This is a genomic window from Acetobacter conturbans (assembly GCF_011516755.1).
GTDB classification, from domain to species: domain Bacteria; phylum Pseudomonadota; class Alphaproteobacteria; order Acetobacterales; family Acetobacteraceae; genus Acetobacter; species Acetobacter conturbans.
The window spans coordinates 1-230686 of record NZ_WOSY01000005.1; the positions used below are offsets into that span (position 1 = coordinate 1).

The 230686-nt window shown below is 60.4% G+C and carries 193 protein-coding genes and 1 tRNA gene (1 of these 194 cut by a window edge); 100 read left to right on the forward strand and 94 right to left on the reverse strand.

The genetic code is table 11. The annotated features are described in order from the left end of the window. Positions 1-55 precede the first annotated feature (55 nt). Entirely contained in the window at positions 56-1372 is a 1317-nt protein-coding gene (gene guaD, locus GOB81_RS06340) for a guanine deaminase (protein WP_173569552.1), read from the reverse strand. A 182-nt stretch (positions 1373-1554) separates the two neighbouring features. Between guaD and GOB81_RS06345 the strand changes: the two genes are divergently transcribed. Together GOB81_RS06345 and GOB81_RS06350 are read left to right on the forward strand one after the other, a co-directional pair. Further along, the gene (locus GOB81_RS06345; protein ID WP_173569553.1) at positions 1555-2652 is read left to right on the forward strand and encodes an ion channel; all 1098 of its coding nucleotides are present in this window, start codon (positions 1555-1557) and stop codon (positions 2650-2652) included. 132 nt (positions 2653-2784) lie between these two features. After that, on the forward strand, positions 2785-4287 hold the full coding sequence (locus GOB81_RS06350; RefSeq protein WP_173569554.1) for a glycosyltransferase family 2 protein: 1503 nt from the start codon (positions 2785-2787) through the stop codon (positions 4285-4287). A gap of 287 nt (positions 4288-4574) precedes the next feature. Here GOB81_RS06350 and GOB81_RS06355 read toward each other — a convergent pair whose 3' ends face one another. Beyond that, complete coding sequence (locus tag GOB81_RS06355) at positions 4575-5006, reverse strand: EVE domain-containing protein (protein WP_173569555.1); 432 nt, start codon at positions 5004-5006, stop codon at positions 4575-4577. Continuing rightward, positions 5003-5296, reverse strand: coding sequence for a YciI family protein (locus tag GOB81_RS06360; RefSeq protein ID WP_173569755.1), 294 nt, complete (start codon positions 5294-5296; stop codon positions 5003-5005). The genes GOB81_RS06355 and GOB81_RS06360 overlap by 4 nt, the downstream gene beginning before the upstream one ends. Before the next feature lie 214 nt (positions 5297-5510). On the opposite strand from GOB81_RS06360, the gene GOB81_RS06365 reads away from it, so the two are divergent. From GOB81_RS06365 to socB, 21 genes are all read left to right on the forward strand, one after another. Next, positions 5511-6296: a heme ABC transporter permease gene (locus GOB81_RS06365; RefSeq protein WP_173569556.1), complete on the forward strand. Its 786-nt coding sequence runs from the start codon at positions 5511-5513 to the stop codon at positions 6294-6296. Then, on the forward strand, positions 6293-6454 hold the full coding sequence (locus tag GOB81_RS06370) for a hypothetical protein (RefSeq protein ID WP_173569557.1): 162 nt from the start codon (positions 6293-6295) through the stop codon (positions 6452-6454). The genes GOB81_RS06365 and GOB81_RS06370 overlap by 4 nt, the downstream gene beginning before the upstream one ends. After that, entirely contained in the window at positions 6451-6966 is a 516-nt protein-coding gene (gene ccmE, locus GOB81_RS06375; protein ID WP_173569558.1) for a cytochrome c maturation protein CcmE, read from the forward strand. Before GOB81_RS06370 ends, ccmE begins: the two co-directional genes overlap by 4 nt. Before the next feature lie 163 nt (positions 6967-7129). Next, positions 7130-9109 carry a heme lyase CcmF/NrfE family subunit gene (locus GOB81_RS06380; protein WP_173569559.1) on the forward strand — a complete coding sequence of 660 codons (1980 nt, stop codon included), beginning with the start codon at positions 7130-7132 and terminating at the stop codon, positions 9107-9109. Next, positions 9106-9702 carry a redoxin domain-containing protein gene (locus GOB81_RS06385; RefSeq protein ID WP_173569560.1) on the forward strand — a complete coding sequence of 199 codons (597 nt, stop codon included), beginning with the start codon at positions 9106-9108 and terminating at the stop codon, positions 9700-9702. The genes GOB81_RS06380 and GOB81_RS06385 overlap by 4 nt, the downstream gene beginning before the upstream one ends. After that, the gene (locus tag GOB81_RS06390) at positions 9699-10169 is read left to right on the forward strand and encodes a cytochrome c-type biogenesis protein (protein WP_173569561.1); all 471 of its coding nucleotides are present in this window, start codon (positions 9699-9701) and stop codon (positions 10167-10169) included. Before GOB81_RS06385 ends, GOB81_RS06390 begins: the two co-directional genes overlap by 4 nt. 21 nt (positions 10170-10190) lie before the next feature. Further along, positions 10191-10919, forward strand: coding sequence for a c-type cytochrome biogenesis protein CcmI (ccmI, locus tag GOB81_RS06395; protein ID WP_173569562.1), 729 nt, complete (start codon positions 10191-10193; stop codon positions 10917-10919). Positions 10920-11127: 208 nt separating this feature from the next. Further along, positions 11128-12345 carry a homoserine O-acetyltransferase MetX gene (metX, locus tag GOB81_RS06400; protein WP_173569563.1) on the forward strand — a complete coding sequence of 406 codons (1218 nt, stop codon included), beginning with the start codon at positions 11128-11130 and terminating at the stop codon, positions 12343-12345. After that, positions 12335-12940, forward strand: a complete 606-nt coding sequence (gene metW, locus GOB81_RS06405) for a methionine biosynthesis protein MetW (protein ID WP_173569564.1) — start codon at positions 12335-12337, stop codon at positions 12938-12940. The genes metX and metW overlap by 11 nt, the downstream gene beginning before the upstream one ends. Before the next feature lie 13 nt (positions 12941-12953). Beyond that, positions 12954-13838, forward strand: coding sequence for a BadF/BadG/BcrA/BcrD ATPase family protein (locus GOB81_RS06410; RefSeq protein WP_242010103.1), 885 nt, complete (start codon positions 12954-12956; stop codon positions 13836-13838). 329 nt (positions 13839-14167) lie between these two features. Next, a complete protein-coding gene (locus GOB81_RS06415) occupies positions 14168-15472 on the forward strand; it encodes a DEAD/DEAH box helicase (protein ID WP_173569566.1) in 1305 nt (434 codons plus the stop codon). Positions 15473-15587: 115 nt separating this feature from the next. Next, positions 15588-16070, forward strand: a complete 483-nt coding sequence (gene ybaK, locus GOB81_RS06420; RefSeq protein WP_173569567.1) for a Cys-tRNA(Pro) deacylase — start codon at positions 15588-15590, stop codon at positions 16068-16070. 247 nt (positions 16071-16317) lie between these two features. After that, entirely contained in the window at positions 16318-17073 is a 756-nt protein-coding gene (locus GOB81_RS06425; RefSeq protein WP_173569568.1) for a glycoside hydrolase family 108 protein, read from the forward strand. A 37-nt stretch (positions 17074-17110) separates the two neighbouring features. Next, positions 17111-17482 (forward strand): nucleoside triphosphate pyrophosphohydrolase family protein, encoded by a 372-nt coding sequence (locus GOB81_RS06430; protein WP_173569569.1) that lies wholly within the window; start codon positions 17111-17113, stop codon positions 17480-17482. 379 nt (positions 17483-17861) lie between these two features. Continuing rightward, positions 17862-18521 (forward strand): CvpA family protein, encoded by a 660-nt coding sequence (locus GOB81_RS06435; RefSeq protein ID WP_173569570.1) that lies wholly within the window; start codon positions 17862-17864, stop codon positions 18519-18521. 50 nt (positions 18522-18571) lie between these two features. Further along, positions 18572-20071, forward strand: a complete 1500-nt coding sequence (gene purF, locus GOB81_RS06440) for an amidophosphoribosyltransferase (RefSeq protein WP_194299829.1) — start codon at positions 18572-18574, stop codon at positions 20069-20071. Between the two features lie 57 nt (positions 20072-20128). Next, positions 20129-21175, forward strand: coding sequence for an NAD(P)H-dependent flavin oxidoreductase (locus GOB81_RS06445; RefSeq protein WP_173569571.1), 1047 nt, complete (start codon positions 20129-20131; stop codon positions 21173-21175). A 140-nt stretch (positions 21176-21315) separates the two neighbouring features. Then, complete coding sequence (locus GOB81_RS06450) at positions 21316-22476, forward strand: glycosyltransferase family 32 protein (RefSeq protein WP_173569572.1); 1161 nt, start codon at positions 21316-21318, stop codon at positions 22474-22476. Between the two features lie 228 nt (positions 22477-22704). After that, a complete protein-coding gene (gene ilvD, locus GOB81_RS06455) occupies positions 22705-24567 on the forward strand; it encodes a dihydroxy-acid dehydratase (RefSeq protein WP_173569573.1) in 1863 nt (620 codons plus the stop codon). 407 nt (positions 24568-24974) lie between these two features. After that, positions 24975-25592: a type VI toxin-antitoxin system SocA family antitoxin gene (socA, locus tag GOB81_RS06460; RefSeq protein WP_242010104.1), complete on the forward strand. Its 618-nt coding sequence runs from the start codon at positions 24975-24977 to the stop codon at positions 25590-25592. Continuing rightward, positions 25516-26256, forward strand: a complete 741-nt coding sequence (gene socB, locus GOB81_RS06465) for a type VI toxin-antitoxin system SocB family DNA replication inhibitor toxin (protein WP_173569574.1) — start codon at positions 25516-25518, stop codon at positions 26254-26256. The genes socA and socB overlap by 77 nt, the downstream gene beginning before the upstream one ends. An 832-nt stretch (positions 26257-27088) precedes the next feature. Here socB and GOB81_RS06470 read toward each other — a convergent pair. Beyond that, on the reverse strand, positions 27089-29419 hold the full coding sequence (locus tag GOB81_RS06470) for a glycosyltransferase (protein WP_338421326.1): 2331 nt from the start codon (positions 29417-29419) through the stop codon (positions 27089-27091). A 123-nt stretch (positions 29420-29542) separates the two neighbouring features. Continuing rightward, complete coding sequence (locus GOB81_RS06475; RefSeq protein WP_242010105.1) at positions 29543-29950, reverse strand: Rid family hydrolase; 408 nt, start codon at positions 29948-29950, stop codon at positions 29543-29545. Positions 29951-30103: 153 nt separating this feature from the next. On the opposite strand from GOB81_RS06475, the gene GOB81_RS06480 reads away from it, so the two are divergent. From GOB81_RS06480 to GOB81_RS06505, 6 genes are all read left to right on the forward strand, one after another. Further along, a complete protein-coding gene (locus GOB81_RS06480; RefSeq protein ID WP_408736908.1) occupies positions 30104-30571 on the forward strand; it encodes an HPr kinase/phosphorylase in 468 nt (155 codons plus the stop codon). A 171-nt stretch (positions 30572-30742) separates the two neighbouring features. Beyond that, on the forward strand, positions 30743-31810 hold the full coding sequence (rapZ, locus tag GOB81_RS06485) for an RNase adapter RapZ (protein WP_173569578.1): 1068 nt from the start codon (positions 30743-30745) through the stop codon (positions 31808-31810). Next, positions 31807-32328: a PTS sugar transporter subunit IIA gene (locus GOB81_RS06490; protein ID WP_173569579.1), complete on the forward strand. Its 522-nt coding sequence runs from the start codon at positions 31807-31809 to the stop codon at positions 32326-32328. Before rapZ ends, GOB81_RS06490 begins: the two co-directional genes overlap by 4 nt. After that, positions 32325-32636: an HPr family phosphocarrier protein gene (locus GOB81_RS06495; RefSeq protein ID WP_173569580.1), complete on the forward strand. Its 312-nt coding sequence runs from the start codon at positions 32325-32327 to the stop codon at positions 32634-32636. The genes GOB81_RS06490 and GOB81_RS06495 overlap by 4 nt, the downstream gene beginning before the upstream one ends. Continuing rightward, complete coding sequence (ptsP, locus tag GOB81_RS06500; protein ID WP_408736910.1) at positions 32608-34506, forward strand: phosphoenolpyruvate--protein phosphotransferase; 1899 nt, start codon at positions 32608-32610, stop codon at positions 34504-34506. The genes GOB81_RS06495 and ptsP overlap by 29 nt, the downstream gene beginning before the upstream one ends. A 70-nt stretch (positions 34507-34576) precedes the next feature. Beyond that, positions 34577-35212: a hypothetical protein gene (locus GOB81_RS06505; protein WP_173569581.1), complete on the forward strand. Its 636-nt coding sequence runs from the start codon at positions 34577-34579 to the stop codon at positions 35210-35212. On the opposite strand, the gene GOB81_RS06510 is transcribed toward GOB81_RS06505, so the two are convergent. Then, entirely contained in the window at positions 35168-36325 is a 1158-nt protein-coding gene (locus GOB81_RS06510; protein ID WP_173569582.1) for a hypothetical protein, read from the reverse strand. The two genes, GOB81_RS06505 and GOB81_RS06510, sit on opposite strands and share 45 nt — an antisense overlap. A gap of 84 nt (positions 36326-36409) precedes the next feature. Further along, positions 36410-37339, reverse strand: coding sequence for an oxygen-dependent coproporphyrinogen oxidase (hemF, locus tag GOB81_RS06515; protein ID WP_173569759.1), 930 nt, complete (start codon positions 37337-37339; stop codon positions 36410-36412). Between the two features lie 270 nt (positions 37340-37609). Between hemF and lexA the strand changes: the two genes are divergently transcribed. Together lexA and GOB81_RS06525 are read left to right on the forward strand one after the other, a co-directional pair. Then, the gene (lexA, locus tag GOB81_RS06520; protein WP_173569583.1) at positions 37610-38302 is read left to right on the forward strand and encodes a transcriptional repressor LexA; all 693 of its coding nucleotides are present in this window, start codon (positions 37610-37612) and stop codon (positions 38300-38302) included. A gap of 49 nt (positions 38303-38351) precedes the next feature. Then, a complete protein-coding gene (locus GOB81_RS06525; protein WP_173569584.1) occupies positions 38352-39281 on the forward strand; it encodes a nucleoside hydrolase in 930 nt (309 codons plus the stop codon). A gap of 15 nt (positions 39282-39296) precedes the next feature. Here the strand turns inward: GOB81_RS06525 and metC are convergent, their stop codons facing one another. Genes metC through GOB81_RS06540 form a run of 3 tightly spaced genes read right to left on the reverse strand, consistent with a single transcriptional unit; the run spans position 39297 to position 42298 of the window. Continuing rightward, positions 39297-40514, reverse strand: coding sequence for a cystathionine beta-lyase (metC, locus tag GOB81_RS06530; RefSeq protein ID WP_173569585.1), 1218 nt, complete (start codon positions 40512-40514; stop codon positions 39297-39299). Next, positions 40511-41383: a rhodanese-like domain-containing protein gene (locus GOB81_RS06535; protein WP_173569586.1), complete on the reverse strand. Its 873-nt coding sequence runs from the start codon at positions 41381-41383 to the stop codon at positions 40511-40513. Before GOB81_RS06535 ends, metC begins: the two co-directional genes overlap by 4 nt. A 42-nt stretch (positions 41384-41425) precedes the next feature. After that, positions 41426-42298, reverse strand: a complete 873-nt coding sequence (locus GOB81_RS06540) for a helix-turn-helix domain-containing protein (RefSeq protein ID WP_173569587.1) — start codon at positions 42296-42298, stop codon at positions 41426-41428. Between the two features lie 292 nt (positions 42299-42590). Between GOB81_RS06540 and GOB81_RS06545 the strand changes: the two genes are divergently transcribed. Together GOB81_RS06545 and GOB81_RS06550 are read left to right on the forward strand one after the other, a co-directional pair. Further along, positions 42591-43658: an AI-2E family transporter gene (locus GOB81_RS06545; RefSeq protein WP_173569588.1), complete on the forward strand. Its 1068-nt coding sequence runs from the start codon at positions 42591-42593 to the stop codon at positions 43656-43658. Beyond that, on the forward strand, positions 43655-44422 hold the full coding sequence (locus GOB81_RS06550; RefSeq protein WP_173569589.1) for an endonuclease/exonuclease/phosphatase family protein: 768 nt from the start codon (positions 43655-43657) through the stop codon (positions 44420-44422). Before GOB81_RS06545 ends, GOB81_RS06550 begins: the two co-directional genes overlap by 4 nt. Before the next feature lie 143 nt (positions 44423-44565). Here GOB81_RS06550 and hemN read toward each other — a convergent pair whose 3' ends face one another. The 3 genes from hemN to GOB81_RS06565 form a co-directional block, all read right to left on the reverse strand. Then, a complete protein-coding gene (gene hemN, locus GOB81_RS06555) occupies positions 44566-45930 on the reverse strand; it encodes an oxygen-independent coproporphyrinogen III oxidase (protein ID WP_173569590.1) in 1365 nt (454 codons plus the stop codon). A gap of 2 nt (positions 45931-45932) precedes the next feature. Continuing rightward, on the reverse strand, positions 45933-46754 hold the full coding sequence (locus GOB81_RS06560) for an OmpW/AlkL family protein (protein WP_173569591.1): 822 nt from the start codon (positions 46752-46754) through the stop codon (positions 45933-45935). 77 nt (positions 46755-46831) lie between these two features. Continuing rightward, positions 46832-47347 (reverse strand): hypothetical protein, encoded by a 516-nt coding sequence (locus GOB81_RS06565; RefSeq protein WP_173569592.1) that lies wholly within the window; start codon positions 47345-47347, stop codon positions 46832-46834. Positions 47348-47511: 164 nt separating this feature from the next. Here GOB81_RS06565 and GOB81_RS06570 point away from each other — a divergent pair, with 164 nt between their 5' ends. Next, positions 47512-48282, forward strand: a complete 771-nt coding sequence (locus GOB81_RS06570) for a Crp/Fnr family transcriptional regulator (RefSeq protein ID WP_173569593.1) — start codon at positions 47512-47514, stop codon at positions 48280-48282. Between the two features lie 35 nt (positions 48283-48317). Here the strand turns inward: GOB81_RS06570 and GOB81_RS06575 are convergent, their stop codons facing one another. The 5 genes from GOB81_RS06575 to GOB81_RS06595 form a co-directional block, all read right to left on the reverse strand. After that, positions 48318-49073 carry a C1 family peptidase gene (locus tag GOB81_RS06575; RefSeq protein ID WP_173569594.1) on the reverse strand — a complete coding sequence of 252 codons (756 nt, stop codon included), beginning with the start codon at positions 49071-49073 and terminating at the stop codon, positions 48318-48320. Positions 49074-49251: 178 nt separating this feature from the next. Continuing rightward, positions 49252-50151 (reverse strand): S-methyl-5'-thioadenosine phosphorylase, encoded by a 900-nt coding sequence (locus tag GOB81_RS06580; protein ID WP_173569595.1) that lies wholly within the window; start codon positions 50149-50151, stop codon positions 49252-49254. After that, the gene (locus GOB81_RS06585) at positions 50141-50878 is read right to left on the reverse strand and encodes a cytochrome c1 (protein ID WP_173569760.1); all 738 of its coding nucleotides are present in this window, start codon (positions 50876-50878) and stop codon (positions 50141-50143) included. Before GOB81_RS06585 ends, GOB81_RS06580 begins: the two co-directional genes overlap by 11 nt. Positions 50879-50898: 20 nt before the next feature. Continuing rightward, the gene (locus GOB81_RS06590) at positions 50899-52107 is read right to left on the reverse strand and encodes a cytochrome b (protein ID WP_173569761.1); all 1209 of its coding nucleotides are present in this window, start codon (positions 52105-52107) and stop codon (positions 50899-50901) included. A 75-nt stretch (positions 52108-52182) separates the two neighbouring features. Next, complete coding sequence (locus GOB81_RS06595; protein WP_173569596.1) at positions 52183-53298, reverse strand: threonine aldolase family protein; 1116 nt, start codon at positions 53296-53298, stop codon at positions 52183-52185. A gap of 61 nt (positions 53299-53359) precedes the next feature. Here GOB81_RS06595 and folD point away from each other — a divergent pair, with 61 nt between their 5' ends. Further along, positions 53360-54298, forward strand: a complete 939-nt coding sequence (folD, locus tag GOB81_RS06600; protein ID WP_173569597.1) for a bifunctional methylenetetrahydrofolate dehydrogenase/methenyltetrahydrofolate cyclohydrolase FolD — start codon at positions 53360-53362, stop codon at positions 54296-54298. Positions 54299-54314: 16 nt separating this feature from the next. Here folD and GOB81_RS06605 read toward each other — a convergent pair whose 3' ends face one another. The 5 genes from GOB81_RS06605 to GOB81_RS06625 form a co-directional block, all read right to left on the reverse strand. After that, complete coding sequence (locus tag GOB81_RS06605; RefSeq protein ID WP_173569598.1) at positions 54315-55583, reverse strand: AGE family epimerase/isomerase; 1269 nt, start codon at positions 55581-55583, stop codon at positions 54315-54317. After that, a complete protein-coding gene (locus tag GOB81_RS06610; RefSeq protein WP_173569599.1) occupies positions 55576-56436 on the reverse strand; it encodes a glucose 1-dehydrogenase in 861 nt (286 codons plus the stop codon). Before GOB81_RS06610 ends, GOB81_RS06605 begins: the two co-directional genes overlap by 8 nt. 105 nt (positions 56437-56541) lie before the next feature. Further along, on the reverse strand, positions 56542-57678 hold the full coding sequence (locus GOB81_RS06615) for an acetoin dehydrogenase dihydrolipoyllysine-residue acetyltransferase subunit (RefSeq protein ID WP_173569600.1): 1137 nt from the start codon (positions 57676-57678) through the stop codon (positions 56542-56544). Between the two features lie 3 nt (positions 57679-57681). Next, positions 57682-58710, reverse strand: coding sequence for an alpha-ketoacid dehydrogenase subunit beta (locus GOB81_RS06620; protein ID WP_173569601.1), 1029 nt, complete (start codon positions 58708-58710; stop codon positions 57682-57684). Positions 58711-58739: 29 nt separating this feature from the next. Then, positions 58740-59705 carry a thiamine pyrophosphate-dependent dehydrogenase E1 component subunit alpha gene (locus GOB81_RS06625; protein ID WP_173569762.1) on the reverse strand — a complete coding sequence of 322 codons (966 nt, stop codon included), beginning with the start codon at positions 59703-59705 and terminating at the stop codon, positions 58740-58742. A gap of 188 nt (positions 59706-59893) precedes the next feature. On the opposite strand from GOB81_RS06625, the gene GOB81_RS06630 reads away from it, so the two are divergent. After that, positions 59894-60814 carry a GAF domain-containing protein gene (locus GOB81_RS06630; RefSeq protein WP_173569602.1) on the forward strand — a complete coding sequence of 307 codons (921 nt, stop codon included), beginning with the start codon at positions 59894-59896 and terminating at the stop codon, positions 60812-60814. Between the two features lie 38 nt (positions 60815-60852). On the opposite strand, the gene serS is transcribed toward GOB81_RS06630, so the two are convergent. The 7 genes from serS to argS all read right to left on the reverse strand — a co-directional run bounded on the left by serS (position 60853) and on the right by argS (position 68286). After that, on the reverse strand, positions 60853-62136 hold the full coding sequence (gene serS, locus GOB81_RS06635) for a serine--tRNA ligase (protein ID WP_173569603.1): 1284 nt from the start codon (positions 62134-62136) through the stop codon (positions 60853-60855). Then, on the reverse strand, positions 62136-62912 hold the full coding sequence (gene tatC / locus GOB81_RS06640) for a twin-arginine translocase subunit TatC (RefSeq protein WP_173569763.1): 777 nt from the start codon (positions 62910-62912) through the stop codon (positions 62136-62138). Before tatC ends, serS begins: the two co-directional genes overlap by 1 nt. A gap of 32 nt (positions 62913-62944) precedes the next feature. Next, positions 62945-63550, reverse strand: a complete 606-nt coding sequence (gene tatB, locus GOB81_RS06645; RefSeq protein WP_173569604.1) for a Sec-independent protein translocase protein TatB — start codon at positions 63548-63550, stop codon at positions 62945-62947. 228 nt (positions 63551-63778) lie between these two features. Next, a complete protein-coding gene (gene scpB, locus GOB81_RS06650; protein WP_173569764.1) occupies positions 63779-64447 on the reverse strand; it encodes an SMC-Scp complex subunit ScpB in 669 nt (222 codons plus the stop codon). Positions 64448-64611: 164 nt separating this feature from the next. Then, positions 64612-65466 (reverse strand): segregation and condensation protein A, encoded by an 855-nt coding sequence (locus GOB81_RS06655; RefSeq protein WP_173569605.1) that lies wholly within the window; start codon positions 65464-65466, stop codon positions 64612-64614. Beyond that, positions 65435-66502, reverse strand: a complete 1068-nt coding sequence (locus GOB81_RS06660; protein ID WP_173569606.1) for an SPOR domain-containing protein — start codon at positions 66500-66502, stop codon at positions 65435-65437. The genes GOB81_RS06655 and GOB81_RS06660 overlap by 32 nt, the downstream gene beginning before the upstream one ends. Beyond that, on the reverse strand, positions 66499-68286 hold the full coding sequence (gene argS, locus GOB81_RS06665; RefSeq protein WP_173569607.1) for an arginine--tRNA ligase: 1788 nt from the start codon (positions 68284-68286) through the stop codon (positions 66499-66501). The genes GOB81_RS06660 and argS overlap by 4 nt, the downstream gene beginning before the upstream one ends. 172 nt (positions 68287-68458) lie before the next feature. Here argS and hrpB point away from each other — a divergent pair, with 172 nt between their 5' ends. The 3 genes from hrpB (at position 68459) to infC (ending at position 73060) form a co-directional block, all read left to right on the forward strand. After that, on the forward strand, positions 68459-70999 hold the full coding sequence (gene hrpB / locus GOB81_RS06670) for an ATP-dependent helicase HrpB (protein ID WP_173569608.1): 2541 nt from the start codon (positions 68459-68461) through the stop codon (positions 70997-70999). A 115-nt stretch (positions 71000-71114) separates the two neighbouring features. After that, positions 71115-72335, forward strand: a complete 1221-nt coding sequence (locus GOB81_RS06675; protein ID WP_242010106.1) for a S1C family serine protease — start codon at positions 71115-71117, stop codon at positions 72333-72335. 203 nt (positions 72336-72538) lie between these two features. Then, positions 72539-73060, forward strand: a complete 522-nt coding sequence (gene infC, locus GOB81_RS06680) for a translation initiation factor IF-3 (RefSeq protein WP_173569766.1) — start codon at positions 72539-72541, stop codon at positions 73058-73060. 72 nt (positions 73061-73132) lie between these two features. On the opposite strand, the gene GOB81_RS06685 is transcribed toward infC, so the two are convergent. Together GOB81_RS06685 and GOB81_RS06690 are read right to left on the reverse strand one after the other, a co-directional pair. Next, a complete protein-coding gene (locus tag GOB81_RS06685; RefSeq protein WP_173569609.1) occupies positions 73133-75025 on the reverse strand; it encodes an ATP-binding protein in 1893 nt (630 codons plus the stop codon). Between the two features lie 41 nt (positions 75026-75066). Beyond that, positions 75067-75759, reverse strand: a complete 693-nt coding sequence (locus GOB81_RS06690; RefSeq protein ID WP_194299836.1) for a response regulator transcription factor — start codon at positions 75757-75759, stop codon at positions 75067-75069. A 323-nt stretch (positions 75760-76082) separates the two neighbouring features. Here GOB81_RS06690 and GOB81_RS06695 point away from each other — a divergent pair, with 323 nt between their 5' ends. From GOB81_RS06695 to dnaJ, 3 genes are all read left to right on the forward strand, one after another. Next, positions 76083-76715, forward strand: a complete 633-nt coding sequence (locus GOB81_RS06695) for a nucleotide exchange factor GrpE (protein WP_173569610.1) — start codon at positions 76083-76085, stop codon at positions 76713-76715. A gap of 185 nt (positions 76716-76900) precedes the next feature. After that, positions 76901-78805 carry a molecular chaperone DnaK gene (dnaK, locus tag GOB81_RS06700; protein WP_173569611.1) on the forward strand — a complete coding sequence of 635 codons (1905 nt, stop codon included), beginning with the start codon at positions 76901-76903 and terminating at the stop codon, positions 78803-78805. A 173-nt stretch (positions 78806-78978) separates the two neighbouring features. Next, positions 78979-80130 (forward strand): molecular chaperone DnaJ, encoded by a 1152-nt coding sequence (gene dnaJ / locus GOB81_RS06705; protein ID WP_173569612.1) that lies wholly within the window; start codon positions 78979-78981, stop codon positions 80128-80130. A 373-nt stretch (positions 80131-80503) separates the two neighbouring features. Here the strand turns inward: dnaJ and treF are convergent, their stop codons facing one another. Then, entirely contained in the window at positions 80504-82279 is a 1776-nt protein-coding gene (gene treF, locus GOB81_RS06710; protein WP_173569613.1) for an alpha,alpha-trehalase TreF, read from the reverse strand. Between the two features lie 282 nt (positions 82280-82561). Between treF and tldD the strand changes: the two genes are divergently transcribed. Continuing rightward, positions 82562-84076 (forward strand): metalloprotease TldD, encoded by a 1515-nt coding sequence (gene tldD, locus GOB81_RS06715; protein ID WP_194299830.1) that lies wholly within the window; start codon positions 82562-82564, stop codon positions 84074-84076. Positions 84077-84109: 33 nt separating this feature from the next. On the opposite strand, the gene holA is transcribed toward tldD, so the two are convergent. The 6 genes from holA to GOB81_RS06745 form a co-directional block, all read right to left on the reverse strand. Continuing rightward, positions 84110-85123, reverse strand: coding sequence for a DNA polymerase III subunit delta (gene holA / locus GOB81_RS06720; RefSeq protein WP_173569769.1), 1014 nt, complete (start codon positions 85121-85123; stop codon positions 84110-84112). Between the two features lie 15 nt (positions 85124-85138). Further along, a complete protein-coding gene (locus GOB81_RS06725; RefSeq protein WP_173569614.1) occupies positions 85139-85834 on the reverse strand; it encodes a hypothetical protein in 696 nt (231 codons plus the stop codon). Continuing rightward, complete coding sequence (gene leuS / locus GOB81_RS06730) at positions 85834-88455, reverse strand: leucine--tRNA ligase (RefSeq protein WP_173569615.1); 2622 nt, start codon at positions 88453-88455, stop codon at positions 85834-85836. The genes GOB81_RS06725 and leuS overlap by 1 nt, the downstream gene beginning before the upstream one ends. A 115-nt stretch (positions 88456-88570) precedes the next feature. After that, entirely contained in the window at positions 88571-89086 is a 516-nt protein-coding gene (locus GOB81_RS06735) for a DUF3576 domain-containing protein (RefSeq protein ID WP_173569616.1), read from the reverse strand. 65 nt (positions 89087-89151) lie between these two features. Then, positions 89152-91332 carry an AfsR/SARP family transcriptional regulator gene (locus GOB81_RS06740; protein WP_173569617.1) on the reverse strand — a complete coding sequence of 727 codons (2181 nt, stop codon included), beginning with the start codon at positions 91330-91332 and terminating at the stop codon, positions 89152-89154. 402 nt (positions 91333-91734) lie between these two features. Further along, entirely contained in the window at positions 91735-93471 is a 1737-nt protein-coding gene (locus tag GOB81_RS06745) for a Hint domain-containing protein (protein ID WP_173569618.1), read from the reverse strand. A 415-nt stretch (positions 93472-93886) separates the two neighbouring features. Here GOB81_RS06745 and GOB81_RS06750 point away from each other — a divergent pair, with 415 nt between their 5' ends. The 7 genes from GOB81_RS06750 (at position 93887) to GOB81_RS06780 (ending at position 103670) form a co-directional block, all read left to right on the forward strand. Further along, entirely contained in the window at positions 93887-94288 is a 402-nt protein-coding gene (locus GOB81_RS06750; RefSeq protein ID WP_173569619.1) for a hypothetical protein, read from the forward strand. A gap of 170 nt (positions 94289-94458) precedes the next feature. Next, on the forward strand, positions 94459-95772 hold the full coding sequence (locus tag GOB81_RS06755; protein WP_173569620.1) for an HlyD family secretion protein: 1314 nt from the start codon (positions 94459-94461) through the stop codon (positions 95770-95772). Continuing rightward, on the forward strand, positions 95769-98009 hold the full coding sequence (locus GOB81_RS06760) for a peptidase domain-containing ABC transporter (RefSeq protein WP_173569621.1): 2241 nt from the start codon (positions 95769-95771) through the stop codon (positions 98007-98009). The genes GOB81_RS06755 and GOB81_RS06760 overlap by 4 nt, the downstream gene beginning before the upstream one ends. A 155-nt stretch (positions 98010-98164) precedes the next feature. Continuing rightward, positions 98165-99298, forward strand: coding sequence for a metallophosphoesterase family protein (locus tag GOB81_RS06765; RefSeq protein ID WP_173569622.1), 1134 nt, complete (start codon positions 98165-98167; stop codon positions 99296-99298). After that, positions 99295-101994 (forward strand): AAA family ATPase, encoded by a 2700-nt coding sequence (locus GOB81_RS06770; RefSeq protein WP_173569623.1) that lies wholly within the window; start codon positions 99295-99297, stop codon positions 101992-101994. The genes GOB81_RS06765 and GOB81_RS06770 overlap by 4 nt, the downstream gene beginning before the upstream one ends. Positions 101995-102126: 132 nt before the next feature. Further along, complete coding sequence (locus tag GOB81_RS06775) at positions 102127-103059, forward strand: ribose-phosphate pyrophosphokinase (RefSeq protein ID WP_173569624.1); 933 nt, start codon at positions 102127-102129, stop codon at positions 103057-103059. 20 nt (positions 103060-103079) lie between these two features. Then, positions 103080-103670: a histidine phosphatase family protein gene (locus tag GOB81_RS06780; RefSeq protein WP_173569625.1), complete on the forward strand. Its 591-nt coding sequence runs from the start codon at positions 103080-103082 to the stop codon at positions 103668-103670. 32 nt (positions 103671-103702) lie between these two features. On the opposite strand, the gene GOB81_RS06785 is transcribed toward GOB81_RS06780, so the two are convergent. Beyond that, positions 103703-103942, reverse strand: a complete 240-nt coding sequence (locus GOB81_RS06785) for a hypothetical protein (RefSeq protein ID WP_173569626.1) — start codon at positions 103940-103942, stop codon at positions 103703-103705. A gap of 144 nt (positions 103943-104086) precedes the next feature. On the opposite strand from GOB81_RS06785, the gene GOB81_RS06790 reads away from it, so the two are divergent. Together GOB81_RS06790 and acuI are read left to right on the forward strand one after the other, a co-directional pair. Then, complete coding sequence (locus GOB81_RS06790; protein WP_173569627.1) at positions 104087-104521, forward strand: CHRD domain-containing protein; 435 nt, start codon at positions 104087-104089, stop codon at positions 104519-104521. Between the two features lie 126 nt (positions 104522-104647). Further along, positions 104648-105631, forward strand: coding sequence for an acrylyl-CoA reductase (NADPH) (acuI, locus tag GOB81_RS06795; protein WP_173569628.1), 984 nt, complete (start codon positions 104648-104650; stop codon positions 105629-105631). Between the two features lie 94 nt (positions 105632-105725). Here the strand turns inward: acuI and GOB81_RS06800 are convergent, their stop codons facing one another. Next, the gene (locus GOB81_RS06800; protein WP_173569629.1) at positions 105726-106076 is read right to left on the reverse strand and encodes a RidA family protein; all 351 of its coding nucleotides are present in this window, start codon (positions 106074-106076) and stop codon (positions 105726-105728) included. A 168-nt stretch (positions 106077-106244) separates the two neighbouring features. On the opposite strand from GOB81_RS06800, the gene GOB81_RS06805 reads away from it, so the two are divergent. Then, entirely contained in the window at positions 106245-106589 is a 345-nt protein-coding gene (locus GOB81_RS06805; protein WP_173569630.1) for a DUF2322 family protein, read from the forward strand. 138 nt (positions 106590-106727) lie between these two features. Here GOB81_RS06805 and GOB81_RS06810 read toward each other — a convergent pair whose 3' ends face one another. The 6 genes from GOB81_RS06810 to miaA form a co-directional block, all read right to left on the reverse strand. Further along, positions 106728-107465, reverse strand: coding sequence for an HNH endonuclease (locus tag GOB81_RS06810; RefSeq protein WP_173569631.1), 738 nt, complete (start codon positions 107463-107465; stop codon positions 106728-106730). Next, on the reverse strand, positions 107458-108651 hold the full coding sequence (locus GOB81_RS06815; protein ID WP_173569632.1) for an AAA family ATPase: 1194 nt from the start codon (positions 108649-108651) through the stop codon (positions 107458-107460). The genes GOB81_RS06810 and GOB81_RS06815 overlap by 8 nt, the downstream gene beginning before the upstream one ends. A 408-nt stretch (positions 108652-109059) precedes the next feature. After that, on the reverse strand, positions 109060-110079 hold the full coding sequence (ilvC, locus tag GOB81_RS06820; protein ID WP_173569770.1) for a ketol-acid reductoisomerase: 1020 nt from the start codon (positions 110077-110079) through the stop codon (positions 109060-109062). 71 nt (positions 110080-110150) lie between these two features. Beyond that, positions 110151-110720 (reverse strand): acetolactate synthase small subunit, encoded by a 570-nt coding sequence (gene ilvN, locus GOB81_RS06825; RefSeq protein WP_194299832.1) that lies wholly within the window; start codon positions 110718-110720, stop codon positions 110151-110153. A gap of 129 nt (positions 110721-110849) precedes the next feature. Continuing rightward, positions 110850-112664: a biosynthetic-type acetolactate synthase large subunit gene (ilvB, locus tag GOB81_RS06830; protein ID WP_173569633.1), complete on the reverse strand. Its 1815-nt coding sequence runs from the start codon at positions 112662-112664 to the stop codon at positions 110850-110852. A 127-nt stretch (positions 112665-112791) separates the two neighbouring features. Further along, entirely contained in the window at positions 112792-113781 is a 990-nt protein-coding gene (gene miaA / locus GOB81_RS06835) for a tRNA (adenosine(37)-N6)-dimethylallyltransferase MiaA (protein WP_173569634.1), read from the reverse strand. Positions 113782-113828: 47 nt separating this feature from the next. On the opposite strand from miaA, the gene serB reads away from it, so the two are divergent. Both serB and GOB81_RS06845 read left to right on the forward strand, forming a co-directional pair. Next, a complete protein-coding gene (gene serB / locus GOB81_RS06840) occupies positions 113829-114728 on the forward strand; it encodes a phosphoserine phosphatase SerB (RefSeq protein ID WP_173569635.1) in 900 nt (299 codons plus the stop codon). A 167-nt stretch (positions 114729-114895) separates the two neighbouring features. Beyond that, entirely contained in the window at positions 114896-116155 is a 1260-nt protein-coding gene (locus tag GOB81_RS06845; protein ID WP_173569636.1) for a cation:proton antiporter, read from the forward strand. A gap of 60 nt (positions 116156-116215) precedes the next feature. Here GOB81_RS06845 and GOB81_RS06850 read toward each other — a convergent pair. Together GOB81_RS06850 and GOB81_RS06855 are read right to left on the reverse strand one after the other, a co-directional pair. Continuing rightward, positions 116216-116292, reverse strand: a tRNA-Arg gene (locus GOB81_RS06850). Between the two features lie 83 nt (positions 116293-116375). Continuing rightward, positions 116376-119405, reverse strand: a complete 3030-nt coding sequence (locus GOB81_RS06855; RefSeq protein ID WP_173569637.1) for a rhamnan synthesis F family protein — start codon at positions 119403-119405, stop codon at positions 116376-116378. 142 nt (positions 119406-119547) lie between these two features. On the opposite strand from GOB81_RS06855, the gene GOB81_RS06860 reads away from it, so the two are divergent. The 9 genes from GOB81_RS06860 (at position 119548) to GOB81_RS06900 (ending at position 128273) form a co-directional block, all read left to right on the forward strand. After that, positions 119548-120114, forward strand: a complete 567-nt coding sequence (locus GOB81_RS06860) for a TetR/AcrR family transcriptional regulator (protein WP_338421328.1) — start codon at positions 119548-119550, stop codon at positions 120112-120114. A gap of 196 nt (positions 120115-120310) precedes the next feature. Beyond that, positions 120311-121384, forward strand: a complete 1074-nt coding sequence (locus tag GOB81_RS06865) for a quinone-dependent dihydroorotate dehydrogenase (RefSeq protein WP_173569638.1) — start codon at positions 120311-120313, stop codon at positions 121382-121384. Beyond that, positions 121381-122268 (forward strand): TIGR01459 family HAD-type hydrolase, encoded by an 888-nt coding sequence (locus GOB81_RS06870; protein ID WP_338421329.1) that lies wholly within the window; start codon positions 121381-121383, stop codon positions 122266-122268. The genes GOB81_RS06865 and GOB81_RS06870 overlap by 4 nt, the downstream gene beginning before the upstream one ends. 138 nt (positions 122269-122406) lie before the next feature. Beyond that, on the forward strand, positions 122407-123090 hold the full coding sequence (locus GOB81_RS06875) for a Fe2+-dependent dioxygenase (protein ID WP_173569639.1): 684 nt from the start codon (positions 122407-122409) through the stop codon (positions 123088-123090). A 175-nt stretch (positions 123091-123265) separates the two neighbouring features. Beyond that, positions 123266-125545, forward strand: coding sequence for a TonB-dependent receptor (locus tag GOB81_RS06880; RefSeq protein WP_173569640.1), 2280 nt, complete (start codon positions 123266-123268; stop codon positions 125543-125545). 10 nt (positions 125546-125555) lie between these two features. Continuing rightward, a complete protein-coding gene (locus GOB81_RS06885) occupies positions 125556-126215 on the forward strand; it encodes a tetratricopeptide repeat protein (RefSeq protein WP_173569641.1) in 660 nt (219 codons plus the stop codon). Positions 126216-126273: 58 nt separating this feature from the next. Beyond that, on the forward strand, positions 126274-126993 hold the full coding sequence (exbB, locus tag GOB81_RS06890) for a tonB-system energizer ExbB (protein ID WP_173569642.1): 720 nt from the start codon (positions 126274-126276) through the stop codon (positions 126991-126993). Between the two features lie 6 nt (positions 126994-126999). Then, positions 127000-127431: a TonB system transport protein ExbD gene (gene exbD / locus GOB81_RS06895; protein ID WP_173569643.1), complete on the forward strand. Its 432-nt coding sequence runs from the start codon at positions 127000-127002 to the stop codon at positions 127429-127431. Between the two features lie 86 nt (positions 127432-127517). Continuing rightward, positions 127518-128273 carry an energy transducer TonB gene (locus GOB81_RS06900; protein WP_173569774.1) on the forward strand — a complete coding sequence of 252 codons (756 nt, stop codon included), beginning with the start codon at positions 127518-127520 and terminating at the stop codon, positions 128271-128273. Positions 128274-128279: 6 nt separating this feature from the next. Here the strand turns inward: GOB81_RS06900 and GOB81_RS06905 are convergent, their stop codons facing one another. Next, positions 128280-129155, reverse strand: a complete 876-nt coding sequence (locus GOB81_RS06905) for an EamA family transporter (protein ID WP_173569644.1) — start codon at positions 129153-129155, stop codon at positions 128280-128282. A gap of 405 nt (positions 129156-129560) precedes the next feature. On the opposite strand from GOB81_RS06905, the gene GOB81_RS06910 reads away from it, so the two are divergent. The 7 genes from GOB81_RS06910 to gabT all read left to right on the forward strand — a co-directional run bounded on the left by GOB81_RS06910 (position 129561) and on the right by gabT (position 137294). After that, the gene (locus GOB81_RS06910) at positions 129561-130988 is read left to right on the forward strand and encodes a gamma-aminobutyraldehyde dehydrogenase (RefSeq protein ID WP_173569645.1); all 1428 of its coding nucleotides are present in this window, start codon (positions 129561-129563) and stop codon (positions 130986-130988) included. Between the two features lie 8 nt (positions 130989-130996). Further along, on the forward strand, positions 130997-132013 hold the full coding sequence (locus GOB81_RS06915; RefSeq protein ID WP_173569646.1) for an ABC transporter ATP-binding protein: 1017 nt from the start codon (positions 130997-130999) through the stop codon (positions 132011-132013). Between the two features lie 43 nt (positions 132014-132056). Next, positions 132057-133187, forward strand: a complete 1131-nt coding sequence (locus GOB81_RS06920; protein WP_173569647.1) for an ABC transporter substrate-binding protein — start codon at positions 132057-132059, stop codon at positions 133185-133187. After that, positions 133166-134038 carry an ABC transporter permease gene (locus tag GOB81_RS06925; RefSeq protein ID WP_242010107.1) on the forward strand — a complete coding sequence of 291 codons (873 nt, stop codon included), beginning with the start codon at positions 133166-133168 and terminating at the stop codon, positions 134036-134038. Before GOB81_RS06920 ends, GOB81_RS06925 begins: the two co-directional genes overlap by 22 nt. Next, on the forward strand, positions 134035-134826 hold the full coding sequence (locus GOB81_RS06930) for an ABC transporter permease (protein WP_173569648.1): 792 nt from the start codon (positions 134035-134037) through the stop codon (positions 134824-134826). The genes GOB81_RS06925 and GOB81_RS06930 overlap by 4 nt, the downstream gene beginning before the upstream one ends. A gap of 53 nt (positions 134827-134879) precedes the next feature. Beyond that, positions 134880-135842 (forward strand): LysR family transcriptional regulator, encoded by a 963-nt coding sequence (locus GOB81_RS06935; RefSeq protein WP_173569649.1) that lies wholly within the window; start codon positions 134880-134882, stop codon positions 135840-135842. 171 nt (positions 135843-136013) lie between these two features. Next, positions 136014-137294: a 4-aminobutyrate--2-oxoglutarate transaminase gene (gene gabT, locus GOB81_RS06940; RefSeq protein ID WP_173569650.1), complete on the forward strand. Its 1281-nt coding sequence runs from the start codon at positions 136014-136016 to the stop codon at positions 137292-137294. A 52-nt stretch (positions 137295-137346) separates the two neighbouring features. Here the strand turns inward: gabT and GOB81_RS06945 are convergent, their stop codons facing one another. The 4 genes from GOB81_RS06945 to accD form a co-directional block, all read right to left on the reverse strand. After that, positions 137347-139428 carry a hypothetical protein gene (locus GOB81_RS06945; RefSeq protein ID WP_173569651.1) on the reverse strand — a complete coding sequence of 694 codons (2082 nt, stop codon included), beginning with the start codon at positions 139426-139428 and terminating at the stop codon, positions 137347-137349. A 340-nt stretch (positions 139429-139768) separates the two neighbouring features. Continuing rightward, a complete protein-coding gene (locus tag GOB81_RS06950; RefSeq protein WP_338421330.1) occupies positions 139769-140851 on the reverse strand; it encodes a hypothetical protein in 1083 nt (360 codons plus the stop codon). A 110-nt stretch (positions 140852-140961) separates the two neighbouring features. After that, entirely contained in the window at positions 140962-142314 is a 1353-nt protein-coding gene (locus tag GOB81_RS06955; RefSeq protein ID WP_173569653.1) for a bifunctional folylpolyglutamate synthase/dihydrofolate synthase, read from the reverse strand. Positions 142315-142377: 63 nt separating this feature from the next. Next, on the reverse strand, positions 142378-143301 hold the full coding sequence (gene accD, locus GOB81_RS06960) for an acetyl-CoA carboxylase, carboxyltransferase subunit beta (RefSeq protein ID WP_173569654.1): 924 nt from the start codon (positions 143299-143301) through the stop codon (positions 142378-142380). A 311-nt stretch (positions 143302-143612) separates the two neighbouring features. Between accD and GOB81_RS06965 the strand changes: the two genes are divergently transcribed. Then, positions 143613-145658: an NAD(+) synthase gene (locus tag GOB81_RS06965; protein WP_173569655.1), complete on the forward strand. Its 2046-nt coding sequence runs from the start codon at positions 143613-143615 to the stop codon at positions 145656-145658. A gap of 10 nt (positions 145659-145668) precedes the next feature. Here the strand turns inward: GOB81_RS06965 and GOB81_RS06970 are convergent, their stop codons facing one another. The 3 genes from GOB81_RS06970 to GOB81_RS06980 form a co-directional block, all read right to left on the reverse strand. After that, the gene (locus GOB81_RS06970; protein WP_242010108.1) at positions 145669-146637 is read right to left on the reverse strand and encodes a mitochondrial fission ELM1 family protein; all 969 of its coding nucleotides are present in this window, start codon (positions 146635-146637) and stop codon (positions 145669-145671) included. 160 nt (positions 146638-146797) lie between these two features. Further along, positions 146798-147700, reverse strand: a complete 903-nt coding sequence (locus tag GOB81_RS06975; RefSeq protein WP_242010109.1) for a cytochrome-c peroxidase — start codon at positions 147698-147700, stop codon at positions 146798-146800. After that, positions 147700-148158, reverse strand: a complete 459-nt coding sequence (locus tag GOB81_RS06980) for a hypothetical protein (RefSeq protein ID WP_242010110.1) — start codon at positions 148156-148158, stop codon at positions 147700-147702. Before GOB81_RS06980 ends, GOB81_RS06975 begins: the two co-directional genes overlap by 1 nt. A 167-nt stretch (positions 148159-148325) precedes the next feature. Between GOB81_RS06980 and GOB81_RS06985 the strand changes: the two genes are divergently transcribed. Next, positions 148326-150560: a TonB-dependent receptor domain-containing protein gene (locus tag GOB81_RS06985; RefSeq protein ID WP_173569657.1), complete on the forward strand. Its 2235-nt coding sequence runs from the start codon at positions 148326-148328 to the stop codon at positions 150558-150560. Between the two features lie 106 nt (positions 150561-150666). On the opposite strand, the gene GOB81_RS06990 is transcribed toward GOB81_RS06985, so the two are convergent. Further along, entirely contained in the window at positions 150667-151752 is a 1086-nt protein-coding gene (locus GOB81_RS06990; RefSeq protein ID WP_338421331.1) for an alpha/beta fold hydrolase, read from the reverse strand. 204 nt (positions 151753-151956) lie between these two features. On the opposite strand from GOB81_RS06990, the gene eno reads away from it, so the two are divergent. Together eno and GOB81_RS07000 are read left to right on the forward strand one after the other, a co-directional pair. Next, a complete protein-coding gene (gene eno / locus GOB81_RS06995; protein WP_173569658.1) occupies positions 151957-153234 on the forward strand; it encodes a phosphopyruvate hydratase in 1278 nt (425 codons plus the stop codon). Between the two features lie 178 nt (positions 153235-153412). After that, entirely contained in the window at positions 153413-153742 is a 330-nt protein-coding gene (locus GOB81_RS07000; protein WP_173569659.1) for an FtsB family cell division protein, read from the forward strand. Between the two features lie 386 nt (positions 153743-154128). Here GOB81_RS07000 and rpmG read toward each other — a convergent pair whose 3' ends face one another. Next, the gene (rpmG, locus tag GOB81_RS07005; RefSeq protein WP_173569660.1) at positions 154129-154296 is read right to left on the reverse strand and encodes a 50S ribosomal protein L33; all 168 of its coding nucleotides are present in this window, start codon (positions 154294-154296) and stop codon (positions 154129-154131) included. Positions 154297-154452: 156 nt separating this feature from the next. On the opposite strand from rpmG, the gene GOB81_RS07010 reads away from it, so the two are divergent. Next, positions 154453-155658 carry a molybdopterin molybdotransferase MoeA gene (locus GOB81_RS07010; protein WP_173569661.1) on the forward strand — a complete coding sequence of 402 codons (1206 nt, stop codon included), beginning with the start codon at positions 154453-154455 and terminating at the stop codon, positions 155656-155658. A 58-nt stretch (positions 155659-155716) separates the two neighbouring features. Here the strand turns inward: GOB81_RS07010 and GOB81_RS07015 are convergent, their stop codons facing one another. From GOB81_RS07015 to GOB81_RS07035, 5 genes are all read right to left on the reverse strand, one after another. Further along, positions 155717-157975 (reverse strand): TonB-dependent receptor, encoded by a 2259-nt coding sequence (locus GOB81_RS07015; protein WP_194299833.1) that lies wholly within the window; start codon positions 157973-157975, stop codon positions 155717-155719. A 187-nt stretch (positions 157976-158162) separates the two neighbouring features. After that, the gene (locus tag GOB81_RS07020; protein WP_242010111.1) at positions 158163-159620 is read right to left on the reverse strand and encodes a sugar porter family MFS transporter; all 1458 of its coding nucleotides are present in this window, start codon (positions 159618-159620) and stop codon (positions 158163-158165) included. A 481-nt stretch (positions 159621-160101) separates the two neighbouring features. After that, entirely contained in the window at positions 160102-160485 is a 384-nt protein-coding gene (locus GOB81_RS07025) for a hypothetical protein (RefSeq protein WP_173569663.1), read from the reverse strand. Between the two features lie 138 nt (positions 160486-160623). Further along, positions 160624-161097 (reverse strand): thioredoxin-dependent thiol peroxidase, encoded by a 474-nt coding sequence (gene bcp, locus GOB81_RS07030; RefSeq protein WP_173569664.1) that lies wholly within the window; start codon positions 161095-161097, stop codon positions 160624-160626. A 75-nt stretch (positions 161098-161172) separates the two neighbouring features. Beyond that, positions 161173-164283, reverse strand: coding sequence for a bifunctional [glutamine synthetase] adenylyltransferase/[glutamine synthetase]-adenylyl-L-tyrosine phosphorylase (locus GOB81_RS07035; RefSeq protein WP_173569665.1), 3111 nt, complete (start codon positions 164281-164283; stop codon positions 161173-161175). A gap of 41 nt (positions 164284-164324) precedes the next feature. On the opposite strand from GOB81_RS07035, the gene GOB81_RS07040 reads away from it, so the two are divergent. The 3 genes from GOB81_RS07040 to GOB81_RS07050 all read left to right on the forward strand — a co-directional run bounded on the left by GOB81_RS07040 (position 164325) and on the right by GOB81_RS07050 (position 169935). Further along, positions 164325-167759 carry an AsmA-like C-terminal region-containing protein gene (locus GOB81_RS07040; RefSeq protein ID WP_173569666.1) on the forward strand — a complete coding sequence of 1145 codons (3435 nt, stop codon included), beginning with the start codon at positions 164325-164327 and terminating at the stop codon, positions 167757-167759. 101 nt (positions 167760-167860) lie between these two features. After that, on the forward strand, positions 167861-168844 hold the full coding sequence (locus tag GOB81_RS07045) for a CobW family GTP-binding protein (RefSeq protein ID WP_173569667.1): 984 nt from the start codon (positions 167861-167863) through the stop codon (positions 168842-168844). Between the two features lie 38 nt (positions 168845-168882). Further along, on the forward strand, positions 168883-169935 hold the full coding sequence (locus tag GOB81_RS07050) for a WD40 repeat domain-containing protein (RefSeq protein ID WP_173569668.1): 1053 nt from the start codon (positions 168883-168885) through the stop codon (positions 169933-169935). 88 nt (positions 169936-170023) lie between these two features. Here the strand turns inward: GOB81_RS07050 and GOB81_RS07055 are convergent, their stop codons facing one another. From GOB81_RS07055 to GOB81_RS07085, 8 genes are all read right to left on the reverse strand, one after another. Beyond that, positions 170024-171394: a glycosyltransferase family 4 protein gene (locus GOB81_RS07055; RefSeq protein WP_173569669.1), complete on the reverse strand. Its 1371-nt coding sequence runs from the start codon at positions 171392-171394 to the stop codon at positions 170024-170026. A gap of 151 nt (positions 171395-171545) precedes the next feature. Further along, on the reverse strand, positions 171546-172697 hold the full coding sequence (locus GOB81_RS07060; RefSeq protein WP_173569670.1) for a hypothetical protein: 1152 nt from the start codon (positions 172695-172697) through the stop codon (positions 171546-171548). 133 nt (positions 172698-172830) lie between these two features. After that, on the reverse strand, positions 172831-175608 hold the full coding sequence (locus GOB81_RS07065; protein WP_242010112.1) for a glycosyltransferase: 2778 nt from the start codon (positions 175606-175608) through the stop codon (positions 172831-172833). A gap of 72 nt (positions 175609-175680) precedes the next feature. Further along, positions 175681-176058: a tetratricopeptide repeat protein gene (locus GOB81_RS17670; RefSeq protein ID WP_242010113.1), complete on the reverse strand. Its 378-nt coding sequence runs from the start codon at positions 176056-176058 to the stop codon at positions 175681-175683. Next, positions 176051-177853, reverse strand: a complete 1803-nt coding sequence (locus GOB81_RS07070) for a tetratricopeptide repeat protein (RefSeq protein ID WP_242010124.1) — start codon at positions 177851-177853, stop codon at positions 176051-176053. The genes GOB81_RS17670 and GOB81_RS07070 overlap by 8 nt, the downstream gene beginning before the upstream one ends. Positions 177854-178047: 194 nt before the next feature. Beyond that, positions 178048-179514 (reverse strand): HlyD family type I secretion periplasmic adaptor subunit, encoded by a 1467-nt coding sequence (locus tag GOB81_RS07075; RefSeq protein WP_173569672.1) that lies wholly within the window; start codon positions 179512-179514, stop codon positions 178048-178050. A gap of 3 nt (positions 179515-179517) precedes the next feature. Continuing rightward, positions 179518-181812, reverse strand: coding sequence for a peptidase domain-containing ABC transporter (locus GOB81_RS07080; RefSeq protein ID WP_408736911.1), 2295 nt, complete (start codon positions 181810-181812; stop codon positions 179518-179520). Between the two features lie 181 nt (positions 181813-181993). After that, positions 181994-182404, reverse strand: coding sequence for a hypothetical protein (locus tag GOB81_RS07085; protein ID WP_173569673.1), 411 nt, complete (start codon positions 182402-182404; stop codon positions 181994-181996). Positions 182405-182610: 206 nt separating this feature from the next. Here GOB81_RS07085 and metH point away from each other — a divergent pair, with 206 nt between their 5' ends. Continuing rightward, positions 182611-186126, forward strand: coding sequence for a methionine synthase (gene metH, locus GOB81_RS07090; RefSeq protein WP_173569674.1), 3516 nt, complete (start codon positions 182611-182613; stop codon positions 186124-186126). 209 nt (positions 186127-186335) lie between these two features. Continuing rightward, on the forward strand, positions 186336-188564 hold the full coding sequence (locus GOB81_RS07095; RefSeq protein ID WP_173569675.1) for a multicopper oxidase family protein: 2229 nt from the start codon (positions 186336-186338) through the stop codon (positions 188562-188564). Between the two features lie 66 nt (positions 188565-188630). Here the strand turns inward: GOB81_RS07095 and GOB81_RS07100 are convergent, their stop codons facing one another. Next, positions 188631-189488 (reverse strand): DsbA family protein, encoded by an 858-nt coding sequence (locus GOB81_RS07100; RefSeq protein WP_242010114.1) that lies wholly within the window; start codon positions 189486-189488, stop codon positions 188631-188633. Between the two features lie 512 nt (positions 189489-190000). Between GOB81_RS07100 and GOB81_RS07105 the strand changes: the two genes are divergently transcribed. Continuing rightward, on the forward strand, positions 190001-191344 hold the full coding sequence (locus GOB81_RS07105) for an MFS transporter (RefSeq protein WP_173569676.1): 1344 nt from the start codon (positions 190001-190003) through the stop codon (positions 191342-191344). Positions 191345-191636: 292 nt separating this feature from the next. Here the strand turns inward: GOB81_RS07105 and GOB81_RS07110 are convergent, their stop codons facing one another. Further along, on the reverse strand, positions 191637-193595 hold the full coding sequence (locus GOB81_RS07110) for a S9 family peptidase (protein ID WP_173569677.1): 1959 nt from the start codon (positions 193593-193595) through the stop codon (positions 191637-191639). Between the two features lie 125 nt (positions 193596-193720). Between GOB81_RS07110 and GOB81_RS07115 the strand changes: the two genes are divergently transcribed. Both GOB81_RS07115 and GOB81_RS07120 read left to right on the forward strand, forming a co-directional pair. Further along, entirely contained in the window at positions 193721-194371 is a 651-nt protein-coding gene (locus GOB81_RS07115) for a DedA family protein (RefSeq protein WP_242010115.1), read from the forward strand. Next, positions 194352-195314, forward strand: coding sequence for an SDR family oxidoreductase (locus GOB81_RS07120; protein ID WP_173569679.1), 963 nt, complete (start codon positions 194352-194354; stop codon positions 195312-195314). The genes GOB81_RS07115 and GOB81_RS07120 overlap by 20 nt, the downstream gene beginning before the upstream one ends. A 122-nt stretch (positions 195315-195436) precedes the next feature. On the opposite strand, the gene GOB81_RS07125 is transcribed toward GOB81_RS07120, so the two are convergent. The 7 genes from GOB81_RS07125 to GOB81_RS07155 all read right to left on the reverse strand — a co-directional run bounded on the left by GOB81_RS07125 (position 195437) and on the right by GOB81_RS07155 (position 204404). After that, positions 195437-196612, reverse strand: coding sequence for a glycosyltransferase family 2 protein (locus GOB81_RS07125; protein ID WP_173569680.1), 1176 nt, complete (start codon positions 196610-196612; stop codon positions 195437-195439). A gap of 818 nt (positions 196613-197430) precedes the next feature. After that, complete coding sequence (locus tag GOB81_RS07130) at positions 197431-198621, reverse strand: L-dopachrome tautomerase-related protein (protein ID WP_173569681.1); 1191 nt, start codon at positions 198619-198621, stop codon at positions 197431-197433. Positions 198622-198697: 76 nt separating this feature from the next. Further along, positions 198698-199762: an aldo/keto reductase gene (locus GOB81_RS07135; protein WP_173569682.1), complete on the reverse strand. Its 1065-nt coding sequence runs from the start codon at positions 199760-199762 to the stop codon at positions 198698-198700. After that, complete coding sequence (locus tag GOB81_RS07140; RefSeq protein WP_173569683.1) at positions 199762-201120, reverse strand: amidohydrolase family protein; 1359 nt, start codon at positions 201118-201120, stop codon at positions 199762-199764. Before GOB81_RS07140 ends, GOB81_RS07135 begins: the two co-directional genes overlap by 1 nt. A gap of 15 nt (positions 201121-201135) precedes the next feature. Beyond that, positions 201136-202341, reverse strand: a complete 1206-nt coding sequence (locus GOB81_RS07145) for an arabinose transporter (protein ID WP_338421332.1) — start codon at positions 202339-202341, stop codon at positions 201136-201138. A gap of 528 nt (positions 202342-202869) precedes the next feature. Then, positions 202870-203076, reverse strand: a complete 207-nt coding sequence (locus tag GOB81_RS07150) for a cold-shock protein (RefSeq protein WP_173569684.1) — start codon at positions 203074-203076, stop codon at positions 202870-202872. A gap of 440 nt (positions 203077-203516) precedes the next feature. Continuing rightward, positions 203517-204404 (reverse strand): MBL fold metallo-hydrolase, encoded by an 888-nt coding sequence (locus GOB81_RS07155; RefSeq protein ID WP_173569685.1) that lies wholly within the window; start codon positions 204402-204404, stop codon positions 203517-203519. Positions 204405-205165: 761 nt separating this feature from the next. Here GOB81_RS07155 and GOB81_RS07160 point away from each other — a divergent pair. Next, positions 205166-207547: a TonB-dependent siderophore receptor gene (locus tag GOB81_RS07160; protein WP_173569686.1), complete on the forward strand. Its 2382-nt coding sequence runs from the start codon at positions 205166-205168 to the stop codon at positions 207545-207547. 527 nt (positions 207548-208074) lie between these two features. Here GOB81_RS07160 and GOB81_RS07165 read toward each other — a convergent pair. Beyond that, positions 208075-208356: a SelT/SelW/SelH family protein gene (locus tag GOB81_RS07165; protein ID WP_173569687.1), complete on the reverse strand. Its 282-nt coding sequence runs from the start codon at positions 208354-208356 to the stop codon at positions 208075-208077. A 116-nt stretch (positions 208357-208472) separates the two neighbouring features. Between GOB81_RS07165 and GOB81_RS07170 the strand changes: the two genes are divergently transcribed. Further along, a complete protein-coding gene (locus tag GOB81_RS07170; RefSeq protein WP_173569688.1) occupies positions 208473-209264 on the forward strand; it encodes a deaminated glutathione amidase in 792 nt (263 codons plus the stop codon). Between the two features lie 20 nt (positions 209265-209284). Continuing rightward, positions 209285-211807: an excinuclease ABC subunit UvrA gene (locus GOB81_RS07175; RefSeq protein WP_173569689.1), complete on the forward strand. Its 2523-nt coding sequence runs from the start codon at positions 209285-209287 to the stop codon at positions 211805-211807. A 57-nt stretch (positions 211808-211864) separates the two neighbouring features. Here GOB81_RS07175 and GOB81_RS07180 read toward each other — a convergent pair whose 3' ends face one another. Next, positions 211865-212071 carry a hypervirulence associated TUDOR domain-containing protein gene (locus GOB81_RS07180; protein WP_173569690.1) on the reverse strand — a complete coding sequence of 69 codons (207 nt, stop codon included), beginning with the start codon at positions 212069-212071 and terminating at the stop codon, positions 211865-211867. A gap of 68 nt (positions 212072-212139) precedes the next feature. Further along, the gene (gene hmpA / locus GOB81_RS07185) at positions 212140-213354 is read right to left on the reverse strand and encodes an NO-inducible flavohemoprotein (protein ID WP_173569691.1); all 1215 of its coding nucleotides are present in this window, start codon (positions 213352-213354) and stop codon (positions 212140-212142) included. Between the two features lie 121 nt (positions 213355-213475). Between hmpA and GOB81_RS07190 the strand changes: the two genes are divergently transcribed. The 5 genes from GOB81_RS07190 (at position 213476) to GOB81_RS07210 (ending at position 216964) form a co-directional block, all read left to right on the forward strand. Further along, positions 213476-213925: an Rrf2 family transcriptional regulator gene (locus GOB81_RS07190; protein WP_173569692.1), complete on the forward strand. Its 450-nt coding sequence runs from the start codon at positions 213476-213478 to the stop codon at positions 213923-213925. Positions 213926-214060: 135 nt separating this feature from the next. Continuing rightward, complete coding sequence (locus GOB81_RS07195) at positions 214061-214921, forward strand: metal ABC transporter solute-binding protein, Zn/Mn family (RefSeq protein ID WP_173569693.1); 861 nt, start codon at positions 214061-214063, stop codon at positions 214919-214921. Continuing rightward, positions 214921-215688 carry a metal ABC transporter ATP-binding protein gene (locus tag GOB81_RS07200; protein ID WP_173569694.1) on the forward strand — a complete coding sequence of 256 codons (768 nt, stop codon included), beginning with the start codon at positions 214921-214923 and terminating at the stop codon, positions 215686-215688. The genes GOB81_RS07195 and GOB81_RS07200 overlap by 1 nt, the downstream gene beginning before the upstream one ends. Further along, the gene (locus GOB81_RS07205) at positions 215688-216476 is read left to right on the forward strand and encodes a metal ABC transporter permease (RefSeq protein WP_173569695.1); all 789 of its coding nucleotides are present in this window, start codon (positions 215688-215690) and stop codon (positions 216474-216476) included. Before GOB81_RS07200 ends, GOB81_RS07205 begins: the two co-directional genes overlap by 1 nt. 17 nt (positions 216477-216493) lie before the next feature. After that, a complete protein-coding gene (locus GOB81_RS07210; RefSeq protein WP_242010116.1) occupies positions 216494-216964 on the forward strand; it encodes a hypothetical protein in 471 nt (156 codons plus the stop codon). Between the two features lie 21 nt (positions 216965-216985). On the opposite strand, the gene GOB81_RS07215 is transcribed toward GOB81_RS07210, so the two are convergent. Further along, on the reverse strand, positions 216986-218332 hold the full coding sequence (locus GOB81_RS07215; protein ID WP_173569696.1) for a glycosyltransferase family 4 protein: 1347 nt from the start codon (positions 218330-218332) through the stop codon (positions 216986-216988). 69 nt (positions 218333-218401) lie between these two features. Further along, positions 218402-218944, reverse strand: coding sequence for a hypothetical protein (locus GOB81_RS07220; protein ID WP_173569697.1), 543 nt, complete (start codon positions 218942-218944; stop codon positions 218402-218404). Between the two features lie 236 nt (positions 218945-219180). On the opposite strand from GOB81_RS07220, the gene GOB81_RS07225 reads away from it, so the two are divergent. Continuing rightward, positions 219181-219570, forward strand: a complete 390-nt coding sequence (locus tag GOB81_RS07225; RefSeq protein ID WP_173569698.1) for a hypothetical protein — start codon at positions 219181-219183, stop codon at positions 219568-219570. 220 nt (positions 219571-219790) lie between these two features. On the opposite strand, the gene GOB81_RS07230 is transcribed toward GOB81_RS07225, so the two are convergent. The 3 genes from GOB81_RS07230 to queE are packed head-to-tail and all read right to left on the reverse strand — an operon-like array spanning position 219791 to position 221704. Then, on the reverse strand, positions 219791-220318 hold the full coding sequence (locus tag GOB81_RS07230) for a 6-pyruvoyl trahydropterin synthase family protein (RefSeq protein WP_173569699.1): 528 nt from the start codon (positions 220316-220318) through the stop codon (positions 219791-219793). Further along, the gene (gene queC, locus GOB81_RS07235) at positions 220311-221066 is read right to left on the reverse strand and encodes a 7-cyano-7-deazaguanine synthase QueC (RefSeq protein ID WP_242010117.1); all 756 of its coding nucleotides are present in this window, start codon (positions 221064-221066) and stop codon (positions 220311-220313) included. Before queC ends, GOB81_RS07230 begins: the two co-directional genes overlap by 8 nt. A gap of 2 nt (positions 221067-221068) precedes the next feature. Further along, positions 221069-221704 carry a 7-carboxy-7-deazaguanine synthase gene (gene queE, locus GOB81_RS07240; protein WP_173569700.1) on the reverse strand — a complete coding sequence of 212 codons (636 nt, stop codon included), beginning with the start codon at positions 221702-221704 and terminating at the stop codon, positions 221069-221071. Here queE and GOB81_RS07245 point away from each other — a divergent pair. Together GOB81_RS07245 and GOB81_RS07250 are read left to right on the forward strand one after the other, a co-directional pair. Further along, positions 221703-221885: a hypothetical protein gene (locus tag GOB81_RS07245; RefSeq protein ID WP_173569701.1), complete on the forward strand. Its 183-nt coding sequence runs from the start codon at positions 221703-221705 to the stop codon at positions 221883-221885. The genes queE and GOB81_RS07245 overlap by 2 nt on opposite strands. A gap of 291 nt (positions 221886-222176) precedes the next feature. After that, a complete protein-coding gene (locus GOB81_RS07250) occupies positions 222177-222581 on the forward strand; it encodes a hypothetical protein (protein ID WP_173569702.1) in 405 nt (134 codons plus the stop codon). A gap of 41 nt (positions 222582-222622) precedes the next feature. Here GOB81_RS07250 and GOB81_RS07255 read toward each other — a convergent pair whose 3' ends face one another. From GOB81_RS07255 to GOB81_RS17675, 4 genes are all read right to left on the reverse strand, one after another. Beyond that, the gene (locus tag GOB81_RS07255; protein ID WP_173569703.1) at positions 222623-222769 is read right to left on the reverse strand and encodes a hypothetical protein; all 147 of its coding nucleotides are present in this window, start codon (positions 222767-222769) and stop codon (positions 222623-222625) included. Positions 222770-222772: 3 nt separating this feature from the next. Beyond that, on the reverse strand, positions 222773-223225 hold the full coding sequence (locus GOB81_RS07260; protein ID WP_173569704.1) for a nitrate reductase associated protein: 453 nt from the start codon (positions 223223-223225) through the stop codon (positions 222773-222775). 59 nt (positions 223226-223284) lie between these two features. Continuing rightward, a complete protein-coding gene (locus tag GOB81_RS07265; protein ID WP_173569705.1) occupies positions 223285-225588 on the reverse strand; it encodes an FdhF/YdeP family oxidoreductase in 2304 nt (767 codons plus the stop codon). A gap of 223 nt (positions 225589-225811) precedes the next feature. Further along, the gene (locus GOB81_RS17675) at positions 225812-226507 is read right to left on the reverse strand and encodes a S24 family peptidase (RefSeq protein ID WP_338421333.1); all 696 of its coding nucleotides are present in this window, start codon (positions 226505-226507) and stop codon (positions 225812-225814) included. Between the two features lie 185 nt (positions 226508-226692). Between GOB81_RS17675 and GOB81_RS07275 the strand changes: the two genes are divergently transcribed. From GOB81_RS07275 to GOB81_RS07290, 3 genes are all read left to right on the forward strand, one after another. Continuing rightward, positions 226693-227010: a hypothetical protein gene (locus tag GOB81_RS07275; RefSeq protein WP_173569706.1), complete on the forward strand. Its 318-nt coding sequence runs from the start codon at positions 226693-226695 to the stop codon at positions 227008-227010. After that, complete coding sequence (locus GOB81_RS07280) at positions 227010-227279, forward strand: helix-turn-helix domain-containing protein (protein WP_173569707.1); 270 nt, start codon at positions 227010-227012, stop codon at positions 227277-227279. Before GOB81_RS07275 ends, GOB81_RS07280 begins: the two co-directional genes overlap by 1 nt. 300 nt (positions 227280-227579) lie before the next feature. Beyond that, positions 227580-227849 carry a helix-turn-helix domain-containing protein gene (locus GOB81_RS07290; protein WP_173569707.1) on the forward strand — a complete coding sequence of 90 codons (270 nt, stop codon included), beginning with the start codon at positions 227580-227582 and terminating at the stop codon, positions 227847-227849. 114 nt (positions 227850-227963) lie between these two features. On the opposite strand, the gene GOB81_RS07295 is transcribed toward GOB81_RS07290, so the two are convergent. After that, complete coding sequence (locus tag GOB81_RS07295) at positions 227964-228317, reverse strand: carboxymuconolactone decarboxylase family protein (RefSeq protein ID WP_173569708.1); 354 nt, start codon at positions 228315-228317, stop codon at positions 227964-227966. Positions 228318-228472: 155 nt separating this feature from the next. Here GOB81_RS07295 and zapE point away from each other — a divergent pair, with 155 nt between their 5' ends. Both zapE and GOB81_RS07305 read left to right on the forward strand, forming a co-directional pair. After that, entirely contained in the window at positions 228473-229696 is a 1224-nt protein-coding gene (zapE, locus tag GOB81_RS07300) for a cell division protein ZapE (RefSeq protein ID WP_173569709.1), read from the forward strand. Between the two features lie 284 nt (positions 229697-229980). Then, on the forward strand, positions 229981-230686 hold the start of the coding sequence (locus GOB81_RS07305; protein WP_173569710.1) for a 2-oxoglutarate dehydrogenase E1 component. It continues 2165 nt past the right edge of the window; only the first 706 of its 2871 coding nucleotides appear in the window; its start codon is at positions 229981-229983; the stop codon falls past the right edge of the window.

Sequence of the window (230686 nt, forward strand, 5' to 3'; positions counted from 1 at the left end):
CACACAGATTGCAGATTTGTTGCAGCCCCGGAAATCCGCCACTTCCACACCAAATTCAAACACCAGCAACACAACGCCCACTAACCCATGTGGCTAAAATGCAACGGTTATCGCCCAGGGTCATCAGCACGAACAGCAGCTCTTCAATGCTTTCACACCGGTCGCAGCGGTCACTGAGTAAGGGGAAGGCATGCGGATCGAGCACGCACAGGTCGGCTTCCATGCCGGGTGCGATGGTGCCGATCCTGTCCTCCATATGCAGCGAGCGTGCCGCACCGGCCGTCGCCAGCCAGAGTGCCTGCGCCGGATGCAGCGACCGGCCCGTCAGTTGGGCGACCTTGTAGGCCTCGCCCATCGTGCGGAGCTGGGAGAGCGATGTGCCTGCCCCGACATCCGTGCCAAGGCCCACGCGCACAGGGCGTCGGGCATCAAGAGCATCGAACAGCCGGAAAAGACCGCTGCCGAGAAACAGGTTGGAGGTGGGGCAGTGCGCGAGGCTGGCGTCGCTTTCATGACAGCGGCAGAATTCTCGTTCCCCGACATGGATGGCGTGGCCGAAAATACTGCGCCGACCGACCAGTCCGGCATGGTCATAGACATCGAGATAGGATGAGCGGTTCGGGAAGAGGCGCGCGACTTCCGCGATCTCACCGGTATTCTCGGCGAGATGGGTCTGCATGAAGAGCCCGTCATGGTCGCGGAGCAGTTGTCCGGCGGCTTCAAGCTGTTCGGGTGTGCTGGTGATCGCGAAGCGCGGGGTCACGGCGTAAAGCAGCCGGTCGCGTCCGTGCCAGCGTGCGATCAGGGCGGCTGAGTCGTCATAGCCCGTGCGAACCGTATCGCGCAGGGTGTCCGGCGCATTGCGGTCCATCAGCACCTTTCCCGCGATCATGCGGGCACCAAGCCGTTCGGCCTCCGCGAAGAAGGCATCCACGGATTGCGGGTGGACCGTGCAGTAAACGGCGGCTGTCGTGGTGCCGGAACCGAGGAGTTCAGTGAGAAAGCGCCGGGCGACAGCCTGCGCCACCACCGGATCGGCGAACGTGGCTTCGACGGGAAAGACATACCGGTCGAGCCATTCGAGAAGCTGAGCGCCCCATGAGGCAATCATCGGCAGTTGAGGATAATGGACGTGGGTGTCGATGAAGCCGGCGGAAATCAGGGCGTCGCCGTAATTCACGATGGTGGCGTTGTCCGGCAGGGAGGCGCGCAGGGCGGTCCAGTCACCGACATGTGTAATCAGACCGTTTTCCATCACGACCACGCCGTCCTCCTCCACGAGCAGCGCGTCGGACGGATTGCCCTCGAACGGATTGCCTCGGAAGGTCACGACGCGACCACGGAGAACTGTCGGCTGACTGGCTGGTGTCACAGGGACCCTCTTATGTTCTGTAAGGACGCCGGGATGTTACGATGATGATATGACCATTCACGGTTCTTTGAAACGAAGGGGGACATGCACAAAGGTGCCGTAGTCGCGCCGGTTTCCGCCCGCTATGGGAAGGAATGGGCGGTGCGGCCCGTTTTCCGCGCCTTTTCAGAATGAAAGAGGGCATGGTGAAGCGGATCTGGCGACGCCTCAATGATCAGCAGGCATCTTCTCCCCAGTCCCGGACATGGGGCCATGCGGGTGAACCGAAGCCGGACAGCGCCGGAGCCGAGCCGGACGCGCCTACATCCTCAACCCCCTCAGGTTCTGCGGATTCGAAGAAAAAGAGCCGCCATATTTCCACCCGGGAGGCGGTTCGCAGGTTCAGGTCTCATGCACAGGAAGACAGAAAGCATGAGGAGGTCGTCCGTGTCGGGCTGGAGGATGCGCTCTGGTCCGATCTCTATCACCACGCGCTGACGGCCAACTGGGTGACCTTCACGTTCTGGGCCGTCGTGTCCTACGTGGTGGTGAACCTCTTCTTCAGCATTCTGTATGCGCTGGTGCCCGGCGAGGTCACGGGACCGCATCCGCTGTCGTTCTGGGATCTGTTCTTTTTCAGCGTGCAGACTCTTTCGACCGTCGGGTACGGCGGCATGACGCCGACGGGGATCGGCGCCAACATCATCGTGTCTTTCGAAGTGCTGCTCGGCATGATGATCAACGCGCTGGCGGCGGGCGCGGTTTTCGCCCGTATTGCCCGCCCGCGTGCACGCATCATTTTCAGCAACAAGGCGGTGATATCGGATGAATCAGGGGTGTCGGTGCTGTGCATCCGCATCGCCAACTGCCGTCGCAGCCTGATCCTGTCGGTTGATGTGGAGGTAGCGCTGTCGCGGCTGATCGTCACGCATGACGGGCATCTCGAGCGGCGTTTCGAGCCGCTGACGCTGGTGCAGGCGCATGTGCCGGTGTTGCGTTTCGCTTTTGTGCTGGCGCACGTGCTCACCGAGGCCAGCCCCCTGCACCGCCATTCTCTGGACGAGTTGAAGACGGAAGAGGCCGAGATCATCGTCACCGTCACGGGAACGGACGAGGCGATGGGCCAGACGGTGTTTGCGCGGACGGCCTATGCGTTCGACAAGGTGATGCATAATCATCGCTTCGTGGACATCATCCATACCCGCCCCACGGGTGGGCTGGCGGTGGATTATTCGAAATTCCACGATGTCGAAGAGCATCTTTCGGGTGGATTGCATCCGGAAGAGAAAATCGTCGGCTGAGAGCTGGACGTCGTGCTGTAGACGTTTGACCGTATTGATGTTTTTTTATCAGTTTGCCTTTAAGGTGATGGGGATATTGCGTAGCATGTCCAGCCATTTGGCACCCGGTTACTTTTTGAGTATTGGCGCACGATGAACTCTTCTCTCCCGTCCGTCGCGATCGCCCTGTTTGTCAAGAATGAGTTTTCTGACATTGCGGGCTGGATCGCCTGGCACATGGCGTTCGGGGTGAAGACTCTTTTCATATTCGAAGATCATTCATCGGACGGGACGTGGGAAATCATTCAGGCCGCGGCCAGATGCTACGATATTCGGGCCGTCCGCACGGACCCTGTGGCCCAGCCCGATTTCTATCTGCGCCAGCGCGATAGTTTTCTGGCGGCGGCGGCGGAATGCCGGGGAAAATATGACTGGCTCGGTTTTCTGGATGGCGATGAATATCTCTATCTTCGTCACACCAGCAGCCTGCCGCAGTTTCTTGCCGGTATTCCCTCAGATGCGGCGGCCATTGCGTTCTCCTGGCGGATTTACGGCAGTTCCGACAAGGTGGTCCGTCCACGGGTGACGGCGGTCGAGGCGTTCACACAGCATTCGCGCGCGGAACTGGGCGACAACGAACTGGTCAAGAGTTTCGTGCGGCCTGAAAGGATGGGGCAGACTTACCTCAATCCCCATGTGTTCGATGTCCCCGGCGAGGATTATGTGCGGCCCAATGGCGAGAGGGTGGAGCATCTGGTGCCGGTCCAGCCGGTCGACTGGTCGGATGCCTTCGTCATGCATTTCATCTGCCGCAGCATGGAGCATTATATCCAGCGCATAAAACGGCGCATGAACAGCGATCTGTCCGACAGTCAGGGCGAGTGGCGGCGCTTCGATCACAATGATCTGACGGACTCCGAGCCGCTCCGGCTCCTCCCTGCGGTCCACAATGCCCTGCTTCCGATTTACCGGGCCATGGTCGAGGATGCGATCACAACGCTGCGCCAGACCGCACCGCTTGAGCGTCATGCCGGCGAAGTTAAGGCGGAGATTGAAAAGCCGCGTATGGTCCGTGTGCGGTCACATCTCGAGACCTATCTGTATTTTGCTCCAGCCACGCAGGAGATCGTCAACGCCACGATGGGCGAGGCGGACACGCATGGACTGCTGCCTGTTTTCGGAGCCATGTTCCCGTCCACGCCCGATATGGTCACGTTCTTCCTGCCCGGCCATGCGGGACGCAATCTGAAATTCGCGGAAGATGACCGCGTATCCGATCAGCCGATCTACAGGCTTTACAGGCTGGAGTCCGGCGATACGGCACTGATGAATCCCATGAATGGCCTTTTCGCCTGTTTCATTCCCTCCAAAGAGGAGGAAGGTTACGGTCGTGTTGAGGTCAATCGCCATAAGATAAACGGCTGGGAACAGATGAAGCTGGAGGTTGTCCACGGCTTGGATTACCCCGAAAGCCGGTTCACGCTGCCATTTTCTCCGAACATGCGGACGGAAAGCCGCGAAATCCTTCAGTGGCTCGTTGCTGCGCCGGTCCCGCCGACGGTGAACGCCTTCCTGTGCATGATGTATGAGGTCGCGCCGTCCGTGCGTGAGGAAGTCAGTCGTCGCATACCGGGGTTGCTGTTTCCGTTCCTGTAAGAGGCTGTTTCAAAAGCGCTCTGCTGAGCGCGACAGACCCTGAGGGTGTGTGCGACCGGCGTGGTTTTTTGAGCACTGAAGCGAAGCGGCCATGCGGGCCATGAGTATCGGAGCGAGGGAAACGCGCTGCGGATCGCCAGCAGAGAGCTTTTGAAACAGCCTTCTAAGCGGTCGGGCGGTCCTCCGGTGGCCGCCGAATGATGTCAGGGCGACCGACGGACGCTTCGCGGCGAGCCGGGGCCGAGCTGTTCTGCTTTTGCCCCGTGCCGGTGGGGCTCAGGGGACGTTCACTCTTTCGTGTCCATGCCGCCCATCCTGCACAATATCTCCCAGTGGTCGGCCGAAACGGGCACTACGGAAAGCCGTGACTGGCGCACCAGCGCAAGCTCTGACAGTTCCGGCGAGGCCTTGATCTCGGCCAGCGTGACGGATCGCGGCATGGGGGCAACGGCCTTCATGTCCACGCACACCCATGCACCATTGTCCGCTGTCGGGTCAGGATAGGCCTCGCGGGCTATCTCGACGATGCCTACGATCTCGCGTCCCACGTTCGAATGATAGAAGAAGGCGAGATCACCTTGCTTCATGGTCGCAAGATTCTTCTTCGCCTGATGGTTGCGCACGCCGGTCCACGGCTCGATATCATTGATAACCTGCTCATCCCACGAGAAGGCGTCAGGCTCGGATTTGACCAGCCAGTAGCTCCGGTCGGCGCTCATTCGGCCAGTTGCCCGTCGCGGAATACGGTGCGCAGCGGGCGGATGATGACGCTCTCGAACAACCCGACCTTGGCGTAAGGGTCGCCAGCCGCGAAACCTTCGGCTTCGGCCTGATCCGCGACGTCCACCATGACCATGCTGCCGGAGGGCTTGCCGTCTGCTCCCATCATCGGTCCTGCGAACTGGATGCGTGAGGCGTAGGTTTTGAGATAGGCCAGATGATCCGGACGGGTGGCCGAGCGTGTTGGGAAGTGGCCCGGCTTGTCGGTGCAGATGATGGCGAACAGCATGGAAGGTCTCCGTATTGAGATCAGGGAGGGCCGCCCATGCAAAGGGCGACCCGTGCCAACTCGCCCATGATAGTGTAGGAGGACAGCCCGCACGACCCCCGGCCCTGTCCGCGTCCCGACTTTCGCGCCATCTTTCGCGCGCGCGAACGGTGCGTCATAAAGGGTGACTTTATCCACTGGGCGCTCCGTACGCCCCGGCACGAACGGATGGATCTTGAGCGCGACGCCGACACTGACAGAGCGGGCCGGAGCCCTGTTTCACCGCTATGCCAACCCCGGTCGCTTCCTGCGCCTCGGGGGGAGGCTCCAGCCCTGGCTGACCTGGTCTGCCCTGATCCTCACCGTGATCGGGCTGGGCTGGGGGCTGTTCTACGCGCCCGCCGACTGGCAGCAGGGAGACTCCGTCCGCATCATGTATGTGCATGTACCCTGCGCCTGGCTTGCGTCCTCGGGATACTTTGCGCTCGCGGTATGCTCCGTCCTGTCTCTGGTGTGGAAGCATCCGCTGGCCGATCTGGCGGCGGTGGAGATCGGCCCGGTGGGTGCCTGCGTGACGGCAACCTGTCTGGCGACGGGTTCCCTGTGGGGCAAGCCGATGTGGGGCACATGGTGGGTGTGGGATGCGCGCCTGACCTCGGTGCTGGTGCTGTTCTTTCTCTATCTCGGCCATATCGCCCTGATCCACGCGTTTGACGACCAGCAACGCGGGTATCGCGCCGCCGCTATTCTGGCGCTGGCCGGTGCGGTGGACCTGCCGATCATCAAGTTCAGCGTCCAGTGGTGGAATACGCTGCACCAGCCGGACAGCATTACGCTGACCGGGGCTCCGACGATGTCGCACGCCATGCTCTGGCCGCTGTTCGTCTCCACCATAGGCTTCACGCTCGGTTTCGCGGCCATTGTCGTCGCCCGGCTGCGCGCGGGCGTGATGGAGAGCCGCATCCGAAGTCTGCTGTCGAGCCCGCGCCGGACCGCTTCACAGGCGGAGGCGTCCGCATGACTCATCTGCCTTATATATTGGCTGCCTACGGGCTGGCTGCCGGTTTCGCGGTGTTCCTGTCGGTGGGAGCCGCGCTGCGTCTGAAGCGCGATCGTGCCAGACTGGCAGCCCTTGAAGCGTCGCATGGTGGCCGGGGACGGCGGGGAGGAAACGCATGAAACGCAAGACGCGTCGTCTGTGGCTCGTCATCGCCTGCGTGGCCGGTCTCGGGACCGCCGCCGGGCTGACGCTTTCGGCCTTCTCCTCCAATATCCAGCTTTTCATGGCCCCGTCGCAGATCATGGCGAAGACCCCTGCGCCAGACCGCACCATTCGTCTGGGTGGCATGGTCGTGGCCGGGTCCGTGAAGCGGGAGCGGCAGGGTGAGACGCCCATTAATATCTTTCAGGTGACGGACGGGCAGGCCGCCGTGACCGTCCGTTTCGAAGGTATTCTCCCGGACCTGTTCCGCGAAGGCCAGAGCGTGGTGGCCGTGGGAACGATGGACCCGGACAAGACCTTCATGGCCTCCGAAGTGCTGGCCAAGCATGACGAGACCTACATGCCCAAGGAAGTGGCGGAAGCGTTGCAGAAATCCGGCAAATGGGACCCGAAATTCGGGCCTCCGCCTGATCCGGCAAGCTGGAACGCCATGACCGGCAAGGAAGTGGCGGCGGGCGGGAAGAAGTGATGCTGCCTGTCAGTAAGTATTATGGAACTCTGCCTCGCTCTCTGGCGGCAGACACACCCTCCTGCCCTTTGTTTTATCGAATGAATCGCTTCCAGAAGCATCGCTTCTGGTGGGGGTTCGTGGGCAGAGCGCCCGTCTTTTTCTCTCAGCAAAGCGAGGACGCATGAGTCCGGAACTCGGCCGTTTTGCGCTGGCGCTGGCCTGCGTGTTTGCTCTTGCGCAGGCGATCCTGCCGATATGGGGAGCCCGGAGGCGTGACCGTCGCCTGATGGCCATCGCGCCGGGGCTGGCCATCGGTCAGCTTATCGCGCTGCTCGCATCGTTCCTCTGTCTCGTGAACGCGGCAGTGACCAACGATTTTTCGGTCTCAAACATCCTTGAGAACAGTTCTGTCACCAAGCCGCTGCTCTACAAGATCAGCGGCGTCTGGGGGAATCATGAAGGGTCGGTTCTGCTCTGGACGCTGATTCTCGGCCTTTGCGGCGCGGCAGTCGCGGCCTTCGGACGCAACCTGCCGTCAGCACTGCGGGCGCGGGTGATCGGCGTGCTGGGCGGTGTGGCCGCCGGGTTCGAACTGTTCTGCCTCATCACATCCGATCCGTTCGATCGCGTGTGGCCTGCGCCGCTCGACGGGCAGGGCATGAACCCGCTGTTGCAGGACCCCGGCCTCGCCTTCCATCCGCCGATTCTCTACACCGGTTACGTCGGATTCGCCGTGCCCTTCGCCTTCGCCATCGCGGCCCTCATGGAAGGGCGCGTCGATGCGGCATGGGGGCGCTGGGTGCGTCCGTGGGCTGTGGCGGCGTGGGCCTTCCTGACCTGCGGCATCGCCCTCGGGTCATGGTGGTCCTATTATGTGCTGGGCTGGGGCGGCTACTGGTTCTGGGATCCGGTGGAAAATGCCTCGCTGATCCCCTGGCTGTCCGGCACGGCGCTGATGCACTCCGCCATCGTGGTCGAGAAGCGCGAGGCGCTGAAGATCTGGACCGTCCTGCTGGCTATCGGCACGTTCTCCTTCTCGTTGTCCGGCACGTTTCTCGTGCGCTCGGGCATCCTCAACTCGGTCCATGCTTTTGCACAGGACCCGGCGCGCGGCATTTTCATCCTTGCCCTGCTGGGCGTGGTGATTGGCGGTTCGCTGGCGCTGTTCGCGTGGCGCGCTCCCTCGCTGACGACAGGCGGTCTGTTCGCTCCGGTCTCGCGTGAAGGCTCGCTGGTTCTGAACAACATCCTGCTCTGCTCGATCTGCGCCGTGGTGCTGACCGGCACGATGTATCCTCCCTTCATGTCCCTGCTGTTCGGCAAGACGATCTCGGTCGGCAAGCCGTTCTTCGATGCAGCGACGATTCCGCTGGCCATTCCGCTGTTCATCTTCATGGGCTTCGGACCGATGCTGCCGTGGAAACGGGCGCAGTTGTGGCCGGTCATGAAACGTCTGTGGGTGGCTGCACTGGCGACGCTGGCCGCGTTCGCGGTGACGATGATCGGTCTCTCCGGCCTGCTGCCGATCCTGTGTGCGACGCTGGCTGTGTGGGTTATCACGTCCAGCCTGACCGACCTCGCCGGTCGGCTGGGGCTGTTTCGCGTGTCGCTTGGTCAAAGCTTCCAGCGGGCGAAATCCCTGCCACGCTCCGCGTTCGGCGCGGGACTGGCCCATATTGGGGTTGGTGTGAGTGTGCTGGGGCTGGCGGTGATGTCGCAGGCCCAGCACAAGATCGTCGAGGTGCATGTCGGGCAGAGCGAGCAGCTTGCGGGATATGAATGGACGCTGACCGGCGTGCGGAATGTTCCCGGTCCCAATTATACGGCGATGGAGGCGACCATCGAGATCCGTCATGACGGTCATCTCGTGACGGTGATGCATCCTTCCAAGCGCAGCTTCAACACGCAGAACCAAACGACCACCGAAGTGTCGATCCATACCAACGGTCTGGCGGATCTCTATGGAGTGATCGGGGACAAGCATGGGCCGGACGACAATCCGACCTATGTTCTGCGTTTGCATTATAATCCGCTGGCGCCGTGGATGTGGTTCGGGGCGCTGATCATGGCGATGGGCGGGGCGTTGTCTCTCTCCGACCGCCGTATGCGTGTGGGCGCTCCGAGGCGCGCCGTGGCTTCTGACGTGGTGGCAGCAGAATGAACAGTGAAGAAGTCTCTCCGGGCGACGACAGGAAGTCCGTGACCCGGCGGCGTCTGCTGCTGGGCGTGCCGATGGTCGGCGCCGGCGTGTGTGGCGTCGCATTCTGGAAAATGCTGTCGGGCATGCAGGCCGGGTCTTTCAACCCGCATGACATCAACGCCCCCGTGACGGGTCGCCCGGTGCCGGACTTCACACTGCCGGATCAGCCGCCGGGCACGGGCTTTGCTGCGGCTGACCTGAAAGCGCTGACCGCGCCGGTTCTGGTGAACTTCTTTGCTTCATGGTGCATTCCGTGCATCGCGGAAATGGAGGCGCTTCTGGCGCTTCAGAAGCACCTGCCGATCTGGGGCATCGCCTACAAGGACAAGATTGAGAACGCGACGGGGCTGCTCAAGCACGCCGGGAACCCGTACTCGCGCATCGGCAGTGATCGGAACGGACGCGTGGCGATCGACTGGGGTGTGTCCGGCGTGCCGGAGAGCTTCCTGATCGCGCCCGGAGGTCTGATCGTCTGGCATAGCGCGGCGGGTCTGGATAACAGCGAGGTGCGTGACGGCCTGAATGCCGCGCTGAAAGCCGTGGGCGGCCGATGAACAGGCTTCTCCGGACGGGTCTTGCCGGGGCGATGGTGGTCTTGCTGTCGGCGCCGGTTGTTGCGCTTGCGGTCGATGATCCGTCTGAGATGCTGTCGGACCCGAAGCAGGAATCGCGGGCGGAAGCCATTGGCGCCCAGCTCCGCTGTCTGGTCTGCCAGAATGAATCCATCGAGGACAGCGGTGCCACTCTGGCCCGGGATCTGCGCACGGTGGTGCGTGAGCATGTGGCGAAGGGCGAGAGCAACCAGCAGGTCATCGACTGGATGGTGGCGCGCTACGGTAATTTTATCCGCCTCAGCCCTCCGGTGACGGTGGCGACCCTGCTTCTGTGGGGCATGCCCGTGCTGGCGCTGATCATGGGACTTGTCGCGGCGGCGCTGGCCTTCCGCCGCCGCCGTTCAGGTCCTGCGCCATTGAGCGAGGCCGAACAGACGCGGCTGAAGGAGTTGAGCGATGGCCACTGACTGTTTTTTTGGGTGTGACGCATGATCTGGCCCGGTATCGCTTTTCTGAGTGTGCTTACGCTGCTGCCTGCGGGTGTCACGGTGTGGCGTCGGAGTGCCGCGCGTGATGAACGAAGCGCCGCGCTGGAGCTCCACGAGGCGCAACTGGTCGAACTCGACCGCGACCTCGATGTCGGCATGATCGTGCCTTCCGAGCACGGCATTGCGCGGCTTGAAATCCAGCGACGCATTCTGGTGGCGGATCAGGCTCCGGCTGTGATGGTGGACCGGGCGGCGCGGACACGGATCGCCATCGCTCTGGCGCTGATTCCGATGTTCGCCGTCGCCCTTTACCTGACGGGCGGACATCCCGGCTTCCCGGCCCAGCCGCTCAAGCCACGTCTGGAAGCCATGGCCGCCCGCGACGCGAAAGCGGGTAAGGTCATCGACCAGTTGAAGGATGCGCTCGCGAAGATGCCGGCGGACGATCCGAGCCTGAGGCAGGGCTACATCCTGCTCGGGCAGGCGGAAGCGTCGCGCGGTCATGATAAGGGAGCGGCCGATGCGTGGCGCAAGGCGCTGGCGCTGGAGTTCCAGCCCGATCTGGCGATTCAGCTTGCTGAAGAGCAGGTCCGGGTGGACGGGCATATCAGCGCGGAGAGTCTGGCGCTCTATCAGCGGGCACTGGAAGCCGCGCCGAAAGACGCTCCATGGCGTCAGGCGGTGGAACAGCGCATCGCACAGGGCGAGCATGAGCAGGAACAGCCCTGAGGGATGCTGTTCGGAACATGAAGAGCGGCCGCCGGTGAAGAGCTTTTCGAGCGGCTCTGTTACAGGACTGTAAGCTGCCGGACGCTTGCCGGGTGAACTGCTTTCCGTGCAGTGTTCTGCGCCTTGCCGGGAGAATGTCGTGTCTCCCCGTTCTTGATCCGGTCGATTTTGGCCTTTATGTGGCGGTAATCCTTGGAAGTTCCGGTTTATGGACCAGATTGTCAGTGCGCCCACTGTTGAGCATACAAGCGCGGTTTTCCCCGAAGGAGTGACGCTCGACTGCGGAACCGTTCTGGCCCCCGTCGAGATCGCCTACCGCACTTACGGCACGCTCTCGGCGAAGCGGGACAACGCCATCCTCATCTGTCACGCGCTGACGGGTGATCAGTATGTTGCAGAGACACATCCCCTCACCGGGAAGCCCGGCTGGTGGTCGCGGATGGTCGGGTCGGGAAAGCCGATCGATACGGACAGGTTCTTTGTGATCTGTTCGAACGTGCTGGGTGGCTGCATGGGGTCCACGGGGCCCCGTTCACCACGCCCGGTGACAGGCGGCGGAACGCCCGATGCCCCGGAACCTTGGGGAACCGATTTTCCACCGATCACCATCCGCGACATGGTGCGGAGCCAGCATCGTCTGGTGAAGCATCTGGGTATTGACCGGCTGTTTGCCGTCGTGGGCGGCTCCATGGGCGGAATGCAGGTGCTTGAGTGGGCGGCGACCTATCCGGAGATGGTGTTCGCGGCCGTGCCGATCGCCACGGCACCGTTTCACTCTGCCCAGAATATCGCCTTCAACGAGGTCAGTCGTCAGGCGATATTCGCCGATCCGGACTGGCATGGTGGCCGCTACTGGGAAACGGGCGCGATTCCGGCCCGTGGTCTCGCCGTCGCGCGGATGATGGCGCACATCACCTATCTCTCGGAAGAGGCTTTGACCCGGAAGTTCGGGCGTCGGGTCAGGCCGTGCAACGACACGACAGGCAAGGCAGCCGGAACGCTTTCGACGTTCGGTGATATTTTTGAGGTCGAATCCTATCTCAGGCATCAGGGTTCGACATTCGTCCGACGTTTCGATGCCAACTCCTACCTCACCATCACGCGTGCAATGGATTGGATGGATCTGGGGCAGGAGCATGACGGCGAGTATGCCGGGCCGTTCGTCGGCACAGGCACGCGGTTCTGCGTGATCAGCTTTTCATCGGACTGGCTGTTTCCCACCTCACAGTCGCGGATCATCGTGCATGCCCTGACGCGGGCTGCGGCCAACGTGTCCTTTGTCGAGATCGAGAGCGACAAGGGGCACGACGCGTTTCTGCTGGACGAGCCGGATTTCGACCGGACGGTGAGGGGTTTTCTCAGCGGTGCGGCTGAACATGCCGGGCTCTCTCGCCGGGCTGCGCAGGAGGGCACACATGCGTCTTGATCAGCGTCTGATCGCCGACATGATTACACCCGGCACCCGCGTCATGGATATTGGCAGCGGGGATGGCACGCTGATCGACCATCTGTTCCGCACACGTGGATGCGATGCGCGGGGGATCGAAATCGACATGGAGGAGGTGACGCGTTCCGTGGCGCACGGGCTGCCTGTCGTGCATGGGGATGCGGATCACGATCTGGCCCATTATCCCGATGACAGTTTCGATTACGTGGTGCTTCAGCGTACGTTGCAGGCTGTCGAACGTCCGCGTGAGGTTCTGCGGCAGATGCTGCGTATCGGCCGTTATGCCATCGTGTCTTTTCCGAATTTCGGCCACTGGGAAATGCGGCTGAAGCTGCTTTTCAGTGGCAGGATGCCGAACACGGCCGTCTGGCACACGCCATGGTACGCCACGCCGAACATCCATCCCTGCACGATCAGGGATTTTCTCGCCCTGTGCGATGAGGATGGTTACCGCGTTCATGAATGGATGGCGATTGACGAAGACGGCGACAGAGCGCCCTGGCGTCGTTCGATCCGGCTTGCAAACATATTTGGAGAACAGGCGCTTTTCCGTCTCGGCAAAGGAAATGTGTGAGGCGCGTACTCTGTTGGTCGCGATAGACGGCGGTGCGACAAAAACACTTCTGAGGATTGTGACGCCTGACGGAGACGTCCTCGGTGAAGGGCGGAGCGGCCCGGCCAACATCGCAACGGATACGGAGCAGGCGGCCCGGTCGATCCGTGCAGCGTTTGATCAGGCCATTTTTACTGCGGAACTGACGGAAGATGTCTGGCGTGGTGCGTTCACATGGGTCGCGGCTGCTGGGCTGGCTGGTGCCGAGGTGGCTGGATGCAGCGACAGAATTCGTGATCTTTGCGAATTTTTAACGGTTTTTGACGTTCGGACGGATGCCTATACATCCTGCCTTGGTGCTCATGGTGGCCGGGATGGCGCAATTGTTGCGATTGGCACAGGTAGCGTCGGTTTTGCAATTCGCGGCGAGCAAACTCACCGGGTTGGAGGCTGGGGTTTTCCGCAGGGAGATGAAGGCGGCGGAGCGCATATCGGGCTGAAGGCGCTCCGTCATATGCTGTGGGTGGCGGATGGACGCACGGCGGAGACGGAGCTCGCGCGTGATGTTTGTCGCTACATCAGGGACGCAGGCGGTGATCCGCTGACGTGGGGCATCGGGGCTTCAGCAACGAAATTCGCGCTTCTGACACCAATCGTAACAAATGCGGCGCAAAAAGAGTGTAAAATTGCTTTAGGAATTCTGGATTATGCAGCGTCAAACATAGAGGTGATTGCCAACACTCTTTTGCAGGGAGAGGATTTTTCTTCCCTGAAACTGGCATTTCTGGGAGGGTTGAGTCCGGTTCTTATGCCGCGACTTTCAAAAACTCTCAGCGACAGGATTGTTTTTCCTGAAGGATCTTCTCTTGACGGTGCGACTGCATTGGTTCGTAAGGTAATGGAGCATCGCAGGGCGTAACAGACACGGTTTCCGGAAAAAGAAAACTGAAAGATTTTTTACTGTACCGAGGAATTTTTGTCAGGCGCATCACTTCAAGCTTGAGTCACCTGCGGAAATAATGTAGGGACAGTACTGTTTTTCAAGGCGGTCTATTAACAAAAAGACTAAAAAGACCGTATATCAGTGTGTTACAGGTTTCACGATCAACGGGGTGGTCACTGTCAACTCAAGGATGACAGGCTGATATTGATGATCGGCGGACCAGAAACTGTTGTGCGGGACTGGCTGAAAGGCAAGAACTGCATGAACTTTACTCCGTACGCATCCCAAAGAGGTGTCTTCACTCAATGACCACGTTTGCCGATCTCCAGCTTGCCGAACCCTTGCTGCGGGCTCTTACCGAAGAAGGTTACACAGAACCGACGCCCATTCAGGCGCAGTCCATTCCGCACCTTCTGGCCGGTCGTGATCTGCTGGGTCTTGCGCAGACGGGTACGGGCAAGACGGCCGCTTTCGCGCTGCCGATCCTTCAGCATCTCCTGACTCATCGTCGCCCTGCCACCCCCAAGGGTCCCCGCGTTCTGGTGCTGGCTCCCACACGGGAACTGGCGTCGCAGATCGATGAGAGCTTCAAGGCGTATGCCCGTCACATGAAGCTGACGCATGCCGTCATCTTCGGCGGTGTTGGGCAGGGGCGTCAGGTCGAGGCCATGCGGCGCGGCGTTGATGTTCTCGTTGCGGCTCCCGGTCGTCTGCTCGATCTCATGGGGCAGGGTTTCATTGATCTGCGGGATCTTGAAGTCCTCGTCCTTGATGAAGCCGACCGTATGCTGGACATGGGTTTTGTCCGTGACATCCGGCGCATTGTCGCGGTGCTCCCGAAGGATCGCCAGACGCTACTGTTTTCCGCGACGATGCCGCACAGTATCACTGAGTTGGCGAACAGCCTGCTGCGTGATCCTGCCAAGGTTGAGGTGACGCCGCCGTCGAGCACGGTCGATCGTATCCGGCAGGCGGTGATGTTCGTGGAGTCCGACCACAAGAAGGACGCCCTTCTTCTTCTGCTCAACTCGCCCAAGGTTGTTCGCGCCGTCGTCTTCACGCTGATGAAGCATGAAGCCAACAAGGTAACCGAATTCCTGAACAAGCATGGCATCACGGCTGAAGCCATTCACGGCAATAAGTCACAGGGTGCGCGTGAGCGGGCAATGAGCGGGTTCCGTTCGGGAGCTGTGAAGGTGCTCGTTGCGACCGATATTGCGGCACGTGGTATTGATGTCGATGACGTCTCGCATGTCTTCAATTATGACCTCCCGAATATCCCCGAGAGCTATGTTCACCGCATCGGTCGTACAGCGCGCGCGGGCCGTGAGGGCTGGGCCGTATCGTTCTGTGATTCCGAACAGCGCGCGTGGCTGAAGGATATCGAGCGCACGATCGGCAAAAGCGTTCCCGTGGTCAGGGATCATCCCTATCATTCAGATGCTGCCGAGAATTCGACGATGCGGCCTCCCGTTCTGGGTGGCGGCGGTGGTCGTGGCCGGGGCGGCCCGCCTCGCGGCGGGAATGGTGGTAATGGCGGCCGCCGGAGTGGCGGCGGCGGCGGCGGTGGCGGCGGTGGTCGTCCTTCAGGAACGCGCCGGGTCGCATAATTTCTGAAACTCCCACGGTTTCAGAACGGGCAGTTCAGACTCGCATGATGCGATCCTGAACCGCCCGTTTTTATATTGTGGATGATTTGTCACGCTCGTGTGGCATAAGACGATCATGAGCAAGACTACGCCTGCGACAGCCTTTTTGCGTCGTGCCGAAATCCCCTTCGAGACCCTTCTGTATGATTACGACCCTTCGGTTGAGAAGTTGGGAGTTCATGCAGCCGCGGCAGTGAATGAGCCTCCCGAGCGGGTTTTCAAAACCCTGATGACGGATGTGGATGGAAAGCCGGTATGTGCGGTGATCCCCGTCGCGCGGGAACTGAGCCTGAAAAAGCTGGCCACGGCATGCTCTGGCAAAATCGCGAAAATGATGAAACCCGCCGATGCGGAACGGGTGACCGGCTACAGAGTCGGGGGGATCAGTCCCTTCGGAGGGCGCAAGGTGGTTCCGACGTTTGTGGCGCAGGAAGTGCTGGAGCAGCCTTATATTCTGTTGAATGGCGGAGGGCGTGGCGTTCAGGTGAAGCTTGCCGTGCCTGATGCTCTTGCTGTGATGAATGGGCGGACTGCCGATCTTCTGGCGGTAATCAGCTGACTCTCAATGTTTCGTTTCTATAAAGAAATGAAACATATTGTTTTATTTTCATCATGTTTTTCGTTTCGCTGCATTAAACTAAAATATTTCAGTCTATATTGGATGAAATATTGATGCTGTATCCTGATAAATAACGCTTCAAGACGCCCGATTTTGGTGTGGAGACGGATATTTTCTCTCTTTGCCGGACAGGGTGATGATCAAACACGCTGCTCCGGCTTTCTTATAAGAACTGGAGAGAGGCGTTTTGACTGGCCAGAATTTTGATGCCTGCCTTGATTTTGTACGGACGGCTGAGGGTGGATATACGGATGATCCCAAGGATCCTGGAAACTGGCTTCAGGATGAGAAGGGACGCAAGGACGTCCTGATCGGCAGTCGTTACGGAGTATCCGCGCCGATGCTCGCGGCGTGGATGCGACCGAAAAACATTACAGCCGACACGATGCGGGATCTTGATCTTGAGACGTTCGATGCGATCGCGCGCTCAAGATTCTGGAACCCGCTTGCTTGTTCCGCCTTGCCGGCGGGGCTGGATCTGATGATTTTCGACTTCGGCTGGAACTGTGGCATCCAGAGTTCGGCAGCGCTGCTGCAGCGGATGCTGGGGGTGACGATGGATGGAATCATTGGACCGCATACGCTTGCCGCGCTCGCGCAGGCAGATGTGGCGGATATTCTTCCCCAGATCGACCCGGACAATCTGACCCTCCTTCATGCCCGCCTTGGGCTGCCTCCCAGCAGTGGGATTGGTCAGGAGGTCAAGCGTGCTCTGGCGCGTCAGCAGGCCATGGGAATGCTGCTTGTCCTTGTGCTGTCCAGCATGCAGGAGCGCGAGTACCGGATCCGGTCCGGCTTCCGGCGGTGGGGGCGCGGCTGGCTCGCCCGGACGAAGCGGCGTACGGAAACCGCGCTTGCTCTCGTCACGGCTGCCGCGGGCCGGGATACAGCTGATTCTCTGTTCTGGGGTATTCCGCGATCCGGGGATGCTGCCCAGTCCTGATTTGACGGAGGGGCTTGATTCTCGTCATGATACAGTAATGACAGTGTATTCACCCGGCGCAGCAGAAAGTCTCGCTCCTTTGTTGAACGAAAGTGCGGCGGGGGAAGGTGAAATCTCATCGCCTGAAGCCACACGGGAGCGTGCCTTCCAGATCGGACGTCTTGCAACCCAATGTACAGCAGCGGTCGTCGCCGGGAATCGGGAAGACGTCATAAAGAGCAGCGCCGGATTTGTGGAAGGTCTGCTGAATCTCTGGGCCGATCAGGGTGTGGATCCGGCAGCCGTATGGGTTGAACTTCATTGTCGGACCGAAATGGGAGAGCTGTGTTTTCAGCTCAGCCGGGTTCCCGGACGCCTGAAAAAACGGCGTGCGGGAGCCTGGCGTATCGCGACAAGCAAATTGCCCTGACTCTTCCGGTCACGTTCTTCAAAGCCTTTTTTGATACAGGCCTTTGTCCCTGAAAATGCTCCGCCCCGGAGTGGGGCGCTTTTTTCAGAAGGGCAGATTTCAAGCGTTTATTGCCCGATATTCCTGCTGTGGCTTCCCCTCCGGGTTTGCGGCTCTGAATGTCCAGCAGGGTGCTCCGTCCGTGTTCGGATATGGAACTGAATTTCCTCTCGCGGCGCATGTTCGTGTAAGGGCAGTTCTCCGGTCTTAAGAGGCTGTTCAGTTCTGACCGGCAAGGCAGGGGTGATGATGCTGTTTCGACAAGAGAAATTGCCGTGCCGTCCTGCCGCAGGGTCTGTTGTGACGCTCCGGAATGTGCGGGTGGCCTGAGCAGAGACCGATGAGTTTTTTTTCCATCCTCTCGGATCATGTTCCGGACTGGGCCTCAATTCAGAGGGCTGGCGGCGCCGCCGTGAAAGTCGTGGAACGGAATCCGACTTCCATCCCCGCTCTTACGGTGGAGGGGGTGCTGATCCTGTCCGTCCTCACCGGTCTGCGGCGTGGGTTCTCCCGGGAAGTTCTGGGGATCGCCTGCTGGATTGGCGCGGCTTTCATCGCCGCGACATATCATCACAACGTAGCCCTGCGGGTGTTTTCGGGACTGGACTCGCAGGAGTTGGCCGACGGTCTCGCGTTCGGAATCCTGTTTCTTGGCGGCCTTGTGGCCGGGGCGATGGCGTCCGGTGTGTTCGTGCGTCTGATCCGTATGTCGCCGCTGGGAGGCATGGATCGTCTTCTGGGAGCCGGTTTCGGCGGTTTGCGGGGCGCCGTGCTGATCGTGACATTCTATCTGATGAGCAACTGGGCCATTACAACCGGGGCCGGGGCTTCCCATATGGAGAAAAGCGGGAGTGCAGGGAGTGATATTACGGTCGCGCTGTCCCATATGGCATCCATAATAGCGAGATTCGTGCCTCCAGACCTTGCACACGACGCCCGCTCGCGTCATGACCTGCGCGGGCCGGATGCGCCCGGCGAGGCTTACCCAGAGAACCCCTGAGACCAGCGCGCCCGGACTGCGCGGTGGAGGCGGGGGAAGGATGAAAACTGATGTCCGAACCGCTTTCTCTCCGGCAGACGACGGTGACCACTCACCCCTGGGCCGACGACCAGCAGGAGGGGGATGACAAGTTCCACGAGGAATGCGCGGTCTTCGGCACCTGGAATGTCGCCGACGCCTCGCCCATCACGGCACTGGGACTGCATGCCCTCCAGCATCGCGGACAGGAAGCGTCGGGCATTGTCAGCTACGACGGACAGAAATTTTCCTCTCATCGCGGCTTGGGTCTTGTCGGCGATGTTTTCCACGACACCCGCATCATGGCCGGGCTGCCAGGCGACTGCTCGGTGGGGCACAACCGATACTCCACCACTGGCGACACACTTCTGCGGAACGTGCAGCCTCTCTTCGCCGAATTTGAATTTGGTGGTCTCGCGGTCGCCCATAACGGCAACCTGACGAACGCGCATGGCCTGCGCCGGGCGCTCATCCGGCGCGGTTGCCTGTTTCAGTCCACCACGGACACTGAGGTCTTTGTCCATCTGATCGCCATCTCGCTCTACGCGACGGTGGAAGATCGCCTGATCGACGCGCTGAAGCAGGTTCAGGGCGCTTATTCCCTCGTCGTCCTGTCGCGTGAGGCCCTGATGGGCGTGCGCGACCCGATGGGCGTGCGTCCGCTGGTGCTGGGTAAGCTGCCCGGCGCGGCCAACGATGCAAGCGGCTGGGTGCTGGCGTCGGAAAGCTGCGGCCTCGATATCGTCGGCGCGGAATTCGTGCGCGACGTCGAGCCGGGCGAACTGGTCATCATCGATAAGGACGGCGTGCGCTCCGTCAAGCCGTTCGCGCCCGAGCGGTCCGGCTTCTGCGTGTTCGAATACATCTATTTCGCTCGTCCGGACTCGGTGCTTGACGGCATGCCCGTCTACAATGTCCGCAAGCAGATCGGTGTGGAACTGGCACGCGAGAGCGCGATAGAGGCGGACGTCGTGGTGCCGGTGCCGGATTCAGGTGTCCCGTCGGCCATGGGCTATGCGCAGGAAAGTGGCATTCCCTTCGAACTGGGCATCATCCGCAATCACTATGTGGGGCGCACCTTCATCGAGCCGACGGACCAGATCCGTAACCTCGGCGTGCGCATGAAACATTCCGCCAACAAACCCACGATCAACGGCAAGCGCGTCATTCTCGTGGATGATTCGATCGTGCGCGGAACCACGTCCCGCAAGATCGTGGATATGGTTCGGGCCGCGGGTGCGACGGAAGTCCACATGCGGATTTCCTCGCCGCCGACCAAACATTCCTGCTTTTACGGCATCGACACCCCCGAGCGCAGCAAGCTCCTCGCCGCCCAGCACGATGTGGCGACGATGGCGGAACTGATTGGCGTCGACAGTCTCGCCTTCATCTCGTTCGATGGCCTGTATCGGGCCCTCGGCCACGAGAAGCGTGATGCGGAGCGTGGCCGGTATTGCGACGCCTGTTTTACCGGTGAATATCCCATTCCCCTCGTGGATCACGATGCGGAATTCGGCGTCGGCACAGCCTGAACCGCGAGATTCTGCGGCGGGATAGCAACCCTGCCATAGCGCGCGCGTAGAAGCATCATGCTGACACGACGGCTTGGCCTTGATCTGCCGATCTTCCAGGCGCCGATGGCGGGTGTCGCCACGCCCGAGCTGGCTGCAGCTGTGTCGGAAGCCGGAGGTCTCGGCAATCTGGGACTGGGTGCGATGAGCGTCGGGGAGGCGCGAAGCGCCATCCGGGCCACCCGTGCCCTGACCGGACGGCCATTCGGCGTCAACCTGTTCTGCCACAAGCCTGAGACACCCGATCTGGCCACCCTCACCAATTGGCTGGAGTGGCTGCGCCCGGAGTTCAGCCAGTTCGGCGTTGCCCCACCAGCGTCCCTGCGGCCTGTCTATCCCTCATTTCTCGACAATACGGGCATGCTGGAGATGCTGCTGGAAGAGCGGCCCGCGATGGTCAGCTTCCATTTCGGACTGCCTTCAACCGAGGTGATCCGGACGATGCGGCGTGCGGGAATACAGCTTGTCGTCAGCGTGACCAGCCCGGAAGAGGCCGTGCAGGCTTCTGCCGCCGGCGTCGATGCCCTCATTGTGCAGGGCTACGAAGCAGGCGGTCATCGTGGCCTGTTCGATCCCGACGGAAAAGACCGCAAGCTCGGCACGCGTCCCTTGCTGGCGGCGGTGCAGGCCGTTTCCTCCCTGCCACTCATCGCGGCTGGCGGGGTGATGACCGGATCGGATGTCGCCGCCATGCTGGAAGCCGGAGCAATCGCGGCTCAGCTCGGCACCGCCTTCGTGACGTGCGAGGAAAGCGCGGCAAGTCCCGCATGGCGCGCCGCACTGGCGGACGACGCGCGGCCCGAAACGGTGATGGTGAGGGCGATTTCCGGTCGTCCTGCGCGCGGGCTCAGAGGCCGCTTCGCCGAACTGGAAGAGCAGCCCGACTGCCCCCGTATTCCGCCCTATCCGTATGCCTATGACGCTGCACGACAGCTTGCGACCCTTGCGTCTGCTGTCGGCAATACGGACTATGCGGCCTTCTGGGCAGGCGCCAACGTGGCGGGTGTGCGCCCCATGCCCGCAGCCCGGCTTGTCACTGTGCTGGGGCAGGAAGCCGGTCTGTAATCAGCGGAGACGGCCCGTCGCAGAGAGAGCCGCGGCCGCCGTGGGGTGGACGGCGTTATCAGAATGTTGAATATCCGTTATCTTGATAGCCCGGACGCAAGAAGAAATCTGAAGTAGGCCGGGGGCAGCAAAGATGGATCATGGCGGCTGACACAACAGACAACGAAACGTTCCTGACCCTGCCGATCGGGAAGACCTCTGACTTCGCGCTGGAGGATTTCGCCGACAACCATCAGGCCATGAACTATTTCCACAAGCATGGCGCCGGAACCGTCGAGCACGCCTTCGCGCTGGCCAATATCCTGCACATGCACAAGCTGGTGAAGGAAGCCGCCTATTTCTATGGGCTTGCCTTCAACCTGCATTCCAAGCATCCCCGCGAATTTCCGCTTGCCTCCTCGCTGCTTCAGGCGCGCCTGCTCTGCCTGCTCAAGGCGGGAATGAGCCCGCCGGAGGACGAGCTGGAGCAGCTGCGCAGGCTGTCCCAGCCGATTTACGACTATATTCTTGGGATCGAGATTGCCTGGCGCCAGCATGACCCCCAGGCCGCTCTGGAGCGCATGGGAAACTGTTTCGAGGCCTTCCACACAGGGGAGGAGGTTGATGTGCTCTACCTTGAGACGGCGCTTTCAGTGCTGCCCAAGGCAAAAGCGATCTCCCGCCCGGCTGAAGAGCAGATCATTCCACCGTCCATCTGCATGTACTGGGATGGTAATCCGCCGGAAGAGGTGACGGAGAACTACGCCTATCACCGCGAGCTGGAAGCGTTCGACGTCCAGATGTTCAACCGTGAGTCAGCGGCGGAGTGGCTTTATGACCGCTACGGCCGTGAAGCGCAGGATGTCTTTCTGCAGGCCCGCCATCCGGCCGAGGCCGCGGATTTTCTCCGTGTGCATGTGATTCAGGAGCAGGGCGGCTGGTGGCTGGACGCCGATATCCGCATTGTCGCGCCGGAAGTGCTGGAAGCCTACGCCGCCAAAAGGCCGTCTCATCTGTTCTTCGTGACGGACAATTATTACGTCCATAACGATTTCTTCGGCAGTCGTCGCAACAGCCCCATCCTGGCCGACTGCATGCTGTCCCTCTACCGGAACAGCTACCTCTTCAAGGACCTCTACATCGCCTACAAGACCGGGCCGGGCGTGTTCAATCGCGCGCTCAACCGCCGCCTGCATACGTCGTTCAAGACAGGCAAGCCGTTCGATCCCGGCGTGGTCGTCCTGCGGGCTCCCGAGTTCGACAGCATCATTCAGGACATGGACATGGCCTACAAAAAGGGTGGCAACTGGCACGCGGCCTGAGTGTTTTACTTCAGGGCACATCCCTGAAGACGGCCAGAACCGGGTCTTTGGAAACCGTTATGGGGCACAGGCACCACCGGACCATGTGGGGGAATGGGGCTGAGCCTCATGAATCTCCATCCATCGACTGACGCGTCCTGTTTTTCAGGCTATAGAGCAGCCATATCGAAAGGGACGCGCAGTCTTTGCGTGTGCCTCACTCTGTTTTCAGATCGGAAAGAATATCTCATGGCCGGTTACCGTTCCCGCACCACAACCCACGGCCGCAACATGGCCGGCGCACGCAGCCTCTGGCGCGCCACGGGCATGACGGACGCGGATTTCGGTAAGCCGATTATCGCCGTGGCCAACTCCTTCACGCAGTTCGTCCCCGGCCATGTCCACCTGAAAGACCTCGGTCAGCTCGTCTGCGAGGCTATCGCGGAAGCGGGCGGCGTCGGGCGCGAGTTCAACACCATCGCGGTCGATGACGGCATCGCCATGGGTCACGGCGGCATGCTCTACAGCCTCCCCTCGCGCGAACTGATCGCCGACGCCGTGGAATACATGGTCAACGCCCACTGCGCCGACGCGCTGGTCTGCATCAGCAACTGCGACAAGATCACGCCCGGCATGCTGATGGCCGCCATGCGCCTGAACATCCCTGTCGTGTTCGTCTCCGGTGGTCCGATGGAAGCCGGTCACGTCAAGGACGGCGAGATCGACAAGGCCATTGATCTGGTCTCCTCCATGGTTGCCGCCGCAGCACCCGGCGTCACGCAGGAAGAGTCCGACATCATCGAACGGTCAGCCTGCCCGACCTGCGGCTCCTGCTCCGGCATGTTCACCGCCAACTCGATGAACTGCCTGACCGAAGCGCTCGGCCTGTCGCTTCCGGGCAACGGCAGCCTCCTCGCCACGCATGCCGACCGTCGCGAACTGTTCATGAATGCTGGCAGGCTCGTCGTCGATCTGGCCAAACGCTATTACGAGCAGGGCGACAGCAGCGTCCTGCCGCGTTCCATCGCCACGTTCGAGGCGTTCGAGAATGCCATGACCGTCGATATCGCCATGGGTGGCTCGACCAACACGGTGCTCCATCTCCTCGCCGCCGCGCATGAGGGTGAGGTGCCGTTCACCATGGCCGATATCGACCGTCTCTCCCGCCGTGTGTCGAATCTCTGCAAGGTCGCGCCGTCCAAGGCCGACGTGCACATGGAAAACGTCCATCGTGCCGGTGGCGTGCAGGCCATCATGGGCGAACTCGACCGCATGAACCTGCTGCATCACGACCTCCCCATGGTTCACGCCAAAAGCGTGGCCGAGGCGCTGGCGCAGTGGGATATCGGTGGCAAGACCGCGACCGACGAGGCCCGCACCTTCTACAAGGCTGCACCCGGCGGTGTCCGCACCACGCAGGCTTTCTCGCAGGCCAGCCGCTACAAGGAACTGGATCTCGACCGCGAAAAGGGCGCGATCCGTTCCGGCGACCATGCATTCAGCAAAGAAGGTGGTCTCGCCGTTCTCTATGGCAACATCGCCGAGGACGGGGCCATTGTGAAGACCGCCGGTGTGGCGGAGGGTCTGCTGACCTTCTCCGGTCCCGCCCGTGTCTTCGAAAGTCAGGATGCTGCCGTGTCCGCCATTCTCGGTGACCGCATCAAGGCCGGTGACGTGGTGGTGATCCGTTACGAAGGGCCGAAGGGTGGTCCGGGTATGCAGGAAATGCTCTATCCGACGTCCTATCTGAAGTCGAAGGGCCTTGCGGAATCCTGTGCGCTGATCACGGACGGTCGGTTCTCCGGCGGCAGTTCGGGCCTGTCCATAGGCCACATTTCGCCGGAAGCGGCCGAGGGCGGCGAGATTGGTCTGATCGAAGATGGCGACACCATCGAAATCAACATCCCGAGCCGCGTGCTCCGGGTTGCGCTGCCAGAATCCGAGCTGTCAGCTCGTCGCCAGAAGATGGATGATCGGGGTGTCGAGGCATGGAAACCGGTGCGTGACCGCGTGGTCTCCACGGCGCTCAAGGCTTACGCGGCGCTGACGACCAGTGCTGCGCGTGGCGCGGTGCGTGATCTGGCGCAGCTGGATCGACGCTCTTCGCGGTGAGATGAGGGATAGCAGGGCTCTGCCCTGCACCCGCCAAAGGCGGTGCCTTTGGGAACCGGGTAAATGGTAGGGCGGGCTTGGGCAGGGAAAGCGAAGGTGCTGTGTTCAGAGGTATATTTCGCGAAGCTAGACATAAATCGTCCGCAATTCCAGAAAACCAACGGCACTATCTGGGCGGCGTGCCGCATATAGCCACGTTTTCGGATCTGTACCGAGGTACACGGTAGGCTGCGCGAACTCGCGGACAAACGACGCCGGTTCGGCTAGGCATCCCGATGCCTGCATATTCGAGAAATGCACCTAGTCTAAGTTGTCAGGCTACACTAAACGTCGCCACTGCCTCAGCGCGGCAACACGATAAGGCGGAACGAATTATTCGATCGCAGTGCAATAGAGCGGGAGGGGGAATGATGAATGCGCCATATGACCCTCGTGCGGTAGCAAATAAACTATTGGACATCGCTGATGTTCTCGCGGGCGAAGCTATGCCGATAACGCCCCTCGCGTTGCAGAAGCTGCTCTTCTTTGTCCATGCGCGATACCTTAAGGAAAGCGGCGGCATCCCAGCTGTCAGAGGAGCGTTCGAGGCTTGGCAGTATGGCCCCGTTCACCCCGCTGTATACAAAGCATTCAGTGGCTACGGGCGTGATCCTATCACAAGCCGCGTCGAAGGAAAGAATGTCGTCACGGGCCAGCCTCTTCCACTTGAAATGCCCAATGACCCAATGCTGCAGAAGATCATTGGTCAAGTACTTATAAGCTTCGGTAATTTACCAGCATCTGCTCTGGTCCGCTTGTCTCACCAAGTTGGTGGAGCATGGGATACAATATGGAAAAAAATCCAGCTCGGAGACGCGATTACTAGGCAAATACCAGATAGCGTGACTCTGTCATGCGGACGTTCTATGTTTGTTGTCACGGCCAACGACGAAAGCAGCGAATCCACGCATGTCGAAGATGAAGATCTCCCTCCCGAATATCGAAATAGCAACTTTGGGCGCACTAGGACGTGGGGAGAAACGTGACAAGGCAATACGAGCATTCCGGGCAGGGCGGCCTCCATTTACATATGAAGCGCTTCGTAAGTCGTTAAGTGATGTTTTGCATATCGTTGCGCCATTAGGCTTCAACATGCCGCCAGTGCCTTGGGCCACAATCGAGAAAACTGTCCTTGATAGATGCACAAAAAGAAAAAACGAAAAATCTTACAATGTAGCCAAAGCAAAGGCATTATACGAATTCCGCAAGCGCACCGACATACGGTTCCTGCCCCATCAAATTTCGTCTTCGTTGATACTCCCCAATGACAATCGCATAGTGTTTTGGAGCGATATGATCGCTATTGTCGATGGACGTCCTCTGCTACCGTTTTTCGACTTGCGTTCCTCCACTGGGCTTCAATCTGATAGATCCAGACAGATCGCGATGAGTATTCAGCATAGAGTGGCGATTGAGCAAGATGCCGATCTTGATCAGAGTGGCACGAGGCCAGCTATCATCCAGATTGCCGGGTCCATGAAAGATGGTTTCACTCCGCACCTGATCGAGACTTGCCTCCAGCCTCTTCTATCGATGAGCAATATCCAAGAAATAGTGCTCGAAGTGTGGGATGATATAGTTCGTGTTAGCAGTGAAGATCAGGGATACGACAAGCGAACTGGTACGGGTGGTTTATTCGACCTTATCTAGCGCTGTCCCCCCTCGAATGCCAGTTAAGGTCCCTTTCCGCTGCTCTGATCACCCAGTCCGCACGCGTCGTATAGCCCTACTAGCTTACACGTCTTTGCGATGGAGTGTAGGCTTATCAGTCATTGCCTATGATTTCGAAAGTTGTAGCCTGGGAGGCTTGTGCCAGATGATTTGAAATTGTGTTCGGGGTGCGAAATGGCCAGCATGTCCGGCTAAATTACATCGAGCGCTCGCCACTTTTTATACATCGTGGAAGGCAGTAAGGAGACGTCTGCTTGTCGGTCATGGTTTTTGCGGGCTGTATGTCTAGCTTGACAGTGCTTTCAGTCGATAGGGAGATAGTGACCGAGCCTTGTTTGAAGCATCTTGGCTAGTCTTGGGTCCATGAAGTCGAACTCGTCAGGTATATCCAGACCAATCAATCGTTTGCCACTCAGTGACACACGAAATCGCTTCTGTCCCTTGAAGCGATGCGCCTTCTCCATGACCACGATCACATCGACCCACACCCCCAGTTCGGATGTGAGGGGATTCTCGGTATCGTTATTCGTCCCCGAGGAAGCAACTTAAAGGCTTGGCCGAGAAGAGAAAATTTCCTCGGCGGTAGGGCTGCGAAGGCGGTTTTGACTGCACACGAACACGACATTTTTCATGCGGGAATCCTTGGCAGTAAGCTACACATTAATATTGCAGCGACTGCTATTGGGAACTAAGTATTCCAGCCCAAACAGTCAGTAATATATAAACAATACTACCATTATTCGGGATGAAGGGGACTGTGTTTCCTTCCGGGGAGAGCGGGGCAGCGCCCCGCAGAGCTTTTACCAAGGGGCTACTCAGCAGCCAAAGCTCCCAACAATACCTCTCCAAACCGCTCCGGCGAATACCCGTCCGCAACAAGAGCCTTTCCCGCATCCGACCGCACCCGCCACAGCGCATCATCTCCAAGTAACGCCACCAACGCCTCGGCAAACACATCCGCTGTATCAGCCACAGCAACCGCACTCTCCAGTCCCGCGATCCCCTCAGCCCCAACCGGCGTGGTGACGAGCGGCAGACCGTAGTGCAGCGCTTCCAGCACCTTGTTCTTGACGCCAGCACCGAAACGCAGCGGCACGGCGGCGACGCGGGCGGTGGCGTAGAGCCGTGCCAGTTCTTCGTCGGAGATAAAACCGGTGACGGTCACATCGGGACCAGCCAAAGCTCGGACTTCGGCGGCGGGTTTTGATCCGGCGAGAATCAGCCGCGCGTTCGGCACGCGCAGCCGAACTTTCGGCATGATCTCGCGCACCAGCCAGAGGGCGGCATCGACATTCGGGGGATGACCGAAGCCGCCGACGAACAGGATGGTCGCGCCCGGTGTGACGGGTCTCGCAGTGCGGTCCGGGGTGAAGCAGAACGGCACGATGGCGTGCGGTCGTGCGGTCGGGGCGAGTTCGCGGACGAGATCGACTTCGTATTGCGATAAATAGAGTACCGAATGAAACTGCGGCCAGAGCCATGTTTCCAGTCGCCGCATGGTGAGCGCCTCCTGACGGATCTGCGTGTCACCCGTCACCTCCGCTTCGCGTTCCAGCCGCAGGAAGTGAATATCGTGGCCGTAATAGGAGCGTCGTGCGTCGGTGTTGAGTACCGCATCCGGCAGGAAAGCGCGGGCAATGGTCGGGCGCATGATCATGACATGGTCGAGATCAGAGCCGTTCTCCGCGACCCACTCCGCGAAACTGTGCGGGTCGGTCTCGTCGATGATCTCCACGCCCAGCCGTTCGAGGGGGTGGGAATAGGTGTTGCGCTGGCGGTTCTCAGGCCAGAATTTTACCAGCCATCCGGCATTACACAGAGCATGGATCACGCACATCGTGGCGCGGGAGCCGGCGTCGCGGTCGGGTTCCGGCACGTAATGATCGATGATGAGGATCGTCTGTCGACCGTGCGCGTGTGACGCGGCGCGGAGGAAGTGCGTTGCGGGCGGGAAATGCTCTGCTTCCAGCGCGTCGCGCCAGCGTTCCAGCATCAGGGCCCGGTTGCGACCCTGATACGCCTTTACGCCGCTGGTCTCGTCCGTCCCGTGCGAAACGCCTTCATGGTGGATGACCACCGAACCGGGCTCGAACACCACACGCAGACCGGAAGCACGGACACGGAAAGCGAGGTCTGTGTCCTCGTAATAGGCCGGGGCGAAGGCTTCATCGAATCCGCCGAGGGACTCGAACAGGTCACGGCGCAGCATGATCGATGCGCCGGAGATGTAGTCCACGTCGCGCGAATAGCTGTAGACGGCCCGGTTCGGGTGCGGATCGTTGCGTCCGAAATTCCAGCCGGAGGCGTCGTTCCAGATAATGCCGCCTGCTTCCTGCAACCGTCCGTCCGGATAGAGCAGTTTCGAACCGGTCAGGCCGATGCCGCCATCCGTTTGCAGACGAGCCAGCAGGGCGTCGAACGTGCCGGGCAGCACTTCCGTATCGTTATTCAGCAGATGGAGATACGTCCCCGCGGCAGTCTTCGCGGCCTCGTTGCAGTTCTTCAGGAAGCCGAGATTTTCGGATCGCTCGATCAGCACCAGCCCCATGACGGCACGCAGTTCGGCGATGTCCGGATCGCCTGAGGCGTCTTCCGCCACGATCACCTCGTAAGGGCAGGATGGTGGGTGGCGCAGGATCGAACGCAGGCAGCGTAGCGTGACCGGAACCTGTCCGTAACTCGGGATGACGATGCTCAGAACGGGATAGGCATGGCGCGGGAAACTGATGGCTGCCAGCGTTTCCTTGCGATGACCGCGACGGCTTTGTCCCCGGCGTGAGGAAGGCTGAGGCAGCGTTTCCGCAGGGGAAGGGATCTCTTCCTGGTGGGGAATATCCGCCTTCAGTTCCGTCTGTTTCCGGCGATACATCCGCAGGCGGTCGGGGAACTGACCGGTCGCCAGCCACCAGCAGGATTTTGTGGAGACGCGGAGTGCGCGTGCCAGCCGTGGTGTGTGTTCCAGCGCCGTGCGGGCAGGCCATGTCAGCCGCCAGAACGTGCTGCTTTCATAGGCTTCCACATCCCGTCGGAGGGCGGCAATCGTGGTTTCGGATGTCTTGTCCTGCGCACGGAGCCGGTCGATCTCGTCTTGCAACTGGCGTAAATCGGGATGGGCGGGGGAGCGGTCAGGAGAACGGGACACGGTGGACTCTTGCCTCGACGACGGAAATTCAGGCTTCCACCCTGCGTCCCGTGAGGAGGGCGATGGGGAGGAGCGCTGTTGCATCAGCCATACAGGCGGACGCGGTCGAGGGGAATGGAAGGCTCAGCTCAGAGCGGCGACTTCCGGCATCCGTGCAGTCAGTTCCAGTTCGATTTCCACTTCGGGACGATCGAACTGTTCCACGACGAGCACGGTGGTCGCGGGTCTGTTGTCGCCGAGCATGTCACTGACGAATGAGCCGCATGTCGAGAGGTGGCCGACATTCTTGACGAGATAGGTCACGCGCACGACGTCACGCAGCGATGCGCCTTTCGTGGAGAGCATCGCATCTCCGGCACAGAAGGCGAGGCGACACTGATCGGCGATGCGGGCGGGGAAACGTCCGGAGCGGCGATCATAGCCCCTGAGATGTTTCAGGCGCAGGTTCTGGCGTGACTGTTCACAGGTAGGCTGGTCCATCTCGAATCGGGGCAGGGGCTCGGTAAGATCGTTTTCACGTCTTGTTGCCAATGCTGCTTCCATTCGGATCGCCCTTTCACGGTGACACAAAATTGTCATAATCTGAAAGGGCTTGCAAAGAAAGATGTTTCTTCAGGGAAACGCTGTCAGAGCGTAATGATTTCAGTAATTGCATGTTGGTGGAGAAGCCTGCGGGAGATGACTGTGAGCGAGGAAAGATCCGTCAGGCGCTTCCATGCCAGTTGCGCGGCGCGGCGCGGGAAGGGAGTGCTGCTGTTCGGACCGTCCGGCACGGGCAAGTCCGATCTCCTCCTCCGGCTCATGGCGCGCGGATATGCTCTGGTGGCCGATGACAGGGTGGAAATGACAGCCGGGATGGCGCGTGCGCCCATGCGTTTGCGTGGCCTGATCGAAGTCCGGGGATGGGGGATTGTGCGCTGCCCTTTCGTGGCGGAAGCCCCCGCCGTTCTCGCGGTGAGACTTCTCCGTGAAAGTGAGGTCGCGCCCCGCCTGCCTGCAGAAGGCGGCACTCACCCGGAAACCGGGCTCCCGGTGCTATATCTGGATGGCATGATGGCGTCCGCGCCCGAGCGGATCGATATCGCCCTGGACTGCCTGGAAGAGCGAGCCTTTCTTGTGCCGCAGAGCGCCATGTTGGCCAGCGATGACTGAAGACGACAAAAATGTGTCAGAGGGACGCCAGAGTCTGATATGGTCTGACGCATAATGTGTTGATGGGTGTCCCATTCAGGGATCCCGCTCGGCCAGACAGGGCCGCCGAAAACTGTCGGATGGCCCGGTCGGGTGTTTTTCTCTTCTTCATCAGGGTGCTTGTCGGGTTCAATGGTGACGCCTCAGACTGCCGAAGATGTTCCGCCACGCCAGATCCTGCTCGTCACGGGTCTGTCGGGCGCAGGAAAGTCGTCGATTCTGCGGATTCTCGAAGATCTCGGGCATGAGGTGATCGATAATCCTCCGCTCGGGATGCTCGACGAGATCGTGGCGCGCGGGGACCGACCCATTGCCGTGGGCGTGGATTCCCGCACGCGGGGATTCGATGCTTCCGCCGTGCTGGAGGCGTTGGCGCGGTTGCGGATGAATCCTCATCTGCGTGCCGAACTGCTCTATGCCACCGCCGACAAGACGACGCTTTTGCAGCGCTATACCGCCACTCGCCGAAGGCACCCGCTGGCCCCGCACGGCAGCGTCAAGGAAGGTATCGACGCCGAAAACCAGCTCACGGCCCGGTTGCGGGCGAATGCCGATCTGGTGATCGATACGTCAGACCTCTCGGCCCCCGAACTACGGCGGCTGGTCGAGACGCGCTTCGGGACATGGCAGAGTGGCCCTGACGAAGGGCTGACGGTCGTGCTGATGTCCTTCGCCTTTCCGGCAGGACTGCCCCGCGAAGCGGATATGGTGTTTGACGCACGGTTCCTGAGAAATCCGCATTATGAATCCGAACTGGCCCCGCAGACCGGCCTTGATCGCCCCGTCGCGGCCTATGTCGAGGCCGATCCCGACTATGAGCCTTTTCTGGAGCAGATTCTCGGCATGCTCAGGCTGGTCATTCCCCGCTTCGTGCAGGAAGGAAAGAAATACGCGACGATTGCAGTCGGGTGTTCCGGCGGCCGTCATCGCTCGGTGACCCTGGTCGAGGCTCTCGGTCACAAACTGGCCGACCCGGCGGAAGGGATTGGCGGCGAAGGACCGATTGCGGTCGTGCATCGGGAACTGGCACGTCAGGGCATCGCCGGACCGGGGGCCGCCGCTTGGCGCTGGGCAAGAAAACCCGTCGACAAGCCGGACGAACGGGATACGGGCCTTGAGGAAAAACTGATGAAAGCGGCAGGAGCCGGACTGGCAGAAGATGACGCATCGTCACGGTCCATGGCGCGGGAAAATTCATGATTGGTATTGTGTTGGTGACGCAGGGTGCACTGGGCGTCGCGCTGCGTGAAACGCTCGAGCATGTTGTTGGCATGCAGGAACGGCTGGCGACGGTGAGTGTCGGGGCCGATGACGACCTTGTTGCGCGGCGCGAGGAACTGGAATCGTGTGTTGCGGCAGTCGATGACGGCGATGGCGTGATGCTGGTGACCGACATGTTCGGCAGCACGCCCTCCAATCTGGCGGTGGCGATGATGGAACCCTGCCGGATCGAGGTGCTTGGGGGCGCCAATCTTCCCATGCTGGTGAAGCTGGTGCAGATGCGCGATCTGCATACGCTCGAAGAGTGCGCGAGCGCTGCGGAAATGGCGGCGCACAAATATATCAGCCGCGCCTCCCATCTTCCTGCACAATGTCTGGACGGTGCCCGTCGGTGTTCCGAAAAAGCGGGCGCCGATAAAATTCACCCGTTTCAGCTTCGTCCTGAGCCGCTTCAGGCCCCGAGCACCTCGCTCCTCCGTAAAGTCGCGGCAGGATGAAGGAAGGAAGCGAGGGAGCCGTCACGCGTAACGTGACGATTGTTAACGCCAAGGGACTGCACGCGCGGGCTTCCGCCAAATTCGTTGCTCAGGCCGAGAAGTGGGCTGCGGACGTGACGGTGGGTTATGGCGATGAAACCGTTTCTGCCTGCTCCATCATGGGATTGATGCTGCTGGGCGCGGGGGTGGGCGCGACAGTCACCCTCTCCGCGACGGGCGTTCAGGCTCAGGAGGCAGTCGAGGCTCTTGCCGCTCTCGTGGCCGCAGGGTTTAGCGAGAATGACGGAGCGCTCGCCAGAGCGGGCTGACGGGGATGGCATGCAGGCTCATCGCGGTTCTTCAGGTCAGAGTGGCGAGAATGCCGCCAGGGTAACACGGTCACGCCTGTCCGTTGATGTGAGCGGAGAGCGGGTTCTGAAAGGCGAGCCTGTCGGTTCGGGTTTCGCTATCGGCCCCGCCTTTATCGCCGGGGAAGCCCCTGCGATTGAACCCGGAAGTCGTCTTTCCCACTTGTCGCGGGAAGAGGAACTGAGCCGTTTTCATGAGGCGGTGGAGCGTTCCATCGCGCAGTTACGAAAACTCCAGCATCGGATCGCGCGTCTCCCCGAGGAAAGTCAGGTCGAGATCGGTCCGCTGCTGGAGGTCTATCAGCGCATGCTGGGGCCGTCGCGGTTGCAGAAAGGCGTCCTGAGTCGTCTTGAAGAAGGTCTGACGGCTGAAGCCGCTGTTCAGGAGGCGACGGAAGAGCTGGCTGGCCTGATGGTCGCGACGCCAGATGAAAATGGCCTGACCGGTGAAGATGCCGCCGCCGCTGAACGCCGTGCGGGTGAATTCCGTGAAATCGGGCGTCGGCTGATCCGCAATCTCGGGCGCGAACCCTTTCTGTCGCTTGCGGCGATGCCCGATGGCGCAATTCTGGTGGCGGAGACGCTTCGGCCTGCCGATGCCGCCATGATCGACCCCGCGCGCGTGGTTGCCGTCGTGCTGGAGGATGGGGGTACGACCGGTCATACAGCCATCATGTTGCGTGCGCTCGGAGTGCCTGCGGTCCTTGCCGTCGCCGGGGTGCTGGATCACATGCATGATGGTGTCACGCTGGTGGTGGACGGCTATGCCGGTACCGTGACCGTCGATCCCTCGGCGCGAACTTTGAGGCAGGCACGGAAGCAGGTCGCGGCCTATGTTCAGGAACGGCAGCAACTGGGTCGTATGCGGCGGCTGGCGTCCCGCATGGCGAGCGGCGAGAAAATCGTTTTGCAGGCCAATCTTGAACTCCCTGCCGAATTGCCGCTGATCGCCCAGTCGGGTGCTGCCGGGATTGGTCTTCTGCGCACGGAGTTCCTGTTCATCAACGCCGAGACGTTGCCGGACGAAGCGGCGCAGTATGACATCTACGCTGCCATCGTTTCGACCATGGGCGCGGACACAACGACCATCCGTGTGCTCGACTGGGGTGGCGAGAAGCAGGCCGAAGCGCTGGCGCGCGCAGGGATTGCCGGACGTGATGTGGTGAATCCGGCTCTGGGCCTGCGAGGAATCCGGCTCCTTCTGGAACACCCGGAATTGCTGGAAACGCAGTTTTCTGCAATTTTGCGCGCCGCCGCAAAAGGGCCTGTACGCGTTTTGCTGCCCATGGTGACTGTCGCTTCCGAGATCATTGCCGCACGGGAGATTTATGACCGGGTGGCGCGGCGGCTGAAACGCAAGGGGATCGACATCGGAGAGTCGTTGCCTCCGCTCGGCATCATGATCGAGACCCCTGCAGCCGCTCTGACGGCGGGTGTACTGGCCCAGTATGCGGATTTTCTGGCTATCGGTTCCAACGATCTGACGATGTATCTTCTGGCAGCCGATCGGGCCTCTTCGGAAGTGGCGGCGCTGTATAATCCCCTGCATCCGGCGGTGCTGAGGATGATTGGCGATATCGTCATGGCAGGTCTGATGGAGCGCTGTCCGGTGTCGCTGTGTGGAGAAATCGCAAGTGACACGGCCCTGACACCTCTGCTGATCGGGCTGGGGTGTCGCTCATTCTCCATGTCCGCTTCGGCCGTGCCGCGCGTGAAGCAGGTGATCCGTAGTCTCGACTACGATGCCTGTCGCCAGTTGGCGCGGAGAGTTCTGGCGGAAACCGATGCAGAGGGCATCCACAAGCAACTGAAAAGATTTCGTACGGTGTAGGTGGGTGTGTTTTCAGAATCTGAAAACACTATGATCACGGACGGGATGCCGGAACCGATGACCTGTCAGGGTGCAGGCTCTTGCAAAAGGCACCTCTGAAAAAGGAAAAGGGCAACCAGCAGGTCGCCCTTTCCGCAAAACGTCTAACGGCAGCAGATTAGTTGTTGCTGCTGCTGTCGTTGTTGTTTTCGTGACGATCGCCATGACCTTCACGATCACCATGGCCGCTGTTGCCATTGCTGTCGCTGTTATTGTTGCTGCTGTCGCCGCTTTCCTGATTCCGGTCGTGGTGCTTGCCATGACCCTTATGGCTGTGCTTGCCATCCTGCTGCTGGGAATCGCTCGAGGAGCTGTCATCGGCATGCGCCATGACAGGAAGTGCGAAACCCATAGCGGCGATAAGAAGCATTGCTTTTTTCATTTTAAATCCCTTCTGCTGACCCGTCTGTCAGACCACGGGAAAGCTAAGTGGGGATTAAGGCCTGAAAAAGACCCCTCTTGTGGGAAAGGGGTATGCGTTCTTGATGAATTGACCAGAAGAACGCCGAAAAACCGGCCTCTTTTCCGATTGTTGATATGTAAGGAGACTATTTGTTTCTTACGGTTGCATTCGAGGTATGAAAATGAAAAGGAGAATTGGCTTCTTTTTCTTGATTGTGCCTCACCGGACGGGCGGGGCAGTCTGACCGGTCGGCCAGAAAGGTGAGTTCAGCGCGATCCACCGGCGAAGGGCCAGGATGCCGGAAAGTTCCGGGGTAAGCTGGCTGTAGAATCCGGAAATGTCGGCGCTTGCCACCACGTTGAGGTGGTTTGTCCGTGCCGTAGCCTGCACGGCGGCCTGTTCGGCGGTCATCTGGGACGCGTGACGCCACAGGGCTGCGCTTGCGGGTGCCGTCAGCATCTGCAGGACAAGGGCTGCGTCCAGTGCTGCCGCATGGGCCGTTGCCTGATAAGCCGGGAAGAGCGGATGTCTTTCCACATGCTGCCTGACAATGTCGGGCCTTCTCGTGAAATCAAGGTCCATGTCGCCCGTGCACGTCGCATGGGAGAAAAGAATTTCGAAACCTTCCGCCTTGAGGGCCGCCAGTGTCTCAGGGGTCGCGACCTGCGGCGGAAGCTGGACCGCGTCCACCGTGCCTTTCCGCAAGGCCGCCAGAGAGGCTTCCGACGTGGCCAGCCCGCTGACCGGGATCACGTTCATGGACAGCATCGTCAGAGCCAGAAGGGTGGGCAGTTCGATACCCGTGGGTGAGGTGACGGCTACCCGGACCGGATGATTCTGGAAGAAGGCGCGAAGGGAGCGTTTGAACTCCAGCCGTCCCACGACGACGGGCGCGCCAGAGGCGAGGAAAACCGGAATCCAGCGTTGATAATCGAAATGGACCCGGGAATCGCCGCAAAGCGCGGCAATGACGGCAGACCCTGAAATCAGCAGGGCAGTGCCGCCCGTCTGTGAGTCGAACAGGTTCGCCCCCGTGACGCCGTCCTGTCCGGCCACGGGCCGCAGGTTGATCGGGGCGTGCGCGGGCAGCGCGGTTTGCAGGGCGGGCGCGAGGAGGGGTGCCCATCGGGCCGGCCCGGTCCCCGTGTTTCCGGCGATGATGAGGGTGGGGGCTACAACATCTCCAGCCAGAACGGATGTGGAGGCCGCGTGAATGAGGAAGGCATCCTGAGGATCTGTGGCGAAAGCCCGGTTCCGCGCAAGGAAGGGCAGGCTCGCCGCGCCGCCAAGCACGGACCGCAGGATTCCCCGCCGTGTAAAACTGCGATGCTGACGGGAGTGTGGACCTGTCCTCGGACCGGGGGCTGAAGCTGACAAGACGAAGCGGGCTCCTTTACGCGATTTCACGACCTGTCTGCGGAATGAATGCAACCAAATGGTTAAGGATAATCCGTGGCGGCTTTACGGCCATTTCACCTCTGGCGGCATGCTCATGAGGATCGCCTCTGTATTGCCGCCGGTCTTGAGCCCGAAAAGAGTGCCCCGGTCGTGCAGGAGATTGAACTCCACATAGCGTCCCCGCCGTATAAGCTGCGCTTCCCGCTGTTCCGGCGTCCACTCTTCCATCATGCGGTGGCGGATGATCGCCGGATAAGTCTCCAGAAAGGCCAGCCCGACGTCTCTGGTGAAGGCGAAATCCATCATGGGATCGCCACTGTGCAGGCGATCGTAGAAAATGCCGCCAAGACCACGCGGCTCCATCCGGTGCGGAAGATAGAAATATTTGTCGCACCATGCCTTGAAGCGCGGATAATACTCCGGGTCATGCTTCTCGCAGGAGAGACGGAAGCCATCATGAAAAGCGGCTGCGTCATCCTGTGCCGCTTCGCTTTCCGGAAACATGGGGGTGATGTCGCCGCCACCGCCGAACCAGCCCTGCGTGGTGACGATCATGCGCGTGTTGAAGTGCGCCGCCGGCACGAGGGGGCTGCACAGATGGGCGACAAGACTGATCCCCGCAGCGAAGAAGCGCGGATCTTCGGAGGCGCCGGGAATTGACTTGCGGAATTCCGGGCTGAATTCACCCGTGACGGCCGAGACATTCACGCCGACTTTCTCGAAAACACGGCCTCGCATGGTGCTCATCACACCGCCGCCTTCGGTATGTGCATCATCGTCGGCGGCGCGTGCCCAGGCGGTGCGTTCGAACCGGCCCGCCGCCATGCTCCGCCCCGGCAGGGTGGGCGCGTTACGGGTGACGGCCTCATCCTCGATGGCCTCGAACGCCGCGCAGATCCGGTCCCGCAGAGATTCGAACCATTGCCGCGCCTCCGACCGGAGGGCTTCATAATGCCGGGCGTCGGCGGAGGAAGGATGCGAGGCTTCAGCCATGGCCGGATTGTCTCCTGATGCTGTCATTCTTGTATGATCGATCCTCCGGCCGGGCGATCATGGGGCTGGGTTCCGGATGATGGCTGCCGGAAATAAGGCCAAGGGGTGCGACATCCCTCGCGCCTTTGCAAGCCTCGGGACGCTTTTGCGCGGAAGGTTAAGGATGGTTTCTGGTCGCGGCCCTCTTTCAGATTGACCTGAAATAGGAACCTATATAGAACAAAGTTGAGATTCCATACAGATCGTGAACACGGACAGGGGACAGAATCGATGCTTACCCGCAAACAGCATGAACTGCTGCTGTTCATCGATTCCTATCTGGGCCGCACCGGTTTTTCTCCTTCGTTCGATGAGATGAAAGATGCGCTCGGTCTGAAATCGAAGTCCGGTATTCACCGCCTGATTTCAGGTCTGGAAGAACGCGGGTTCATCCAGCGTCGTCATAACCGTGCCCGCGCCCTTGAGGTGCTGCGTCTGCCGGAATCGATTCAACCGTCCGCCCCGCATCGGTCCCTGAATGTGATCAAGGGGGATTTCTCCCAGCGGCTGCCCGGTGTGAAGACCGGCGATGCGGCGGCTTCCGTCAGTCTGCCCCTCTATGGTCGAATCGCTGCCGGTCTGCCGATCGAGGCGTTGCAGGATCAGAGTTCCCATATTGAAGTGCCGGCGGTCCTGCTTGGTCAGGGTGAACATTACGCGCTGGAAGTGGCGGGTGATTCCATGATCGACGCCGGGATTCTCGATGGAGATACCGTCATCATCCGTCGGGGCGAGATCGCCGAGAATGGCAAGATCGTCGTCGCCCTGATCGACGATGCCGAAGTGACGCTCAAGCGTCTGCGCAAGCGTGGCAACACTGTCGCGCTTGAAGCGGCGAATCAGGCGTATGAAACACGCATTGTGCCCACTGAACGTCTGAAGATTCAGGGTCAGCTTGTGGGGCTTCTGCGTCGCTATCACTGACGGGCGCTGAAAACTTCGGCCGTCTGGGCTGAAGAAGGAGAGCCGAGCCATGAAAATCGTCATCGACACGGACCCCGGACAGGACGACGCGCTGACCATTCTTCTGGCGCTCGCAAGCCCGGAAATCGAACTGCTCGGCGTGACCACGGTCGCTGGCAATGTCGGTGTCAGGCAGGCGACGATCAATGCTCTGAAAACAATGGAACTGGCGGGTCGACCGGATGTGCCGGTTCATGCGGGCGCCGAGCGCCCCCTGCTGCGCCCTCTCGTCAACGCCACGCATGTGCACGGGCGTACGGGATTTGAAGGCGTCGACCTTCCGGACCCGACGATAGAAGCAGCGCCCGGGCACGCGGTGGATTTTCTCATCCGTACAGTCATGGGCAACGCACCCGGCGCGATCACGATCTGCGCCATCGGGCCGATGACCAACATAGCGCTCGCTCTGTCACGTGAACCCGCATTGCGTGAACGGATCGGTCGTATCGTCACCATGTCGGGCGCCTTTTCGGAGGTCGGGAACATCACACCCACCGCCGAATTCAACATCTATGTTGACCCCCATGCCGCCGCCATCGTGCTGGAGTCCGGTATCCCCGTCACCATGTTGCCGCTGGATGTGACCCACACGCTGCACACCAGTGATGCGCGACTGGCCCGTTTCGCGGCGCTTCCCAATCGTGTGGGCCCGGTCGTGGCCGATTGGCTGCGTTTTGAGAAACGGTTCGAAGCCACGAAATACGGCACCGATGGTGGTCCGCTGCATGATCCCAATACGGTGCTCTGGCTTTTGCAGCCTGATCTTTATCGCGGTCGCGAAGTGAATGTGCAGGTCGAGACCGGCAGCGAACTGACGATGGGCATGACGGTGGTGGACTGGTGGGGCATCACGAAGCGCCCCGCCAATGTCCTGTTCCTGCGGGAATGCGACGTCGATGCCGCCTATGACCTCATCACGGAGAGACTGGCGCGTTTCTGAACGGCGGGACCGACGTCAGAGACGCCGGAACCCCTCCCGAAGATCGGCGATCAGATCCGCCTCGTCATCCAGACCGATGGCAAGCCGGAAGGCTGGTCCCGCAGGCAGCGCGCCGTTCATTGAGCGTGAAATTCCGCCGGTTGTCGGCAGGACGAGGCTTTCATAGCCGCCCCATGAGGCGCCGATGCCGAAGCGGGTCAGGCTGTTCACCATCCGCTCCATGGCCGCCCGGTCAAAGGAGGCGTTCAGCACCACGGTGAAGAGCGGGCCCGCACCCGTGAAATCGCGCTCCCAGAACTCATGGCCCGGACATTCCGGGAATGGCGGATACAGGATTTGCGCCACGTCCGGCTGTTCTTTCAGCCACTGCGCGACCCGCCATGTCGTGCGGGCCTGCCTCGCAAGCCGCACGCCCATGGTGCGGAGTCCGCGCAGGGTCAGCCAGCACTCGTCCGGTCCCGCCAGTTGTCCGAGCTGGATCGCGGCGTCGCGCAGCATCTGCCAGTCATCTTCCGTGGCGACGGTGATCGCTCCCAGAATGACGTCCGAATGGCCGCCCGGATATTTGGTCAGCGCCTGAATGGAGACATCCACACCATGGTCGAAGGGCATGAAAATGCCGAAACCCCATGTGTTGTCGAGCAGAAGCCGCGCCCCGCCGTCATGCGCCACGGACGCCAGCATTGAGATGTCCTGAACCTCGAACGTATGGCTGCCCGGACTTTCTGCGAAGACGACCTGCGTGTTGGGACGCATGAGCGCCCGCAGTCCGTCGGCGGAAATCATCGGCTCGTAATAGGTGGTCTCGACACCGAAACGGCGGAGCATCGTGTCAGCGAAGCGGCGGGTAGGACCGTAACAGGAATCGGGAATCAGACAGTGACCGCCGGAACTGGTCCAGGTCAGCAGGGTCGTCGTGCAGGCGGCGAGCCCCGATGAGACGATCTGGGTATCGCGTCCGCCTTCGATGACGGCGATGACACGCTCCAGATCATGCTGCACCGGCGAGCCCATCGCGCCATAGATGGCCGTGTGCTCGTAGCGTTCGGCTCCCACTCGGCGCATGGTGTCGAGATCGGGAAACAGCATTGTCGATCCGCGGGAGACCGGCGCGTTGACCAGCGTTCCTGTCTGCCGGAATGAATCGTCATGAGGATCGGGGCGACCGAGCCGTATGAGAAGCGCGTTCAGGCGCTCCCAGCCCGCAGCGACCCTCTCTTCCCCTGTTGTCATTGCTTCTGTTCCTGTGTTGCGCCCGTTTTTTCGATGGGTGCGCCCTCCGTCGCGGCCCACTCCGCCCATGAGCCGTCATAAAGCGCCACGTTGGTGAAACCGGCAATCGTCGCCCCTACCACGATGGCGGCCGCCGTCATGCCGGAGCCGCAGGTCGCGATGAGTGGGGTGCCGGACGTGCTGGCTCCGGCAGCGGCGAAGCGGGCTCTCAGGATTTCAGGGGGCAGAAAGTGTTTCTTGGTGTCCAGTAATTCGCTGAAAGGAATGCTTCCGGCTTCCGGCATGTGCCCGGACGAAAGACCGGGGCGCGGTTCCGGTGCCGTGCCGTTAAAACGGCCAGCCGAACGGGCGTCGAGAATGAGTGAGCCATCCGGTTTGGCGCAGAGCATCAGCATGTCGCCAAGGCCCCGGATGCAGGAGACTGTCAGGCGCGGCATATAGGAGGCGGCAGTGGGAACGGACGGTGCGCCCTCCTCAATCCTGCTGCTGCTTTCGCGCCATGCGGGAAGGCCCCCATCGAGAATGAACACCTGCTCATGGCCGAACAGCCGCAGGAGCCACCATGCGCGGCAGGACGAGGCGATATTACCCTGATCGTAAAAGACGACCGGCTGTTCGCGCGTCAGGCCAAGCTCACCCGCCAGACGCGCGAAGCGTCCGGCGGAAGGTGCCATATGAGGAAGCGACTGTTCCGGATCGGAAAACAGTTCGATGTCGAACCGTCTCGCACCTGGCAGGCGTTCTCTCAGAAAGGTCGCGTCGGGATCGGTCTGTTCGCCGGGAAGTCTTGCAGTCGCGTCAAGAACGGTGACTTCACCGCGTGCGAGGCGCGCCTGCAAGGTTTTGGCAGATATAAGGGGCTGGATCACGGACTCGACTCCTCTCCGCAGCGTGCGAAGAGGAGGACTGAATCACTGGATGGCGTGCTGTGCAAGCAGGTTGCGCAGACGTTCCGCAGCTTCCTGACCCTTCAGCGATTCCGCCCACAGCACTTCGATCACGCGCTGATGGGCATTCACCGCTTCCGGGGCGCTGGTGACCAGCGAAACACCCGTTGTTGCGGACGGGGATGTGTCGCAACGAAAGGGGTTGATCGCCAGCATCATACGCTCGCGCCCGCGCATGAGGATGCAGTTGGTTGTGCTTTCCATTTCGGAGAGCAGGCTGAACTGCAAACCGATCGGGCCAGCCTCGATCATTTCCACGATCCGACCGATTTCCATGGCGGCGACCTTGCGGGCGGCCGTCCGGAGTTCGTCGGACATGATGATCGCGTCGCCAACGCCTTTCTGGAGGAAACGCTCGATCGTCTGCTCACTGAGCATTGTGATCATTGTCGGGCGACGGAGGCGATAGGCTTCCTTGCGCGATGCGAAAATTTCCAGATGCTGCGCGACAAGCTGCGTATCCGATGCCTGTGCGGCGATCGCCTGCGCCAGAACAGAATCGTATTCCGCTGATGTCACCAGATATGCGACGGGGTCGATGATCTGGAGAATCTGATCGGCTTCTTCCTCGACCTGACGGACGCGTTCAAAAAAGCTGAGGGGACGACTGTAATATTCGACCCCTATGCCCAGAAGCGTCAGCGGGGAAACCTTTAAAAGTTCCGCCAGTCGTTGAACCGTATCGAGCTTGATGACTTCGCCTTTTTCATACCGGTAGAGGGCAGCACGAGAAACGCCAAGACGGGCGGCAATCTCATCAGCTCTCATTCCGGATTCAAGACGAAAAGCACGCAGCTGCTGTCCGATCTCACTCAGACGCATAGTCACAGCAGCCATTCCGTTCGTTCCTTGAGACGTTCGTTGCTTGGAGGGGCTATTCGTCAATAATACGTTAATATGACTGGATGTAAAGTATCTATATTTTGACACATCGTTGCAGCGCAATGCTGGGCTTACAGGACGGAAAGGTATGGTTACGTATTTTGGTGTCGGTCGTTGCCATGACAGGTGGAAGCGTGACACTGATCGGAGTGATTGTGTCTCCGGTTCCGGCGAACCGCCTGCCTGATCCTTTTCAGTCATCAGATGTTCAGCCGGGGATGGAGCCGCGCGCGGAAGCCGGAGCGTCATGAACGCCGAACGACTCATTACCGGGCTGTTGATCCTTGGCGTTGCCTATGGATGCGTGATCGTCGCGGCCCCCTTTCTGACCGCCATTCTGTGGGCCGGAATCCTGACCTACGTGACCTGGCCGATCCTGCGGCGTCTCCGGCGCTACATGGGGCCTGCGGCTGCGGCAGTGTGCATGATGCTGCTGAGTTCGATCTGCATCGTGGTGCCTATCGTGGCCATCGCCTCCAAAGCCGTTGCAGACGCGCCACAGGCGGTGACCAGTGTCACGGACGCGCTTCTGCCCAACCTTCACCTGCCACCCATTCCGCCATGGCTCGGAAAGATTCCCCTTGTCGGCGACGAAATTACGCGAGGGTGGGAAAAAACCGGAAAGGATCTCGGGCATCTCGGCCAGAGCCTGCGGCCGTATGCTGGTGACATCGCCCAGTCCGTCATCTCCGTTCTCGTGCAACTGGCGAGCGGTGGTCTGAATCTTGCGATGGCGCTGTTCATAGCGTTCTTTTTCTGGCTGAGTGGTGATTCGCTGGGTCGCACCATCCAGCAACTCATCGGCCGCGTCGCGGGACGGCAGGCGGATCGCATTCTGCGCATTGTGGGGGGAACTGTTCGGGGCACAGTGTACGGCGTGCTCGGAACCGCGCTGATTCAGGGAATCCTGACGGGGTTCGGCTTCTGGATGGTGCGTGTGCCCGAACCGCTCCTGTTCGGCACGCTTGCATCGCTGCTGTCGGTGCTGCCGCTGGGAGCCCCTCTCGTGTGGATTCCGGCGGCGATCTGGCTTGCCGTCACCCATCACCTCTGGAAAGGTGTGGCGCTGGCGCTCTATGGCACGATTTTCATTTCGGGCGCGGATCACGTCATTCGCCCGATCTTCATCTCCCGGGGCGCACAACTGCCCTATCTGCTCACCCTCATTGGTGTCATCGGCGGTGTGCTGGAGTTCGGTGGCCTCGGAATCTTTCTGGGGCCCGTGCTGCTTGCGGTCGGTTTCACGCTGACGGTTGAATTTGCTGCCGGTCGCGTCGCCGATCCGGCAGGATACAAGGACACACGGGATCCATGATCGCCACACTGAAGAACAGACCTCTTCTGAAACTTGTCCGGCGCCGTCGTCCACGATTTCATTCCACCGTCAGGCTTGCCGGTGGTCAGTCCTCCGAGGCCGAGATCAGGATCATAAGCTGGAACCTGCTTCATAGTGTGGGGGCCAGCGTGCGCGACGTGCTGGCGCTGCTTGAGCGGGAAAAACCCGATCTTCTGCTGATGCAGGAAGCCACGCAGGACATCGACCATCTGCCGGACCTTGTGGGCGGATACTATGCCCGTTCTCCGCTGCCCGGTCGCATTCACGGCGTGGCCTGCTGGAGCCGGGAGCCCTTTTCACGGGCTCCCCGGACCTGCGTCATTCCATCGGGCATGATCGTAAAGCGCATCGCACAGATCATTCGCCTGCCCGGCATCACGGTGGCGAATGTTCATCTTTCCCACGGGCAGATCATGAACCGTCGGCAACTCCGGCGACTGGCTGGGGTTCTGCCTGCACCCGCTGCTATTCTGGGAGATTTCAATCTTGTCGGCCCGACGCTCGTACCGGGTTTCATGGATGTAGGCCCGCGTTCACCGACCCATCGGATGGTCGATCTTGTGCCCATCCGGATCGACCGGTGTCTCATTCGTGGCGCGGTCTGCCAAAGTTCACGAGTGCTTCCTGTGTTCGCGTCCGATCACCGGCCCATCATGGTGACGCTGAAACCAGATGCATCGGTGCTACGGGCTGGTCCCGAAATGCCTTTTCAGCCGTCATACCTTTCGCTGCCGCGGGTATAAAACCCGGAGATGCCGGGCTGGGATCGCCCGTTCGGTGAAGAAAATGGCAGGTAATTTTTAGAAGAAATGAAAACGGGTTGCTGCGTCGTTCAGCGGCCCGGAAGCCGTTCGCTGCAATGCAGGGGAGATCAACTTCCCCTGCGTCAGATCGCGCGTGAATGCTGTGCGGGGCCTGCGCCTTGCGTGGGCAGGTAACGATCGAATACGGCGGCGACGTTGCGGATGAAAGGACGACCTGCCTGTGTCAGGGTCACCCTGTCGCCCGACAGCGTCACAAGGCCATCCAGAGCGAACTGGGTCAGGCGTTCTCGTTCGGCAGCATAGTCATCCGGCCCGAAAGCACCGAGGTCGACAGCCAGATCGCACATCAGCCGCTCGATCAGGGCTCCGCGTGTGCGGTCGTCGTCGGAACAGGCCACGCCGCGCGCGACGGGGAGGGCCTGGCTTTCCGCAAGAGCCTTGCCGTAGGCAGCAGCGCTGACGATATTCTGCGTGAAGCCGCCCGGAAGGGATGAGATGGCCGACGCGCCGATCCCGACAAGGGAATGTCCCTGATCGACGGTGTATCCCTGAAAGTTGCGCCGGAGTATTCCGTCGCGCGCAGCCTGCGCCATCGGATCGTGCGGCAGGGCGTAATGATCGAGACCGACGGGCTGGTACCCGGCGGCGCAGAGGGTGCGGTCGATCATGTCTCGCTGCGCGAGGCGGGCGTCCCGGTCAGGCAGCGCGTCTGAAGGCATGACCTGCTGACGCTTCGCTTTCCATGGCACATGGGCATAGCCGAAAACGGCCAGACGATCCGGGCGCAGGGAGGCGGTTCTCAGTGCCGTATCCCGCACGCTATCCGTCGTCTGGTAAGGCAGGCCGTAGATCAGGTCGATATTGACGCTTGCCAGACCTGCCGCCCGCAATGCTGTGACGCAGGATTCCGTTTGCTCAAAACTCTGGATGCGGCCACAGGCTTTCTGCACGGCCGGATCAAGATCCTGCACCCCGAGACTACCGCGCGTGAATCCGAGATCTCCGAGAAAATGCGCCATTGCGGGCGTGAAATGACGCGGATCAAGCTCAATGCTGATCTCGGCGTCCGCCCGGATGTCGAACAGGAGATGCAGTGTGTCGAAAAGTGCCCGGAAGGTCGCTTCCGGCAGGGTGGTGGGGGTGCCTCCACCGAACTGGAGATGTGCAACAGGTTGTCTGCCGGTCCCGGATGTGGGGATCAGGTCTGCGACGCGGTGGAGTTCGTCTTCAAGAAGCTTGCCGTAAGCTTCGCGTGTCGTTTCGCTGCGCATGACCGAGGTGTTGCAGCCACAGAAACCGCAGAGTTCGTCGCAGAAGGGAACATGCAGATACAGCGAAAGCGCCTCACCGGCCGGAATATCTTCCAGCCAGCGGGACGCTTCCGCAGGTCCGACCGCATCGGAAAACCGGACGGCGGTCGGGTAACTCGTGTAACGCGGCAGGTTGCCGTCATACCGCTCAAGTAGTGACGGCGATGCCGCGTCCATGATCAGAACCGGTAAGCGATACCAGCGGAGACCACTGTCGGGTCGAGAGATTCGTGCACACGACCGCGCAGCGATCCCGAGCTGTTCTGCGCCCACGCGTGCATGCGGGAGAAGACCTGCTTCACGTCAGCGTTGAAGAACCAGTTGCCGACGATCTGATAATCGAAACCGACATTGACGAGCGGGCCGCCGGTAAAGCCGGAGTTCAGCTTCGTCAGACCAAGAGCTCCTGACCCCTTCATGTTGTAGAACCACTGAAGGTCAGCGCCGACACCCACATACGGGTTGAAGCGCTTGTGCGGACGGAAATGCCACGTGAAGGTCAGAGCAGGCGGCAGAACCCATGCCTTGCCGAGATCCGTCTTGTGCTGGCCAGCAATGCCGGCAAGCTCACCACCGTTTGCGGACACTTCGTGACGCGTGCTGGTGGCAATCAGATCAACGGCGATGTTGTCCGTGAGGAAGTATTCGAAGGTCAGCTCAGGCATCGCGCTGTTGGTCGTCGATACGTGCGTGCCGACCATACGGGCACCATTGACGCTGACGCGGCTGTCACGATCCTGCGGCAGGACGCCGGCGCCGGACAGGCGGATCATGAAGTCACCTTTGCCCAGACCGATCTTGGTGCTGGCGCATGTCTCGAAGATGCCGCAACGACCGCCGTGTGTCCGCGGGGGCGCCATGGGAGCAGCAACCGGAGCATTCACATAAGCGGTCCCGGCCGGAGCGGGTGCGGCAGCGGTGGTGACCTGAGCGTGAGCCGTGCCACACAGGGCGCTGGCGGCGAGAAGCGCGGCAGCCAGGAAGGAGCGGGACTTCGTCATGGGGTTTCTATCTCATTTGCAGATGTAATCTGATGCCGCTGAAACCACACCCTTTTCATCGCGGGCGTTGATCTGGATCAAGTGGGGGTAACTTCCGCCGGGGTGATGTTTTTATGCAACAGAATCGCCTCCCCTGCGTAACCGGACGAACACAGTCCGAAAATGGTGGCGGGATCTGGGCGCGAGAGGTGGATTCGCGTTGCCGTGCAGCCCAGTTCTGCGGCCAGTCCGGAGAGTTCGTGGATGAGCGCCAGCGTGACGGGGCCGCTTGATCCCATTGTGATCACCACCACCCGATAGACACACAGAACGCGCCACGCGCCCGATTGCGGGGCTTCGACCCGGTAGAAAGCAATGCCACAAGGCCCCGGCCTGCCACTGTAACGTGCGAGAATCGCCCCGTTTTTCTGGTGCGTTTCCGGGATGGTCAGACGTCGCGCACGGCGCGTCCACCGCGCAAGCGTGAGCCCTGGCTCCCCCATGGCCACCAGCGGGAAGACGATCGGCACGTCCGCCCGGACCATGGGCGTGACCAGAATGGCGGGGATATTCTCGGCCTCGTTCACTCGCTCCCGCGTCCCCTGAGATGTCATGACACGTTGTGCGGTGCCGGGATGTCGTGTGAGACTGCAATGATGTAAATCAACCCACGCATTCGTTCCCGGGGGGTGTGATCCGCAATCAATCCGGCTAAGGAGACGACTCGGGCTTGACCAGACAAAGACGAGCATTCCCTGAGCGTGAGCAGGATAAGGCCATGGCACCATCTTCCCTGCCCGAAGGGCAACCCGCACTCCGCCCGCGACGCCTCGTCATAGCGGGCATGGAAGGCTGCACGGGATGCGCCGTCTGTGAGGTGCGTGCACGCGGAATCTGCAGTGCCCTGAACGATCAGGAACTGGAGCAGCTGGCGCGCGCAGCCGTGCGTGTCACCATGCCGCCGGGGCGGGTGTTCGTTGAGGAGGGGGCGAAGGCCGACGCGTTCTTCAACATCACCGCCGGGACCGCCAAGCTGTTCAAGTCACTGCCGGATGGTCGTCGCCAGATCACCGGCTTTGTCGGGGTCGGTCATTTTCTCGGACTTGCGGTGTCGGACCGTTACGCCTTCGGGGCCGAGGCCATTGATCAGGTCAAGGTGTGCCGTTTCTCGCGCGAACGTCTTGAAATGGTGGTCGAGGAATTTCCCCGGCTGGAACGACGTCTGCTCAGCGAGGCGGCCAACGAACTGGTCGCCGCACAGGAGCAGATGCTGCTTCTCGGACGCAAGACGGCCCGCGAGCGGGTGGCGAGTTTTCTGTACGAACAGCTTCTCGACGGATACGGGAACGACATCCCATCCGGCGCGAAACTGCATTTCCCCATGACCCGCGCGGATATCGCCGATTTTCTCGGCCTGACCGTGGAGACCGTCAGCCGCACGCTCAGCGGCCTGCGGCGTGACGGTCTCCTGGCGATGGGAGCCGGTCACGAAATCAGCGTGATGGCACCCGCTCGCCTCCAGGCCATCGCTAAAGGAGAGGAAGGCTAATCACAGCCTTTACTCTATGAACATCTGACGGTTTTTCAGGTGGTCGTGGAGGCCTGGAGTTCATCCACCAGTTGGTCCAGATCTTCGGCGCGCGGAGAGACACCCTTCAGTGTCGTCCAGTTCTGGCGTGAAATCAGGCCATAGGCTTCGTCGCAGTTGGCCGCGAAGAACTCATACGACATGCGACGGGGCGCACCCCATGTGTTGAGATACAGCCACGCGTCGTCATAGCCGTGAATCCATACGGCATGACCGCCCGCGATGCGGTTGTCAGCCGTCGGGTCAACCACCCAGTCTCCATCCGTCGAACAGGCATATTCCGGCAGCGAGAGGCCGATATACAGCCCTCCAAGCATCGCGATGGCCCGATGGACCGAAACGGTGTCCTTCGGATCGACGTAGCCAAAGGCCGTCAGATAGTCGCGGGTCTGGCCGGGCCGTTCATAGCCCTGCCGACACCAGCGCGACAGAACATCGACTTCCACGCCACCCTGATCCGTTGCCGACTGGCCGGGGACATATCCGGATTCCGCGCTGTAGTTCGCCACCACTTCACCGTCGGCGAGCGTGATCGGAGTCAGCGCCGCGCCCGTCCATGTGCGGATGGCGGAGGCAACGGAGACCTGCGTGCAACAGCCAAGTGTGTCGTTGCACCACATCGGCCAGATGGCGGTCGGCGCCCAGTTCACGGACGGCGGCGGAGCCGGCAGCCGAAAGCTGAGGGGGGCGGCAAGGCGGTAGGTTCTGGGGTCCAGACGCGCGGGCTTTTTGCCCAGCTTGCGCTGCGTCATATTGCTTGATTCTCCACTGTTGAGCATGTGGAGAACGATATCTGTCCCCTCATTGGCGAGGTGACACGAAGTGAGCGCCGAGAATGCCCGTCCCATGCAGGGCATTCGTTTACGCGCCAATGGGACGAGGGCGGATGTCAGGTCAGACCGTCCGGGCCGCCTGACATCCGCCAGTCAGTTAGTGATCGCTGAGAACCCGCTCGGCGATCACCTCAAGCTTGGCGAGAAGAGCCGGATTCCGCTTGTCCGGAGCCGTGATCAAAGCGTGCTCCAGAGCACGGTCACATCCGGCCGGGCACAGGCCGCGCGGTTTGCCCAGCGTCGGGATCATCGTCTTGATGAGTGAACGGGCGTGCTCGGCATTCTGGTGCATCACCTTGATCACCGCATCGACTGTCACGCTGTCATGGTCCTGATGCCAGCAGTCGTAATCGGTCACCATCGCGACGGTCGCGTAACAGATCTCCGCTTCCCGGGCGAGTTTGGCTTCGGGCATGTTGGTCATGCCGATCACCGCACATCCCCAGCTGCGATAAAGCTCGCTCTCCGCGCGGGTGGAGAACTGCGGGCCTTCCATCACCAGATAGGTGCCGCCCCGCGTGTGCGGGATGCCGAGTTGCTTCAGTTTCTGTTCGGCCACATCGCCGATACGCGGACAGACAGGATCGGCGACCGACACATGGGCCACGCAGCCGGTGTCGAAGAAGCTTTTCTCACGGGCAAAGCTGCGGTCGATGAACTGATCGACGATGACGAAATGGCCGGGTGGAAGCTCCTCACGCAGGGAACCGACAGCTGAAAGCGAGATGATGTCCGTCACCTCCGCGATCTTCATCGCCGCGATGTTGGCGCGATAATTCAGACGAGACGGCGGGATCGGGTGGCCGCGACCGTGACGGGGCAGGAATACGCAGCGCACCCCGTTCAGCGTGCCGAACAGCAGTTCATCGGAGGGCGAGCCCCAGGGTGTTTCGACCCGGCGCCATTCCTTGTTCTCAAGACCGGCGATGTCATACAGCCCCGAGCCGCCGATGATGCCGATAACCGGTTGGACCGCATGGGCGGGACTAGTGGACATGAGACCAGATTCTCCGTTTCAGAATAAAAAGCAGCACAATGAGAAATAGCAGATAGATCAGCACGCGGACACCGGTTCGATGACGTTCCGCCAGATGCGGCTGCCCCACCCACGCCAGAAAAATGGTGACATCCCGCGCTTCCTGCTCCACGGACGCGGCCGTCCCATCCTCGTAATGAACGTCACCGCCATGCAGGGGTGGTTTCATCGCAATGACACGGCCAGCGGCGAAACGGTTATAGAACAGCCCCGGTGGCACGGGCACACCCGCCGGTGGTGCGGAATATCCGGTCAGAAGCGCGTAGATCCGGTCTGGCCCTCCCGGATAGATCAGAGCCTGGCGCGCCAGATCCGGCACCATCACTCCCTCCTTGACGCCCACCGGACGCACCGGCGTGGGGAACGCATCGTCCGGCAGTCCATGCCGGTATTTCGGTGCGCCTGACAGATCCCGTCCCGCCCGGATTTCATAGCCGGCCGCAAGGGCCTGCACCGCTTCCGGCTCAAGCCCCATGCCTGCCAGATCGCTGAAATGGACATGCTTCAGGCCATGACAGGACGCGCAGACCTGCTCATAGACAAGATAGCCGCGCTGGACGGCGGCAAGATCGAAATTGCCGAGCGCGCCCTCAAAACTCCAGTGCTGCGGCGGCGCGTGGTCGTGATCGGGAGGAGTGGCACCCGCCGGTGCACCAAAGGTGAGTCCTGCAAGCAGGATCGCGAGCATGAAGCGAGCAGGCCACGTCTTCACGAGACGTCTTTCAGAGCTGCTTTTTCACGGCGGGAGAGCAACGGCATCAGCACGAGGAAATGGAAGAAATAAAACAGCGCGGCACACCGTGCGATGAGAAGCCAGTTTCCTTCCACATGATGGCTGCCCGCATACCCAAGCAGGACAAATGCCACGACGAGCCCCATCATGGAAGCCCGATAGAGCGGTCGTTGGCGGGCTGAGCGCACGGGCGACGTATCGAGCCAGGGCACGAAAAACAGCACCAGAACCGCCCCTGCGGACGCCACGAGTCCACCGAATTTGAACGGGATGGCCTGCAGGATTCCGAAAAACGGCAGGAAATACCATTCGGGTTCGATGCTGGTCGGCGTGTGGAGCGGATTGGCGGGGCGGTAATTTGCCGTTTCGATGATGAGATCGGGGAACAGGAACATCACCGCTGCCAATACAAGGGCAAAGACGGCCACGCCGCAGGCATCCTTGATCGCGAAATAGGGGGTGAAGGGCAGGGAGCCTTTCCTGTCAGGCTCGACACCGTCGGGATTTCCGGACCCCGCGATATGGACGGTGGCCACATGCACGCCCACCACGGCAAGGATGGCGAAGGCCAGTGTGAAATGCAGGACGAACAGATGATGGATTGTCCCATCGCCGGGCTGGTTGCCGTCGAGAAACACACGCTCCAGAAATGGACCGATGACCGGGATCGAGGCCAGCGCCTGACCGGCAATATCCGCTCCCCAGTAGGACATCTGGCCCCATGGCAGGACATAGCCAGCAAACGCCGTGACCATCGTCATCGCCAGCAGCAGAATCCCGAACAGCCAGACCAGTTCGCGGGGCTTTTTGTAGGAGCCGTAATAAAGCCCCCGGAAGAGATGAAGATAAAGCGCACCGAGAAACAGGCTTGCGCCCGCCATATGCATCGAGCGGATCAGCCAGCCTGAAGGCACGCGCCGTTCAATGGCCTCAATGGAGGCGAACGCCCCGGCTGCCGTCGGCGTGTAGTTCATCGCCAGAACCAGACCCGACAGAAGCATGAGCAGCAGAACCGCCGACAGCATTGCGCCAACGGTCCACAGGACATTGGCTGAACGCGGCATGGGAAAGCGTCCGAACTGCACGGACAGGAAGCGTCCGACCGGTAGTCGCCGTTCCAGCCATGTGCCGGGTGGGGCGTCCACGTCGTCGCTGTCCGTTTCGGTGGATGACGGACCCGTCATCATCTCTCCTTCGGCTGTCCGTCTTCCCCTAGTTCACTTGAAGCCGGAGGTCCACAGAGCCTTGCAGGAGAGCGTTCATTCACCCGAAGCGAGCGCCTCCAGAAGCGCGTCCACATCCGCGTGTTGCATGTGATAGCTGGTCACGAACCGCACCAGCGTTCCATGCACTCCCGGAGGCGCTGTCCGGCGGAGAAAAATGAAACCGGACACTTCCAGTGCCTGTACCAGTGCTTCCGGCAGGATGGCGAACACCTCGTTCGCCTGCGTCTCGAAAGGCAGCATCGCGCCGGGATGACGCAGGAGGCCACGGGCCAGCCGTCCGGCCATTTCGTTGGCGTGACGGGCATTGCGCAGCCACAGATCGCCTTCAAACCACGCCAGAAGCTGGGCGCTCAGAAACCGCTGCTTGGACCAGAGGTGCCCCGCCCGCTTGATCCGCCTTTCCATGTCCTCAGCCAGCCCCGTATCGAACATGACCACCAGATCAGCGGCGAGGGCACCACTTTTGGTCGCTCCGAGCGAGAGAATGTCCACACCGGCGCGCCAGGTGGCGTCGGCCGGCGAGCAGCCCAGATGCGCCAGTGCATTGCCGAACCGTGCGCCATCCATATGGACGCCCATGCCCGCGTCATGAGCGAGCGTCGTGAGTTCGACAAGCTGGTCAAGGCTGTAGACAGTGCCCCATTCCGTCGCCTGCGACAGGCTGAGCGCCGCCGGACGGCTAAGCCTGCGGCCCCCCGCCTGCACTTCCGCGATGGTACGCGCCAGCATGGCCGGGCTCATGCGTCCGTCCGGAGATGGGATGGGACAGAGCTTCGCGCCGCTGGTGAAGAGTTCCGGCGCGCTGCATTCACGCCCGAAGATGTGGGCGCTCTCATCACACAGGATCGCACCCCACGGCGGAGACAGGGCGGACAGCGCCAGACCGTTTGCCGCCGTGCCGGTCGCGACCGGAAACACGCGCACCTCCGCCTCGAACACTTCGGCAGCGCGGGCCTCAAGCTGCGCCGTCCAGGCATCGTCACCATGAGCGGGCGCGTCGCCCACATTGGCCTGTGTGATGGCAGCAAGAATCTCCGGGCAGACAGGTCCCACATTGTCGCTCATGAAGTTCGTGCGTATACGCTGCGACCCAGTGTCGTCAGCGGACAGCGTCTCACTGCACGGCGGTGTCTGAGCAGTCTGTTCCATGTCGCCTCCTGCCAGGCTGATACGATCTGTCCATTCTAGCACCAGAGGAAGACCAAGCCCAATGTCCGAGCAGACCTCCCCCGAAACAGCAGGCGCAAAGCTGATCGACGGTAAGGCCTTCGCCAGAAACCTGCGCGAGCAGACCCGGCTGGAAGTCACCGCTTTCCATGAGAAGCATGCTGTAACACCGGGTCTGGCTGTCGTGCTGGTCGGTAATGATCCGGCGAGCGAGGTCTATGTCCGCAACAAGGCGCTGGAAACCCACCACGTCGGGATGCGCTCCTTCATGCATATGCTCCCGGAAACGACCTCGGAGGCATCCCTCCTGAAGCTGATCGACCGGCTGAACGATGATCCCGAGATCCACGGCATTCTCGTGCAGTTGCCGCTGCCGAAGCACATAGACCCGCACCGTATCACCAACGCCATTTCGCCGAACAAAGACGTGGACGGTCTGGGTGAGGTCAATGCCGGACGGCTGAGCGTCGGGCTGCCGGGCATTATTCCCTGCACACCGCTGGGCTGCCTGATGCTGCTCAAGTCTGAGCTTGGCGACCTGCGGGGGCTCAATGCCACGGTCATCGGCGCATCCAATCTCGTCGGCAAGCCGATGGCGCTGCTGCTGCTCAACGAAGGCTGCACGGTGTCGGTCGGTCATATCGACACGAAGGAGCCTGCGGCACTGGCGCGTTCCGCCGACATTCTCATCGTGGCCACAGGAAAGAACGGACTGGTGAAGCACGACTGGGTGAAGCCCGGTGCGACGGTGATCGATGTCGGCATCACCCGCGTGCCGACCGCGAACGGCAAGACGAAGCTGGTCGGTGATGTGGCGTTTGCTGAAGTTGCCCCGATCGCCGGTCGCATCACGCCGGTTCCGGGGGGCGTCGGCCCGATGACCATCGCCTGTCTGTTGCGCAACACCCTGAAAGCGGCACGAATGAGTGTGGGCGACAAGGGTTGCAAGGAAAGCGGCCAGAAGAACTGGCTGCCTTACTGACGACGGAAAGTTCTCCTTATCCGTCGAACGCTGCCACCGCCGTCGCAAAACTCGGCGCCAGTGGCAGTAACGGATTCAGGGTTGCCTGCCAGGCGTGATAGAGGTCGGCTTTTCCGGGATAAATGACCTCTGACGCATGGTTGTCGGCGTCCAGTTCCTGCCGCCAGCCGCCTTTTTCACGGTCGATCATGTTCAGGTCGATGAAATCCCAGATCCTGCGATACCATGTTTCATAGCGGGCATGGCCGGTGCGTTTGAGCAGGGCTGCGGCCGCTGTCAGTGCCTCGCCCTGACACCAGTGCGGCTTGTTCCGCACAACCGGCTCCAGCTCGAAATCGACGGTATAGAGCATGCCCCCGGTTTCGCTGCGGTTCCAGCCTGCCTTCATGCCTGCTTCGAAAAGACTGATCGCGTCCGTCAGCAGCCATGCGGGCGCAGTGCCGTTCTGCCGTAACAGTGCGGCTTCCAGCTTCAGCAGCAGGTGTGACCATTCCACGAAATGTCCGGGCGTCATGCCGAACGGACGCAAATCGTCCGTCGGCCTGTCGTGATTATAGTCCCGGAGACAGGTCCAGCTTCTGTTGAAATGTTCTGGCACGGCATAGCCGTTTTCACGACCGAGATGATGAATGAAGCGTTCGGGAACGCGGAGCGCGCGGGCACGCCACACCGGAGCATCCAGCACATCGGCGACTGCCATGCAGGCTTCAACCGCATGCATGTTGGAGTTCGCGCCCCGGTAGTCCTCTTCATCGCACCAGTCCTGAGCAAAGCTTTCCCTGAAAACACCTTCTTCTTCGCTCCAGAAGTGAGTCTCCCAGATTTCCAGCGCCTCTGTCAGCAATGCTTCTGCCCCTCTGACGGCGGCCACGCACGCGGAGGCGGCGGCGAGTACCACGAAAGCATGCAGGTAGTTCTGTTTGCGCCTGTCCTGCGCAGAGGCAAGATCAGAGGGGAGAGCCGTCCACCAGCCACCATTCTGCGGATCCCGCAAGGCATCGTTCAGGGCATCAATTCCATGTTCAGCAAGCGGCAGGCATCCCGGCACTCCACGCATGGTGGCAATAGCATAAACATGGGTCATACGGGCTGTGACGACCGTATCCGGACGGGCATCGGCAGGGAGTTTCCCCTCATTATCGAGAGGCCCGAAGCCTGTTGTCATACGCGAGGTTTTTGAGAAATCCAGAAGGCGAAAACCCTGATGATCCAGCCAGCGACGATGCACCGACCTTCGTATCCAGCTTGACGCTGGCAGCATCAGTGATGGAAGCGCCTCAGCCATTGATGATCATGCCGCCATTGACGTGCAATGTCTGGCCGGTGACATAGCTGGAATCGTCGCTGGCCAGATAGACATACGCTGGCCCCAGTTCACACGGTTCGCCACATCGCTCCATAGGCGTATCCTTGCCAAGGTTCGCAACGGCTTCAGGGTCCACCGGTCCCCAACTGGCGGGCTGAAGCGGGGTCCAGACCGGGCCGGGCGCCACGGCGTTCACACGGATCTTTTTCCCGGCAAGCTGAAGGGCCAGTGCGCGCGTGAAGCCCATTTCAGCGCTTTTGGTGGTGGTGTAGGCGACGAGGGATTTATTCCCCGCGAAAGCGTTTATGGACGACGTCGAGATAATCGAAGCGCCAGAATTGAGATGTTTCAGGGCTGCACGGGTTATATAGAAATAGCCATTGATATTGACGTCCATGTGCCGCTGCCAGACCTCATCGGTAATGTCGGTCAGGTCGAGGCTGACATATTGCACGCCGGCATTATTCACGAGGATATCCAGTCCCCCGAGATCGGAGACGGCCTTTTCCACGGCTTCATTGCAGAAAGAGCTGGATGCAACGTCGCCTGCGATGAGAACGGCTTTGCGTCCCTCCGCTTCTATCAGACGAGCCGTTTCCTGCGCATCTTCATGTTCTTCAAGATAGATAATGGCCACATCGGCGCCTTCACGCGCAAAATGCAGGGCAGCCGCACGTCCGATCCCACTGTCGCCACCTGTAATAAGGGCTTTTTTCCCGGTGAGCTTACCACTGCCTTTGTAGCCCGGACGAATATGGATGGCAGGTGGCGTCATTTTGCCTTCCACACCGGGCTGATGATCCTGACTCTGGGGTGGAATAGTGAGAGACATGGTTAGTTCCCCTGCGTTCGTGTCAACGTCACAGGGAAACCAACGGAAGGAGGCGGAGAAGGTTCCTGCAGGATACTCAGTCGGATCGGGAAACAGAAGTCTGTTTCAGCTATTTCCTGAATCCAGAAAATTTTTGATCGCCTTGTTCACGTCTGGTGATTTTTCCAGTTGCGGCATATGGCCCGTATCCGGATAACGGATGACCGTCACGGCATCGGGCAGGTCTTCCGAGCCTGCAACCGACAGGATTTCATCCTGTTCGCCCCAGAGAACCTGAACCGGCCCGGAATATGTTTCCAGAACAGATCTCAGCGGGAAAGCCTGCCTGCCATCGTGGAAGTTCGTTTCCGCGATGGTTTTGAGAGCCGGAATGACCCCGTCGAGACGCTTGTAACGAATGATGCTTTCGATCATCTGACGCGTAATCAGCGATTTGTCATGCACGAGCTGTTGCAGGACAGGTTCCAGCGTCTTGCGACGATCGGCTTCGATGAAGCCGTTGATGAATGTCATGCTGATGTCTTGACCAAGCCCGGCAGGCGCGATCAGTGTCAGCGACGCCACGAGATCTGGGTGGGTTTTCGCCAGTTCGAGAGCAATGGCTCCACCGAGCGAATGGCCCGCGACATGAACGCGCTGAAGATCAAGAACCTCGGCCAGAGCAGCGACAGTCGTCGCGAAAGACACAGGACTGCCGTCCCCCACGTCCTTTGATGATTCGCCGTGTCCTGGCAGATCGAAAGCGATGACGCGGCGTGTTTCGGTAAGGGCAGGCTGGGTCATCATCCAGTTCGTCAGATCACCACCGAAGCCGTGAATCAGCAGTAAGGGTATGCCATCATGCTGAGAACCGCTTTCCTGAACAGAAATTTTCAGGTTTTCGACTTCTGTAACCTTGCGCGTGGGCTCGTCATTTCCAGCGCTTCCGCTGTCATCGGAGATGAAGCTTTCATTGAAACGGCTGATAAAGGCGTCGATGTCACTGTCGGGGACGTCCGCATCGGCAAGAATACCGATCAGCGCACCAACGGGAAGCATCTCTCCTTCCGGAGCAACCTGCCGCCTGAGCACGCCAGCCGCCGGACTTTCATAGCCATTTGTGATCTTGCTTGTTTCGATATCAGCAATTTCATCACCAGCTTTTACTGTAGCTCCAACCGGAGTGCTCCAGCTTGCCAGTTTGCCTTCCGTCATCGCCAGTCCGAATTTCGGCATGGTGATCGGCGTAATGGTTTCGCTCATGGGTCAGACCTCCTCTTTCACGCGATAGGCGGCAACGGACCGCACTGCCGCTTCAATCTTTTCCACGCTGGGCAAATAGAGATTTTCAAGAATCGTGGCGAAGGGCACTGGCGTGTGCGGGGGCACGACACGCCGGATCGGTGCTTTCAGGGCATCGAACGCCTCTTCCGCGACCAGTGCCGCCACATCGGTGGCCAGGTTGCAGCGCGGGCTGGATTCGTCCACGATCACAAGACGTCCAGTATCCGCCACGCAATCGAGAATTGTCCCGCTGTCCAGAGGAGATGTCGTGCGTGGGTCGATGACCGTGCAGGAAATACCTTCCTTCTCAAGACGGTCGGCCGCCTGATTGGCGAAACCCACCATGCGTCCAAAGGCAACGATCGTGACATCATTCCCCTCGCGCGTCAGGTTCGCTTCCCCGAACGGGATGGTGTAAGGGTCGTCCGGAACATCTTCCTCTTCGTCATACATGACCTTGTTTTCAAGGAAGATTACAGGATCATCATCGCGGATCGCTTGGATGAGTAGCCCTTTCGCCTCATAGGGCGATGATGGCACGACCACTTTCAGGCCGGGAATATGGGTGAACAGCGGATAGAGGGCCTGACTGTGCTGCGCGGCGGCGTTGAAACCGGCGCCATACATCGCCCGGATCACCAGAGGTGTCCGCGCTTTTCCACCGAACATGTAGCGGAATTTCGCGGCCTGATTCATGATCTGATCGAGACAGCAGCCGACAAAATCAACAAACATCAGCTCTGCAACCGGTCGCAGGCCCGTCGCCGCGGCACCGGCGGCAGCGCCAATATAGGAGGCTTCGCTGATCGGTGTATCGAGAACCCGGTCCTCCCCGAATTCAGTCAGTAATCCCTTGGTGACACCCAGAACACCACCCCACGCATCTTGCACGCCGGATGTGCCGCCGCGTCCGCCCGCCACGTCCTCACCCATGATGATCACGCGCGGATCACGACGCATTTCCTGCCGGAGCGCCTCGTTGATCGCCTGCCGAAAGCTCTTTTTGCTCATTGGTCTTTTTCCTTTTCTGCAGAATGAAATCAGTAGGAGACGTAAACATCTCTTGTGAGGTCTTCTGCTTCCGGCAAAGGGGCTTTCTTCGCGGCAACGACGGCAGCATCGATCTCGTTTTTCACCGCCGCATCGATCTCGTCCAGAACGGAGGCTTCCAGAAGGCTTACATCGGCGGCTCTCTGTCTGAATTTTACAAGGCAGTCGCGTTCAGAACGCTCTTTCGTAACTTCGCCATTGACGCGATAGCTCATGGCATCCCCTTCGAAATGGCCATACCAGCGGGCAAGATGGACGTGCAGCATGGCTGGTCCCTTGCCGGAACGTGCATGGGAAATCGCTTCCTCGGCCGCTTCGTAAACCGCGAAAAAATCCGTCCCGTCGCACTCGAAATAAGGCATTCCGAAACCCGCCGCGCGGTCCTTCTGGGTGCCCGCACAAGCATATGACGATCCGGTGGCCTCGCCATAGCCGTTGTCCTCGACAACGAATACCGCCGGCAGATGCCACACCGTTGCGAGGTTGAGGCTTTCCAGCGTGCTGCCTTCATTTGAGGCGCCGTCACCGTAAAAAGCTACGGCAACACCGTTATCTTTCAGGAGTTTGTGTGAAAGTGCCGCGCCGCAGATCAGGGGAGGTCCGCCGCCGACGATCCCGTTCGCTCCCAGCATGCCCAGCGACAGATCGGCGATATGCATCGATCCACCCTTGCCGCGGCACACACCGGTCCGGCGTCCGTAGATTTCCGCCATCATGCCGTCTACAGCGACACCTTTTGCAATGCAGTGTCCGTGTCCGCGATGTGTGCTGGCGATCGTGTCGGTCTTCCCCAGATGCGCACAGACACCCACGCCTGACGCTTCCTCACCACAATAGAGATGCACGAAGCCGGGAATTTCCCCGGTCGCGAATTCGACGTGCAGACGCTCCTCGAATTCCCGGATCGTGCGCATGGCCTGATAGGAGCGTGTCAGGATATCTCTTGAAATCTGCATCATCATCCTCTGCCTTGGCTGGCTGCGCACCCTGGCGCGCTGTGATGAGGAGCAAAGCGATCCCGGAAGGGAAACGGTAAGAGGGCTTTGCGCACCGGTCACGCGTACGTGACGGATACGAAGGCAGACTGTCGCGTTGTTGCGACAGTTTCCTCATTCCGGGGGGCTCTGAAGGAGACCGAAACGTCATGACCGAACCGGTTCTCGTATCCGCTGACCGCCTTGCCATGCTGCCCGTTGGGCTGCGCGCTTCATGGATACGGTGTGCCTCGACCTACACGATTCCACCCGGCAGCAAGGGAGCGATGACCTCCCTGTGCGGTGCGGAACTGCGGCAGGCCTGCTCACGCATGGGCACGCTCATGAAGATCGCGGAACCGGAGCTGGATCGACTTCATGGCATCGTTTCGACGCTGGATTATACAGTGTTGCTTGCGGACACGGATGGCATTGTCCTCGCGCGCAGAGGCGATATGCCGCAGGCTCCCGGTCACAGGCGCTGGCATCTGTGGCCCGGAGCCTGCTGGGCGGAAAAGATGGTGGGCACGAACGGGATCGGCACCTGTCTTGCTGAAGGGCGTCCCGTCAGCGTGCACATGGATCAGCACTGGCGTCTCGCCCTGCGTTATCTTGCCTGTTCAGCGGTGCCTTTTTACGGTCCCGATGGCCGTATGGCCGGGGCGCTCGATGTCAGTTCCACGCGACCAGATCCGGAAGGGCGCGTCGCGGTGATGATGGAGGCGGTGCTGGTCGATGCGGCGCGGCGGATCGAACGGTGCAGTTTTCTGCAAGCCTATCGCTCTCAGACCATCGTATTGCTGGGAGAGGGAGGGGATGTATCCCTGCCGATGGTGGCGCTGGACGAAGCAAGGGTCGTGGTCGGCGCGACGTTCGCCGCCCGGCAGATGCTGAAACTCGGTGAAGGGAGCCGCAATATCTGCTTCGATCTCGGGACCCGCGGACGGGGGGTGCCGGATTTTCAGGAGGCGGAGCGCACGGTGGTCGAGGGAGCGCTGGCCATGTCGGGCGGCAAGGTCGCACCTGCCGCACGGCTGCTGGGAGTTAGCCGTTCAACCCTGCACCGGAAGATCAGAGCGATGCAGGCGTGAGGCTCGTAGCTTCTGCCGCCAGCCTCACATGGAAAAGATTACTCCAGACGTTCAAGGCCACCCATATAGGGCCGCAGCACAGGCGGCACGGTAACGCTGCCATCTTCGTTCTGCCAGTTCTCCATGACCGCGATTAGTGTGCGCCCGACTGCGAGGCCGGAGCCGTTCAGCGTGTGCAGGAAGACGGGTGCCTTCTGATCCGGAGCACGATAGCGGGCGTTCATGCGGCGTGCCTGAAAGTCCTTCGTGTTCGAGCAGGATGAAATCTCCCGCCATGCCTGCTGGCCCGGAACCCATGCTTCCAGATCGAACGTCTTGGCTGCGCCGAAACCCGTGTCACCCGCGCAGAGCAGCATCCGGCGATAGGGAATTTCCAGAAGCTCCAACACCTTTTCAGCACAACGGGTCATGCGCTCATGCTCCGCCTCGCTCTCATCCGGCGCGGTCACGGAAACCATTTCCACTTTCTCGAACTGGTGCTGACGCAGCATACCGCGCACGTCGCGTCCGGCTGAACCGGCTTCCGAGCGGAAACAGAGGGAGAGCGCCGTCATGCGCATCGGCAACAGGGACGCATCGAGAATATCGCCCATGATGGTGGCGGTCAGTGGCACTTCCGCCGTCGGCACCAGCCAGCGACCGTCATCCGTGTGAAAGGACTGGTCGGCGAATTTAGGCAGCTTGTCGGTGCCATACATCGCCGCTTCGTTCACCAGAACCGGCACCTGCGTTTCCGTGTAGCCGTGCTCGTTCACATGCAGGTCGAGCATGAACTGGCCGAGTGCTCGCGCCAGACGCGCGACACCGCCGCGTAGCAGGACGAAGCGCGCGCCCGACAGTTTCGTCGCCGTGGCGAAGTCCATCTGCGGCTGGCCATTCTGCTGCATGGCCTCACCGAGTTCGAAATGCTGCTTCGGCGTGAAGGAAAAGGCTTTCGGCTCGCCCCACTGTTTCACCTGCACATTCGCCGTCTCATCAGGGCCAGCCGGTACAGACGCATCAAGGCGGTTGGGCAGTATTTCGAGAGCAGCTTTGGCTTCGGCATCAAGGGACTGGGCGCGGGATTCCAGCGCCTCCATCTCCTCACGCAGCCGGATGGCTTCGGATTCCTGAACGGCGCTGTCACCCTTGTTGCGCTTGATCGTCCCGATTTCCTTGGCCAGCGCGTTCCGCCGTGTCTGCTTCTCCTGCAGCGCCGTCTGGGCCGCCCGACGTTCCTCGTCGAGTGTCAGCACTCTCTCCGCCACAGGCTCCATGCCACGACGGGCCAGATCGGCATCAAAACCGGCGGGATCGGCGCGCAGGGTGCGAAGGTCGTGCATCAGGAAGCCTCTTTCTCTTCAGTCTTGGCCTCTTCCGTCAGAGGCGCCTTTTTCGGCTGCACAAGTCGCGCCGAGATAATGGAAATTTCGTAAAGTATGACGAGCGGGATCGCGAGGCCCGTCTGGGTGATCACATCCGGCGGCGTCAGGATCGCGGCGGCGACAAAGGCTCCGACGATGGCGTAACGGCGGAATTTCTTGAGTTGCTCGGAGGTCACGAGGCCGACCATCGCCAGCAGCGTGAGCGCCACCGGTAGCTCGAACGCGATGCCGAACGCCATGATCAGCTTCATCACCAGTGTCAGATATTCCGACACCTTGGCCTGAAGTTCGATCTGAAGACTGTCCGCGCCGCCATTGGTCTGAAAGGACAGGAAGAACTTCCACGCCATCGGGAAGATGAAATAATAGGCCAGCGCCGCGCCGAGCAGGAACAGAAGCGGCGTTGCGATCAGGAATGGCGCGAAAGCACGCTTTTCCGAACGGTAAAGGCCCGGTGCGATGAACATCCAGAGCTGGGTGGAAATCATCGGGAAGGAGATGAACGCCGCCCCGAAGGCCGCTACCCGGATATAGGTGAAGAACGCCTCATAAAGCGCCGTGTAGATCAGGTGCGGCTGTTCGCCCTTCTGGCGCATGATGTCGCCGAGCGGGCGTGCGAGGAACAGATAGATATCCTGCGCATAATGGTAGCAGACGGCAAAGGCGATGGCGAAGGTCGCGGCGGACCAGATCAGGCGGCGGCGCAGTTCGATCAGATGATCGAGCAACGGCATCGGTTCGTCGTGAATCGGATCTTCGCTGCTCGTCACGACGCGTCGTTCCTCGGCTGGCTGGCATCAGTGGTGAAGGGCGAGACCCTGTGGTGGCCATGCAGGACCCGTGAAGGCGGCAGGATGGCTGGCGTGCGCAGGCGTGGCCATGCGGCAGCCACACGGCGGGCGATGGACGGCGGCACGATCGCGGGTGCGGAGCCGGGGATTTCGTCGCCAGTGGGAAGCGGCGCGATTCCGAGCGGAGAGGACGTGACAGCCTCGCGCGGAGGGGGCGGCAGGATGTCCAGTGCACCGGTGGATTCAGGAGCAGGCAGGGAAGGGGTCTTGCTGTCGAATGGACGCGAGGTCAGCGCCGGATCGTCCAGCGTCCGGCGCAGGCCGCCGTCATTGTCGATGGTGCGCAGGATCTGGTCGCGGACATTCAGAGAGCGGAGCTGGCGCACGTGATCGCGCACCTCGCCGAGATCGGCCTCGCGCACCATCTCGTCCACGTGGCCCTGAAAATCCGTGGCCAGCCTGCGGGCCTTCTTCACCACTTTCGCCACGGACCGGATGGCGGCAGGCATGTCCTTCGGTCCGATGACCAGAAGCGCCACCACCCCGATCAGCGCGAATTCCGACCAGGCAAAATCAAACATCGTTCCCGCCGGCAGCCACCGCGCCATCCCATCCGATCCGACCGCCGGATGGAGCATGGAGACACGAACATACACATGAAGGGGACAGACCTATCACGACCTAACCATGCTGCAAAACCGGGAGAGACAACACGCGCCCCGACCCTGTCGTGCCCCTCGGCAACGGGCTTTCAATCAACGGGCGAACAGGAAGCCGGCAGCGCTCCCATAATGGGTAATGGACTGGAATCATTCGTTGTCCGGTGTCGCCTCTTCTTCAACAATCACCCCATCCTGCTCTTCCACCGGTTGCGACGGGCGCAGGGCCAGCAGGTCAATGCCATTCTCGAAGGGTTTTTTCGGGGAGGTCGGCATGTCGCCCATCAGTTCCTCCCGGCGCGGCAGGTCATTCAGGCTTTTCAGACCGAAATGGCGCAGGAAGTCGGGCGTGGTGCCCCACAGAACGGGCCGTCCGGGCACTTCCTTGCGGCCTCTCGGAGCGACGAGCGATTCCTCGATCAGCGTGTCCAGAATATTCTGGTTCACGCTCACACCGCGAATTTCCTCGATTTCCGCGCGGGTGCAGGGCTGGTGATAGGCGATGATCGCCAGCGTCTCCATCGTTGCCCGCTGAAGGCGACGCGGTTTCGGCATGACCCGTGTGAGGCGGGGTGCGAGGTCGGGAGCGGTGCGGAACTGCCATCCTCCCGCAACCTCGACAGGCGCCACGCCGCGCCCTTCATAGCGGCCGACAAGAGCGGCCAGCACACCCCGGACATAGGCGCCGATATCCTGCACGGCTTCAGGGATGAGCGCCTGCCCTTCGAGCAGCGTCAGAATCGCCCGTGCGCTGACCGGATCGGCGCTGGCGAAGATGATCGCCTCGGCAAGCCGGATCGCCTCGTCGGAGGGAGGCATGACCGGTCCATCGGGTGTTGTGGTGTCCGGCACCCTATCGCTTACGGCAGAAGGGGGTGCGTCGTCGGCACGACCACTCACGGTGTCGCCTGTAGGGGACGCAGGGTGCTCCGCCGGGCCGGAGGTGCTGGCTTGCGGAAGGGCCTCTTCCATTCTGTCGCCGTTCATATGCCCTCCTCATGCGGCCTGAGCATGATCTGGCCGAACGCCTCGTCTTGCTTCAGTTCCAGTATTCCGCTTTTCGCCAGTTCCAGTCCCGCGATCAGCGTGCCGGCCATGGCCGCGCGACGGATGCGCACGCCGTCCGCTTCATCCGTCCCGTCTGGAAGGTCGGGCAGGAAAGCATCCAGGGAATTCCAGCCCGGCGGCGTATTGCCGAGCAGCTTGCGAAGCCGCGCCAGCGCATCCTGAACCGTCCAGAAGCGAATGGTGCGCGGCGTATAGACCCGATGCCGTGCCGTGCGGCGAATCACCGCCATGTAGGCGCGCATCAGTTGCGGCACGTCGAGCGCCAGACCGGACCGGTCGATTTCCACCATATCTTCCTCGGCACCCCGGGCGAACACATCGCGCCGGAGCTGAGGTCGGGCCGCCATCCACTCCGCCGCTCCGCCGATCCGTGCCAGTTCCTCCAGCCGTGCCGCCAGAAGCTCGGCGGCATCCTCGGCCTCTTCGTCCGGACCATCCTCGGCAGGCAGGAGCAGCCGCGATTTCAGCCACGCCAGCCATGCGGCCATGACCAGCCAGTCGGCGGCCAGCTCGAGCCGGATGGAGCGGGCGGAGTCCACGACGGCAAGATACTGCTCGACGAGCTGAAGGATCGAGATCCGCGCCAGATCGACCTTCTGCGCCCGGGCCAGATCCAGCAGAAGATCAAGCGGTCCCTCGAACCCATCAAGATGAAGCAGAGGAGAGCGGAGTTCCCCGCTGTCCGTCGCGGCCACTCCGTCGCCTGTCTCCGCAGCGTGGCTCACACCGCTCCAGTGATCAGGGGCGCAGGACGTTGCACGCATGTCCATGTTCACGCAGACTGTCGCAGAAGGAGCGGGCGGACGCGACGCTGTCGAAACCACGGGTGCGCAGGCGATAGAAAATCGCGTTCGTGTGCATGGTCTTTTCGATCACCGGCGCATGGCCCGCGAACAGGTCGGGGGAGATGGCCTTGAGGCGATCCCATTCCTTGTGCGCGGCATCTTCCGAATTAAGAGCGGCAAGCTGCACGCCGTAGGGGCCGGACGTGACGGCTGGTGCCGGACGCTCGACCTTCGTCGCGGCTGCGGGTTTGTCCACAGGTTTTGCCGTCGTGACCGGCTTGCTGGTGGCAGCAGCCTTCGAGCCGGTATCCGTGCCAGCCGCTGCTTTGTCCTCGCTGGTGGGTTCCTCAATGGCGCTGTCATTGCCTTTGGCGGGCGCGGCCGTATCGCCGTCAGCCGGTGCCGCCGTCGTGCTTTCCTCGCTCGGGAGCGGCTTGGCCGTTCCGTCTGCGGCGGTGTTGGTGTTTCCCGGCGCTGCACTGGCGGCCTCGGGGGTGTCGCCTTCAGCATCAGGTCCCTGCGCGTGGGCGGCATCCTGACCGGTGGCGGGCTTTGCCGGTGGGGGAGCCTCATCCTTCGCGGCCGCGCCGTAACGTGCTGCAAGGGCCGCAGGGTTGGGCTGCTCCGGGGCGGGAGCGAGATGGGCGGCTCCCTGCTGCTCCGTATCCACCGGCGGCGGCATCATGCCGTTCAGTTCCATGCCACCCGGATCGAGTGGCTTTTCACGGATCGGTTCGGCTGGTGGCCCGAAGACCGGAATCCCGCTCTGATGATGGCCAATCAGCGACCAGCCGCCGATCCCCACCAGCAGCAGTGCACCGAGTCCCGCTGCGCCATAGGTCAGCATCCGTGTCGTCTTGTCGGCGGGCAACAGCGAGGTGAGGCTCAGGGCTTTTTTGGGAGTGCGGCGGTCGCGACGAGGGGCTGACGATTCATCTTCGTAATCCGTCGCCATGCGCTCGCGGGCGCGGCTGAGGCGATCCTCGTGCGGATCGGGCGGGGGTGCGTCGTTTACGGTCATCGCATTTCCTCCACGGGCTCGACACCCATGACAGCCAGTCCGGAGCGGATGGTCATCGCCGTCGCAGCCACGAGCGCCACGCGGGCCAGCGTTCCCGTCCGGTTGTTTTCCTGCAGGAAGCGCAGGGTGGTTTCATCGCGTCCACGGTTCCACAGCGCATGGAAGTCCGCTGCCAGGTCACCGAGATAGAAGGCGATGCGATGCGGTTCGCGGGCCGCCGCAGCGCCTTCGACGGTGCGCGGCCAGCTTGCGATCCGGCGCAGGAGCGCAATCTCGGCATCGGCGCTCAGCGCATCCAGCGAAGCCTGCTCCAGTGCCGCCGGTGTCACGGCTTCGCCGCCGAGCATCTCCTCGGCAGCGCGCAGGACGGAGCGGCAGCGGGCATGGGCATACTGCACATAGAACACCGGATTGTCGCGGGTCTGCGCCACCACGGCGTCCAGATCGAACTCCATCTGCGCGTCGCTCTTGCGGGTCAGCATCGTGAAGCGCACGGCATCCTTGCCCACTTCATCCAGCAGATCGCTCAGCGTCACGAACGTGCCTGCGCGTTTGGACATGCGGACCGGCTGGCCATCACGCACAATATGCACGATCTGGCACAGCGGCACTTCCAGCGGCACCTTGCCGTCCGTCAGCGCCTTCACGGCTGCCTTCATGCGGCTGACATACCCGCCATGATCCGCACCCAGCACGTCAATCAGCACCTGCTCGCCACGCTCGACTTTGTCGAGATGGTAACCGATATCGTTGGCGAAATAGGTGTTTGTGCCGTCCGACTTGCGGAGCGGACGGTCCACGTCGTCGCCGAATTCCGTCGAGCGGAACAGGGTCTGCGGACGCGCTTCCCAGTCATCGGGCAGCTTGCCCTTGGGCGGCTCAAGCACGCCTTCGTAGAGCAGGCCTTTTGCTTCCAGTGCCTTGATGGCGCGGTCCGTTACGCCATCCGCCAGCACCTTCGCCTCGGAGGTGAAGACGTCGTGCTTCACGCCCAGCGCCAGCAGATCCTCGCGGATGCCGTCCATCATGCGGGCAACGGCGAAATCCTTGACCAGTGCAAACCATTTCTCGGCAGAGGCAGGTTTTGCGCCGTCCTCAGCAAGCGAAGTGCCGTGCATCTCAGCCAGAGCCTGACCGATGGGGATCAGATACTCGCCCTGATATTGCAGGCCGTTCGGTGTGATGGCGTTGAACGCCTCGGCATCCATCGTCGAGCCAATGGCCTGAAGGTAACGCCAGTAGGTGGCCCATGCCAGCGCCGCGACCTGATTGCCCGCGTCGTTGATGTAGAATTCCTTGGTGACGTCGTAGCCAGCCTTACCCATCAGGTTGGCCAGCGCATCACCGACGACCGCACCGCGACAATGGCCGACATGGATCGGACCTGTCGGATTGCAGGAGACGTATTCGACGTTGACCTTCGTGCCCGTGCCGATCTGCGAGTCGCCGAACGCTTCACCTGTCTTCAGCACGGCAGGGATGACGCCGCGCAGAACGGACTGCTGAAGGGTAATGTTCACGAAGCCGGGGCCCGCCGCTTCGGCGGAGGCGACGCCCTCGACGCCGAGGAGGGAGGTCGCCAGATCGGCGGCGATGTCAGCCGGCTTGCGGCGCGCCGGTTTGGCGGCGAGCAGCGCCGCGTTCGTCGCCATGTCGCCATGGGCGGGATCGCGTGTCGGCGTCAGTTCCACGCGGGCAAGGATCTCCTCCCCGATATCCGGCACGATATGGCGCAGGATCTCCAGCACATGCGTGCGGTAGCGTTGGAACAGACAGTCGGACATGCGTGTGGGCTCCCCCTTATATTCGGCGGATGTCGTCATACAGCGCAATGAAGGGAAACGCGACAGCCAGATGCGGCGTCTGATTCGTGGGACGCGGGCGCGGGAACAGCCATGAGACCCGGCTTTCATCCCGAGATTGCTCCGGATCGCCCCGCCCGCCATAACCGGCTCCATGAGCGACCTGTCCTCCATCATCGCAATCCTTCTGAACGCGCCGGGCGATGACCTTCCCGTCCGTGCCTGCCTCCCAGCCCTGCTCACCGCGCTGGAGGCCGGCCCGAATGCCGTGCTGGTCGCGCCACCGGGGGCAGGCAAGACCACGCTCGCACCACTGGCGCTCCTTCCGACGGGATGGTGCGGCGAGGGCGGCCGAATCATCATGCTGGAGCCCCGTCGGCTGGCGGCCCGGGCGGCAGCACAGCGGATGGCGTCGCTGCTCGGGGAACGGGCCGGAGAGACGGTCGGCTTCCGGACAAGGCTGGAAAGCGCGGTCTCGGATGCGACACGCATCGAGGTGGTAACGGAAGGGCTGTTCCTGCGCCGTCTCCTGTCCGACCCTACGCTGGACGATGTGGTTTGTGTCATCTTCGACGAAATCCACGAACGGTCGCTCGACGCCGATCTGGCGCTGGCTTTCTGCCTCGATCTCCAGCAGACGCTGCGCCCGGACCTGCGGCTACTCGCCATGTCCGCCACGGCGGATACGACGACGTTGCGTGAGCTGATGCACGCGCCTGTCGTGGAAAGTGAGGGGCGACAGTTTCCCGTCGATATCCGGCACGCAAAGCGCGATCTGCCCTCCGCGCGCGACTTGCCGATGGAGGCCGCCCGCGCCGTGCGCGAGATGCTGGCGGAGCACGAAGGCGACATTCTGGTGTTCCTGCCGGGCACAGGCGAGATCAGGCGCGCGATGACCGCATTGCAGGATATTCCGGCTCTGGTCCTGCCGCTGCATGGCGAACTGCCCCCCGCCGAGCAGGCCCGCGTCCTGACGCCGGAACCGGATGGTCACCGCAGGGTGATCCTCTCCACCTCCATCGCCGAGACCTCGCTGACGGTGCCGGGTGTGCGGATCGTAATCGACGGCGGCTTCCGGCGGGCCCCCCGCTTCGATCCCGGTGCCGGACTGGCGCGTCTGGAGACGATGCGGATTTCCCGCGCCGCCGCAACCCAGCGTTCGGGGCGTGCCGGTCGTGAAGCGCCAGGTTTCAGCCTGCGCCTGTGGGCAGAGGCGACCGGGCGGGGGCTGGCGCAGCACGACCGCCCGGAAATTCTCGATGCCGATCTGTCCGATTTCGTCCTCGCTACCAGCCTGTGGCGCGAGATGATGGGCGGTGAAACCACACTGCGTTTTCCCGACACACCGCCAGCCGGTGGCATCGCCGCAGCGCGGGAATTGCTGGTGCAACTCGGTGCTCTGGATGTGGAAGGCCATCCCACCCCGCTCGGTCGTCGGATGGCGGCGCTCGGCACGCATCCGCGTCTCGCCGCCATGATGGTTGCGGCCCGCGATGAATCGGAAGCGGCTCTTGCTGCGGACCTCGCGGCGCTTCTGGAAGAGCGCGATCCGCTGCGTCCCCGTGCTGGTGGCCGGTCAGGCGGTCCGCCGCCCGTGCCGCCAGCGGATATCGCCCTCCGTCTCGATCTGATCGCCGGAGGGGATCATCCCGATGCGGACCGCGGCGCTCTGGCGCGGATCAGGCAGGCAGCCGGTCAGTTCCGGCGGCGGCTGAGGCTGCGCTCAGCCACCGTTGCAGCGGGGGATGCGGGGGCGCTGCTGGCGGCGGGCTTCCCCGATCGCATCGCGCAGGCACGCGGTGAGCCGGGTAGCTATCGTCTGGCGGGCGGTGGGAGCGCCCGGATCAGCAAGGCGGACCGTCTGGGCGAGAGCAAACTACTGGCCGTGGCGTCCCTGTTCCTCCGCAAGAGCGCCGAGATCCGGCTGGCCGCCCCTCTCGATCCCAATAATCTGCCACAGGCGCTGCTGGATCGGGCGACGGAACAGGTGGAAACCGCGCTCGACCCGGTGAGTGGCTCGATCATTGCGCGGCGGCGTGTCCGCGTGGGCGCTCTGGTGCTGCGGGACCGCACAGAAACGGTTCGCTGCGAGGACGCTACCGATCTGCTCGTTGCGCAGGCGGCCGCCTCGCTGGGCACGGTGATGAACTGGACGGAGGCCGCACGGCAGTTTCAGGCGCGGGCGGGCATCGTGCGGGCAACACTGGGCCGCGCCGATCTGCCCGATCTGTCCGATGAGGCGCTGGCAGGCTCCGCCAGTCAGTGGCTGGCACCCTGGCTCGGGGGCGTGACGACACTGGCGGCCCTGAAGGAACTGGACCTGTTGGCCATTCTGCGGGCGCAACTGCCGCACGCGGACCTTGTGGCGCTGGACCGTGATCTGCCGACCGAACTGACCCTGAAAGGCGGCCGCGTGAAGGTGGACTACACGGAACCGGTGCCGGTCGCCGCAGCCCGGGCGCAGGTCTTCTACGGCACGACCGAGTCTCCGCGTCTTGCCGGAGGGCGTGTGCCGCTGCGACTGGCGCTGCTGTCACCCGCTGGACGGCCTCAGGCCCTGACGGCGGATCTGGCGTCTTTCTGGACAAATGGGTGGCTGGACATGAGGCGTGATATGCGTGGACGTTACCCACGACATGACTGGCCGGAGAATCCGGCCGTCGCTGCCCCGCCAGAGCCACGAAAAAAACATTAAGGCGCGGCATCCCAGCCACAGTGTGACATAAATCGTTCGCTGGAAGGCAGCGGTGGGATTGTCTTCACGTTTGGTTTGTCCCAACGCCCTGAGGTGTAATGAAGATGCTATTCGCATGAAGACCGGAATGGCCCGGTTCCGGTTTCTGACGCAGCGCCCCTCAAGGCGACGCGAACGCAGTTCTATAGTCGCTTTTCCGGCGTTGCTGGTCGGTCTTTCGGTTGGGGTCTGCGCTCCCCTTCAGGGCGCCCGTTCGGAGGGAGCGCCAGCTTCCGCAGTCGTCCCGGTCGCTCCGGCGGTGACTGACGAAGGCGCTGCGGTGCTCGGTGTGGCGCGGCCTCTCACCTTCGCGCCGCTGGTGAAGATGGTCGGACCGGCAGTGGTCAACATCGCCGTGACGCGCGACATCAATCCATCCTCCAGTCGCCATCTCCACGTGTTGCCAGATGTCAAAGGCACGCCGTTGGAACGGCGGTTCCGCGAGCGCCTGCGTCGGCATGGCGAGGAGATGCTGGGAGCAGGGTCCGGTTTCATCATCGATCCGTCCGGCATCATCGTGACCAACAACCATGTCGTCGGCGATGCTTCCAACATCACCGTGTCGCTCGCCAATGGCCATGAACTTCCCGCCCGCGTGCTCGGCAGCGACGATCTGACGGATATTGCCGTCATCAAGGTCGAGAGCCTTACGCCGTTGCCTTATGTGAAGTGGGGCGACAGCCGGCAGGTGCAGGTCGGTGACTGGATCATGGCGGCGGGCAATCCGTTCGGCCTCGGATCGTCCATCACGGCGGGTATCGTGTCGGCGCGGGGACGGGACATCGGCGCCAGTCCGTTCGATGACTTCCTGCAACTGGATGCGCCGATCAATCCGGGGAATTCCGGTGGACCGACATTCAACATGCGCGGCGAGGTCATCGCCATCAACACGGCCATCGTGTCGCCGACGGGTGGTTCGGTCGGCATCGGGTTCTCCATTCCGTCCGAACTGGTGATTCCCGTCGTCGAGGTGCTGCGGACCAGTGGTCACATCGATCGCGGCTGGCTGGGGGTGACGCTGGAGGACGAGGAAGGTCAGGACGGGGCGCGCGTGGTGGATGTCGATCGCGACGGTCCGGCCCAGAAAGGCGGTCTGCGCAAGGGCGACTTCGTGACCACCGTGGGCACGGAGCGCGTCGCTAACGCCCGGACGCTGATCCGAATCGTGGCGGCGACTCGGCCGGGAACTCTTCTGCCCGTGGTCGTGCGCAGAAAGACGGTGACCTTGCAGCTTCAGGTGCCGATCGGGACACGTCCGGTTGACGATGGCCGCGATGGAGACGGTGACGATCAGTAATCGGGGGATTTTTCAGCCCCTCACATAATTCTGATGGACGATTTTCGCATGGCTGATCGCGTTTCATGTATGAAAGTACCGCTTGATCTTCCCGTTTCATTTACGCACATACACGAACTGAATAGTAAGAGTTCCGGGAACCGTGTAGGTTGCCGCGTTTTCTGATGTCACGTTGACAGGAGCTGACCATACCAAGACCCCCGATTCCCTCCTCTCCGAGCCGTGAGGGACCCCGCGTCAATGAAGAGATCCGCATCCCCCAGGTTCGCCTGATCGATCAGGACGGCGAAATGATCGGCGTTCTGACGACGCGTGATGCATTGGCCCGGGCTTATGGCGTCGGACTGGATCTCCTTGAGATCAGCCCGAATGCCGAGCCGCCGGTCTGCAAGATACTTGATTACGGAAAGTACAAGTACGAGCAGCAGAAAAAGCGGAATGAAGCCCGTAAGAAGCAGAAAGTCATCGAAATCAAGGAAGTCAAAGTTCGTCCGAATATCGACGAAAATGACTACCAGGTTAAGATGCGCGCCATGAAGACCTTCATCGGCGAGGGCGACAAGGTTAAGGTCACGCTGCGTTTCCGTGGTCGTGAAATGGCTCATCAGGATCTGGGTGTGAAGGTGCTTGAGCGCATTCGTACCGAGATGGATGAAGCTGCGAAGGTCGAGCAGATGCCCCGGCTCGAAAATCGTCAGATGGTCATGGTACTCGCCCCTCGCTGAGGGAACGTCTCACCTTGAAATGCTGTTGAAAAAGGCTGCCCGGCATTCATGTGCCGGGCAGCCTTTTTCTTTTCAGGGGGCTGCAAGCTCCCCTTTCCGAGTTTCACGACCCACTGTTGCGGCGCTTTCTGCGCGAGGCAGGTGGATGATGAAGCGCGCGCCACACACTTGACCCGAGGCGTCCACCTTATTTTCCGCGCGAATGGTGCCGTGGAGGGCCTGAATGATCTGGCGACTGATCGACAGCCCAAGACCCGAATGCTGGCCGAAATGCTCGGTTTTCGGCCGTTCAGAATAAAAGCGGTCGAAGATGGAATCCAGCTTCGCTGCCGGAATGCCCGGCCCTTCGTCTGACACGGCCAGCGCGACATAAGATCCGGCGGCGTGAGCCTCAAGCAGGATTTTCCCCTGTGGTGGTGAAAAGGAAATCGCATTGCCGATCAGGTTGCGCAGGACCTGAACGAGTCTGTCTTCCACGGCGAGCGCAAGAAGAGGATGGTCAGACACGTCGTCCGAGATGGAAACGCTGATGACGGGCTGATCCGCCTTGCGGATCGACTGATGGATTTCGGCCAGAAACGCAAGCAGTGGTCCTACTGCGACGGGCGTTACGTGGGCGCGGGAGAGTTCGGCATCCAGTCGGCTGGCGTCGGAAATATCGGTGATCAGACGATCGAGGCGCTGCACATCCTGCCCGATGATGGTGAGTAGCCGCTGCTGCTTTTCTTCGACATTCGTACGCAGGAGCGTCTCGATCGCCGACCGGATCGATGTGAGGGGATTCTTGATTTCATGGGAGACGTCGGCCGCGAATCGCTCGATCGCATCCATCCGTGTCCATAGCGCCTGCGCGCTGTCCTGAAGGGCGCGGGCCACGTCGCCGATCTCGTCGCTGCGTCCCAGCAGGCTGCTCGGAACCGTGCCGGCGCGCCCGGAGCTTTCCCGCATGACCAGAGCCGACGCTGCCAGCCGCAGAAGAGGCCGCGCGATGGTGAGCGAAAGATACCAGGAAAGCAGGACCATGATCGCCATGGCCAGTAGGAACAGCGACAGAATGGAGGTACGGATCTTGAACAGGGAGATGTCGATACCCTCGCCTGTCCGGGTCAACTGGAGCACGCCGACGGTCTGACCATCATGGATCACCGGCTCGGCAATGGTGATGACAAGCGTGTGGTCGGGCGTGCGCCGGATGTAAGGCGGCGTTTCCACGTCTTCCGGCGTGAAATCGGGCGCGTTGGGATGGTTTCCCCCGTGTGGATGACCGTCATCGCGCAGGGGGCTGTCATCCACGCCACCCACAAGGGAATCCAGCAGCAGCCGGAAGATGCCGCGTCGGTTTTCAGATCGTCCGGGCCCGGTCGCTATCGGGGTGTCCTGTACATCGGGCGGTAGCGGGGGGGCATTCGCGATATGGTGAGCCAGTTTTTCCTGATGGCTGTCGGCAATGAGTTGTCCATCAGGAGAATAAACGCGCGCGTCTGCTCTCGGGCTGGGTTCGGTCAGCTTCAGCAGGAGAGGGCGCGTAAGGCCGGATTCGAGAATATAGGCGCCCCCCGGCAAATTCCGGTCGTGACGGGATTTGGCTGCCGGATTGAGGGTGACGGCGCTTTGCCCGAGGGCACCGGCATAGATGCGGGCCTGTTCGCGGAGGGCGCTGACTTCGGAGGCAAGGAGGGTGTTCCGGAACTGGTTCAGGAACAGCAGGGTGAGGCCGAACACGGCGAGCGGCAGGATATTGACCAGCAGGATACGCCGCATGAGGGGCGAGATCAGCCGTTTTTGAGGATTCCCCGCCGGAGGAAGCAGGCGCGCGTGTCGCCAGGAGGTCAGGGAATCACGTGTGGCTTGCCTCACGCGCTGAAATGCATGGCTTACCGGTGAGGACACACCGCCAGAGGGGGCTGTGGCCGCCTCGGCGATCAGGTCGCTCTCCCCGCGGTCAGGCTTTTCCGTATCGGTCATCTGGCCGACTCGCAGATGTCCGGTTCCGCCCGCGTCACGTTTCAGTCTTCCTTGTAGCGGTATCCGATGCCGTACAGCGTCTCGATCTGATTGAAATCATCATCGACCTGCCGGAATTTCTTCCGCACCCGCTTGATATGACTGTCGATCGTTCGGTCATCGACATAAATATTGTCGCCATAGGCCGCGTCGATCAACTGATCGCGCGATTTGACCAGCCCGGGACGGGTGGCAAGAGCCTTGACCAGCAGGAACTCGGTGACGGTGAGGGGAACGTCCTTGTCCTTCCACTGGCAGCGGTGCCGGGCTTCATCGAGCGTGAGATCGCCGCGCATAAGTGTGCTGCTGGTCGCTTCACCCGCCGCTTCCGCCCGATTGACCTCGTTGCGGCGCAACAGGGCACGGATGCGCTCGATCAGCAGTCGCTGGGAAAAGGGCTTGGTAATGTAATCGTCGGCACCCAGACGCAGCCCCATCAGCTGATCGACTTCCTCATCTTTGGAAGACAGAAAAATGATAGGCAGGTTGGAGCGGGCGCGAAGGCGCTGGAGCAGTTCCATGCCATCCATGCGGGGCATCTTGATGTCGAGAACGGCAAGGTCCACCGGACGATTGATCAGATCCTGCAACGCTTGTTCGCCGTCTGTGAAGGTTCTGACGGCATATCCTTCTGCTTCCAGCGTCATCTGAACGGACGTCAGAATGTTCCGATCATCATCGACCAGCGCGATCATCTGTTTTTCTGTCACGAATTCAGTTCCCTCCGGGGCAGAAAGCACGCCTGTCCTGTGGCAATGCATCCAAATCCGCGCGACCATACCGCGCTCCGGCGTCGCGGGCTACGGGGGATCTGTGGGTGGTATCTCGCTGGAGAGAGGCAAATAAAGAATTAACGATGGCAGGGGTGGGAAAATGTTGAAATGACTTATTAAGGATTTCGTGGAATGTTTCCCATCGGGAGAGATGCGGGACATATTCTCCCATGAGTCGAAAAACCGCGCATTTCGGCGTGGTCCGCTTCTTGTCGATTGCACTCAGGATACCTAATTCATAACCCATGACTGATATGACAGATACCCACGAGGCCGGATCGCCAGCGGATGAGGCGGCGAGAGACCTCAATGAGAACCAGTCCGTTCATTCTTCCGGAGCCGAAGAGACGAATGCCGGTGAGCATGCGTCTTCGGCCGATGAAGTGATGAGCGCGGCCAGCGCCCGGATCAAGGATCTGGAGACGCAGATTGCTGCAGAGCACGATAAGTGGATGCGCTCCGAGGCAGAGATGCAGAATCTGCGCGCACGCACCAAACGTGAGGTTGATGATGCCCGGCAGTACGCTGTGCAGAAGTTCGCGCGGGATGTGGTCGAGGCGGCTGAAAACCTGAAGCGTGGCCTTGCCAGCCTGCCGCCCCGTGAAGAAGGCGAGGACAGCATCATCACCAAGATGCGCGAAGGCATTGAAAGCACCGAACGGTCTTTCCTTTCCATTCTCGAACGTCATGGGGTGATATCGCAGGACCCGGTGGGCAAGCCGTTCGACGCCAATCATCATCAGGCCATGGCGGAGCAGCCGAGCGCCGAGCACGCGACCGGTACTGTAATGCAGGCATGGACGCCCACATGGACCCTGCATGGCCGCCTGCTGAAGCCAGCCATGGTGGTCGTCGCCAAGAACGAAGGCGCTTCGTGATTTTGTAGCGGATCAGGGGGCGAGGATGTTTTCGGGGGCAGGATGCTCTTGAAAGCCTCCGCAGAGCCTCCTACATCGTTTAGAGATCAAAGCGGAGGCAGGCCGGTTACCGGTCGGGTCGCCGCGCTGAAGGGTAGCGTCCGGTGCTTCGGGCCAGATGTTGCCGCTGATAGGAGATTGATTTTATGAGTAAAGTTATCGGTATCGATCTCGGTACGACGAATTCCTGCGTTGCCATCCGTGAAGGCAACGAGACCAAAGTCATCGAGAACAGCGAAGGCGCGCGCACGACGCCGTCGATGGTGGCTTTCACCGAAAATGGTGAAATGCTCGTCGGCCAGGCCGCGAAGCGTCAGGCCGTCACCAATCCGACGAACACGCTGTATGCGGTGAAGCGTCTGATTGGTCGTCGTTTTGAGGATGCGACGGTTCAGAAAGACAAAGAGCTGGTTCCGTATAACATCGTAAAGGGTGACAACGGCGACGCATGGGTTGAGGCACGCGACAAGAAGTATGCGCCTTCCCAGATTGCCGCCTTTGTGCTCGGCAAGATGAAGGAAACCGCTGAGTCCTATCTCGGCGAAAAAGTGACGCAGGCTGTCATCACGGTTCCTGCTTACTTCAATGACGCCCAGCGTCAGGCTACGAAGGATGCAGGCCGGATCGCGGGCCTTGACGTTCTGCGTATCATCAACGAGCCGACCGCTGCTGCTCTGGCTTACGGGCTTGAGAAGAAGAATGGCGGCACGATTGCTGTTTATGACCTTGGTGGCGGCACGTTCGACGTTTCCGTTCTCGAGATCTCCGATGGCGTGATCGAGGTGAAATCCACCAACGGCGACACGTTCCTCGGCGGTGAAGATTTCGACAACCGGATCATCGATTTCCTCGCCAGCGAGTTCAAGCGCGATCAGGGCATTGACCTGAAGTCCGACAAGCTGGCTCTGCAGCGCCTGAAGGAAGCTGCTGAAAAGGCGAAGATCGAGCTGTCTTCCTCCAAGGAGACCGAGATCAACCTGCCGTTCATCACGGCCGACGCTTCCGGTCCGAAGCATCTTGTGGTGAAGCTGACGCGTGCGAAGCTGGAAAGCCTCGTTGACGACCTGATCTCCCGGACGATGGAGCCTTGCAAGGCTGCTCTTAAGGACGCTGGTCTGAACTCCTCCCAGATCGACGAAGTCATTCTCGTCGGCGGCATGACCCGTATGCCGAAGGTGATCGACGCCGTTAAAGAGTTCTTCGGCAAGGAGCCGGCGCGCAACGTGAACCCCGACGAAGTCGTGGCGATCGGTGCGGCCATTCAGGGCGCGGTCCTGAAGGGCGATGTGAAGGACGTTCTGCTTCTCGACGTGACGCCGCTGTCGCTGGGTATTGAGACGCTGGGTGGTGTTTTCACCCGTCTGATCGACCGCAACACGACGATCCCGACGAAGAAGAGCCAGACCTTCTCCACGGCTGAGGACAGCCAGAACGCTGTGACCATCAAGGTCTATCAGGGCGAGCGTGAGATGGCAGCGGACAACAAACTGCTGGGCAACTTCGACCTGACGGGTATTGCACCTGCGCCGCGTGGCGTGCCGCAGATCGAAGTCACCTTTGACATCGACGCGAACGGCATTGTCTCCGTGTCCGCCAAGGACAAGGCAACCGGCAAGGAGCAGCAGATCAAGATCCAGGCTTCTGGTGGTCTGTCGGACTCCGATATCGACAAGATGGTCAAGGACGCCGAGGCTAATTCGGTTGCCGATAAGGCGAAGCGTGAAGCCGTCGAGGCGCGAAACAATGCCGAGGCTCTGGTAAACCAGACCGAGAAATCTCTCTCCGAAGCTGGCGACAAGGTGCCGGCGGCGGATCGGAGCGAAGCCGAAAGCGCCATTGCAGCCGTGAAGTCTGCTCTGGAAGGCACTGATGCGGAAGCCGTGAAGTCTGCCTCTGAACGTCTGACGCAGGCCGCGATGAAGGTCGGTGAGGCTGTCTACAAGGCGGCTCAGGCTGGCGAAGCTGAAGGTGGCGCTGCTGCTGGCGGTGCGAAGCCGGATGACAAGGTTGTCGATGCCGACTTCGAGGAAATCGACGACAAGAAATCCTGAGCGGACACGTCTTCGCAGGCAACTGGGAACGGTAATCCGGTTGCCTGTCAGCAGGGTGTTTAAACGCCGTATCTTGAAGGCGCCCGCTCCATTCATGGGGCGGGCGTTGTCTTTTATGTCCTCCCGGCGTCGTAGGACGCGCGCGACTGGAGAGGCCGCTTACGAGGAAATCCATGGCCACGAAACTTGATTATTACGCTGTTCTCGAAGTCACCCGGGAGGTTTCGTCTGACGATCTGAAGAAGGCGTATCGCAAGCTGGCCATGAAATATCACCCGGATCGTAATTCGGGTGATGCTGCTGCAGAGTCGCGTTTCAAGGAAATCAACGAAGCTTATGACGTTCTGAAAGACGAGCAGAAGCGCGCGGCTTATGACCGCTTCGGGCATGAGGCTTTCACGGCTGGCGGTGGTGCTGGCGCGGGAGGCTTCGATTTCGGTGGTGGCGGCTTCGGCGGCGGCGGACTGGGCGATATCTTCGAGCAGATGTTCGGCGACATGATGGGGGGCCGTCGGGGTGGCGGAGGCCGTCAGGCTGGTGCCGATATCCAGACTCAGGTCGAGATCACGCTCGCCGAAGCTTTCGCTGGCGTGAAGAAATCCATCACCATGAAAACCCGCGTCTTTTGCGAAACCTGTGACGGGACGGGTTCGAAAGAGAAGGAAGCGGGTGTCGAGGTCTGCCCAAGCTGTCATGGAGCAGGGAAGGTCCGGGCCCAGCAAGGCTTTTTCGTTGTCGAGCGTCCGTGCCCGAGTTGTCATGGAGCGGGCAAGATCATCAAGGATCCTTGCTCGGATTGTCGTGGCGTGGGGACGGTCGAGAAGACACGCACACTGGATGTCGCGATTCCGGCGGGCGTCGAGGATGGCACCCGCATCCGTCTTTCCGGCGAAGGACAGTCCGGCGGAAAAGGTGCGCCTGCCGGAGATCTGTATGTTCACATTCAGGTGCAGACCAGCGAGCTGTTCCAGCGGGATGGATCGAACATCTATTGCCGTGTGCCAATACGCATGGCGCAGGCGGCGCTGGGAACCGAAATTGAGGTGCCCGTCATTGATGGTGGCCGTGCAAGTGTGAAGATCCCCTCCGGCACCCAGAGCGGTGAGCATTTCCGTCTGCGTGGAAAAGGGTTCTCCGTGCTGCGGTCTTCAGCGCGCGGCGACATGTATGTGCAGGTTATTGTGGAAACACCCCAGCATCTCAGTAAGAGGCAGAAAGAGCTTCTTGAGGAGTTCGAAAAGGAAGCGGGTGAGAACGTCCGCAGCAGCCCTGAGCATGCCGGTTTTTTCAGTCGTGTGAAGGACTTTCTGGAAGGTAAGGGCTGATCAGATCAGTCTCTAGTTGGTAAATAATAAAAAAGCCCATGGTTTTCCATGGGCTTTTTTATTATGCAGAGCACACCTCTATCCTGAGGGTCGCATGGGACTGGGACACCTCCCGCTGGCGTTTTTAATGAAACAGGGCCAAAACAAAGATGCGGCTCTGGTCCGGACCTTCATGCATTCAGGGGTGGTTCTCAAGAATGGAAACCATCAAGGTCTGCAAAGGGTTTTTCTGTTTTCCCTATCTTAAAAAAGAAACGAGACATGCTCCTTTTTTCTGGAAATCGGTAAAATAATTTAAATATCAGAAGATATGAGAAATCGATGGTCGTCTTTTGAGGTGTCATTGGATGTTCGGAAATTCACTGTGCTGACCTTATTGTTTTGTCGACACTGCATGCGTGTCCGGTGACGCCCCTTTCAACGTCGGTTTTGTTGTGACCGGAATGGTCGGTGGTGGTGGCACTACGCCCGGCGTCTGATTGTCTTTCGAGGCCTGTCCCGCAAACGGGTTCTTGCCGAGAATCTGTTGCGCCACCTGCGGATAACGATTCATCAGCCCCAGAAGGGTGCCGTTGGTCCAGCCGAAGCCGATCTGCATGGGATACTCGCCACCGCCTACCCCGCCTGTCGGGCTGATCTGTGGATTCACGACATCATATTTTTCCAGCAGAACGCCGCTTTTTTCATAGGTGCCGATCACGCGCGTCATCCAGCGTTTTGCGATTTCCTGCGCGAGAGAGTCCTCGCCATAAAGGTTCAGGCCCTTGATCGCCATCCATTCGAAGGGAGCCCAGCCGTTCGGGGAGTCCCACTGCTGGCCGCTGATCACATCCGTGGCAACCAGACCACCGGGATAAAGCAGTTTTTCCCGTAGGGTTTTCGCAACCGTGTGTGCCTGGGGCGTCGTCGCCATGTGCATGAACAGCGGCACGGCGGTCGCAGCCGAAAGCACGTCCGTGAGGCGCTCGTTCTTCCAGTCGTAATCGTAGAAGGCGCCACGTTTCGGATCCCACAGAACACGTTGGATCGCGGCGATACGTTGTTCGGCTTCCGCCTTGTAGTGAGCCGCCTTTTCCTTATTGCCTGAAAGTTCATAGGCATGTGCGAGGGTTTGTGCGAGATGCGCGACCGCACAGCTCATTTCGATCGTCACGAGATCGGTGGTGTGGATCGTGGAAAGCGTATGGCGATCCTGCAGCCAGCGTGATGAAAAGTCCCAGCCGGTTTCCGAACCTGCGCGGAGATCGCGCCAGATTTCCGCAGAAGGGCGGGATGTCGAGGCGGCGGTGGCGATATCCTGCGGATAGCTTTCGTCACGCGGCGTGTCGAGATCATCCCACGGGCGGGTCATCAGCGTGCCGTCTTTCAGACGCACGGCATGGCGCCACGCATGCCCCGGTTCCAGCGTCGCTTCTCCATCCGTCCAGTAATCATATTCGCGCTGAAGCTGGGGCAGATACTGGATATAGATTTTCTGGCCATCATGAGTGGCGATCAGATCGAGCATCAGGGCGAAAAAGGCAGGCTGGGAGCGGCCGAGATAATAGGTGCGGCTGCCATTCGGGATATGGCCGTAGCGATCGATCAGGGACGCAAGATTGCGAAAGGTCGAGCGCATGAGGTCGATGCGGCCATCTTCGTACAGGCCGATCATCGTGAAATAGGTGTCCCAGTAGTATAGCTCGGAAAAACGGCCACCGGGCACGACATATTTTTCTGGCAACGGCAGTAGGGACGACCAGGGCACGGGGGTATCCGGCTCACGCGTCAGCACGTCCCACATGCCGGAGATGTAATCCCGGACATTTTCGCCGGGCTTGCGCTGATAGGCTGCGGAAGTGATGGCGGGGACCGTGAAATAGGTCGCGACAAATGTTTTGAGGTCAAAGCCGGGATCGTTTTTCTGGGCGCGCCATGTCGCCAGAATCTCTTCCGGCGGACGGTTTGGATAGGCATCGGCGGCGGCTTTGGCGTCAGTAAAGATATGCTCCTTGCCAATGGCCGCGAACAGGCCATCAAGCGCGATCGACGGTGGCCGGAGATCCTGCTGGACGGGCAGTTTGGGAGCCTGTGGCGGCGGAATGATCGCGGGGTGGAGGAGAATCTGGACGCTGGGGACGGAAGGAGGCTGCTCATCGGATACGGCCATGGACGAGTCTCCGCCGGGTTCTGTCTGCGCTGAGGCAGGTACTGACAGCGAGGAAAGAGCGATGATGCTGGAAGCCAGAATGCAACGGAGACGGAAAGAGTGGAGCGGCCTCAAGCGATATCCTTTCGTGCGACCAGACTTGGCACTGTCCCTGCGGGATAATGACGCGGACACTGCCCGTGGGTTTTCCGGGATTCATGAAACCGGTTATGACATAGGAACATATCGCGGTGGTAAACGCCCCTTTAAGCCGTCACCACATCCTGTCCCGGAGTTTTGCCCATGTCGTCACCTGCCTCAACCCGGAATGTCGCCGCGTGCACCGGAGAAAAGAGCGTGCAGTCCTCTGTCGCGGGCCTTGGGCCCCTTGCGGCGACGGATCATCTTTTCTTCGAACGCGCCGGTGCGCTGCTGGTCCGGGACGAAGCGGAGAGTATCACCGCCTCCGCGCTGGAGGGTATGGATGACGGAGAACTCTTCCTCGAATACCGCGAAAGTGAAGGTCTCTCGCTTGATGACGGGGTGATTCGCTCCGCTTCCTTCGACACCTCAAGCGGCTTTGGTCTGCGCAGTGTTCTGGGTGAGGAAACCGGGTTCGCTCATTCCGACGAGATCAGCAAGACCTCGCTCAGGCGCGCCGCCGAGACCGTCTCCACCGTGCGCAATGGCCGCACGGGCGTCATGGCGCCCCCGCCACGCTCGACCAACACACGGCTCTACAGCGACATCAATCCGCTGCATGAGACCGATTTCGCCCACCGCGCCGCCCTGCTTGGCCAGATCGACGCCTATGCGCGGGGCAAGGACAGTCGCGTGGTGCAGGTGATGGCATCCATCTCCTCGGAGTGGCAGGCCGTTCAGATCATGCGTGCCGACGGGCTGCGTGTGGCCGATATCCGCCCGCTCGTGCGCCTGAACGTGTCGGTGGTTGTGGAGAAGGACGGCCGTCGTGAGAGCGGTTCGTACGGATTCGGCGGCCGCTACAGCGTGACGAAGTTGCTGGAAGAAGGCGCATGGCAGCATGGCGTGGATGAAGCGCTGCGGACGGCGCTGGTCAATCTTGATGCCCGCCCCGCACCGGCGGGAGAGATGGAAATCGTGCTCGGTGCCGGCTGGCCCGGCATCCTGCTGCATGAAGCGGTCGGCCACGGACTGGAAGGCGATTTCAACCGCAAGAAGACGTCCATGTTCTCCGACCTGATGGGCAAGCGTGTTGCCAGTCCCGGCGTGACGGTCGTGGATGACGGCACGCTGCCCGACCGGCGCGGCAGCCTGACGGTCGACGATGAAGGCACGCCTTCCGGTCGCACGGTGATGATTGAGGACGGTATCCTGACCGGCTTCATTCAGGACCGTCTCAACGCGCGCCTGATGGGCGTCACGCCGACAGGCAACGGGCGTCGCCAGTCCTATGGCTACATGCCGATTCCCCGCATGACCAACACGCTGATGCTGGCGGGAGAAGCGAGCAGGGATGACATGATCCGCTCCGTGAAACGCGGTCTTTACGCCGCGAATTTTGGTGGTGGGCAGGTCGATATCACCTCGGGCAAGTTCGTGTTCGCGGCCTCCGAAGCCTATCTGATCGAAGACGGCAAGGTGACGGCTCCTGTCCGGGGCGCGACACTGATCGGCAACGGCGCGGATGCTATGACGTCCATTTCCATGATCGGCTCGGATATGGCGCTCGATCCGGGCATCGGCACCTGCGGGAAGGCCGGCCAGGGCGTGCCGGTCGGCGTGGGTCAGCCAACGTTGAAAATGACGGGACTGACGGTGGGCGGAACGGCGACCTGAAGCGGTCGCCTCCTCCCGCCATTCAGTCGCGTCTTAGCGCCGTCGTCCGGCAGCCGCTTTCGCGGCGATTCCGGCCAGATGGCGGCGACACAGCAGCACGTCCATCGAGCCCGTCTGCTTGCAGGCGAACTCGAAGGTCTGGGTGCGCTGCGCCAGATCGAGCAGCGCAGCGAGGGACCATGCGTCCAGCGCCCGTTCGAAGCTTTGCTGTTTCTTGAAAAACACCGGTGGCCGGAGCGTCTTCATCGCTTCAGCACGGGTCTGGCCCCGTTCGATTTCCGCCTTCACCCGCCGCAGCCGTGAGATGTGACCAAGTGTCACCCGTGCGACCGCCACGGGATTCGCACCTTCCGACAGAGCCCGTTCGAGCGCGAGATCCGCCCCTGCGCGATCCCCTTCCATGGCGAGAAAAACCGCGTCATCCACGGATGCCGATCCGGAGTCGCCGATACAGACCAGCACATCCTCAAGGGTGAGTTCGCCGTTTTCGCCCGCGTAAAGCGACAGTTTTTCGACTTCGTTGCGCACGCCGGCCCGGTCCGCACCCAGCCGTCCCACCAGCCAGCCCAGAGCCTCGCTGGTGATCCGCACCCGCTGCTCTTCCAGCATCCGGCGCACGGACGCTTCAAGAGCGCGCCCTTCCTCCGGATAACAGCCGATGGAGGCGGAATCCGGACGGCTTTCCGCCAGTTTCCGCAGCTTGCCGCGGGCTGGCAAAGCCCCGGCTTCCATGATGATCAGACTGTTGCAGGGACTATCGAGAACAGCAGCGGTAGCGGTTGCCAGACCGTCCGTCCCCTCGCGGACCCAGACGACGCGGCGGCCTCCGTCAAGTGAAAGGGCCGTGGCTTCCTCATCGAAACGGGGATGGTCGTCCCGCGCCAGCAGCGACACGCGAAAGGGATCGTCCAGCGAACCGGCGGCCTTCTTCGTCAGGCTGGCTGCATATTCGCGGATCAGGCCGCTGTCGTCGCCATGCAGAAGCACGAACCGCCATGCGTCCGGCGTGCCCAGCACCTTGCCGATCGAACGGGTGTCGATCTTCACCATGCGGGGGAACGGCTACTGGTTGGTGGGGTCGTCATCGTTCGGATCGAGGCGGCCGGTCGCCATAGCCGGAATGCCATCTTCTCCGGCACGCTCCATCGGCTGTTCATCGCTGGATTTCGGAATGGCGTCGCTGTTTGGATAAAAGACCGTCGCGGGCTTGTTGCTCTTCTCGGTAGGAGCCTGTGTCTCGAACCAGGTGGCGATCTGCTGCGTGACGTCCGTGGCGAGTGTCTTGGCCACACGCGCCTGGAGTGTTTCCATGTTCAGGTTCTGGGTGAAATACTGCTCGAAGGTATTGTTGATTCCGTCGAGTGTCGTGGCATCACCCTGCGTCAGCAGTTTGGGTGAAATGCCTACCGTATAAAGCGCCCAGTGAGCCCGTCCGACGACCCGGAAACGACCGGATGTGTTGTCCAGATGGATGTCGATCGACTCCATGCTCAGACCCGGACTGACCTGCAGCGTATAGGCGTCCGGATCTTCCGGTCCTGCCCCCGACAGCTCTTCCTGAAGCGCCAGACGTGTGAGTTGTCCGAACCGGTCGGGGATGTTGGCGACGTAGATCCGTTTCAGCTTCGCGCTGACACCCGGATGCACTTTCGTATCCTCGTAAAGAGGACGAAAGCCACATCCTCCCAGCCACAGCGGCGTCACCAGAAGAGCAAGGCCCACCCAGCGGGCACGTCGCGTGTGACCGGAAACGCCCATTACTTCGCCACCACGAAATTGACGATCCGGTTCGGCACATGAATGCGCTTGACGATCCGCTGGCCCTCCAGCAGCCGCGCCACGTTCGGCTCGGCTTCGGCACGGGCGATGACAACGTCCGCTGCCTCGTCCGGCTCCGCCTCGATCGTGCCGCGCAGCTTGCCCATGATCTGCACTGCCAGCTTCACGCGGGTGACGGCCAGCAGCGCCGGGTCTGCGACGGGCCATGCCTCTTCGGCCACCAGCCCCTTGCCGGGTTCCAGCATGGCGAACAGTTCTTCGGCCAGATGCGGCATCATGGGAGCCGTCAGCAGGCAGAGCGTGCGCGCCGCCTCGCGACGGGCGAATGCCATGCCGTCTTCACCGGCCTTCTTCTCGGTTTCGGCCAGAGCGGAGGTCAGCTCATGCAGACGGGCCACGGCGACGTTGACGGTGAAGGCTTCCAGCGCCTCGGTCACGGCGGCGATAGCACGGTGTGTCGCACGACGCAGCGTATCGACGGCTTCCGGCATGTCACCGGCAGACGGCTGCGCCTCGACCGGGCAGCTTGCGGCGACCTGCTTCACGATGCGGAACAGGCGCAGCACGAAGCGACCGGACCCGGCGACACCGGCTTCCGTCCACTCCATATCGCGTTCCGGCGGGCTGTCGGACAGCACGAACCAGCGGGCCGTATCCGCGCCGAACCGGTCGATAATGGCGACCGGCGCGACCGTGTTGCGCTTGGATTTCGACATCTTCTCGACGCGACCGATGGTGACCGGTTCGCCCGTTTCATGGTGAGCCGCTCCCGTGCCGCTGCGCACGACTTCTTCCGGGTAAAGCCACGCGCCATTCACGTCCTTGTAGCTCTCGTGGTTCACCATGCCCTGCGTGAACAGGCCGGAGAACGGCTCGGAAACGTCGAGATAGCCGGTGGCCTTCATCGCCTTGGTGAAGAAGCGGGCATAGAGCAGATGCAGAATCGCGTGCTCGATGCCGCCGATATACTGGTCAACGGCCAGCCAGCCGTCAGCCGCCGCCTTGTTGGTCGGCGTGGCGGCATGAGGCGCGGTGAAGCGGGCAAAATACCACGAGCTGTCCACGAACGTGTCGAACGTGTCGGTCTCACGGGTCGCAGGCTTGCTGCATTTCGGGCAGTCCACATGCTTCCATGTCGGATGGTGGTCGAGCGGGTTGCCGGGGCGGTCGAACGTCACGTCTTCCGGCAGTTCGACCGGAAGCTGCGCGTCCGGCACGGCCACCGGGCCACAGCTTTCGCAATGGATGACCGGGATCGGGCAGCCCCAGTAACGCTGACGGGACACCCCCCAGTCGCGCAGACGCCAGTTCACCACACCTGTGCCGACGCCGAGTCCCTCAAGACGCTGAATGGCTTCCTTGAGAGCTTCTTCCGTGGTCAGGCCATCGAGAAAGCCCGAGTTGATCATGGTGCCGTCGCCGGTCCATGCCTTGTCGGCGATGGCGAAGCTGTCCTGCGTCTCGCCTGCGGGCAGAACGACCGGCACGACCGGCAGATTATATTTGTGAGCGAAGTCGAGATCGCGCTGGTCGCCGGACGGGCAACCGAACAGAGCGCCGGTGCCATAATCCATCAGCACGAAGTTGGCGATCCAGATTGGGAAGGTCGCATCCGGCAGGAAAGGATGACTGACCTTGAGACCTGTATCGAAGCCACGCTTCTCGGCGGTCTCGACCGCTTCCACCGATGTGCCCATACGGCGACATTCGGCGATGAATTCAGCGGCTGTCGGGTTGTTCTCAGCGATTTTGGCAGCCAGCGGATGGTCCGGCGCGATGGCGAGAAACGACATACCAAACAGCGTGTCCGGGCGCGTGGTGAACACCTCGACGGCGTTCAGGTCTTCATTGAAACCCGCAGGCGGGTGGGACAACGGGAAGCTGAGGCGTGCACCCTCGGAGCGACCGATCCAGCGTTCCTGCATGATGCGGACGCGCTCCGGCCAGCGGTCCAGCGTCTTGAGGCTGTCCAGTAGGTCTGGCGCGAACTGCGTGATTTTCAGGAACCACTGCGAGAGCTTTTTCTTCTCGATGGGTGCGCCGGAGCGCCAGCCCTTGCCGTCGACGACCTGCTCGTTGGCGAGAACCGTGTTGTCGATCGGGTCCCAGTTGACCCACGACTCACGGCGATCGACGAGGCCAGCTTGCAGGAAGTCGAGGAAGATCTTCTGCTGCTTGCCGTAATAATCGGGCAGGCAGGTGGCGATCTCACGGTCCCAGTTCAGCGAGAAGCCGAGGCGCTTCAGCGTCTCACGCATCGCCGCGATGTTGGCGAGCGTCCATTCCTTCGGATGCACGCCGCGCTCGCGGGCCGCATTCTCGGCGGGCAGACCGAAGGCGTCCCAGCCCATCGGGTGCAGCACGGCGAAGCCCCGCGCGCGCTTGTAACGGGCGACGACATCGCCCAGCGCGTAGTTGCGGACGTGGCCCATGTGAAGCTGTCCCGACGGGTAGGGGAACATCTCCAGCACATAGTATTTAGGCTTGTCGGCGGGGGGTACATCCGGAACGGTGAAGACACCGGCCTTGTCCCATTCCTGTTGCCAACGGGTCTCCACCGAGCGGAAATCGTAGCTTGCGGGGGTATCGTCGGCAGTCATGATGGCATCGGTCCGGAGGGCGGGTGATCAGATAAGAATGCTGGGATTGTCGGTCATCGCCAGCACTGAAACAACAGATCCCATGCGAGGATTATGCCCGCATGGGAAGAAAACGTCAGTTGTCGCGGTTGCCGTTATCGGCGCGCAACTGCCGGGCGCGGGCCAGAATCTTGGATGTGATGTCGGAAGACGTATTGGCGGCGGGGGGCACGTCACCCCACTGGCCATCCTCGTAAACCTGCCGGAACACGGTCACGCGCAGGGCGTCGGAGCGCAGGCGCCTGTCGAGGATATAGGCGGTGATCTTGAAGCGCTCACCCTTGGCGGCGGGCGGCATGTACCAGTCTGTCAGGATGAAGCCGCCGACCGCGTCAGCCGTGGTGATCGGCATGAAGGACAACGTGTCCAGAGCGCCACGCCAGAGATAGGCGTTCACGCCGCCGCTCAGCTGATCGTCACCACCGGTGGGAGACCGGTCTTCACTGAGGAGATGGTTGCGGGGAGCGGTGAGGTCGCTTGTCTTGTCCCCGCCCGAACAGGCCACCAGACCAAGAGACAGGCCCATCAGGGGGGCCAGACGAACGGCACGGCTGAAAAGCCACAGAGGCTGACGAACGCGAGTGGTGACCATTGGGGGCTGCGACTCCTGTAAGCAAGACCCGCCACCCGTCCCCACCGGGCGTGACCCCTCTGGTGTCATGGCACGGAAGAACTGGGCGCGACTGAGGCGCTTTCATATCCCGTTGCCGGGTTTACGCCAAGCGCTCCCTGACCGCGCTTGTTCAAAACGGGACTGGTTTCGGGAATTCCTGCCTGCATCATCAGTGTACAAAGGGTGGCGCACAGGGCAGGCGGCAGGAAGCTGCAGTGCCGGTCCACCATGGCCAGAGAGAAGGAGGGTTCCAGTTTCCTGAGTTGGGAAAGGATGATGGCCTGCTCACTGGAGGTATCCTGCCCCTCTTCCGTCTGAAGCGCGACCAGTGCGGCCAGATGAAGGGCCAGCATGACAGGACGTGTCGGTGTGATGCAAAGGGAGATCCGGGACCGTTCGATCGCATCGGAGATTCTGCCGCCAAGCAGAAAAATCAGAACGAAATCGGCATCGAACAGATCGACGCACGGATGTGTCGGATGGCTTCGGCGGAAAGAATCGAGGCGCAGGGCCGCAGCCTCGGGATGGCCGCTGACAAGTTCGGCATAGGCTTCAAGTGTGATCGTGACGCCATGAGCCGGTGTGAAGATTCTTGTTTCCTCAAGAAGCCGCAGGGCCGCGGTGCGTTCCGCTGGCCTGTCCAGAAGCAGGCGGGCGAGCAAAAGCCGTCCGGGCAGCGTTTCGGGATAGGCTGCAAGCATCCGCCGCACTGTATCAATCGCGGCGGAGTGGTCCGGGCCTCCAGGTGTGGCCGACCACTCTTCCCGGAAACGCACCAGATTGAAGAGCGCGAAGACCAGCAGGAGAAAAGGATGATCCGGATCGCGCCGAAGCGCGCTGTCCATCAGCGACTCTATCTGGGGGAAGTCTGTCGTGTTCTTGCGGTTGAGCACCGCGAAAGCGCGCAGCCCGGCTTCGAGGGGGGAGAGATCCTCCGCGCCGCGATGGGCTGAATTTCGAGCCTCGGCCATAGCGATTCGCCAGCCGATCTCCGTGGTCATGATCGCGGCGAGTTCGTCGAAATTGTCGTTGGTGAGCGTGAAACGTTCTGCCCAGATGATGACGCCATCGCGTCTTTCGTCCGTGACGCGAACGATGAGCCGCGTGAGGGGGCGGCTCGTGTCGCCGGGAGGCGAACCCGTTTGCAGTTTTGTGCCGATCAGATAGTCGCCCAAGGATTTGGTCTCGCCGTCTGCGGCATGCGGAGTGGAAGCAGGAGGGAATACGGAAAGAAAATCGAAACCCGTCAGCCCTGTGGCGGTCAGTTCCAGAACATTTTCCAGAACGACGTCCTTTGGCGAACGTGTTTCCTGACGACGCGAGGCAAATCCGATGCTGGCGACGGTTCGACTGAGAGCCGCCCACGATTCGACTGTCCGGCTATTCCCGGTGGCGCGGTAGGCGTCTCTGAGGGACTGGGTGACGTCTTCTCTCTCGTGACGGGAGGACTCGGTGTTGCCCTGACGGTCTCCTGCTTGCGGAGATCGAAGTTCCTGAATGAGGGCCATGATGGCGGAACCCGGCTCGGAGGCGAATGTGTCGCGGAAGGTGACGAGACATTGTTCTGCGGCAAACAGGGCCGCGCTCGTATCTCCCGTGCGTCCAAGCTCGCGCAACAGGACTTTCCACGCATTTTCATTGAGCCGGTCGAGTCGGAGAATGCGGTTTGCGGCCACAATCCTCTGTTCGGGGTCCTGCAGGGTGATCTGGGCCTGCTCAAGCGTGGAGATGAGGTGTGCGCGCAGACGGGTGCGCTGCGCGGTCAGCCATTCATCAAGGGCTGGATCGACCGCATCGAGGTCGGTCAGAAGAGCCGCGTCTGTTTCGGGGAGCTTGAGAATGCCGGAGGGCGTGGCATTCAGATAGCGCTCGGCATCGACGAGGGTCAGAACCGGCTTGAGTGCGAGGGCATGACGCTGGGTATCGAGAATGTCGGTTCCGAGCGGACTGAGGGCTTCCGCAAGCCGATGGATTTCCTGCCGGAGAGAGGCACGGGCCTGTTCATCGGAACGGCGGCTCCACAGAAGATGGGCGAGGTTTTTCCGGGTTACCGGCCGCCTGTCTGAAAGGGCCAGGATCGCCAGGAGACCACGGGTCTTGGCGCCGGTGGGCGTGATGGTGGTTCCATCCAGAAGTTTGATGGACAGGGAGCCGAGGAGGTCAAGATGAAGAATTGCCGCCTCGGATTTCCTCAGACCCGGTTTGATTGTGCCAAACAACCCCATATGTCCCTGCTTCCCTCCAGTGTCGCCAGCTGTTTTTCCGGCCAAGGCAAGCGCTCGCTATGCCCCTGGGTTACTCTTTCACGCTGCGGGTGAGTGTGACCCGAAACAGTTTCGCGGAAATGAATGGTGAGGCCGTAACAAATGCGCAGAGCTCTTCATGACGCGAAGTTTGAAAGCCAATGATGTCTTTTTTTTGCAATTCTTTCACGTAATTTGATTCATATATGGGTTGCTGATCCGATTACCATTTAATGACATGATCGTCATTTGGGGGAAATCTGCTGTGCGACAGGCTGGTGCTCACCTCGAAACGTTTTGGGCAATAAAAAAAGGGGGGAAGGCCTGAGCCTTCCCCCCTTTCACGTCCGTTTAAATAGGACGGCAGCCAAAGATGTATGGGTGTCAGGCGACCTGAACACCACCGCTGACGGCGCTGTCGATGGCATACGGGCCAGCCGCCAGCACTTCGATCTCGATCATGCGAGCGAACAGGCCTTCACCAGCACCGTTCAGCGACAGCAGGGCATTGCCGGCCGTCCAGCGACCGACGCCACCTTCATAAGCCTGCCAGCCGTCCAGCTCTTCATTGCTGAGATGAGCGTTCAAAGGACGACGGTCGCGACCGTTGGTGACAGCGACTTCACCCACCACGACACCCAGATGACGGCGATCATCGCAGAACGGACCGATCATGTCCGTCGGACGGGCCGTGCGCGTCACGATGCGAACATCTGCGATGCTGGAGGGCACCATGAAGCAGTAGGTGTTGCCCATGTGGCGCACCGGTCGCATTTCGCGACCATCTTCCGACACGAGGCGCAGATCGGGATCCGTCGTCGTCTCGGTGGAGGTGGTGTCGATACCTGGGAAGCTCAGCGTCTCGGCGCGAGCGGCCAGAATGTTCCAGATCGGCTCGACGGTTGCGCGGTCGGTCACCAGCGGTGCACCTGCATCACGTTCCCAGCTCTTGCCGCCAGCGATGACCACGCCGCCCGCGAAGTGCGGACGCATCGTGCGGATCGTGGAGTTCTCGAACGTGCCGCGATTGCCTGTGTCGAGATAGCTCTCCGTTTCCAGACCTTCCGACACGATCACACCATGCTGTTCCAGCTCGACATGATAGAAATCATAGGCCGTGATGGAACGGTCGATGGCGATGGAGCGACCGTTGACCAACATGCGGACCGGCGTGAAACGGCCATCGATATGGATGCAATGCTCGGAGGTGACAACCAGATCGCGGTGCGGAGCGCCTTCGCCGAACGCGTCCTTGCGGATGCGCACCGGATAGGCATCAACATCGAAACCGAGCGCCGCGACATCCGCATGCGAACGACCGAGCCATGCCAGCGGACGGAAGACCGTTTCGCCGTTTTCGATGACGGCGATCTCATCGCCTTCGACCAGCGTTTCGACAGCCTTCTCACCGGTGCGTGTCAGGATGTGTGAACCCGGGAGGAAGCAGCCCTGAATGCAGTCGCCGCCCTTATTGGTATAAAACTGCTGGCTGCAGCTCGGCTTGCTGTAAGTGCCGCCGACGCCCGTTACCGAGATGCCGTAATATCCGCTGCCCGCGTTGGCGTTCGGGTTGGATGAGCTGGCGGTGACAGGGATGGACGAGCTCTTCTTAAGGATAAGAGTGGAGCTGTTTACATAGCTGCTATTGATACCGATTGTGGAGCCGAGGCCGCCCGGAACGTTGTTCGTGCAGATGGACGAACCCGATCCGAAGTTGGTGATCGTGGCGTTCTGGAGCGCAGGATAGGTGTAGTACTGATCGCCGCCCGCGGAGATGTCTTCTCCGGCCAGGTTCGCTTCATACGACCATTTGCCGGTTTCGTTGTTCAGGACCAGCGATGAACCCTTGCCGTTCATGTTGATCGTGCCGGCAACACTGGTTGTGCCGTCGGAATCAACCGTGAGGTGGGCCCCGTTGACATTGATGCCGCCGGTTGAGCCGGAGGCGTTGTATTCCTTGATGACAGCGGTGCCGATCGAAGCGCCGTCTTCAAGCACGTAATACTTGCCTGGCTGCAGGGTGACGGTGCCGCTGCTGGAGGCGAGGACATACGGGCTGGCTTCAGTGCCGGCGCCTGAGGTGTAGGCCGCGTACTGGGTGGTTGTGGCTGTTGTAACCATGGTGAGGTCACTCCTGATTGCGCCGACAAGCGGACGGGTTTGTTTTCGATTAACGACGCGCTTTCAACAGTGTCAACAAAATAAAACGTAAATGTTTTGAATTACAAAACATCCCGGCATTTTTCTTGTTTTTCCGAGAGGTGACAGCAGGCGGCCAGGAAGATCCGGGTCTGCAAAGATCGATTTCTGTCTGAATTGTGGCGATATCGTATCGTTTTGCACAATTGCCACAGGCGCTGAATGTTAATGAAATGTTGACGTTTTATTCGCTGGAACACGAATTGAAAAAACATTAACGAATGGTGACATGGTGTGTGCGGTTACAGCCGCGCATTCCCTAAAAGTGCCTCTTGCACGCTTCTGACTTGGCAGGCTGTCAGGGGGCGTCTCGAGCTGAAAACGGAGACCAAGACAGATGCGTGAACTCACAATGGTCGAAATGGGTGCGGTCGCTGGCGGTTGTTGCTGGCAGCCCTGCAGACCTTCACAGCCGGTCGCACCGAGCTGCGGCAACTCCTCAGCGGCCCTGATTGCTGCCTATGCCGGTTATCTCGCGGGCGAATACAACGTTGTGGCTGATATCTTCAATCATGCCAGCTGCTCGACTGTTCAGCAGGCGGTCTCCAACGTCTGTACTGATATCAAGACGGGCTATACAGCCGGTCTGAGCATGACGGTTGCGCAGGCGACGACCCTGCTCACAAACGTGACCAGCGAAATCAAAAGCTCCATCACGATCAGCGGTTGCGGTGGTATCAGCGCGATGAATCTCGTCGATTTCCCCCCGACCGCTTCCAGCGGCACGGCTTTCGGCTGATCCCACGCGCAGTGGCTGACGGCAGGGGCTTTTCGTGATTAAAGCCCCGTGTCGGACTAAAGGCACTCACACGTCCTTTTCCGGCGTGTGGGTGTTTTTTTTGTTTTCTTTATTCTTTTGATGCGACTCTGTCTCTCCGAACGCTTTGTACCCAAGGGTCTGCCTGCCATATGTCTTCTCTCTACCGTCCGGAAGCGGTCGATGCCCGTCGCGATGCATGGCTGGGGCAGGTTCAGGCGACACAGTCCCTCTCGATTCGTGTGATTTCCTGGGTGACGGTGGGCCTTGTCCTTCTGACACTCGTCTACCTCCGCTTCGGGATCTATACGCGCCGTGTCCACGCGACAGGGTACATGCTGCCGCCGACAGGCCTGATCACCATCGATGCCAGCACGGCGGGGATCATCAGCAAACGGTTCGCGGAAGAAGGGCAGCACGTCCACAAGGGTCAGCAGCTCTTTGTCGTCGATCTGGAGGCGCGGACTTCGAGCGGCCCCACGCAGGTACAGGTGCTCACGCAACTGCGTCGGCAGAAGGAGCTTCTGGAACGGCAGAAGGAAATCCGTGTCGCGGATGCGCCGGTCGAGAAGCAGGCCCTGGTCAACCAGATCCGCAATCTTGAGCAGCAACACCATCTCACAGGCATGCAGCTGGCTAATGACGCCAAGGTGCTTCCGGTCGTGGAAGCCGCCGTCAATCGGATGAAGAGCGCCCAGACCGCCCATCTCGTGACGGAAACACAGTTCCAGAGCCAGCTCTATACATATGCCCAGCTTCTCAGCAGTCACGCGCAGTTCCTGCAAAGCTATACGGACACCGAAGGCAAGATTTCCGACAATACGTCCAAGCTGATCCGGTATGATCGTCAGACAGCGCACGATATCAATGATCTCGACCGACAGATCGCCGATCTCGACAAGCAGATAGATGAGAGCGAAAGCCACCGGGAAATCGTCATCGACGCACCGGAGGATGGCGTTCTCTCCACCGTCCGGGGCAATCTCGGTCAGCAGGTAGCGGCGGGAGCAGCGCTTGTCACGCTCCTCCCTACAGGCCGCGCGCTGGATGCCGAACTGTATGTCAGTAGTGCCTCGATTGGCTTCCTCCGTCAGGGTGAGCCGGTTCGGATGCGGTATGCGGCGTTCCCTTACCAGCGTTTCGGACTGGCGCGTGGCCATGTCAGCGAAATCACGCGGGCACCCATCACCGAAACGCAGCCGGGGCAGGGCCAGCAGCAGGCGGGAGCCGGCGGCAAGGACAAGAAAGCGGCGTCTTCTGAGGGCGGTGATCTTTATCGCATCCGGGTCAGTCCCGATCAGCCGTACGTCATGGCTTACGGAGAGAAGAAGCCGCTTGAGGCCGGGATGGAAGTCGAGGCCGACATCGCCATCGACTCCCGGCGTCTCTATCAATGGATACTGGACCCTGTGATCAGCATGCGTGAAAGCGTCACTACCATCGGCAGCGGGCTCATCGACAAATGAGCGATGCTTTTGAGGCTCTCCAGTTTGGGTTCGGCAAGAAAACGCCGGTGGTGCTTCAGGTAGAAGCCGCGGAATGCGGGCTCGCCTGCCTGTCCATGATCATGGGTCATTATGGCCACAAGATCGATCTGGCCACATTGCGCCGCCGCTACTCGGTTTCGATTCAGGGCGTGACGCTGCGCAGTCTGGTCCAGATCGCGGATCATATGGGGTTTTCGACCCGCGCTGTCCGTCTTGAACTGAATGACCTTGCCAATCTGAAAAAGCCCTGCATCCTCCACTGGGGGATGAATCACTTCGTGGTGCTTCTCGAAGTCAAAGGGCGACGGGTCACCATCAACGATCCTGCTGTCGGGCGCCGTATCCTCGATATGGCCGAAGTGTCGCGCGAGTTTACCGGCGTGGCGCTGGAAGCGACCCCCAACGAGACCTTCGAGCGCAAGGACGAGCGCGAAACCATCCGCCTGCGCGATCTCTTCGGTCATGTCGCGGGGTTGCGTGGCGCGCTCATGGGCCTGTTCTTCCTGTCTCTCGGGCTGGAAGTCATCGCGCTGATTTCCCCGATGGTGTCGCAGGTCGTCATCGACGAGGTGATCGTCACCGCCGACCATGACCTGCTGAAGACCATCACCTTCGGGCTGGCATTGCTGCTGCTTTTGCAGATGTTCATCGGTTCCGTCCGCACATGGGCTGTCACCCTGTTCAGCACGCGCGTCGGGCTGGAGTGGAGCACCAGCCTGTTCGATCATCTGACCCGCCTGCCGCTCGATTATTTCAGCAAGCGCCATGTGGGGGACGTGCTCTCACGCTTCGGCTCGCTCGGCACCATTCAGCAGACGATGACCACGGACATGGTGCAGACCGTCATGGACGGCATCATGGGCGTGGGCATGGGCATCATGCTGTTTGTTTACGGTGGCTGGCTTGGGCTGGTCGCCTGTATCGCGCTGGTGCTCGATATCGTCCTGCGTCTCGTGACATACAGCACCTACCGCGAGGCATCCGAAGAACAGATTGTCGTCAGCGCCCGTCAGCAGAGCCATTTCATCGAGACGCTGCGCGGCATGGCCAGCGTCAAGCTGCTCGGCCTGCGCGAACGCCGCCGTTCGACATGGCTCAACATCGTCATAGACAGCATCAACATCAAATTGCGTCTCCAGCGCTTCGACCTGATTTACGGACGGCTCGGAGATTTCATCTTCGGGGCCGACCGCCTCATCATGATGGTGCTGGGCGCAACACAGGTCATGGACGGTTCCATGTCCGTCGGCATGCTGGTGGCCTTCCTGTCCTACAAGGACCAGTTCGCCAGCCGGGTAGGGTCACTCGTCAACACCGCCTTCAAATTGCGGATGCTGAACATCCAGACCGACCGTCTGGCCGACATCGTGATGACCGAGCCGGAGCCGATTTCGGAAGGCATGCCCTCCGATCACACCGGTGCCGCCCGTCTCGACTGCCGGGGCGTGTCCGTGCGCTATGCGGCTCAGGAGCCGTGGATTTTCCGCGACGTCGACCTCGATATTCCCGCCGGTTCGAGCGTGGCGATTGTCGGGCCGTCCGGCTGCGGCAAGACAACCCTGCTCAAGGCCATGATGGGGCTGCATCCTCTGGATGAGGGCACCATCTATCTCGACAATGTGGATATCGCGGTCCTCTCGATGGAGACCTATCGTGAGCGGATCGCTGGCGTGCTTCAGGATGATGGCCTGTTCTCCGGGTCCATCGCTGACAATATCAGTGGCTTTTCGGAACAGCCGGATCAGGATCTTATCAACGAATGTGCCGCCAAGGCGGCGATTTTTGACGATATCAAGCGCATGCCGATGGGTTTCGAGACGTTGGTGGGCGACATGGGCGGTGCGCTTTCGGGCGGCCAGAAGCAGCGCGTCATTCTTGCGCGCGCCCTCTACAAGCGTCCGCAGATCCTGTTTCTTGATGAAGCAACCAGTCATCTCGACGAATATACCGAGTCCATTGTCGCCAACTCGCTGCGGGAGATGAACATCACCCGCGTGATGGTGGCTCACCGTCCGGCGACGATTGCTCATGCGGACTATATCTATTCGTTCGAGCCGGGTGGCGTTCTTACGCTCCACAAGGCTCCCCCGACTGCACCTGTCCCGTCCTCGCAACCGGCGGCTCCGGCAACGCCGCCATCCGCCAGTGGAACGGGCGGCGCGTATGGCGCATCCTTCGGATATGGGAGCGGCTGGCCTGCCAACCCTCAGTCGTAAGGACTGATCGGGCCGGGCCCAGAAAGGGCTGCTTCTGGCGCTGACTTCAGGAAATGGCCCTGAAATCAGCACCTGCCAGCTTCTTTGCCAGCGCACGAGTCAAACTCGTCTTTCGCTGGTATTGAGTATGGAGCAATCATAAAGAGGAAAACGTCATGCGGTTTGTGCACAGTTCGGACTGGCAGATCGGCAAGACGTTCAATTTTGCCCCTGACGACGTGCTGCACATCCTGCAACAGGCGCGGCTCGACGCTATCAGCCGCCTCGGCAATCTTGCACGGGAACAGGGCGCGAGCGATGTGCTCGTGGCGGGCGATATCTACGATTATGAAAGTCCGTCGGACCGCACGTTGCGTCAACCGCTGGAGCGGATGCGGCAGTTCCCAGAACTCCGCTGGCACCTCATTCCCGGTAATCACGACTTTCATCAGCCCAACGGTGTGTGGGAGCGCGTGAGACGCCTCACGCTGCCCGAGACTGTCCGTCTGCATCTGTCGCCGGAACCGGTGGCGATCACACCTGACGAGCAGGTCTGGCTGCTCCCTTCCGTCCTGACCCGACGCCACACGACCAGCGATCCGACCCTCTGGATGGACGAGGCCGCGACACCGGAAGGCGCGATGCGGATCGGGCTGGCGCATGGGTCGGTGCGCGAATTCGGTGGCGATGGAGAGCAGCCGAACCTGATCGCCATCGATCGTCCGGTCCGTGCCGGTCTGGCCTATCTCGCGCTGGGCGACTGGCACGGTTTCAATCGTATCAGTGACCGTTGCGCCTATTCCGGGACGCCCGAAACCGATGGTTTCGACAAGGGGGGCGATGGTGGCGGCTCCGCGCTGGTCGTCTCCATCGAGGGTCCGAACGCCGTGCCGGACATCACGCCGCACAGGATCGGGCATTTCTCCTGGCACACAATGCAGGAAACAGTGACGTCTTCGGAAGACATCGACACGCTTGAAAATCGCCTGCGCTCGCTTGATGCGCAAAAACTGAGTTCGGTGCTTGTGTGGCTGAAGGTCGAGGGACATCTCGCGCTGGACGATATGACAGCGTTTGAAGAGCGCATCGTGGGGGACGTTGGTGCGGGTCTCTGCCTGCTTCGCATGGATCAGATGCCAGATCTGGTGACGTCTCATGCTGATCTGGCCACTTTCGGAGAAGCGGGCGTTGTCAGTCGTGCGGCCGGCCGGTTGCAGGAACTGAGCGAGGCCGGGGGGCCACAACAGCAGCACGCCCGGGCCGCCCTGCAACGGCTGGCCGTTCTCTGGCAGAAGGAGAAACGCGCATGAGTACCGGTGGTCTGATCTTCACCGCGCTGGAAGTCGAGCAGTTCCGACGCTTCAGCGGAACCTGTCGTCTCGATGGTCTTGGCCCGGGCCTCAATCTGCTGGCCGCTCCGAATGAATCCGGCAAATCGACGATGCTGGCAGCCTTGCGGGCACTGTTTCTTTACAAATTCAGTTCCAAAACGCAGGCCATCAAGGATCTCGCTCCGTATGACGGCGGTTCGCCCTGTATCCGCGCGGACTTCACGCTGGATGGTGTCCATTACAACGCTGAAAAACGCTTTCTCGGACGTAATTTCGCCCGCCTGTCGGAAGATGGACGCGTTCTGGAAAACGATGAGGCCGAGGCGCGCATTCAGTCGCTTCTCGGGCTGGATGCGGCCCGGCGTGGCGAGGCGGACGGGTTGCTCGGGGCGCTGTGGGTGGAGCAGGGCAGCAGCTTCGCACAGCCCGAGCTGTGCGATACGGCGCGGGAGAGTGTGCAGTCCTGTCTGGCGGTCGATCTCGATGAAATCACCGGTGGTGCGGACGCGGGACGTATCCTGAAGCGGGTGCAGGACGATCTGAACGAACTGGTGAACGGGCACGGCAAACCGAAAGGCCGCTATGCCGCAGCCCTTGAGGGCGAGGAGGCCGTCACAGGCCAGATCGACATCCTCGAAACACGTCGTCGCACGCTGGAGCAGGATCTGGCCGATCTCGGCATGAGCCGTCGGTTGCTTGAGCGGGAAAACGACCCGGTGCGGCAGCAGGCCGAGCAGGAAGAGCTTGAGCGTGCCAAAGCGAAGAAAGAACAGCTTCTGCGTTTCGCGACGCGGGAAGCGCAGGCGCAGGCCGCCGTGCAGGAAGCGGACCGCGAGCTGAATCGTCATCGCGGCACGCAGGCGGGTCGGACAGAGCGGCGCGCCCGTCTGGCAGCGGTGCGTAAAGATTATCTGACAGCCGTTGAAGAACGCCAGCAGGCGGAAACGCGTCTGCGGGAAGCAGATGACGCACTGACCCGCCAGAGCGCTACACTCAGCACGCTGGAACAAAAGCGCACCGCCTCGGCCGCGGCCGTCACGCAGGCGGAGCGGCATGTCGAACGCCTGCGTCTGAAAGAGGAAAGAGACGCAGCACACCACCGGCTGTCCCGTCTAGCAGCGCTGAGTGAAGACGCTGAAAAGGTTCGTGCCACGCTGGCGGCATGCAGGGTGGACGAAAAACGCCTGAAAGCCGTCGAGATGGCCGAACAGGCGTTGCACAAGGCAACGGTGGCGCTGGACGCGCAGGCAACGCGACTGGATATCGCGCTGGAACCGGACGCCGTGAGCCGCGTGCGACTGAACGGCGAAACCGTGCGCGATGGCCGGCTCTCGCTGGTCGATCCGACAGAACTCCACATCGAAGGCGTCGGCACGTTCCGCATCATTCCTGCCATCAGCGATCGGGTGGCGATACAGGAGGCTGTGAGCCGTGCCCGGCAGGCGTTCCGGAAGGCGCTGGACGAGGCCGGTTGCGCCGATGTTGCCGCCACCCATGCCGAAATGGGGCGACGTCGGCAGGCGGAGCAGGACAGGCGTCTGGCCGATGACCGGCTGAAGGCGGCGCTGGAGGGACTCCCGGCGGAGGCAGCTACATCGCCGGACAAGGGGATCTTCCATCTGCGGCAACGGGTCGCCGATTGTGACGCTCAACTGGCGCAGTTCGCGACAGACGCCACTGAAACCTCGCCTGTTGCGATGGATGAAGCCCGAGCGTGTCTGGCGGAAGCAAAAAAGACTCTGCTGATGGCCGAGCAGGCTGTGGCCAGAACGCGGGATGCCTTGCGGGCACCTGTTGCTGAACAAGCCCTTGCGCAGAAGTTGTTCGTGGCACGGGATACCGAAACCCAGCTTCACAAGCAGGGAATCGAGCGGTTGCAGGCCGAGGAGGATGCCACACAGGCGGCGTTGCCGGACGTAGCCCTCGACGAGCAGCTTCGCAGGGCACAGGACGTCCTCGATCAGGCGGAGCGGGCGAAAGAGCGGCTGAACGCGGACCGGCCACCGGAGTCCGAGGCTCTTATCGAAGCCACGATCAGTCGACTGGAGGAGCACGTAAAGGGACGACAGGAAAAGCTTGTCCGGCTGCGGGAGGACTTCGCACGCTGTCAGGCGGCGGTGCGCGCTGCGGAGGGCGACGGTCTGGATGAAGCCATCGCCGCCTGTCAGCGAGAGATCGACCGTCATTGCACCGAGCGTGAAGCCTGCGAACGGGATGTGGCTGTGTTGCGTCTTTTGAAGGAGACACTGACGGCGGCGGAGCGCGAGACGACAGAGCGTTACCTCGCACCCCTGACCCGTATTGTGCAGCCCGCCATCGAGATGTTGTTCCCGCGTGCCAGCGCCACACTGGATGACAGGTTTTCCGTCAGTGGACTGACCCGCGGACGCACTCAGGAAGATGTCCAGCGGCTGTCGGATGGCACGCGGGAACAGATCGCGGTGCTTGTCCGGCTTGGTTTCGCTGATCTTCTGCGGGCGCAGGGACGGCCTGCCATGCTGGTGCTGGACGATGCCCTGTGCTTCTCCGACGCAATGCGGATGAACACGGTTTTCGACATTCTGACGGACGCCGCGCGGCGGATGCAGATCATCGTCATGACCTGCCGTGCCGAGCAGTTCACGGGGCTGTCCGCCCGCCCCCTGCGGCTCGAAACAAGGATCGCGGCAGGGTGATCCGGACACACCTGAGAGGAAATGGGGCGAATTTCGGCTGCCCTAAAGATGACAGGAGGGCCTGACGTTGCTAGAAGGCCCGCAACGCCCGGCTGCGGGTGGTCTGGTGCAGTTTCACGGGAAAATCGGCCGATGAAGATCGTCGCTTGTAACAGCAATCCACCGCTGGCCGAGGCCGTTGCGGCCGAGCTCAACATGTCGCTCTGCAACGCTTCGGTCCGCCGTTTTGCGGACATGGAAATCTTTGTCGAGATTTTCGAGAATGTGCGTGGCGAGGATGTGTTCGTCGTGCAGAGCACCTGCACGCCGACGAACGACAACCTCATGGAACTTCTGATCATGCTGGACGCGCTGCGGCGTGGTTCGGCCCGCCGCATCACGGCGGTCATGCCCTATTTCGGCTATGCGCGTCAGGATCGAAAGTCCGGCCCTCGCACGCCGATCAGCGCAAAACTGGTCGCCAACCTGCTGGTCGAAGCGGGCGCCGACCGTGTCCTGACCATGGACCTGCACGCCATGCAGATTCAGGGTTTCTTCGATATTCCGGTCGACAACCTCTATGCCGCGCCGCTCTTCGTGCGTGACATCAAGGAACGCTACGGCGATCGCGACCTGATGATCGTTTCCCCGGACGTGGGCGGTGTGGTCCGCGCGCGTCAACTGGCGCAGCGCCTGAACACCGACCTCGCCATCATCGACAAGCGCCGCGAGCGCGCCGGTGTGTCCGAAGTGATGAACGTCATCGGCGACGTGAAGGGACGTCACTGCCTGCTGGTTGACGATATCGTCGATAGCGGCGGCTCGCTCTGCAACGCTGCGCAGGCCATTCTGGCCAACGGTGCGGCCTCGGTGGGTGCCTATGTCACGCACGGCGTTCTCACAGGAAAAGCCGTCGAACGGATCACCAGCTCTCCCATCGAGATGCTGACCCTGACAGACAGTATCCCGGAGACCGAGGCGGTGAAGGCGGCCCACAACATCCGTCAGATCACCATCTCCGGCCTGCTGGCCCGCGCGATGAGAGCCGTCACCGACGAAAGTTCGGTCTCTTCGCTGTTCGACTGACAAGACAAGAGGATGTCCCTGTGATTACGCCAACGCGTTACTGGTATCTCCGTCATGGTGAGACGGACTGGAACAGGCAGGGGCTCTCGCAGGGGCGCACCGACATTCCCCTGAACGAAACCGGTTTGCAGCAGGCCCGGTCCGCCGGGAAGATGCTGGGGCAGGAAGCAACCGGCGATCTCCGGATCACGCGCATCGTCTCCTCGCCGCTCGCCCGCGCGTTACGCACGGCGGAAATCGCCGCCGAAACGCTGAAAGAGCAGCACGGCGTGCGGCCGATCCTCACCATGGATGTGGGGCTGGAGGAAGTCTGCTTCGGTGAGCAGGAAGGTCGTCCGATGGGCGACTGGTACGATGACTGGATCGAGGGTTTCTACACCCCACCCGGCGCGGAGCCGTTCGCATTCCTGCGTGATCGCGCTGTCGCGGCGCTGAACCGGGCGCTGGACGGCGAAGGCATGGTGCTGATCGTGGCGCATGGTGCCCTGTTCCGGGCGCTGCGGTCCGCCATGCGGTTGCCGGTGAATGTCCGGCTTCCGAATGCCGTGCCCATTGTGGCGCAACCCCCGAAAGAGTCTGCTGCACCCTGGGAACTGAAACCGTTCACCTGAAACCGTTCACTGGAAAACGGTCTGGGCGTCCTTCATCCGAAAAGATCGATGGCGGCGGAGGAACTCTTCTTGCCGTTCTTTCCCGCACTTTCGCTGGTGATGACATTGCCGGTGGCATCAAGACCCATCGAGAGCGAACTGCCGTTTCCACGCTGGCTCGCCGCGCTGATGTTGGTGTCGGCAACCTTGGCCGGGGTGGCGGACGTGCGGGCGCGGTGCTGGATGGCCAGAAGATCGTAGCTGGTGCCGCTCAGGCTGGTGGAACTTGTCATGGCGTGCCTCCTTTTGAAACATCCGGCAGTGTGCACCACAGGCGTTAGCGCACGGTAAATTGACTCCCGACGGGTAATCGACATTGTTTTCGCAGCGTTGCCTGCCTGTAACGTCACATGGCGTTTCAGAGGGAGTGTTCGCAGATGTTTTTCAGAAAAACGGTTCCGGTCGCATTGCTGGCGGCCTCGGTGTTCGCAATCTCCACGCCGATGGCGCTCGCCGCCGGAAAAGGCGAGATGTTCATGGGGCAGTTCACCACAGAACACGGCACGACATCCCACCCGATGGGAGACGTTCATGCCAGGCTGAACCCCACGACACATGAACTGACATACAGCATCCACTGGAGCGGCCTTACGGGCGACGTGAATGCCGCGCATTTCCACGGTCCGGCTGCTGCCGATCAGGAGGCCGGTGTGCTTGTCCCGATCGATGGCCCCTATACGAGCCCCCTCAAAGGCAAGGTGCAGCTCGATAGCCAGCAGGCCGCCGAACTTGAGGCCGGGCAGGTCTATGTGAACCTGCACACGCAGGCTTATCCGAACGGTGAGGCCCGTGCACAGCTGATAAAGCACTGAGACCTGTACCTCTCAGCCCCCACGCATCTGTGAAGCGATCGCCTGCGGAATTCCGTTGAAAACCACACGGTGTTTTCGCGTATCACGGCATCAGTCCAATAGAAGAAACAAGAAGAAGGACGGGCCATGTTTGATGCCGTGATGATCGAAAAGACGGAGACGGGACAAAGCGTTTCCCTGCGTCAGGTGATGAAGGACGAGCTTCCCGACGGCGATGTGCTGGTGAAGGTCGAATGGTCCACGCTCAACTACAAGGACGCCCTCGCCATCACCGGCAAGGGGCCGATCGTGAAGTCATGGCCGATGGTGCCGGGCATCGATTTTTCCGGCACGGTCGTCGAGTCCCGCACGCCTGACTTCAGGCCCGGCGACAAGGTGCTGCTCAATGGCTGGGGCGTGGGGGAAAAGCACTGGGGCGGCCTCGCCGGGCTGGCGCGGGTCAGCGGCGAATGGCTGACCCCGCTTCCTGCCGCATTTTCCACACGACAGGCCATGATCCTAGGCACGGCAGGTTACACCTCCATGCTCTGCGTCATGGCGCTGGAACATGCCGGTGTGCAGCCCTCGGGCGGACCGGTTCTGGTGACCGGCGCGTCCGGCGGGGTGGGAAGCATTGCCGTGATGCTGCTCTCGGAACTCGGCTATGAGACGGTCGCCGTCACGGGACGCATGGCGGAAAAGGACTATCTGGAAAGCATCGGCGCAAGCCGGGTGATCGACCGCGAGCCGTTTACCCACAAAGGCCGTCCTCTGGAAAAAGCCGAGTGGGCCGGGGCCGTCGATGTGGTCGGCGGGCAGGTTCTGGCGTCCGTCTGCGCAGCCATCCGGCCTCGGGGTGCTGTCGTAGCCTGCGGTCTCGCGGGCGGCATGGACCTGCCACTGACCGTCGCCCCTTTTATCCTGCGCGGCGTGAGCCTGCTCGGCATCGACAGCGTTCTGTGCCCGCGTGAAGAGCGCAGGGAGGCATGGAACCGTCTTGCCGCGCTGATCGACGTCACGCGGCTGGAAAATGTGGTCAGCGAATACCCATTGTCCAAGGCCATCGAGGCCGCCCATGCGCTGATGGATGGGCGCACGCATGGGCGTATTCTGATTCGCGTCTCGGAGTAGGGTGTTTCAGCACACTCCTTGAAGGGGATGCTTTCTCAGGGCTTTGCCCTGAAACCCACCAAAGGCTGTGCCTTTGGAAACCGTTTTGTGGGTGTTACGGGATGACCGCGATGCCCGTGATTTCCACTTTCCATGTCGGGTCCGCCAGCTTCGCCTCGACCGTGGCGCGGGCAGGCTTGTTGCCACGATCCAGCCACGCATCCCATGCCCGGTTCATGGCCGCCATATCGTTGATGTCGGCCAGAAAGATCTGCACGGAGAGAAGATTGCTCTTGCTGGTGCCAGCCTCGGCCAGCAGCGCGTCGATCTGGCGCAGGATGTCGGCTGTCTGTCCCTCAGCGTCCAGGGTCGCGTCATCGGCAACCTGTCCGGCGAGATAGATCATGTTGCCGCAGACGGAGGCTCCGCTGAGACGTTCTTCGGGGGCGAGGCGTTTGATGGTCATGGGGTGCCTGTGTTGTGTGAATGAAAGAATTTTATAGGCTTAACACAGGTTGATCGTTTTCTGAGGGTGTCTGTATTTCCGCATGGAAAGCATTCGCTCGCGCCTGATGGCGGACATCCGGCAGAGATGTTACGTGTTGGGCCCTTCATGAATTCAGGAATGCGAAAAATGCTGGCGAAGATTCAACCGGGCGCGACATTCAGGGAGAACCTTCAGCATCTACCGTCCATTGATGGCGTGCAGCGCATCGACCTGATTGATGGAGCGGGTGTGGTGGTTGCCAGTATCGAGAACCAGCCGGGTAAGCAGGGTTCGCTGGCTGTCTATCAATACCTCAGGCACGCTTTTGGCACGCTGGATGCAGAAGCTGCTGAGCATGGTCTGGCTGTGTTTGGTGAGCATACGGTGGATGCACGGAAACGGCCGAGGGCGCATCCGAATATTGACCGTTTATTGGAGATTGCCGCTGGTGGTGCGCCGCTTAGTGTCGACACCATCGTTGCTGAGCGCTGAAGGCCTCCGCAACCTCAGTGACTGGGGCGTCGGCTTTGGGGGAGAGCGGAAGGTCGGCTTTGGCCGGGAAATAGGAAGAATGGAATTGCATAGTGGGGCTCAAGCCGATTTTTTTTCGATCCCTCTATATAATTTCTATTACAAAGATATCATATCGGCTTCTTTTTCTGATTTCTCGAATCTTTCCCACATGCCTAAATTGGAAAGCTCTTTTTTTATCCATTGATAGTCACTATCTTTAAGAAGAACGGTGGCCGCTGTCGCGCTGTACTCTTTAGTAGATAAGCAAGATTTGAAAAGCTTTTCTAAAGCACGCGTTGCCTTATTAATATGATATTTTGTTTTTGTTCCTAGTAAATGACTTTCTATATCTTCTCTTATTTGACTTACTGCATCCAATATCTGTTCTCCAACTTTCATTCTTACACTAACAAGGCGATCTGTATCGTTAAGGTACAGGGTCTCTATGGTAGTTCTTCCGCACGAGGTGATCGGCTTAAATCTATATAAGTATAAATAAATATGATCTTTGGGATTGTCTGACGAGGGATTTACGATCATTCCATCTGAAATTACATCATGCGTTCCTTTATTTACATTGCATCTTTTGCATGATGGCAATAGATTATTCCACGATACTACTTTGTCTTGATATTTATCCTTGTAGTAAAAATGCTCCACTTCCATATATTTTGATTCTTCGTCTATTAGTGTCTCGCAATAAGCGCATTTTTTATGAGACATATGTAGGAGTGCTGTTCTTATGTAAGTAGTATTCCATACATATTTACCAGTTTTTTTGAATTCCTCAGTAAGATTATCTTGTGTTTTTTTATCGAGTTCCGGGGGCGGCAAGCTGCGTTTGATCTTAATCATCTTGGACTCCTGTCGCCTTTGATGACTGTATCTCTAATAACTTTCTAAGAGGGTTCGAGGGATGAAGCATTTCCAAAAGAATATTATATGCCTCTGTCGTAGCCTGTTCGTCGTTTCGATCTAGCGCATTATCAAAATTCTTCATCGCAATACGATACTCTGGTGTTTGAGTATCTTCCACACCCATGATTTCTGTTAGAATTTCTTCAATAGACCAACCAACAAAACCCCTTTTGCTTATGGGAAGATCTCTTACGAAAGTATTTCCATCTGCATCACGCGCGAGGGCTATCACTTCATTGGGCAGGGCTGTTTGTATAACGTGCGGACTATGAGTGGTGGCAATTATTTGCGCTTTTGGGAATGTTGATTTAAGTGCACCACCTATTTCACGTTGCCATATTGGGTGGAGATGTAAGTCAATTTCATCTATTAGTATTACTCCGTTAAATTCATCAACTGAGAGATTTAACCTTCTGAACTCAATTTCTTTTATTATGCCAAGCAATAAAGAAAATGCGGAGCGAAAACCAGATGATAGCATTTCAAAAGCAATATTTCCATTTTGGGTGTTGACTATTATATCAAAAGAAGATGTATCTACGTGTGATAACTTGACTGTCGGATCAAGTCTTGAGAATAGATTTATAGCTGCTTCAAGGTTTTTTTTACGATATTCTGGCCAATCATTTCCATGAGGGCGCATTAAATATCTATTGGCAAACCAGCTTTTAATTTCATGTGGGCTAATTCCCTTTACTGTTCTCTGCTGAACAGTCATATCGTTCATATCCGGGTCTGCTGTAATGGAATTATGTCTTGCGTATGCAAAATCCCGCACTGCACGAACAAAAATTACAAAATTCCCTCCTTCTCGATGTCCGAAATAGTCTGAATTTTTATCAGGAAGAGTTTCTTTGATATTCCCGGATATCTTTTTAATTTGATGATTTATATTGCAATCAACCTCTAAATAACCTGGATTTTCTCCAGCAGCACCCGAGCGACGCTTTAAAAAAGGAGAGGCTATATTGGGAGAAAATGCAGAAGAGACTGCTTCCAATATAGTCGTTTTCCCAACACCATTTGTTCCACAAATAATATTTAAATTAGATTGAAACGAGACAATAAAATTTCGAAATCCCGCAATATCTTTTAATTTTAATTCGACAATACTAACATTCACGACGTAAGTCCCGATTCTATATAATCTGTTTATAAAATCCTGCCAGAATAATTCTACTTAAGTCAATAGCAGGAATGTTAGAGTTATTTTTGGAAAGTTATGCACGAGTGTCTTGCTCGTAGCATGAGGTTTCCCATGTAAAGGGAACCGTCTGCTTTTGGGCTTGAATTTCAGTGTTCCGAATGTCTTGAATGAGGGCGTAAGCGGCCATATCTCCCAATATATTCCCACAACAAACCAGAAAATACTGAAACCGGGATCAAAGGGACTATGTCCCTTTGTGGGGCACGGGGCAAAGCCCTGTAAAACGCCTCCAACAAAAAAAGCCTTCCCCCGGAACACCCGGCGGAAGGCTTCTCCCCACACAATGCCCGGCGCAGTTACCCGCGCCGGGCACTCATGCGATAATCAGTTCTTCGTTTTGTCGACCAGCTTGGACGCTGCGATCCACGGCATCATGGCGCGCAGCTTTGCGCCGGTCGCCTCGATCGGGTGAGCGTCGTTACGGGCGCGGACGGCCTTGAAGCCGACGTTGCCGGACTGGTTCTCAAGGATGAAGTTGCGCACGAACGTGCCGTCCTGAATGTCGTTCAGGATGCGCTTCATCTCTGCCTTCGTCTCCGGCGTCACAACGCGCGGACCCGAGACATACTCGCCATATTCGGCGGTGTTGGAGATGGAGTAGTTCATGTTCGCGATGCCGCCCTCATAGATGAGGTCAACGATCAGCTTCATCTCGTGCAGGCACTCGAAATAGGCCATCTCGGGAGCGTAGCCACCCTCGACCAGCGTTTCGAAGCCGGCGCGGATCAGCTCGACCACACCGCCGCAAAGAACAGCCTGCTCACCGAACAGATCGGTCTCGACTTCCTCCTTGAAGGTCGTCTCGATGATGCCGGCGCGGCCACCACCATTGGCGCAGGCATAGGAGAGGGCGATCTCCAGAGCGTTGCCGGACGCGTTCTGCGCCACGGCGACGAGGGACGGCACGCCGCCGCCACGCTGATACTCGGAACGCACCGTGTGGCCCGGGCCCTTCGGTGCGATCAGGAACACGTCGAGGTCAGGACGGGCTTCGATGATGCGGAAGTGGATGGACAGGCCATGCGCGAAGGCAAGAGCCGCCCCCTGCTTCAGGTTCTTCTCAAGCGACTCCTTGTAGAGTGCGCCCTGACCTTCGTCAGGCGTCAGAACCATGACGACATCGGCCCACTTCGCGGCCTCGTCAGGCGTCATCACCTTGAAGCCGGCGGCTTCAGCCTTGGCGACGGCGGAGGACGTGGGACGAAGACCGATCACGATCTCCTTGACGCCGCTGTCCTTCAGGTTGTTGGCGTGGGCGTGGCCCTGGCTGCCGTAACCGATGATCGCGACCTTCTTGTTCTTGATCAGGTTAACTTCGGCATCGCGATCGTAATAGACGCGCATGGACATAGTGTTATGCCTTTCAGTGCAGAAAAACGGGGACTGGCCAGAGACCTCGCCCCGCAAAGGAGAACTCAGAGCGTGCGGGGGCCTCTGGTGAGACCGGCGACACCGGTGCGGGAGACTTCGACAAGCCCGATGGGGCGCATCAGTTCGATGAAACTGTCCAGCTTGTCACTCGCCCCCGTCAGCTCGAAAACAAAGGAACTCGCCGTTGTGTCGACGGCGCGTGCCCGGAAGGCTTCCGCAATGCGGAGCGCCTCGGTCCGAGCCTCGCCGGTGGACACCACTTTCACGAGCACCATTTCGCGGGCGATATGTGGCCCAAGCGTTGTCAGGTTGGCAACACGGCAGACCGGGACCTGCCGATCGAGCTGCGCCCGGATCTGTTCGATGATCTCCGGCGTGCCGGACGTCACGATGTTGATGCGGGAGCGGGCCCCGTTCGCCTCGACGGGGGCGACGGTCAGGCTCTCGATATTGTAGCCGCGTCCGGAAAACAGGCCGACCACGCGCGCGAGCACGCCGCTTTCATTGTCCACGAGAACGGAGATCACGGCGCGGGTGAGGGCCTCGCCGCCTGCGGCATGGCCATCGGGAGAGAATGCTGCTGTCGGGGTCGACAGGTCAGAAAGATGTTTCATCGACTGAATCCGGGTCCGATCCGTTACGACGTCCGGGCGGCTGTAACCGCGGCGGACGCAAAAGGGAAGAGACGGAGTGGCAGAGCTGTCCGTCTCCTGCTCCACGGGCTGGTGGAGCGCCGTGCTGCCTCAGACGAGCATCTTGCCCTCGTCCGTGATCGCGGCGCCTTTTTCCTCCTGCTCAGGCCCGAGAATCATCTCGTTATGAGCTGCGCCGGACGGGATCATGGGGAAGCAGTTCTCGCCCTCCGCCACGCAGATGTCGATCACGGCGGCGCCGTCATGCGTGAGGGCGGCGCGAATGGTGTCGTCCAGTTCGCTCATCTTCGTGGCGCGGAACCCCTTGGCGTGGAAGCTCTCCGCCAGCTTGATGAAGTCCGGCAGGGCATCGCTGTAGCTCTCGGAGTAACGGCTTCCGTGAAGCAGTTCCTGCCACTGACGGACCATGCCCATATAGTGGTTGTTGATGATGAAGATCTTCACCGGCAGGCGATACTGCGCGATGGTGCCGAGTTCCTGAATGTTCATCAGCGTGGAGGCTTCGCCCGCCACGTCGATCACCAGCGCATCCGGATGCGCGACCTGTGCGCCGACTGCTGCCGGAAGACCGTAGCCCATCGTGCCGAGGCCGCCCGATGTCAGCCAGTGGTTCGGGCTTTCGAACTTGAAGAACTGCGCTGCCCACATCTGGTGCTGGCCGACTTCCGTGGACACGAACGTCTCGCGGCCCGTTTCAACAGCCAGTTCGTAGATGCGTTTGATGGCCTGCTGCGGCTTGATGACCGCGTCGGGTGCCTGATCCTGCGTGAAGCGCAGGCAGTCGAGCGCCTGCCATGCCCGGATGCGCGACCACCATGTCTCCAGCGCCGCCGTGTCAGGCTTTGCGGACTGGGCTTCCCACTCTTCGATCATCATCGCGATGGTGTGGCCGGCATCGCCGACGATCGGCACATCCACACGGATGATCTTGTTGATCTGCGACGGGTCGATGTCGGCGTGGATCTTGAAGGAGTGCGGCGAGAACGCATCGACGCGGCCTGTCACACGGTCATCGAAGCGCGAACCGAGGGCGATCAGCACGTCACAGTCATGTGTCGCCAGATTGGCTTCGTAGGTGCCGTGCATCCCGAGCATTCCGAGGAACTGTCTGTCACTGGCGGGGAATGCGCCAAGGCCCATCAGCGTGGCGGTGCAGGGGAAGCCCGTCATGTGGACAAGGCGGGTCAGATCGGCACAGGCTTCCTTGCCTGCGTTGATCACGCCACCACCGACATAGAACAGCGGACGCCTGGCCGATTTCATGGCCGCGACAGCGCGGGCCACGGCCTTGCGATCCGGTTCGACGCGCGGCTGGTAGGAGGCGCGGGGCGTCTTGCTTGGCGGTGCATAGGGCGCCGGGCCGACGGTGATGTTCTTCGGCAGATCGACAACCACAGGGCCCGGACGGCCCGAACGGGCGATCTCGAAGGCCTCGTTGACCACCGGGGCGAGTTCTTCCGGGCGCTTGACCAGATAGTTGTATTTGGTCACCGGGCGGGTGATGCCCGTCGTGTCCGCTTCCTGAAAGGCATCGTTGCCGATCAGCGACACGGGCACCTGACCGGTCAGGCAGACCAGCGGGATCGAGTCCATCAGGGCGTCGAGCAGGCCGGTCACGGCGTTGGTCGCGCCCGGACCGCTCGTCACCAGAACCACGCCCACGCGTCCTGTCGACCGGGCATAAGCCTCCGCGGCATGGACGGCCGCCTGTTCGTGACGCACCAGAATGTGGCGGATGCGGTCCTGCTGGAACAGCGCGTCATAAATCGGAAGGACAGCGCCCCCCGGATAGCCGAAGACGACTTCCACACCCTGATCCACAAGAACCTTCATGAGAACCTCGGCGCCGGACAGCGTGGTGCTGGCGTCGGGCTGGGTCGCAATCGTCTGTGTGGTGGCGTTCATCGTCGTCTCCTTGGGGGCATTGCCCTCAGGCTTTCTTCTCACTCGGGTTGCTCTGCTGGCCGACCATATTCCGGCCGGTGGCAAAATGACGCCTGTTGGTCCCGATGCCAGCAGACGGAGGGCGGGTTTATGCCTCTCGAACCGGGGCGTCAACCTGTTTATGGATAAAAGAAACAATTTCTGTTATTTTTCTTTCCAAAAGTTGCTCAGAAATGCCAATTCTATTTTCGATAATAACTGTGTCTTCCGGCTCCGCCAGAGCCTGATGGTTAAACCACGTCGCCTGCCGCTTCGTGTAACGACCTGTCGCCAGCACGGCCCGCTCTTCCGCCTGAGCAAGATCGATCTCGCTGCGCAGCATGGCCGCCAGTTCCGGGACACCGTGAGCGCGCATGGCGGGCAGGGCAGGGTCGAGCTGCTGTTCCAGCAAAGCGCGGACTTCCTTGATGGCTCCCTGTTCGATCATCAGCCCGAAGCGACGGGCAATGGCGGTTCGCAGCACCTCACGTTCGGGATCGAGACGGATGGCGATGAAACGGCAGTCCACCGAGGGTAGCCCCGGCTGTGTCCGCCACCATGCCAGCCCTTTGCCGGTACCGCGCCAGACTTCCCATGCCCGCGCCAGTCGCTGCGGATCGGTGGGGCGCAGACTTGCCGCCGTGTCCGGATCGACATCCATGAGGCAACCATGAAGCGTGGCGGGATCGACGGCGAGGGCACGGGCTTCCTCCCGTGCCTCCGGGCCGGGATCGGGCACTTCCGTCAGCCCGTTGGTCAGCGCGCGCAGATACATGCCTGTTCCTCCGCACAGGATCGGCAGCCGCCCCGTGGACCATGCCTCCTCAAGCGCGGCGATGGCTTCCAGCCGCCACCAGGCCACGCTGCGGGCTTCGGCGGCGGGGCTGACACCGTAAAGCCGATGGGGGAGGCGAGCTTCCTCTTCCGGCGTCGGGCGGGCCGTGAGCACGCGCAGTTCACGATAGACCTGCATGGAATCCGCATTGATGACCGTGCCGCCCAGCCGTTCACCGAGCGCGAGCGCCAGCGCGGATTTTCCGGAGCATGTCGGGCCTGCGACAATCACGGCGATACGCCTGCTGTCCGTTTTCTTCATCATCTCGTCGCTTGCCTCCTGCCGCCAACCCTGTCACACGCAGCATCATCATGAGCGCCATCCTGACACTCGTCGCGAACCGCGAAGCCACGACCCTCACGTCCCACGACATCGATCTGGCCACCACGCTGGCTGCCGGGCGTGAGCCGACCATCCTCTCGCCGGGCGAGGCGGTGGATATCCCCTGCGCCCCGCTCACGCCAGCACAGATCGACGCCATCCGCGCCGGTCTCGATACGCGTGCGGTCGATGTCCTGTATGGACCTTGCGAAAACCGGCGCAAAAAGATCCTTGTGGCCGACATGGACAGCACGATCGTTGCCAACGAGACGCTGGATGACATCGCGGCCCATGCCGAGCGTCTCCGTCCCGGTATCGGTGAGGAAGTCGCCGCCGTCACGCGCCGGTCGATGAACGGCGAGATCGACTTCCAGACATCTCTCCGCAATCGGGTGGCCCTGCTGGAGGGTCTGCCTGCTTCCCTGCTGGAAGCGGCGTGGCAGGACGTGAAGATCAATGCGGGCGCCCGCACGCTCGTCCAGACCATGAAGGCGAACGGTGCCGTGACGGCGCTGGTGTCCGGCGGCTTCACGTGGTTCACCAGCCGGGTCGGTGCGGCCTGCGGTTTCCATGAAAACCATGCCAATCATCTCACTGTGTCGGACGATACGTTCACCGGCACGGTCGGCGAGCCCATTCTCGGGCCGGATGCGAAACTCCGACATCTCATCCGCATTGCCGCCACGAGTCGTCATCCGCTCAGTGCCGCGCTGACGATCGGTGATGGTGCGAACGATCTGCCGATGCTGCGCGCGGGAGGGCTGGGCATTGCCTTTCATGCCAAGCCGGTGGTGAGGCGCGAGCGTATGGAAAGCCGGATCGACCACGGCACGCTGCGGTCCGCGCTGTTCGCGCAGGGCTATCGCGGCGGAGAGTTCGTGGAAGAGTGAAGGAGACGGGGATGCCCCGTTTTAGCCACTCTTCGCCCGACTGTTTTCAAATTTACTTGTACAGATGAAAGTGCGGAACTTTCCGGTCTTCTGACGGCACGGGATTTATTTGATACAGAGATCTTATATTTCTTGACAGGCGCGGCGCGGAAAGCCGACGCGTGATCATGAACACCCTGCATCTGATCGCCCTGTTGTTCACGCTGTCAGCATTTCTGTGCATCGTGAACGCGCGCGTGCTGCACCTGCCCATGACAATCGGCGTCATGATCCTTTCCATGCTGTGTTCGCTGCTGATCGTCGTGCTCAATCCGCTGTTTCCGCATCACGATCTGAAGCATTTCCCGCAGACCGTTCTGGGTGCGGTCAACCTGCCGCAGGCTCTCCTGAACGGAGCCCTGAGCCTGCTGCTGTTCGCCGGGACGCTTGGGGTCGATTTCGGGCATTTCCGCACGAGACTGGCTTCGGTTTCTGCACTCGCCCTGCTGGGCACGGTTCTGGCGGTTATTCTTCTGGCCGGGGCGACATGGGTCATTTTCCCGTTGCTGGGTATTCCCATTCCCTTTTTGTGGTGCGTCCTGCTGGGGGCGATTCTTGCCCCTACGGACCCGGTCTCCGTGGTCGGCATGCTGCGCCGTCTGGGATTGCCGGGAGCGTTGCAGGCAGTATTCGCAGGCGAAAGCCTGTTGAACGACGGTGTGGGGATCGTCGTCTTTGATGTCACCATCGGTCTTGCCACAGGGCATGTCGAGGGTGTGACGCTCGCAGAAATTGCGATCCGCTTTGTCCGCGAAGCGATCGGGGGCTGCCTGTTGGGCTTCGCGACCGGTTGGCTGGCGCTACTCGTCCTGCGTCTCGTGCGCGACACGCGCGATCCACACATCACCCTGCTCGTGTCACTCGCTCTGGCGACAGGCACATTCAGCCTCGCCAGCCTCTTTGGTATGTCCGGTGCGGTCGCGGTGGTCGTGGCGGGGCTGTGTCTCGGCACGCAATACGGACGGTTCGTTCTGGATGCGGACGCCCGCAAGAAACTGGATGGCGCCTGGTCCCTGTTCGACGAGGTGCTGAACGCCCTGCTTTTCGTCCTGATCGGTTTCGAGATGCTGGAAGTGCCCGAGCATCTCTCATCCTTTACGGCGATGCTGGTCGTCATTCCGCTGGCCGTCATCGTGCGCTGGCTGAGCGTGTTTCTTTCGACGCTGCCGGTTCATCTGCGCCACTGGGACAAGGGGCGGATGGTGGCCATGCTGACATGGGGCGGCCTGCGCGGGGGCATCTCGGTGTCGCTGGCGCTGAGCCTGCCTGCTGGCGATTTACGGAATCTGCTGCTGCCGATCTGTTACGGCGTGGTCGTGTTCACCATCATCGTTCAGGGGCTGACCATGGAGCACGTGGCGACGCGGCTTTATCCAAAGGAAAAATGATCGACCGTCGAGAGCAATAGCAGCGCTGGCGGTATCAACGATTTCAGATTTCTGGAAAAATGGCGCACCCGAAAGGACTCGAACCTCTAACCCCCAGATTCGTAGTCTGGTGCTCTATCCAATTGAGCTACGGGTGCGTCGTGGCGGCCTTATAGAAAGGAAGGAGAGTGAAGGCAATCCCCCTCTTTTCATTTTTCTGAAATTTTCCCCCGCCGTCTCATCAGTCCTCTACGCCGTGCGCCGCCTTGATTTCTCCCCTGCCACAGAAAGCATCTTCCGTGAAAAGAGCGCTGGCGATGTCGGGAGCGAGCTTGAGAACGCCGGAGTGAAGCGCCGCGAGGGGCAGCGTGGCAGCGTCAGCGCCATGTTGCAGGGCCGGAAGGATGTCGGGTCCGTAACTGTCGAGCAGATCGGTCAGATAGCTCTCGGCCCCGTCGATGATGCGGCTGAGCATGGGGAAATTCTGCTGACTGAGGCCGGGTGGGCCAAAGACCGGGGTGGGTGGTGAGGTGCTGGTATCGTACCCGATGGTCTGGCCGTGCGGAGCCGTGAGAATCGCTTCGAGAAAAATCGACCAGTCATGCCGGAACGCGACGGCCCGTTCGCCATTGGCTACCAGCCCGAACGCAAGTCCACCGCTCTTCTCCACCCGGCGGGTCCCCGGTTCGGCAGCCATGTAAAATCCGGCGAAAGGCACCCCGAGGGCGGTTTGCAGATGCCGCTGGATGGTGCCGCCATAGCCCACATCGACAACGCCGTGACGGATGCCTCCACCGGCAGCGATGCCCTGTGCGTCCGTCCATGCCATCAGATCGTCGCGCGTGCAGTGGGCCTGCCGGACAATGGGGTCCTGCTGCAACCGGGTCAGATTCCGCGTGACGGCGCGGTCTTCGGGCAAGCTCACTCTAACGTCCTGCATGGGGTCATCCGGAGGCAGCACGACTCCCAGACGGGCCTCCAGCAGCGCGGCCATGCTGCCGCGATAGCCGTCGCCGCTGTGAAAGAGGATGTCCGGATCGAAACGGACGGCCTGTGCCGCCGAGATGGCGACCCGCCGTGAGATGGGAAAGACCGATGCTTCCGGCAAATGCGGCAGCCAGCATGTGCGCAGATGTGTGTAGAGGTGGGAGAGAAAGACGCCCTCCCGCGACAGGAAGAACAGGCGCTCCAGTTGCGGGAGAGCCGGATGCCGGACGAGGCGGGCAAGAAACGTCGTCAGCAAAGGGCCGAGCACGACGCGCCCGAGTGTTTCAGGGCTTGTCAGCGTGATGGGCGAGGTCAGGCTTTGCGTACTGGTGCCCGGTGTCTGCGGCGTCAGGAAGGGCGACTCGAACAGATCGGTGACGAGCGGTCCGAGAAGGATATCCCCTGCGAGACGATGCTCTTCGGCATGAGCCGGCGCTGTTTGTGCCGGACTGTTCAGGGAGTGGAAGAGGGGAGCCGAGAGAGGGGAGAGCCGGAGGAGATTGAGGCCGGACATCACATGATGGTGGCGGATGCGGAGGTCGGCGGTGCGCTGGATATCGGCCTGCTCGTTGTCGCCGACATGGAGAAGCGTCGTGGTGTCTTCGCAGGCGCGCAGCAGATCCCACATGTCACCGCGATCCTTGCGGGCGAGGCGTTCGGACGACAGATAGATTTCGTCGACCAGAGGCAGGATGCCGGTGCGTTCCAGCACGGGATCGAGTTCCGCCCGGGTGAGATAGGTGTCGCTGACGATCAGTGTGCGCTTCCCTTCGGCGCGGGCGAGCCGAAGCGCTTCAAGCACGGCGGGACGGGGGCGCAGCACATTCTGGTCGATCCGCACCTCTTCCCGGCGGGCCAGTGCGAGCGCTGGCTCCGGCCAGCCGGTCAGGGTGGCAAGGGCGGCATAGATGTCGTTCAGCGTGACGTCATCGGTGTCGAAGAGCGCCTTTCGCGCCCTGTGTTCGGCCTGCTGGCGCAGGATGAAGAAGTCGCGCCCGGAGGGGACCAATGTGGGGAATGTCCGGGCCAGCCGGTCTGCGACGGTGTGGTGGATCGTATCGGAGGTCAGGGCGATGCGGGTGAGCAGCGTATCGAACAGGTCGAAGGACACGGTCTTCGCCTGTCGGATGGCGGCGGCGAGATCGCCCGGCGTGGTGCGCTCATACTGGTCGAGATTCTTGCGGCCGCCACCGACGCGGATCAGACCGGCGCTGCGATCGTATTCATCGACGCGGTGCCCGGTGGAACGGGCTACGAGACCGAGGCATCGTTCGACGGCATGGGCGAGTGTGCCGTCCGTCTGGCCGGATTCTTCCGGGAAATCGTCAGAAGACCATGGAAGGTCCAGCAGGGAAGCCATCGCTTTCGACCGCGCCCAGAACATGCTGCCAGCGGGATAATCGAAATAACCGGCGGGCGGCGTGATGTTCAGGCGCTGCAGGAGGGGGCGGGCGACGGCCTTGTTGGTAAGCCAGGTCCACGCCCACCATGGGACGGTGGGGCCGGGAGCGGGTTGCAGGAGACCGAGCGTTTCATCGTCGGCAAAGCGCTGGAGAATACCGTTGATTCCCTGCGGAGTGGGCAGCAGCGTGTCCAGCAGGGTGGCACGCCATGACTGTTGTTCCGTGCCTGTATAGAGCGATTTCTTGGTGTGCAGATGCAGGAACAGATCGTGTTGAAGTAATGCCTGTCGCCAGCAGACCAGAAGTGGCCCGAAATTGCGTCCCCGGTTGGGCGCGACACGGATGAAGGCGCGCGAGTCCGGCAGCAAACTCTCGGTAAGCTCGCTGATTGCGAGAGATTTTTCTTCAGTGTCGGTGGTGAACAGCAGGGAGTGGGGTGCGGGGAAAGTCTTCAGACGCGGCAGGATGTCGTGCTCGAGCACGTCGAGATGAAAGACGTGCACGCTGACGGCGATGCTTGGCGGTCGGGAAAGCGCCGGCAGCAGCCGGGTAGCAACCGTCGCGCCCTGATCGTTGTGGAGGCCACGATCATTGATGCCTTCCGCCACACTGCCTTCCCCGATCCCGTGCAGGAGATAATGGAGCAGTGCGTTGTCGGTGCCCGGCACGAGGTGCCAGTTGCGGGCGAGATAGGCTTTCGTATCGAAAAGCGGGCCGGGATCGAGCTGTCGGTGGGTGCCTGCGGTGAGGAAGTGGGTAACGAGGTCTTCCGTGTCGCGCTCATAAGGCGGCAGATGCAGGCGGTACCACGCGTCATCGAAAAGGCCGGACGCAATGATGAGCGCGTGAGAGCTTTCCGGGCTGTCCTCGTGACGGGTCATAGGAAATCTTGTCTCATGTCGGTTCCACGCAGGCAACGTGTCGTCAGGAAGCGGGGCTGCGTTGTTGCTGATCACAGACGTCTGTCCTAGTCTCCTGTAGTACTGCGTGTTGCGACGTCTCATGGAAAGCGGGTCGGATACAGTGCATAGAAACACCGAGACTCAGTCTTCTGACAGACGAGGCGAAATTCTCGAAATAGCGGCGCAGCTTTTTGCGGAGCGTGGCTACAAGGGCACTTCGATCCGTGACATCGCCGAGCGTGTCGGGATGCTGCCGGGCTCTCTCTACTATCACATCAGTTCCAAGGAAGCCCTGTTCGTCGAAATTCACGACAAGGCGATCGACGCGGCGGCGCAGCGGGTCCGCAAGGCCATGGAGCCGTTTTCCGATCCATGGAAACGGCTGGAGGCCGCGAGCAACGAGATGCTCGACCTGCAGCTCAATCCGGATTCCCTGACCTTGCCGATCATGAACAACCTGCGGGCCGTTCCTGACGAGGTGCGGCAGGCGCTGGTGCGCAAGCGTGACGAATACGAGGTCATCTTCCGCCAGATCGTGGACGGTCTGCCCCTGCCGGTCGGGATGGACCGGAGTATCTACCGTATTCTGTTGCTGAAGATTCTGAATACGGCGGACAGTTGGTACCGGGACGGCCGCCTGAACCGGACCGAGATCGCAGCCCAGATCACGGCTATTTTTCGCCACTGAAGGTTTTCCGAGGGGCGGGATAGGCTGACCCGCGACGGGTACCCGATGTGCGGGAACGTCACTGCTGGAAGGCGAGTCATCGTGCTTTCGGCCGCGGGGTCGAAAGCCCGGCGCAACCGCCCGGGCGCGCCCTTCTGTCACGCTTCCTGCCGCCTCACCCTTTTCAGAACAGCGCCATTCGGGCAGCATCCGCGCCATGAAAGACCTGACCGACACCCTGATTTCGCCTCTGCTTCCCCTCGTTCGTAAACTCGACCCCGAGCGGGCCCATACGCTGGCCATCGACGCCCTGGCGCTCGGCGTGAGTGTGCCCGCCAGCCGCCCCAAGGATGATCCGGCGCTGGCCGTCCGGACACTGGGCATGCGCTTTCCCAACCCAATCGGCATGGCGGCCGGTTTTGACAAGAACGGCAGGGTGATCCGTCCGCTGGCACGGCTCGGGTTCGGTTTTGTGGAAGCGGGCACGGTCACGCCCCGTCCGCAGGCAGGTAACCCGAAACCACGCCTGTTCCGACTGGATGAGGACCGGGCGATCATCAACCGGATGGGGTTCAATAATGACGGAATCGACCGGTTCGCCATCCGCCTTGCGCGGCTGCACCGGGGGAAAGGCTTTCATCCCGGAGTTCCTTTCGGAGCCAATCTCGGCATCAACAAGGTCGGCGCGGACCCGGAAAAGGACTATCCGGACCTGATCCGGCGCGTGAAGCATTATGCCGATTACATCGTGCTCAATCTTTCGTCCCCGAACACGCCGGGACTGCGTTCGCTTCAGGGCGCGGAACGCCTGTCCGGGCTCCTGGCTGCCATCGCGGCGGCGCATGAGGAGCGGCCACCCCTGCTCATCAAGCTGGCGCCCGATCTTGCAGCAGAGGAGATCGGACCGATCGTCGAGGCGGCTGTGGCCGGAGGAGCGCAGGGTCTGATCGTCAGCAACACGACGCTCGCGCGCCCGACCAGCCTGCGAAGCTCTTTCGCGGGAGAGGCCGGGGGGCTGTCCGGGCGGCCACTGAAGCAGCGTTCGCTGGAGATGCTGCGCGAGGTGGCGCGTCTGGTGAACGGTCGCCTCGTTCTCATCGGCTGTGGCGGCATCGAGACGGGAGCGGATGTTGTCGCGCGCATGCGCGCCGGTGCCGATCTGGTGCAGGTCTATACGTCTTTCGTGTACGAAGGCCCGGCGCTGATCGCGCGACTGAAGCGCGAGGTGCTGACCATCCTGCGGGAACAGGGTGTTGAATCGATTGTTGACCTGAAGGGAGCTGACCTGTGAGCACGCGGCGGATCGAGGTTCTCAGGGGCGTTGCGCCGCTGGCGGATCGTTATGATGGTTTCATCATCGATCTGTGGGGGACGGTACACAATGGCGTGCGGCCTTTTCCCGGCGCGGTGGAGTGTCTGCGGGCTCTGAAAGACGCCGGTAAACGGATCGTCCTGCTGTCCAATGCACCCCGTCCGGCATCGGTGATCCGCGGACAGCTCGACGCGATGGGTGTGGAGTCCGCGCTGTATGACGGTGTCATCACCAGCGGCGAGGTGACATGGCGCGTGCTGGCGGGTTGTGCCGATCCGTCCGTCGCCAGCGTGTGGCCGTGGGTGGAAACGCTCGGAAAGCGGGTGTTCCATATTGGCGGCCAGCATGATCTGGCGCTGTTCGAGGGGCTGGGCGTCGAGCGTGTGAGTAATCCGGCGGACGCGACGTTCGTGCTGAACACAGGACCCGATGAGCGTCGCGGGCAGACGGAGCTGGAGCCCTATCTGGAGCCGCTCGCGGCCTGCGCCGTGCGCGATCTCCCGATGATCTGCGCCAACCCGGACATGGAAGTGATCCGCGATGGCGTGCGGCTGATCTGCGCGGGCCTGCTGGCAAAGGCTTACGAGGAGAAAGGCGGCGTCGTACACTGGATCGGCAAGCCTTTCCCTCCCGTTTATGAGCCGGTCTTCGCGATGCTGGATGTGTCGAAGGACAGGATCATCGCCGTTGGTGACGCACTGGCGACCGACATACGCGGCGCGGCGAACGTCAGCATCGACGCGCTGTGGGTACTGGCCGGTATTCACGGCGAGGCATTGGGTGACGATCCGGCGCTGGCGCAGGAAGAAGCGGATGGAGCGGGACTGGCTCCGGTGGCGAGCGTTCCGGCCTTCGTCTGGTGACAGGTGCACAGGGGGCGGACTGTTTCCGCCTCCTGCGCGCTAACCTCTGGTTCTTGTCAGATTGTAATTGCGAATAAATCTTACTTTCATATATAGCGCGGGATCTCACTCACCTCTTAGACGCCGAGAGTGTTTTCCATGCTGGTGCATATCCCCAACGTCCTGACTGCCGAAGATTTAGCTTATTGTCGTAAAACTCTTGAAGAATCAGAATGGGTGGACGGAAAGGTCACGGCTGGAGACCAGTCGGCCAAGGCGAAACACAACCTTCAGATTCCCCAGAAGTCAGAGGTTGCGCTTGAACTTGGCGACGTCATTCTCAGGGCTCTGGGACAAAGCGCATTGTTTACGACAGTTGCCCTGCCGTTGCGCGTTTTTCCTCCCCTGTTCAATCGCTATGACGCCGGAATGCAGTTCCGTTCGCATGTGGACAATGCCATCCGTCCCCTGCCGGAAACGAATTTCCGTATTCGTACGGATGTTTCATCGACGCTCTTTCTCAGCGATCCGGAAGAATATGACGGGGGTGAACTCATCATTGAGGACACCTATGGCAGCCACAGTGTGAAGCTGCCAGCCGGAGACCTTGTGCTCTACCCGGCGACCAGTCTGCATCATGTCGCGCCGGTCACGCGTGGAAGTCGCTGGGCCTCTTTTTTCTGGACGCAGTCGATGGTCCGGGAGGACGCAAAAAGAACGCTCCTTTACAATTTTGACTGTTCCATCATCGAAGTACGCAAAAACCTTTCCGATGATCATCCTGCGGTCCTCGGTCTGACTGCAACCTACCATAACCTTGTGCGGGAATGGGCCGAACTCTGAAAAATAGGCAATATACTGGTGTTGATATGATTTGGTTTGAATCAAACATCCTTTGTCATAAAAAACGTCACTTTTTTATTGCGACTCATTCTCGATTGCAGCTAATGGAGCCGTGCCATTTCAGTAACAGTTTGAAGCGCATGGGGTGTCTTGGTCCTGCGTCAGGAGTACGTAAATGAGTCAGTCAGTGCGGTCTGTTTCCCGAAATCCGAAGGTTGGTCTTGCTGTTGCATTCGGTATGTCCGCCGGTTTGAGCGGCGGGGAGGCTCATGCGCAGGAAGCCCAGACTTCCTCAACGGAAACCGATACGTCCATTGCGTTGCCAACCCTGAAAGTGCAGGGAAAGCAGGACGAGGGCGTCGCGGCAGGCAATACGAACAGCACGATCCTCGGTATCGCCCGCATGCCGGCGTCCGTGCGGGAGACGCCGCAGAGCATTACGGTCATTCCTCAGGAAATCATCAAGGAACAGCGTGCCTATACTCTGGATCAGGCGCTGGCGAATGTTCCGGGGATCACCCTATCGACAGGTGAGGGCAATGGCGGCCTGAATGGCGATCAGTTCCGTATTCGCGGTCTTCAGGCACGCGGCGATATGTATACTGACGGTCTGAAAGACTTCGGCACCTATACGCGCGACATGTTCAATATTGAAAGTGTACAGGTCATCAAGGGACCTTCAGGCGAATATTTTGGCGCAGGGAATGTCGGCGGCATCATAAACCAGTCACTGAAGCACGCGCATGCTGGAGATTCGTATAGCTACGATCAGGCTTTTGGAAGTGCATCCCTCTATCGTGGCAATGCCGACGTCAACTATCAGATCAATGACGATATCGCACTCCGGATCAACGGCCTGTATAACCGCTCTGGCGTCGCCGGTCGTGAACTGGTCGAGTCCAACCGTTATGGCACGGCAGTCGATCTTGGGGTCGGTCTGCGGAGCAAGACGTCCTGGCATCTGAACTGGCAGTGGATGCACAGTGACAATGTCCCGGACTACGGGGTGCCGATGCTGAAAATGGCGGACGGTATTTATCGTCCGATCACCAGCCACGGCCTGAATCGTAACACCAGCTACGTCCGTTCCTTTGACCGTGACAACTCGGATATTCATAATCTGACGTCTCAGCTGAAGTCTGAAATCACGCCGTGGTTTACACTGACAAATGACACGCGTCTTACCAAATATGAGCGTGAATACACCGCCACGACCCCGAATGCATGCTCCACGGCAGCCTGTGTTTCGCAATTCATGTCAGGCGGTAATCCTGCTCTCAGCTATGGTGCCGGCGGTGGTGCAGCCTATGACCAGAAAGGCTGGGGTGCGCAAAATATCCTGATGGGTAACTTCCACTTTCATACAGGCAGCATAAAACACGAAATCAAGGCTGGCGTTGACGTAAATTACGAGGACGACAATCGCTACTATGGCACGTGGTACAATCGCGTTGCCAACCAGACAATTCGTAATCCGACCCATTCCAGTGGCGGCGGGTATGTCACGTTTCCCAAGTCCGGTTACAGAAATGTCGATGCCACGAATGTCGGTCTTTTCTTTTCAGATCGCATCCAGCTGACCAAGCAGCTCAACCTGTTCGGCACGGCGCGATGGGATCATTTCGTGAGTAGCTATGCCGCCGCGGATGGGGCTACGCGCCAGTCACAGGCGGCTGACCGCTGGAGTCCATCGGGAAGTCTCGTTTACTCACCTTTTGAGATGGCGTCGTTCTATTTTACCTTCTCGCGTTCCTACAAGCCTGTGGGAACGGATGTCTCCTCCATGGTCACGCTCTCCGGGTCGACCGGCGAAGTTCCGGCTAACGGAAAAGATTTCAAGCCACAGCGCAGCGATCTCTTCGAATTCGGTAGCAAGGCCGACTTCTTCCACAAACGTCTGGGTGCGACGCTGGCGTTCTTCCAGATCAATGAAAACAACTCGTTCTATTATGATGCAAATGGCGACATGGTCTCGGGATTTGCTGATCAGGGAAGCGGACGCCGGGTGCGAGGGGTTGAAGTCAGCCTGACCGGGAAAATAACGAAAAACTGGAATATATACGGCACTTATTCCTACATGGATGGCAAGGTCACGAACAGCACCACGGCCAAAGGGAACGACGCGCCTCAGGTTTCGCACAATAATTTCTCTGTATGGAGCTCCTTCGATCTTCAGGATTATGTGCTCAATCCTGGCTGGGGACAGCTGAAGATCGCTGGTGGTGCTCAGTATGCATCCGGTTACTGGGCTGGACCCGACATCACCAACACAGCCCGTATTCCCTATACGTTTTCGCTGAATGGAATGGTTTCGTGGGAGGTCAGGCATTACCGGGTCTCGTTCAATGCCAATAATCTCACAGATCACCTGAACTACGCTTCTGCCTTCTCGTCCAGCCGCGTTGTCCCCGCTCCGGGGCGGAGTTTTATCGGCAATGTCGGCCTTACGTTCTGATTGCGGTTCCATGTCAGACGCAGTGCGATCTACCTCGGCACTTCTGGCGCTGGGGCAGATCTGCCTGAATCATGGCGATGGCGAACGGGCATTCAGCCTGTTCGAAGCGGCGGCCCGCAGTGGTTCACCGCAAGCGCTGAACATGGTGGGACGCTCGTTCGAACAGGGCTGGGGGGTGAAGCGTGATCCTGTGTCAGCCGCCTCCTGTTTCCGGCAGGCGGCGGAAGACGGCGATGGCTGGGCCGTGTTCAATCTTGCCGACCTCTATATTCGGGGGGAAGGTGTCGTGAAAGACCCTGTTCTGGCCTACGGACTGTACGTCGAAGCCGCGAGGCGTGGTGTTGGGAAGGCCCTGAATATGCTGGGTGTGCTGCATGAGGATGGCTGCGTCGGGGAGCCGGATATTCCAGGTGCCCGGCTGTTTTTTCTGGCGGCGTCCGATGCTGGTGACTGCTGGGGGGCGTTGAATGTCGGGCGGCTCTGGCTTGCCGAGGGCGAGGCAGGGCAGGCCGCCTCATGGTTCGAACGCGCGCTGTCGCTCGGTTTTTCCGATGTGTTTCAGGCTGTGATCACGTTGCTGGAAAAACTGCCCGCAGACCCGAAGCTTCTTTCTGTCCTCGCCAGAGCACGAACGTTGTTGCGCCCACCACCCGGAAACGGAGCGTCATGATGAGCACGCTGCCCGGCATTCATTTCGTTGTTTTCTTTTTTTTTTCAGGAGGTCCTCCATGACCGGTGTGCCTTTTTCTCCATGGGACATGTTTCTGGGCGCCGGGCTGGTGGTCCGCAGTGTGATGATCCTGCTCGCGATCGGGTGTGTGCTGACATGGACGGTGGCCTTCGCCAAGAGTCTTGAATTCGCACTTGTTCGCCGCAGGCTGGCCGCCGCGAAAACCGCATTGCAGGATGCCCCCGCACTGAACCTCTGTGACGGTATGGAAGGCAGCGGCGTCGCGCTTTCAATGGTGATGGCGGCGCAGGATGAACAGGAGGCGTCCGGCGATATCGAAAATGACAGTGAAGGTATCAAGGAACGCATCGCCCTGATGCTCGAACGGCTGGAGGCGCAGGAGGGCCGACGGCTGATGCGCGGCACCGGTCTGCTGGCCACCATTGGAGCCATCGCGCCGTTCGTGGGACTGTTCGGCACGGTGTGGGGGATCATGACGTCTTTCACCGGCATTGCCGCCACGAAGGCCACCAGTCTGGCCGTTGTCGCGCCGGGTATTGCCGAGGCGCTTCTGGCGACGGCCATCGGTCTGGTGACAGCCATTCCCGCCGTGGTGATCTACAATGCTCTTTCCCGACAGACGATGTCATGCCGCGCGCAGGTCGCGGATGTGGCCGCGCTGGTCATGCGGCTGGTCTCGCGGGATCTGGGACGTATGAGTCAGTTGCTGGACAGCGGACAACTCGTCCGTCTCGGCGTGCGTGCGGCGGCGGAGTGACGGGACATGATTCGCATCCGTCATGCCGATGAGACGCCTCACGAGGCGCACGAGATCAACGTCACGCCCTTCATCGACGTGATGCTGGTGCTGCTGGTCATCTTCATGGTCACTGCGCCCCTCACCACGGTGAACGTGCCGGTGGATCTGCCGTCCTCAACGGAGAAACCTGCGCCGAGGCCGGATAATCCGGTGTTTCTTACCGTCAAGGCCGATCACGGTCTGACGGTCGGGGAGGACGATATTACGGCGGAGACGATGGCCTCGGTGCTGGAAGCCGCCACGAAGGGCAACAAGGACGAGCGCATCTTCCTGCGGGCCGACAAGACTGTGGATTACGGCACGCTGATGGCCGTGATGGATAAACTGCGTGCGGCGGGATACCTCAAGGTCGCGCTCGTCAATCTGCAGGGGCAGGAGGAAGGAAGCGAGCCGTGAGTGGAGCAGCGACATCACGTGACGGTTCCGTGCGTTTTTCCGACTGGCAGCGTGGCAGGCTGCAACGCGAACGACGTGGCGATGCCATGCGGTGGAGCATGTCCTTTCTGGCCGTGATGGCGATGGCAGGTGGTACTGTCTGGAGTTTCACGCTTTTGCCTCATCCGGAAGTGAAGCTGGAGGAGCCGCCGCCTGCAGCCATCGCCATTGATCTTGCGCCGGAACCGACTGCGGCAGCCACACCGACCGATGCTCCCCCTGGTCCGCAGCAGACTGTCTCGCAGACGGTTCCCGACCTGACGCCACCGCCGGAAGTGGCCGCTCCGCCATCACCCGCGCCCAACCCGCCGGTGCCGCTTCCCAAACCGGAAAAGCCCAAAGTTCTCAAGAAGAAGATCAAGGCGCTCCCGACCCCTCAAAAACCGGTGCCGGACAGGCTGCCTCCCGCGACTGAAACTACGGCTCCTCCTTCTTCTTCCGCACCACCTTCACTTTCGGCAGCGACACCCGTATCCGGGGCATCGTCTGCGCGTGCTTCCCATGAGAAAGCGACATGGCAGGGAGAATTGCTGGCACGTCTGGAGCATTTCAAACGTTATCCCGCCGAAGCGCAGGCTCGTCGGCAGGAAGGCACCACGATGCTGCATTTCTCGATGGACAGAAAAGGGCATGTCCTGTCGGCAAGTATCGGGAAAAGTTCAGGCCAGGTTGCGCTAGATGCGGAAACGCTGGCCCTGGTCCGCCGTGCGGAGCCCCTGCCGGTGCCGCCCGACAGCATTCCGGGCGATCCTCTTACGCTCACCGTGCCGGTTGCGTTCTATCTGCATGAAAACGGGGGATAAACGGGTTCACGGAACTGTTTTCCGGCTGGTAAGGGTCGTGCCGAGCGAGGACGCGACAATGGCGGCGATACCGAGCCAGTCGGCGAACGGCAAACTCTCGTCGAGCATGAGAGTGCCCATGATGGCGCCCACGGCTGGTTCCGCGCTGGTCAGAACGCTGAAACTTTTGGTCGGGATTTTCCTGAGCGCATACATTTCCAGCGAATAGGGGATGGCACCGGACAAGGCGGCCAGAGCCAGTGCGGCGAAGATGGTTGCTGGCCGCAGAAGGTCGGTGCTGACATGAGTGAGCCCGAAAGGCAGGACGGTCAGCGTGCCTATGATCATGCCGAGCGCCGGGGCATAGGAGCCGAACACGGCGCCGGCGCGCTTTCCCATCAGGATATAGATCGCCCAGAACCCCCCGGCGCCGAGCGACCACAGAAGACCGTAGGGGTCTATCGGATGACTGTCGTGTCGCAGGGGAAGCAGGAGAAACAACCCGATTACGGTGAGGCCGACCCACAGAAAGTCGCTTCGGTTGCGCGAGAAGAACACAGCGAGTGAGAGCGGACCGATGAATTCGACGGCCATTGCGACGCCGAGGGGAATTCTCTCGATGGCGAAATAGAACATCATGTTCATGCAGCCGAGGGCGATGCCATAGGGAAGGGCGGCCCCGACAGATCGCCAGTCGGTGCGGAGGCGCCAGATCCGCATAATCAACGCCAGCATGAAAGCGGCGAGAGCCAGCCGCAGGGTGGTCGTGGCCGCCGGACCGATGATCGGAAACAGGCTCCGGGCAAAGGACACGCCGCTCGTGATCGAGATCATGGAGAGCAGCAGGGCGGCGAGAGGGATAAGCTCTGAGCGGACGGAACGGAATGCAGGCGGCAGATTCATGACCATTGTCTTGTGTCGCTGATAGGCGACGAACCTATTGCAATGGCGCGAGAAGGAAAGTCGGAAACCCCCGCGTCCCGTGATTATTAGCCGTACCGGCCGATAAAACCTGCGTCACCTTTGGCGCGACAGTCGATGGGTCATCTGCTGGACGTGGGTCACGCCCCGCAGGAAGCGGCATGCGTGAAAAGAGGATGGTAAACCCTCGCGGCTGGTTGCGTTGCAGACAACCTAATTGTTTCACGTCAGAAAAAACTGGGAAAACAAAGTGATACGAGATATCGGTTTTTCCGATTTCGTGCATTGGTATTATCTATTGGTTTGATACCGTAACATATGTCAGCGTTGCGACATTGGGTCATGCAGCCCGGTCTCTCGGGCGGAAATCAAGGATTGAGCCACAGAATGTTCACCAGGATGCTGATCGGTTCGGGTTTCATGGACGGAGCGGGAGAGCGGGAAATCATCCATGCGCCAGCCTCTGGCGAGGTGATCATGGAACTGGCGGAAGCGTCTGCCGATCAGGTCAACGCAGCAGTCGCCGCCGCGAGGGACGCTTTTCCGGCATGGGCCGCGACAACACCTGCCGAGCGGTCCGCCTGTCTCCTGAAAGCGGCGGACGCGATTGAGCGTGAAGCGGAGGCTCTGGCGCGCATCGAGTCCCTGAACACGGGCAAGCCGTATCATCTCGTCATGAGAGACGAGATTCCAGCCGTGGCTGACTGCTTCCGCTTCTTTGCGGCGGCAGCGCGCACCTTGCAGGGACCGGTGGCAGGGGAATATCTGGCGGGGCATACGTCGATGCTGCGGCGCGACCCGATCGGCGTGGTCGCGAGCATCGCGCCGTGGAACTATCCTCTCATGATGGGGGCATGGAAGCTGTGCCCGGCCCTTGCTGGCGGCAATACCAGCGTGATCAAGCCTTCCGAGAACACGCCACTCAGTCTGCTCCACCTTGGACATCTGCTGGCCGACATCTTTCCTCCCGGCGTGGTCAATATCGTGCTAGGACGGGGAGCATCCGTGGGACAGCAGCTTCTCGATCACCCGGATATCGCCATGGTGTCGCTGACGGGCGATATCGCCACGGGCCGGAAAGTCATCGCGGCGGCGGCACGCTCCGTTAAGCGCACGCATCTTGAACTGGGCGGCAAAGCTCCGGTCATCATTTACGATGACGCCGATCTCGAAGCGGTTGTTCAGGGTCTCCGCACCTTTGGTTACTACAATGCGGGACAGGACTGCACGGCCGCATGCCGGGTGTACGCGCATGAAAAAATCTATGACCGTCTGGTTGCAGACCTGAGTGCAGCTGTTTCTACGCTTGGTTTTGGCAACAGCGAGGACGCCCTGAACGAGATGCCTCCTCTTATTTCGGCACGCCAGCGTTCACGGGTAGCAGCCTTCGTCGAACGTGCGGCAGAACTGCCGCATGTCGAAATCACGACGGGCGGCCGGATGGGAGAGGGAAGCGGTTATTTTTACGAACCGACGGTCGTTGCCAATGCCCTGCCGACGGACGAGATCGTGCAGCGGGAGGTCTTCGGACCGGTGGTGTCGGTCACGCGCTGTTCCGACATGGACGCGGTTATCCGGGATGTGAACAGTTCCGCCTATGGCCTCGCATCTTCCGTCTGGACGGGCAGCGTCAGTCGGGGCATGGAAACAGCGGCACGGCTTCGCTATGGCTGCACATGGGTCAACACCCATTTCATGCTGGTCAACGAAATGCCGCATGGCGGTTTCCGTCATTCCGGCTACGGCAAGGATCTGAGTCTTGGCGCTGTGGAGGATTATACGGTGGCCCGGCATGTCATGGTGAAATGGAACTGACGAAGACGATGACGGTATCCTCATCCCAGACCGGTCCGGCGGTCTTTCTGACTGGCCTGACAAAATCCTATGGCCATGGAAAGCCTGTTCTGAAAGGGATCGATCTCGAAATCCGGCGGAGTGAGTTTTTTACCCTGCTCGGGCCTTCCGGATCGGGCAAGACCACCACGCTGCGTCTGATCGGTGGTTTTGAGCTGCCGGATGCCGGTGAAGTGTTTCTGAATGGAAAAAAAGTCACGCCTCTTCCGCCGTACAGGCGTGATGTCAACACCATGTTTCAGGACTATGCTCTGTTTCCGCACATGAGCCTGCAGGACAATGTCGCCTATGGCATGAAGATCAGGGGCGTTTCAGCCGCAGAACGTCACGAGCGGGCACAGCAGGCGCTCGCCATGGTGCATCTGGAAGCCGTCGGGGATCGTCGCCCGGCACAGCTTTCCGGTGGCCAGAGGCAGCGGGTGGCGCTGGCGCGTGCACTGGTCAACGAACCGTCCCTGATCCTGCTGGACGAACCGCTCGGCGCGCTGGACCTCAAGCTCCGGCGGGAAATGCAGGTGGAACTGAAGCGCATTCAGAAGCAGACCGGCATAACCTTTGTCTATGTCACGCATGATCAGGAAGAGGCCCTCAGCATGAGCGACCGGATCGCCGTGTTCTCGGAAGGGGTCATCGAGCAGGTCGGTACGCCACAGGCACTCTACGAACACCCGGCCAGCGCCTTCGTCGCCCGCTTCATCGGATCGTCTAATATCTTTCCGGATGGTGACGGTGACATCCTGTTGCGTCCGGAAGATGTGCGGCTGGAAGCGGAAGGATACGTGCCTGCCGCCGAAGAGCAGGTTTTCCCCGGCTTCATTCAGGAGGTTTCCTATCTCGGTCCGGTCACCCGCTGCGTCGTAGGGGGTCCGGAGACGGAACACACCCTGACGGTGGTGGTGCCGTCACGCGGCGTGCGCGGGATCGGGGAAGGGATGGCCGTCTCGGCCGTCTGGTCGTCCAGTTCCGTTTACCCCCTGCCACGCTAAGGGTGTTTCCGGTTTGTTGTATCGTTTCGGAAGGATGAGGACCATGAAGGGTTTCAGTGCACTGTTTCTGGCAACCTGTTGCACCGCGCTGGTGACGCAGGCCCGCGCGGCAGATCTGCCTGCATCCATCGGTAAAGGCGAAGGCGATCTCAGCGTCGTGGCATGGGAAGGTTATGCCGACGATGCGTGGGTCAAGCCGTTCGAGCAGCAGACCGGTTGCAAGGTTCATCGCAAATATGTCGGTTCATCCGACGAAATGGTGGCCCTGACCCGCATGGGTGGCGGCAAAGGTTTTGACGTGGTCTCGGCTTCTGGCGATGCTGCGCTTCGGATGATCTTCGGCAAGAATGTGCAGCCCGTGAATATCAGTCTGATCCCGGCCTATGCCGATATCATGCCGGAATTGCAGGAGCCTTCCTTCAACACCGTGAAGGGCGTGCATTATGGCGTGTCCTATGAGTGGGGGCCGAATGTTCTCATGTGGAACACGAAGGCGATCAAGGATGCGCCGACAAGCTGGTCGGTGATCTACGACAAGGCCCATGCCGGTGTCATCACGGTGCCGGACAATCCGATCCAGATCGCGGACGCGGCGCTATATCTGTCTCATACCAAACCTGAACTTGGCATTTCCGATCCGTATGAACTGACTCAGCCGCAGATGGACGCTGTCGTAGCGCTTCTGAAGGAACAGCGGCCACTGGTGAAGAAATACTGGGCGCTGGCTTCCGACGAGGTCGATCTGTTCAAGAGTGGCGATGCGCAGGTCGGTGCGGCATGGCCCTATCAGGCCAACACACTGCGTGCGGCAGGTGTTCCCGTGCAGGACACCATTCCTTCTGAAGGGGCGACCGGCTGGGCTGATACATGGATGATCAGCACACATGCCGCGCATCCCAACTGCGCCTATATGTGGATCAACCATGTGATGACGCCGAAGGTGCAGGCCCAGCAGGCGCTCTCCTTTGGTGAAACACCGGCAAACACCAAGGCTTGTGCCGAGATGGATGCGACGCAGCCCGGATCGTGCAAGCAGTATCACGCGGATGCTTCGGCAGCTTATTTTTCGACAATCAAATTCTGGAAAACACCCGTCAAGCAGTGCGGTAATGGCCAGAACAACTGCCTCGATTATTCCGCCTGGCAGCGCGCATGGCAGCAGGTCAAGCAGTAATGACGGGTGGCCGGAAGCTTCTGGGGCATGTGGCTCTGCTGTTGCCGCCTTTCGGGTGGCTGACGGTCTTCTATCTCGGGAGCCTGTTTATCCTGCTGCTTTCGGCCTTCTGGCAGGTGGACTCAATGTCCGGCGAGATGATCCACGAGTGGACGCTGGACAATTTCCGTGTTCTTGTCACGGATGAAACGTATCGCATCATCGCGGAACGGACGATCGGGATCGCAGCGCTGGTCACGGTGACGGACATCATCCTTGCGTGGCCGTTGGCGTATGTCATTGCCCGCAAGGTCGGCCCGCGCATGAAACTGTTCCTGCTCGTACTGGTGGCACTACCGCTCTGGTCGAGCATGCTGGCCCGCATTTATGCATGGCGGCTGATTCTCGGTCATGACGGCGTGCTCAACTGGTTCCTCCGCTCGGCGGGATTGCCGGAACAGTCATTCGCTTTCACCAATGTCGCGCTGTGGATCGTGTTTACCTATCTGTGGCTGCCTTTCATGCTGATGCCCCTGATTTCCGCCATAGAACGTATTCCGGCGTCTCTTCTGGATGCGGCTGGCGACATGGGCGCGACGCCATTTCAGACGTTCCGCACGGTGATCTTCCCACTGGCCATTCCCGGTATGGCGGCAGGTTCTGTCTTCACCTTCGCCGTGACGCTGGGCGAGTATGTGACGCCGATGCTGGTGGGCGGCGCGGGCTCCGAGTTCATCGGCAACGTGGTGTATTCGAATGTCGGTGTTTCGGGAAACATCCCCTTTGCAGCGGCATTTTCCATGATTCTTCTCGTGGTGATCGGTGCCTACATGCTGGTCGCTCGCCGGTTCGGAGCGTTTGACGGAGCATGAACGGTTCGATGCGTAATCTCGCGCTTTGGGGTGCCGCCTCGGCAGTGCTGGCGTTCCTCCTTCTGCCACTGTTGATCGTGCTGGTGTTCGCGTTCGATGCCTCATCCGTGCAGATCTGGCCCATCCACTCCTTTTCGCTGAAATGGTTTGCCGCCACCTGGGCCGATGAGGAAGTGCGGGGTGCGCTCCTCGTCTCGCTGGAGGTCGCGGGGCTGGCGACGCTGTTGGCATCCGTGCTGGGCACTCTGGCAGCGGTCGGCATGAACGGTCTCTCGTCGCGCGCTGTGCAGGTCGGAGCCTTTTTCCTGACGCTGCCCATCGCGCTGCCCGGTGTGCTGACCGGCATTGCGATGAACAGCTTTTTCACCGCTCTGGAGATTCCCTTCACGATGGTGACTCTGGTGATTGCGCATACAACGTTCTGCACGGTCATCATCTACAGCAATGTCATGGCGCGGCTTCGTCGCCTCCCTCCCTCCCTGACCGAAGCGGCGCAGGATATGGGCGCTACGCCGTTGCGTAGTTTCACCAGCATCACCCTGCCGCTTCTTGGGGGTGCCATCGTCTCCGGCATGCTGCTGGCTTTCGCGCTTTCCTTTGATGAGGTAATCGTTTCAACCTTTACGGCAGGGAGCGAGACGACGCTTCCATTGTGGATTTTTGGCGCTATCCGGCTGGGTCAGCATATGCCGGAAGTGAATGTCGTGGTGTTCGTGGTGGTGGCCGTGACTCTGCTGCCCATCATTCTGGGCCAGAAACTGGCGGCCTCCGTATCGCGGGAGCGGTAACGGAGGCTGACTTCGTAACTGTTTCCGGAAAAGGCAGGAGAACAGCACGCATCATGGCCCTTACCCTGCGTCAGCTCCGTTATTTCACGTCCGTCGCGGAAGTCGGGTCGATTTCCGGCGCGGCGATGGTGCTGCTTGTGTCCCAGTCCACCGTTACGGAAGCGATGCGTGATCTGGAGGCCGAAATGGGCTTCCGGCTTTTCGAACGTCATGCGCGGGGCATCATCCTGACACGACGTGGGCAGCAGTTTCTTCTGCGTGTACAACGGATTCTCGATGATGTCGCGGATGCGCAGCGGATGAAGGACGAGGATGAAGACGCCCTCGTCGGTACGCTGGTGCTGGGCGTTACGCCCGTGGTGGCGGGCTATGTGCTGCCCGATCTGCTCACCCGTTTCCGGCGGGCTTTTCCGCGTGTCGAGATCACGCTGGTTGAAGATCAGGCCGAGTATCTGGACCACATGCTGATCGGCGGCGAACTCGATCTGGCGATCATGCTGCGGCTTGGCGATACGGTGCCGAGCGCCTGTGGCGTGCGGGTGATGGGGGTGTCGCCGCATTATGTCTGGCTGTCTCATGGCCACCCGCTGACGGCAGAGAAACAGGTCAGCCTGAAACAGCTCGGATCGGAGCCTTATATTGCTTTGGCCACGGATGTTCTGGAAAGCCGGATGGGCGCGGTATGGGAGCGGTTTTCCTTTCAGCCACCCATCTGTTTTCGTTCCACGTCCATAGAAGCCGTGCGTAGCCTCGTCGGCGGAGGGCATGGAATCGCGCTGTTGCCACAGCTCATTTATCGGCCGTGGTCTCTGGAGGGGGAAAAGATCGAATGCCGACCGGTGCACGAGGAATTGCCGATGGCGGATCTTCTGGTCATGTGGCGGCGCGGGCTCTCGCTTGGCGTCCCCGCGCAGTATTTCATGGACATGGCTTTGCAGAGAACCAGCCGTTCGTCCGGGGGCGGGGAAGCAACGGCCATTTTGGGGAAAGTTGATATGGGGGCAGGTTCTTCCTGAAGGAGAACGTGCTGTTTATATCGACATCTGGATAGACGTGACAGAAAAGCGTATGGGGCTGGCAAGCTGTGAAAGGCACTTCATCTGTGACGGGGTGCAGTTTCCGCCGAAGTCCTTCCCTGTCATCAGGCGGTGGAGCGGACTGAACAGTTTTGAGATGGGAATAAGAACGTGAATACAGGCAAGAGCAACAAGGATCTGGCTGCACGTCGTGCGGCAGCGGTTCCCGTTGGCGTTGGGTCGGCAACAGCGATTTATGCGGATCGCGCACTGGGTGCCGAGATGTGGGATGTCGAAGGACGCCGCTATGTCGATTTTGCCGCCGGTATTGCGGTGGTGAATGTCGGGCATCGTCACCCGCGCATCATCGAGGCCGTGCAGGAGCAGTTGGGTCGCTTCAGCCACACCAGCTTTCAGGTCGCGCCCTATGAGAACTATGTTGCTCTCGCCGAGCGTCTGAACGCCCTCGCGCCTTTCGATGGTCCGGCGAAGAGCATCTTCTTCACCACCGGCGCGGAAGCGACCGAGAACGCGGTGAAGATCGCCCGCGCCGCCACGGGCCGTTCCGGCGTGATCGCCTTTACGGGCGGTTTCCATGGCCGCACGCTGCTGGCCTCTGCCATGACCGGCAAGACCAATCCCTACAAGACGCAGTTTGGCACAATGCCGGGCGACATCTTCCATGCCCCGTTCCCGGCGCGTGGCGTGTCTGTGGCCGACAGTCTCCGTGCGATCGACCTCATGTTCGCCGCCGATGTCGATCCGTCACGTGTGGCCGCCATCATCATCGAGCCCATTCAGGGTGAAGGCGGCTTCCGCGTTGCACCGAAGGAGCTGCTTGAAGGTCTGCGGGAGCGGTGCACGAGGCACGGCATTCTGCTGATCGCCGATGAGGTACAGACGGGATTTGCGCGCACGGGCAAGCTGTTCGGCATTCACCATTCGGGCGTGAAGCCGGATCTGGTCTCTGTGGCGAAGGCCCTTGGCGGTGGTTTCCCGCTGTCTGGTGTGGTCGGGCGTGCGGACATCATGGACGCAGTGCGGCCGGGCGGTCTTGGGGGCACCTATGGTGGAACGCCGATGGCCTGCGCCGCCGGTCTTGCTGTTCTGGATGTCATCGAATCCGAAAAGCTGTGTGAACGCGCCCAGCATATCGGGGCCACGATCAGCAAGCGCATCGAAGGCTGGACAACGCGCAGCGATCTGATTTCGGTGGGCAAGCCGCATGGTCTGGGCGCAATGGTCGGTTTCGACATTCTGAAGGCCCGGGGTTCAGAGGATATCGAGGCTGGGGCTGCCGGTCGCGTTTGCGCCATGGCTGCGGATGCGGGTGTGATCGTTCTGTCCTGTGGCGTGTTCGGCGAGACGGTGCGTCTGTTGCCGCCGCTGACGATCAGCGATGAAGTGCTGAACGAGGGTCTGGACCTGCTGGAGCAGGCGCTCAGAGCCTGAATCTGACGCACTCTTGGGTAAAGGGGTTCCTGTAAAAGGGAGCCCTTTTTATTCAATAATACAGGTAGGTGCGGGTGGTCTGCGTGGTCATGCTGCCCAGCATGAGAGTTGCCACAGTGGCGGCGAAGATCGCATGGCCCGGTTCCAGTAGCTGGTGTCCGTCTGTCGAAGTGTACCAGCCGCGATTGGATTCCAGCAAAACGGACAGGCGTGTGCCGACATCGATGACAACGAACTGGTCATCGTCAGGGTTGGCGGATTTATAGGCTGACACGGCATTGTTGAAGATCTGGGGCCATGTCGCGCTGTAGGTCGTGGCATAGTGGAAACCGAAGGGCATGACGGCGAAAAGCCACGCATCGGGTGCCGCTTCCCGGTGGGCGAGAAGGCTCTGCGTCATGGCGGCCTGTGCGTCGGACTGACTGGCGTAAGCGAGGGCATCCTGTGCGAGGAGATTGAAGGCAATCCAAGCTGGTTGCGTGCTCCCGTCACCATACGCACTGAGCATGCTGTCGCTATCGAGGGCCGAAATGCCGGAATCGATGAGATTCCACCGGCTCTTCGTGTCGTCATAGAGACCGCCCGCACCATTGCTTGAACCGCTGACCGAATAGAAGGCCGGCACATCCTGCGTGGTGTCGCCGGGGGTAATGTAGCCCGACCCGGCGCAGGCGGAGACGCCAGTGGCATATCCAGCCACCTCCATCGCCCGAAGAAGAAGATAGGAATAGGACGACAGCACATTGTCCGTGCCATTATCGGCCATTGTGCCTTCCGTCGTGTCGTCGCCGACGAGTTTGCCCCATGGACGCGCTGTGACGACGTATCCGGCGGAGGAAGCGGCATCCACCGTCATGCCGCTGACGGTGAGACAGTTCGTCCCCTTGTTCCAGCGACTGGTGGTCGGGGTTCTGGTCAGGAACACTTCGAGCGTGTTGATCTGGCCCGGCACGATGTCGGACAGGGTCAGGTCAGTCTGGGCGGAAAGAGTGCTGGTGACAACATTGTTAAGAAAATACGTGATGTAGGCACCCGTATTTTCGGGTCCAAGATGGAGGGTGGCCGTCGGCGTGCTGGATGCCAGCCAGGCAACCTGAAACCAGGCCCCCACATTCCATGTGCTGCGCCACGCCGAGCCGTCACGCCCTTCATCACCGGACCAGTTGCCGGGCGAGAAGAGAAAGGCCGCGGAATCCACAGCAAGAGTATAGGGTGTTGTCACCGTCAGCGCGGTGATCGTGAAGCTGGGTGGATTGGTGAGCGTGCCGGTATTGACGACGCTGAGTGTCCCTGTGCCGGTGAGGGCCGGGGTGAAGGTGAACGTCAGAGGCTGCGTCGATCCTGCGGGAAACGTGCTTGTCTGGGGGAAGAACGTTCCCGAAAGTGTGCAGGACGGTGTGACGGTGATGGCGCTGCTGTTGCCCGCGCCTGTTCCCGGTGTGAGGGTGTAGGTCGCGGCCGTTCCGGCGATCAGGGATCGTGGTCCGGTCAGGGCATATTCTGAAAAAGGATTTTCGGATGCAGAGGCTGTGATGAACAGATCGGCGGGATTCGTCAGCGCACCACCGCTGCTTATGCTGAGAGTGCCGACCCCGCCCCCACTCACTGTGAAGGTGAATGTCACGGCGGTTGTACTGCCTGCCGGAATGGTGACGCTGGCAGGGGAGAATGTCCCCCCAAGCGTGCAGGCTGGTGTCAGGGTGACATCCGTGGAAAGGGCCGTGCCGGATCCCGGGGTGAGGGTGTAAGTCGCGGGGACGCCGGCGATAAGAGTGGTCGAGCCGGCGATGGTATAAGTGGTGAATGTCGTCGGAATAGCGATGGCGACGACTGACAGGGACGCCGGATCGGTAAGGCTGGCCGAGTTTGTGGTGCTGATCGTTCCTGATCCCGCAACGGACGGAACGAAAATGAAGGTAACCGCAGTCGTGGCGCCAGCCGCAAGCGTTACGGACGCGGGCGTGAAAGTGCCGGCCAGCGTGCTGGTGGGTGTGATGGTGAGCGCTGCGGTAAGGATCGTGTCCGAAGCAGGCGCGATGGTGTAGGTCGCTTTGGAGCCGACGGAGAGGGAAACGGGGCCTGTCAGCGTATAGGCTGGCATGGAGGCAGATGTGGCCGTGGAAGAATCAGTCATATATGTCGTTCTTTAATGGTGATCGTTCAAATTCTGCTTCGAATGCAGCACGCAGCCGAAGCATTCTGGCTAAGGAAATATAATGATTTGAAATAAAGGTAGATATTTTTCTAAATACTGACTTTGCAGGTAATGTTTATATTTCCCGATATTTATAACATCTGCCGCTCACAGTCATGGCTGGACGCTTTGTCCTCTCCGTCCGTTCATGCTCCCTGTGTCACATAGCTGTCCTTACCAGGAACCGCATCTGTTCATGGTTTTTTCCGGCACGAGTAGAGGCATCGGGACTGGATGCCGCAATCAGAGATATCAGGCTGAAGGGGCCGTGAGACCGATATCAAAAAGCGTACGCGAGACCGGTGTGCATGGTGACGCCATTCGTCCAGCTGCTGGGCTCGTAAAGGCTGTAAGGAAAAGGACCGTCATGCTGCAGCTGAGACTGGCTGCGGCCAAAGGAATAATAAGCGTATCGAACGCCTGCAATCAGGTGAATCGAGTGGGAGATCCGGTAATCGAAATCCAGCGCGGCACTCCATTCCGGACGCGGGCGCAGGTGAAAGGTTCCGTTTGTACCGGCTGCATCCATGCGCGAGCCAAGCAGTTCGGTCCACCCCAACTGCCCGCGCAGAACGAAGGCATCTGTAATGGCATAATCGAGATGCACCATGATGCCCGCCAGAAAGCCACCATAGGCTTCGCTGGAGGAGGCAACGCCCTCTCCGCCTTTGATATCCCGGTTCCATGACCAGTAACCGCCCACAATAGTGGGTGTGATCATGAAACTGTTATTGACCATAAAGCCTTTGCCGATCTCGATCCGGCTATCGGTCGTCAGGCGGTGGGACGATGTTTTGTAAGGCGCGATTCCGCCCGCCAGATTCCATATAGAGCCATTATAGCCGACATTCCCGTCTCCGAGCGCGAAATGAAGCGCGAGAAACACATGGTCGATTTCATACATGTCGAACATGTCCGAAGCATCGAACTGGAAGCCCGGCACCCAGCCCGTTTCCCGGTCATATCCTGTCGACGGTCCCGCCCAGAGAGGCTTTTCCTTGTAGTTGCTCCACGCCCCCGTCATCGACAGCCCGATTTCCCGATTGACCTGCACGACAGCGGGAATACGCCGTGGCGCTTCATAGCTCCCGGCAGGATTGTAATGCGGAAGGTTTGGAAGTGGTCGATGAGGTTTGCGGGGCGGAGTCTCCTCCCGGGCAAAGGGGCGCGTCGGCATCTGGTAGGCGGACGGCGTTACGGTATCCAGCGGCGGCGCCTCGTCAGGATTCATGCCGATCGTCATCAGCATGCGGGCGAGTGTCTGGTGGTGAAGCTCGGAATCCCGCCGGGAATCAAGATAGGTGTCGCTGTGCGCGGGCGCGAACTGGGCATGCGCTTTCTGGCTTGCCGTCAGGGCCGTCACGGAAAGTCCCAAACACAGGAATATCTTGCGCAAGAGCGCCTCGCTTATGAGAGAAACAATGGACTTCCTCTCCTAGAGCGAGGCGATTAACGCTCTCTTACCGACGCCTGTTACGAAGCGTTCCATCCGTCTTTTTTCAATACAACTCCCGCCAGATAAAGACTGCCGCAGATCAGCACGCGGGCAGGCGCACCGTTTCTGTCCGGCAGGGCGGCAAGTGCGGAGGCAATGTCGGGACCGGGATGCGCCCGCCCTTTGCTCGCACTTACGATGTCCCCGACCGCCAGCGCCAGATGCTGGTCCGGTTCCGCCACGGCCCACACCGTCGTCGCATGGTCGAGAAGGGGTGCAAGAAATCCGGAAGCGTCCTTCGTCTGCTTCATGCCGACAAGGATATGCAGCGGTCGGTCAGCCCAGCGTTCCAGCACAGGAACCAGTGCTTCTCCCGCGCCCGGATTGTGCCCCCCGTCCAGCCAGAGTTCCCAACCCGCTGGAAGCTGCGTGGCCAGATCGCCATGAAGTTGCTGAAGCCGTGCAGGCCAGCTTGCCCGGGCAATGCCCGACCATGCCGATTCGGGCACCGGTAGCCCGCTCGCGCGCAGGGTGGCGATGGCCAGCCCGGCATTGTCGTCCTGATGAGCCCCTACCAGCGCCGGTTCCGGGAGCGTCAGTGTGCCCCGCGAATCCTCATAGATCAGCGAAAGCCCGTCTTCCCCACGTCGAAGATGCCACTCCCGGTCCCGGAGCCAGAGTGGCGCGCCACGGCTTGCGGCTTCATGCTCCAGCACCGCACGCACCGCCGCAGGCTGGCGACCCGAGACGGCCGGGACACCCGGCTTGATGATCCCGGCTTTCTCACCCGCGATGGCGGTAAGCGTGCTGCCCAGAAAGGCCTCGTGATCCATCGAGATAGCGGTGATGGCACAGGCCGCGACCTTCGGCAGCACGTTGGTCGCGTCAAAGCGACCGCCCAGCCCGACTTCGATGATCGCCAGTTCGGCGGGATGGCGCGAAAACAGCTGGAAACCGGCGGCGGTCAGAACTTCGAATACGGTGATCGGCTGCCCGGCATTCACTTGCTCGATCTCCTCCAGAGTCGCGACCAGCTCATTCTCGCTGACCAGCTTTCCGGCGACCCGAAACCGTTCCGTCACATCCACCAGATGCGGGGAGGTCATGACATGCACGCGCCAGCCCGCCGCCTCGCCAATGGCGCGGAGGTTGGCGCAGGTGCTGCCCTTGCCGTTGGTGCCGGCGACATGAATGACGGGAGGCAGGTGGCGCTCGGGGTGGCCGAGCTTTGCCAGCAGGGCTTCCAGACGTCCGAGCGAAAGGTCGATCAGGGCCGGATAGAGCCGGTTGAGCCGTTCCAGCACGGTGCCGGTCCGTCCGGTGAATTCGGCCCCCAGGGCAGGTTTCCCCGGCGCGGTTGCTTTTGAGGTGGCGGCCGTCGGATCGGTCATGAGGTCATTCCCATGCAGTCACTGGGGACGTCCTCCCGTGAAAGCGACGCCCGCCATGTCAGGTCAGTCCGTGGGGAGTGGGTTTTCTTCCGAGCCGGGTTCTTCCGGATCCGGCAGTGTGCTGGTGAAAACCTCTCCCGGAGGGGCATCGGTCAGCAGGCCGATCACGCGACCCAGAGTTTCCCGCAGGTTCTTGCGCTCGACCACCATGTCCAGCATGCCGTGCTCAAGTAGGTATTCCGACCGCTGGAAGCCTTCGGGCAGCTTTTCGCGTACCGTGTCCTCGATCACACGCGGACCAGCAAAGCCGATCAGCGCCTTCGGCTCCGCGATCTGCACATCGCCAAGCATGGCGAAGGAGGCGGAGACGCCGCCGGTCGTCGGATCGGTGAGCACCACGATGTAGGGCAGTCCGGCGTCTTTAAGCATTTCGACAGCGACCGTCGTGCGTGGCATCTGCATCAGGCTGAGAATGCCTTCCTGCATGCGCGCGCCGCCGGACGCGGTAAAGATGACAAGCGGCGCGCGCTGGAGAATCGCCAGCCGGGCTGCGGCCACGAAGGCCTCACCGAGCGCCGTTCCCATGGTGCCCGCCATGAATTCATAGGCCATGACGGCCACGACCGCCGGATGGCCACTGATCTTGCCGTGCGCGACAGGAAGCGCATCCTCCAGACCCGATTTGACGCGGGCGTCCTTCAGGCGGTCCGAGTAGCGTTTCTGGTCGCGGAAACCGAGCGGATCAGCGGGGACTTTCGGCAGTTCGATGCAGGTGTAGCTGCCGGGATCGAACGTCCACTCGAAACGGTCGGCCGCGGGCACCTTCATGTGGAAGCCGCAATGCGGGCAGACATTCAGTGTGCGACGCAGTTCCTTCACCAGCACCATCTGGTGACAGGACGGGCAGTTGGTCCACAGATTGTCCGGAACGTCGCGCTTGAGCAGTCCCCGGATCTTGGGCCGGACATATTCGGTCAGCCAGCTCATGCCTGAACTCCGCGCAAGGAAAAAGAAAACGGTCAGCCCCGCACGCCGTAAGGCCGCGGGCTGCTCAAGGGGGCTCTGCATAGCTTTCCTGCGCCCTGATGCCAAGTATGCGGCATCAGGAGGATATTTCCCCACGGAAACCGGGGCACCCGCCCAGCTTCCGCAGGCAGCTCTTCCAGGAGACCATGAGGAGGCGCTTTCGGGGACGCGCATCGGGAAACACCAGAGCCTGATGGAACCTGTTTGGCCTGCCCGCGCCGCATCGGTATAGGGTAGACTTGCAATCTGTCCACGACTGCGCGGGGTATGTCATGCGGGATTTTCACTCCCTTTACCGTCACGGCTTTGCCCGTGTGGCGGCCTGCACGCTCCCCGTCGGACTTGCCGATCCTCGCCTGAACGCGGCGCGGACCATCGAATGCGCCACGGCCTGCTCCCGGCAGGGTGCGATTCTGGCAGTGTTTCCGGAACTGGGTGTGTCGGGCTACGCGATCGACGATTTGCGCCAGCAGGATGTGCTGCTGGACGCCGTCGAGGAGGCGCTGACCGAGATTGCCGTCGCCACCAAAACCCTCCTGCCGCTGGTCCTCGTCGGTGCACCGCTGCGCCATCGCAACGCACTCTATAACTGCGCCGTCGCCATCCACAGGGGCGAGATCCTTGGCGTCGTGCCGAAATCCTATCTGCCGAATTACCGTGAGTTCTATGAAGGCCGCCAGTTCACACCCGGCGCCGGCATCACGGGCGAGGCGATTCATGTGGCGGGCACGGACGTGCCATTCGGGACGGATCTGCTGTTCGAGGCGCGTGACATTCCCGGCTTCTGTCTTGGCATCGAGATCTGCGAGGATGTTTGGGTGCCGCTCCCCCCGAGCACGCGGGCGGCTCTGGCGGGTGCGACCGTGCTGGCCAACCTGTCGGCCAGTGACATCACCGTGGGCAAGGCCGACGAGCGCGACATGCTGTGCCGCTCCCAGTCCGCACGCTGTCATGCAGCCTATCTCTATGCAGCGGCGGGCGAAGGGGAATCGACCACCGACGTGGCATGGGACGGTCAGGTTTCCATCTTCGAAAACGGAAGCCTCCTGAAAGCCAGCGACCGCTTTCCCGGCGGCCCCCGGCACGTTCTGGCGGATATCGATCTCGACCTGCTGCGGCAGGATCGCATGCGGATGACCTCCTTCGAGACGAACGCCACCATGGAGGAAGACACCAGCGGCTGGCGACGGATCACGCGGACCTTCGCGCCTCCGGTCGAGGATATCGGCCTGATGCGGACGGTGCCCCGCTTCCCCTTCGTGCCCGCCGATCCCGACCGGTTGCAGCAGGACTGTTACGAAGCCTGCACCATTCAGGTTTCCGCCCTGCGTCAGCGCATGGCCGCCACCGGCGCGCAGAAGATGGTGATCGGCGTGTCTGGGGGACTCGATTCGACACAGGCGCTCCTCATCGCCGTGCGCGCCGCCGACGATCTCGGTCTCAACCGCGATTCGGTCCTCGCCTTCACCATGCCCGGCTTCGGCACCAGCACGGAGACCAGAACCAACGCCCATGCCCTGATGAACGCCCTTGGCGTCACGGCAGAGGAACTCGACATCCGTCCGGCGGCGGAACTGATGCTGAAGCAGATCGGGCACCCCTATGCGCAGGGGCATCCGGTGTATGACATCACCTTCGAGAATGTGCAGGCCGGTCTGCGGACGGACTTCCTTTTCCGGCTCGCCAACCAGCGGGGCGGCATCGTGCTCGGCACCGGCGATCTGTCGGAACTGGCGCTCGGCTGGTGCACCTACGGCGTGGGCGACCAGATGGCGCATTACAACGTCAATGCGGGGCTGCCCAAGACGCTGATCCAGCATCTCATCCGGTGGTTCATGTCATCGGGCCAGTTCAGCCCGGAGACCGTGGCGATCCTCAGGGCGATTCTGGCGACGGAGATTTCACCCGAACTCGTGCCGCCGGACGCGGACGGTATTGTGCAGAGCACGCAGGCGACCATCGGGCCGTACGCGCTGCACGATTTCTCGCTGTTCCATGTGCTGCGTTACGGTTTTCGCCCGTCGAAAATCGCCTTTCTGGCCGAGCACGCATGGCGGGAGGCCGATATCGGCGCATGGCCCCCCGGTTTTCCGGACGAGGACCGCGTTGCCTACGACCTGCCGACCATTCGGCACTGGCTGGGCGTCTTCCTTCAGCGCTTCTTCACCACCAGCCAGTTCAAGCGGTCGGCAATGCCCAACGGACCGAAGATCGTGGCGGGTGGGGCACTCTCCCCGCGTGGCGACTGGCGCGCCCCTTCGGACGGCAACGCGCTGGTCTGGCTGGAGGAGCTTGAGCGGAACGTGCCGTCGACCTAATGGGCGTTCGTTACGCGCCTGTCTGGAGGAGGCGCGACAGGCCAAGCCGTTCGCACATTTCATGCGCTACCAGCGGCGTGTCATCCAGCGGTGTGACCGGCCAGTTTTCCACGTCGCCCTCGAACATCCTGATGCGCCCGGCATCTTCCAGTGTCGCGAGAAACAGGCCGATCCGGCGGGACTTTCCGGGGAGGCGCTGCACATAGACCGGCACGCTGCTCGCCACCGCTTCCGATATCATCGACACGCTGTCCGCCGTCACCACCAGCCAGTCGGCACAGGCGATAAGGCCGCGATAGGGATTGTCTTCGCCGTCGCTCCACAGCGTTCCGTGCACGCTCTCCACCGCATCCCGCAGCACGGCCGTTGCTTCCGGGCCGGTACGACGGGATGTGGTGATGAACAGCTTCGCGCCCGTCTGTCGCGCGGCGCTCGCCAGACGATCGGCCAGAGACTCCGCTTCCTCGCGTCCGAACCGGAAGCGTCCGTTCGCGCCTCCCACCAGCGCGGCCAGAAGGGGACGATCCGGAACGCGCAGCGTGTCCAGCCAGTGTGCGCGGGCAGCCGCCAGTTTCGCCGTGGTCAGGCCATGCAGTGCGGTCCGGCTGAGCAGCACGTTCGGCCCTTCCATCTCGTCGTGATGGTTGGCGATCACCAGATCGAACCGGTCCGGGCGGATGCGGGGATTCTGGATCTGCACGACAGCGCGGCCTTCATGACGCAGGGCGGCACCGACCGCTCCGCCTTTTCCCGCCACGCTGAACACCAGATCGTCCCGTGCCGGTACGGGTTTTTCCGACAGCGCCAGCAGCGGGCGCGGCCAGAGTGAGGAGGGCAGGCGGCGATGCAGGAGGCCCGACGCCCGGACGGCGCAGAACCGCGACGGAAGGTTGATATAGTCCGCCAGACCGAACGCCTGCGATCGCATGCCCGCCAGATCCTCGGCCACAACGGCAATTCGGCTTGGAGATGGGAACATTGCGGAGAGCGCCTTAATCTGGGGAAAGGAACGAGGCGCTGCCTCGTGTTTCGGAAGGAGACGGGTCCCCTTCGCACTCTTTGTATGGTGTTTTTGGCTGTTCGCGAAATCAAAGAAACTGGTCACGGATTGCTTCCCGGAGAAAGTGGCCAGCCACCTCTCACGGTGGACAGGCTTCCGGCGGCAGTCCCAGAGCGGCGTCATGGAGGAACTGTTCGTCTGTCAGGGTCAGCAAAAAGGCCTCCACGGCCTTTTCATCGTTCTCCGACAAAGACCGGGTTCCCCGATGCGCCGCCAGCGCTTCATGGAGAGTCTTCGCCGAGCCATCATGCCAGTAAGGGGCTGTCACGCCGACGTTCCGCAAGGAAGGGGTGCGGATACGCACGTTGGCCGCCGGATCGAAGGCGTAAAACTTTTGATCCGTGAACAGAGGGGCGGCATGACATCCCGAGCAGCCGCCGCGTCCTAAAAACTGGGCTTCACCTCGTTTCGCTTCCGCACTCAGAACGGCTTTACCGCGCCGCGCTTCGTCCCACTGGCTGTTCCGGGAGACCAGAGTCCTCTCAAAGGCCGCCACGGCCATTGCAATCGTTTCGGCGTCGATCGGTCTTTCCGCGTGGGGGAAACTGCGTGCGAACAGGCGTCGATAACAGGCATCGCCTTCGATACGGTTCGTCATTGTCTTCCGGTCCGTCATGCCCATCTCAACCGGATGATGTCCCATGACCGGAACAAAAAACTGCTTTTCAAGACGGGATATATGCTGATCCACCCAGGTCAGGGTGACGAAATCACCGACATTCCCGAGTGAAGGCACGTTGCGCACGCCAGCCTCGTCCGTGACGCCCGGATGGGTCGCGTTTCCATCTGCGAACGCATGGCGCTGCTCATGACAGGTCGCGCAGGACATGCTGCCATCTGCGGAGAGGTCGGCGTCATAAAACAGCCGCCTCCCAAGCTGTTCACGGGCATACTGTGGCGAAAGATCGCCTGCTCCGCAAAGCAGGCTGACACTGAGTAAACAAAACGCGGATGCAAAAAGACGTTTGAAAGACAAAAGCATTACGGAACAGGCACCACCATGACTTCAGAGACGGGCTTGCCGCTTCCACTTAACTGGATCACGGACCGTCCTGCCGGCAGAGGGAAATCCACCATCTTTCCAATGGTGCTGCATGCGGGACCATGCTGATGATGAACAGCGTCGAGTGCCTTTCCGTCATGCACAACGTCGAGCCATGCCCGTACGTTCAGCATGACCCGATATGTTCCGGCTACCGGTGCATCAAAGGCTATCATGCCCCCCGAACTGACCTTTCCGCCCGGTTCTGCCGGACGCAGGGCATAGGTTATCTCGGCCGTCCGCCGTAACGTGACGCGCGCCGCCTTGCCAGGTGTCAAAACCGCGCTTTCCAGTCCCGAAACTTCGGTTGCCGCCCTCATTTCCACGGGCGATGACCAGCCACGCAGTCCCTCTGGAAGGACAACCTGTCCGGGGAGGCAGGCTTCATGTCCCGGCATGCTGTCCATTCCGGTCGCGAAACACTGTGTCACAGAGGCAATCGCAACACCCAAGGTAAATATTGCCATCCCTGCTGGCCATTTCATGCTTGCAATCACCCGACTTCACTCCTTATACCGCAGTCGAAACTATATTCCTGTATATATAAACCACGGATCGTCACTGAGTGAAACATCGTCTTCCGCTTACGGCCCTCTCCACACTGTTCTGCGCCACTGTCGCTCAGGCCCAGATGCCAGTTGTGGCGAGTGACAAAAAAATTGCTGCCAGCAAAGGCGGTTTGACAATACACGCCCCCATGCCGACAAAATCTGTGGTTCCAGCGGTAAGCCGCCCCGTGCTGACTCCGGCGAATGCTGCCGTGACCGCCGAGGCTCCGCGTGAGGACAGCGCCTACGATGCCCTCACGCCCGGAAAATCCCGCTACAGCAGCACGCAGGCCGATCCAGCCAGTCCCGACATTTACGGTCCGGGTGAAATCACGGTTTACGGCACCCACCGTCAGCACAGCCTTGTCGGAAGCAACTCTCTTTCGGCTGAATCAATCTATACTTTTAACAAAACGACTCTCGATCAGGCTGCGAACCTCATCCCAGGTGTCAATGCGGCCAGCACCGGTGGTCCGCGTAATGAATCCACCATTATGGTGCGCGGATTTAACCGTTTTCAGGTCCCTCTGCTCGTCGATGGCATCCGTATTTATCTTCCCGCCGATAATCGCCTCGATTATGGGCGCTTCCTGACGCCTGATATTGCCGAACTTCAGGTCGCCAAAGGCTATGCTTCCGTTCTTGATGGGCCGGATGCCATGGGCGGCATGGTCAATCTCGTCACCCGCAAGCCCCATAAAGCCATCGAAGGAGAACTGCGGGGTGGCAGCATGCTCGGCCATGACGGCGGTTATGGTGGCTATAATGTTTTCGGTCGGGTCGGCACGAAGCAGGATAAATGGTACGCTCAGGTGAGCTTCGCGGTGAACAACGTCGATCATACCGATCTTTCTTCGAATTACACACCAACGGCGACGCAGGGAAAAGGCAAGCGGCTTCTGTCTGATTCCGAAGACTGGCGCGTCAACGTCAAGGCCGGATACACCCCTAACACCACTGATGAATACACCGTCAATTACACGCGGCAGGAAGGCCAGAAACGAGCGCCTTTCGATGTCCACGATTCCGTCAGCACTCAGAAAGACTGGACATGGCCCGCATGGGATCTGGACAGTCTGTCGCTGACCAGCCGGACACGTCTTGCCGATCGCCTGACCCTGCGCTCGCGGCTCTACCGCAATACCTTTTACAATCTGCTCAGCAGCTACGATAACGCCAGCCTGAATACGCAGACAAAACCTAAAGCCTTCAACAGCTTTTACAACGACTCGGCCTGGGGCGGAAACGTCCGTCTCGATGCGGAAATCTCCAGTAAGGATACGCTCGGCATCGCTTTCTACGGGCGGCGCGATGAACATCAGGAACAGGAGCAGGTCTATCCCGGCGGTGGCTGGCAGCCTCAGGTGTCCTCCGTGGAGGAAAGCTACAGTATCGCTGGTGAAAACGTCTTTCGTATCCTGCCCAATCTCGATCTGACCACTGGTGTCAGCTATGAGTGGCGCGTTCTTGACCGTGCGCAGGGCTATTCCTCGGGCGTCATCAACTATGCCACCCGCAACCGTGGTGCACCCAATGGGCAGGCGCGTCTCAGCTGGCGTCCCGACACAGTCTCCGAGCTGCATATCAGTGTGTCCGACCGTGTCCGTTTCCCGACACTCTTCGAACGCTTCAGCACCCGTTTCGGCGGGGCGACCTCCAATCCCGGCCTTCGTCCCGAACGCGCCCAGAACTATGAACTTGGCGGCTCACACACTTTCGGAAGCATCGATGTTGCCGGGGCGCTGTTTTACTCGCATCTCACCGATCTCATCGCGGATTTCCCGACCATCTATAATGGCGTGGCCGTGAGTCAGAGTCGCAATATCAGCAGCGGTAACTATGCCGGGGCCGAAATCTCCATTTCGATGCCTGTCAGGAAAAACCTTCTCATTGGCGGCAACTATACCTACATCCATCAGAGCGTGAATGATCCTGTCACACGCATCTATAAAGCGACGGACGTTCCCAGTCACAAAGCCTTCGTTTATGTGCAGTGGGAGCCGATCAAAGGACTGCGTTTCGTTCCCAATGTTTCTATCAATTCCAACCGCTGGACGACGAACACAGCCGGAACAGCCTATTTCCGTACCGGACATAACGTCGATGTCGCCGCCCGCGTCGATTACCAGATCACCCCCAATCTGCAGGTGGGCGTTAACGCTTCCAATCTTCTCGACCAGAATTATCAGCTCGTGGACGGATTTCCTTCGCAAGGTCGTAATTTCTTCGTCAATCTTCGTATCTCGGGCTGACGCAGGCAGGGCGCTGAGATCATGGGAATTCCAGCAATCTCAATAATCATTGAAGTGATCGTCAGTGATCCGAAGATATGATTCCCGATGAGGGGCTACGTTGCCCTCATCGGAGCGCATCCATAAGCTTCTCGTGAAAGGCCGCAGGGTCCTGCAACTGTGGTGTATGGCCAAGGGCTGGAAATTCGATCAGCCTCGCGTGCGGTATGACGGAAGTCGCCGCGCGTCCGAGTTCCGGATAATGACCGAGTGTGGCACGAACTTCTGGTGATGCTGCATCCCCGCCGATGGCCGTGATGTCTTTGTCGCCGATCATCAGCACGGTTGGGACTGTCAGTTTCGGAAATTCATGCACGACCGGCTGCGTGAAGATCATGTCGTAAAGGCGCGCTGAGTTCCACGCGACCGCATCGCGCCCCGGCCCGCGATACATTCCTGCAAGCATCTGCACCCAGGGCTCGAAGGACGGTTGCCAGTGACCGTCATAATAAACCTTTTTCTCATAAGCGCGGATCTGATCGGCCGTCTTGCCACGTTCGCTGGCATACCACGCATCGACGCTGCGATAGGGCACCCCTTTCTCCTGCCAGTCCTCAAGACCGACCGGGTCCACCAATACAAGCTGGTGAACGGCGGCAGGAAACATCAGGGCATAGCGTATCGCCAGCATGCCGCCGGTCGAATGACCGATCAGCGTGGTCTCGTGAATGCTGAGCGATTCCAGAAGCGCGTGGGTGTTCAGGGCGAGCTGGCCGAAAGAGAACTGGTAATTCTCAGGCTTGTCGGACTTGCAGAACCCGATCTGGTCCGTCGCGATGACCCGCCAGCCAGCGTTGCTGAGAACATGGATCGTCTGTTCCCAGGTTGCAGCACAGAAGTTCTTTCCATGCAGCAGCACCGCCACCCTGCCGTTCGGATGATCGGGCTGCACGTCCATATAGGCCATGTGTAGTGTCTGACGCTGAGAGGGAAAAGCGAATATCTTCACGGGCCACGGATAGCTGAATCCTTCGAGATTCGGTCCATAGGCAGGGCCGTCCTCTGCATGGGCGCCACCTGATAGCACCAGCCCCGCTGTCAGCGCGCTCACCATGATCGTGCGCCGCAACATTGTCCGCATTCTTCCACCACCCTTCCGAGCCAGCGTAGGGGTGGCGGTTGCCCGTTTTTCTGGTTGCAGACCGTCTTTCACGCTGCTCTCCTTTCCGTGATCTGGGGCGTGTGCTGAAGGGGCAGCCAGCCCATCCCGTACAACCTTTGCGGAAGGATAAAAGTTCACATCGGAGAGACGGATTTGACGGTTGACAACTGTGGCTGAAGCGGTCCTCTAACAGTCCGGCGCCTGCCCGGCATTGGTGAGCGCCTGCAATAAGAACTCAATAAACAGAGGCAAACCATGAGCGCCATAGTCGACATCATCGCCCGAGAGATTCTGGACAGCCGGGGCAATCCCACGGTTGAGGTCGAAGTCGAACTGGCTTCCGGCGTTACGGCGCGGGCAGCGGTTCCCTCAGGCGCCTCCACCGGGGCGCACGAAGCAGTCGAACTGCGGGATGGCGACAAGTCGCGCTATGGCGGCAAGGGTGTCCTGAAAGCCTGCGAGAACGTTGAAAACGAGATCTTCCCGACGTTGCAGGGTGCGGAGTCGCAGGACCAGATCGATATCGACAACGCCATGATCGAACTGGACGGAACGCCGAACAAGAGCCGCATGGGCGCAAACGCCATCCTCGGCGTTTCTCTCGCCGTCGCCAAGGCATCAGCGCTGGAGCTGAGCGTCCCGCTCTACCGTTATGTCGGCGGCCCGTTTGCCCATGTGCTGCCTGTGCCGATGATGAACATCATCAACGGTGGCGAGCATGCCGATAATCCGATCGACATTCAGGAATTCATGATCCAGCCGGTCGGGGCGCCAACGGTTGCTGACGCCATCCGCTGGGGTTCAGAGATCTTCCATCAGTTGAAGAAAGCCCTGTCCGCTGCCGGTCTGGCCACCAACGTTGGTGATGAAGGCGGTTTTGCGCCGAACCTCAAGTCCGCTGATGAGGCGCTGACCTATATCAGTCGTGCTGTTGAAGCCGCTGGCTATCGCCCTGGCGAAGACGTGACCTTCGCGCTCGATTGCGCCGCCACCGAGTATTACAAGGACGGCAAGTATGTCCTCGCCGGTGAAGGTAAGACGCTCGATGCCGGTGGGGTCGTGGCTTATCTTGAGGATTTGGCAAAGCGGTACCCGATTGTCTCCATCGAGGACGGTCTGGCTGAGGACGACTGGGAGGGCTGGTCGCTGCTGACGCAGGCGCTCGGCAAGAAGGTCCAGCTTGTGGGTGATGATCTGTTCGTGACCAACCCGGATCGTCTGGCGCGTGGCATTGAGGATGGCGTGGCCAACTCCCTGCTCGTGAAGGTGAACCAGATCGGCACGCTGACCGAGACGCTGGCCGCCGTGCAGATGGCGCATCGCGCGGGCTATAGCTGCGTCATGAGCCACCGTTCGGGTGAAACCGAGGACACGACCATCGCCGATCTCGCCGTCGCCACGAACTGCGGTCAGATCAAGACCGGTTCCCTGTGCCGCTCCGACCGCACGGCGAAATACAACCAGCTCATGCGGATCGAGCAGGAACTGGCGACGGCTGCCGTTTATGCTGGCCGCACGATCCTGAAGAAATAAGGTGAAGCCGCCCCCGTTCGTTTGTCGAACGGGGGCGCTCCCCGCTGTTGCCGAAAGGCCGCATCTGCCGGAATTTTAATAATTCGGCCATTTCGCCTTTTTTAAACCATATCTTGCGATACTTTATGGGACAGGCTTCAAACGCCCTTATTCTGACTGTTCGGAGGTCCCGATTCGTATGCAGCTTGGCCGGATGATGCGACGTGCCGCCAACGCGGTCCTCCCCCCCTCAGTCTTTCTCGCTCTCACTGGGTATTTCTGCTGGCAGGCCACTCAGGGCGCGCATGGCATGAAATCCTATCATGAGCAGCTTCAGCTGCTTGATCAGGCCCATGAGTCACAGACCAATGCCGTGACGGAGCAGGCCGCGTGGCGTCGTCGCGTTTCGGGTCTGAGCGAAGGTGCGCTCAATCCGGATATTCTGGACGAGCGGGCGCGGGCGATGCTCAACCTTGCGAATCCGAACGACATCGTCGTTCCCTACGACAAGCACGACCAGCTTTACTGATAAGCGTTTCTCACGGGGTTCTGCGCCTCGAGAGAGGACAGGCGTGAGTCGCGGGCTGTGTGTTCAGGGCTGGGTGCTGTCGGGTTACAGTGGCCGGAGAGCAGAGTTTCCCAGAAAAATGTCTTCCACCCGGCCATGCGTAGCGCGGGCGAAGATGTTCTCTCCGTATCAGAGCGGGACGAATCTCTGCCGTGCCCTCGTAAAGAAGACCGCCCAGTTTCCCTTGAGATCTTCATGCACAGACTCACACGGCAACAGGCTTTGTGTGTGATCTGGCGCTAAAGCCCCACGGCCCGCAAAGGCGTACGTTGCTCATCCCTCAAAGAAAAAGCGCCGTTCCAGCTAAGGACGGCGCTTTTCACAGGCTCTGCGTATGAACGCAGGCCTTATTTAATTTTCGCTTCACGGAAGACGACGTGCTTGCGTGCAACCGGGTCGTACTTCTTCAGTTCCAGCTTGCCGGTCTGTGACCGTGCGTTCTTTTTCGTGACGTAGAAATATCCGGTGTCCGCAGAAGAGACGAGCCGGATCTGGATGACGTTGCTCTTTGCCATGAGATCCTCAGAATCGTGCCTGACCGCAGGTCCGGATTTGCACCCCTGATCGCGGTCGTGTTCAAGTTCGCCGCAAATTGCGCATCCGTGGGCCTCCGGTCAAGCTTTCATGCACTTCAGATGGCTCTGGAGCCCCAAAAAATTCGGAATCAGTCCATGATCGAGGTCTCAGAAGCTCTTCAACGAATCGTTTCCGCCCTGCCGGTCCTCGGTACGGAGACCGTATCGCTGCTTGAAGCCTGCGGTCGGATCAGCGCGGCACCGGTTGTGGCACGGCTTTCCAATCCTCCCGCAGACGTCTCCTCCATGGATGGATATGCCGTGCAGGCTGCCGATACGACGCGTGGCGCGCAACTCGATATTATCGGCGAGATACCGGCCGGGCATCCCAGCGACAGGAGCGTTACGCCCGGAACGTGCCTGCGTATCTTCACCGGCAGTGTCATGCCGGAGGGGGCCGATGCCGTCCTCATTCAGGAAAACACCACGCGGGAGAGCGACCGGATCACTGTCACCGAGCCTGTCTCCCAGGGACGGTTCATTCGTCCCAAGGGGCTGGATTTTGCCAGCGGTCAGGTCGTGGTGCCGGTTGGGAAACGCCTGTCGGCCCGCGATGTCGGGGTGGCGGCCAGCGCCAACTGTCCGTGGATCACGGTCCGGCGACGTCCACGTGTCGCGATCCTCAGCACGGGAGACGAAATCGTGCTGCCGGGCGATGCGGTACCTGCGGGCGCCATCGTCGGTTCCGCCGCTTTCATGCTGGCTGCTCTTCTGCGCAAGGCGGGGGCAGAGCCGGTTATCCTGCCTGTGGCACGCGATACCATGGACTCCCTGACCACCAGCACGAGCCAGCTTGATACGGTCGATCTGCTGCTCACCATCGGCGGCGCAAGTGTCGGTGACTATGATCTGGTGAAAAAGGCATTGGGGGAAAGCGGTCTGGTCACCGATTTCTGGAAGATCGCCATGCGGCCGGGTAAACCGCTGATGTTCGGCAGGATGGGCAGAACGCCGGTCATTGGCCTGCCGGGCAATCCGGTGGCGGTCTTCGTGTGTAGCACGGTCTTCGTGCTGCCTGCCCTGAGAGCGATGTGTGCCGAGGTCGTGACGGGTGACGGCACGGAACCCGCGCGGCTTGCCAGCGATGTGTCCGCCAATGACCAGCGTTTCGATTATCTCCGCGCCACGCTGAGCCGGGATGAAGACGGCACGTTGTGGGCGACGCCGTTTTCGAGACAGGATTCGTCGATGATGGCGCCTCTTTCCGCCTGCGATGCGCTGCTTCTGCGCGAGCGTTTCGCGCCGGAAGCAAAGCGCGGCGAGATGTGCCGGATTGTGCGTTTCGGTGGCGGGATCGACTGACGAGGGTAAATGCAAACAGGGCGCTCCGTTTCCGGACTGCCCTGCTGCGGAAAGACGGTCAGAACCGCTGCGAAATACCGGTCAGAATGGTCCGGCGCAGGCCATATTGGGGCGCACCCACGCCGATACCGGAACCGCTGCGCAGTTCGTAGCGCCGGTCGAACAGGTTGGTGACGTCCAGACGCAGTTCCGTGCCCTTCAGATAACGGGTGTGGAACAGATTGTTGAAAGTCTGGACGACCGCGAGATTGAACGTGACATATTGCGGTACGGAGCCACCATTTGGAACGGCGGCATCCTCGCGCAGACCGCTGCCATACACCATGGTCGTGGAGAGGCGCAGCGGATGGCCGGTGTGGCGAAACGCCGTGTAGCTGCCGCCGGCGGAGGCCGTCCAGCGCTGGTCATGATCGAGATGGATCCAGTTCCGACTGATATAGGCCAGATCAGTCGGATCGAAATTCCACTGAGCAGACACGATGTCCTTACCCATGGCGCGGGACCACGAGAAATTGCCATAGATGCTGAACGGACCATAAGAATAGTCCGTCGTGAACTCGTAACCATGCACCTTTCCGCGGCGATAATTGAAGGCCGACAGAATGACGGGTGAACCGAACTGGCCTTCGTCGATCATGTTTTTGGCCAGCTTCAGGTAAGCGTCGAAGGACGCATGCCAGTGCGGCAGAATTTCCTGTGAGAACCCTGCATCGAAATAGTGGTCCCGTTCCGACTTGACCATCGAGTCCTGAAGCGTTGCCGGTGCGGCGGACGTGTTGGCGAACTTTCCAAGCTGCGTGCCGCCGACAAGCTCGAACGGCGGCGGTGTGAAGTAGCGGGAATAGCCGATATGGAATGTACCGCCCTTCCACGGCGTCCAGACGATGTTCAGACGTGGGCTGACCTGTTTCGAATGGGTGTATTCATCCACGCCATCGAACCGCAGGCCGTAATTGATCGTCAGGTTTTTCAGCAGCTGCCATTCGTCCTGAGCGTAAAGACCATACACCCAGCCTGTCCGTCCGGTCCCGTCATGGATGGACTGGGTGAGGCCGCTATAGGAGGGGTTGCGGTCTTCATCCGTGCCGGTCTGGCTGTAGACGGTCGAATCCGTCTTGGAGACCGTGCGTTCCACATAGGCCTGATAACCGAAACGCAGTGTGTGACGGGGTGCGACCCGCCATGTCAGATCGGACTGCGAGCCGGACGAGAACACCGATCGCTGCGCATGCTGGGAAATGCCGTTATAGACCAGATCCCCGAGCGGATCAGGCGAATAGCCGAGCGAGCTGTAACGCACGATAGCCGATGATTGCAGGCTGATATTTCCGATTTCCTTCTGGAGTGACAGGATTCCGAAATCGGTGATCTCTTTTTGCTCTTCATTGAGGGCGGCGCTGTCGACGCTGCCGTAAAGCTGGTGTGACAAGGCGCTGTTCAGGAAGAACGGATTGGCAAACTGCCTCTGTTGTCCGGGGTTGTTCGGAAGCTGATACTGAGCGTTGGACACGCCTGCGGTGAAGCTGATCCGGGTGTTGTCGTCAGCCGTATAGCGCAGATGGCCGAGCACATGGTACTGGTTGCTCAGATCGTGCAGGGCCGTGAAACTCGGTGTCGGGTTCTCGATCCCGACGCGGTTGTGCACGAAATCGGCGGTGGCGAAATAGTCCCATTTTCCGTTATGTCCGCCATATTGCAGCGACGGCAGGAAATAATCGCGCGCACCGCCATAGACGGAGGCATTGCCGCCTGCGTCTGATGTACCGTTTTTCGTCGTGATGTCGATGACGCCAGCCTGCAGAAGCCCATATTCACTGGGCAGTGCGCCGGTGGTCATGGACAGGGAATGGGCGAACCGGGTCATCAGTGCCTGACCGAACACGCTCAGCCCTTCCGGCAGCATCACACCATCCAGTCGGAACTGCACTTCATTGTGGTCGCCGCGAATATGGAGCTGTCCATAGCTGTCCTGTGCCACGCCGGGGGCCTGAAGCAAAACGCTGTTCAGGGGGGCATTCTCGCCGCCCGGAATCTTTTCGATATCCTTGCGGGAGAAGCGATAGACGGTCGCGCCGGTGGACGGCTGGAGACTGCTCCGCTGGCGATCGAGATGCGCCGTGACGATGATGTGTTCGTCCGTCGTGCTCACTACGCTGCGGGCAGGTTTTTTCGTGATTGTTGAAGCCGCCGGTTTCTTCGCTTCTGTGTCCGTGCTCGAGGGGATCGTCTGCGCATGCACAGGCGCGATCAGCTCCCGGCAGGCAATGAGTGAGCTGAAAAGGAAGAAAGGGGCGCGGTGACGGACGATGCGTCTCATGGAACATCCGATAGTGTCAGGGTCTTTCGCCTCCTTACATTGTAATGTTATAACATAACAATCCTAAAAATAATGGAGAGCGAAAGGAAAGCGCCACGGGGCGCCCCACTACCGGCGCCTCAAACAAAAACGCTGCCCCCGAAGATCGGGGACAGCGTTTCGCCGGTTTCTCAGAACGAAGGGTCGTTCAGATATTGTCGAGGATGCGCGGGCTCTGGCCGATATGAGGACGGAAAGTGCCTCGGCGGAGAGCGGTCTCGATATTTTCGAGAGAAGCCCCGGCCGTTTCCGGCACCAGAAACCAGACGAAGATGACACTCGCGAGATTGATGGCTGCGTAAAACCACATGGTGCCGCCCAGCGTCAGGAACTGCACCAGTTGCAGTGTGGTGGCGGTCACTACGAGATTACTGCCCCACAGAACAGCGGCATGTGCGCTGGTGGCGGCTCCCCGCATCGGCAGGGGGAACATTTCCGCGCCGGTCAGCCAGCCCACCACCTGAATGCCACCGGAGTTGAACAGCATGAACAGGAGCAGGAAGGCGAGCACGGCGTAGCTGCCGACACTGCCCGCCGTCGGGTGCAGTGCGAAGCAGATGCCAAGGCCGATCAGACTCACGACAGCGCCCGGTCCCATGATCAGCATGAGGCGACGACGGCCTATGCGATCAACGAACAGACAGCCCAGCAGGGTCATGATGCAATAGACGATCGCCACACCAAGACTTGCCCACAGGGACCACTCCGGTCCGAAACCGGCGTCGGTCAGAAACGTGGGGGTATAGTAGATCATCATTTCGAGGCCACCGGCCTGCGTGAAAAACGCCACGCCCAGCGCTGCGATCACGGCAGGGCGTACCCATGGGAGGGTAAGGCCTTTCCAGCCTTTTTCCTTCGTGTCGATCCTCTGCATGTTCGAGTGGATTTCACGAACTTCCCTGCGAATGACCTCCCGCGATGAGCGGATGCGCCCAAGCTGTTCCGCAGCCTCGCCGAGCCCTTCGTTGCGGGCGGTCCAGCGTGGGCTTTTGGGCAGAAAGAACATTGTGATGCACACGAACGCCGCTGGCAGCGCCGCAGCGGCGACCATCGGACGCCAGCCCCACTGGTCGCGCATCAGCAATCCGGCAATGTTGGCAAGCAGGATGCCTACGCCGATGGCGACATTGAACATCGTCACCAGGTTGCCGCGTCTGTGATGTGGGGCCAGTTCGGAGATGTAGGTGGGCACAACCTGCGTTGATCCGCCAACTGCGAGGCCGAGGAAGAACCGCGCGGAGATCAGCGCGGTGACGTCAGGGGCGAACGCACAGGCCAGAGAGCCGATCACGAAGACCATTGTCACGAAAATGACGGTTGCCCGGCGACCGAACTTTTCCGACGACCAGCCGAAACCGATGGCACCTACGGCTGCACCGGCCAGAATCGCGGAAGCGACCCATTCCTGCTGTGTGATGGAAAGATGAAAGTCCCGTGTGATGAGCAGCAGTGCACCGGAGATGATGCCTGTATCGTATCCATAGAGGCCACCGCAGATGGCGGCCACGATGGTTGCGATCCAGAGGGTTCTGTCTGCATTCGGGGAGATGTCGACTGAGTTTACAGCTGAAGGCAGACTGGCTGCTGGGCTGTTTGGGGTGGTCAAGGTTTGTATTCCTCCATGTTGTGGCAGGGGTGGTGAGAGGCCCATCTTGTAAAATCAGGAAAAGGCGTCCGGCGTTTCCGGAATGCCAGCGCTGCTCCTGATTTGCATGCCCGAACGCATGTGAGCGTGTTTAGTTCAAAAATCCGCTGTACTCAGCGCAAAGGGACTGTTTGTTTCACTCTTCTTTATTGCGTCCGACGGGGAAACCGTATCATACAATGACGTTTTTGTGAATAATAAGTTGAGTAACAATATGGTATTTCAAAAGTTTCCTTTTATTTTTTGTATCTTTTCGAATTTGTTTCTAATTTTATTGTGACGTAAGGAATCGTTATTGAATCCAAAACAGTTTTTATGATGAGGATACTTCAGCGCACCGATGATCCATCATGGGGCGAACTGTTGCAGATATGAAAAACGGCCCGGGCTGAAAAGCCTCGGGCCGTGAAAATGCAGCGGACAGTGCGTAAAGTTAAGGTGATTACCAGCCCGAGTAGCCGCCATACCCGCCATAAGCCGGGGCTGGTGCGCCATAAGGCATGGGCGCCACATAAACCTGCGGCGGCGGGGGAGCAGCATACACCATCTGCGGGGGCGGCGGAGGAGGCGGGCTTGCCATCACCATGCCAGCTACTGCGCCGACGGCCAGACCGCCCAGCACGCCACCGACGACGGCACCATTTCCCCATCCACGCGGATGATGCCAGCGCGGACCCGGTCCGCCAAAACCGCCGCCATAATAGCCTCCGCGATGCGGACCGCCGCCCCATGGTTGCGCATGAGCGACCGAAGGAAGCGCGGCGCTACCCGCGACGAGGCCCATAAGGGCAGGAATGGCGATGAGTGAGCGAAGTGTCTTGTTCATATCATTTATCCCGGACCTGTGGCGCAGAAGCGCGTGCTGTGTCCTGATCCAGAATCAATGAAGCACCTGTTTCGTGGCGAATTATGGGCATTTTCATTGCCGTTTGGGAAAGGCGGAATGAAAAACCCGTAATGCGGCTTACAGTTCGGCGGCTGCTTTTTCGACGAGAGCGACATGCTCGGCGGGTTTGACCTTTAGCCAGATCGCCTTGATCCGTCCGTCGGCTCCCACAAGGAAGGAACTGCGCTCCATACCGAAATAGGTCCGGCCATACATGGATTTCTCGACCCATGTTCCATAGCTGTCAGCCAGCATATGTTCCGGATCGCTGGCGAGCGGAAACTCCAGCCCGTATTTGTCGGCGAATTTGTCGATCATGGGCACAGGATCGGGACTGACGCCGATGACAGTGAGATGCAGCTTGCCGAGGGCGGGCAGTGCTTCCTGAATGCCGCAGGCCTGCGTCGTGCAGCCGGGCGTATCCGCTTTCGGATAGAAATAGAGCAGGTAAGGCTTACCTGTGAGAGCCGCGCTGGAGACCGTTCGGCCTCGGCTGGCTTCGAGGGAGAAATCCGGGGCCTGATCGCCCACCTTGATGGGAGTGTTACTCATATCCACAACCTGCCTCAGCCGCCCCCCTGCCCGCAACCGGTTTGTGCATGACCGCTTGGGCAGGGCGGTACGGACTTACGTCTCTACCGGTCCGATCAGGCGGATAAAAAGAACCCGCACGGTGGCCGCCAGCGTTTCGATCTCCTCGCGGAGGGCTGAAACGCCGGGCACGTCCATACTGCGACAGAGCACGTCGAGCGTGGCTGCAGGGAGCTGCTGGGCCGGATCTTCAGGGGGTTTCGGACCGCACAGCAGTCGCAGCAGGCTTTGCAGACTGCGCCACCGCTCGTCCGCGTCGATCAGCAGGCGTGCATCCGCAGGCGAGAGGAGGCGGGCTCTGGCGAGCAGTTCAAAGGCGCGTGAGGTGACAGGTGAACGCGCTTTCGCCGTCCCTGCGATGAGTTGAAGCGTCTGGGCGATGAACTCCACTTCCATCAGGCCGCCCGCCCGTCGCTTGACATCCCAGGGGCTGGACGGGGGCAGGTCACGGGCGAGCCGGGCGCGCATGGCGGCGGCATCGGCGCGGATGGTGTCAGGGTCGCGCCTCGGACCGGAACCGAGTGCTGCATCCAGATCGGCAAGCAGGACTTTCTTCAGCCGGGACCGGACGCCGCTTTCTCCCACCTGCGTCACAATCCGGGCGCGGGTAAGCGCCATGCGCTCCCACGTCCACGATTCCTCCGCCTGATACCGGCGGAATGCCGAAAGGGAGACCGCCACCGGACCGGCCGCGCCGGAAGGCCGCAGGCGCATGTCCACCGGATAGAGTGGGCCCTCCGAATCCGGAGCGGTCAGGGCGGCGATGAAGCTGTGAGCAAGGCGGAGGTAATACTGGGAGACCGGCAAGGGCCTGCCCGTTCCCATCGCGAGCGGAGTGCTTTCGGTCACGTCCTCGGGATGGTCGAAGATCATCATCAGATCGAGGTCGGACCCGGCCATCATCTCACGTGAACCGGCCTTGCCGAGCGCCATGACGGCGATGCCGCCGCCTTCCACCTGTCCATGACGTGTGCGGTGCGCCCGGAACACATTCTCCAGCAACGCCCCCATCACGGCGTCCGCGACGGCCGTGCGGTCCCCGGCGGCGGTGTCTTCATCCAGCCGCCCCTCAAGACGGGCGACCGACAGCCGGAACTCCTCGGCGCGCACGACCGGCCGCAGGCGTGTCACCAGCATTTCGAGATCGGGTTTTTCAGCAGCCAGAAGCCGTACCTGCTCGGGTGCGAGACTGGTCGCGGGGGGAAGATTCTCTTCTTCCTGAAGTTCGAGCAATCCTTCCAGGGCCGAAGGCGTGTCGGCCAGATGATTGGCCAGAAACGGAGAGGCGTCGAAAATCGCCGCGATGCGATCGATGAGCGCCAGATTACGCTCAAGAAGCGACAGCAGTTGCACGCCCGCCCGCTGGCGCGACAGCAGCGTGTCGAAATGGCGCAGGCAGGCCAGCGGATCGCGGCGCGCAATGAAGCTTGCCAGCAGGTCAGGCATCAGGCGGCGCAGCAGGGCATGAGCCCGCTCCGAACGGAGCGCTCTCCGGCTGTTGCCCGACCAGTGGCTGAGGATGGTCGCCGCGGCATCGCAATCGGACTGAGGGAACCCAAGGCCACCCAGACGGGCAGGCAGTTCATCGATTTCCAGATCGAGCAGCGCTTCCTCGGGCCGGATCTGGCGCGTTGGGGTGCTGAAATGTTTCTCGAAGATACGTCGGGCCGCCCGCATCTGGGGCAGCAGGTCGAGCGCGAAGTCTCCCCCGCTCGCATATCCGAGGAAGGTGGCGAGTTCGCTGAATCGTTCTTCCGTTTCGGGCAGCCGGTGCGTCTGCCGGTCGTCGCGCATCTGCACGCGGTGTTCCACTTCCCGCAGCAGACGATAGGCGCGCGCCAGCATCTCTGCTTCCTCGCGGGGCATGTGCCCGGAGCGTGTCAGGATGCGCAGCGCCCCCAGCGTGGTGGGGTCACGCAGGCTGGGGGTACGGCCGCCCCAGACGAGCTGCATGGCCTGCGCCACGAATTCGATCTCCCGGATGCCACCTTCACCGAGCTTGACGTTATGGCCGAGCAGCCAGTGTGCGCCCGCCTCCGGATCGGTGAGGCTGCTGTCCGCCATTCTGGCGAGTCCGCTGCGGCCGGGTTTGCGATGCTGGTCGATCTTCGCCTTCATCACATGGATGTCATCAATGAGCGCGAAATCGAGGTGTCGCCGCCAGACGAAGGGATGAATGGCCTTCAGGAACGAGCGGCCCAGCCGGATATTCCCCGCCACTGGCCGCGCCTTGGTCATGGCCGCACGTTCCCACGTCTGGCCGAGACTCTCGTAATAGGCGATGGCGGCGGGGAGTGACACGGCCAGCGGCGTCGCGGCGGGATCGGGGCGCAGGCGCAGGTCCGTACGGAAAACGTAGCCATTCGCGTCACGCGCTTCCATGAGGCGGACAAGGTCGCTAGTCATGCGGATGAAAATCTGCCGAGCCGAATCAGGGTCGGCGTGGAGGCTGGCGTCGAACAGCACCACAAGGTCGATGTCCGAGGAGAAATTCAGTTCCCGCGCCCCGAGTTTCCCCATCGCCAGCACGACATAGCCACTTCCGCGTGTGGGGCGCCCCGGATCTTTCAGTGAAAGACGGCCGCCGTCATACGCGGACCGCAGCAGATGTCTGACGGCGGCGTCCAGCGTGCTTTCCGCCAGGCGGGACAATGTCTGCGTGACGGTTTCCAGCGGCCAGCAGCCCCCGATATCGGCCAGTGCGCAGGTGAGGGCGATGCGGTTCTTGGCGCGACGCATGGCGGCGGCCAGCGTGTCGCGCGGCCCATCCGGCGGCAGGTCGTCGATCTCGGAAAGCGTGGTCTCGGCGAAGGAATCCGGCCCGTTCGCCAGCAACTCGGCGAAATCCGGCGGACTCCGGAGAACGAGGTCGGCCAGATAGGGGCTGTTGCCGCCGATGCAGTCCAGCAGCGCCGTCACACCGGGCGCCTCCCGCATCGCCGCCAGCAGTGCCGGAGCCAGTCCGTTCTCCTCCCACCGCGCGGCGAAATCCTCACGGAACCGCCCAAGGGCTTCGTCATCAGCGGGGGGCGGCCATGCGATATCCGGCCATCTGAGGGCGCGCCTGCGGCCCCGCCAGCCTGCGGGCGCACTTCTGGAGGCCTCGGAAGCAGCAACTTCGGACGGCATGCCATCGTTTGGACGCATTACCTCTTTTTTTGGGAGCATGCGGTCCTGCCGGGAGCGGGATGGGGAAGAAGAGGTGCGGCGCGACATGGGCTTTACGGAATGATCGGGCGGACAGGGTGGCGGTGATGGACGGGTCCGGTCAAGATGCAGCACGGCCCACGACGGGAGAAACGGGGACGGGCGACGGTGGTCACGGGCCGCGAAAGCCTGTGGGCGGACGACGCTTCGTGAAGATGGCTGCACTGGCGGCGACCGCGCTCGTCGGCGTGCCACTTGTCGCGGGCGGTGGGTTGCTGCTGGCCATGATGGTCGGCCCGGTCAATGTTTCCCCCCTTCTGCGCTTTGCCCTGCCGGTAACGATTGTCGGTGGGGCGAAAGGCCAGCCCCCACGCGGACGGCTGGATGTCGGGCAGGCCTTCCTGCGCTGGACAGGCCTGCGTGACGGCCTCGGTTCGCCGGTGCTGCTCGAACTCCACGACGTGACCATTCTCGATTCGAACGGAAAAGTGGCGGATCGCATCGCGTCCGGAGCCATTGCGCTGGATGCGTTCCCTTTGCTGCGTGGTCGTATCGCCGTCACGGATTTGCAGGTGAAAGATGCAACGGTGGCTCTGCGCCGGGATGCGCAGGGGGACGTCGATCTCGATCTCCCCGGTGAGCCATCCGGCAGGAATAGCGGTTTTCCGGATATCGACGTAAGGCGTCTGCGGCGTCTGACTCTCGCGCAGACCCATGTGACGCTTACCGATGACGGCGACCATCGTGTATGGACCGTCGATCCGCTGAACGCCGATCTGCAACCCGTCACCGTGAAGCACCGGCATGGTTTGACGGGCTCCCTGACGGTGGGTGCGAAAGGGGAGAGCGCAGCCGGGTCTTTCGGGGCACATCTTGCCGCCCATGGCGCGCTGGGACCGGACGGATTGCTGCGCTGGCATGTCGGTCTCGACCCGGTGACGCCTGCGGCGCTGTCCAGTCTGGTTCCGGCCCTGGCAGCGATTCGGACCCCCGTAGGACTGGTGGCGGATGTCACGCTCAACGCCACCGGACGCGCCTGGTACATGACGCCGCAGGATGCCCTGATGAAGGTGAGTGCGGGAACGGGCGAGATCGATGCTGCCGGTTCCACGCTTTATCCCGCAGAGGCAGGCACGACACTGCACATGACGTTCGGCACGCAGACGCGAACGGGCTGGCCCGCGCATCTGGATGTGCAGGATCTCGGCGTGCAGTTAAGGCGACCTCCCGCTGCTCTTCTCGTATCGGCCCCATCCGCGCCTTCGGGCGTGAAGGCGATTGCTGGCAAGAAGGAAACCGGCACCGAAGCGGCAATGCCTCCGCGTCTTACGGGATCTGGCGCATTCGACTGGGCCAGCGTGCAGAAGCCGGCAATCATGACAGGCAGTGTCAGTCTGGCGTTCACAGAGCTTCCGTTCACGGAGTTCGGCCAGTACTGGCCGGCAAAGGCGGCCAAGGGTGCGCGTAAATGGATCACGCGCAACATCACGGACGGCACGGCGAAGAACGGTCAGGTCACCCTGAAGATCGGACCGGATAAAACCGGTACAGCCCCCGATATCGTTGGTATTTCAGGCGGCATCGATGCCGAGGGGGTGGAGCTTCACTGGCTTCGTCCAATCGCCCCGATCCACGGACTGGACGCCCATCTTGATTTCACCAGTCTCAGCACCTTCAACATCACTTTCGAGCATGGCTGGCAGCCGACCACCCGCGTGATCCGTAGCGGCAAGATACGCAGCAGTGGACGTCTGATGGTGCAGCCCGGCGGCATGGTCATCACCGACCTCGACAAGAAGGACCAGATGGGCACCGTCACGGTCGGACTGGCTGGTGATCTGCGGGACCATATCGCCCTGCTTGCCGAGCCTCGCCTCCATGTGCTGTCCCGCCATCCGTTGCCCTTCACGCAGCCACAGGGTTACTCCACTGTCCACTTCACACTCAGTCTGCCGCTGATTTCCAAGGTGACGACGGACGACATGGTGCTGGATGGCCATGCCCACGTAACCCGGGTGCATCTGGGCAACGTGGCGATGGGCAGGAGCGTCGATGGCGGCACCGTCGATATGGACGTCACGATGCATGGCATGAAGCTGACCGGGAAGGGGCTGTTCAGCCATATCCCCGCCGATGTGCAGGGCGATATCCTGTTCGACAAGGCGGAAAAAGGACAGGTTCTCGAGCATGTGGTCACGAACCTGCATTTGACGCCGGAAAATGTTGTCGCGGCGGGTGTTCCGGTCGGTCCGTATGTTGCGGGACGGAGTGAACTGAAAGTCGATTACTCCGCCATCAGCGACGCCAATGACCAGTTGGTGCTGGATCTCGATCTGGCGAAGACGACAGTTCATATTCCGCTGTGGAGCAAGGCGGAGGGCAATCCTGCGACGGTTCATGCTGACCTACGGCTCAATGGCGGCAAAATTGTTTCCGCCACGGGAATCCGGGCTGCCGGTCCGGATCTCAATGTGAACGGGGAAGCGCGTTTCCCCGCAGGTCAGCCGCCTCAGCTGGTCATTCCCGCGTTCCGCATCGGGCGCTCGACGGGGGCTGCCACGCTGGTCATCCCGCAAAATACCGCCAAGCCGATCTCGGTGCAGATGCGCGCCCAGACGCTGGATATCAGTCCGCTGGTGGAAGGTTCTTCCAGTCAGCCCGACCCGAAGACGGCCACGACGCTGCATGTGCCGCAGGCGGCGAGCGGACGGGTGAAAGGGCCACCAAGCCGCCCATGGCTGATCGATCTGACGGCTGACCAGCTCTATTACAAGCCTGACCGCGCGCTGGGCGGCGTCCAGGCTTTCATCGATCATAACGGCGTGCGCGTGGACCGCATGCGCCTGTCCATGACATCGCCCACGGCTGCGAAGGCGGAGATCGAGCCGATTGCAGGGGGGCGGCGCGTGACGATCGACGTGCCGGATTTCGGCGCATTGCTGAGTCGGCTCGCCGTGACCGATATGCTGGTCGGCGGCCATGCCCGGTTTGAAGGGCATTTTGACGACACCAAGGAAACCGCTCCTTTCAGCGGCGACCTGAAGCTGTCGCCGTTCGTCATCCAGCATGCGCCCGGCGCCGTGATCGTCGCGCGAAGCCTCTCGATCTATGGCTGGCTGAACGCGAAAGACCCTACCAGCTTCGGCGTCACGCGCTTCGAAATGCCGGTGACGTTCGCCGACGGCGTGATGCATATTCACGACGGGCGCGCCGGGAATGCAGCGCTGGGCGCCACGCTTGAGGGGCCGGTCAATCTCGATAGCGGCACGCTCGCCCTGTCGGGCACCGTGGTGCCGGTTTTTGCGATCAACGAAATTCCCGGGCGGATTCCGGGCCTTGGTAAACTTTTCTCGCCGGAGAAAGGGGGCGGCCTGCTCGCGGTGAAATTCAGGCTGGACGGCAAGATCGACGCCCCTGACTTCTCGATCAGCCCGCTGACGATCTTCCTTCCGGGCGTGCTGCGCAACATGTTCTGAGGGGCTCCTCTTTGCCCCGCGTGGACAGCGTGCCTATATGTCCGACCTGAATGAAGGACATGGCGGGCTGTGCGGTCCGCCCGCAGGAAGAGGAGAGTGGCATGTCAGAGACACAGGGCGCGGCAGCGAAGGATCTGGTGCCGGTGACGGTGCTGACGGGTTTTCTCGGGGCAGGCAAGACTACCCTGCTCAACCACATCCTGACGGCGGAGCACGGTCGGAAATACGCCGTGGTGATCAACGAGTTCGGGGAACTCGGTGTGGATAACGACCTCGTGGTGGATGCCGACGAGGAAGTGTTCGAGATGAATAACGGCTGCATCTGCTGCACCGTGCGCGGCGACCTGATCCGCATCCTTGGCAGCCTGATGAAGCGCCGGACGAAGTTCGACGGTATCATCGTCGAAACCACCGGCCTGGCCGATCCCGCCCCTGTCGCGCAGACCTTCTTCGTGGACGAGGAGGTGCGCGGCAAGACGCGGCTGGATGCGGTTGTGACGGTGGTGGATGCCTACAATGTGCTCGAGACGCTTGAGGAAAGCCCGGAAGCCGTTCACCAGATCGCTTTCGCTGACGTGATCATCCTCAACAAGACCGATCTGGTCGATGAGGCGAAACTGGTCGAAATCGAGACGAAAATCCGCCAGATCAACGCATTTGTCCGGCTTCATAAAGCTGTACGCGGCAATGTTCCGCTGACCGATGTTCTGGATCAGGGCGGGTTCGACCTCCAGCGGGCGCTGGAATACGAGCCTGACTTCCTTGAAAATACCGAGCACTCCCATGAGGAAGGCGTGACAAGCATGTCTTTTTCCGTCGAGGAACCGCTCGACGAGGCCCGCTTCCACGCATGGATCGGGGCGCTGCTACAGGAACAGGGTGGCGATATCCTCCGTTCCAAGGGAATTCTGAATTTTGCTGGCCGGAATGAGCGTTTTGCGTTTCAGGCCGTGCATATGATGGCGGATGGCGATTTCATCGGTCCGTGGAAAGACGGCGAGAAGCCGGAATCCCGGCTGGTGTTCATCGGTCGTAACCTCAATCGTCCACGCCTGCGTCGTGGTTTTGAAAGCTGCCGGGCCTGACTGGTCTTTTCAGTGAACAGTAAAGGAAAGAAGCTGGCATGAGCGGGACAGACGGGTTTTCCGGCATCGTTGAGAACCGGGGGGTGGAACAGACGATTGACGGGCACATCATCGCCTGCTGCGCTTCACGCGACAATCGGGCCTTTGCTTTCGCAACCGGGGAGGGCGATGTGCTCATCGCACCCCGCGAGACGCTGCGCGACACGGTGACCTGGAAAACGGTGCAGGCGCATGACGGGCCGGTTCTGGCGCTTTCCGCGGATGTGTCGGGGGCCGGTTTCCTGACGGGTGGTGAGGACGGGCGTCTGAATCGCGTGTCGCTGGAAGCCGTCGAGGAACTGGGTAAAGGTCGCCGCTGGATCGAGCATGTCGCCTGCTGGAGCGATGGACGCAAGGGTGTGATCGCGTGCGCGTCCGGTAAGGAAGTGCAGTTGCGTGATGCAGCGGGCACGACGGTGATGCGCACCCTCGAACATCCGTCCACAGTGTCGGGCATCGTATTCGACGCGAAGGGCAAGCGCATTGCCGCGTCGCATTATAATGGCGCTTCGATGTGGTTTGTGCAGTCGAAGGACGGCTCGCCCAAACTGTATGAGTGGAAGGGCAGCCATATCGGCATTGCCATTCATCCCGCCGGTGACGCGCTGATCACCGCGATGCAGGAAAATGAGTTGCATGGCTGGCGTATTGCGGATGGCCACAACATGCGCATGAGCGGCTATCCGACCAAGGTGGCCTCTCTTGCATTCACCAGAAACGGCAAATGGCTTGCCACAAGCGGGGCGGACGGCGTGGTCATGTGGCCGTTTTTCGGAGGGGGTCCGATGGGCAAGCCACCTGCCGAACTTCCTGGGATTCCGGGTGTGCTGTGTACCCGTGTCAGCACGCATCCGCAGCAGGATATCGTGGTGGCTGGCTTTGCCGATGGTCGCATTCTAATGATCGATTATACGACAGAACGGGTTCTGCCAGTCTGCGGGGAAGGGGGCGGCATGGTCACGGCGCTCGCTTTCAGCGCGGACGGTTGTACTCTGGGATATGGCACTGAAGAGGGTCGCATCGGCGTGGTTGATCTGGCTGGTCCCGCCTGATCCATGGGCCGGAAAGGATGGGAAGTCTGGCGCTGAGCGTCAGATTTCCGACCAGAACATTATTTTGCCTGTGAGCATGAACCCACGTTCAGACACTCTGCAAAACACGTGACCGTGGCTTGGCTGGTTTCGAAGCTGTCTGTTTTGTGACTGCTTTTGATCTGCTCGCTGTGCGCGCCGGAGCGTCTGAAGTCTTCTTTCGGACAGCTTTTGTTTTCGGAGCCGGGATGTGAGACGGCGCAACGCCGCTGACCTGTTCGATCAGGTCCTCATACCGGGCAAGATAGTCATCGAGACAGAGCGTGCGTTCAGCCTCCGCGCGGGCTGCTTCCCGAAGCAGCTGAGCCTGCTTGCGATTTTCCAGTAACGTGAGAACCGCATCCGCTATTTTGGCGGGTTCGGTAAATGGCACGAGCAGACCCGTGTGCCCATCCTCGACGAACTCCCGCACCGGATCGGTGTTGCTGCCGACAATGGCGCAGCCCATGGCCATCGCTTCACGCAAGGACCAGGAGGCCACAAACGGGTAGGTCAGATAGACATGCGCGTCCGAGCGTTTCAGGAGCGCACGGAAATTGTCATAGGAAACCTTGCCGACAAAATGGATGCGCTCAAGATCGAGCTGGCCTTCCAGTTCATTGAGCATGTGCTGACGCCAGGTCATATGAGCCAGCCGCGCGCCATAGCTGACGCCGTCGCCACCGACCATCACCACGCGGGCTTGCGGACACTCTTTCAGAATGCGGGGGAGTGAGCGCATGAAGACGTGAAAACCGCGATATGGCTCCAGATCACGTGCGACATATGTGATCAGCCGTTCCTTGGGCGAAATCGTGACACCATTGACCGTCAGGGAGCGGCGGTTCGCCGTCTTGTCCGGGGCGCACAGTTCGAGATTGACCCCTTCCCGCAGCACGGAAATCCTGTCCAGCGCCCAACTGGGATAGGTACTGCGCTGGAAGAGTGTCGGGGTCTGGCCCCAGCCCGGATTGTTCAGCGCCTGCAGATTGATGGCGTTCTTGGCGCGGATACGCGGCAGCATTTCGGGCAGAGTGGGAAATTCGGGGTCGAACCCGACGTCGAATCCGTTGGAATGATAAAAGAATTCGAAATAACCCAGAATGGGAGAGGACGGGAAAATATCCTGAAGATTCAGGAGTTCACCCCATCCGTGGTGCCCGATGATGATATCGGGTGCGAAGCCGAGATTTTTGAGCGTCAGTGCTGCCTGTGCGACGGCATCGGCACGGCTGAGAGCCAGCGCGAATTCCCGCGCTCCCGCGTGCGTGGCTTCAGGCGGCAGCGTGGGGGTGCGGTAAATAACCCGCCTTACGCCAGCAATCGCGTTCTCGTTGCTTTCACTGATGAAAACGACTTCGTGCCTGCCCGCGCGTGCGAGGTGGCGGACGATATGCAGAAATTGTCCGGGGAAATTCTGATGGACAAAGAGAAATTTCAAAGTCGCTATCCGTTGTCGAAATGCTTGAACTCAGATCGGGCGGGTGTCGACCGTTGTTGAGGAGAGGCTGACAGCGGGCGACAGGAATCTACAATGGCAAAGGGCGCCATGAGGAGGGAATGTCCGCCCCTCCTCATGGCTGGCAGGCTGTTCAGCGACGGCCGGTTTTGCGTGCCGGAGCTTTCGGGGCTTTGACCGGCGATTTCGGTGTCTTCGGCAGAGTGGCTTTTTTGGCGGGGGAAGGTGCCGCCTTCTTCGCGATCACCGGCTTCTTGGGACTGGTTTTGACGACAGGGACCGGTTTCGCCGTTCTGGTGGCAGCCCGACGTTTCACGGGTGCCTTTCTGGCGGGAACAATCTCTTCTTCCTCTTCCAGAAGAGCAAGATCGTCTTCCAGAACGTCTTCGATTTCTTCGATTTCCCGAACAGCTGCGGCTCGGGCGGCATCGCGCGGCATGATCGTCAGGCGGAACGCTTCCAGCGGCGCCAGGCTTTCAGCTTCAGCTGTCTCGTCTTCGCTGATCGGGCCGCTTTCGGTGCCATCCGTGAACGTTGCTTCAAGCTCACAGAGATACTCATCCGCCGCTTCACCCTTCAGGCGCACGCGCAGGCCCAGAATGGGGAGCGCCATGCCACGGCTGCCGCAATATTTGCCGCCTTCCGTCCAAGGGGAAAGCCATCCTTTACCCAGAACCGCCTGATATTCGATGTCTTCAGGCGTGATGAGATGGGACGGCGCGATCCCGAAGCCTTCGATCCATGCGCGGCTGCCGGGATTGCCCATCCATTCTCCGAGCATGGTGCCGACGTCGCCGCGACGCTGGATATGAGCGCCAATCTCGAACTTCTGGTCCGGCGCACCTGCCGATGTCGTGCCGGATGATGGTGCGGCTGCTGTCGGCGCGGGCGCTGCGGTCACCTGCGGCGTGGCAGCTGGGGCATAGCCCTGCGTCACGGTGGCGTCGCTCAGACGGACGACCTGAAGTCGAGGCGCGTCATGCTGGCTGTTGGGTTCCTGATAGACCGAAACCAGAACCTGAGCCGGACCCCGGACAACGCGGATCAGAGCGGCGTTGTTCTGACCACCAAGCCAGCCCGTTTCGTCGAAGGTGGAAATCGTGACGGCAGCGTTTGTCACCGGCGGCTGCGTGATCCGCACACCCGGCAGGCCGCGAGGGCTGGGAGGCTCCTGGGAAGGCGTGTGAAAAACGCAGAATAACCCCTGATCAAGTGTCATCAGGTGACCTGACACCTTCAGGTCGATGACACGATTCTGATTTGGGGACTGGCCACTCTGGGACATTAAATTCGTTCCGTCGGTTGTGCTCAATAGTGTCTTGGGTATTCCGGCAGATGTTCTGCCGGACGGGGCAGACAACCGGAACGGCAGAGGTTTCTTTCCCTCGGTTGCTGTTTCTCAGGATAGCCTTCCGCCGTTACTGCTGACACAGGGAGGTCAATATCACGTTAAGCCGGTCTGCCGATACACCGGGCGGTACGATATGGCCTCTTCCTGTCGTGCGTATCCTGTCGGCCACAGCACCGAGGTCAAAAGCCGCGACATTCAGCCCCGCGCGCCATGCGACGCCCAGTGTAAAACACCATGTTTCCGGCCAGACCGAGGGAATCAGGGCATAATCCGCCTTCTGCGCCCGCACGAGAGCAACGGCTTCTTCTTCCTTGTAAAACCCCGTCACATGCACGCGGCCGGTCTCCATCAGGGCGGCATCGTCAGGGGTATGGCCAATTATGACAAATTCAAGTGGCCTGTCCTGTTCGCGGGCCTCGCGGGCGGCGGCGAGCAGGATGTCATAGCCTTTTTCCTTCCCGATCGCCCCGACGACGCAGATGCGGAAACGTCCCGGCACACGCGGCAGTCCCGTAACCGGCTGCTGCCGGAAGGCTCCCTCAGATGAGAATGCGCAAAAACGGTCGAGTGGCAGATCGGGACGGTCCTCTTCCAGCGGTTCGACAACAGGGGCAAGCGCCGGAAAATGCCGTCGCATCCGCGTCGCGGTATCGCCGGACGGCACGATCACCGTCCGGGCATCTCCCAGTTCCACGGCAGAGCGGGCAACATAATCCGCGATCGGCGTATCGTCATCGACCTTGCGCCCCAGTGTAGTCAGGCAATTTTCACAACCTGCTTCATCCGGCTCGCCACAATATCGTCCGGCAACACCCATGAGGGAGATGCGCGGGCAGAACCAGATATAGTCATGCACATAGACATCGTAAGGCACGTCGAGAACCGAAGCGAGTTCCCGCATGGCCATGTGATGCCCGCTGGCGTGATGCCATTCGATATGATCCACCGGATCAGCCGTGAGCAGCCGCAGTAGTCGCGACCATTCCTGTGGCAGGCTGAAGCGCAGATTGGGGAAGGTCGTTTCCCCTGCGTCCTTGTGAGTATCCTCCTCATCGGACCACTCATCCAGTCGGCAGCCGCCCTGAACGGGCCGGATCAGCACGGTGCGTGTTCCGGCGTCAGCCAGTTCCCGCGCACGGCGTCTGACCACCCGCTCGACGCCGCCGCCATAATCATGCGTCACCATCAGCACCACGTCGTTCTCCGACCGCCGCGCATGACGGCGGGCGTTTTGCCGCCAGCGCAGAATATCCAGTCGGCGACGCGCCTCGAACAGCGGATCGGCTTTCATGTGGTCTGCAATGAGCGCGTCATAACCGGGATGCAGCCGGTTGAGCAGCGCGAGATTCCGTCGGAGCAACCCGTCACGTGTTGCACCAAACGAGACCGAACCGACATGCGCTACATAGGCACCCGGCGCCGCGACATTGCGCCACCCGGCCAGACGGGCGCGGAGGCAGAAATCATTTTCCTCGCCATAGCCCTGCGCGAACAGTTCGGCACGGAGCAGCCCGGTCTGTGTGAGGCAGTCATGCCGGATGTAAAGACAGAAACCATGTCCCGTCGGGACGTCGATGGCGGTCCCTTCATTCGCGGTCCGCGCCAGCTTCATCATGGCTGCGGTCCGGGCGAGGGAAGGTACGGGATTGCCGGTCAGGGCGGGGTAGGAGAAGATCGTCGCATCGTTCGACAGCGGCGTCACCGTGCCGATATCGTGCGCGCTGTGGGCAACCGTCCGCAACTCGTCCAGCCAGGCCCCGGCCACGAGTGTGTCGCTGTTCAGCAGCACGACATCCCGGACTCGCGCAGCGCCGGACAGGGCGGCCACCAGTCCGATATTAGCGGACACCACGAAACCGCGATTGGTGGGGCTGGTCTTCACCGTGACACGTGGATCTTTTGCGATCGACCGTAACAGCGCCGCCATCTCCGGTTCCGGAGATGCATCGTTGACGATCAGCAGGCGCGGGCTGTCGCGAGTCATGTCCGGCAGGGAGGCCACTACACTCTCAAGACAGGCGCGTGTGCGGCTCACGTCCCGATAGACCGGCACCACGATCAGCACCGGCACGTCCGTATGTCCGGACGCGGCGGGGGGCGCAGCCGGAGGGACTGTGACGGCGACCGGCAGGAACGGGGGGGCGACTGATGGTTTGAACCTGCCGCCGAGACTGATCTGACGTGCCTGCTCCAGCGCCCATCGGGCCGCGCGTCGTTCAAGCCCGGGATCGAGCGGGCTGCCGGTAAGATCCTTGCCTGCGTTGTCCACAACCCGCACGGGGCCGTCCGGCAACGCGCTCCACGGGACTGAAATCCGACGAAAGCGGGCCAGAGGAATATGAGCGCTTACCTCTTCCGACGGTGATTCAGCCGTGAAGGCCAGCAGTTCCCGCGCATCACCCGCATCCAGAATCCGAAGCGTGGGGGCACAGTCCGGGTTGGCCGGATGCCACACCCACCCATCGAGTCCGTCGTCCGATGACCGGACGAGTCCCTCTGTGCGCATCGCTGTCGAGGGGAGCAGCGGGCTGCCCGGCAGCGACTCGTCGTCCAGAAGCACTTCCACGCGTGCCATCTGCCAGAGCGTTTGGGGGCCTTCTGGCTGGAGAAGATGGTCGCCATCCCACCGAAAGGCTTGCTCTTTCCCGTTCACGCGAATGGAGAGACGATCACCTTTCACCGTTTTCCGGCGGCCCCGTGAGGTCGCCTTAGGCAACATCTTCCGGACAGACTCGCCGATTCGGATCGCACCACTTGCGTCGAGACCACACCAGCCGGAAAGATTCAGGATTTGGGTGATCTGGTCGGCGCGCCGGATCGTGTCATCGGTGCAGACCGTGGCCATCAGGACCCGGTCGAGGTCTCGCTTTGCGGCCGGATCTTCGCCCGCAGCCAGCCGGGCGCTCGCCAGAAGGAGTCAGATCTGGCCTGAATCGTAGGTTGCGGCGAGGTTTTTCAGGAGAGCAATGGCTTCGGTCCGGTAACCACAGGCCTGCCGGGCGATGGCGAGCAGCAGGGCCACGTTTGGACTGTCAGCCGCCATTCTGTAGGCACGTTCCAGCCAGCCCAGCGCCTCAGCCGCGTCTCCTGCGGACAGACATGCCTCCCCGCGTCGGAAAGCATCCTGCGCCTGTTCAGATGCCCATTTCTTCCAGTTTTCCCGGTCTTCCGGCGTGATCAGTCCGGCGGGTCGCGGGGTGACACCCTCTTTCCTGATTTCCGCAGTGAGAGCCTCTGCGGCATCCGGAGCAGGCACCTTGCGGGAGCGGGATGGGGAGACGCGCTTTCTAGCCAATGGCAGGGTGGGCAGTCTCTGCGACACCCTGAGACGCAGGCGCGGCCGCCTCGGGGGATACGGGCGCGGATGGCCTGAGTGTCTGTGCCAGTTCGATGGTGGCCTGACTCAACCCTTGCGCCTCGGCTTTCCTGTACCAGCGACACCCTTCCTCGATGTCAGGTTCACCGCCGAGCCCGCGGGTCAGGTAGCGTCCCATCATGAGCTGGGCAGCAGGGTGTCCCTGATCTGCCGCCTTGCGGAACCAGAAAAGCGCTTTTTCTCGATCTTCCGGCAGGTCGTGACCGCCGCCGAGCATGGCGCCCATCGCGAACATGCTGCCGACATTGCCCTGCACCGCCGAGCGTTCGAACATTTCAGCCGCTTCCGCATGATCGACCGGGCCGCCTTCGCCCTTCACGAGCAGCTGGCCATAAGAATGTTCGGCGTCAGCCATGCCCTCTAGGGCCGCTTTGCGCATCCATTCCCGGCCTTCCTGCGGATCGACCGGAACGCCCCGGCCCTCGATCAGCATGCGCCCATACCAGTACTGGGCGTTGACGATTCCTTCAGCCGCCTTGCGCATCCATATGGCGGCCTGCTCCTCGTCCCGTTCCGCACCCACGCCTTCCGCGAGGCAGACGCCGAAGTTGAAGGCGGCGATCAGATCACCTGACTGGGCGGCTTGTTCATACAGGCTGCGGGTGGCAAGCCGATCCTCGCTGGTGCCGCCGCCGACCAGAAGCAGGTTGCCCAGATCGGCCGAGCTGGCGGAATCGCCATTCTGCGTTGCGAGGCGGAACCATTTGGCGGCCTCTTCCTCGTTCCGGGTGACGCCCGCACCCGTGACGAAGAGCAGCCCAAGAGCGCGCGCGGCTGCGGCATGACCGCCCTCTGCGGCCGCCCGATACCAGTTCGCGGCTTCGAGATAGTTCGGCGCAAGATCGCCGCCGCGTGCATAGATGTCGCCGAGCAGCGCCGCCGCTTCAAAATCGCCTGCAAGGGCGGCCTTGCGCAGCCATGTCTCGCCACGCGAGATGTTGCGTTCGATGCCGCGCCCTTCGATGAGCGCCAGACCGTAACGGGCCTGCGCCGAACGGACATTGTGTTCTGCCGCCTTGCCATACGACGCGGTGGCCGCCACGACATCCTGAGAAATGCCCGCGCCGCGCTCGTAGGCAATGCCCATGAGATAGAGCGCCGAACCGACATTCCCATCGGCGGCGATTTTCAGATGATGGACCGCCTGCGCGAGTTCCTCGTCCGATTGCGCCGAATGCAGCCCGGCCAGACCCAGACCGAGGTGACCCTGCGCGCAGTTGGCTTCCGCCGCTTTCCGATACCAGACAAGGGCCTCATCCGGATTGCGGATATCCTCCGGGCCAGCGCTGAGCACATAGCCGTAGAGAGCCTGAGCGTCGGGCGACCCGCCTCCGGCACCCAGTTTCGCCCAGTGTGCCGCGCGCGGATAATTCGGTGTGCCGGTGATGTTCTGGGCAACATCCGAAAGCTCGAATGTATCGCTTTCGACGGCGTCCGGCAGACCAAGCAGATACAGCGTGGCGAGAACGAACTGCGCTTCGGTCCAGCCTGCCTGTGCTGCGCGACGGAGCCAGCGACCACCTTCGACGAGGTCACGCGGAATGCCGATTCCGTCCAGATAGAGCCGCCCCACCCGAAACTGGGCTTCTGGCATGCCCGTCTGGGCAGCGGCACTGATCTCGGCGAAACCGCCGGTGAAATCTTCTTCCTCAATCAGCTTGAGGCCGTGTTCCAGCCGTTTCTCGGGGGTCCGGCGGGTAAAGAGGCGCGACATCAGACTCAAGAGCAGTCCTCCTCGGGCACGGCGAAATCTTCACTGGAACAGCGAAGGCCCGCCTCGTGCTCCATGACAGGATTTATGTGAAGAGCGGGTTGCCTGCCACCCCTGTGCTCATCGTCTCAGACATTCCCCCACCCCGACCCCTGCATTGCCCGCAGGAATCGGGGGGCGGAAAAAGAAGTTGAAACTTACGGCTCCCTCATGCCGTCTGTGACCAGCGGCATGACGCTGTTCAGCAGGAACTGCATCACGGTCCGCTTGCCCACCTGGATATCGGCTGTCACCGGCATGCCGGGATGCGGATGGAAGAAGGACGGCACGCCATGCAGCGTGTAGCGGTCGATCCGCAGGCGAACACGATAGTAGGACTGCGACGCCGCAGCCGGATCATCCGACTGCGAGGCCGAAGACCCTGCACTCGTGGAGGAGCGGCCACCACTTTGCGAGGTGAACGCATCGGCCGAGATTTCCCGCACCGTGGCATCCGCGCCGCCATATTGCGAGAACGGGAAAGTCGCGAACTTGAGCAGTGCTTTGTTGCCGACCTGCACGAAGCCTGCTTCTCCGCCACTGAGGCGCGCTTCCACTTCCAGACCGTTTCCGACCGGGACGAGGGTCATCAGTTCGTTGCCAGTGCTGATAACCGATCCGATGGACAGTTTGGCGATGGTCAGGACGATGGCGTCCTCACCCGATTTCAGCGTGGTCATGCTCTTGCGGAGCTTGGCCTTCTGATAGTTGCTCTGCGCTTCGGAGAGGTGACGCTCGGCATCGCTCAGATCGTGATAGATCTGGGCCTTCCACGTTTCGATATAACCCTGACGATCAGCGCTCAGGGCGCGGATCTTGCTGCTGGCGCTGATCGCCTGCTGCCGGGCCGAGATCTGGGAACGCTCATTCTCCATCAGTTCGCTCTGGGCGCCAAGCGTCGAAAGACGGCTGCCGACCTGATCCTGCTGGAGACGCAGGCGCATGCTGTGGACATCCCGGGCCACCTTGGCTTTCGCGCCATACATGGCGGCGTTGGCCTGATAACCCTCAAGATCGCTGGTCTGCGCGGCGATCTGCTCCTGATAATTGCTCACCTTGGCGTCGAACTCGGCCTTGCGGCGCAGGAAGTTCGCCGCCTGCTGAGTGGAGGCCGGATTGGTCGGGTCAGGCATATAGTCCCGTCCCTGCGCTTCGGCGGTCAGACGATCCACCTCGGCCGAGTAGCTGTCACTGAGCGCCTTCATGTTGTTGATGTCGGCGTCACTGATGGTCGGATCGAGATGCGCCAGCACCTGTCCCTTATGGACGAAGTCGCCTTCATGCACGTCGAGGGTGCGGATGATCGAGGTTTCCAGCGGCTGCACCACGAGGGTTTCCTGCGTGGAGACGATCTTGCCCGGCGTCGAGACCACCCGGTTCAGCGGGAACACGGACATGACGATGACGCTCGTCATTGTCAGACCACCGACAAGCCACGTGATGTACTGGGCCGCAGGCGTGGGCGGCATGTTGACGAGTGCCGCGCTCGGCGAGTGGAATTCAAGAAGAGCCGGCGGCAGATCGTTCCCCGAGAAGGGGTCGTTCGTCTGAGGAAGGAAGTCCTTAGACTTGTTTTCGTTGTTTTCATCGCCGGAGGAGGCGGGAACGACGTCCTGTGTGGTCACTGGTCAGTCTCCTTCCGCGATCAGCGGAGCGTCGTCGACATTCGCACCGCCCCGGTTTGCCGTGTGGCGGTTCTGCTGCATCCACAGCGTTCGGTAAATCGCACAGCGTTCGAGCAGAACCTCATGCGGGCCGATATCGGCCACGGCGCCACGTTCCATGACGAGAATCTGGTCACAGTTCACAAGAGACGACAGCCGGTGAGAGACGATAACCATCGTGCGGCCCTTGCCGATGCGCTCCAGATTGGCGTTGACGAGCGCCTCGCTTTCCGGATCGAGCGCCGAGGTCGCCTCATCGAGAATCATCAGTTTCGGATCGCAGATCACGGCACGCGCAATGGCGAGGCGCTGACGCTGACCACCAGAAATATTGGTGGACCCTTCTTCAATGAAGGTTTCATAGCCTGCGGGCATGCGTTCGATGAACTCTTCCGCGCCGGCAAGACGGGCGGCACGCACCACGTCGTCAATGGTCAGGCCCGGTCGTCCTGCCGTGATGTTGTCGCGAATCGTACCACGGAACAGGAAGTTGTCCTGAGGCACGACACCGAACGAACGACGGAGATGGTTGAGGTTGATTTCACGCAGATCGACGCCGTCGAGCTTCAGATAGCCCGTATAGGAGCGGCTGACGCCCTGAAGCAGACGGGTAATGGTCGATTTGCCGGAGCCTGAGCGTCCGACCAGACCCAGCATCGTGCCTGCGGGCACCTCGAAGGTGACGTCGTCCAGCGCCTTGCTGCTAGCGCCGGGATAGCTGAAGTTCACGTCGATGAAGGACAGAGCGCCCTTGATCTTCGGGCGCATGCCGGTCGTAAGCGCCTTCGTTTCGGTCGGCTGGTTGAGAACCGTGCCCGCTTCGCCCAGCGACGTGGTGACTTCGTTCAGATCGTCAAGCAGCTTGGCCAGACCGGTCAGCGGTGTCGCGACACGACTGCCGAGCATCATGAAGGCCACCAGCGCACCCGCGCCCACCGAAGAGCTTCCGGCCAGCACAAGATAAGCGCCGACGAGGATGATGCCACGGTTGATGAACAGTTCCAGCGGCATGCTCAGCGTCGCGGGCCAGTTCGACATGCGGCCGACATCCAGCTTCGCCTGCACGACGGCGGCGGTGCATTCGTCCCATTCCTGCTTGCGGGAATTTTCGAGCGCCAGCGTCTTGATGGTGCGGATACCGGCGATCGTCTCGTACATGACGCCCGACCGCTTCATGTCGGCATCAATGAGCTTGCCGAACTGGCGTCCGACCGGACCCATGAAGATCACGACGAGCAGGCCGATCAGGCCCGAGGCGGCGACGGTCATCCATGCCAGCGTCGAGCTGAGGAAGAAGAGGAACGGCAGGATCACGACAAGGGTGAACAGATCAAGGAAGGTCGACATGAGCCGACCGGTCATGAAGTCACGGACCTTGTAGATCGCCATCACGCGCCCGATGACGTTACCGGCCTGCTGACGCTCGAAGAATTCGAGGGGAAGGGACAGAAGGCGCGAAAAGATGTGCAGCGAGATGCGTGTGTCGATACGCGTGGTGAGCACGAGCGTCAGTTCGCGACGACCGTAAGAGAGCAGCACTTCATAGAAAGACAGCACCAGCACGATGGCGGTGATCGAGACGAGCGTCGCCATCGAGCGGTTGTTCACCACGCGGTCGATGACCTGCATGACGATCAGTGGCGGGAAGATCTGGAGGATACTGAGCGTCATCGAGGCAATGGCGATGTCGCGCAGGGACCGTTTCTCGCGCAGAACCATCTTGGCGAGCCACGCTGCATTGATCGGCGCATCGGCTTCCGTCTGGTCCTTGCGGCGCTTGATCAGCAGGACATCGCCTGTCCAGACCTGTCCGAGACGCATCTCGTCCACGGGAACCGGTGGGACGGCCTCGTCGGCCATCGGATCGCGCAGCCAGACGATTCCGCGGCCAGCATCGGCATTCACCATCAGCGCGGCGGAGCCATCGCGGAACATCAGGACGATGGGCGGAGAATTGCCCATCTTGACGAGGTAGCGCCATTTGATGCGCATGCCTTTCGCCACCGCGCCCTGCTCGTTCAGCCAGCGGGAGAGGGTGGCGGGAGAGGGACTGCTTTCACCGGGTTCCCCGATGAAATCCTGTACGTCCAGTTCGAGACCGTGGAAATGAGCCGCCGCGATGACGGCATGCAGCCGGATCAGGGCAGGTGCTGGTCTCTCTTCCTGTCGGCCGGGTGTACCGACGGCGTTTCCCTGCGGATTCTTCGGGGTATCCCCTTCAGAGCCGGGAGCGTCGTTCGCGTTGTCGACTGGAGCCACAGATCGTCCTCTATAAAACTAGTCCGCGTTTCACCCCGCGGGAAAACGCTGAACGGCCTCTACCACACAAACCGCGTGACGGCTGCCCACGATATGACGGGTTTGTGATTTCCGCCTCGAAAACAGACAGTCACGCCCGGTATTCCGGTGCTGTAGTTACCGCATGAAAAATGATTTTTGGTTACTCTTCCGTCTCCGGACTGAACAGGCTGCAAATAATGGCATCCGTCCGGAGCCCGGCGGCAACGGAAGCCTGTTGATCGGCCGAAACAACGAGAGCAATGTGGCGAAAGAATGAGCGGTTCCCGCGCGCACGGTCCTGATAAAGCAGGAGAAGCTGACTGACCAGAGCCGGTCTGGGGGTGCAGCAGGCGCAGGCAGGTCCATGCCAGGGGCTTGATTCGCTGGCAGATCCCCGGAAGGCCGTGGAAGACGCACCGGAGCGCGCGGCATCGGGAGCAAGGCTCGCCGTTTGCTGCCAGCCGTCGCTAGCCGGGACATCGCCCGTCGCACCGAGAAGAAGAGTCTCGGCGCGACGGGCGGCACTCCAGCCCGACAGCATTGCAGGCGTGGTAATAATCAGGGGAATCAACGGTCTGACTCTCCGTCGGAGCAGGGAATACTGGTCATCAGAGGTTCGCGGCGACCACCATAGAGGCTTTCGTCGAAGGCGGGGAGTGGAGGAGATGCCAGCGGCTTTGTCTCTCTTTTCTGGACAGAAACCGTTCCCTTTGTGATAACCGCCGTCCTTTCCCGTCCCGAACGGGTTGCATTCCCCGAATACCCGGTAGTCCCTGCATGACCTCCTCCAGTTCTTCCCGTCCCCCTTTGCTCGAAGCCCTTCAGGAACAGGTGTTGCTGTGCGATGGCGGCATGGGATCGCGCGTGCAGGCGCTCGATCTTGAAACCGAGCGCGATTACTGGGGACAGGAGAACTGCACCGAGATCCTCAACCTCTCGCGCCCGGAGCTGGTGCGTGAAATCCACCGTGGCTACTTCGAGGCCGGGGCGGACATGGTGGAGACCAACAGTTTCGGTGGGTCGCCGATCACGCTGTCGGAGTTCGATCTTCAGGACCGCTCCCGCGAGATCAACCGTATTGCCGGCACACTGGCCCGCGAGGCGGCCGACCAGTTCGATGATGGTCGCCATCGCTATGTGCTGGGTTCCATCGGGCCGGGCACCAAGCTGCCTTCACTCGGCAACATTGATTATGACACGCTCGAAGCCGGTCTCGCCGAGCAGGGGCGCGGACTGATCGAGGGCGGCGTCGATGCTTTCCTGATCGAGACCTGCCAGGACACGCTTCAGATCAAGGCCGCCGTCAACGGCATGAAAATCGCTCGCGCCGAGATGGGCGTGAACACACCGATTTTCGTGCAGGTCACGGTCGAGACCACCGGCACGCTGCTGGTCGGCCCGGATATCGCCGCCGCCGCGACGGTGGTGGAGAGCCTCGGCGTGGACCTGATCGGCCTGAACTGCGCCACCGGTCCGCAGGAAATGGCCGAGCACGTTCGCTGGCTGGCCGAAAACTGGCCGCGCCTGATCTCCGTGCTGCCGAACGCCGGTCTGCCGGAACTGGTCGATGGCCAGACGCACTATCCACTCAGCCCTGAAGAAATGGCGCTGTGGATGGAGCGCTTCATCATTGAAGATGGCCTGAACATGATCGGCGGCTGCTGTGGCACCTCCACGCCGCATATCGCAGCGCTCGACGCGATGCTGCGCAGCCGTGCGCCGTCCGGGAAGCATCGTCCGGCTCCGACCAAGCGCAACCCGACGTGGGTGCCGTCCGTCGCCAGCCTCTATAGCCAGACGCCGCTGCGGCAGGAAAACGCCTATTTCTCCATCGGCGAGCGCTGCAACGCCAACGGTTCGAAGAAGTGGCGCGAGCTTCAGGAAGCGCACGACTGGGACGGTTGCGTCGCCATCGGGCGTGAGCAGGTCGTTGAAGGCTCGAACTCGCTGGATGTCTGCACGGCCTTTGTCGGGCGCAACGAGAAGGCCGAGATGGATGAGGTCATCCGTCGCTTCACCTCCTCGGTGAACGCGCCGCTGGTGATCGACTCCACGGAAACGCCGGTCATCGAATCGGCACTGAAGCTGCATGGCGGCAAGCCGATCATCAACTCGATCAATTTCGAGGACGGCGAAGAGATCGCCCACGAACGGATGAAGCTGGCCCGCAAGTTCGGCGCGGCTGTCGTGGCGCTGACCATCGACGAAGTCGGTATGGCGAAGACGGCGGAAGACAAGCTCCGCATCGCCTCCCGGCTGGTCGAGTTCGCCTGCGACCAGTACGGCATGCCGCAGTCGGACCTGCTGATCGACCCTCTGACCTTCACCATCGCCACCGGCGTGGAAGATGACCGCAAGCTCGGCCAGTGGACGCTGGAAGGCATCCGCCTGATCCGTGAACACTTCCCGGACATCCAGATCATCCTCGGTCTGTCGAACATCTCCTTCGGCCTGAATCCGGCGGCGCGCGCCGTGCTGAACTCGGTGTTCCTCGACCATGCCGTGAAAGCAGGCATGACGGGCGCGATCGTGCATGTGTCCAAAATCCGACCGCTGCATCTGATCCCCGCCGAGGAAGTGAAGATTGCAGAGGATCTGATCTTCGACCGTCGTGGCGAGGACTACGATCCGCTCCAGAAATTTCTGTCACTCTTTGAAGGACGGAAAGCCGCTGACGTCGCCAAGAAGGCGAAAGCCGAGACCGCTCCGGAGCGTCTGAAGGACCGGATCGTCGATGGTGACCGCAAGGGGCTTGAGGCCGACCTTGAGGAAGCGATGCAGGAGATGCCTGCGCTCGACATCATCAACAACGTGCTGCTCGACGGCATGAAGGTGGTGGGCGAGCTGTTCGGTTCCGGCAAGATGCAGCTTCCGTTCGTGCTCCAGTCCGCCGAGACGATGAAGGCCGCCGTTGCCTGGCTTGAGCCGCACATGGAGCGTGCCGACGGGCAGGCGCGTGGCACCATCGTCCTGGCAACGGTGAAGGGCGACGTGCACGATATCGGCAAGAATCTCGTCGATATCATCCTGACCAACAACGGCTACCGGGTGGTCAATCTCGGCATCAAGGTGCCGGTCGCCGACATGATCGAATCCGCCCGTGCCGAGAAGGCTGATGCGATCGGCATGTCCGGTCTGCTGGTGAAATCCACGGTCATCATGCGCGAGAATCTTCATGAGATTGACCGGCAGGGACTTGAACTTCCGGTCATCCTCGGAGGGGCTGCGCTGACCCGCAACTATGTCGAGGACGATTGCGCCGCAGCGTATGGCACGCATGGTCGTGTGGCCTATGCCCGCGATGCGTTCGACGGTCTCTCGCTGATGGATGTGGTCGCGAAGGGCAAGTTCGATGATTACGCCGCCGCTATCGCCAAGCGTCGTGAAGGCAAGGCCAAGCGTGCCACGCCGCGCACGCCGGAAGTCGCCGAGGAACGTGGCTTCGGGCCAGCGGATGTGGCCGCTGCGCAGGTGCGTCGTCGTCGGATCACGCAGGCCGAGCCTGTCATCACGCCGCCTTTCTGGGGACCGCGCGTGGTCGAAACCGAGACGAACGCGGTGTTGCCGTTCCTCAATGAACGCTCGCTGTATCAGTTCCAGTGGGGCTTCAAGAAGCAGGGGCGTTCGCTGGAGGATTTCCTGATCTGGGCCCGTCAGGAACTGCGCCCCGTGCTGCGCCGGATGCTGACGCTGTGCGAGGCGGAGAACATTCTCAAGCCGCGTGCCGCCTATGGCTACTGGAAGGCTGCCGGGCAGGGGAACGATCTGATCCTGTTCGCAGAAGACGGCCAGACGGAAGTGACGCGCTTCACCATGCCGCGTCAGCCGCGTGAGGATGGCGAGTGCATCGCCGACTTCGTGCGTGATGTGGATGACGCCGAGCGTGATGTGATCGGTCTTCAGGTCGTCACGGTCGGGCAGAAGGCGTCCGACATCGCCCGCGAGTGGTTCGAGGAAAACCGCTATCAGGACTACCTCTATCTCCACGGCCTGTCGGTGGAAGTCGCCGAGGCGATGGCGGAATACACCCACAAGCGCATCCGTGCCGAACTGGGCTTCGCCGGTGAGGATGACCGTGACATGGATAAACTCCTGTCACAGGGCTATCGCGGGTCGCGTTATTCGTTTGGTTATCCTGCCTGCCCGCGTCTGGAAGATCAGGAACCGATCCTCAAACTGCTGAATGCGGAAAAGATCGGTGTGTCGCTGTCGGACGGTTACCAGCTTCACCCCGAGCAATCGACCTCGGCGCTGGTGGTTCTGAACCCGAAGGCGAAATACTTCACGGTGTGAGAGTTGTTTTCGGACGTCGTTTCTCTCTCCGTGAACGGGAGACGACGTCCATTTTTGAAAATATGACTGTCTGACAGGGTGGTTTGGTGAAGTCCGTCACAGGAGTATCATCGAACTGTCACCCTGCGTTGCAAATGACACCCCTAACACTGACGACCGGAAATCACCTCTGAAAAGCAGAGTGATACGGGTGTTTTTGTGGATCTTCGATGTCGTTGCGAACATTTTTGCTGACAGTTCCGCTTCTGGGAACTGCGCTTCTGGTTTCTCCATTCGCATCTGCGCATGCAGGTGTTCTGTCCGAAGAGACAGACAGGGATAACCCCTCGGCCCGTCACAGGTTCAGGGAACCGGCACGTCCCGCCTTCTGGCTGTCCCATCTGCAGGAGGCGGAGTCCGGTTGTGGGGCGGGGACTGTCCGGCGGTCCGGGACGAATGTCACAGCCGATCTGAGGCTTGCCTATTCGCGTAACCGCATCTGGAACCCGGCAGAAAACAGGGACGATCCGGTAAGGCTGCGCTCTTACAACAGTTGCCTCGCGGCCCCCACGATTGTCGTCTCGCCCGGAGATGATCTCCGGATCAACCTGCGCAATGATCTTCCGATCGACCCGTCCGCCGACTGCCCGAAAACCATCAATACACCTGCCTGCTTCAATAAGCAGAACCTGCATCTTCACGGAATGCATGTCTCGCCGGAAGGGCATGCGGACAATGTGATGAACACGGTCCTGCCGAACGGGGGCGTATGGCATTACCGTTACGCCATTCCCTCCGGTCATGCCGCCGGAACATTCTGGTATCACGCGCATCAGCACGGCGCGACGGCCATCGGCGTGGCCAGCGGCGAGGCAGGCGCCCTGATCGTGCGTGGCACCCGGCGCTATGCTGACCGGAAACGCAACAATGGCATCGTCGATATCGATACGGTGCTGCATGACAGGTCCGGCCAGCCGATCGTTGAGCGCATCATGCTGTTCGAGCAGATTCCATATGGCTGTTTCAGCGATTCCACCCACAACACGCTGTTGCAGGACAGCACCACGGGCGTGTGGCAGTGCCAGCAGGGCGCGGTTGGCGAGGTGGAGAATTTCCGCAGTCAGTTCATCAGCAGTCATACGACAGAAGATGGAACGGTGCGCGATGCGTGGGATCTGTCCCGACGCTATACGCTGATCAACGGGCAGACTCAGCCTGTGATGTCTTTCCGCGCGGGCGACGTGGAACGGTGGCGCATGATCGCGGGCGGCGTGCATGACACGCTGAATGTGCAGATCGTGCGGGCGCGGACAGGGCAGGGCACCGCCAGACTGCGTGCGCCGGGCTATGCCGATCAGACGAACGCGGGCATGACCTGCGATGGTGAAACCGTGGCGCAATACGAGATCGCGGCAGACGGCCTCACCCGCCCCAGCATCTCGCGCAAGGACGTCAATTACCTCTATCCCGGTCAGCGCAGCGACGCGCTCGTCACTTTCCGGCATCCGGGCCTGTATTGCGTGATCGATCAGGGTGGCGACACGCTCAACACGATCATTCCCTATAAATCACGCCCGCAGGGGAAATCCCCCTCTGTGATCGCCGTGGTGTCGGTGAGCGGGCGGGAAGACCCATCCCCTGTCAGCCGCAGTGACGATAGCCGCATCAGCCGTTTTCTGCGTGAGGGGTCGGAAGGACTGCCATCCTTTGTCCGGGCGCGTCTGACGCAGTTCGATCTCACCGATTTCGCCTATTTTCCTTCCGGAGGAGAGCCGGGCAGCGATTTGTCGAACCTGTCCGTGTCACATCGTCCGACAGCCTACTTCGCCGCTCTGACCATGCCTCTGGCTTCGGGTGCGGTGTTGCCCCCCGATCAGCCCATGCCGGATACAAGCATCAACGGCATGATCGGCCTCGTGCAGAATGAACTGGTTTCCGTTGATGGCGTGACCGCGCTGCCGTTCAGCATGGACCCCACTCATACCTACCACGTCCAGCTCGGGGACGTTGATGAGTGGCGCATCGGCACGCGCACGATGGGCACTGGCACCACGACGGGGCAGCATGTGTTCCATATCCATGTCAATCCGGTGGAGGTCATGGATATCGTCGATGAAGGCACGGGAGAGTCGATCTTCAGGGAAAACGGCCGCTGCAAGATGAAATACAGTCTGGAGAGTGCCGATGGATCGGCCAGTTCCACCTACAGTCCGGAATTCTGCGACCAGTCACATGTTTTCAGGGACACGCTGTTTGTGAAACCCGGTTTCGCAACCGTGGTGCGGACCCGGTATGATGATTTTCCGGGAGACGCGATGCTTCATTGCCACATTCTCGATCATGAGGATCAGGGCATGATGACCTTCGTGACCATCGGAAAGGGAGACGGGGAAACGGGCGGCATGTCCATGGCCGGAGATGAGGCCGACAGCGCTGCTCAGGACCATTCCGCCATGTAAAACGAGTGACGGGGGCAGTGCCCCGTCACTCTCTGGCTTCGTTTCCATCCTGCCCCCAGGCAGGTGTTATTTCGCTTTCCGCGCTGCGGCGATGGCCGCGCGCAGATCGCTCTCGGACGCAGCGCCCGGAATGATCGTCTTCTCGCCGACGATGAAAGTGGGCGTGCCATCGACGCCGACCTTGCGGGCCAGTTCGAGGTTGCTCCGCAGGAGTGCCCCGACTTCCGCGCCCTTCATGTCGGTCTCCAGTCGGGCGGCATCAAGACCGACGGAAGTGGCGACTGCCCGGATATGCTCGATGGACGGCGCCTCGCTGTTCGTCATGAGAGCATGCTGGAATTTCATGTAACCATTCTGGCGGGCAGCCGCGAGCAGGGCCTGCGCCTCAAGCTGGCTGTTGGGGCCAAGGACCGGGATGACCTTCTCGACCAGACGAAGATCGGGTTCGTCGGCGACCAGCTTGTCGATGATCGGCAGCACCTTGCGGCAGTAGGGGCAGCGTGGGTCGTAGAATTCCACGATCGTCACGGAGCCGTGGGGATTGCCGAGCACGACATCCGTGTCGCTTGTCTCGAGCTTCCCCGCATTGTCATGAATGGCCCGAAGGCTTGCCGCCTGCTGTGCGGCCTCTCCCTGCGCGCGCATCGCCGTGATGGCGTCTCCAAGAATGGTGGGGTCCTGTTTCAGCGCCGAGCGGACGATCTCGACGATTTCCTGCCGCTGGGCCGCGGTGAAACCATCGTCCGCGCGCGCGGAAAAGCTGGCGAACAGGGAGGCGGAGGCCAGAGCAGCAAGAAGCGCGGCGCGGACCGGAAAGCGATGGGTGCGTGTCATGACGGGAGTCTGTATCCCAGCCGGAGAGCGTTGTGAACGGCGCGACTGCCTGCCGAAAGCCACCCTGCGGCAGAAGAGGGGCTGGCTCATGCCATCTTTCCCGATGCTTCGTGGCTCACCTTTCGGGTGAATCTTTCCATTTTTGAAGATTCCTTATTTTTGAAGAGTTTTTCAGAACAATTTTGAATTGATAACGATGATGTTCCGGAAATATCCTGAAATCCGCAAGATTTTTTTACTTGCAGAGGATATGGAATTGATTTTTTAAATACAGTAAAAGGATAAAATAAAAACACGAAGGTATTTGTGGTTTTAAAGAAAGAATATCTTGGTTTTGTTTGTATAAATGGGTTATTAAGTAAATAATAATTTTGTTTATTTGTAAAAAATATATTGAAGTTCATATCGTGTTTCTATATGAAGGCCGAAGAAAGCTTCAATTCTACTTCAAGATAATGGCGCATGATTCTGTTTTCGTGTGTGCAGTCCAATGGCTCGTCTGCCGTCTGCGGAATCGCGCGTCATGCTCACCTGCTCCCGGCTTCGGTCGATTTCCACGCTTTCCGCAGGCTGCGATAAAAATTTCATAAGGAGAGAGCGTCTTGCCAGAGACAGGCCCTCAGACGACATCCACAGCACAACGTGGCCTGGCCGCGCTTCTGGGTATCCCCCGGCCCCTGCTTTTTGGCTTCATCGGCCTGCTGCTTTTCATGGTCGGTGACGGCGTGGAAGCTGGTTATCTCGACACCTACATGCTCCACCATGGCCACACCCAGGGCGATGTGAACCTCATGTTCACCACCTATGGCGTGAGCGTCATGATTTCGGCATGGCTCGCCGGACCCCTTTCGGATCTGTATGGGCCACGCCGCACCATGTGGGCTGGTCTTGTCATGTGGGCCGTCCTGGAAGTCGGCTTTCTGTCGCTGGGGCTCGGACCTGACAACCTGACCATGACGCTGCTGTTCTACACGCTGCGCGGCTTTGCCTATCCGCTGTTTGCCTACGGTTTCCTCGTGTGGATCGCCGCCGTGACTCCCGCCCGGATGCTCGGGTCGGCCGCCGGCTGGTTCTGGTTCTCGTTCTCTGCGGGCCTGCCCACGCTCGGTTCACAGTTTGCGCGCTACACCATTCCCTCTATCGGCGAACTCGCTACGTTCTGGTGCTCGCTGGGTCTCGTCATCCTCGGTGGTCTGGTGGCGCTGCTGCTCGTCCGGGAGCCTACCGGGTCGAAGTCTCTTCTGCCTGCCGGTACTGACAGGAAAAAAGCCTTCTTCGGGTCGATCAGCATCACATGGCGCGAGCCCAAGACGATGGCCGCAGGCATCATCCGGACGATCAACACGTCTTCGGAATATGCCTTCCTCGCCATCATGCCCGCCTTTTTTGTCGATGAACTGCATTTCTCGCAGGCGCAGTGGCTCGATCTGCTGTCGCTGATCTTCCTCGGCAATATCCTGTTCAATCTTGTCGCGGGGATGCTGGCCGACAAGCTGGGTCATCGTTTTGTCGTGGCGGTCGGTGGCTGCGTCGGATGCTGCGTGACCATTCCTCTCTTCTACTACGTGCCGCTGTGGTATCCGGGTAACTTCCCGCTCGCGGCCCTTGCCGGCTTTATCTACGGTGGAACGGTCGCAGCCTTCGTGCCGATGTCCGGCCTGATGCCGCTCATCTGCCCGAAGGAAAAAGCCGCAGCACTCTCCATCCTCGGTCTTGGCGCAGGTGCCAGCACGTGGGTGGGTCCAGCTGTCGTCGGGATCTGTGAATCCTGGTTCGGTATGGGGCTCGAGGGCGTGATCTGGAGCTTCTCCGGCCTGTATCTGGCCGCTGGTATCCTCACGCTCTGCCTCCGCATTTCGCCGGAAGCACGTCGTCACACCGAGATGCTGGAGAAGAAACACACGCTCCGGGATCGCGAGGCCTATGCCATGGAACATGCCGTCTGACGCATTGAGTTCCGTGTGATGGTTGTTCAGGGCCGCGCCGGGTTTCCGGCGCGGCCCTGACTGCGTACAGAGACTTTTTTCCCGCCAACCAAAGCGCGGGCAGGGAAGCAAACTGAACGTCCACTTTTTTGCCAGCAAGAATTTGCGACCCTCTTCATCCCGGTTTTGACCCCGGGATATCAAAGAGATCGCAGGCCCATGAGGGGCAGGCCCGGACTCTCTCGCGCTCGATATGTGGCTGACGCCGATGCCCACCCCATACGGAGGGCGGAGGCAGTATTCTCTGTCCGGTTCAGGAAGGCTGCCGTGTCGCGACAACCTCATTGAGCAGCGTCGTGTCAGCATCCGATAGCGTCACGTCCGCAGGCACGAACCCGAACACGCGCCCATAAAACGCCAGTTCGATCTGGAACGCCCGTTGCAGCGTTTCCTCTCCCCGAAAACCGTGGCCTTCCCCGGGAAATTCCACAAGCGGGCAGGTTACGCCGTTCTTTCGCAAGGCCGTGACCATCGAACGGGCCTGTGCCGGTGGCACCACGGTATCGTCGAGCCCTTGCAGGAACAGGACGGGCGCATGGATGCGGTCGGCCATGAAAAGCGGAGACCGCGCCCGATAGACGGCTTCGGCATCCGGCCACGGCCCCACGAGACTGTCGAGATACCGCGCCTCGAACTTGTGCGTTTCCTCGGCAAGCGTGCGCAGGTCGGTCACGCCGTAAAGACTGACGCCTGCCGCGAAAATATCCGAACTGGCGAGGGCGGAGAGAACCGTCAGTCCTCCCGCGCTGGAGCCACGGATGGCGATTCGTTGAGGATCGACACGGCCGCTCGTTGCCATGGATGTGGTGGCGGCGATGCAATCCTCCACATCCCGCACCCCCCATTGCCCGTCCAGCCGTTCGCGATAGCTGCGACCAAAGCCGGTGGACCCGCTGTAATTCACGTCCAGCACCGCGAAGCCGCGACTGGTCCACCACTGCACCTTGAATGAGAACCCTTCATGGGCCCGCGCCGTGGGGCCGCCATGCGCCGTGACGATCATCGGTGGCAGTTCGCCATAGGGCATGCTGTAGCGACTGTTGGCGGGCGCATAGAAGAAGGCATGACCGGGCGTGCCATCGGCGAGCGGAAAAGGAATGCTTTCCGGCAGCGCAATGTCGTCGCGCCCAAAGGGCAGCGTTGTCGCCGCGCGCAGAACGCGGGGCGGAGTGCCCGGCGTGCCGACCACCACGCGGGGGGCCGCATCGGCAGGGGCATCAAGCCATGCGAACTGCTCGCCGAACGGGCACGGGCATTGCTCAGGCAATCCCAGAGCGAGGGGACTGACATTGTAGCCGTCGCTGTTCGGCGCGAGCAGGATGGTCTGGGTCTGTCCGTTCCGCACGGCGAGTGCCAGCACACGACCATCAGGCAGAAGCGCATAGCTGCGCTGGCCAAAAACCCAGTGAGGCTGGCCGATTTCGGCGTCCATCGGGCAGACGGGCGCGCACTCGCCATTCGTCAGGTCGAAGCGCCAGAGATTGCACCAGCCGCTGCGGTCCGAAATGGCGAGCAGGGAGTGAGGATCGGCCCAGTGCGGTTCGGTCAGGGACTCTTGCCGTGCGGTTCCTCCGAGGACGCGGCGGGAGGACGGATCCGCCAGATCCATCACGCAGAGGCGCGTGCTGGTCCAGGGCATGGCCGGATGATCCCATTCGATCCAGGCGAGACGGGTGCCGTCCGGGGACGGTGTCGGCGTGGAATAGAAGTCCGCACCTGCGGCGATGATGGTTTCCGAAGGGGGCGCCAGACCAAGCGCGACAAGGGTGTTCACCGGTTCCCCATCTGGGCGATGATCCTCTCGGACGGCAAAGATAGTCCTGCCATCGGGCGCGAAGGCGAAACTCGCGTAACGCAGCGCTGCCCCGCCCGCGAGGCGACGCTGGGGTGCACCCTCGAGATCCAGCAGATGGACGCTGCCGTCGATCCGGTTGCTGAACACGATGGCGTTGTCCTGCACGGCATAGGCGCCACCGCCATATTCATGGACCTTCGTGGCGACATCCACATCGGCTGGTGTCAGGTCACGGGGCTCTGTGCCGTCCTGCCACAGAACAAGGACTGTCCGCCCTTTCTCGGACGGACGGCGTTCAAGCCAGAGCACCCTGTCGCCACTCGTGCTGACGCCGGACAGCGTGACGGTTTTTCCACAGGCGAGCGATGGGGTGACGGGTGACGGCCATGTGCCGCATGGACGGGGCTGACGGGTCATGAAACCTCTCCTGACCGATGACACCACGGGTTTGCAGGGTTGACAGGAGCCTGTCCAGACGGTTCCTGACAGGTTCCTCAAAGCTCTCGGGATATGTCACGCTGTTACATTATCTGGACACACTGATGACCCACTACGGCTACGGCGTCATCGGCGTGGTAGTGATGCTGGAGAGCATGGGGCTGCCCCTGCCGGCGGAAAGTATCCTCATCAGTTCAGCCCTTTATGCCGCGACGACGCACAAGCTCCACATCTGGGGTATTGTTGGCGCGGGCGTGAGCGGTGCCATCATGGGCGACAATTTCGGCTATCTGATCGGCAAGGAATGCGGCTTCCGCCTGTTGCACCGTTACGGACGGCGCGTGGGGCTGACGCCGGACCGCCTGCTGCTGGGGCGATACATTTTTCGAAAACACGGCGGATCGGTGGTTTTCTTTGGCCGCTTCATCGCCGTTCTCCGCGTGTTCGTGGCGCTGCTGGCGGGTGCGAACCGGATGCCCTGGCATACGTTTCTGACACATAATGCCCTTGGTGGTCTTTGCTGGGCCGGTGGTTATACGCTGGCTGCGTATTATCTCGGTCATGAAGCCATGCAGCTTTCCGGGCCGCTGGCATGGGTGGCCATTCCGCTGGCGCTGGTGGTCGGCGGGACGATCATGCTTTTCCTGAAGAAGAATGAGCGTCGTCTGACGGCCGAAGCGATGCAGGCTGCCAAGACAGATAAGAGACTGATCGCGGGCATGGAAAAGGAACTGGATGTTGACGGACAGAATTGAGCAGCACGCGGCATTTCTGCGCACGCTTAACCGGCTTGATGGCCGCGTGGCCGTGGTCACGGGCGCGAACAGCGGTCTTGGGCTGGAAACCGCCTGCGGACTGGCGGCCCTCGGCGCGCGCGTGATTCTGGCGTCCCGCTCCGAGGAACGGAACGCCACTGCTCTTGCTGCCCTGAAAAACCGCGTGCCCGGCGCGGTGGCGGAGCCGATCCACCTCGATCTCGCATCGCTGGCGTCCATCGAAGCCTTTGCCCGCGTCCTGAGCGATCGGGTGCCCGCCGTCGATGTGCTGGTCAACAATGCCGGTGTCATGGCTCCTCCCGTCAGGCAGGAGACGGAGGATGGATTCGAGTTGCAGTTCGGCGTGAATCATCTGGGGCATTTTGCCCTGACAGGCCGGTTGAAACCGCTGCTGGAAGCCTCTTCCGGTGGTGGGGTGGTGATTGCGGTCGCCAGTCTCGCCGCATGGAAAGCACGCATCCGGTTTGACGATCTTCAGTTCAGGCAACGTTATTCCCCCTTCGATGCCTATCGCCAGAGCAAGCTTTCGGACCTGCTGTTTGGGGAGGAACTCGCACGTCGGGCAAAGCTCAACAACTGGAACCTGCATGCGCGCATCGCCCATCCGGGCTGGGCGCAGACGCAGATTGTCCAGAATGGGCTGGGTTCAGGCAGGGCGAAACTGAGTTCGTGGATTATGGAAGTCGGTTCCGCGCTGGCGTTTCGCTGGTTCGGACAATCGGCGGCCTGTGGGGCCGAGCCGTTCCTTTACGCCGCCGCATCCCCGCTGGCGCAGGATGGCGATTATTACGGACCAACAGGGGCAGGCGAACGGAAAGGCGTGCCGGGCCTGACGGTCGTGCCGCCTGCGGGGAAAGATTTGCGGGCCGCACGTCGCTTGTGGGAGATCTCGGAACGACTGACCGGGGTTTCGTTTGAGTGACAGCCGAAAGAAGATAGGAAAGGCAGAAGCTTTTCCTGAGTAGATATTCTATCGAGTGCCCCGGCATTGTTCGGGGCACCCACTGTAATTCGTGGAAAATATGCCTGTCATAATCGGAAAGATTACAGGCCTCCACTATTTGTATTGCTCTTTTTGCTGCGGGCGAGAAAACGCCTGATACGAACACGGGTCTCTTCTGACAAAACGACGCGCAGAATTGTCCGCGGAACCAGTGATGGCCAGCGCTGCCATTCTGTTAAACTCAATGCATCTCCGATCCGGCCTTCAATCAATAACCTTGAAGAAGCAGCATGCATTGCGCGTTTGAGGAAATCGCCTTTTCCTGAATTGTATAGTTCTTTGTTGGCGTTGATTGTTTTTTTGATGAAAATAATATCGGATCTGTCGGGTTCATACGGTCGGTAATAACAGACTTCGAGTAATTTGGCGCACACAGCCATTGAAAACCATGACCGTTCCTCAGTCATGCACACGGGTAGCGCGACTTTCATCATGCCTTCCAGTGTGGATTCAGCATTTAATTTCTGCATCAGGTCTTCACTGAACGTGATGTCCGGCTTCCCATGCCGTCTGCGCTGGGCGGAAAGTGCCGCCAGCTGAGACCAGATCGCTATCTGTCGACCGCGCATGACGGACGTTGTCGTGATACTGTTCGCATGGCGTCGGTATGATCCCAGAACCTCCGGGAGAATATGCAGTCGTCCAATCTCCTGTAGGCGCCAGCAAAGATCTGAATCCTCGGAGACGGTTAAATGGCGGTAGCCTCCGACAGATCTGACTGCCTCGCTTCTTGCCATGAGAAGGGGTTGCAGAAGATAAGGTTCATGCGCCGGAAGGGAATCATCGCAAGCCAGATTCAGATCCTTGACAGCGGTGACGACCCCCAGATCTGCGCTATCCGCATCGATATATCGTGCCTGCGCTGAGAGAGCGACACAATCGGGGTGAGTTTCCAGATAGGCAAGTTCACGCTCAAAACGAGTGGGATCGGATATGTCATCCGCATCGTGCCGTGCCAGAAAAGGCGCTTCGCAAAGCGTGAGGCCATTACACAACGCGGGCACAATTCCCCTGTTTTCCTGCCTTACAACCTGAATCCGACTATCTTTTTTACAGAAATCCGACAGTATTTCGGGTGAATTGTCTGTGGAGCCATCATCGACAATGATCAGTCTGAAGTCTTTGAACGTCTGGTTCAGAATGCTGTTCAAAGTCTGCGGTAAAAATTGCGCGCCGTTATAGGTCGTCATCAGAACGTCGATGCGATGGGAAGGCATTATAGAAATAATCCTTTTGATACGCAGGCTGTTTAAGTCTTTATGATTGGCCAAAAATATCAAGTCAATCCAGAGATCGGAAACTGATTTTCAAGGGCTTCTGCCGGAAGCGGCCTTATGGTCGAGCCTGATGTTAGGCCAGTTTATGGCAGGTGGATAGAAAGCAGGGATGAAAAGCGGAGGCAGCCAGCTTTCCGTTGAATGCTTTGATCTTTGCAGGCTGGTTTATGCTCACGGCTTCTCATGCGTGACCATCGGGCTGCTCAGGACTGGGTGCGACGTGGGACACTTTTTCAGACCCATGAACGGGGCCTCGGAAGGAAGGATGATCCTCGTGTTGTGGAAATTTTTTGGAAGTGGATGAGAGAACGCCGCTGCCTGTTCTCTCATCCATTCGAAAGATTGGGTGCCTATGCGTTCGTACATGGCGGACGGAAGACTGACAGGCTGTTTCAAAAGTTCTCCGCTGGCGCAGCGACGCGCGTTTTCACGCTCCGATGCTCACGGCCCGTATGACCGTTTCGTTTAAGTGCTCAAAAACCACATCGGTCGCACACACCCTCAGGGGCAGTTGCGCTCAGTAGAGAGCTTTTGAAACAGCCTTTGAACGAAAGCCGGTCCCGTCAACGCAGGCCATACAGTGTTCCCGAATAAAAGGGGCCCATTACCGGAAGTCAGAAACGGTCCAGTGCTGTCGGGGGAACAGGCTGCCTGTGACACGGAAAGACAGCCATGGAAAAGAAGGAACCCTGCACTTACGATCGAAGCGACCTCCACCCTGAGAACACCCCGGACCGCTGTTAGCGTAAGGGCCCGGTTCAGGGAGCGGAAATCGGCATACGTGCAACCAGGAAAGGCGGTTTGCGGAGATCGTGATTATCATGGAAGCGTGGCAGTCGAGACCACTGACCGAGAACGACATAGACGAAGTCATGATCAGCGAAAATTCCGTCCGGCCATACGAAGCGTGGGTCAGAGGCGATCAGATCGAAACTACCGTCCGGGTTGCGTCGAAAGATAGCGTCATGATCGGCGGCGGTCGTGTAGATGCGATTCCACGGATCGGTGGCCAGACCATCCGCAGCCCCTTTCTCCCCTTCATCCACGACGAGCGATGCCAGTTCTGCGGATGTCACTGAGAAATCAGCCAGTTTCCCCGTTGGCAGCGTGTAAAGCCGACGACTGGCGAGTGGCGCGTAAAACAGCGTATCGGAACTGGCAGAAAGCGTGATTCCGTCCGCACCACCTGCCGGAAAACTCGGGTTTTTCGGATCATAGTGCAGAACGCGACCGTCCAGAACGGTCTGATAGCCTTTGTCAGGTAGAACTGAAACCGTGCCTTCGAGAACGCGTCTCTGCCTGCCAGTCGCAAGATCGACAACGACGAGAGCCGGATGGCCGTCGAACGAACTGTCAGCGATGAAGGCAGTGCCTTTTTCCCCATGCGTGAGGTCGATCCGCAAATCGTTCATGTGACTGCCGGGAAGAAGGGCATCCTTTAGAACGACACTGGCGATAATCGTGCCTGTAGCGGGATTGATGCCGACAACTTTAGCACCCCCCGGCGGGATCGGATGATTCTTGATCTTTCCATCATCAATAACCCAGATATTGCCTTTGCTATCAGTCGTCATTCCATGCGGTGACACCAGATGCTGATCGGGTGCGCCGTCCGTAGCAGCGGAAAAGGCTGCGGATGGAAAAGGGATGAGACGATCATTCTTCCACTCGGCAAGAACCGGACCGGTATGGTCGCCGTCATGCTTGGGAAAGGTCAGGAAAAGCCTGTTGTTCACCACCGCGATCCCTGACGGGCACGGTGACGGGATGCTGGCTATGATTTCGACTTTCCCTTGTTGTCCAAAAGCAGGGTCGTGATTGTTGGTGATGGTGGGAGACGCCGCATGCGAGACAGATGTCAGGCAGAGTGGGATGAAACAGGCGGCGGCCTTGAACCAGACGCTGTGTTTTCGTTTTGAAATGGCGTTGTTCGGAAAAAATACCGACATGTTTCGAGGTGGGTCATCAGCATGTCTGATAAGGCGACCTGTGAGGAGAGTGTCTCGCATCGTCACGTCTGACTCCTTATTTCTTCAGAAATGGCTTTAGAAGTGTCAAATCCGCTGCGGAAAGGCGATCGGATGCAGTGGAGCACTGGTGCCAGTAAGGATAGAGGAGGGGTGGGCGGCTGACGTCTTCCAGTTTCGCAATATCCTCCGCATTCAGCGTCAGGGATGCTGATTTGAGATTATCGGCAAGCTGTTCATTGTTGCGGGCACCGATGACTACACTGGCGACGCCCGAGCGCCCAAGAAGCCATGCGAGCGCAACCTGTGCCGGAGTAGCGCCGTCATAATGCGTGGCGACTTCGATAAGAACCTCGACAATGTCGTAAAGCGCTTCCACGTCGCGCACAGGCGGCTCGTCCCAGTGCGCCGCTTTGCGCGTGTCTTCCGGTTCCGGCTTGCCGCGCCGATATTTTCCGGTGAGCAGACCGCCTGCGAGGGGCGACCAGATGACCGCATCGACTCCCTGATCGACTGCAATGGGGAGCAGTTCATACTCCGCCTCGCGTGCCTGCAGAGTGTAGTGAATCTGCTGGGCGATGGGGCGCACCGTTCCATTTCGTTCTGCGGCATTCAGCATTTTCATGATGTGCCAGCCGGAGAAATTCGAAACACCGATATAGCCGATCTTGCCCGATTGTTGCAGGTGATCGAGAGCTGCCAGCATCTCCTCCACCGGTGTTTCACCGTCCCATTCATGGCACCAGTAAAGATCGATATGGTCGGTCTTCAGGCGTTTCAGGCTGGCTTCACAGGCCCGGATAAGATGATGACGCGACAGGCCGCGTTCGTTCGGTCCTTTGGAGCCGGTCGGGAAGCGTGCCTTCGTCGCCAGCAGGAGGCGATCCCGACGGGCCGCGTCGAGGGCTTCTCCAATAATTTCTTCTGACACGCCATCCGAATAAATGTCGGCGGTATCGAGCATGTTCACACCCGCATCCAGCGCCATGTCGATCTGGCGACGCGCGCCATCAAGATCGGTGTTGCCGGTCTTGGCGAACGCACCCTTGCCACCGAACGTCATGGTTCCGAGAATGAGGGAGGAAACTTTCAGGCCGGATCGGCCGAGAAGACGATATTCCATCAGTTCTCTCCTTTTGCTTTCAGTGGGAGGGGTCCGGAAACGGCCGTGCCGTTCTCCCATGTTTCAACGATCTGGTGGGCATCGGCGATATTGGTCGCCGGGTTGCCCGCGACGACGAGCAGGTCTGCTCTTTTGCCCGGTGCGATCACGCCCCGATCAGGCAGATTGAGTAATGCTGCAGCATTCTGCGTTGCGATATGAATTGTCTCCAGCGGTGTCAGTCCGGCCTGAACGGTCAGGTCCAGCTCCCGATGTTCCGCTACACCGGGAACCCGCAACGGCATGGCGCCACTATCCGTGCCAAAACCGATTTTTACGCCAGCGTCGTAAAGCGTTTTCAGATTTTGCAGGTTCATCGCAAGAGACGTACGGGCGAAATCGGCTAGCTTGCCGGTGGTGTGCTTCGCCTGCCATGCCGGATCTCTGACCTGATCCAGAAGAGGCATCGAAAGACCCGCAATCGTGAACGGCGTCTGTGTCCACGGGGCGCGATCTGCCCACGCCGTGCTGGCTTCATCGAGTTGCAGTGTGGCGATGTACCAGATGCCGCGTGACTTCAGCGTTGCGACCAGATCTGGGGTCACGGGCTTGTCGCGTACACCATGCGCAAGGATATCGACACCGGCCGCGACCACATGCTCAGCGTCATGGAGATCGTGAATGTGGGCGGCGACACGCAGATTGCGCTTGTGGGATTCATCCACCACAGCGGCGATGATTTCGGGAGTCATCTTGACGTGCAGGGTGCCGTCAAAATTATCCACCCAGATCTTGACCAGATCGGTGCCCTCATCGGCCATCCGGTCAACGTCCTGCCGCGCTTCGTCGGCTGTTTTCGGACGGAAAAGCTGGTCAGGCTCAAGATCGACAGGAGGAGCGCCCCGCGGAACGCCAATTCCCTGATCGACACCGAAAAGATCGGCCGGCGTCTTTCCGGCATGGGCATCCTTGCGGAGCGGATCGAACACGTCCGGCACGTTGTTGCCGAGTGCTGTAACGGTCGTCACGCCGTAGTGGCGATATTGGCTCAGAGCGGCGATGATATTGTCGCGGGTGTAGAATCGGGATCCCGTGGTCACGCCATCATACTGGCCGACATGGCTGTGATCGGAGATGATGCCGGGCATGATGGTGTCGCCGGAGCGATCCAGAACCCGCGTGTGTTTCGGGAGGGCGACATGCTTCCCAGCGGCGAGAATATGGCCGTCCTGCATGACGACGGTGGCGTCCTCAATCGGAGCGGCCCCCGTTCCGTCGATGATGCGCACATGCGTCAGGGCAATCGGGACGGATGTCGGGGCCGCGAGAGCAGGCGCTCCCATGACAAGAGCGGCAGTGGTCAGAAGAATGCGGCGCATGACGATCTCCGTGATTTATGAACTAACGGCAGCAAGATTACGTTCGTTCCATGCGAGGCGTGCCGCCAGCACCAGACCGCAGGCTCCGGCGAGACCGCCCACCAGAAAAACAGCGCTATCGCCAGCATGATCGGCCAGCAGACCGGTAAGGGGGCCAGTTGCGCCATAAGCCAGATCCTGAAAGGCGGCGAATCCTCCCATGGCGGTGCCGCGCATCTGCGGAGAGACGCGCCGAACGACTTCCACACCCATGGCAGGGAAAATCATTGAGCATCCCGCTCCAGTAAGAAAAGCGCCGATCAAAGCGACGGTGGAGCCGGAAGCCTGCCAGAGGAGGAACTGGCCGCTGGTTTCTATGGTCATGGAGGCCAGAGCCACGCGTGCGCCACCCAGCCGGTCTGGCAGGTGCCCGCACAGGAGGCGCACAAGAACAAAGGCCGTGCCGAAAAAAGTCAGGCCGAGGCTGGCGTGCGGCCAGTGACGGTGAAGGAACATCAGCGGCATGAATGCTCCGATGGCGGCGAAGCCGATTCCTTGCAGAAATACGACAAACCCCAGATCGGAAATCTTTGCGATGACGGTGCTCAGTGGCTGGCGTTTGCCGGGCTGCGGCAGAACGGGTGCCACGGGGGCGGCCATGCCAAAACCGATGAGAGGCGTGACAAGGCAGGCGAGACTGACCGTGACATAGCCCGCATGGTCGTAAAGACTCAGCCCGATGGGGCTACCGACGGCCAGCGCCCCGTACATCCCCATCCCCACCACCGAGAGCACGCGTCCGGAACGCTGATGCCCCATGAGGCCGATGGCCCATGCGAGTACCCCGACCACCGTCAGACTTTCGCCCAGCCCGAGCACCAGACGCCCGATCGCAAGGACCGCAAAGGCGGAAACGGGTGAGGTCATCTCTGTGGCCAGCATGCAGATGACGGCGCTGACGGCGTAAAATCCCAGTCCGGACACCATGCAGAACTTGCCACCACGGTGGTCCGCGAGCTTTCCCGAGAGTCCGCGGGTCAGGATGGTCGAGACGAAGGCGATCCCCACAGCGAGGCCCGCCATCGCGTTGTTCATATGCAGCGCAGTGCTGACATAGACCGAGGTGGTCGGCATCGACATGGCGACGGCGAGGTAGGACAGGAACAGGGCCGCGGCCAGCCAGACAAGCAGCCGTGGTGCCTTGTCCTTTTCCATCAATATCTGGCTGTCGGATTCAGGCACGCGACCAGCTTCCTTTCGGGACGCAGGCCGGTATCGGCCGTTGCTCCCCAGCCTGGAAAACCCGCCGGGAAACGAGTCACGCCAGCGGCTGCGGATACGAGGGAGACGAGAAGCCCATGGTTTCGGCGACGAGGGCGATTTGCCAAGAGCCAGACCCATGACGATTTCGTGATCAGGTCAGGGTCAGGGTCGCGACAATCCCGAAAAGGCGAGGGAGAGGATGGCCGTCGCCAATAGGACAGTTCGGAAGATTGGGGATGTTTTTGAAGGGGTATGTCGCGAAGAACGTGTGGCCCGTTCGCTATCGGGTCAGCGGATACCCGCATGATTGAAACCGGCTGTCTTTGTTCAGATGGCAGGCGCGGTGCCCGAAGGTGTGGGGCAGATCTGTCGTGCCGTCTGTTGGGAGGGCTTTGCGGCCAGCAGGGAGGATGCGGGGTCCCGGTTTTGACTGCTGTGGCTTTGGTACAAATAAAAAGCCGCCCCGGAGGGCGGCTTTCTACACATCACAACTGTGAGTTCAAAGCCTTAGATGGCTTTGAGGCCTACAGCAGATGCCTTGCCGTTGCGACCAGCTTCGAGCTCGTAAGAGACCTGCTGACCTTCGGTAAGGGTATGCATACCGGCGCGCTCAAGCTCAGAGATATGAACGAACGCATCCTGACCCCCGTCGTCGGGCTGAATGAAACCAAAACCCTTGGTGGGGTTAAACCATTTTACGGTGCCTGTTGTCATAACTAGGCTCCTTTTTAACAATAGTAGTCGTGTACAAAACACACACGAAATCATAACTTTTAAGGAGAAGAACTGACACAACACGCGTCGAGGACTCGGATAAAAGCACCTACTCTGCGGTTAAATGTACAGAAAGAAAGGAAAATGCAAGCAAAAATCTCTCTCCCGACGATTTGCGTTGTAACGCGTGCTCGGGAGCTTCGGCGGCCAAGCCGTTTCCACGGGCCTCATACATTGCTTTTTCGCCGCGCCATGCTCCCGCTGGATATGCGTTCGAGAGGGATATCGGACGTGCCGATCACGGTAACCCACCTCGGATTGGCGCGGGAACTTTTGGCAATGACTGATCTTCGGGCGTGTTCGTCTGAAAGGCGAATAAGGTCGTGACATTGGCAAGTCTGCTCTGGGAACGCTTAAAAATCGTCGGGAACACCTGCTTGTTAGAGGAAAGACCAGCAATCCCGGGGTGCGCCCGACTGAACCCGTCCCGCCGATGTGAGGGGAAAATGTGAGGTAAACAGTGTCGCATCATGGGTGCGGGCGTAGTCCAGTGCCCACTTGCGTGATTTCACGGCCGTCTCGGGATCGGCGTCGAAGACGGAGTTCCATTCGGGATACATGACCTGAACCGGGTGATGCATGACATCCCCTGTGAAGAGCACCTGTTCACTCCCGGACTGAAGGACGATGGACGCATGATGCGGCGTGTGACCCGGTGTGGGATGAAAGGAAAAGCCCTCCAGGACATCCGTTCCATCGACTTCAACCGGATCGGCAAGACCTGCGTTGACGATCGGGTCCACGCTGTCCGCCCGTGTCATGAAGCTGGTATGATTGCGTTCGGTATCGTTGGCCGGATTACTGAAGAACTCAAACTCTTCCCGCGAGAAGAGGTAGCGGGCATTTGGGAAAGTAGGACACCAGACGCCATCCTGCAGGCGTGTATTCCATCCGACATGATCAACATGAAGATGAGTCAGCAGGACAAAATCGATTTCTTCGGGCTGAATGCCCGTCTGTGAAAGATTTTCCAGATAGGTGGTGTGCAGGTGATCGAAATACGGGGCGGCAGGGCGTGCCTTGTCATTTCCCGCACCAGTGTCGATCAGAATTTTCCGGCCGCGATCTTCGACCAGCCAGCTATGAACACTCAGCAGCGCGTGGGTCTGAGGCGCATCAAGCGTATCAGCCAGCCAGAGGCCAGCCTGTTGCGCCTGATCGTCGTTCCAGTCCGGAAGGAGGCGACTGGGAGGAAGCGCGGCGAGCATCATGTCCGGAACTTTTACGATGCGGGCCTCACCGACGGTGTGCCACTGGGGCTTGTCCATGATCGTGTTCCGTTTCAGTCGCATGCTTCGAATGGCGTTAAACGGGGATAGGCCAGCATGGTTTGAGAATTCAATGATCAGAATAGCCCTTTATAGACGCTGTCAACATCGGCTGGTCGCCCATATCGAGGTTTTTCATAGGTGAGACCGGGGGTAGCTTGATCGTCGTCGGTAGCGGCACAGCGTGAGTTGGCCCGAATGAGCCGGGGATGTGGAAGGTCTTCCTTCAACCGATATCTCGCAAACGCCGTAGATGAGGTCTTCTGAGATCCTTCAATGCGAGCATCGACTGGTAGTGTCGCCGCCGATCCGGCGCAGGGATGGTCAATGTGTGTGCTGTGTCATGCTCCGCAGGCCGGATGACAGAGGAACGACCCAAGGGAGGCCCTTGTGAAAGGGACCGGTACATGCCCCTCCTTATGTGGATAATCTCTACAAGCACTCATTCGGCATTATTTTCGGTCTTTGGCGTCCAGAAGTCATTTGCCGCGCTTCGCCCGCGCATTGTCAAACGGTCAGGACTATGTGCAGCGGTGCGCGGAATTGCTCCTTCACAGCCCACCTCTCCGGATTGATACGCAAAACAGCGTTTGCGCCCTGCATCCGGGATTCAACAGACCTGTATTATTTTGGCATCACTCTGTGATTATATTCACTCATATATAGGTTTATGCGCGGCGATATATGGACAGTCCTGCCTCAGGCACGGCAGAAGAGGAACACCTCTTGTTCTTTATTCATATTCCGGACCCGCCAGATCTATGCACGATCGTTTTCATACCTTTTTCGTCACAGGAACGTTTGGCGCCCTTCTGCTGACAACCTCGGCGCTGGCAGCGACGCCTACTCCCGCATCGCAGGGCACTCCCGGCAAACAGATCGCCTTAAAAACGGCCGCTACCAAAACACCGACAACCAAAACGTCGGCAGCCAGGACACCGGTCGCCACAACTCCGATCGCCGGGATACTGGATGGTTCCAATGGCGAAACGGTGAATGTTCATGGTCATCATGCCGCAGATGGCACCGGCGCCAAATATATGAACAAGACCGTCTATCTTGGGCCTCTGGGCAATAGAGACACACTGGACACGCCTTATTCCGTCATGGGTGTCACTCATGACGTCGTGGTCAACCAGCAGATCCGCAACCTCAACGACCTGGCACAGTATCTGCCATCGGTGCAGATGGAAGTTCGTGGTGATCCGAATACGTCTCGCCCGCAGTCCCGCGGGTTCGAGGCTGACGTGATCTCCAACTCCCGTCTTGACGGCCTGAATGTGGTTTCCACCACGCCTTATCCGGCTGAATGGATCGATAATCTGCAAGTCCTCAATGGTCTCGCAGGTGCGATGTATGGACCGGAAAACCCCGCTGGTGTTTTTGAATATACACTCAAACGCCCGACTGACCGGCGAACCGAACGCCTGTCAGTGGGCGTGGATTCCATCGGCACCCCCACGGTCAATGGTGATATTTCCGGTCGTGTGGGCAAAAATGGCTGGTTTGGTTACCGCCTGAACATGCTGCATGCCGATGGCACGGCCTATACACAGGGAAGCTCGGTCCGCCGGGAAATGGTCAGTGGTGATTTCGATATCCATCTTGACGACAAGACGGTTATCGAAATTGACGCCAGCCATTATACATACGACCAGCGCGGCACAGCCCCCGCCTTTGGTATTCCGTCGACCGGGGTGGGAGGGAGTAAATTACCCGAAGCTCCGGATCTGAGTAAGCGTCTGGCTCCTGAGTGGAGCGGTTATAATATGGAAACCAATACTTTCCTTGCCAAGATCAAACACCAGATCAACGAGGACTGGAGCTTTACACTGGGCGGCCTGTATCAGGATGCCGCCAGGCAATCCTTTGGTGTGGCCGATACGTTGTGCGACGGCAGCAAAACCTGTTCCGGGCTGAAAGGCAGTAATGGATGGTTTAGTTCCAAAGCAACAGCCACAACCACGGCGGATGATTTCCGTGTTGGTAGTAACATGGCTTATTTCAATGGTCGTGTTTATACCGGGCCGATCAGGCATGATCTGGTCATCGGCACCAACGGTTACATGATGGGAAATTATAATCCGGTCGGGGCTGTAACGAGCGCGCAAAACCTGGGAACTTACAATCTCTACGGTGCCTCACCATCCAGTGGAACACAGCCTTATTATCACGGACGTTATAAATCCAGCAGTGTCACCAGTCAGTCGTTTATCGTGGGCGACACACTGAGAATAAACAAACACTGGTCGATCATGGGTACACTCGCCTGGAGCTGGATCAATCAGGAAGGCGCTCTCAACGCGACCACTCCACTCAGAAAAACCTTTGATACATCAGCGGCTTTCAGTCCGACAACCAGCCTGATGTATAAGCCGACCGATAATCAGACCATCTATTTTACCTATGGCCGGTCGGTTGAAGCTGGTCCGGTTACGCCCAACAGCACAAGTTATACCAATACAAACATTGCACTCCCTATTGCACACTCCGAAGAGTATGAAGTCGGCTACAAATTCCGTTATCAGAAAATGCAGTTCAACGTTGCGGGTTTTCGGATGACGTCGCCTTATGCCATGTATGTTGCCGCAACGGACCCGACCGGTTGCGTGGCCAAGAGCAATTGTCAGACTTATCAATATGGCGGAACGCAGCGCAATTACGGTGTGGAGGCCCAAATTTCGGGCGAAGTTCTGCCTAACCTGTCTGTCCTCGCCGGCATGACCTGGCTGGATGCCGAACTGGTCCATGCCGCGTCGTCCACGTTGAACAAAAAGGAGATTGTTGGCGCAGCTCCGTTGCAGGCCAGTATATTGCTGGACTATCGCCTGCCGCTGTCATTTGGCTCTTTCGCATCTCGCTGGGCCTTCAATGCTGGTGTCCATTATATGGGGAACCGCGCGGCTAACGTCACCAATACGCTGCATACCGGATCGTACACAACGCTGGAGCTGGGCACACGCTATGCTTTCCATGTCGCCCAGTTTCCGTGGGTGGCACGTTTTGGTGTCAGCAACGTTACGAACGAACGGTACTGGGCATCTGTTTATACAGGGTCGCCAAGTGGCACATCAGGTGCGGCATCAAGCTTGTATGCGGGATTGCCCCGTGTCTACCACTTCACGTTGTCAGCGGAGTTCTGATAACCTTTCCCGGGAAATCAGACAGAAAACGCAACAGGCTCATCACATTCCGTGGTGAGCCTGTTGCATTGAATGGATGGCAAAAGCGCTTCCATTTTATTTCGGCTCCCATTCTGCTGCGATAAAGATGTTTGCACATTTTCCAACGGTGAAAGCATTGAGCATTCAACCGGCAGCGTCTCACAAGACGGTAACGGGTTCTGCTGTTCTGGTCCGTAGGAGAGCCCAGAATGGGGCTTGATACGACACATCTCTGCTCAGCGTTGGCATGCTGATCACTCGATACAGGGGTGGAATCCCTCTCCACTAACGGCACCGTCATTCCTGAAGGTGGATTGTCCCTCACTCATAGCAAGGTAAAAGCGACGGGAGCGATTGAAGCATCGCTAAATGAGAGTGCGAGGCCTGTAAAACGGCGGAATCGTTGTGGTTGCCTTGAGGCGCAAATACTATGCCTCCTTACTCTCCCCGCTCCAGCATATCCCCCTGACAAGTAGCCAGAAAAACTCAACTCTCCGTCCAGTGCCCTACCGGTCCACATGCCCCAGATCGCGCTCCGGATCGATGACATCGCGGACCTTCTGTTTCAACTCCTTCGGACCGGGGAAACCGCCGTCGCGTTTCCTCTCCCATATCAGGGTATCATCGACGTGAATCTCGAACCGCCCGCCAGTGTCAGGGCAAAGCGCCACTTCGGAAAGCTGAGTGCCGAAGGTGGAGAGTAGTTCCTGCGCCATCCATGCGGAGCGGAGCAGCCAGTTGCACTGCGTGCAGTAACGGATCGAAACCCTGTGAGCTTTTTCGGTCATGGCCCGACTTTCCTGCTGGATGGCATGGATCCGGTTTTGCGCCCGGACAGGGAAGCATCGTAGAAAGCATCCTGCGGCAACGCCACACCTCTGATCGCATCTGAAGGATCGCCCCGATGAAAGTCGCCCTCGGACAGTTCGCCGTCGCTCCGGAATGGACCGCCAATCTCGCACAGTGCGTGTCGCTGATCGACAAGGCCGCGGCGGAAGGAGCAAAGCTTCTTATTCTTCCGGAGAGCATCATCGCGGCGGACATGAACGATCCCCGCATCACCGTGCGCACAGCGCAGCCGCTCGACGGCCCCTTCGTCACCGGCCTGATCGACGCGCTGGCGGGAAAAGACCTGACCATCATCTGCTGCATCGCTACCCCCGCCGAGCCGGTGCTGACCCATAACTGCCAGATCGTGCTCAACGCTGCGGGACTGGTCGCCAGCTACCGCAAGCTGCACCTGTACGACGCCTTCAACATGAAGGAATCGAACGAATACGTCCCCGGCACCGACCTGCCGCCCATCGTGCAGGTCGGGGACATCAGGGTCGGGCTGATGACCTGTTACGACGTGCGCTTTCCGGAAGTCGCCCGTTCGCTGGCTCTGCGGGGTGCGGACCTGCTGACCGTGCCCGCCGCATGGGTGCGCGGCCCCGGCAAGGAGTGGCACTGGGAAGTGATGGTCACGGCGCGAGCGCTGGAAAACACCTGCTATGTGGCCGCTGTCGGTGAGTGCGGCCCACGCAATATCGGGTGCAGCATGATGGTCGATCCGCTGGGTGTCGCCGTCGCCCGGACCGGCAGCAACCCGGACCTGATCTTCGCCAGCGTGGATCTCGAACGCATCCGAACGACTCGTGCGGCGCTGCCCGTCCTCGCCAATCGCCGTTTCAAAGACCCCGAACTCGACACCTGAAAACCACAGCCGGAGCTATCATGGACACCCTGAACGAGACGAAAAACCTGATCCAGAGCCGTGATGATGGCTTCGTTCATGTTCGGGGCGCACGCGAGCATAATCTCAAAAACGTCAGTGTGGACCTGCCACGTGATAGTCTCGTGGTGTTCACAGGTGTTTCCGGCTCCGGAAAATCTTCACTCGCTTTCGGCACGCTCTACGCCGAGGCGCAGCGCCGCTACCTTGAATCCGTCTCGCCCTATGCCCGTCGCCTGTTTCAGCAGATGCCCGTGCCGGATGTGGACAGCGTGGACGGCCTGCCGCCCGCCATCGCACTCCAGCAGCAGCGCGGCGGCAGCTCCGGGCGCTCGTCCGTCGGCAGCATCACCACGCTCTCGAACCTGTTGCGGATGCTCTACTCCCGTGCCGGAACCTATCCCGAGGGATTGGCGCGGCTGGAAGCGGAATCCTTCTCGCCGAACACGCCGATGGGGGCCTGCAAACGCTGCCACGGGCTGGGCCGCATCCATGACGTGACGGAAGCGAACATGGTGCCGGACGACAGCCTTTCCATCCGTGATCGCGCTGTCGCGTCATGGCCGACCGCATGGCAGGGGCAGAACCTGCGTGACATCCTCGTCACCAGAGGTGTCGATGTCGATTGTCCCTGGCATGATCTGCCGAAAAAGACACGTGACTGGATTCTCTTCACCGACGAGACGCCGACTTATCCGGTCTATCCCGGCTTCACGCATGAGCAGGTGAAGCATGCCATTTCACGCGGGCTGGAACCCGGCTATCAGGGCACATTTACCGGTGCGCGGCGCTACATTCTTCAGACTTTCGCCAATTCGCAGAGTGCCATGATGCGCAAGCGGGTCGAGGCGTTCATGACCTCCACCGACTGCCCGGACTGTCACGGCCAACGCCTGAACGCCGATGCGCTGCGGGTGACGTTCGGCAGTTACAACATCGCCGCCATGACGGCATTGCCGCTGGAAACCATCGCCGGGACATTGCGCGCTTCGGTGGACGCCAACCCGGCACAGGATGCGACCGCCATTGCCGCCGGGCGCATCGTCGAGGACATGATCGCGCGCATTGCCGTGCTGGAAGATCTCGGCCTCGGTTATCTCCAGATGGATCGCGGAGTGCAGACGCTTTCCCCCGGCGAATATCAGCGTCTGCGCCTCGGCACACAGATTCACTCCAACCTGTTCGGCGTGGTCTATGTGCTGGACGAGCCGTCCGCCGGTCTGCATCCCGCCGATACACAGGCCCTGCTTGCGGCGCTGGACCGGTTGCGCAACGCTGGAAATTCTCTTTTCCTCGTCGAGCACAATCTCGATATCGTGCGCAATGCAGAGTGGGTCGTGGATGTTGGGCCACAGGCGGGAACGCGCGGTGGCGAGGTGCTCTATTCCGGCCCGCTCGCAGGACTGAAGGCTGTCGAGAACTCCCGCACGCGGGACTATGTGTTTGCGGCCACGACAGCCGTTCACCACACACCGCGCAAACCCTCCGGCTGGCTGCGTCTTGAGGATATCAGTTGGAATAACCTGAACAACCTGTCGGCTTCTTTTCCCCTTGGCACGTTCACGTCTGTGACCGGTGTCTCAGGTTCCGGAAAATCCTCTCTGGTCAGTCAGGTTCTCACAACTGTTATGGCTAAAGCCCTCGGTCAGGCGTTGCCGGAAGCAGAGGAAGAAGAGACATCTCTTGCTCCTTCTGCCCCCTCGGGAGATCCGGAAGGGCGGATTGTCGAAGGTCTGGGCACTATCAAACGTCTTGTGGTGATTGACCAGAAACCCATCGGACGCACGCCGCGCTCAAACCTTGCGACTTACACTGGGCTTTTCGATACCATTCGTAAACTCTACGCAGGAACCGATCTGGCGCGTTCCCGCAAATACGATGCTGGACATTTCTCGTTCAACCTTCCGAAAGGTCGTTGTCCAACTTGTGAAGGTGCGGGATCGACCATGGTGGAACTGCTGTTCCTGCCGAGTGTCTATGCGCCCTGTCCCGCCTGTCATGGCGCACGCTACAAACCCGAAATTCTCGACGTCACCTATAGGGGGCGCTCCATAGCCGAAGTTCTCGACATGAATGTCGATGAAGCCTGCGTGTTTTTTGTCGAAGACGCAGGCCCTGCGCAGGCCCTGACCACGCTTCAGCGCGGTGGCCTAGGCCATCTCAAACTTGGTCAGCCCGCGACGGAACTCTCTGGTGGTGAAGCGCAGCGGATCAAGCTGGCAACGGAACTGCAAAAGCAGCGTCGTGGTCACACACTCTACATTCTTGATGAGCCAACAACCGGATTGCATCCCGCTGATGCCGACCGGTTGATGGATCATCTTCATGAACTGGTGGAGAGTGGGAACACCGTCATTGTGGCTGAGCACGACATGCGGCTTGTGGCGCGAGGCGACTGGGTGATTGATCTCGGGCCGGGTGCGGGCGGCAAGGGCGGAGGTATCGTGGCGGAAGGAACGCCTCGGGCTGTTGCTCATAGCGAAGGGAGTGTCACCGCACCGTTTCTGGCGCGCTACACGGAGTAGGGCTTCCGGGGCAAAAACCCGGACCCTACAAAAGCAGCAGCCTTTCTTTGATACCTATTATTCTGGTGTCAAAGCAGAAGCCTTGTGAAAAGCGATATGTCCTGTCCTGCTGCACCGGATTTCATACTGCGGCTCTTCCGGGGAAGCATGGTGCGTATAGCCGTTGACCTCGAACGGTGCCTTTCGGACAGAGATGATCGTGCCGGATGTGCGGCCGCCTTCGTATTTCCATGAGACACCATCACCTGTTTTGAAATCAGTCATGATCCAGTTATCCCCTGACCAGAAGGCCGTGGCAGGTTTTGCACCTGCCACCGTTTACCTCATGCCCCTCAGATGGCGGCCAGAAGATCTGCATCGGCAGCCGAACCGAAGAATTCGTAGCGCAGCTGCGCAGCCGGAACGCCTGCTGCCTTCAGAGTTTCGACCATATCGCGCATGAACTGGTCCGGGCCGCAGATACGATAGATCGTGTCAGGATCAATCTGTGTTGCCAGCCATGCTTTCGAGATGCGGCCAGCATGATAGCGAACACCTGATTGCACCGCCGCACTCTCCGGCACTCCCGTGCTGAAGAAAATATCTGCCTGCAACACGCCGGATTTAGCCAACTTCCGGACATCCGCTCCAAATGCCTCCGTCCCTGCTGTATGCGCACCATGAATGAAGCGAACCGACTTTTTCTCGTCGGATGACAGCGCCTCAACAGCAGAGATAAATGGTGTCAGTCCAATGCCTGCACTGAGGAAAACCGTTTTCTGCTCTTTCGTCGGGTCATAGACAAAATCACCGGCAGGAGCGGACACCTGCAATTCCGTGCCTTCCTGCACCGTGTCATGGAACCATGAGGAGACAACGCCGCCGTCTTCCTTCCGCACGCTGATCCGGTAGTGCTCCGGCGAAGGGGCGGATGAGATGCTGTAATTGCGGCGCTCCGGACCATGTCCGGGAATCTCCAGTTTGAAACTCAGATACTGGCCAGGCAGGTGCTTCATCACCGGATTGCCATTCGTCGGCACCAGTTCAAACGAGCGGATGATGCTGCTTTCCTGCTTCACGGACCGGACGCGGAATGTGCGCCAGCCGGTCCAGCCGCCGGGAGCCTCTTCGTGTTCGTCATAAATCTGCTTTTCACGACCGATCAGCACGTCAGCAAGAAACCAGTAGGCTTTGGCCCAGGCATCCATGATCTCCGGCGTCGCGGCATCGCCCAGCACATGCTCGATCGCGCCGAGCAGAGCCTTGCCGACATACGGGTAATGCTCCGGCAGGATGTTCAGGCCGACATGCTTTTGCGTGATGCGCTCGACCATGCCGCCGAGATTGCCCAGCGTGTCGATATTGCGGGCATAGGCCAACACCGCGAGCGCAAGCGCCTTAGGCTGCTCACCGTCTTTCTGATGCGACATGTTGAACAGGTCGCGGATCTCGGGATCGGCCAGCAGCCGCTGGTACATTTCCTTCGTGATATCCAGACCATGCGCCTCAAGAGCAGGAACGCAGGCTTTGACGATGGAGCGCGTTTTTTCGTCGAGAGGAGCAGTCATCGGATTTCAATCCTTAAAGGTGTTTAACATAGTAACCTTAATGAGCGGCGACCCGTTAAGGTGTCAATGAGAGAAACCTTTTTGTGTGGTCATGGCCGCCATGCTGGTTTATCATTTTCCAATGCGTCTTACTCTTCAGTCCGATTATGCCCTGCGCGCTCTGGTCTTTCTGGCCAGTAATCCAGACCGGTTGTCTTCGATCCATGAAATTTCCGAGATCTACGGCATCTCCGAACATTACATGGTGAAGATCATCCATCGCCTCGGCGGCGGCGGGTTCATCGAGACGATCCGCGGACGGAAGGGCGGCCTGCGTCTGGGGCGTCCGGCGGAGCAGATACGCATCGGTGATGTCGTGCGCTTCACGGAAGAGGATTTCGCCGTGGTGAGCTGTATGCAGCGGGACAGGAAGGAAGGCGAAGGCTCCTGCCTCCTGATGCCCGATTGCAGCCTGCGTCATACGCTGGGTGAGGCGATGGATGCCTTTCTGAATGTTCTGGACAATCGGACACTGGCGGACGTTGCCGGGGCATGGGAGCGGCAAAAACTGTCTGTGGCCCTCGTTCGCTGAACGCTCCCGCATAGCCCGAAAACGGTGGCAGACCCGACCTTGCGTCGGGATCAGAGCGACGTTTCCTTCCGACAGAGGTAACATCCACACAATCCCTATTGATACAGTATAACATAACCTTTAGGGGTTTTCGCCATGCGTTCGTCCCGGCTCCCCTTTCTGCTTGTCGCTTTGTGTCTCGGTGTCGCCCCGGCCCGTGCGGCGGATCAGACACCCCAGCCTACGCGGATTGTGGCAGCCGAAAACGTATGGGGCGATATCGCCGCGCAGATCGGCGGGACGGATGTGGTGGTGGAGAGCATTCTCAGCGCTCCGGATATCGATCCGCATCTGTTTGAACCGGTGCCCACGACGGCCCGCGATGTGGCGAATTCAGACCTTGTCATCCTCAATGGCGCCGGTTTTGACCCCTGGATGAGTCGTCTGTCCGGTGTGCGTCCGGCGATCCGTGTGGCCGATATCGCGGGCTGGCATGATGGCGACAATCCGCATCTGTGGTTCGACCCCGTGGTCGTCGGGAAAGTGGGCGAGGCCGTAGCGCACGCCCTGCGCGATGATCCTCGCAACACACCCGTCCTTCGTGCTTTCGAGCAGACCGTCACCCAACTGGAAGACCGCATCGCCGCGCTGCGGAAGCAGGTCGCCGGTATGAAGATTTCGGCTACGGAACCGCTGCTCGGTCGCCTGACCGACAGTCTTGGACTGGTGACTGAAAACACGGCTTTTCAGCTAGCCGTGATGAACGATGTTGAACCCGGGCCCGCCGAGGTGGCCCGGTTCGAGAACGATCTGCGCAATGGCACGCTCCGGCTGCTGATTTACAACAAACAGACGGTCACGCCGTCCGCTTCCCGACTGCTGGAGGTGGCGAAAGAGGCGGGGGTGCCCAGCATCGCCGTGACCGAAACATTGCCCCCGGGGATGCACTGGCAGGGCTGGATGAGTACGATTCTGGATGAGCTGGAAGCGGCGCTCCTGAAGCGTGGTCGAGCCTGATGGCGGAACCCGCCGTCACCTGCGAGAACGTGATGCTTAGTCGTGGGGAGCGTGACATCCTGTCGGGTGTTTCCTTGTCCGTGCCTGAGGGGTGTTTCGTCGGACTGTTCGGGCCGAATGGCGGCGGCAAGACGACATTGTTGCGGGCATTGCTGGGATTGCAGCCGGTGGCGAGAGGACGGATCACCGTTCTCGGGGACGCTCCCGGCGCGTGTTCGGCGCAGATTGGCTACATGCCGCAGAGTCGCGGCGGGAATGGCGCATCCCTGACCGGCTGGGACCTTCTGGGCTCCGGTATGTCCGGCAACCGTTGGGGAATTCCGTGGCGGTCGCGGGCCGACACGCTCGCCATTCGGGAAGCTCTGGACGCGGTGGACGCCACGGCTCTGGCCGACCGCCGACTGGGCGCGCTGTCCGGGGGCGAACGGCAGCGGCTCCTCATTGCGCAGGCCCTGATCGGCTGGCCCCGACTGCTGCTGCTCGATGAGCCGCTCGCCAGCCTTGATCCGGTTCGCATGCGGGATGTGGCCGAGCGTCTGGGACGGATCGCGAAACAGCGGGGCATGACGGTGATCTGCTCGGCGCACGACATCAATGCGCTGATGGGCGTCATGGATTCCGTGCTGTATGTGGCGCGCGGGCAGGCACGGCTCGGCACGGTGGATGAGGTGATGACGACGGAAGGTCTTTCGGCGCTCTACGGCGCGCCGGTGGAAGTCTGCCGCGCTCCGTCCGGACGGCTTCTGGTCAGCGCGGACGCCCTGTGATGTTCGCCTATGACTTCATGCGGATGGCTTTCGGCGCGTCCGTTTTCGTGGCGCTGCTGGCTGGTCCGGTGGGCTGGTTCCTTGTGCTGCGCGGCCAGAGTTTCGCCGGTCACGCCCTGTCTCATATCGCCTTTGCCGGAGCAGCGGGCGCGGCACTGGTGGGCTGGTCGCCGCTCACGGGCCTGTTTGCCGCCGCGATTCTGGCGGGAGGCGCGATGGGTGTGCTCGACCGGCAGACGGCGCAACGAGACGTGGCGATCGGACTGGTTCTGTCGCTGGCCATGGGCTGCGGCGTGCTGTTCCTGCATCTGATGACGCGCTCGGCCTCCATCGCCAATGCGCTGCTGTTCGGCAACGTGCTGGGTGTCAGCCGTGCGATGCTGGCCTCTCTTGCGGGCTTCACCCTTATTGGCGGGGGGGCACTGGCATTGCTGGCACGCCCGCTGCTGTTCGCCAGTCTCCAGCCCGAACTGGCGGAGGCGCGTGGCGTCAATATTCGCCTGCTCTCCACGCTCTTCCTGATGCTGGTGGGCGCTGCGACCGCCGAGTCCTCGCAGATTACCGGCGTCTTGCTGGTCTTTACGCTGATGGTCGGGCCGGGTGCTTCTGCCCACAGGCTGGGGCTGTCACCTCTGGCCGGAATCGGGGCGGCGGCCCTGCTGGCGGTCGCGGAAGCGTGGGGCGGACTGGCTTTGTCCTGGTGGACCGACGCGCCGGTGTCGTTCTGGATCGCCGTGCTGAGCGTGGGGGTGTTTTTGCTGGCGGGCGTGTTTAACCGGACGGCGTGATGTCCGGAGACGGCATTATGGCTTCGGTGCGCGCAGGACTCCCGTCAGTCGTGTGTCTTGCGGAAAGTCCCGAAAGTTGGGACAACCGGAAACAGGTTATCGGGTGTGCGGAAGGAACGGTCGGGATGCGCGGAATCCTGCGGCGGGTATGGGGTGCGGCGGCTTTAGCTGGCGTTATGACGGTCGGACTGTCGGTTTCGGCGATGGCGCAGATGCCTTCCGACGATGACGGCAAAAAAGACGGTCCCGACATGCACACGCTCGCCTCGCGTTTTAACGCGGTGCGGGTGAAGAAGGACTACGACTATATCCATCGTCCCGCAGGTGACAAAGTCATTGAGCAGCCGGATATCGACCGTCTGATGTTCTGGACAAAGGATGGTCAGCCGGATGGATATGCGCAGCGCCGTGGTGACAGCGTGATTTATTATAATGCTGGCGGACAGGCAGTGCGGGTGCAGCGTCTCGCACCCGGCGAGGCTGACTGAGGAAAGAGAAGCGGCCGTCCGTCAGAAGGACGTTGCGATATCCAGCGCGGCAGCCGTCCAGCCAGTAGGCCGGAACGTCCCGACAACGTGTCTTTCCGCTTCCGCCAGAGCAGCGGCGTCAAAAGCCATCTCCCTGACTTTGTGAAGTGCATCTTCGAGATTGTCCGGATCGAACGGAATGGCCAGCCCCTGTCCGGCTTCCGAAAGCGCCCCGCGCTCGGAAGCAAGGCATATTTTTCCTCTGGCAAGACTTTCCGAGACGGGAAGTCCCCACCCTTCGTAAAGCGAGGGCACCATCGTGAAGAGTGCCTGTTGGTAAAGCGTGTTTAACTGCGCGTCGGACGGGGCGCGGGCGATGATGAGATGACCATCCAGAAAATTGCTGTTGCGGATCTGCTGGAGCAGGTCATCGGCCAGCCAGCCCGGCGAGCCTGCAAGAATGAGGGTCGGGATGGGCGCGCCCGTGTTGTTTTCCAGAAGGCGACGCCAGAGGCGGAAGAGGAAAAGATGATTCTTTCTCGCTTCGAACGTGCCGACTGACAGCACATATCGGGATGGCAGCGGCACGGAGAAGCCTGTTGCAGTCAGCGTCGCGGGCAATGCCGTGCCTATGCGGATCGTGCGCGGGGCAAGTCCCGAAAACTGCCGTTCAAGATCCGCACGGGTCGCATCCGAGACGGCAAAGACCTGATCGCATTGCGGAAGAACGGAAGTCATCCAGCGTTTGAAGACACGGGGAAGGCCGGGCGAACACCATTCCGGAAAAAGCAGCGGAATAATATCGTGGATGAGCAGCCCGAACCGTATGTCATGATGGTCCCGGTAATGCTGGATCAGCCTGCCGTAATCGGGATGGGCCCAGGGCGCACCGAGCGCGAGAATGACATCCTGCGGTTGTGGCGAGAATGGAGATCCATCCGAGCCGGTGACATGCTGGCGCACAACCTGTCGTGCGATCGAGAGCGTGCCGGAGGTGAGTGCAGGGATCGCTTTCAAGGCGGCGGTCTGGTGAGCCAGAAACTGACCCAGAGGCACCCGCATGGCGGGCGGCAGACGGAGGGCCACTCGTCGCAGGGGAGAGGGTGACGCAGGGAGTGGCGCGGCGGTTTCGAGATGGCCCGACGCGGTGCTGGACGACAGACGTTCGTAAATTTCCAGAACCTGCGACCAGGGAACGGTGAGAAAACGTTCGCCGTTCACCGCGTGCCGCAGAAACCCGACGCGCCCTTCCATCGCCTCAGACGACAGCATGGCGCGCTGGATTTCAAAGGCGACTCTCTGGATGCCGCTCGGTCGTGAATTCGTCCGGCTGTATTCGAACAAATCCTCGATATCGAACCAGAAACGTCGCGGAGAAGAAGGCTGCATCGTCGGATTGCCTGTGACTACGGAAGCGTCCTGAATAATGCAGACGATCCGACGATGCCAGAAGGGGTGTCAGGCGTTCTGAAGGCCGTTGGCGATGATGGTCTGGGCTTCGGCAGGCGTAAGCGTGGTGGTGGCAGGAGCGGAGACCGCGCCGATCAGGGCTTCGAGCGCGGGGAGAAGGGCCGCCACGGCTGCGACGATGGTATTGACCGGAGACGGTAGGACGCTCTGAAAGTCCTGAAGAATAGCCAGCGCGGCGGAGGCGGCGCTTTCAGCGGTAGCGACCCAGTTCTGGGCAACGGTCAGTGTGACATCCGACGCCGCCGAAGCCGCGACCTGTGCCGTCACGGTGCTGATCCGGGTGATGGCGGCCGTGACGGTGGCAGCATTCGTCGTGCCGATCACGGTGGTGACGGCGGTGGCGTTCACCAGCTCCGTCAGACCCGATTCAATGCTGCTGATGATGGAGAGAAGTTTTGTCACATTGACGGAATAGGTCGTGCTGCCGCCGGATGTGGTGGTCGTGCAGGCACTGAGCGCCGCGGTGACGCCAAGGGCACCAAGCGATGCGATGCCGGACCTGAGCAGGTTCCGACGAGAAAATGAAGGCATGAAAATTCCTTGATTTAACGAATGAATATCAAATTGCAGATATAAAAAAGACGCGGAAAGGCGGTGTGCGTCGCGCGCGTTTCGCTCAGGCGCGCCGCACACATTATAAATGTCCTTAGAGCGGGCAAAGAGCCGCTATGCTGCCAGCGACCGGGAATGGGGGAACTTCCCCCCCGCCGATCCTGCCGGTAGTGTCGCCGTGTTATCCCGTTTCAGCCCTGTCGTGAGGCCAGCAAGTGAAGACCGCTCTTTCCATCTTTTGTCTGACGGCTTTCTGCCTCGCCTCTCCGGCCCGCGCCGATGAGTCCCTTTCTTCAGCCGCCGAGAGTTCGGTGCCGAACATACAGTTGCAGAAAGAGCTGGCGGTGCTGCAGACCGATCCGGAGCAGGCCAGTGAGGCCTGTGTCACGGCGATGAAGGAACTGCATGACACGCAGGCCAAGATCGCGCTGGCGGAGGAGCGGTCCTCTTCCCCTGATCTCACGGTTGCACATGATGTGCTCGAATCGGATTATGAGAGCGCCATCGAAATGTGTGGCCCGGACGCCCGGCGTCTCTGCGGAGAGCCCAATCTGTCAAACAAGCTGGCTCACGCGTGCCAGATACTGAGCGCCTCATCGGACTGACAGGCGGAATAAAAGGTTTTCCGGTCCCCGTGAGGTGTTGGATCTCCTGTTTCTTTTAGAGACTTTTTCAAAAGCTCTCCGCTAAGCGGGAACGTTCGTGAGGGCGCGCCCGACCAGTGTGTGTTTTGAGCACTGAAGCGAAGCGGCCATGCGGACCGTGAGCATCCGAGCGTGGAAACCGTGCGTCGGATCACCCGCAGAGAGCTTTTGAAACAGCCGCTTAGACGTCCGCGATGCTCATGTCAGGGCGACGCCACCAGCATTGTGCGGCAGGGCGGGGCGCAGGCAGCATCGGCAGCGGATCGCCGGAAAACTCTACCGTATTGGTCGGTGTTTCCTGAACCGTGATGGTGGTGCAGCGCAGCACCCCGCCATCGGCCAGCAGCATCGCGTCCAGCTTCGCCTTCATCAGGCAGGCCATCATTTCCGTCGTCGGGTCGCCGGGTGTCACCACGATACGCTCGGCACGGTGAGGTTCATTGGCGCGGAACCAGCCCAGAAGCGGATCGTCCTCGGCCAGTTGGAGCGCATGATCAAGCCGCTCATCGACAAACTGGTGCCAGGTGCTTTTGGCGCGCTGGAACGACACAGGCATGTTCGCCACGCCATCCAGCGGTTGCAGTGCCGTGGGGGCGAGACGAACGGTGACGAATTCATTGTGCCCATGCGGGAGAGCGCAGCTTTCGCTGGCACCGTGTATCAGCCGGTGGCCCATTGAGAAGCGGCGGGTGAAAATCAGATCAACCATGAGGGGCAGAGTCCTTGTGACGTGCTGCTTCGTAGGCGCTCCATCCCGCCTTGCGCAGTTCGCAGGCCGGACAGGTGCCGCATCCATGCCCCCACGGATAAAGCGTGCCGCGGGTTCCGAGATAGCAACTGTGGCTTTCGTGGTTGATGAGCGTCACCAGAGCCTCTCCCCCCAGCGATTCCGCCAGTGACCATGTCTGCGCCTTGTCGATCCACATCAGGGGCGTGTGCAGCACGAAACGGGAGGCCATGCCGAGGTTGAGAGCCACCTGTAGCGCCTTGATGGTGTCGTCACGGCAGTCCGGATAGCCGGAATAGTCCGTCTCGCAGACGCCCGTCACGATATGCCGAAGGCCGCGTCGATAGGCCAGTGCGGCGGCGAAGCTGAGGAAGATCAGGTTGCGGCCCGGAACGAAGGTGCTGGGCAGCCCGCTTTCCGTCAGGGTGATTGCGGTATCGCGGGTCAGCGCCGTGTCCGAGACCTTGCCGAGAGCATCCAGCGCCAGTGTGTGGTCCGGCCCGAGCCGTTCTTTCCAGTCTGGTTGCAGCAGCGCCATGCCATCGCGCAGCGTCTCCCGGCAGGAAAGCTCCACCGCGTGGCGCTGGCCATAATCGAAGCCCAGCGTTTCCACCCGGCTAAACCGGCTGAGCGCCCATGCGAGACATGTCGCCGAATCCTGACCGCCGGAAAACACGACGAGCGCGCTATCGGAGGAGGCGGGCATGGAAGCCTGAAATGTCTCGGTCATGGTCATGGAATCCCGATCAGCTTGTGGGTCTGCAACGAGAGGCGCCAGCGCGGATGCTCAAGGCAATAGCGGACAGCCGCAGCCGTGTTGGCCACACGGTCCGGGCCATCCATGGGCTGGAGCCAGAACTGCTCGAAATCGAGCGTCAGCATGTCAGCCGGGTCGAATTCAGGCTGCGGAAACACCAGCTTCAGTTCCTGCCCCCCCTTCTGGACCCACTGGGAACCGGCTTTGGGGCTGATGCACAGCCAGTCGATTCCATCCGGCGCTGGCATGGTGCCATTGCTTTCCACCGCAATGGTAAAGCCTTCCTCATGCACCGCATCAAGGAGCGCCGCGTCAAGCTGGAGCAGCGGTTCGCCGCCGGTAAAGACGACAAATCTCTGGTCACGGCCTGAGCCTGCCCATGTGTCGGCAATCGCACGGGCCAGTATGCGGGCATCTGCGAAACGTCCGCCCCCCGGTCCATCGGTGCCGATGAAATCGGTATCGCAAAACTGGCAGATGGCCTGTTCCCTGTCCGCTTCCCGGCCAGTCCACAGATTGCAGCCCGCGAAACGGCAGAAGACCGCCGCGCGCCCGCTCTGGCCACCTTCGCCCTGAAGCGTGTGGAAAAGTTCCTTTACGGCGTAGCTCATGGCCGGTGATGTCGGACATGGCGACGCGGAAGGCAAGGGAAAATCGGCCTTCGTGAAATGGCGGCAAACCACATGCGCCATGTCGGGAGCCCGCGTTCTGACCTGTCGCTGCCGTTCCATCGTCTTCAATGATGAAGCGGGACAATCAATGGTCAGAATGCTCAGGCGGCAAGAAGATTAAGGTACGGGTCATCCCGGTTCGGGAAGCCGGTCCTCCTTGGCGGAAGGTGGGGACATGCTATTCCAACAAAATATGAAGAAGTCTCTCACACCGGTTTATTTAAAATAACTATTCATATTTTGACGATATTTTATTGCTGAGTGTAACGATTTTATGGCGATCTCTTGATGAACTAATAACACCGTAAAGCAAAGATTAACGGCCTATTATCTGTGTGCTGTCAGCGAGGGCTGCTAAACCAGAATTCATCAAACACTTACAATAATACTTCGAAATAAAAAGGTAGAACAGATGTCAGCGATGCGTGAACTGTCCATTGCAGAACTCGAAACCGTCGCTGGCGGTTGCTGCTCTCATTCACAGCATGCATGCGGTGGTGGAGGGCAGTCTTCTGCTTCCCTTTCCGGCATGATCGGTGCTTACGCCGGATACCTGGCAGGCATGTACAATGTGAGTGCTGATTACTTCAACCACGCCAGCTGCTCGACCATCTCCAGCGCCTGGCAGAATGTCGCTTCCGATGAGAAAATCGGCTACTCCACGACACAGAACATGTCTGTCGGCGACGCCATGAAGTTCCTACAGCAGACCATCTCCACGATCAGGAGCGCGGTGACGGTCTCGGGCTGTGGCTGCATCACCGGTGAAAACGCCATCGCTTTCCCGATCACCTCTTCCTCCAGCACGTTTGGCTGATCCCCGGAGGGTGTCCTGTTCTCCCGAATCAGGGACACCCATCACCCGGCACTGTATCTTTCCGTTGCCTCATCATCCGACAGGACAGATCCGTCCCACCCGATGATGAACGGGCCGAAAGAAAAAAGACTGGCTCCCGTGCTTTGCAGCACCGGAGCCTTTTCCTGTTTTGCCGTCTGGTCAGGCATGCCTCAGCGACCCAGAAATTCTCTCATGGCCGGGCGGAAGTTGGCGTTCTCATGGCTGCATCGAGACAGCTTCACCAGAGAAAATCGTTGTAGTGGTGTAAGATTTCTCCATTCCAGAAGCGTCGGCTCTCTGATGCCGTCTCTTATGGCCTGCGTGGCGACGATGTCTGGCACCGTGTGCGCCTTTTCCCATTCCTCAAAAGAATCCGTAGCCAGAAAACGCGCCGGTTCGTCCGTCCGGGTTTCGATCAGTGTGAGCAGCAGCGCACGATAGGCCTCTTTGTCCGCATCGTTTTCAAAGGGGAGATCGACAAGAGTGGCACGCTCTTCATGGGAGAACCGGCTCCACTGACGCAGTGACAGCTTGATTCCGCACAGATCCAGCTTCATTCGCGCCAGCATGGGAATGCACCGCAGCGAACCGGCAAAATCACGTTCGAACTCAAAAAGCGTCATGGGTGCGTTCCGATTTGACCGTCAGCGAAAAATGTATGGCCTCTGTGTCAGAGCCCCCCTTATGCGGCATCAGCCGTTTCTTTCCGCTCGGCGTCAAAGGGCAAAAGCCGCACGGGAATCGATTTGGCGGCAGGCGTGCCGCTGATGTCATCGAAGTGATTGAGCGGCAGAAGCGGATTGAGTTCCGGATAATAGCCGGCGACAGCACCGCGCGGCATGGGGTAGTCCACAAGTGTCAAACCTTCCACGCGTCGCAGAATCCCGTCCGTTGAAACAGTCTCCAGCGTCACTTTCTGGTTGGACATAAGACCGTGCGCTTCACGTTCGGCGGCTGCAAGAAACAGAACCATCCGGTCGTTATAGATACCGCGATAACGGTCGGAGTTGCTGTAAATGGTGGTGTTGAACTGGTCGTGTGAGCGGATCGTGGAGAGGCGAAGCATCGCCGGATCATCCACCGGACTGTCTATGTCCAGTCCGGGCATAATCAGGAAATTCGCCTTCCCGCTGGCTGTGGGCCACACACGCCGACGTGGCGGAATATCCAGATGGAAGCCTTTGGGGTCTTTGATTTTTTCTGGAAAATCCGCGTAAATTTCAGGATAGACCTCCGCGATCTTTCCCCGGATCAGTCCATAATCCTCACTATAGCTTTCCCACGGAATGACGCTGTCCGGCAGTGTAGCCCGCGCCATCCGGCAGACAATATCCACCTCCGAAAGCAGATCCGGACTCGCCGGTTCCAGCACCCCTTTCGAAGGGGTGACATTCGACATGGCATCCTCGATCGTGACGAACTGTTCCCCCGTTTTCTGCCGGTCGATTTCGGAACGCGCGATGACCGGAAGGATCAGCGCATCCCTGCCGTGGACCAGATGTCCCCTGTTGAGCTTCGTCGTAATGCCGACCGTCAGGTCCAGACGACGCATTGCCTCGTAGGTGATCGGAGTATCGGGGACGGCGTGGACGAAGTTGCCGCCCATGCCGATAAACACTTTCGCCGTGCCTGCGATCATGGCCTTGACGGAGTCGATCACGTGATGGCCGTGCTCACGAGGCGGTTCGAAGCCGAATACGGCACGCAGCCGGTCGAGATAAGCGGGAGTCGGTTTCTCGTCGATGCCGACGGTGCGGTCGCCCTGCACGTTCGAATGGCCGCGAATGGGGGCGATCCCAGCTCCCGGTTTGCCGAAATTGCCATGCAGCATCAGCAGACTGGCAATCTGCTGGATCATCCGCGCGCCTTTCTGATGCTGGGTGATGCCCATGCCGTAGCAGATGACCGTGGCGTTCGATTTCGCATAAATATCGGCAATGCGGCGGATCTGTTCTTCGGAAATACCTGAAATTCGTACAATCGCAGCCCAGTCCTGCGTCATGACCTCATCGCGCATGGCCTCGAAACCAGCCGTGTGTTCGGCGATGAAGGCCCGGTCCAGAACCGTTTCTCCTGCCGCCTCCCGTTCGAACAGCGCCTTCATCATGCCTTTTACGAACGCGAGGTCGCCGCCGATACGGATATGCACGAACTCGCTGGCAATGGCCGTGGAACCGAGTGTCGCCATCTGGACGGGGTCCTGCGGCTCGGTGAAGCGGATCAGCGCCCGCTCCGGCATCGGGTTGACCACCACAACCGGCACACCGTGCTTTCTGGCATGAACCAGATTGCTCATCATGCGGGGCGAATTGGTGCCGGTGTTCTGTCCGAAGACGAAGATCGCCTCGGCATCGTCAAAATCCGACATGACGATCGTGCCCTTGCCAACCCCGATGGAGAAGGGAAGGCCGCGCGAGGTCGGCTCGTGACACATGTTCGAGCAGTCGGGAAAATTGTTGGTGCCATAGGCCCGTACAAAGATCGAATAGAGAAAGGCCGCTTCGTTGGAGGTCCGGCCGGAGGTGTAGAACTCAGCTTCATCGGGAGAGTCGAGCGCCTGTAAATGGCTCCCGATCATGCTGAACGCATCCTCCCACGAAACGGGAACATAGCGGTCGGTTGCGCTCTCGTAGCGCATGGGTTCGGTCAGACGGCCCTGCTCCTCCAGCCAGTAATCGCTCCGCGCCATCAGTTCCGTGACGGTGTACTGTTCGAACAGGGCGCGGGTGACACGCTTTTTCGTGGCCTCCGTGGCCAGCGCCTTTGCGCCATTCTCGCAGAACTCAAGAAGCTTTTTCTTGCTTGGGTCGGGGAAGGCGCAACTTGGGCATTTGAAACCACCCGGCTGGTTCATGGCCAGGAGCGCCCGGGACCCCTTGCCGACCACACTCTGTTCCAGAAGAATTTTGGCGGTCGCCCTGGCAGCACCCCAACCGCCGGCTGGCGGTGTGTAGGGCGCGTAATGCGGCTTACCGTTTTCGTCCATGGCGATGGCTCTTTTTGCTGTTTTGCGCCGTGCCCTGTCTGCCGCGCGGTGCGGAGCAGGTCTTGTAAACGAAAGGAAGCCGAGAAAGTTCGGTTTGCTGGCGTAAGACGAGTACACTTTTCCGCTAGTCTAAGTTTATCATCCTTTTAGAAACGGTATGTATCTTTTCATATATGTATGGCGTCGTGCATGAGAGCCCCACCACACTCTCCCGCGGTGTGTCTCACACGCGTTGCATCGTCCACGCGACCCGACCGATGATCGTCAGTGCCTGTCCTTCGGGATTGCCGAAACTGACCTGCTCCGCGGGAAAGGTTTCCGGTCGATAGGCGGGATTGTCCGACTGCACGATGAAATCGCCACTTGCCGTTCGGGAAACGCGTTTTACGAAAAGACCGGCATGCATCACAACCGCATAGACACCTTCGATCCGCGATGAAGGCTGGGTGTCGATAAGCAGCCGGTCGCCACTGTGAATGGTCGGCAGCATGGAATCGCCATCGGCGGTGATGATGATCAGTCCCGCCGGTTGCAGCCCCAGTTCATCGGTCAGGAAGGAGCGGGGGAACTGCACAGGGCGGGCATCGCTTTCCTCGCAGGTGCGCCCGAAACCGGCTGACGCTTTGGCGTCGTAGTAGGAGACGGCGACGGAGGCGGGGAGCTTGGTCTCCCCTGTCCACAGCCAGTCAGCCGCGACGCCAAGTTCTGCGGCCATATCGGCGATTTTCGAAGGTTTCCAGTCCGCTCCGGGGCGCTGGTATTTGCCGATCATGGATTCGGAAATGCCAGTGGCGAGATGAAGCTGACGTGCCGAACCGTAGCGCTGGATAGCCTGTGCCAGACGTCCCTCGCGGGTGGCTGAGTCGGCAATCTGCCGGGATGGCGGTCCGCGTCGCCGACGGGAAGGTATGGTTTCCACAGCGATTACAACGGATTGTGTGGGAAAAGAGAGTGTCCATATAATAATACAATCTGAAAGTGTATTTTCTGCTTGTTTATATGATCTAAATGACTCATATTTATCTCCGTTGTCTCGCAGACCTCAGGACGGGACGCGGAACCTAATCGCCATAAGCGTCAAAATGCTTACGGAATGGATTAAATATGACACATATGAATTATAAAGAGCAAGCGCGGTCGATGCCGTATGATGGCCCCAATCCCATTCGGATGAGCGAGAGATCATGGCGTCTCATGATGGCCCCCCTCACGCCTGAGCAACGCAGTGAACTCACGCAGTTGTGGGAACAGGCCCGTTACACAAGCCGGATAGCGATCTCCTCGGTGAGTCCCTCTGGGGATGCTTCATCAGGCGCACTGGAAAATGCCGAAACCGCCATGACGATGCTTCTCGACAAACTGTCTGAACTGAATGTCCGGCACCCTGTCGAGGGGCTCGTTCTGGTGGGGAGCGCGGTCTGATGGTGAAAAAATTCGAATCTGCCCGCGCCGAGAGCGTGGAGAAAGCCGCCCTTGATCTGTATGGGAAGGGCAAGAGTATCCGGGCGATTTCCGATCAGATCGGTGCTTCGCGTTCCTATGTCCACCGACTGCTGATGCGCCGCCGCACGGAAGAACTGACCGCCATGGTGAGCCGCCGTCGGGTCGCGCATGGCAACGAGCCGCTCGCGCCGGGAAACGCGATCAGCATGGGCGCCATCTCGTTCCATAACCGGCGGTATGTGAATTGAAGCAGACATGTTCACATGATTTGAGAACGCTATTTCAACCGGAAGCGATTTCGGCACTCACCTCCTGTGCTCCGACAGGAGGCAATCTGCCTGTTGTTCGCTCCGGCGTCCGCATCACTGCCCTTTTTTAGCCGCGTCGAACGCATCCATGATTCGGGTCGAATAGACCAGCGCCGCGCCCGCATTATCAGGCGCACTGGAAAATGCCGAAACCGCCATGACGATGCTTCTCGACAAACTGTCTGAACTGAATGTCCGGCACCCTGTCGAGGGGCTCGTTCTGGTGGGGAGCGCGGTCTGATGGTGAAAAAATTCGAATCTGCCCGCGCCGAGAGCGTGGAGAAAGCCGCCCTTGATCTGTATGGGAAGGGCAAGAGTATCCGGGCGATTTCCGATCAGATCGGTGCTTCGCGTTCCTATGTCCACCGACTGCTGATGCGCCGCCGCACGGAAGAACTGACCGCCATGGTGAGCCGCCGTCGGGTCGCGCATGGCAACGAGCCGCTCGCGCCGGGAAACGCGATCAGCATGGGCGCCATCTCGTTCCATAACCGGCGGTATGTGAATTGAAGCAGACATGTTCACATGATTTGAGAACGCTATTTCAACCGGAAGCGATTTCGGCACTCACCTCCTGTGCTCCGACAGGAGGCAATCTGCCTGTTGTTCGCTCCGGCGTCCGCATCACTGCCCTTTTTTAGCCGCGTCGAACGCATCCATGATTCGGGTCGAATAGACCAGCGCCGCGCCCGCATTCAGCGCAATGGCGACGCTCAGTGCCTCTCCGATCTCGTCCCGCGTTGCCCCCGCCTTGACGGCTTCGGCGGCATGAATGGTGATGCAGCCGTCGCAGCGTGTGGTCGCCGCGACTGCAAGAGCGATCAGCTCGCGCGTTTTGGCGTCGAGATGCCCGGTCTTCTCGCCCGCGCCGTTGAGGGCCAGGATGCTCGAGACCGTGTCGGGGGAGACGGTGGCATAGGCGCCGATCGCCTTGCCGAGATGTTCGCGCCGTTCGTTCCAGTCAGACCAGTCACTCATGCCAAGACTCCTGAAAAATGAAGGAAGAAGCGGGCACGGTAGGACAACGGAGGCGCGTTCGTATCTTCACCACCGCGTGAACGTGACGTCACGACCCGGTGTGGCCTGTGACGTGAGTCTTGCTGACGTCAGCCGGTCTCGCTATCGGCAGAAGGATGAACGTCCTGAACACACAGCCCCCTTCGTCCGTTTCGCCCCCGCCGTCCGGACCCTTCGCTCTTTATGAGGAACGGGTGGCGGACGGGAAGCTGCGGCGTGACCCTGATCAGGAACGGGTGGCCAGACGGCTCGACCGACTCTGGACCGATCTGAATGGTTATCGCCCCGCTCCGCCCCGGCAGGCGGTGGAACGGAAAGGCCTGCTGGCCAGAATGGCCGACCGGCTTCCGACGCTCCTTCATCGCGGGGAGAATGACCCCGCTGCGCAGGTCCCCAGAGGCGTCTACATCGTCGGGCGTGTCGGGCGTGGCAAGACAATGCTCATGGACCTGTTTTTCTCTTGCGTCCCGGTGGAGAAGAAGCAGCGCATCCACTTCCTGACGTTCATGCAGGAAATCCATCAGCGGATCAGAGCCCTGAAGGAAGCCAGCCCAGGCATATCGGACCCGATTCCGCCTCTGGCCCAGACCATCGCCCGTGATGCCACGCTGCTCTGTTTCGACGAGTTCCAGATCAACGATATCGCGGACGCCATGATCCTCGGGCGTCTGTTCGAGGCGCTGTTCCTGGCCAACGTGGTCATCGTGGCGACCTCGAACACTGTGCCGGGCGACCTGTTCCAGAATCGTCCGGGCGCGGATGCGTTCAAGCCGTTCATCGCCGTCATCCAGCGTCATCTCGACACCGAGGTTCTGGATTCGGAAACCGATTATCGCCGGGGACGCGAGCAGGACGATACGACATGGATCGTTCCTGCCGACGAAACCGCCCGTCGCAGGCTCGACAGGATCGTCGCGCGGTATGGCGACGGACACCCCATCGAGAAAGTGACGCTGGAATTCAGTGGGCGCACGCTACCGGTGGACCATGCACAGGGTCCGGTTGCACGTTTCGATTTCACTTCTCTGTGTAGCCGCCCCTTGGGACCAAACGATTATTTGGCGATTGCCCGAAGGTTTCCCGTTATTGTGATCGACGATATTCCGACGCTCGGACCAGACGACGCGAACGTGGCGCGACGCTTCATCACTTTGATCGACGCCTTGTACGACAACGGCAATTTGCTGTTCGTGTCGGCGGACGACTCGCCGGATGACCTGTTCCCGGCGGGGGAGGGAGCCGATGCCTTCGCCCGCACGGCATCGCGTCTGGTGGAGATGAGCAGTGAAAGCTGGCTCGCCCGGGCCCATGCCCCCGGCGGTGTCCTCTCCAGACCGTGACAGCCGGATGTCTTGTCGCGTCTTTTGCCGGGGTCTAGCAAAATTCACAACGACCCGGCCGGGACCGGGCAAGGTCGGATCATCTGGCCGCACGAGGGAAAGGACCATGAGGATGCAGAAAGACACGCAATCCTGTCAGGCGTTTCAGTCATGCGATCGGGTGATCGGTTCTTCAGGCTTTGCGCGTAAAAGTCTTCTGGAGACGACGGCCTATGGATCGGCTTGGGGTGGTGGCGCACACGCCTCTTCCGCAGGCTTGAGAAGAGACACAGGAGTGTTTTGAAATGGCGGGCAGCGATCTTCTTACGGCGGCATTGAGCGGTAGCAATATCGCCTATGTGGCCGACCTGTATGCACGGTGGGCCGAAGACCCGAAGAGTGTCGATCCGTCCTTCGCCGACCTGTTCGGCTCGCTGGACGATGAGGCTACGTCGATCCTTCAGGACGCCTCGGGCGCATCCTGGGCACCGCGCAAATCCATCATCACGGGCGACGAACCTGCGCCCGCTCCCACGGGAAAAGTCGCGGCTGGCAAGGGCACGGGTCTGGCTGCCTCTGACAGTCTTGCGGTGGCTCAGCTCATCCGGGCCTTTCGCGAGTTCGGGCATCTGGAAGCAAACACCGATCCGCTCGGGCTGAAGGTGCCCGCTCCGACTGCCGAACTTGATCCCACGACCTATGGCTTCGGTCCGAAAGACCTCGACCGTCCGGTTTATATCGGCACGCTCCTGTCCCCCCTTCTGCAGGGTCGCGACACGGCGACGGTCCGGGAAATCGCCGGCGCGTTGCGGCAGATCTATTGCGGCTCCATCGGCGCGGAATACATGTATGCCCGCAACGAAGAGCAGCGCGAATGGATACGCTCCCGGCTGGAAGGGGATAACTGGCACAGCAGCGTCACGGTCGAGGAACAGAAGTCGATCCTCAGCAACCTGACGGAAGCGGAAGGTTTCGAATCCTTCTGCCAGAAGCGCTATGTCGGTGCGAAAC

Bases quoted from the DNA above. Each gene is read 5' to 3' on its own strand.
- GOB81_RS06345 (WP_173569553.1), top strand. From the start codon at position 1,555: ATGGTGAAGCGGATCTGGCGACGCCTCAATGATCAGCAGGCATCTTCT.
- GOB81_RS07170 (WP_173569688.1), top strand. From the start codon at position 208,473: ATGAAAGTCGCCCTCGGACAGTTCGCCGTCGCTCCGGAATGGACCGCC.
- GOB81_RS06740 (WP_173569617.1), bottom strand. From the start codon at position 91,332: ATGGGGTTGTTTGGCACAATCAAACCGGGTCTGAGGAAATCCGAGGCG.
- GOB81_RS06805 (WP_173569630.1), top strand. From the start codon at position 106,245: ATGCTGGCGAAGATTCAACCGGGCGCGACATTCAGGGAGAACCTTCAG.
- GOB81_RS07220 (WP_173569697.1), bottom strand. From the start codon at position 218,944: ATGCCTTCATTTTCTCGTCGGAACCTGCTCAGGTCCGGCATCGCATCG.
- eno (WP_173569658.1), top strand. From the start codon at position 151,957: ATGAGCGCCATAGTCGACATCATCGCCCGAGAGATTCTGGACAGCCGG.
- dnaK (WP_173569611.1), top strand. From the start codon at position 76,901: ATGAGTAAAGTTATCGGTATCGATCTCGGTACGACGAATTCCTGCGTT.
- treF (WP_173569613.1), bottom strand. From the start codon at position 82,279: ATGGCCGTATCCGATGAGCAGCCTCCTTCCGTCCCCAGCGTCCAGATT.
- GOB81_RS06620 (WP_173569601.1), bottom strand. From the start codon at position 58,710: ATGAGCAAAAAGAGCTTTCGGCAGGCGATCAACGAGGCGCTCCGGCAG.
- GOB81_RS07180 (WP_173569690.1), bottom strand. From the start codon at position 212,071: ATGACTGATTTCAAAACAGGTGATGGTGTCTCATGGAAATACGAAGGC.
- GOB81_RS07155 (WP_173569685.1), bottom strand. From the start codon at position 204,404: ATGGACAAGCCCCAGTGGCACACCGTCGGTGAGGCCCGCATCGTAAAA.
- tatC (WP_173569763.1), bottom strand. From the start codon at position 62,912: ATGCCGTTGCTCGATCATCTGATCGAACTGCGCCGCCGCCTGATCTGG.
- GOB81_RS06970 (WP_242010108.1), bottom strand. From the start codon at position 146,637: ATGTTCCCATCTCCAAGCCGAATTGCCGTTGTGGCCGAGGATCTGGCG.
- GOB81_RS06605 (WP_173569598.1), bottom strand. From the start codon at position 55,583: ATGGCTGAGGCGCTTCCATCACTGATGCTGCCAGCGTCAAGCTGGATA.
- GOB81_RS06615 (WP_173569600.1), bottom strand. From the start codon at position 57,678: ATGAGCGAAACCATTACGCCGATCACCATGCCGAAATTCGGACTGGCG.
- purF (WP_194299829.1), top strand. From the start codon at position 18,572: ATGTCCGAACCGCTTTCTCTCCGGCAGACGACGGTGACCACTCACCCC.
- socB (WP_173569574.1), top strand. From the start codon at position 25,516: ATGTCGAAGATGAAGATCTCCCTCCCGAATATCGAAATAGCAACTTTG.
- GOB81_RS07070 (WP_242010124.1), bottom strand. From the start codon at position 177,853: ATGTCGCGCCTCTTTACCCGCCGGACCCCCGAGAAACGGCTGGAACAC.
- GOB81_RS07040 (WP_173569666.1), top strand. From the start codon at position 164,325: ATGGGGAAGAAGAGGTGCGGCGCGACATGGGCTTTACGGAATGATCGG.
- folD (WP_173569597.1), top strand. From the start codon at position 53,360: ATGTCCGAGCAGACCTCCCCCGAAACAGCAGGCGCAAAGCTGATCGAC.
- GOB81_RS06585 (WP_173569760.1), bottom strand. From the start codon at position 50,878: ATGCTCGCGATCCTGCTTGCAGGACTCACCTTTGGTGCACCGGCGGGT.
- GOB81_RS06905 (WP_173569644.1), bottom strand. From the start codon at position 129,155: ATGAATCTGCCGCCTGCATTCCGTTCCGTCCGCTCAGAGCTTATCCCT.
- GOB81_RS06625 (WP_173569762.1), bottom strand. From the start codon at position 59,705: ATGCAGATTTCAAGAGATATCCTGACACGCTCCTATCAGGCCATGCGC.
- socA (WP_242010104.1), top strand. From the start codon at position 24,975: ATGATGAATGCGCCATATGACCCTCGTGCGGTAGCAAATAAACTATTG.
- GOB81_RS07215 (WP_173569696.1), bottom strand. From the start codon at position 218,332: ATGCAGCCTTCTTCTCCGCGACGTTTCTGGTTCGATATCGAGGATTTG.
- GOB81_RS07095 (WP_173569675.1), top strand. From the start codon at position 186,336: ATGTCGTTGCGAACATTTTTGCTGACAGTTCCGCTTCTGGGAACTGCG.
- GOB81_RS07250 (WP_173569702.1), top strand. From the start codon at position 222,177: ATGTCAGCGATGCGTGAACTGTCCATTGCAGAACTCGAAACCGTCGCT.
- GOB81_RS06385 (WP_173569560.1), top strand. From the start codon at position 9,106: ATGAACAGTGAAGAAGTCTCTCCGGGCGACGACAGGAAGTCCGTGACC.
- GOB81_RS06725 (WP_173569614.1), bottom strand. From the start codon at position 85,834: ATGGGCGTTTCCGGTCACACGCGACGTGCCCGCTGGGTGGGCCTTGCT.
- GOB81_RS06355 (WP_173569555.1), bottom strand. From the start codon at position 5,006: ATGAGCGCCGACCGGAGCTACTGGCTGGTCAAATCCGAGCCTGACGCC.
- GOB81_RS07260 (WP_173569704.1), bottom strand. From the start codon at position 223,225: ATGACGCTTTTTGAGTTCGAACGTGATTTTGCCGGTTCGCTGCGGTGC.
- exbB (WP_173569642.1), top strand. From the start codon at position 126,274: ATGACCGGTGTGCCTTTTTCTCCATGGGACATGTTTCTGGGCGCCGGG.
- GOB81_RS06800 (WP_173569629.1), bottom strand. From the start codon at position 106,076: ATGACCATCAAACGCCTCGCCCCCGAAGAACGTCTCAGCGGAGCCTCC.
- GOB81_RS06865 (WP_173569638.1), top strand. From the start codon at position 120,311: ATGAAAGACCTGACCGACACCCTGATTTCGCCTCTGCTTCCCCTCGTT.
- ptsP (WP_408736910.1), top strand. From the start codon at position 32,608: ATGACGGAGCGCTCGCCAGAGCGGGCTGACGGGGATGGCATGCAGGCT.
- accD (WP_173569654.1), bottom strand. From the start codon at position 143,301: ATGAGCTGGCTGACCGAATATGTCCGGCCCAAGATCCGGGGACTGCTC.
- GOB81_RS06660 (WP_173569606.1), bottom strand. From the start codon at position 66,502: ATGACCGTAAACGACGCACCCCCGCCCGATCCGCACGAGGATCGCCTC.
- GOB81_RS06975 (WP_242010109.1), bottom strand. From the start codon at position 147,700: ATGCTTTTGTCTTTCAAACGTCTTTTTGCATCCGCGTTTTGTTTACTC.
- zapE (WP_173569709.1), top strand. From the start codon at position 228,473: ATGAACGTCCTGAACACACAGCCCCCTTCGTCCGTTTCGCCCCCGCCG.
- GOB81_RS07035 (WP_173569665.1), bottom strand. From the start codon at position 164,283: ATGCGTCCAAACGATGGCATGCCGTCCGAAGTTGCTGCTTCCGAGGCC.
- ilvN (WP_194299832.1), bottom strand. From the start codon at position 110,720: ATGAAACATCTTTCTGACCTGTCGACCCCGACAGCAGCATTCTCTCCC.
- GOB81_RS07010 (WP_173569661.1), top strand. From the start codon at position 154,453: ATGATCGAGGTCTCAGAAGCTCTTCAACGAATCGTTTCCGCCCTGCCG.
- GOB81_RS06630 (WP_173569602.1), top strand. From the start codon at position 59,894: ATGACCGAACCGGTTCTCGTATCCGCTGACCGCCTTGCCATGCTGCCC.
- GOB81_RS07135 (WP_173569682.1), bottom strand. From the start codon at position 199,762: ATGGAATATCGTCTTCTCGGCCGATCCGGCCTGAAAGTTTCCTCCCTC.
- acuI (WP_173569628.1), top strand. From the start codon at position 104,648: ATGTTTGATGCCGTGATGATCGAAAAGACGGAGACGGGACAAAGCGTT.
- GOB81_RS06540 (WP_173569587.1), bottom strand. From the start codon at position 42,298: ATGGCTGCTGTGACTATGCGTCTGAGTGAGATCGGACAGCAGCTGCGT.
- GOB81_RS06370 (WP_173569557.1), top strand. From the start codon at position 6,293: ATGACTCATCTGCCTTATATATTGGCTGCCTACGGGCTGGCTGCCGGT.
- bcp (WP_173569664.1), bottom strand. From the start codon at position 161,097: ATGAGTAACACTCCCATCAAGGTGGGCGATCAGGCCCCGGATTTCTCC.
- GOB81_RS06610 (WP_173569599.1), bottom strand. From the start codon at position 56,436: ATGTCTCTCACTATTCCACCCCAGAGTCAGGATCATCAGCCCGGTGTG.
- GOB81_RS07245 (WP_173569701.1), top strand. From the start codon at position 221,703: ATGGCCGGTGATGTCGGACATGGCGACGCGGAAGGCAAGGGAAAATCG.
- GOB81_RS06790 (WP_173569627.1), top strand. From the start codon at position 104,087: ATGTTTTTCAGAAAAACGGTTCCGGTCGCATTGCTGGCGGCCTCGGTG.
- GOB81_RS06495 (WP_173569580.1), top strand. From the start codon at position 32,325: ATGAAGGAAGGAAGCGAGGGAGCCGTCACGCGTAACGTGACGATTGTT.
- scpB (WP_173569764.1), bottom strand. From the start codon at position 64,447: ATGCCTCCCTCCGACGAGGCGATCCGGCTTGCCGAGGCGATCATCTTC.
- queE (WP_173569700.1), bottom strand. From the start codon at position 221,704: ATGAGCTACGCCGTAAAGGAACTTTTCCACACGCTTCAGGGCGAAGGT.
- GOB81_RS06965 (WP_173569655.1), top strand. From the start codon at position 143,613: ATGCGGGATTTTCACTCCCTTTACCGTCACGGCTTTGCCCGTGTGGCG.
- hemN (WP_173569590.1), bottom strand. From the start codon at position 45,930: ATGGACGCGGCATCGCCGTCACTACTTGAGCGGTATGACGGCAACCTG.
- GOB81_RS06855 (WP_173569637.1), bottom strand. From the start codon at position 119,405: ATGACCCGTCACGAGGACAGCCCGGAAAGCTCTCACGCGCTCATCATT.
- GOB81_RS07045 (WP_173569667.1), top strand. From the start codon at position 167,861: ATGTCAGAGACACAGGGCGCGGCAGCGAAGGATCTGGTGCCGGTGACG.
- GOB81_RS06525 (WP_173569584.1), top strand. From the start codon at position 38,352: ATGAAAATCGTCATCGACACGGACCCCGGACAGGACGACGCGCTGACC.
- GOB81_RS07100 (WP_242010114.1), bottom strand. From the start codon at position 189,488: ATGAGCCAGCCCCTCTTCTGCCGCAGGGTGGCTTTCGGCAGGCAGTCG.
- GOB81_RS07140 (WP_173569683.1), bottom strand. From the start codon at position 201,120: ATGCGCCGCATTCTTCTGACCACTGCCGCTCTTGTCATGGGAGCGCCT.
- GOB81_RS07025 (WP_173569663.1), bottom strand. From the start codon at position 160,485: ATGAACAAGACACTTCGCTCACTCATCGCCATTCCTGCCCTTATGGGC.
- GOB81_RS07120 (WP_173569679.1), top strand. From the start codon at position 194,352: ATGTTGACGGACAGAATTGAGCAGCACGCGGCATTTCTGCGCACGCTT.
- lexA (WP_173569583.1), top strand. From the start codon at position 37,610: ATGCTTACCCGCAAACAGCATGAACTGCTGCTGTTCATCGATTCCTAT.
- GOB81_RS06430 (WP_173569569.1), top strand. From the start codon at position 17,111: ATGACAGTGTATTCACCCGGCGCAGCAGAAAGTCTCGCTCCTTTGTTG.
- GOB81_RS06910 (WP_173569645.1), top strand. From the start codon at position 129,561: ATGTTCACCAGGATGCTGATCGGTTCGGGTTTCATGGACGGAGCGGGA.
- GOB81_RS07130 (WP_173569681.1), bottom strand. From the start codon at position 198,621: ATGTCGGTATTTTTTCCGAACAACGCCATTTCAAAACGAAAACACAGC.
- GOB81_RS07150 (WP_173569684.1), bottom strand. From the start codon at position 203,076: ATGACAACAGGCACCGTAAAATGGTTTAACCCCACCAAGGGTTTTGGT.
- GOB81_RS06685 (WP_173569609.1), bottom strand. From the start codon at position 75,025: ATGACCGATACGGAAAAGCCTGACCGCGGGGAGAGCGACCTGATCGCC.
- GOB81_RS06545 (WP_173569588.1), top strand. From the start codon at position 42,591: ATGAACGCCGAACGACTCATTACCGGGCTGTTGATCCTTGGCGTTGCC.
- serS (WP_173569603.1), bottom strand. From the start codon at position 62,136: ATGCACGACCTTCGCACCCTGCGCGCCGATCCCGCCGGTTTTGATGCC.
- GOB81_RS06755 (WP_173569620.1), top strand. From the start codon at position 94,459: ATGTCTTCTCTCTACCGTCCGGAAGCGGTCGATGCCCGTCGCGATGCA.
- ilvB (WP_173569633.1), bottom strand. From the start codon at position 112,664: ATGAACGCCACCACACAGACGATTGCGACCCAGCCCGACGCCAGCACC.
- tatB (WP_173569604.1), bottom strand. From the start codon at position 63,550: ATGTTTGATTTTGCCTGGTCGGAATTCGCGCTGATCGGGGTGGTGGCG.
- tldD (WP_194299830.1), top strand. From the start codon at position 82,562: ATGTCGTCACCTGCCTCAACCCGGAATGTCGCCGCGTGCACCGGAGAA.
- ilvC (WP_173569770.1), bottom strand. From the start codon at position 110,079: ATGCGCGTCTATTACGATCGCGATGCCGAAGTTAACCTGATCAAGAAC.
- GOB81_RS07015 (WP_194299833.1), bottom strand. From the start codon at position 157,975: ATGAGACGCATCGTCCGTCACCGCGCCCCTTTCTTCCTTTTCAGCTCA.
- GOB81_RS07050 (WP_173569668.1), top strand. From the start codon at position 168,883: ATGAGCGGGACAGACGGGTTTTCCGGCATCGTTGAGAACCGGGGGGTG.
- GOB81_RS06450 (WP_173569572.1), top strand. From the start codon at position 21,316: ATGGCGGCTGACACAACAGACAACGAAACGTTCCTGACCCTGCCGATC.
- GOB81_RS06580 (WP_173569595.1), bottom strand. From the start codon at position 50,151: ATGTCCACTAGTCCCGCCCATGCGGTCCAACCGGTTATCGGCATCATC.
- GOB81_RS06745 (WP_173569618.1), bottom strand. From the start codon at position 93,471: ATGGTTACAACAGCCACAACCACCCAGTACGCGGCCTACACCTCAGGC.
- GOB81_RS06750 (WP_173569619.1), top strand. From the start codon at position 93,887: ATGCGTGAACTCACAATGGTCGAAATGGGTGCGGTCGCTGGCGGTTGT.
- GOB81_RS06690 (WP_194299836.1), bottom strand. From the start codon at position 75,759: ATGATCGCGCTGGTCGATGATGATCGGAACATTCTGACGTCCGTTCAG.
- GOB81_RS06880 (WP_173569640.1), top strand. From the start codon at position 123,266: ATGAGTCAGTCAGTGCGGTCTGTTTCCCGAAATCCGAAGGTTGGTCTT.
- GOB81_RS06770 (WP_173569623.1), top strand. From the start codon at position 99,295: ATGAGTACCGGTGGTCTGATCTTCACCGCGCTGGAAGTCGAGCAGTTC.
- GOB81_RS07230 (WP_173569699.1), bottom strand. From the start codon at position 220,318: ATGGTTGATCTGATTTTCACCCGCCGCTTCTCAATGGGCCACCGGCTG.
- GOB81_RS06945 (WP_173569651.1), bottom strand. From the start codon at position 139,428: ATGACTGATTCTTCCACGGCCACATCTGCCTCCATGCCAGCCTATACG.
- GOB81_RS06445 (WP_173569571.1), top strand. From the start codon at position 20,129: ATGCTGACACGACGGCTTGGCCTTGATCTGCCGATCTTCCAGGCGCCG.
- GOB81_RS07195 (WP_173569693.1), top strand. From the start codon at position 214,061: ATGCGTTCGTCCCGGCTCCCCTTTCTGCTTGTCGCTTTGTGTCTCGGT.
- GOB81_RS06775 (WP_173569624.1), top strand. From the start codon at position 102,127: ATGAAGATCGTCGCTTGTAACAGCAATCCACCGCTGGCCGAGGCCGTT.
- GOB81_RS07065 (WP_242010112.1), bottom strand. From the start codon at position 175,608: ATGGCCACGGTCTGCACCGATGACACGATCCGGCGCGCCGACCAGATC.
- exbD (WP_173569643.1), top strand. From the start codon at position 127,000: ATGATTCGCATCCGTCATGCCGATGAGACGCCTCACGAGGCGCACGAG.
- GOB81_RS07210 (WP_242010116.1), top strand. From the start codon at position 216,494: ATGGCTTCGGTGCGCGCAGGACTCCCGTCAGTCGTGTGTCTTGCGGAA.
- rapZ (WP_173569578.1), top strand. From the start codon at position 30,743: ATGGTGACGCCTCAGACTGCCGAAGATGTTCCGCCACGCCAGATCCTG.
- GOB81_RS06885 (WP_173569641.1), top strand. From the start codon at position 125,556: ATGTCAGACGCAGTGCGATCTACCTCGGCACTTCTGGCGCTGGGGCAG.
- GOB81_RS06845 (WP_173569636.1), top strand. From the start codon at position 114,896: ATGAACACCCTGCATCTGATCGCCCTGTTGTTCACGCTGTCAGCATTT.
- queC (WP_242010117.1), bottom strand. From the start codon at position 221,066: ATGACCGAGACATTTCAGGCTTCCATGCCCGCCTCCTCCGATAGCGCG.
- argS (WP_173569607.1), bottom strand. From the start codon at position 68,286: ATGTCCGACTGTCTGTTCCAACGCTACCGCACGCATGTGCTGGAGATC.
- GOB81_RS06810 (WP_173569631.1), bottom strand. From the start codon at position 107,465: ATGATTAAGATCAAACGCAGCTTGCCGCCCCCGGAACTCGATAAAAAA.
- rpmG (WP_173569660.1), bottom strand. From the start codon at position 154,296: ATGGCAAAGAGCAACGTCATCCAGATCCGGCTCGTCTCTTCTGCGGAC.
- GOB81_RS06570 (WP_173569593.1), top strand. From the start codon at position 47,512: ATGGCACCATCTTCCCTGCCCGAAGGGCAACCCGCACTCCGCCCGCGA.
- metX (WP_173569563.1), top strand. From the start codon at position 11,128: ATGGACCAGATTGTCAGTGCGCCCACTGTTGAGCATACAAGCGCGGTT.
- ccmE (WP_173569558.1), top strand. From the start codon at position 6,451: ATGAAACGCAAGACGCGTCGTCTGTGGCTCGTCATCGCCTGCGTGGCC.
- GOB81_RS06955 (WP_173569653.1), bottom strand. From the start codon at position 142,314: ATGACCGATCCGACGGCCGCCACCTCAAAAGCAACCGCGCCGGGGAAA.
- GOB81_RS07265 (WP_173569705.1), bottom strand. From the start codon at position 225,588: ATGGACGAAAACGGTAAGCCGCATTACGCGCCCTACACACCGCCAGCC.
- GOB81_RS07165 (WP_173569687.1), bottom strand. From the start codon at position 208,356: ATGACCGAAAAAGCTCACAGGGTTTCGATCCGTTACTGCACGCAGTGC.
- metH (WP_173569674.1), top strand. From the start codon at position 182,611: ATGACCTCCTCCAGTTCTTCCCGTCCCCCTTTGCTCGAAGCCCTTCAG.
- GOB81_RS06560 (WP_173569591.1), bottom strand. From the start codon at position 46,754: ATGACGAAGTCCCGCTCCTTCCTGGCTGCCGCGCTTCTCGCCGCCAGC.
- GOB81_RS06765 (WP_173569622.1), top strand. From the start codon at position 98,165: ATGCGGTTTGTGCACAGTTCGGACTGGCAGATCGGCAAGACGTTCAAT.
- metC (WP_173569585.1), bottom strand. From the start codon at position 40,514: ATGACAACAGGGGAAGAGAGGGTCGCTGCGGGCTGGGAGCGCCTGAAC.
- GOB81_RS06415 (WP_173569566.1), top strand. From the start codon at position 14,168: ATGACCACGTTTGCCGATCTCCAGCTTGCCGAACCCTTGCTGCGGGCT.
- GOB81_RS07160 (WP_173569686.1), top strand. From the start codon at position 205,166: ATGCACGATCGTTTTCATACCTTTTTCGTCACAGGAACGTTTGGCGCC.
- GOB81_RS06900 (WP_173569774.1), top strand. From the start codon at position 127,518: ATGCGGTGGAGCATGTCCTTTCTGGCCGTGATGGCGATGGCAGGTGGT.
- GOB81_RS06915 (WP_173569646.1), top strand. From the start codon at position 130,997: ATGACGGTATCCTCATCCCAGACCGGTCCGGCGGTCTTTCTGACTGGC.
- GOB81_RS07275 (WP_173569706.1), top strand. From the start codon at position 226,693: ATGACACATATGAATTATAAAGAGCAAGCGCGGTCGATGCCGTATGAT.
- GOB81_RS06380 (WP_173569559.1), top strand. From the start codon at position 7,130: ATGAGTCCGGAACTCGGCCGTTTTGCGCTGGCGCTGGCCTGCGTGTTT.
- ybaK (WP_173569567.1), top strand. From the start codon at position 15,588: ATGAGCAAGACTACGCCTGCGACAGCCTTTTTGCGTCGTGCCGAAATC.
- GOB81_RS07115 (WP_242010115.1), top strand. From the start codon at position 193,721: ATGACCCACTACGGCTACGGCGTCATCGGCGTGGTAGTGATGCTGGAG.
- GOB81_RS06875 (WP_173569639.1), top strand. From the start codon at position 122,407: ATGCTGGTGCATATCCCCAACGTCCTGACTGCCGAAGATTTAGCTTAT.
- GOB81_RS06435 (WP_173569570.1), top strand. From the start codon at position 17,862: ATGAGTTTTTTTTCCATCCTCTCGGATCATGTTCCGGACTGGGCCTCA.
- GOB81_RS06675 (WP_242010106.1), top strand. From the start codon at position 71,115: ATGAAGACCGGAATGGCCCGGTTCCGGTTTCTGACGCAGCGCCCCTCA.
- GOB81_RS06735 (WP_173569616.1), bottom strand. From the start codon at position 89,086: ATGGTCACCACTCGCGTTCGTCAGCCTCTGTGGCTTTTCAGCCGTGCC.
- GOB81_RS07060 (WP_173569670.1), bottom strand. From the start codon at position 172,697: ATGTCCCAGAGTGGCCAGTCCCCAAATCAGAATCGTGTCATCGACCTG.
- serB (WP_173569635.1), top strand. From the start codon at position 113,829: ATGAGCGCCATCCTGACACTCGTCGCGAACCGCGAAGCCACGACCCTC.
- GOB81_RS06785 (WP_173569626.1), bottom strand. From the start codon at position 103,942: ATGACAAGTTCCACCAGCCTGAGCGGCACCAGCTACGATCTTCTGGCC.
- leuS (WP_173569615.1), bottom strand. From the start codon at position 88,455: ATGACTGCCGACGATACCCCCGCAAGCTACGATTTCCGCTCGGTGGAG.
- GOB81_RS07205 (WP_173569695.1), top strand. From the start codon at position 215,688: ATGTTCGCCTATGACTTCATGCGGATGGCTTTCGGCGCGTCCGTTTTC.
- GOB81_RS06590 (WP_173569761.1), bottom strand. From the start codon at position 52,107: ATGACGGGTCCGTCATCCACCGAAACGGACAGCGACGACGTGGACGCC.
- GOB81_RS07125 (WP_173569680.1), bottom strand. From the start codon at position 196,612: ATGCCTTCCCATCGCATCGACGTTCTGATGACGACCTATAACGGCGCG.
- GOB81_RS07255 (WP_173569703.1), bottom strand. From the start codon at position 222,769: ATGCCTGACCAGACGGCAAAACAGGAAAAGGCTCCGGTGCTGCAAAGC.
- GOB81_RS06930 (WP_173569648.1), top strand. From the start codon at position 134,035: ATGAACGGTTCGATGCGTAATCTCGCGCTTTGGGGTGCCGCCTCGGCA.
- GOB81_RS06595 (WP_173569596.1), bottom strand. From the start codon at position 53,298: ATGGAACAGACTGCTCAGACACCGCCGTGCAGTGAGACGCTGTCCGCT.
- metW (WP_173569564.1), top strand. From the start codon at position 12,335: ATGCGTCTTGATCAGCGTCTGATCGCCGACATGATTACACCCGGCACC.
- dnaJ (WP_173569612.1), top strand. From the start codon at position 78,979: ATGGCCACGAAACTTGATTATTACGCTGTTCTCGAAGTCACCCGGGAG.
- GOB81_RS06360 (WP_173569755.1), bottom strand. From the start codon at position 5,296: ATGCTGTTCGCCATCATCTGCACCGACAAGCCGGGCCACTTCCCAACA.
- GOB81_RS07280 (WP_173569707.1), top strand. From the start codon at position 227,010: ATGGTGAAAAAATTCGAATCTGCCCGCGCCGAGAGCGTGGAGAAAGCC.
- GOB81_RS06920 (WP_173569647.1), top strand. From the start codon at position 132,057: ATGAAGGGTTTCAGTGCACTGTTTCTGGCAACCTGTTGCACCGCGCTG.
- ilvD (WP_173569573.1), top strand. From the start codon at position 22,705: ATGGCCGGTTACCGTTCCCGCACCACAACCCACGGCCGCAACATGGCC.
- GOB81_RS06350 (WP_173569554.1), top strand. From the start codon at position 2,785: ATGAACTCTTCTCTCCCGTCCGTCGCGATCGCCCTGTTTGTCAAGAAT.
- GOB81_RS06695 (WP_173569610.1), top strand. From the start codon at position 76,083: ATGACTGATATGACAGATACCCACGAGGCCGGATCGCCAGCGGATGAG.
- GOB81_RS07110 (WP_173569677.1), bottom strand. From the start codon at position 193,595: ATGACCCGTCAGCCCCGTCCATGCGGCACATGGCCGTCACCCGTCACC.
- GOB81_RS06980 (WP_242010110.1), bottom strand. From the start codon at position 148,158: ATGCCGGGACATGAAGCCTGCCTCCCCGGACAGGTTGTCCTTCCAGAG.
- hemF (WP_173569759.1), bottom strand. From the start codon at position 37,339: ATGGCTGAAGCCTCGCATCCTTCCTCCGCCGACGCCCGGCATTATGAA.
- GOB81_RS07000 (WP_173569659.1), top strand. From the start codon at position 153,413: ATGCAGCTTGGCCGGATGATGCGACGTGCCGCCAACGCGGTCCTCCCC.
- GOB81_RS06390 (WP_173569561.1), top strand. From the start codon at position 9,699: ATGAACAGGCTTCTCCGGACGGGTCTTGCCGGGGCGATGGTGGTCTTG.
- GOB81_RS07190 (WP_173569692.1), top strand. From the start codon at position 213,476: ATGCGTCTTACTCTTCAGTCCGATTATGCCCTGCGCGCTCTGGTCTTT.
- GOB81_RS06565 (WP_173569592.1), bottom strand. From the start codon at position 47,347: ATGACATCTCAGGGGACGCGGGAGCGAGTGAACGAGGCCGAGAATATC.
- GOB81_RS06935 (WP_173569649.1), top strand. From the start codon at position 134,880: ATGGCCCTTACCCTGCGTCAGCTCCGTTATTTCACGTCCGTCGCGGAA.
- GOB81_RS07175 (WP_173569689.1), top strand. From the start codon at position 209,285: ATGGACACCCTGAACGAGACGAAAAACCTGATCCAGAGCCGTGATGAT.
- GOB81_RS06655 (WP_173569605.1), bottom strand. From the start codon at position 65,466: ATGGACATGCGTGCAACGTCCTGCGCCCCTGATCACTGGAGCGGTGTG.
- ccmI (WP_173569562.1), top strand. From the start codon at position 10,191: ATGATCTGGCCCGGTATCGCTTTTCTGAGTGTGCTTACGCTGCTGCCT.
- GOB81_RS06550 (WP_173569589.1), top strand. From the start codon at position 43,655: ATGATCGCCACACTGAAGAACAGACCTCTTCTGAAACTTGTCCGGCGC.
- hmpA (WP_173569691.1), bottom strand. From the start codon at position 213,354: ATGACTGCTCCTCTCGACGAAAAAACGCGCTCCATCGTCAAAGCCTGC.
- GOB81_RS06925 (WP_242010107.1), top strand. From the start codon at position 133,166: ATGGCAGCAGGTCAAGCAGTAATGACGGGTGGCCGGAAGCTTCTGGGG.
- GOB81_RS07200 (WP_173569694.1), top strand. From the start codon at position 214,921: ATGGCGGAACCCGCCGTCACCTGCGAGAACGTGATGCTTAGTCGTGGG.
- hrpB (WP_173569608.1), top strand. From the start codon at position 68,459: ATGAGCGACCTGTCCTCCATCATCGCAATCCTTCTGAACGCGCCGGGC.
- GOB81_RS06760 (WP_173569621.1), top strand. From the start codon at position 95,769: ATGAGCGATGCTTTTGAGGCTCTCCAGTTTGGGTTCGGCAAGAAAACG.
- GOB81_RS07290 (WP_173569707.1), top strand. From the start codon at position 227,580: ATGGTGAAAAAATTCGAATCTGCCCGCGCCGAGAGCGTGGAGAAAGCC.
- GOB81_RS06575 (WP_173569594.1), bottom strand. From the start codon at position 49,073: ATGACGCAGCGCAAGCTGGGCAAAAAGCCCGCGCGTCTGGACCCCAGA.
- GOB81_RS06490 (WP_173569579.1), top strand. From the start codon at position 31,807: ATGATTGGTATTGTGTTGGTGACGCAGGGTGCACTGGGCGTCGCGCTG.
- GOB81_RS07295 (WP_173569708.1), bottom strand. From the start codon at position 228,317: ATGAGTGACTGGTCTGACTGGAACGAACGGCGCGAACATCTCGGCAAG.
- miaA (WP_173569634.1), bottom strand. From the start codon at position 113,781: ATGATGAAGAAAACGGACAGCAGGCGTATCGCCGTGATTGTCGCAGGC.